Source organism: Novosphingobium sp. TK46 (assembly GCF_055361525.1).
Genome location: NZ_JBSZKB010000002.1, coordinates 1 through 225,546 on the forward strand (window position 1 = coordinate 1; position 225,546 = coordinate 225,546).

Consider the following 225,546-nt stretch of genomic DNA (forward strand, 5'->3'; position numbering starts at 1 on the left):
CAGGCGCCCTGCCCCGCGCCTTCTCTCCAGCCACGCAGACCGCAACTCTAGCCTGGTTTCCTAACTCTGGACATGCCGTTCGCGCCCCACTTGAAATCCCAGCCTGCATGTGACCCTTCCACCTGTGGCGTTCTGTCAGTCCGTGAGCTTCAGTCCTTAAGAGGTGTTGCGCCGACTGAAACCAAATACCGGCCAATCTTCTTCGCCCAGTTCAAGAGTGACTTCGGTGCTGAAGAATGGGTTACCGTACGAAACTTGATCCGCCGCGATCGTGACGGCGCTGGCGATCGCCGTCTTCCACGCCTGCATGTTGTCGGCCGACTGCTGCTCCGCTGTATGGGAGAAGTGCTCGTTGACGATTCTGATGGTATAGCTTGGCATGGCTGATCTCTAAGCTGACGATGTCCACGGCTGCGACAACGTGAGTTGCGCAACCTCCGGGTTTGTCTTCGATCGCCGAGCTGCGACTCCGTCGCTGCCTCCCAACCTTGGGCAACCACGGCATCGATCCCCACCTCCTTCGCTTGCGCTTCGGCGAGGTTGGTCGCCGTCGCAAGCAGGACGCAACCCGCCGACTTAAGCGGTGATGGCATCCACGCGCGGCAAGCCGAAATGGAAGCTGACTACCGGGGGGCGAGATCAATTCGCATGGCGAGCATGTCTTCATCCTCAACCAGGCTATTATATATCGATCGTAAGGCAGCGGGAGAAGCAGCACCGAAGCTTTTGAAGACCGGTCCAAGCGCGTCCAGCCAAGCAGCTTCACGAGCAGCATCGCTTGGAGCCAGCGCGTGAACGAACGAGTTGACGTTGAAGGGTCGATCAGAGCGAGCGCGCGCGTCTTCTATCATCGCGAGCGCCACACGCGTCTGTCGCGCCTACTCCGATAAGGCCCAACGCACCGGCGTTCGAGACGGCCGCAGCCAGCTCAGGCGTGGATACGCCCGCCATAGGAGCCTGCACGATTGGTAGCGTGAGCTTTAGTGCTCAGCGGCGTCCCTGAGAAGCAGCCCGCTCAGGGGCAATGGCGCGCAACGGATAATGGCCGCAAGTGTCATTACCGATTAATTTTTACGCTGCAGACAGACTCATCATTTTGCGCGCGCTTCAGAGCGTCAAAATCCTGCATCAGAAGGTCCGAAACAGAATGGCTACCCGCAACGACAACCGTAACGATTTGCCGCGCTTCAAACCCGAGGCGATTGCGGTGAACCTCCGCATGGTCAAGGTGCTCAACAGCTTGGGTCTTACCGACGGCGTAACGGCCGCGCAGGGGGTGCCCGTCTAGACGATGGCCAAGAAACGGTGGACCATCTCCATTTTGGGTACGACCAAACTCGCGCATCGGGATAAGAATTTGGGGGCGGTCGGTCTTAGATTCACTGTGGTTGAAGTCAGCGAGCTCGTTAATGCTGTTACCCCAGTATTAGGCGTTGGTATTCAGCTTCGGCAAAGCCGTACGTATCACCTGCTAAACGCAGAAGGCGTTCCCGGTCACGCACGATCACCCGGCCGCGAAGTGATCGGATCGCCTCGTCCTCTTCGAGTTTGTGAAGTGCATCCGTGACGCTGCTGCGCCGAACGCCGAGCATGAGCCTAAACTCCTCGTGGGTCATGCAGATGTCGTCCTCACAAACTCGATCGTGATAGAGCAGGATCCAACGCGCCATCCGCCGTTCGATCGAGTGCGCGAGCGACGAGACGATCGTCCTGGCCATCTGGGCCATCAACACGCCGACGAAGCGCAGCAACACAGTTCGGATTGCTGGATGCTCAGCCATTGTTCGATCCAGTGCTGCAGCCGAGAGCCTCATCGCCATGCCGTGCTCGGCTCGCATCACCACGTCATGAGGCCACCGGTCGTTCCCGAGTAGCAGCGGCCAACCGATAAACCCCTCATTCCCAACCAGCGCGACGGCGTAACGGCGATCGCCCTCTAGTGAATCGAGCACCGCTGCGATCCCAGTCAGCGGAAAGCAGATGCTATCCGCCGGATCTCCGGCCCGCGCGATCATGTCGCCATTGCGAAACGGCACCAACTCGAGATGTGGTGCAAGTGCAGCGCGGTGAGCCCCGTCTAAGACGCGCAACAGAGCGTTGTCACCCATGCGGCTCGCCTGCAGCAAGCCCGCATCCTCCGCATTCAGACTTTGATCTCTTATGCGTCTGCCTACAATCTCGACCCTTGCTTCGCAAGTTAGGTCTACTTTCGTACAGAAACACCGGGTCCTGTTCGGTATTGATATTTGAACGCCAACAGGAGGGACCATTGCGCAAAACGATCTCAATGCTGATCGCCGCATCCGCCGCGATCGCCATCTTTCCCGCAGTCGCTCAGTCGCCGAACTCGATATCGACGCCCCCTCCCCCTCCGTCACCCGCAACAGCTGTCCAGCCCGCCAAGGCCGCACCCGACATGCAGGCGGTTCTCGACGCGCTCGCGTCGCTCGGGGGCAAGCCGATCGAGACGCTGACTCCTGCGGAGGCGCGTGTGCAGCCGTCGGCAGCCGATGGCGCCAAGGCGGTCATGCAGAAGAAGGGTATGTCGACCGCCCCCGATCCGGCGGTAACGACCCTGGACACACCCTATGGTAGCGATCCCAAGCAGTTCGCGCGAATCTACAAGCCGGCGAATGCAGCCGCTGACGGCAAGCCGATGCCCGTTGTCGTCTATTATCATGGCGGCGGCTGGGTCATCGCCGACGTTAATACCTACGACGCTGCCCCGCGTGCGATGGCAAAGGCGCTGAATGCCATCGTCGTATCCGTTGAATATCGCCACGCGCCCGAGTTCAAGTTCCCGGCTCAGCACGACGACGCGGCTGCGGCCTATCGCTGGACGCTACAGAACGCGGCAAGCTGGGGCGGTGACCCGGCCCGGATCGCCACGGTCGGCGAGAGCGCGGGCGGCAACCTCGCGGTCGCGACCGCAATCTACGCACGCGACAATGGCCTGACCCTACCGCGCTACATCGTCTCGGTCTATCCGATTGCCAACAGCAGCATGACGCTGCCGTCGCGCAAGGACTCGGCGAACGCTAAGCCGCTGAATGCGGCGATGCTGAAGTGGTTCGAATATTACTACCAGACCAGCGCCGCCGATGCGCAAGATCCGCGTCTGAACCTGGTCGCCGCCAATCTGCGCGGGCTGCCGCCGACGACGATCATTAACGCCCAGATCGATCCGCTACGCTCGGATGGCGAGACGCTGGCAGCGGCGATGCGCGCGGCGGGCGACAAGGTCGAGCAGAAAACCTTTCCCGGCGTGACGCACGAGTTCTTCGGGATGGCCAAGGTCGTGGGCGGCGCAAAGCAGGCCAACGACCTCGCGGTTGCGAGGCTGAAAGCAGCGTTCGCGGCTCCTGCACCCCGCCGGTGAACGTGCGGGCGGCGGTGTGGAGCCGCCGCCACTCCCCTGTTCGATAGGATTTGCGACGATGACCGACACCCCTATTCGCTACTCCCCCGACGTTGAGGACGTGAAGATCGAAGAAGCCGAGACGATCGCGAAGCTCAACGAGACGTTCGACACGATCCTCGAAAAAACCGCAGCAGATTATGACCACGCCGTCCGCTCGGTCCATGCCAAGGCGCATGGCTTCCTCGAAGGCACTCTGACCATCCGTGACAGCCTGCCTCCCGAGTTGTCTCAGGGAATGTTCGCGATCCCGGGCGAGCACAAGGTTGCCATGCGCTTTTCGACCAACGCCGGCGACATCCTGCCCGACACGATCAGCCTTCCACGCGGCCTCGCGTTGAAGGTCATGGACGTACAGGGCGAACGGCTGCCTGGAGCCGACGGACGCACGCAGGACTTCGTGATGGTTAACGGTCCGGTGTTCCAGAACAAGACCGCCGACCAGTTCTTGAGCAACCTCAAACTTCTTGCCGGCACCACCGACAAGCTCGAGGGCACAAAGGAGGCGATGTCGAAGGTGCTGCGCGGCGTGAACACTGTGCTTAGCGCTGTCGGCATCGAGAGTCCCAAGATCCAGACGCTAGGAGGCGCTCCCAGCACCGACCCGCTCGGCGAGACCTACTTCAGCGTCACGCCGTTCCGCTACGGCGACTACATAGCCAAGTTTGCGGTCTTTCCCGTGTCCAAGGACCTCAACGATCAGACCGATACGACGATCGATGCCAGCAACCGTCCTGACGCTCTCCGCGATGTGATTCGGTCCGAGACCCAGGTGCTTGACATGGAGTGGGAGCTGCGGGTCCAGCTCTGTCGCGACCTGGAGAAACAGCCGATCGAAGACCCCACCACCGAGTGGAAGCAGGACGATGCGCCCTTCGAGACCGTCGCGACAATCCGCGCCGCGAAGCAGGACAGTCTCAGCGAGGACAAGTTTCAGCAGATCAACGAAGAGATGCGGTTCTCGATATGGACCGGGCTCGCCGCGCACCAGCCGCTCGGCAACATCAACCGAGCACGGAACGGGACCTATCGTCACTCCGCCGACTTCCGCGCGCGTGTGAACGGCTGCCCCTACCATGAACCCTCGGGCGCCCAGGCCTGAACCGCTTTACAAAGGATCTAGCATGACCAAGGCTCTCGGTTACGCCGCCAAGCATTCCTTCAGCCGCTTGAAGCCGCTTGAGTTCGAGCGGCCGGCGCCCAAGGCCAACGAAGTTCAGATCGACGTGCTCTACTGCGGCGTCTGCCACTCGGACATCCATCAGGTTGAGAACGACTGGGGCAACACCGTCTACCCGTGCATGCCGGGGCATGAGGTCGTCGGCCGAGTCAGCGAGGCTGGCGCGTCGGTGACAAGGCACAAGGTCGGCGACCTGGTTGGCGTCGGCTGCATGATCGACAGCTGCAGGAGCTGCGAGCCTTGCCGCGAGGGCGACGAACATCACTGCGAAGGTCACAACAGCTGGCTCGCCACCTACAACGGTCCGATGAAGCCTGCCGCGCAGACCGACGACGGGATCAACACCTACGCCGAGGACAACACCTATGGCGGATATTCCAACGTGATCGTCGTGCCCGAGGATTTCGTCCTTCGGGTACCCGAGAGCATTCCGGTCGAGGCAGCTGCACCGATCCTGTGCGCTGGTGTCACCACCTTTTCGCCGATGCGTCATTGGGGCGTAAAGTCAGGCGACAAGGTCGGCATCGTCGGCCTCGGCGGCCTTGGCCACATGGCGGTGAAGCTCGCAAAGGCGCTCGACGCCGAGGTAACGGTGTTCACCACCGACAAGGACAAGATCGAGGCGGCAAAGGCGCTCGGCGCGACCCGGGTCGTCGTCGAGAGCGATAAGCAGGCCTACAAGGACCTGGAGCTCAGCTTCGACTTCATCCTCTCGACCGTGCCCGAAAAGCACGAGGTCGACCCGTTCATCACGCTCCTGAAGCGAAACGCGACGTTCTGCGCGGTGGGCGCTCTCAACGAGCAACCCAAGTACAACAACCAGGAACTGATCATGCACCGCCGCACGCTGGCGGGATCGCTGATCGGCTCGATCAAAGAGACGCAGGACGTTCTCGAGTTCTGCGCCGAGCACAACATTGCCCCGGACGTGCAGGTGATCGACATCCAGGACGTCAACGACGCCTACAGGAAGGTGAAGAACGAGGACGTCCGCTTCCGTTACGTCATCGACATGGCCTCGCTGAAACGCGAGATGGACGAGGCGGCCTGATGCGCGCGCCACCTTCCCCACCGGCCGAGATGCCGGAAGATCTGCGTGCGCTCAACGACGAGATGACCAGCTACATCGCGGAGCATCTGAAGGGGTTCGTCTCGAAGCGGGAGGACGGCGCGCTCATCGGGCCGTTCGCCCCCATGCTGCGCTTCCCCGCGTTCGGCCGGGCCGCCTGGGCATACACCAAAGCGCTGATCGACAATTCCAAGCTGCCGAAGCCGGCACACGAAGTGGCGATCCTGGTCACGGGAGCCGCCTTCAACTCGCGCTACGAACTGTATGCGCACGAGCGGGTCGGCGAGGCTGCGGGGCTGTCACCAGAGAAGGTAGCGGCGATCGCTGCCGGGCAACGCCCCGCCGACCTGACCGAAGAGGAAGCTGTCGCCTACGATGTCGCGGCCGTGCTCGCCGGCCGGCGGCAACTTCCCGCCTCCACCTACGATCGCGCCGTACGGGCGTTCGGCGAGGAGCAGACCGCCGAGCTGATCTATCTGATCGGCGGTTACTGCCTCGTGTCGCTGTTGCTCAACGCCTACGACATGTCGGTGCCCGGTCGCGAGGAGGGCCTGCCCGACGATCCCCAGGAAACGGTGGGAGAGCGTCAATGAACGGCAAGCGGACAGCGGGTGCGGTCGCATGTTCGCTGGTGGCGGGCCTCGGCCTCACCGCGATGATGATGGCGCAAGAGAAGAAAACGCGAAAGGCGTCCGAACTGACAGACCTTGCTCGTGCATCGGCACATCAACTCGGCGTCCACCATGTGCTGACGGGGAAGCGCCCGCCGGGCGCGCAGGAGCAGGCCGTCGTGCAGGGCGGGCACCTACTGCTGTCGGCGCTGGCTGGCGTGGCCTACGCTGCGGCGACCGACGATGAGGCTGGTGTCTTGCCAAGCGGCATTGCCTTCGGACTTGCTTTTTACGGGGTGGCGCACTGGCTGACTGGTCCGCTGCTGGGGGTAAAGCAGCCAGAATGGCGTTCCGACGCCAAGACGATCGGCATGCACGCGGTCGACCACGTCGCCTTCGGCCTCGCGACGGCCGCAGGTGCCAAGCTGGCGATGAGGACTGCAGCATGAGCGACCTTGGCACATCTTTGACCTGATAGCAGCGGGGCTATCTGCCCGGTTTCGCCTCGAAACCGAAATCGCGGACGATGGTTAAGAAGAGCTACCGCCTCAACGGTCATCGGCGTCGCCGTCTGTCCGTACCGAACACGAAGAAGTGCACCATCGGAGGATGACATGGCCTACATCAAAACGCGCGACGGAACGGAGCTCTTCGTCAAGAACTGGGGCGAAGGTCGTCCCGTGATCCTCACACATGGCTGGCCGCTTGCCGCAGACATGTGGGATGCACAGGCGATGGCGCTCGCCAAGGCGGGCTACCGCGCGATCACCTACGACCGGCGCGGGTTCGGACGTTCGGGCCAGCCGTGGAATGGTTACGAGTACGACACGTTCGCCGACGACCTTGCCGATGTTATGCAGGAGACCGGCGCCGCATCCGATGCGACGATAATCGGTTTCTCGATGGGTGGCGGAGAGATCGCGCGCTACATGAGCCGACATGAGGGCAAGGGCGTGATCGCGGCCGGGCTGGTCTCCTCTGTCGTCCCGTACGTCCTCAACACGGACGACAATCCCGATGGCGTTCCCGAAGAGACGCTCCAGCAGATCGCCGACGGCGTCGAGAAGGACCGCGCGCACTTCTTCCGCAACACCTTCTTCCCGCAGGTCTTCGGGGTCGGCTTCATCACCAGCCCGGTGAGCGAGGAGGTGCTCGACATGACGACGGGCACCGCGCTGCACGCTGGGCTGTGGCCGACGCTCGCCGCGGCGCAGGCGTTCGGGCACACCGACTTCCGGCCCGACCTGCCTGCGTTCCGGGTGCCGACGCTCATTATCCACGGGACGGCGGACAAGACGGTGCCGATAGACGCGTCCGCCCGGCCTGCAGCCAGGGCCATCACCCAGTCGCAGCTCATCGAATACGATGGCGAGCCGCACGGGCTCAACGCGACCGCCAGCGACCGTCTGACGCGCGACCTGCTAACCTTTGTCGGCGCCTGAGGTCATGTCAAAACTGACCAGCGACTTCTTCGTCGAGCGGCTCAAGGCGTGGGGCGTCACCCGAATCTACGGCTATCCCGGTGACGGCATCAACGGCGTGCTCGGCGCCCTTCAGCGTGCCGAGAAGGGCGGGTCGGGCATCGAGTTCATCCAGGTGCGTCACGAGGAGATGGCGGCGTTCATGGCGACGGCGCACGCCAAGTTCACCGGCGAGTTAGGTGTCTGTCTCTCAACCGGTGGTCCAGGTGCCACCCACCTCATAACCGGTCTTTACGACGCCAAGTCCGATCACATGCCGGTGCTCGCGATCGCCGGCCAGGCCGAGGCGACGGTGCGCGGCGCGAGCTATCAGCAGGAACTGAACCTCGACCGGATGTTCGCCGACGTCGCCGACTTCGTGCAAGAGGCCGGGACGCCCGCTCAGGTGCGCCATCTGGTCGACCGGGGCGTGCGTATCGCAATCGCGCAGAACGGTGTCACCGTCCTGATCCTGCCGAAGGATGTGCAGGACGAGGCGTGGGAGGAGCCCAAGCGCGCCCACGGCTTTACGCGCTCCGGTACAGGATATCAGCGTCCGCGTGTGCTGCCGCATGACGTCGATCTGCGGCGCGCAGCCGACATCCTCAATGCGGGCAAGAAGGTCGCGATCTTGATTGGCGCCGGCGCGCGCGACGCTGCCGAGGAGGTGGTGCAGGTCGCCGAGACACTTGGCGCGGGCGTCGCCAAGGCGCTGCTCGGCAAGGACGTGCTGCCCGACGACCTGCAATTCGTCACCGGCGCCATCGGACTGCTCGGCACCAAGCCATCATCCGACATGATGGACGACTGCGACACGCTGCTGATGATCGGCACCGGCTTTCCCTGGGCCGAGTTCTTGCCGGCCGATGGAAAGGCTCGCGCAGTGCAGATCGACATTGACCCCGCAATGCTGGGCTTACGCTACCCAGTTGAACTCAACTTGCACGGCGATGCGGCCGAGACCCTGCGCGCGCTGCTACCGCTACTGGAGCGGCAGCAGGATCGTTCGTGGCAAGACGACATCGCCAGGCAGATGGAGAAATGGCACGACACGCTAAAGGGACGGGCCATGGCGGATGCCAACCCCGTTAATCCGCAGCGCGTCGTCTACGAAATGTCGCCGCTCCTGCCGGCCGACGCGATCGTCACGTCGGACTCGGGCTCGTGCGCCAACTGGTATGCGCGCGACTATCAGGTCAAGGCGGGGCAGCGCGCGTCGCTCTCGGGTGGGCTCGCATCGATGGGCGCGGCCGTACCCTACGCCATCGCCGCCAAGTTTGCACACCCCACCCGCGCTGTCGTCGCGCTGGTGGGCGACGGCGCGATGCAGATGAACAACATGGCTGAGTTGATCACCATCCAGAAATACTGGCGGCGCTGGGCGGACCCGCGGCTGATCGTCTGCGTGTTCAACAACCAGGACCTTAACGAGGTCACTTGGGAACAGCGGGTCATGGAGGGCAACCCGCGCTACGAGACGAGCCAAGACCTGCCTGATGTCCCGTATGCGAAGTTTGCGGAGATGCTGGGGCTGACCGGCATCTTCGTCGACACGCCGGACGCGCTGGCGGGCGCTTGGGCGCAGGCACTCGCCGCCGACCGACCGGTCGTGCTCGAGGTGAAGACCGATCCCGAGGTCGCGCCGCTGCCGCCGCACCTGACCCTCGTTCAGGCCAAGGCCTTCATGTCGTCGATGGCCAAGGGCGACAGCGGTACCGGACAGGTGATTGCCGACACGGCGCGCCAGCTGATCGGCGATTTGCTTCCGCACGGAGAACGATGATGAGCGAAGCGACGCCCTCGACCGCTGCACGGATAGCCACAGGCGCGGCGGTTGGGCTGATCGCCGGGCTCGCGGCCTCGTTCGCGATGGACCGCTTCCAGGCCCTGACCCAGCCCAAGTCCGACGACGACAGCGAGCCAGCAACTGAGCAGGCCGCGGACGGGATCGCCCGCGTCGTGACAGGCGAACCGCTCGCTGACAAAGACAAGCCGCTCGGCGGCCAGCTCGTGCATTACGGGCTCGGGACGCTGTTGGGCATCGGCTACGGGATCGCCGCCGAGTTCGCGCCGCGTATCACCACCGGCATGGGAACGGCGTTCGGGACCAGCACCTGGGCAGTGCTGGACGAGGCGGCAGTCCCGGCAGCCGGGCTCGGCGATCCACCGTGGAAGACCGCACCCTCCACGCAGGCCTACAGCCTCAGCTCGCATCTCGTGTTCGGCCTGGTTGCCGAAGGGGCGCGTGCTGGTGCCCGTGCCGCGCTCGACAGGTTCAGGAAGTGACCACAATGATCGCACAAACGCCCGACCTCGAGATCGCTTACCGCGACGACGGCGACCCGGATGCGCCGGTCGTCCTGCTGCTGCACGGCTGGCCCGACGATCCGACGACGTGGGACCAAGTGGTCCCGCAGCTCAACGCCGCCGGACTGCGCACGATCGTGCCGACCCTGCGCGGCTTCGGCGAGACCCGCCTCCGTCGCGACGAAACGCCGCGCACTGGCAATTCCGCAATGCTGGCGATGGACGCGATCTCGCTCATGGACGCGCTCGGGATCGAGCTCTTCATGGCTGCGGGCCATGATTGGGGATCGAACACCGTCGAGGCGATGGCTCTCGGCTGGCCCGACCGGATCGAGCGGATGGCGATGCTCGCCACCCCGCCGCGGCTCGGCGGCATGCCGACGCCGCCGTTCGAGCAGGCGCAGCGCCAATGGTATCACTGGTTTATGGCAACGGCGCGCGGCGCAGAGAAGGTCCGGTCGGATCCCAAGGCCTTTGCGCACATCCACTGGGTCAATTGGTCGCCGCCCGGCTGGTTCGACGAGGCGACCTTCGAGCGCGTCGCCAAGGCTTGGGATAACCCCGACTGGGTCGATGTCACGCTTCACAGCTACCGGGCGCGCTGGGATGAGGCCGAGCCCGATGCAAGCAGCCAGTGGCTCGAGGACAGGGTCAAGGCCACCAAGACGCTGTCGCTGCCGACTATGTACGTCCAGGGCGCGGTCGATGGCGTGAACCCGCCGTCCGCATCGAAGGACGTGCCGAGCAAGTTCTCCGGCCCTTTCGCGTTCGTCACGCTGTCCGGTGTCGGCCACTTCCCGCAACGCGAGAACCCGGATGCCGTCGCGCGCCACCTCATCGATTTATTCACCGGGGAACCGGCGGATCTTACCGACACCACCGACCGGAGCCTGTACATGAAGAAAGCCACACCCATCATCGCCGGCGTTGCCGCCGCGGGGCTCCTCGCCGCGACCGCTGTCGGCATCGCACAGGCACAGGGACGCAGCGCGCAGCTGACACAGGTTGCCGAGTTCGATCATCAGGTGACCGGTGTCGCCGTCACCGAGGACGGCCGGCGTTTCGTCAACTTCCCGCGCTGGACCGACGACGCGCCCATCTCGGTCGCCGAGGTGCTTAAGGACGGTAGCTTGAAACCCTACCCGGATGCGAAGTGGAACAGCTGGCGCAATGCCAAGGCGAACGACCTGGCGGTCGGAGATTACTTCGTCTGCGTACAGTCGATTGTTCCCGACGGTCACGGCAACCTATGGGTCCTTGACCCCGGTGCGCCGGGCAACGAGAAGATCCTGGAGGGTGCGCCGAAGCTCGTTCGGATCGACCTCAAGACGAACAAGGTGACAAAAGTAATCCCGGTGCCCGGCGACGTGGCGCTGCAGGGGACTTACCTCAACGACATCCGCTTCTCGCCCGACGGCAAGACCGGATACATCACCGACAGCGGAACGCGCGGCGCGATCATCGTGGTCGATCTGGTCGCTGGCACGTCGTTCCGCGCGCTCGACGGGCACCCGTCGACGCAAGTCGACAAGACCGTCACCGTCACGGTCGACGGCAAGCCGCTGCTCCGTCCCGATGGCCGGCAGCCCGCGTTCGCCGCGGACGGTATCGCGATCTCCAACGACGGCGCAACGCTCTACTGGCAGGCGCTGACGGGCAAGACGCTGTACTCGATCGCGACCGACAAGCTGCACCCCGACGTCACCGACGCCGACCGCGCCCGTGCCGTCAAGACCGTCGCCTCCACGCACGTCGCCGACGGGCTGTGGATGAGCAAGGCGGGTGACCTCTATCTCACCTCGCCGAGCGACTATTCGATCAAGCGGCTCGTCGGGAAGAGCACCGAGACCGTGCTGACCGACAAGCGCCTACGCTGGCCCGACACCTTCTCGGAAGGTCCGGACGGCCGGCTCTACGTCACTGCCAGCCACATCCAGGACACGCAGTGGTTTACGCCTGGGGCGCCGCCCTCGGTCAGGACGCAGCTCTTCTCGTTCGCCCCCATCAAGTGAAGGATCGCAATTGACCTATCTGCGCTACCGCGACGACATCGAGACGATCCAGCCCGACGAGCAGGAGTCGATCGACGGCATCATCAAGGGCATGACGCAACAAACCGAGACCGTGGAGAAGCGCGAGCATCACGCCGTCCGCGCCAGTCATGCGAAAAGCTCAGCCTGCGTCATCGGAGAGTTGACGATCGCGGACGATTTGCCGCCCGAACTGGCGCAAGGCCTGTTCGCGCAACCTGGCACGCACCCCGTCGCGATCCGCTTCGCGCAAGGTCCCGGCGAGACACTTGGCGACCGCGTGTCGACGCACCGCGGCATGTCGATCAAAGTGTTCGGGGTGGAAGGCGAGAAGCTGCCCGGCCACGGTGTCGACACGCAGGACTTCGTCTTCGCGACCGGCCCCACCTTCCCGTCGGGCACTGCTCAGGGATTCCTGCGCGACGCCAAGCAGATCGGCGCTGCGACGCCGCTGCCCGAAGGGTTTAAGAGTGCGGTCTCGAGCCTCGCACGCAACATGAACAAGGTGCTGACCAAGGTTGCCACCCCCCAGTCCCAAGGCCGACTTCTTCGGCCACCCCTACAGCCACCCGCTGTACGACAGTTATTTCAGCCAGGCCCCGGTGCGTTACGGCGATTATGTCGCGAAGCTCGCTGCCTTTCCCGCCTCGGTCTATCAGGACCAGCTGAAGGACTGGCTCCTCGACCCGCATGATGACGAGGACGGCTTCCGCCATGCCACCGTCCGATATTTCAATGAGCATGATGCGGTCTTCGAAGTCCGCGTGCAGCTCTGGGCCAATGCGGAAAGTCAACCAATCGAGGACACCTCGGTCGAATGGCCCGCAAACGATAGCCAGTACCGCACCGTCGCGACGATCCGCATCCCGCGCCAGGAAGCGTATAGCGCCGAGCGCGTACGCTATTTCGACGAGGTGATGACCTTCCGCCCGGCGCATAGCCTCGCGTCGCTCCGGCCGCTGGGCTCGGTGATGCGAGCGCGGCTACAGGTCTACAAGGCACTGTCCGACTTCCGTCACCGTGAGAACGGCGTCGCTGCACAGAACACCGCCGACATTAGTGAAACTCCAGCCTGAGGATCTGTCATGGCCACCATCGCCCCCCCGCGCCCGTCGCATCAAGATGCCGCTAAACCGATCGGTACCATCCCGATCACATTGACCGTCAACGGCGCCGCGCGTGCGATGGAAGTCGAGCCCTGGACGACCTTGTTAGACTTGCTCCGCGACAAGCTCGACCTGACCGGTACCAAGAAAGGTTGCGATCATGGTCAGTGTGGCGCTTGCACTGTCCTGATCGATGGAAAGCGGATCAACTCGTGCCTCACTCTCGCGGTGGTGCGCGACGGTGCCGAGATCACCACGATCGAAGGCATGGCGACCAGCGGCGAACTTCACCCGCTGCAAGCGGCGTTCGTCGAACGTGACGCATTCCAGTGTGGCTATTGTACGCCCGGACAGATTTGCTCAGCGCAAGGCCTGATCAACGAGGGACGCGCCAAGTCGCGCGAGGACGTTCGCGAACTAATGAGCGGCAATCTTTGCCGCTGCGGTGCCTATACCAACATTACCGACGCGGTGATGGATGTCCTTGAAAGCGAGACTGGCCGATGAACCGCTTCGATTATGCTCGTGCGAGCGACGTCGCCCAGGCGGTCCGCGACGGGGCCGGCGACCATGTCCGCTATCTGGCGGGCGGCACCAATCTCATCGATCTGATGAAAGAGAATGTCGAGCGCCCCGCCCGCATCGTCGACATTAACCGCCTCGATCTACACCGGATTACCGAGCGCGACGATGGCGGGTTGCGGCTCGGCGCGCTCGCGACCAACGCAGATACGGCATACGATTCACGGATCGAAGAGCGCTATCCGCTGCTGTCTTCGGCGATCCTTGCCGGTGCCAGCCCTCAGCTGCGCAATGCCGCGACCAATGGCGGCAACCTCAACCAACGCACGCGCTGCTATTATTTCTATGATACCGCCACGCCGTGCAACAAGCGCGAGCCCGGCTCGGGCTGTGGCGCAGTTGGCGGCGTGAACCGCATTCATGCGATCCTCGGGGCAAGTTCGTCATGCATCGCGACGCACCCCTCCGATATGTGCGTCGCATTGGCTGCGCTGAAGGCGGAGGTTCAGGTCACTGGTCACGAGGGCGATCGCACCATCGCTTTCGAGGACTATCACCGGTTGCCGGGCGACGAACCGTGGCGCGACAACACGCTGAAACCTGGCGAATTGGTGACCGCGATCGACCTGCCGCCGGAGGACTTCAGCACTAACTACACCTACCTCAAATTGCGTGATCGACTGTCCTATGCCTTCGCGCTCGTGTCGGTCGCAGTGGCGATGCGGATAGAGGACGATCGCATCGCCGACCTGCGCATTGCCCTTGGGGGCGTGGCGCACAAGCCGTGGCGACGGACCGAGGCGGAAGATGCGATTAGGAACGAGGCGCCCGGCGCGAAAGCGTTCGACACCGCTGCGCGTGCGCTGCTTGCAGGTGCTGCAGGGCAAGGCCAGAACGATTTCAAGATCGCGCTCGCGAGGAAGGCCATCGTTCGAGCACTCGAACAGGCCGCCGCCGGCACCCCGCAATTGCAGATCGACAAGCGCGTCGCGTGAAGGAAAAGACCATGGCAACCCAGATGAAGGTCGGTATCGGCACGCCAATCAGCCGCGTTGATGGCCGCGACAAGGTTACCGGCACCGCTAAGTATGCCGCCGAGTATGCGGTACCCGGCATGCTCTATGGCGTGATCGTCTCCAGCGCGATTGCCAAGGGGAAGATCGCCGCGATCGACGATGCCGCGGCACGCAGCGTGCCTGGCGTTGTCGAGGTGCTGAGCCACGAGAACCGTCCGAGCGAAGCGTGGCTCGACCATAGTTATAAGGACGAACTCAACATTCCCGGCGCGCCGTTCAAAGCGCTGCACGACGAGAAGATTATGTTTAGCGGTCAGCCGATCGCGCTGGTTCTTGCTGAGACATTCGAGGCGGCGCGCTTCGCTGCGAGCCTGGTCGAGGTCACCTACGCCGCCGAGCCGCACAATATCGACTTCGCGACGTCGCTGGCCGAGAAGTTCCTGCCCAAGAAAAAGCGCAACACCTATCACCCGCCCAAGACGCGCGGCGAGCCGGACAAGGCGTTCGACGCTGCGCCGCTGAAGCTGCACGAGGACTATCATCTCGCCACCGAGCATCACAATCCGATGGAGATGCACGCGACGACGGTCGAATGGCACGGTGACGGCAAGATCACGGTCTACGACAAGACGCAGGGGTCGCAGGGTGTGCAGGCCTATCTAGCCAGCGCGTTCGGCTTCTCAAAAAAGGATGTTCGCGTCGTCAACGCCTATGTCGGCGGCGGATTCGGATCGGGACTGCGCCCGCAATATCAGGTGCAGCTCGCGACGATGGCGGCGAAGAAGCTCGAGCGCTCGGTCCGTGTGGTGATGACGCGCCAACAGATGTTCACACACGCGCATCGCCCCGAATGCACCTACACGATCAAGCTCGGCGCCGAGACGACCGGCATGTTCAGCTCGATCTATGGCGATGCGACAACGTCTACCTCGCGGTTCGAGAACAATATGGAGGACATCGTCACCTGGGGCATGATGAACTATGCCAGCCCCAATGCCGGCGGCGAGTACACCGTCGCCCCGCGCGATACGTATACCTCGGCCGACATGCGTGCGCCGGGTGCCGCGACCGGCATGGCGCTGTTCGAGATCGCAGTCGACGAGATGGCCTACAAGGCCAAGGTGGACCCCCTCGAGTTCCGCATGATTAACTATTCCGAGATCGACGCGATGAACGAACTGCCGTTCACATCGAAGGCGTTGCGCGAAGCGTATCGCGAAGGTGCCGCGCAGTTCGGATGGGAGAAGCGCACGGCGGAACCGCGCTCGATGAAGGACGGCAAGGAACTGGTCGGCTGGGGCGTTGCAACGGGGATGTGGGATGCGCAGTTCAGCAAGACCTCGGCCAGTGCGAAGTTGAGCGCCAACGGTCATCTCGAAGTGGCAACCGCTGCGTCGGACATCGGCACCGGCACCTATACCGTGCTCACGCAGGTCGCCGCCGACACGCTTGGTTTGCCAATCGAGCAGATCACCGCGAAGCTCGGTGACAGTGACCTGCCGGCTTCGCCGGTAGAAGGCGGTTCGTGGGGTGCGGCCTCCGGAGGCGCGGCGGTCCAACTTGCTTGCCAAGCGGTGGCCAAAAAGCTGCTCAAGGCCGCAGACAAGGTTGCTGGGCGACCGTTATGGGGTGCCGAGACGATCGACCACCTGGTGTTCGAGCATGGCGAGATCAGGCTCAAATCGGATACGACCAAGCGCGTTGCGATCACCGAAGTCATGCGCGCCGGCGAGCTCGACAGCATTGAGGAGGAGGAAACCGCCTCGCCCGGCATCTCCGGCATGATCAGCATGATGCAGAAGGCGCGCAACACGCATAGTGCGGTGTTCGTCGAGGTGAAGGTCGACGAGGAGCTTGACGTCGTGCGCGTGACCCGCGTCGTCAATGCGGTCGCGGCCGGACGCATCATCAACCCCAAGACCGCCCGCAGTCAGATCCTCGGCGGGGTCGTGATGGGCATCGGCATGGCGCTGCATGAGGAGACGATGGCCGACGCCAAGCTCGGGCGTTGGATGAACCACAACTACGCTGAATATCACGTCCCCGCCAATGCCGACATCCAGGACATCGAGGTGATTTTCGTCGACGAGCCCGATCCCGAAGTCACCCCGCTCGGCGTCAAGGGCCTGGGCGAGATCGGCATTGTTGGCACCGCCGCCGCCATCGCCAACGCGATCTATCATGCAACCGGCAAGCGGGTCCGCTCACTTCCGATCACCATCGACAAGCTGCTCGAAACCGAGGTGGCGTCGTGACCCTAAATCTCAAGCCGCTCGCCGAGCAGGTGATCGTCATCACCGGCGCCAGTTCGGGCATCGGGCTCGTCACTGCCAAGCTCGCCGCGTCACGGGGGGCGAAGGTCGTGCTTGTCGCGCGCAATGAAGGCTCGTTGTCGGAGGCTATCGAGGCGATCCGCGCGGCAGGCGGCGATGCCATTCACGCCGTCGCCGACGTCGGCGACCTCGAGGCGGTGCAGGCCGCGGCGCGGGCCGCCGTCGCGCGCTACGGACGGATCGATACCTGGGTCAACAACGCCGGCACCGCGATCTACGCCAAACTGATCGACACGCCGTTCGACGAACACCAAAAGCTGTTCCGGACCAACTATTTCGGTGCAGTGCACGGCGCGCTGACTGCAATCGAGCATCTACGCGGGCATGGCGGCGCGATCGTTACGGTAGGGTCGATCGCTTCCGACCTGCCCTCGCCCGTGCTCAGCGCCTATTCGGCGTCGAAGCATGCGGTGAAGGGCTTCGTCGATGCGCTGCGCATGGAACTGACCGCCGACAAGCTCCCGATCTCGGTCACGCTGGTCAAGCCGTCGGGGATCGACACGCCCATCGCGCAGCACGCTGCCAATCATGTCGAGGGCGAGGCGCGTATCCCGCCGCCGGTCTACGATCCGAGCCTGGTTGCCGAGGCAATCCTCGATGCGGCACAGCATTCGCGTCGCGACATCACGGTCGGCGGTGCGGGCCGCCTACAGGTGCTGCTCGGAACGCACTTTCCGACGCTGCTCGACAAGATGTCGAGTCTGCTCGCCAAGCCGATGTCCGACCCGACGACCGCGAAGACTATCAGCACGACGATCTTCGAACCGGTGCAGGTCGGACAGGAACGCTCCGGAATCCAGACAGGTCGCAAGACCAGCCTGTATACCGCGGCCGAACGGCATCCTGTCGCGGTCGGCGCGATGGTGGCCATCGGGCTGGGTAGCCTTGCCGCGTTTTTGCTTCGGCCGCGCACGCCTGATGCGTAGGACGTGCGCGTGATGCTTGATCGCGCGCTGCGGTCGAGATGAGTGGCTGCTTGCCTTCATTCCTACCAAGTCGGGTAGCTGGGGCGCGGGAGATCCACATCCAGACGCTGAAGCCTCCTTCGCCACACCTCAACTTCGGCCGCTCGTTTATTCCGGTTGCCATCGCGGTGGACACGGCGCGCACGACACGGTTTATGGAGCATATGCAATTGCTTCGGCGTGGCCGCCCGAGCAACGGAGACTCGAGATGAGCGACCCCAACACCGATACCGACGATGACACGGTGCACTATGCAGGCTCGTCCGGCGGCTTCGGATCGCTGCTCGGCATGGCAAAGGTGTTCGCGCGCGAACTGTCCTCGCCAGGTACGCTCGACACGCTGCGGCGGCAGAACAAGCCCGAGGGTTACATGTGCTCCTCCTGCGCTTGGGCCAAGCCGCCCGAACCGCATGCGTTTGAATTCTGTGAGAACGGCGCCAAAGCGACGATCTGGGATCTGACACGTGATCGCTGCACGCCGGAGTTCTTCGCTAGGCACACATTGACCGAGCTGCGCGAATGGGCGGACTTCGATCTCGAGATGCAGGGCCGGCTCACTGCGCCGCTGCGCTATGACGACTCCAGCGACCGCTATGTCGAGTGCGGTTGGGACGAGGCGTTCGCCGGCATTGCCACCGAGTTGAAGGCCGTCGATCCGAAGTCGGTCGTCTTCTACGCCTCCGGTAAGGCGTCGCTGGAGACCAGCTACCTCTATGCGCTGCTGGCGCGCGCCTATGGCAACAACAATCTGCCCGACAGCTCAAACATGTGCCACGAGACCACCTCGGTTGCGCTGAAGAAAGTGACGGGATCGCCGGTCGGCACCTGCACGCTGGAAGATTTCGACCATTGCGACGCGATCTTCTATTTCGGCCAGAACCCCGGGACCAACAGCCCGCGCTTCCTCCATCCATTGCAAGAAGCGGTGAAGCGCGGGTGCAAGATCATCGTGTTTAATCCGGTCAAGGAGGTCGGGCTGATGCGGTTCATCAACCCGCAGAACCCGATCCAGATGCTGTCGCAGAAGCCGACCGAGCTGGCGCACCAGTACCTCCAGGTCCGGCCCGGCGGCGACATCGCAGCGATCATGGGCGTGGTGAAACGCGTGCTGGAACGCGACGACATGGCGCTTGCCGCGGGCAAGCCCAGCATCCTTGATCCAAGCTTCATCGAGCAGCATACCGTCGGATGGGAAGCGTTTCGCGACAAGGCGCGGATCACCGAATGGGCCGACATCGAGGACCATTCAGGCCTGAAGCGCGTCGATCTGGAAGCGGCGGGCGACGTCTATGTCGGTGCCGAGAAGGTGATCGCGGTCTATGGCATGGGGCTTACCCAGCACGTCCATGGGTCACAGAGCATCCAGGTGATGGTCAACCTGATGCTGATGCGCGGTATGATCGGCAAGCAGGGCGCGGGCGTGAACCCGGTGCGCGGCCATTCCAACGTACAGGGACAGCGCACGGTTGGCATTTCCGAGAAGCCCGAACTCGTGCCGCTCGACAAGATCCAGTCGCAGTTCGGCTTCGACCCGCCGCGCGACAAGGGCCTGACCACGGTCGATGCCTGCGAGGGGATCAAGGACGGCTCTGTGCAGGGTTTCCTTAGCCTTGGCGGCAATCTGGTTCGGGCGGTGCCTGACCGGGACGTGATGGAACCGGCGTGGCAGCGCCTCGCCTTCACGGCGTTCGTGGCGACGAAGCTAAATCGTAGCCACCTCATCCACGGCAAAGTCTCGTACCTGCTCCCCTGCCTCGCGCGGCCGGAAGAGGACATGCAGGCAAGCGGGCCGCAATCGGTATCGATCGAGGACAGCTTCAGCCACATCTACGGGTCGCGCGGCAAGCGGTCCCCAGCTGCGAAGACGCTCAAATCCGAACTGGCGATCGTCGCCGGCATCGCCAAGGCGCTGCTGCCGCCTAATCCGAAGCTCAGCTGGGACGCGTGGACGGGCGACTACGCGCTGGTCCGCGACGCGATCGCCGAGACCTACCCGGAGGAGTTCCACGATTTCAACGACCGGATGTGGAAGGCTGGCGGCTTCTACCGTGGCAATTCGGCGCACGAACGCATCTGGAAGACCGAGAGCGGCAAGGCCGAGTTTACCGTGCCGACGGTGCTGTCGGCGGTCGGCGTGCCAGGCGGTGACGGCAAATTCCACCTCATCACTATGCGGTCGAACGACCAGTTCAACACGACGATCTACGGGATGGACGATCGGCTGCGAGGCATAAGCGGGTCACGCACCGTGCTGCTCATCAACCCCGATGACATGAAGCGCCAGGGGTTGAGCGCGGGTGATGTCGTGGCGCTGGTCGGCGACGCCGGCGACGATGTCCGCCGCGAGGTGACGGGCCTGACAGTGACGCCGTTCGATCTTCCCGACGGGTGCCTTGGGGGCTATTATCCGGAAATGAACCCGCTCGTTCCGCTGTGGTATCATGACAAGGCTTCCAAGACGCCGGCGTCCAAGGGCGTGCCGGTGCGACTCGAGCGCATCGCGCAAGCCGCTTGAGGCGTCCTATGGGGCGGGTCCGACCGCAGACGGCGCTGCTCGTCACCCTGGCGCCTTTCTGGTTGGGTGGGTGCGCAGCGCTCGACCACGGGTTCCTCGCCGCCGCCGGGCCGGTGGCGGGTGAGCAGCGCGAGTTGTTCTGGATCGTCATGGGAATCCTCGTCTTTGTCGCTGGGCCGGTGCTGATCCTCACGCCGATCATCGCTTGGCATTACCGCCAGAGCAACACCGACGACGCCTACCGGCCCGAGTGGAACTTCTCCTGGACGCTGGAGGGCTTTATCTGGGTTCCGCCGGTAATGATCGTACTGCTGCTGGCGGTGCTGCTCTGGAATTATACCCAGCGGCTCGACCCCTATCGGGCGGTTGCCGGAGGGCCGCCACTGGAAGTTCAGGTGATCGCCGCCGATTGGAAGTGGCTGTTCGTCTATCCCGATGAGAAGGTGGCGAGCGTGGACCGACTGGTCGTGCCGGTAGGCCGGTCGGTGCGGTTGACCATGACCAGCGCCACGGTGATGCAGTCGCTGATGATCCCGAGGCTGACCGGACAGGTCTATACCATGGCGGGGATGACGACGCATTTGAACCTGCGCGCCGATAGGCCCGGACGCTACCGCGGAAAGAACATGCAGTATAACGGCGATGGCTTCCCGCATCAGTTCTTCACCGTTGCGGCCGTCGATCCCGCCCGTTTCCGCGCCTGGCTGGCGAACACCGCCCACACCGCGCCCGCGTTCCAGCCCGCGGGGCAGACGTTGCTGAGGGCGCGAACCCTCGTTCCAAAGCCCCTCGCCTTCTCGCACGTGCCCCCGGGCTTCTTCGCGTCGGTCGTCTCGACGAACGGCGGTGGCAGCCATTTGCATGGGGCAGTTCGATGAGCGGACCGGTGCTTCCCGCATTGCTCGGCCGCTTCGAATGGCATGATCTGCCGTTCGTGCGCGCTTGGCAGAACCCCAGCATGAGCGAGGTCATCGGTGCTGGTGCCGGCGGCCTCGTCGTCGTCGGCGCCCTAACCGTCGCTGTTCTGCTGACTGTGACGGGGCGCTGGCGGTGGCTTTGGCGCGAGTGGTTGACCAGCCTCGACCACAAGAAGATCGGCATCATGTACGTCGTCCTCGCCTTTGTGATGTTGTCGCGCGCGCTGGTCGAGGCGGTGTTGATGCGGATGCAGCAGGGCGCCGCGATTGGGCACCCCGGCTTCCTGTCGGATCAGCATTTCGCGCAATTGTTCTCAACCCACGGGTCGATCATGATCTTCTTCATGGCGATGCCGTTCCTGACCGGAATCATCAACTACATCGTCCCGCTCCAGATCGGCGCGCGCGACATGGCACTTCCTTGGGCCAATTCAGTCGGCCTGGCGCTGACCGCGGGAGGCGCGGGGCTGATGATGGTCAGTCTGGTCGTGGGGCAGTTCTCAACCGGCGGATGGAGCGGTTACCCGCCCTATACCGGCCTCGCCTTCAGCCCCGACGTGGGGCCGGATTACTGGATCTGGGCAGTGACGCTGGGGTCGCTGGGATCGACGATCGCGGGGATCAACATCGCCGTCACGCTCTACAAACTGCGTTGCCCAGGCATGACCTTCATGCGGCTGCCGATGTTCTGCTGGACCAGCCTGTGCACCGCCATCCTCATGATCTTCGCGATGCCGCCGCTGACGGTCGCCACCGCGCTACTGGCGCTGGACCGCTACCTTGGGTTCCACTTTTTCACGAACGACCTCGGTGGCAACATGATGAACTTTGCCAACCTGTTCTGGCTGTTCGGCCATCCGGAGGTCTACATCCTGATCCTGCCGGCGTTCGGCGTCTATTCGGAAGTGGTGTCCACCTTCTCGACCAAGTCGCTTTACGGCTACACCTCGCTGGTGATCGCGACGATGGCCATCGCCGTGCTAAGCTTCACCGTCTGGGTCCACCACTTCTTCACGATGGGGCAGTCGGCTAACGTGAACGCAGTGTTCGGCATCGCCACGATGACGATCGGCGTGCCGACAGGCGTGAAAATCTATGATTGGATCTGGACCATGTTCCGCGGCGAGGTGCGTTTCACCGTGCCGATGCTCTACGCGCTGGCATTCATGATGACATTCGTGCTGGGCGGGCTGACCGGGATCGTGCTTGCCATCCCACCGCTGGATTACGTGTTCCACAACACGCTTTTCCTGGTAGCCCATTTCCACAACATGCTGATCCCCGGGGTGCTTTACGGGATGCTCGCGGCCTACACCTACTGGTTCCCCAAAGCGTTCGGCTTCCGCCTCGACGAGCGCTGGGGGCAAATCGCGTGCGGCTGCTGGGTGATGGGCTTCTATCTCGCCTTCATGCCGCTCTACGTCCTGGGTGCGAGCGGCATGGCGCGACGGTCCGCCGAGATCTTCGAGCCCGATTTCCGCCCCTGGCTCTACGTCGCGGGGGTGGGCGCGTTCGTCTTGCTGGCGGCGCTCGGATCGCTGTTCGTGCAACTGTGGGTGAGCGTCCGCGACCGTGCGGCAACGCGCGTGCGTGCGGGCGACCCATGGGACGGCCGCGCGCTGGAATGGTCGACATCCGCGCCCCCGCCTGAATATAATTTCGCGGTGCTGCCCGTCGTCACCCGCCGCGACGATTTCTACGAAAGCAAGCGCGAGGCGAACCCCTACCCGGTCCCGCCGCATTACGATCCAATCGAGGTGCCGCGCGAGAGCGCGCTGGGGCCGGCGATCGGGCTCGCCGCCGCCGCCTGCTGCTTCGGTCTGGTCTGGCACATGTGGTGGCTGGCCGGGCTGGGCCTGGCAGGCGTAGCGGCGGCACTGATCGTACGGAGCTTCGTCCGTGATACGCAGCGCGTCATCCCGGCCGCCGAGGTTGAAGCAACCGAGCGCCGCTGGCTGACCACGGTCCACGAGCATCGGCCCGTTAATCGCCGGATGGAACTCACGCCGGCCAATCGCGGCGTCGCGGAAGCGGTGCCGCAATGAGCCGCTCCGCCCATGCCGGCATCATCCTGGGTGGAGGAGGAAAGGCCCACCACCCCAGGGCCGCACAGGATCTGTTCGCCTTCTGGATGTTCCTGATGAGCGACGCGGTCATCTTCGCGCTGCTGTTTGCCACTTATGGCGCGATGCTCGGCGGCACGGCCGGCGGGCCAACCCCGCGCGACGTGTTCGAGCTGAAACCGACCCTGATCGAGACAGCGTTGCTGCTGGCCAGCAGCTTCACATGGGGGCTGGCGTCGATCGCGCTCAAATATGGCGATGCCAAGCCACGGCTGCTTGGCTGGATGGGGCTGACGCTGATTTTTGGTCTGACGTTCCTGTGGATGGAGGCACACGACTTCGCGACGATGTTTGCCAAGGGCGCCTATCCCACGCGCAGCGGATTCCTGTCGGCGTTCTTCGCGCTGGTGCCGCTTCACGGCCTTCACGTCCTCGCTGGTTGCGTGTGGATCGTTGTGATGGCGGTGCAGGTAACCGTCATCGGGCCCGACGACCGCACAAAGACCAACCTTCTGCGGCTAGGTCTGTTCTGGCATTTCCTCGACATCGTCTGGATCGCGATCTTCTCGACCGTCTACCTGCAGGGTCTGGCGCCTTGAACGACCGTGCGCGCGAGACATTGGGCTATGTCGCCGGGCTGCTGGTGGCGGCGATGCTCACGGGTTGCGCGTTCGCGACCGTGCGCTGGCCTTCGCTGTTTGGATCGCACACCTTTGCGATCGTCTGTATAGTCGGGCTGCTGCAAGCCATCGCGCAGTTCCGCTTCTTCCTTCATGTCCGCTTGAAGGGATCCGCGCGAGACGATCTGCTGCTGCTGCTGTTCTCCTCGCTCATCATCGCGTTAATGGCGGGAGGAACGCTGGTCCTGATGGCAAAACTTCGTGAGCGCATGATGTAGCGGCAAGAGACGAGCGGCGGAAGTTGGGAGGTTAAAGAGTGCGCGCGCGCGTGCGCGTCCGGGGCTGGGTCAAAATTACCTCCCAACGAGTGGTCTTTATTTGCGTTGAAGATATACCGCTATGTCATGAACGAGTAGGTCAACCTGCTCGGTTCCGGCCAAGACGAGCACCTCCTCATCGAAAGAGGGTAATTCTAGTGTTCTGAGTTGACTGTGGAGCAAGCTTGCAGGCATGAAGTGGCCCTCGCGCCCGTCCAGTCGGACTTCTAAGACTGTGCATGGCGGATTGAGAAGTACCAACGAAGGCGGGACGATTTGGCCTCGTCGCAAGCGGTCGCGATACCGGCGGCGTAAGGCCGAGCAGGTCACTACGCCGCCAGCGCGATGATCATCAATCCAGCTGGCCACCCGCGCCAACCAAGGCGCGCGATCAACATCGTCCAGTGGTTTGCCCATCTTCATCTTCGCGATGTTCGCAGCTGGGTGTAGATCATCACCCTCGCAGAAAGGGACATTTAGTCTGACGGACAGCTCCTTCCCAACAACGCTCTTACCAGAGCCCGATACACCCATGATGACGATGACCGGCATGCGTTCGGCAACTCCGCTGTTTGCGTCTAAAAGCGAACGTCGCGTTTTTCGCTGATTGTCAAGATAGCCCAGCTGTCAAATTGCCATTATGTTATTGGCACTCCGCCGGTCACAGCGACGATGTTGCCAGACATGTAACTGCCCTCCGATGAGGCGAGCAGTACATAAGCGGGCGCAAGTTCGGCGGGTTGGCCTGCGCGACCGAGCGGTGTGTCCTGGCCAAGTGCTTCCAGCTCTTCTGACGATTTTGCGATCGGTTGAATAGGCGTCCACACCGGCCCCGGCGCCACCGCATTCACCCGAATGCCGTCACTGGCAAGCAAGTTGGAAAGGCCGATGGTCAGGCTGGAGATTGCGCCCTTGGTAGCCGCGTAGACAATCATGCTTTTGCCTGCGACCTTCGCCTGCTCGCTAGTCGTGTTCACGATCGCCGATCCGGGCTTCATGTGCTTTGCTGCCGCTTTAGCCAAGCGGATCATGGCGAAGACGTTGGCGGCAAATGCTCCTTGCATCTCATCATCATCGATGCTGTCCAATCCCTCGTTCATCGTCTGCGCGGCGGCGTTGTTGACCAGCACATCCAGGCCGCCGAGTTCCGCGACCGTGCGTTCCACCAGTGTAACGCAATGGTCACGATCGCGAATGTCACCGGGGAGAAGCAGACATCGGCGGTCGGCCTTTTCGACCCAGGTGCAAGTCTCCTCGGCATCGACGTGCTCTTCGGGTAGATACGAGATCGCGATGTCCGCGCCCTCGCGGGCATAGGCGATCGCGACGGCCCGGCCGATCCCGGAGTCGCCGCCAGTGATCAGCGCGACTTTGCCGGCAAGCAGGCCCTTGCCGATGTAGCTGCTCTCACCATGGTCAGGCTTAGTGCGCATGTTCTCTGTGAGACCGGGGCTGGGCTGCTGCGGCTCATCCGGGAAGCTTGTAGGCTGGCTCGTGCGCGGGTCGGTCATCAATCTTCCTGCTGCGATCATTTCGACGATAACGGCTTAAGGGCCGACCCGCGAACAAGCGATGTGAGTCGAGCCCGGTTCCATTTTGCCCGCAAGGGACAGGCCCGAACCATGACAGGATGCTCGCGTTCAATAGCGCGTGGATAGGACGCGCAGGCTTGGCCCTGTTGCCAAGTAGAGAGCCGGTCTTGTGATGAGATGGAAGCTGTACAGGTCAGTTTGCGCGTGAGCGGTGTCTCGGCCACCCTCCTGTCTGTGGCGCAATCGTCATCGCGAGCCTCGCGGCGCCACGACGGCTACCTTGCGCTGGATGACTATGGCGCGCTTGGCGATGGGCGCTCTGTCGTGTTGTCGGGAGCGGATGGCTCGATCGACTGGTGGTGCGTGCCCAACCTCGACTCGCCGCCAATGTTCGACCGCCTGCTAGATCCCGACGAAGGCGGCCGCTTCACCATCACGCCCACCGACGCGTTCGTTGTGGAGCGTAGCTACCTTCCCGACAGCAACGTCCTGCAAACGATCTTCACCACGGCGAGCGGCCGGGCGCGGCTGACGGAGTCGCTGAACAGCGGCACTGCGGGTCGCCTGCCCTGGGCCGAACTCGCACGCCGCGTGGAGGGGCTGGAAGGCACCGTCTCGTTCAGCGTCGAGATGCGACCCGGGCGCCGGGCCAATGGGGCCAGCCCCTACCACTCCCAGATCGGCAAACATGCCGTGTTCCACGTCGGCTCGGTTCTTGGACTATTCCTGCACACGAACGGCCTTGCGGCGCAGCATGCCGACGAGGCGGTCAAGGGCACTCTGACCATCGCGCAAGGGCAGCGCGAGGTCCTTGCGGTCGTTGCGGGCGAAGGGGAGCCGCTGGTGGTGCCATCGCTTGCCGACATCGACGATCGCATCGATGTGTCCGATGCCGAATGGCGGACATGGGCTTCAAGGGTGAAGTACGAGGGCGAACATCGCTCGGCATTCATCCGCAGCGTCTTGGCGTTGAAACTGCTGCTCTATTCGCCATCCGGCGCGATCGCGGCGGCGGCGACCACGTCAGTTCCGGAAGGGATCGGTGGACCCAAGAACTACGACTATCGCTACGCCTGGATCCGGGACGCGGGTTACACGATTAAGGCCTTCCTGACGGCCGGGGCGCACGCCGAAGCCAAGGCGGCGTTAACCTGGTTACTGAAGCGGCTCGACGAGCACGGAGCGCGCGTGTGTTATACTTTGGGCGGCGAGCAGGTGCCCGATGTGACCGAGATCGAGGTGCCGGGCTATCGCCAGTCGCAGCCGGTGCGCATCGGCAATGCCGCGACCGATCAGCACCAGCATGGCATTTACGGCGACATATTCGAAACCGCCTCGTGCTTTGTCGCGTGCGGCAACATCCTCGATCCCGCCAGCGCCGAACAACTGTCGCACCTCGCCGATGCTTGCGCCGATGCCTGGCGCAAGAAGGACGCGGGTATCTGGGAGCTGGAGGAGCCGCAGCATTATACGATGTCCAAAATCAGCTGCTGGCAGGCGCTGGCCCGTGCCGTCCAACTGGCGGACGAAGGACAGCTGCCCACCACCTGCCGCGATCGCTGGGCGCGTGAGCGGGACAGGATCGCAGACTGGATCGAGAAACACTGCTGGTCGGAAAGCCGGCAGGCCTTCGTATTCTATCCCGGCAGCGACAAGCTCGATGCCTCGCTGGCCCTGGCAGTCCGCTTCGGCTTCGACGGACGCGACAAGCTGGAAAAGACGCTGGATGCCATCGACGCTGAACTGGGAACCGGACCTTATCATTACCGCTACAGCGGGGTCGCAGCCGAGGAAGGCTGCTTCATCGCCTGCACCTTTTGGATGGTGGAAGCGCGCGCGCTGCTCGGCCAGCGCGATCTGGCGGAAAAGGCGTTCGTCGCGATCACTCACGCGCTCGACCGGGGGGTCGGCATCATGACCGAGATGGCTGATCCCGAGACCGGAGCCTTCCTCGGCAACCTGCCGCAAGGTTTATCCCATCTTGCGCACGTCATGGCGCTGGACGTGCTTTCCCATCGGGAAGCGTGCTGATCCTGGTGCGTTAGTGCTCCCGTAAATCATTCCACCAACAGGAGATATCCATGCCCGATCGCTTGACGATGCAGGATCCGCGTAAGCAATACCCCCAGCCTCCGTTCCCACGTCAGCCACAACCGGTACCTGGGCTCGCCGCCGAGATGGACCCCAAGCCCGATCATGGCGAAACCAGCTATACCGGCTCGGGCAAGCTGAAGGGGCGCAAGGCTCTGGTCACCGGCGGGGACAGCGGCGTCGGTCGTGCCGCTGCGATCGCCTACGCTCGCGAGGGCGCCGATGTCGCAATCTCGTACCTGCCGTCGGAACAGGCCGATGCCGACGAGGTCATCAAGCTGATCGAGGCGGAAGGGCGCAAGGCGCTGGCGCTGCCCGGCGACATCACTGACGAGGTCTGGTGCCGGGACATGGTGGCTAAGACATTAGAGAGCCTGGGCGGCCTCGACGTGCTGGTGATCAACGCCGGTCGTCAGCAGAACCGGAAGGATATCTCGAAAGTCACGTCAGAAGATTTCGACAAGACGATGAAGACCAACCTCTATGCCATGCACTGGATTGCGCAGGCCGCGGTGCCGCACTTGCCGGCGGGTGCCAGCGTGATCACCACCGCCTCGATCCAGGCCTACGAGCCGTCCACAATCCTGCTCGACTATGCGACTACCAAGGCGGGCATCGTTGCTTACACCAAGGCACTCGCCAAGCAGCTGCTGGAAAAGGGCATTCGCGCCAACGTGGTCGCGCCCGGACCGTTCTGGACCGCGCTGCAGGCATCGGGCGGTCAGCCGCCCGAGGCGGTGGAGGAGTTTGGGTCCGAAAGCCAGTACGGCCGGCCCGGTCAGCCGGTCGAGCTTGCTCCGGTCTACGTGTTGCTCGCCAGCCAGGAAGCAAGCTACATCAATGGTGAGGTGTACGGCGTGACAGGCGGCGCCGGCATCGCCTGACACGTAAAGGCGGGCTGCGGTGGTTCATCGCAGCCTGCTTTGCGTTCTATGTGGCGATCGTGAAGACCGAGCCAGAATCGACACGTAGACCCGCTCCGTTGATGAAGCTGGAGCGCTCCGAACACAGGAAGACGATCGCTGCCGCAACTTCATCGGCGCGGCCACGGCGCTTCAATTCCATGCCGGGCCGCTCCTCGTCCAGGAAGCTGGCGATCGCCTCGTCGAAGCTCTCGCCCCGTTCCTCGGCACGCTTGTGCATCATCTTGTCGGTCATGGGTGTGGCGATAAAGGCGGGGGACACGGTGTTCACCAGGACGTTGTCTCCGCCATAGGCCTTCGACAGCCCCTTTGCGAGGCTGAGGATTCCAGCCTTCGAGGCGCAATAGGCCAGCTCTTCGACATAGGGCTGAACCGCATCTTCGGACGCGAGGAGCACGATCCGGCCCCATCCTTTCTCCCGCATCGCCGGGATCGCTTCGCGGCACATCCGCACCGCGCCCATCAGGTTGATGTCCAGCGTTTGCTGCCAACCCTCGTCGTCTACCTCCAGGAAGTCGCCAGTCGCGCCGGTCACGCCAGCGGAGTTGACGTAGATGTCCGGCTCTCCCAGCTTTTCCCGCACCTGTGCCCAGATGGCCCGCACGTCTTCCAGCCTGGTCACATCGCCGGTTACTGCGATCACTTCACCCAAAGAGGCGAGATCGGCGGAGGCTTCGTCCAGCGACCCGCCCGCCTGGTCGGTGATAGCGACCTTCGCGCCGGCCTCTAGCAACAGCCGCGCCGTCTCCTTGCCCATGCCCGAGTCCGCGCCGCTGATCAGCGCGATGCGGCCTTTGATACCGAGATCCATATTGAACTCCTTCAGCTCTGTAGTGGTTGAGAGAGGTGACTGCGCGCCAACGGTGCGCCGGTGACGGAAGCGGCGTGACGGTCGACCAAGGCCGCCAAAGCCTTCGGCTGCTCGTAGGGAATGAGGTGCGCCGCATCGGCCACGATCTCGATCTGTGCATCCCTGTATCGCGGGAGGTTCAGGCGTCGCTGAGCAGCTTGACCCAGATCGCCGTCCTGCGCTCCGGCAATGATCATAGCGGGAAGGTCGATCTGCCCGACCTGCATGCTCCAGTCTTCGCGGCTCCCTTGCTCAAGCCAGGTCAGCCAGGCTTCGGGATCGGACCGCAACACGTCCGCTATCGCTTGGCCGCGCAAGGCCTCCGGCAACGGATTGGCCGTGTTGCCATCGACAAACGTCGCTGCATCCTCGCCGGTCGGTCGCCCGTCAGCGAACCAAATGATCATTTCGGCCCGGCGGTGTTCGTCCATCGGCTCAGGCGCGGGAGGGGATGCTGCAACCAGGACGATTGCGCGTACGCTCTCCAGCTCGGGTTGGCCCGAAACCGCGCGCGCGGCAACCAGCGTGACGATCTTTCCGCCCATGCTGTGCCCGACCAGAACACTGGTGCTGAGCTGCCGTTTGGCAATCTCATCAACCAACCAGTCAGCCAATCCGGCAACATCAGTTACATCGTGTAACGGCCGATCGCCGAAGCCCGGTAGATCGAGCGCGACGCAGTCATATCCCGGCAGTAGCGCGATGACCTGATCCCATTCGCGCCGGCTTGCGCCAAGCGCATGCAGAAAAACGAGGGTGGGGCGGGTCATCTCGAAAGCTTGCTCCCCGGCGAGCCTCGCTCGACGATCACGACATCGGCACCTTCTGCGATCCCGGCTTCGTACGCACCCGATTTAATAATCGTGTGTCCGATAATCGCCTTGTCACACGCGCGCTCGTTCGACGTCATGCTTTACCCAACCGTGAATAGTTCGTCTGGAAAGGCACGGGAAAGTTGAGATGTTCCAGGACGTGTACTTGAGGGTGACAAGCCAGAGAGCTTCGATCAGATTTAAGGCGCTAAACGTCCGCTCTTGTAAAATGCTGCCCTTATTGTGGTTGGGTGTGAATGACGGCTAAGTCCCAGTCTCCGACCTTCGTTGCGGCGCGGTCAGCAAGATGAATGAGAGTCCGCTATCGGGAGCCGTGATGAGGCTTCGGAACGTCTTATATAGGGCGGACATGGGCCATCTTTAGCCGCATCCGCTGCCCGGTTTACTAATGGATCTGCTTGGAACCGGACATGCCGGTCCCGCTTCGAGCTCAGAGAGGATAGTTTCCCTTGTTGTTGCCCACCTGTGTCGGCACTCATCGCTTCGAACGAAGGTGACACGGCTGCCTGGAGATGGTCATGAGGATAACCGCGTGGTGGGCGATCATCGTCGCACTGACAGCGACACCAGGGGGCGGGGCCCGTGCGAATGCCGAAGGCGATCGTGCAAGCCCCAGTTTCTCATGCGCCGTCGCGCATACTCCGGTAGAGCGCACGATCTGTGCAGATCCCGACCTTGCCTCGGCCGATCGCGAGATGGCGCAACTTTTTACCGAGGTTCGCGTGAGCGCTTTTGGGTCGGGTCCTTCCAATCAACTGGCTGCCCAACGCACTGCGCTGAGGGCAATGCGCGACTGCTTGGAACCATCCCACAAGCAAAACCCGGCGGATTGCATCGGAGCTGTCTACGCGAGGCGCAACAGTGAACTGGCCATCGCCGCCTTGATGACCGCACCGGAACCCGCGCTTGCCGTACTGCGGCGCCTCGATCCACCCGCCGCGCCGCTGATCGAGGCGGTCGCCATCTGGGCGGGTGAGCCCGCCGACACCGACTGGTCCTCGCCTGGACGCGCTGAAACAAAGTCCCGGCTTACTACCCTCCTGCTACCGTACATGACCGATCTGCAAAGCCAGGCGGACCAATCGTTCGGCCGTTCCATCCTCAGTGATCCCAGCACCGATGGTGTGTCGGTCAAGACTATTGAGGACGTGTTCTTGTCCGACCGTCACTTCGCCGCGTTTCTCAACGTGCTAGGCCCCTACCTTCCCGACGCGGGTTCGGGAGGGCGAAGCCTCACCGGCCGACGAACCCTGCCCTGCGCGGCGATCGTGCGTCACCCCTTTCTGCTGCATGCTAATGGATCGGTGTTCGGCTCGACGATGGACAATTTCGTCATTGATAACGATTGCGAGCAAGCACTTCCGCCAACGCCGGCGCTTGCGGCGCTGAACGCCAAGCTCATGAAGTCCTGGCCGCAGTGCGACGGCACCATCCGCTTTGCCGCCTATCGGACATATCAAAGCGCCCTCGACGAAGCGCGGCTCGGGCAAACGACTCATGAGAAGGGCGCCATCCTTGAGGAGCGCCCCGGAATAACCAGAACTGACGTTGCCGAAGTTCGTACCGAGTTGACGAGCTATTACACGACGTATCGATGCCAAGCAGCCACCACCGCAGCCGCAATGGCTCACGACGCGCTTGTTGCCATTCTGGCCTCCGCGCACGAGTGTGGTGGATAGCCACTGCGTCCAAGGTCGATCCTGGCGCGGCTCGGCGACATCTTGATCGCGGCCGGAGACAGAAAAGGATGGCATGCAATGACGGTCGCGAGGACGCACGGAATGGCGCTGATACTCGTTGCTTGCATGGCTGCAGGTCCGGCTCACGCAAACGATTCCACTGCGCAACTCGCAGCGGGTGGCTTGGTCCTGACAAAGACGGACGCAATCGAGATGCAGGCCGAGGATCTTCACATCTCGCGCAAAGCTATCCGCGTGCGCTATCGCTTCGTCAACACGAGCGGCCATGACGCTACGGTGCGGGTGGCCTTTCCGATGCCCGACATCGGCGGTCCTGGCTTCTTCGATCATGACGTCGCGGTGCCGGTCGAGGCGCCCGCCAACATCCTGGGCTTCACCACCTTGGTCGATGGCCAGCCTGTGCGCGCGGCGGTGGAGCAAAAAGCGATGGTTGGCTCGGTGGACCGCACCGCGTGGCTGTCCGCACACCGGATTCCGTTGGCGCCGCATCTGAACGAGAGCGAAGCAGCCCTCGCCCGGCTGCCGGTCGATCTCGGTAAAGAAGCGACCAAGCTGGGTCTCATAGACGAGGCGGGCACGCCGGCGTGGATCCTGCGCACGACTTACCACTGGCTGCAGCCGTTCCCCGCAGGCAAGCCGGTCACGATCGAGCACCGGTACACGCCCTCTGTCGGTGGTACTGTCATGACCGGGATCGGCGAGGACTGGGGGGAAGACACTGTGCGCCGGTACTGCGTCGAGCCGTCGATGGTACGCAGCCTGGCGCGCTCGTCGAACAAAGGCGGTGTGGCGCGCTACGCGGAAAACTGGCTCGACTACATCCTTGTCACCGGCGGCAACTGGAAGAAGCCGATCGGCGATTTCCGGCTCGAAGTGGACAAGGGCACGCCCGCGACATTGATCAGCTTCTGCGGTCGGGGCGTCCGAAAGATCGGCCCGACTACGTTCGAGATGCGGAAGCAGAATTGGCGGCCTCAACAGGACCTCGCGATCCTCTTCCTCATCCCGTTCGGCCCTGACTAAAACTTGCCCATTTGATCCGTCAGCCCAGGTCACAGCAGCGCGCCGTTCTCATCGAAGATATCCACGCAAAACGGGCAGACGTAGAAGGCCTTTCTTTCGTTGGCTGTCGAGATGGAGATGTTATGCGCCATCACATAGCGCATGCCATAGCCGCACAAGATGGCAGCCGGCACGCCAGAGACATTGCCTGATAGCTAACGTCTCCGGCGCCTTTAGTGCCGCCACCTGAACTGTCGAAGTCTGCTTTGAAGCGCGCCTTTGCGGCGGCCGAGCGTCCGGAGAGAGGGCAACAGGCGCGCTGCCTCAGCCCTTCTCTCGGCCACTCACGTCCGCCACGAGAGGTCGCTCCCCTAAATCCAGACATGCCGTTCGCGCCCTCATTCCGATCATTCACCTGAGTAAGCGTCTCCCTAGCAGATCTCTAAGCGGCCGTGTGTGGACGCCCCGCCGGATACAAGGGGGTGTTGAAGAGTTTTGTTCGCGCAGGTTCAGGTGCTTCCGTGTGTCCGGCCTGATTGATGCAGCCATCATCACGGCTGCTGGCCTGTATGGAGATCGCGGATCGGGTCCATGACGCTTTCGCGCGCTCGAAGCGCTTGGCCACTCTCTGGTTTTCCCGACCCCGTCTTCTGACCGTTGCGCCATACCTCTCTACTGACCTTCCTTGCGTCCCTGACGCCTCAAGCCTTGGCGGGTTACACTGCCGCGGCCGGAGCTCTGTAGGACCCGCCATGCGCCATCAGCGCCCAGACGATCCTAGCCATCTTGTTGGCGAGTGCGACGGTGACGAGCATGCGCGGCTTGCGCGTCAACATGCCGGCCAGCCATGCACTAGCTTTATCGGGGTTACGTGCAGCGACCTTGGTCGCTGAGCTTGCGCCCAGGATCAGCAGCCGTCTCAAGCTGCGCTCGCCCATTTTCGTGGTGCGCCCGAGCCGCTCCTTGCCGCCGCTGGAGTGCTGCCTTGGGACGAGCCCGAGCCAGGCTGCAAAGTCACGCCCCCGCTTGAAGGTGTTAGCAGCCGGCGCAAGCGCAACCAACGCCGTGCCACCACAGGGCCAACACCTGGAATAGTCATCAGCCGCTTGGCGACGGGATCAACCTTTGCGCGAGTGGCGATCTCACGATCGAGAAGAGCGATCTGCGATTGCAGCGCCTGAAAGCTGTCCGCCATGATCACGAGCATCGGCCGTGCTTCATCCGGGATGTCGGATGCAGGATCTCGGACCAGTTCGACCAGCTTGCTAACGTGGCCCACGCCTTGGCGCACGATGTAGCCGAACTCGGTAAGATGCCCGCGCAAGGCGTTTATCAGCTGCGTGCGCTGGCGAACGAGCAGATCACGGGTACGAAAGACTACCGCTGAAGCCTGGGCCTGCGCGCTCTTGCCTTGCACGAACCGCATCGTTGGGCGCTGAGCTGCCTCACAGATCGCTTCCGCATCAGCCATGTCGTTCTTCTGGCGTTTCACAAACGGCTTCACGTACGCCGGTGGGATGAGCCGTGTGTCATGACCCAAGCCTCCGATCTCACGCGCCCAATAATGAGCGCTTGCACATGCCTCCATCGCAACAATGCATTGCGGCAAGGACGCGAAGAAGGGCAGGACCTGGTCTCGGCGCAGCTTCTTGCGAAACACAACAGATCCATTCGGTCCTGAGCCGTGAACCTGAAAAACCGACTTGGCCAAGTCGATGCCGACTATGCTAACCTCATCCATGGACGCCTCCAACAGTGGTGTTTCAACACCTCCACTATGGCACATCAAGGCCGTCAGGGGGCGTCCACCCCAACGCTTTCGGGCAGTCGATGGCGGCCTTCAAGTGTCCGGGTTGAGGGACGCAGCCGTCGCCGCGCAAGCGGCCTATGTTGCTTCCCGCCAAACCAATTCGACGAGAGATGCGACGGGCATAGCAACCCACCGACGTAGCTCTAGCTATAAGGTATAGCGCAACGAGACCCTGAATTGACGCGGCTCAACGGGATGAAGGTGATAATCGTCGACCCCAGCTGCAGGCTCTCCTTGCAACCGTGACGTGTAAAAATAGGTGATGTCGTTGTCCTTGGAGCCGAGCAGGTTCAGGATGTCGATACCGAGCTTCGCCCGACCGAGTTTGTAGTAAACGCCGGCATTTACGAGCGTGGTCGGCCTTGACCGGGCGCTGTTGTCCTCAATCAACGGTGCCTTGCCGAAATGGCGCAGGCGCAGAGACCCGGTGATGCCATGCCCGAAGTCAAGAGCGGCACCGGCCGAGACTACTTTGTCGACTGAGTTGGGAATGCGCGTCTGCCCTGGTTCAACGTCGTGAAACCGGGCGTGCGTGACCGCGCCGGATGCATCGAGCGTGAGCCAGCCATTCGGCCGCCAGAAGAGGGTTGCCTCGGCTCCATACCGACGAGTAGCGTCATTAGGCTCGGTGCTACCGCCATCACCCACGAAGACAAGTTCTGAGCCCAGGCTCAGATGGTACGCTACAACCGATGCAGTGAACCGCGCCAATTCAATGCGCGCACCTAGTTCGTAGCCTCGTGCCTTGACCAGAACCGGCACGCGATCGACCGCATTGCCGGTGACCGGATCGACGTGGATGCTCGCACCGCGCACGTCGTTGGAGTGAAAGCTTTCACCGTAATTTGCATATAGCTCCAGATTGTTTGTCGCCCGCCAAGCCAATGCAGCCTTCGGACTGATGATGCCATCCATTCCGTCGCCAGAGTTTGCTGCCAACGACTGTGCCTTCACATCATAGCCGTAAAGATCGCCGCGCAATCCTAGTGTCAGCCGCAGCCGCTCTGTCAATGACGCGGTGCCCTCGGCGTAAACCGCGCCGCTATACTCGTCGACTTTATCTTGCCGGACCGTGCTGCTCGTCTGACCGGCGATCGAGCTGTAGAGCCCGATTTTTCCTATATGGTCCCACCGGCCCTCGCCTCCGAAAACCACCGCAACCGGTATACCACCGATTGTCGTTGGGATGCTGTGGCGGATTGAGCCGCCGAACTGCCCGCGCTGATCTCGCTGCTTAAACTCGTCGCCATTCACCGGATCATTCAGGAAATACGTGAAGCTGGACGTGAGCCGGAAGCGATAATAGAGAGCGTAGAGATTGATCTCGGTCTCGCCGAGATGCGCATTTGCGGTCAAGCCAAAACGGGTAGTGCGACCGCCGAGTGCGGGATCGATGTTGCCGAAACGGCCGATCAGGCCGCTGTCGATCGCCCGCTGAGGTACCTGATCTGTGGCATTCCAGGTTGCGTGGTAGCCGGTTACACCTAGGTTCCAGCCTTGCGTTGCTGTGCCCTGAGAGTATTTGATCAGGCCGTTAATCTTCTTCAGATCCTCGTTGAGCACCCAAGGCCCGTTGGATCGCGTACCATCCAGCGCCAACAGTAGGTAGCCGGAGCCGACGGTGCTGCTCCCTGCAGCGAGTGCCCGGTAATAGCCATAGCTGCCGACTGTCGCCTCGATCATTGGCCGCTCCAAGCGATCAACGGTCGTGAACTTCACCGTGCCGGCGGCGGTGAAATCGCCTGCGTCCGCAAAATACGGGCCCTTGCGGTAGTCGATCCGCTCAACCAGCTCGGGAATCAGAAAGTTTAGATCGAGATAGCCTTGGCCGTGTCCATGGGTACGCATGTTGATTGGCACGCCATCGACATAGCCAGCGAAGTCTGTCCCGTGATCGAGGTTGAAGCCACGCAGGAAGTACTGATTGGCCTTGCCGGTGCCGGAATGCTGAGTGGCGATGACGCCTGGGACGTTCTCGACCAGTTCGCCGACCCGGGATAAGGGCTTGTCCTCGAAATCGCGATAACCGACGACGCCTTGCGAGCCGGATGTTGCAATGCCGATTTGTGCCAGTGCACGGCCATATACGATAATGTCCTCTGACGAGCCGGTGCGCTTGTCTGTGTCGGTGATCGCAGGATCATCCTGCGCCTGTGTCGAAGTGGCTGTAGCCACCATGGCGAGCGCGCAGAGAGAGGATCTCACTATAGCGGACCGCATCTTTCGCGCTCCATGCTGCTCGTCGCGCTCTCTAATGATTGCCCCCTGACTGCTCTTAAGAAGTTTTGTGTGTTTGTTCTTACGTACGTGAGCTCAGGGCAAAAGGTTTCACTTCGGCGCTCGGCTGAGGTAAATTAGCGAGATGCAACGGATCACAATCTCGATTGACGAAGCTCTAGCAGAGGCGTTCGATCGCTTTACCCGCGCGCGGGGGTATCAGAGCCGGTCGGAAGGCGTACGCGATGTTGTCCGAGAGGCAGTACGAGACTGGCGAGACGAAGCTGACGACCACACGCATTGCATCGCCGACTTGTCATACATCTATGATCGCCGGACGCGAGTTTTGACTCAGCGTCTTTCCTACATGCAGCACGCCCATCATGATCTTATCATTTCAACGCATCTGGTGAGGCTCGATCACCGGTACAGCATGGAGAGCTTCTTCTTGAAGGGCGAGAACGACAAGGTGCGTGCGTTCGCTGATCAGGTGCTAGCCGAACGCGGCGTTAGGTTCGGCTCGATCAATCTCGTCGGTGTCGATCCCAATGATGACCACGACGACGAGCATGATCACAGCCATCATGGCCACTCCCATCTGCATCCTTTAGATGGATAGTGTGCGTCAGTTGCTGTTGCGGCTGTCAAGCGCTGAGCCCGATTGTCGCCCCTCGGATGTCTAGCGACTTCTTGAACTTCAAATCGCGCTGATCTTCGCCGAACCGAGTATCGGCCCATTTGGAGCATCGTGCAGGGACTGATCGCTAGGTTCGAGACTGATCGCGATCGTCGCGCCATCGGCAAACAGTCTGCGGGTCTGCGGCGGCAAGGTGACTTGGATTTCACCGCCTGAATGAGTGGTACCCAACGATCTCGGCTTGCCGTCGCTTCCGATCAGCCAAAGTTCGGGCACGCTGCCTTTGGCATCAAGCGACGCCAACCGAGCCAGCAAGCGCCCCGTGCGCCGATCATAGACCACGGCCAGCAAGCGTTCGTCACCGGCGTCCTGAATTTGCGCGACGCTGAGGTCGGTCAATGGCGCGGCGACCGTCTGGATCCGCGCAGGCAGGGCCGCCTGGCGATGTGACGTGAGCCATAGCGAGGCGAAGACGATGGCGGCCAGCGATGCTGCAAGAGCAGTGATCCGCCACAGCGGCGACACCTGTATGCTGTCAGCGACTGGTTTGCGTTCGTCGCCCGGCTGCCCCGTGATCGACGCGATCCTGTCCCACAAGTCGGCTGGAGCGACCGCATCGTCCACCGTGTCGACGATCGAGGCTTCGATGGTGAGTTGCCAACGGATAACCTCGGCGGCGAACGCCTCGTCCTCCTCGACCAGGCGCAAGGCTACCGCCCGCTCGCCATCATCGAGGAGGCCGAGTGCGAATTCGGCGGCCAGGATGGCTATTCGTTCGTGGTGGGATAGCGGATCAGTCACGGTGCCACTTTCGGCTCAACTGGATGAGCGTTCGGTGAATCCGGCTCTTGACCGTGCCAAGCGGTACACCATCGCGCTCAGCAATTTGCGCGTAGGTCAATCCCTCGAAGTAGATCTCGCGGATGGTGGCTTTCTGATCATCACGAAGTCCCTCAAGCAGAGCCATGGCAATGTTCTGCTGCTCGCGCTCAATCAGTTCTTCATCGATCAGGCGCGAGCTGTCGTGCACTTCGTGTTCGCCATGTATGTCATATGCCCGGCGCCGTGCGTGCGCACGATACCAGTCGATCGCGCTGTTGCGGGCAAGACGACCCAGCCAGACCATCGGCTTGGCCCGGCTACGGTCGTAACCCGCAGCACGGTTCCAGATCTTAACGTAGACTTCCTGCAGCACGTCTTCGGCAGACTCACGATCGCGGGTAATGCGCAGGCAGATACTCAGCAGCTTGCCATGGGTGGCGTGATACAGGCGGTTGAGCGCCGCAAGATCGCGATCGGCGATCCGCTCCAGGTCGTCAGCCAGCTTTACGTCGCACGCGTTCGGCTGTGCCTTGTCTCCGTAGTCGGCCCGTTCCAAAGCCATCAGCGATCAACCAACACGCGGTACCCGCCCCGTAAGGGACGGTATGTCGATCGTTCGTTGTGAGGCGACGCGCTCAACGCGAATGACTTGGCATGCGTTGGTCAGAACAAACAAATGATCACGAAGTTGCAGCATGGGCGATCAATCCACCGCTGCAAATCAAATGACTGAGATTAAAAGATAAATACATCTATAAAGTTTCAACGACCCACGGGTCGCATCGCCAAACATGAACAAAATGAAATTATTTTCGCTCCGGGTGCAACCGCGCGATGAAAACCGCCGTACATGCAGGACGGGCATAGAGAGCAAATGAATTTGCCGGGTCTTGGAGCTGGATAGTCGTCTTAGATCAGTAACAGGTGGGAAAAACATGCGGGGCCAGTGGCTTTTCGCGGCGGCAAGCTGCGCGGTATTATCGAGCGTTTCTCCGGCGACGGCGCAGACCGTGCAGTCCATCACGGGGGGCACGACCCTGGTGACCGTGAACGCGTCGGCGCCCGGTACGGTAATATCGTCGGTTGCGATCTCCGGGATCGCGGCGGGTACCACCATTGGCGGTCTCGACTACCGTCCGGCTTCGCCACGGGTTCTCTATGCCATCAGCAACGTGGGCCAGGTCTATACCATCAATGCGCGAACCGGCGTTGCCACGGGGGTGGGTACGCCCGCTTCGCCGACCATCAGCGGCATCGGCTTCGACTTCAATCCGACCGTCGATCGCATTCGCGTGGTCACGCAGACCCGGCAGGACTTCCGCGTGGTTCCCGACACCGGCGCGCTGGCCGCGTTCGACGGCACCCTGACTTACGCGTCGACCGATCCGCGCGCGACCGCGATCCCTAACGTGGCGGGCGCCGCCTATACCAACTCGGTCGCCGGTGCGACTTCGACCACGCTGTATGTGATCGACACCAATGGCGCACTCGCCCCAGCGACGCTGGCAACGCAGGGTAACGCCACCGTCGGCCCGAACACCGGCACTCTGTTCACTGTAGGATCGACGGGTGTCTCCACCATCGGCAATGTCGGGTTCGACATCAGCCGCAACGGCACCGCGCTTGCCACTTTCACCGACCCGACCACCCGCCAGACCTCGCTCTATTCGGTCAACCTTACTACCGGCGCTGCGACCCTGATCGGCAAGCTGGCAGGCAACAGGCTTTACGAGGGTCTGGCGATTGCGCTCGATTCCTTCGCCTCGATGGGCGTGACCGCCAACCAGGCTGCAATCGGTGGCCAGATCGATCTGTTCGCCGGCGTTCCCACAGGTGACACCGCAAGGCTTATCAACGGCATAGACTCGCTCTATGCGACGCCGGGCGCGCAAGCCGCCGCACTCAGCCAGCTTACGCCGGGTGCCTATTCTTCGCTGCCCGACCTGTCGCTCAACGCGGTCGAGGTCACCGAGACCAACGTTCTGCGCTACACCCGCGACTTGCGCGGCCAGAAGACAATGGCGGACGGCACGACCGCCACGCTGGACGACGCCGGGCGCGTTGGCGCGTGGCTGATCGGCGGCGCACGGTTCGGGCATTTCGATGCCGATGTCGATCGTCCCCGCGCGACCTCGGATGAAGTGCACGTTCTGGGCGGCCTCGATTTCCGTCTCGCTCCGGCAACGGCCATCGGCATCTTCGGCGGCTACAGCAACACCGATGCACGGCTTTCCCCTGGCAGCCAGCAGAGCCGGTTGAAGAGCCTGTTCGGTGGCGTCTACGGCACGGCCTCGGTCGGTCCGGTCTACATCGATGCCTGGGGCAGCTACACCGATCTCGACTGGGACCTGACCCGCTCGATCGCGTTCGGCGGCTTCTCGGCGCAGCCGACGGCGCAGACCGACGGACGGATCTGGGCCGCGGGAGCGAGCACCGGCCTCAGCTTCGACTTCGGCGGCTTCGAGGTCGAGCCTTATGCCGCTGTTCGCTATGCCAACGTGCGGGTGGATGGCTTCGCCGAGCAGGGCGGCTCGGCAGCCGCCCTCAACGTGGGACAGCAGAAGCGGGAATCCTTGCGCGGCAACTTCGGCGCTCGCCTGGGCTACGAGGCGCGTGTCTCGTCGGCGTTGGTGCGCCTGCAGGGACGCGGCGGGTATTATCGCGAGTTCATGAACGATCGCGAGGTCATCACGACCAGCTTCCAGAATGCCGGCCTGGGCACGACCCCGTTCGCGTTCCAGGCCACCCGGCTTGATCGCGACTATTACAACGCGGGCGCGTCGCTGGATGTGTCGGGCAACGGTCCGCTCTCCATGGTCGCCGACTACGACGTCCAGTTCGACCACGATCGCAAGTACTCGACGATGACGGTCGGCGCGCGCTTTGCGTTCTGATCGCCTCGTGACGCTGCGATGCAAGTCTACCGCTCGCTTGTCGGAGGCATGAGCCATGTCGTTCGCGCCGGACCGAGGTATCTGGAACGGCGCGTCACGGCGGGCGTGGGCGATTGCGGCGACAGCCACGATCCACGCGGTGGCTCTGGTGTTCATCCTGTTCCCGTTGCGAGCCGAGACGGCTTCCGCTCAGCCACAGCATCTGATTACGTTCGACAGCCCGGTGTCGGCGCCTGCGCCTTCCGCGAAGCCGAAGCCACGCCAGCCACGCAAGATCGCTCCGCAGCCGCCGCTTCCCGATCCAGTGCCGCCGCCGCTGATCGAGATATCGGTCGTGACACCGCAGGTTGTCGCCTTGCTCGAACAGGCCGATGCACAAGCGGCAAGCGGTGGATGCGACCTGACGGCACCGGTGCAGGCGGCGCTGCAATCGAGCACGGCCATCCAGCAGCAATTGCCTGCGATCCCAGTGGAGCGACGATCGGTGGCCAACGCCATCGCCATCTGGAACCAGGAGTGGGTGCAACCCGACGCGCAACTCAAGGTCGAGGTGATCGACACGTTGCGCAGCGCGATTACCACCACCATCGAGGCGGCCTCGCAAGCGTGCCGGATGCAGCCGCAGGGCGGGCCTCGCCTGATCTATCTGCACAATTCCGCAAAAACCGGAAACGAGACAACCATCCTCGCGCTCGGGTCGGGCGCCTGGACCTGGCAGCAGGTCGCGGACACGGCGAAAGCCGACGCCGCGGTTCCGCCTGCACAGCCTTGGCCCCAGCTTTTCCAGACCGCTTTCAACCCATGATCGCGCGTGCGCCAGCCCCTGCACGTCGCATCGACACCCTCCTGCGGGCAAAGTTTATAGGAGAACGCGCATGTCGCTGATGAAGAAACTCGCATTGGGTACCGCGGCCGGGGCGATGTGCGCCTTGCCGCTTGTGCCGGCAATCGCCTCGAGCCATCGTGAGGCTCCGAACATCACCAGGACGCCGAAGGTCGACAACACCGACTTCTACATGTTTCGCAGCTACGAGCCCGGCCGGGAAGCCACGGTCACGTTCATCGCCAACGTCCAGCCCGATCAGAGCCCCGGCTCGGGGCCCAACTATTTCACGCTCGATCCGAACGCTGTCTACGAGATCCACATCGACAACGATGGCGATGCGGTCGAGAACCTGACCTATTCGTTCAAGTTCACCAACGCGCTTGCGAACGGCACCGGTATTGCGCTGAACGTCGGCGGCAAGGACGTTGCCGTACCGCTGCGTCAGGTCGGCGCTATTTCAAAGGATGCCGATCCCAATCTGAACGAGCGCGAAGCCTACACCATCACGCAGATCACCGGCGATAGGCGCAGCGGTACCCGCGCCAACGTCACCAATGCTTCGGGTGGCGGCACGACCTTCACCAAGCCGGTCGACAACATCGGCAACAAGTCGGTCCCGCAGTATGCCGCTTATGCCAACAGCTTCATCTACAACGTCAGCATTCCGGGCTGCACCGGCGGCGCACGCGCGTTTGTCGGCCAGCGTGCCGAAGCTTTCGCTATCAACCTGGGGCCGACGTTCGACCTCGTGAACTACGTGCCGATCGAAGGCGACAGCGCACCCTTCGCGGGTGACGGACGTGGCTTCCCCGGTGGCATCACTCAGAGCCGCAACAACGACGATCTGGTCGGCAAGAAGAACGTGACCTCGATCGCGCTCGAGATTCCGGTGTCTTGCCTCACCGGTGCAGGCAATGGCGTCATCGGCGCCTGGACGACGGTCAGCCTGCCCCAGGCTGTCGCGCGCGATCCCAGCCCGACTTACGACAAGCCCGATTATCAGGGTGGCGCTTACGTCCAGGTCTCGCGCCTGGGCATGCCCTTGGTCAACGAACTGGTGATCGGCCTGAAGGACAAGAACCTGTTCAACGCGGCTGAGCCGACGCAGGATGCCGCCCTGGCGGACTACGTCACCAACCCGACGTTCCCGGCCTTGCTCGACGCGCTGTTCCGCGCCCCGGTCAATGCCACGCTTGGCACCAACATCGCCAATCTTGCGCCGAACAACTTCCCGCGCAACGATCTGGTCGCCACGTTCCTCACCGGCATCAAGACCCTGAACCAGCAGTCCAGGGTGACCGCGTCAGAGATGCTGCGCCTGAACACCGGCGTCGCCCCGACGCCGCGCGCCACCCAGAAGAACCTGGGCGTCGCGGCCGACGATCTCGCCGGCTTCCCCAACGGCCGGCGTCCTGGCGACGACGTAACCGACGTGGTCCTGCGTGTGGCGATGGGCCGACTATGTCACCCGGTTCCGATCAACGGCACGCAGACCGACCTTGGCCTGTGCAAGCCGGAGAACGCGCCTGTCGGCACTGTCGCCTTCACCGATGGGGCTCCAATCTCGGCGCGCGATCTGCAGGGCACGTTCCCTTACCTGAACACGCCGATCCCCGGATCGCCGCGCTCGGCCCGCGACGCCGCGGCAGCCGTCTCCGCCCAGCCTTGAGGAGGGTTCGCACCATGCGCAAGAAATCCATGCTGAAGTGCGGCACCTCGCTGCTGTTGGCATCATCACTCGCCGCGTGCGGTGGTGGTGGTGGCGGCGGCAGCGATAGCACGCCGCCGACTACGGTGACCCCGACTCCCTCGACCTCTTCGTTCCAGAGTAAGCTCGGCGCGGCGTTTGCTGGGATCTTCGATGCCGGGGCAACGACCGATCCCGTCGATCCCACCGATGCGAGCGTCCCCGCGCTCGCCCCGACCAGCGATCCCGTGAACGACGGCTGATCCGGCTTTCGATCACCTTTCGCGATCGTTTAGCTGGCCCGGTCTCACAGTTCGTGAGGCCGGGCTAGTTCGTTCGTGAAGCGCTAAGGCGTGGCGAAGGTCAGGCTGGAGAAGGTGGTCCTGAACAGCGGGTCCTGGCCGCCTTGCGAAACCGACCACACCACGTTCATCTGCCACTTGCCGGCTTTCGGGATGCGGAAGCTGGTCCGGCCATCCTTGCCGGTCCGCTGCGTCGCAACCGGTTCGGCATCGGCGGCAAGGTCGGTGATCTTGACCAAGGCGCCCGCCAACGGGCGGTTCTGGAACAGCACCTGCACCGGCAGCATCCGGTCTGCGCCAAGGGCCTGGGGGTGCTTGCCGGGGACGATCTCGAGCAACATCTTGGTCGGGCGGGTGACCCTCGCGATCGATGCCGCGTCGACCGGCCCGACCTGGACGATGGCCTTGGCCCGGCGGCTGTAGACTTCGCGGCCATCGGCCTTTTCCAGCCCGAGCCGCTGGCGCTCGGCGATGATCGGCGTGATCCCTTCGGTCTTCACGTAATCATTGAAGCGCAGGAACGGCAGCTGACTGGGTGTCTCGGTCGATTGCAGGACGACGACATAGGCGCCCGGTTTCGCCAGCGGGACCAACGCATCGAACCCGGGCGAACCGAGCCGCAAGTCCGCCTTGCGATCGACCATTCCATCTGGACCGATGGTGCGAAACAACAGCACGTGATCGCTGTCCACGCTCCAACGGTCACGCGCCGCACCATGCCCCACGAACATCGTGAAAAGCGCGGGGCCAGCAGTCGCCAGCGTGAATTGCCGGGGCTGGATCCAGAAGTCGTGCGCCATCGCCGGCACGGCGATCAGCGCCAGCAAGGGAGCGAACCAAATCTTGCGCACGTCTATCGCCTTCCGTAAACCGAGCGCCGCTGCGCTCTTCGTGCGTAACACGCCATGGCGGCGTACGGGAGCATTCGATTGACGGCATCGCGCAAGATTTTCGCTCCTGTCGCGTTCGCGGGATTGACGCTGTTCGCGCCCACGGCTGCGTCGGCGCATATCGCCAAGTCGCTCTCACTGGGCGTGGGCGGCGGTTTCCTCCATCCGCTGTCCGGGCCCGACCATCTACTGGCGATGATCTCGGTAGGGCTGTGGGGCGCGTTCCTCGGTCGCCCGCTCATCTACCTGCTGCCGATCATCTTTCCCACGGTGATGGCGGTCGGCGGGGTACTCGGCATGGCAGGGGTGCCCTTTCCCCCGGTCGAGCTTGGGATCGCGGTATCGGTGATCGTGCTCGGCCTGGCAATCCTGACGCGGTGGGCGGCACCGGTCTGGCTTGCGTGCCTGATCGTCGGGATCTTCGGGTTGTTCCACGGCTACGCTCATGGACTGGAACTGCCGTCGATGGCCAACCCGATCGGCTTCAGTCTCGGCTTCGTCATCGCCACCGGATTGCTGCACGTCCTTGGCATCTTGATCGGACTGATCCGCGACCGGCCCCGCGGTGAAGTGGGCTTGCGTGCGATGGGTGGATTGGTGGCGCTGTCGGGCCTGTGGTTCCTCTACGCGGCGATCGCCACGGCATGAAGGGCGCGATGATCGCGGCGGGATTGCTGCTGGCGGTGTTCGCGTTCGCGCTTGCGTTCGTGCCGCGAAAGGTCGCGCTCGGGGCAGCGCTGGTGTGCGTGCTGGCGGCCTTGGCCGCTGCCAGCGTGGGTGGAGTGCCGCCCGGCGTCGCCTTCACCGGCTGCTGGGCCAGCCTCGCGCTGGCGGCGCTGAGTGTCTACTGGCCCCGCACCGCGCAAAGGACCGCTTGGCTGTGCCTCGCCTTCGCAGCCGATGCCGGCGTTTGGGCAGGTCTGGTCGTGTCGACCGAAGCGCCCTGGTGGGCGACGCTTCAGGTGCTACCCGTCCTGCTGCTGGGCTTGCCGGCAGCGTGGTGCGTCGATCGTGGATGGACGATCGTGCCCCGCATCGTCACTAGCTGGCTGCTCGCCGTCGCAATTCTGGTCGGCGCCATTCCGCACCTCGTTGTGCATCCAGGCTACGAGCCAGATCACAATATCTAGGCGGGGGGCTTCAACACCAGTTCTTCACGCGCCGTTTGCTCGAGTACAATTCTGTCCGGCGCAACCGAGGCGAGTGTCCACCCTAATAAGCTGTCAAACGCCTTGAAACGCCACGCGAACCCAAGCTCGCATTTGCCTGGGTTCAATGGGATGGAGGTGACTGTGCTCCACCTCATCGGTTGGCTCCCCCGGCAAGCGAGATGCGTAGGACTACGTGATATCGTTGTCCTTTGACTGCAGCACACTTAGTGCGTTGAGGCCGAACCGCGCGCGGCCGGTGCGATTATAAAGGCCCAGGTTGACGAGCGTGGTGGATCTCGATCGCTGGCTCTCGTCCTCGAGCAGCGGAGCCGCGCCGAAGTGGCGCAGACGCACGCTGCCGGATGGGCTATCGCCCAACGCGGCTATTTTGCCGACCGCAACGACATTCTCGACCGCGCCCGGGATGAGACTTTGGCCCCTTGAAACGTTCTTGAATCGTGCGCGGGTGGCCGCAAACGAACGGTCGATCGTGAGCCACCGGCTCGGCCGCCAGAATACCGGCACTTTAGTGACCATCCGGTGCAAGGCATTGTTGAGTTCGTTCGAGCCGGCATCGCCGACGAAGACCAGTTCGGACGCGCGATCGAGATAGAACAGGGCAGCCGACCCCGTCAGATTGCCCCGTTCTATCCGCGCGCCGAATTCGCCACCGCGAGTTCGCACGAGGACCGGTAGAGAGTTCGTTGAGCCGCTCGACGCCGGATCGACCTATGGCTGCCCCAGCATGGTGTTCGAGTGGAAGCTGTCGCCGTAGTCGGCATAGAGTTCGACGTGATCGGTCGGTTGCCAGGCCACGGCCAGCTTGGCCGCCAAAAGCGCGTCCTCGCCCTCGCCGGAATTCGCGGCAAGATCGGACGTCACATCGTAGTGATGGTAATCGCTACGCAGCCAAGCATCAGGCGTGATTTGGGGGGCAGATGCACTTGCGCGCAGTCCGCGGAGAATTTGGGCTGCGCGCTCCGTATATCGTAGGTTAGTTGGGGATAGTCTGCGGCGAAGCGGACAGAGGCGATCGGCATCCACACCAGCGGTGCGCCAAAGCGCTCCTACGTGCCGCCGCGATCTCCCTATCGTTCAGGTTGAGCCGGTCATGCGGGCGTTCGGGTGCATGGGCACCGTGGTTGTGCCTAAACATAAAGTAAGTCACACAGCTATCACTGAAAATGCAATAACTGAACCCTCAGGAGGGGCTCATGATTCGGTTCTCACAGTCCGCTACTCGCCAATTGCGTGCGCGCGTCGTGGCCGGGATAGCAGCTTTCAGCGCGCCCTTTGCCCTGCCGGGTGTAGCCCACGCCCAGGCTTTGGCCGGCCGTGACCCCGCGGGCAGTGGCCCGATCGTGGCGGCATTAAGCTGGATTCAAGGAACGTTACTTGGTAATGTCGCAACGGCGGTTGCCGTCATGGCCGTTGCCGCGGTGGGCTTCATGATGCTGACGGGCCGGATGAACTGGCGCTTTGGTGCAACCGTGATCATCGGGTGCTTCGTCCTGTTCGGCGCCGGCGCGATTGTCTCGGGCATCCAGGGCGCGGCAGTAGGCTGATGGCGCTGGCCCGCTACACAGTACACCGCGCGTTGACCCGGCCGCAGATGTTCGCGGGTGTCACCTACAGCTACTTCATCATCAACGCCGCGGTGACAACCGAGGTTTTCCTCATCACCAAGAGCTTCTGGGCGCTGCCCGCCGCGCTGGCGATGCATGGCGTCGGTTACCTGGCCTGCCTGCGCGAACCGCGCGTGTTCGATCTGTGGATCGCCAAGGTCAGCAAGTGCCCGCGCGTGCCCAACTGGGCGCGCTGGGGCTGCAACAGCTACGCGCCCTGAGCGCTGCGAGGACGACCTGATGGGACTGCAGCTTAAAGCCTGGGGCAAGAAGGAGGCGATGGCGGGCGACCGCCTGCCGTATCTCTCGCTGGTGGACGAGAACGTCGTGCTGCTGCGCGATGGCTCGGTGATGTGCGCGCTGATGGTGCCCGGCTTCGCGTTCGAGACCGCAGACACCGACGAGCTCAACGCCCATGCCGCCACGCGCGAAGTGCTGCTGCGCTCCTCGCTCGACGCGCGGTTCGTGCTGTACCATCACGTCATCCGCCGCCGGGTTGAGATCGAGATGGAGAGCCAGTTCTCCGACCCGCTGACCGCGCACATCGACGCGCGCTGGCGTCAACGCACCAGCTCGGGCGCGCTGTTCGTCAACGACCAGTTCGTCACGCTGGTGCGCCGTCCGGCACGCGGCAAGGCAGGCTGGGCCGACAAGCTGTCGCGCATGATGAAGCGCTCGGGCACCGGTCCGGTCGAGGCCGACATCGGCGACATACGCGCGCTGCGTGCCGCCGCCAGCGCGATGACCGCATCGCTCGGGGCGTACGGTGCGCGGCTGCTCGGCGATTACGAGAGCCAGGCCGGACGCTGCTCCGAAGTGCTGGAATTGCTCAGCGCGCTCTACAACGGCGAGATGCGCCCGGTGCGCCGCCCGGCGGATGATACCGACATCGGCCACATGCTGCCGTATCACCGCATCAACTTCGGCATGGACGCGCTCGAATTGCGCAAGCCCGAAGGCCTGAGCTTCGGCTCGCTGGTCAGCCTCAAGGATTACCCGGACTCCACCGCACCCGGCCTCACCGATCCGCTGCTGCGTCTGGGGTGCGAGATGGTGCTGACCGAGACCTATGCGCCCGCCGACCGCCAGGTCGCACGCGAGCGCATCGACTTGTCCATCCGTCGCCTCAAGTCCGCCGACGAGGAAGCCTTGGCCGAGCGCCGCGAGATGACCAGCGCCCGCGATGCGCTGGGCACCGGCGCTGTGGGTTTCGGCGATCACCACCTCTCGGTGCTGGTGCGCGCGCCCAGCCTCGACCAGCTTGACGAGGCCACCGCGCTCTGCGCCGCCGCCTTGGCCGATGCCGGCGCGGTCGCGGTGCGCGAGGACGTCAACCTGGAGCCCGCGTTCTGGGGCCAGATGCCCGGCAACGAGAGCTTCATCGTGCGCCGCGCGCTGATCTCCAGCGCCAACATGGCTTGCTTCGGCTCGCTTCACGGCTTCGCCATGGGGCAGGCGAGCGGCAACCACTGGGGCGAGGCGGTCACTTTGCTGGCCACCACCAGCCAGACGCCGTTCTTCTTCAACTTCCACCAGGGCGACCTCGGCAACTTTACCGTCATCGGCCCCTCGGGCTCGGGCAAGACGGTGGTGATGAACTTCCTTGCCGCGCAGGCGCAGAAGTACGACCCGCGCACGATCCTGTTCGACAAGGACCGCGGCGCCGAAGTGTTCATCCGCGGCATCGGCGGCAACTACAGCCGCATCGCCTCGGGCCAGCCGAGCGGCTTCAACCCGCTGTCGCTGCCCGACACCGCCACCAACCGCGCGTTCCTGCGTGACTGGCTCGGTGTGCTGCTGCAGGCGCATGGCCCTGAGGAACTGGCGACGATCGCCAGCGCGGTCGACGCGGCCTACCACAACGATCCCTCGCTGCGCCGCCTCTCGCATTTCCGCGAGCTGCTCGCCGGCTCGCGCCGCCCTGAAGCGGGCGACCTCGCTTCGCGGCTAGACGCCTGGCTCGTCGGCGGAGAGCATGGCTGGCTGTTCGACAACGCCGTCGACAAGCTCGACCTGTCCGCGCGCAAGCTCGGCTTCGACATGACCGCGCTGCTCGAAAGCCCGCGCCTGCGCACGCCGACGATGATGTACCTGTTCCACCGCATCGAGGAACGCCTCGACGGCGAACCCACGATGATCCTGATCGACGAGGGCTGGAAGGCGCTCGACGACGAGATCTTCGCCGCGCGTATCCGCGACTGGCTCAAGACGCTGCGCAAAAGGAACGCGCTGGTCGGCTTTGCCACCCAGTCGGCGCGCGACGCGCTCGACAGCCGCATCGCCACCGCGCTGGTCGAGCAGACCGCGACGATGCTGTTCATGCCGAACGCCCGCGCGCGGCCCGAGGATTACTGCGAAGGGTTCGGCCTGTCCGAGCACGAGCTCGACGTCATCCGCACGCTGCCCGCGCAGTCGCGCTGCTTCCTGATCCGCCAGTCGGACGCCTCGGTCGTCGTCCGGCTCGACCTATCGGGCATGCCCGAGGTGCTGACCGTCCTGTCCGGACGCGAAAGCACCGTACGCAAGCTCGACCAGCTACGCGAGCGCTATGGCGATGCACCCTCGGCATGGTTCCCCGTCCTCACCGGCATCGACTGGCCGGGCGACGCGGAAGAACCGGGTATGTGGATCGAGGCGGCGGAATAATGGCCGGCGCCTGCGATCAACTCACCCAAGTCGCCTCGGCCGGCGTCGGGCCTGCGCTTCGCGCGGTCGACTGCATCGCCGGCGAGACCACCGCCGCCGCCTTTGGCCGCCTGTTCGGGGCCGGCGGGGCGATGGGGCCGGTGCTCACCATCCTGCTCACGCTCTACATCGCGTTCTTCGCGATCTCGCTGCTGACCGGGCGCTCGAGCCTGGGCATCTCGGCACTGACGCCGCGCATGCTGACGCTGGGCTTCGTCCTCACCTTCACCACCAGCTGGATCGCCTACCAGGGCGTGATGTGGAACCTGGCGGTGGGTGGGCCTGACTGGATCGCCTCGGTGCTGACCGGCTCGACAGGGTCAGCGACGCAGATCTTCGGCGATCGCATCGATCTCGTGTTTGGCGCCATCGCCGAGAGCGCCAGCGGCACCGACGCGCCCAACGGGCAGCAGGCGGCCAGCGCCGTTGCCGCCGCGAGCGCGGGGCAGGGCCTGTTCACGCCCGAAAGCATCATATGGATGGGCGGGCTGCTGCTGCTGCTCGGCACCGTCGGCGTGCTGCTGACCGCGCGGATCGCGCTGGCGGTGCTGATGGCGCTGGGTCCGATCTTCGTGGTCATGGCGCTGTTCAACGGTACACGTGGCCTCACCGCCGGATGGCTGCGCGGGGTCGTGCTCACCGCGATCACGCCGCTGTTCGTGGTGCTGGGTGGTGGCATCACGCTCGAACTGCTGGTGCCGATCGTCCGCTCGCTTTCGAGCAACCTCGTCGACATCGACGGCCGTGCGGCGATGGCGCTGTTCCTGGTCGCCGCCGTGCACTGCGCGTTGATGGTCATGGTATTCAAGGTCGCCGGTACGATGGTGTCGGGTTGGCAGGTGTTCGGCCTGGGCAAGTCCGACAAGGGTGCCGCCGTCGCCAGCGCTGCGGCACAGTCCGCGGTTCTTGCTCCGGCCTATGGCGCGCCTGCCGCCGCGACCGAGGCTGCCGCCCAGTCGTCGCGCCGCGCTGCGCTCGCCGCGGCCATCGGCGCGCCAGTCGAGGTGATCCAGTCGCAGGGCGAGAATGGTGGCCGCTCGGGCGAGCGCCGCACCCACGTCACCCAGATCAGCGGCGGCGGCATCGCCCCGCTGGCCCCCGGCAGCGCCTCTCGCGCCAAGGGCATCGGCAGCCGCTTTCGCGCTTCAAACGACACAGGCCGCAAGCCGGCCAAGGAGATGATTTGATGATCCGCGGCCTGCTTCTTGCCGCTAGTGCCGTCGCTGCTCTAGCGCAGCCGGCTGCAGCCGCTGACGAACGCCTGATCCAGCATCTGTACACCGAGAACGAGGTCGTGCGCATCGACGGCCGTCCCGGCGTGCAGGCGACGATCACTTTCGGCGCGGGCGAAGCGATCGAGAACGTCGCGGTAGGCGACAGCGCCTCGTGGCAGATCACCCCCAACAAGCGGGCCGACGTGCTGTTCGTCAAGCCGCTCGAAGGCGGCGCGCGCACCAACATGACCGTGGTCACCGACCGCCACACCTACTTCTTCGACCTGGTCGCATCGCCAAAGGCGCGGCCGGTCTATCTGCTGCGCTTCACTTACCGGGATGCGGACAAGCCCAAGGGCCTTCCGGCCGGCGCGGCGCTGGCCTCGCTGACGCCTGCCGAGCAGGCGATCCTCGGCGGCAATCCGGCTGAAGCCGCTGTCGATCCGGCCGCGCTGAACTTCTCCTTCCGCACCAAGGGCGATGCCAAGATCCTCCCCGCGCGCATGTACGACGATGGCAACGCGACCTACCTGCTGTGGGGCGAGCGGAGCGAAGTGCCCGCGATCCTTATCATGAACGAGAAGGGCGAGGTCGGACCGGTCAACTACTCGGTGCGCGGCCGTACGATCGTGCTGGAGGACGTACCCAAGACGATCCTGCTGCGCTCGGGCAAGTCGCAGGCGACGATCGAGAACCTGCGCCCCGCAAGCCAGGCACCCGCCGCGACGCCGGCCGCCAACGCGCCGGGCGCGGAGACTGCGCCGCTCGATGGCCCTGGCATGGTTGCCCAGCCCGCGCCGAAGATGGCGCCTGCCTCGGTAGTCGCATCCGCATCTCCCAATCTCTCGCCCGTTCGGGAAAACTGATCCATGGCTCCCAACTCCACCTTGCGCGAACGCTTCGACGACGAGCAGGCGCGCGATCCGCGTGATCCGCGCCAGCACGGCGGGGCGCAGATCATCGATCTGGCGACGCGCAACGTCCTGCCGACCGTCACGCAGCGCAAGAAGGGCGATGGCCTGGGCCTGATCGCCGGCGTCGCCATCGTCGCGCTGCTCGGCGGTCTGACGCTGTGGTCGATGGACGCGGAGCGCAATGGCGCACCCGAGCCGGTGCCGGCACCGGTCCCAACCGCGCCTTTCGTCCCGGCGACGGGGATCACTCCGAACCCGCCGATCGTCACGCCCGGCGTGATGCCCAATAGCGTTCCATTGGCCGCACCCGCGCCGCAAGCGGTGCTTTCCGCTGCGCCCAACATCGCAACGGGTCCGCAGAGCAATACCGCCGCGAGCCCGACCGTGGTGTTCGACGCTGCGGCCGGTCCTGCCACCGCCCCCGGTCTCGACGGCAAGGCCGAGCTCAAGAGCGGCGGCAATGCCAACGAGGATTTCGCCTCGCGCCTGGGCGGTCTTGGGGGCGGCAGCGCCGCCGCCAAACGCAGCTTCGACCCTGCCACCACGGTGACGCAAGGCACGCTGATCCCCGCGGTGCTGGAAACCGCGATCGACACCGACGTGCCCGGCTTCGTGCGCGCGATCGTGAGCACCGACGTGCGCAGCTTCGATGGCCGCACCGTGCTGGTGCCGCGCTCCTCGCGTCTGATCGGCCAGTACAAGAGCGGGCTGACCGCAGGACAGAAGCGCGCCTATGTGATCTGGACAAGGCTGATCCGCCCGGACGGCGTCTCAGTCGATCTCGGCTCGCCCGCAATCGCATTCGGTGGCGAGACCGGTCTGGCCGGCAAGGTCAACACGCACTTCTTCGAGCGGTTCGGCTCGGCCGCCTTGCTGTCGGTGGTGGGCGGCTTGACCAACCTGATCGGCAGCGGTTCGTCGGTCATAGTGGGTGGCGGCCAGTCGGCGGCAGCGGCGGCGGTGCAGCAGAGCGGCACGGTCGGCCCGACGATCCGGGTGCGCCAAGGCGAACCGATCCGGGTGTTCACCGCCAAGGACCTCGACTTTTCCAAGGCCAAGTGAGCAATGGTTGCCGATGTCCATACCTTGCCCAAGCGTGCGGTCGCTGAGCCGGTGACCGCGCCTGTCGCTCCACGAAGCGTCTACCTCGACGCCTACCTCGCCCCGCTGCGCCCCTGGCTGGAGCGCGAGACGGTGACCGAGATCCTGGTCAACCGTCCCGGCGAGGTCTGGATCGAGGATGCCGAAGCCGGCGGCATGCAATGCGTCTCCATACCGGCAATGGACAACCAGCTGCTCCAGCGCCTGGCCGAGCAGGTCGCGCGCATCAGCCACCAGGGCATCAACCGCGAGCACCCGCTGCTCTCCGCGACGCTGCCGGCGCTTGCCGGGCAGAGCGGCGCGCGCATCCAGCTGGTCGGGCCGCCGGCAACCCGCGCCAACTGGGCCATGGCGATCCGTCGCCACCGCTTGCTGGAACTGCCGCTCGATGCCTACGACCGCGGCCCCATCACGATCGCCCCCGAAGCGCCCACGCCCGACCCGCTCGTCACGCCGATCGCCTTCTTGCGCGACGCGATCAAGCGCCGCCGTACGATCCTGATCTCAGGCGGCACCTCGACCGGAAAGACGACGTTCCTCAACGCCATGCTCACCGAAATTCCCGAGCATGAACGCGTGGTGCTGGTCGAGGACACCGCCGAACTGCGCCTGCCTGGCGCCAACGGCGTCGGCCTGATCGCAGTCAAGGGCGAGCTGGGCGAGGCCAAGGTCTCGGCCAACGACCTGCTCCAGGCCGCGCTGCGCCTGCGCCCCGATCGCATCGTGCTGGGCGAGCTGCGCGGCACCGAAACCGTCAGCTTCCTGCGCGCGATCAACACCGGCCACCCCGGCTCGTTCTCGACCGTCCACGCCAACTCGCCCCAAGGTGCGCTCGAACAGATCGCGCTAATGAGCATGCAGACCGGCATCGGCCTCACCCGAAGTGAAACCCTGGAATACGCCGCATCCGTGATCGACATCGTCGTCCAACTCGACCGCCACGACGGCAAGCGCGGCATCGCCATGATCGCAGAAAGCCGCTCGCTGGTGGCATGAGGCTCGTGGTTGCGAGTCCGCGTGCTAAGCAACCGCGAAGATAACCGGTTCACCAACGAAGGCTTAAGAGGGTGCTGTCAGTCTAACGCGAACCGCTCTCTACACGATGCACTTGAGTCTTTGAGGACGGCAGCCTAGCTCACTATAACCTGCCACTCAGCCAAGGCGGCTGATCGCCGTTCCTTGTAGGTCTCTCGATTGGTTAGATGGCGTTACAGACTGAAGTGGTTGTGAATGTTGGCGTGAACAGAGGCAAGCTTTTGTAGGGTCTTCATCTGGCTCAAACGCAACATCGCCCGCTCTCGTCGTCGGTATGGTAGATGCGAGTTGTCGATGCGGTTGTTAGCCCAGCGTCCGATCTCCTGCTTCTCCCGATTGCCTAGCTCGTTCATCGCAGCACCGTACGAGCGGAGTCCATCCGTGTTAATAGCTTTGGGCAAGCCGTAACGTTTGAGCGCCTTTTCGTGAAGGTCAGCGCCGCCTGCGCTTGTCGCCATTTTTGGTGACAAAGCTCTCCAGGATTTTACCTTCCTAATCGACAGCCTGCCACAGGTACACCATTTCGCCTTTAAGCTTCACGTACATCTCATCCAGATGCCATCGCCATCGGCGAAACCCACGCTTGCAGTTCACCCGCTTGCGTTGAACTTCACCCGCGAACATCGGCCCGAACCTGTTCCACCATAGCCGCACCGTCTCATGGCAAATGTCGATCCCGCGCTCGAACAGCAGGTCTTCAACGCTGGGGACGCTCACCCGCGAAGTACGGTGGGTTTGTCCAGTAACAGATCGTCGAGGTCCATGCCTAGCGCCGCGAGCCCGATTTCGCCTTTGCCGCAATTCAGCGCGCATGAGACGGGATCGATCCAGGGCTAACCGGCCTCAAGACCGATCCGCTGTTCGCGCCGATCCGCTTCGACCAGCGCTACGGCGAGTGGCTACGCAAGATTGGTTCACGTAAGCGCCGCTGAGGGGATCAGCACTTGTCGCCTGCCGTGCCGCATAATGCGGAATATCTGCTATCACCAGACTTACGCGTAGGCGGCAGGACGAGCGATCAGCTCGCGAATGGCCAAAACTGGCAATATCTGTCGTTCAGCAGCGTGTGCTTGGATGACGGCTAAGTCCCATTTGAAGCCCTTCAGGGCTGCCCAGTGACCAGATGAACAAGCGGCTGCTTTCGGGCATGGTACCGTGCGGGTTGAATGGCCGCAATGAGGGCGTACCTGCTCGACCGCGGTCTGCACTAGGATGACCGGTTTCAGCGTTAGCAGACGTTCCTGCGGCTCCGGGGAGCGGCGCATTTTGGTCGTTTCCTGCCGTTCCCGCAAACAAAGGTCGAGCGGGACAGCCAAGGTAGTCTCGTTCTCCCGATACCTCCCGATCAAGTCGTTCACTCGAACCTGTTCCCGATTCCGTTTGCCCGAAACAGTCCGTCGGGCACGGGATCGCGGGGCTGCTGCGAGTGGGCATGAGGCCGCTTTACAGAAGGCCGCTGATCTACCGAACCGCCGGGACTGGGTCATACGCCAGCTGGCTATCGTATGTGTTCGAGCTTCAAACCCTTTACCTTGACCCTCTTCCACTCGCGATCGGCAGTCAGTGCTGGAACGCCAATCTGTATGGCTAGCGCAAGGCAGGATCGATCCCCCAAGCCACGACCATATTGGCGTGTCTGGGCGTGCAGCCCCGCAGCCGCATATGCCGCAATGGCATCATGCGTGCGAACGTCGAGGCGAAGCTCATCCAGCAGTTCACGGGTGGTTGCCTCATCCAAGCCGCTGAGTAGCAGTTCCTTGATCACTTCTTGGAGATTGACCGCCGAAATTGCAGCACGCCCGACATGCGGTACAACCTTATCGGCGCCTGGCTCGTCTCGAACCAGCGCCAAAACTGCGGATGCGTCGAGAACGACGGATGTCATTGTCCGTCTCGACCCTGATCACCTGATGCAACCTCACCAAAGTCGGCGGCAGCTTCGGTCTTTCTGTCATTGAGGAAGTCCTCGGTTGTCCGGAGCTGCTTGGCATGCTCGCGATAAAGTGCCTGCGCACGAGACACCCCATGTCCAATCGGAGACAGGCGCACCTGATCATCCTCAACCGTCAGAATGACCTTTGCCTCTCCATGCAAACCCATCGCCTTGCGCACTGATGCAGGCAAGACCATGCGGCCATTACTGGCCACCTTAACATCGATGGTTTGCATTGAATCTTTTCACCTTATATAACTATGCACAATATCCACACTATGCCACGTGCAATGATGTGGCACAAGAAGTTGAAGTGGTAGCTTGGCGGTCTGGCGTTAATTTGCGGTGCCTTTAGGATATACTCCCAGTGCACCGCTCCACACCGGTCCGCTTTACGTCAGGAGATGACGCATAAAATCACGGCCGATTTGCTTGTCAGGTCCGGCTGAAGTCTTAGCCAAGGAGGACCATACGGCACCTATTCAAACGGCACCGTTGAAGCTGCGAGCAGGGCTAACGAAGAGCGGCGTTGGCCGAAATGCAGCCCTTCCGCTGCCGTATAGAGTTCGGGACGCCGTGAGGCGTCGGAAAGTCGTCGGCGCCTGAACCATCCCATTTTCGCGCGAGCCGGATCATCTTCCCTCTTGGCAGGTTGTTATCCCTGACAGCGCGCATTCCTCCTCCAAGGTGCGCGCTGTCACTCTCTCCGCCGTAGAATGCAAATGCCGAAAAGGCGGCACCTCGCCTGCCGGTCTACGTCAGCCTCGTGTCAGCGGACACTGCCACGCTTGAAGTAATTCACAATCCCGAGCAGTACCACAGCGCCTACAAAGGCAATGATTAGGCCTGTCAGCGAAAATTCTTGGACGCTGCCACGCACGCCTAGCAGAGGGCCTGACAGCGCGTTGCCGATTACCGAGCCGACACAGCCGACGACGATGTTCAAGAAAACACCCATCGAGGCGTCTCTGTTCATTGCCATGCTAGCGAGCCAACCGGCGACACCGCCTACGATCAATGCTATAATCCAACCCATCTCTGTGCTCCTCTGACCGCCGACGCGGTGTGTCCTTTAAGAACAGCGCAATCGCCACAACGTACAATGGTTCCGCTGAAATAGGGTGTGAACTGCCTAAGAACGTGACGCGCGCTTCAACCAGCGTTGTGCTGCATTGACAGCGGCCGACCACGTCAAGGCGATAGAGAGTGCCTGACGACTGGCCCAGTCACCTGAACGTCAACCGCGTGATCAACCATCTGGTAATCGCCGTCGCCTGGTCTCGGAGCATGATCCGCTTCGCCATAGTCGCCGCCCTCTCGTTGTCTCAACCCGCTCTTGCGCAATCAGGGGTCAGTACACAGAACGGCCCCTGATATACGCTAAGGCCCGACAGCCCCGCTCATGGTGTCTGGAAACACCTGTTTGTCGCACATCGCAGAAGGATGATCCGCGCCTGCGGTGTGACGTTCATGTCTGCAGGACCGCTCAAGGTCTTCAAAGATTACGTTGGTGCCCACGGGTGATTCCCGGAGCTGCTCTCACCCATGGAATTCTCTCAGCCATGCGCTACATCGAGGAACACGTTGGCGCTGCGCCGCGGACTTCTCCGCCGCGGCTAGATTTATAGCCGCTTTGAGTTTCTCACCCACTTGGTGGTATCAAATTGATTTGGAACAAGCACCAACCAGCAAGGTTGATGGAGGGTCATGTCGTCTTGTCATGACATATGTTTCACCAGCAGCCCCGGGCCTCCGGACGCGCCCGCCGTAAGGTGGAGGTGAACGGGCTGTCCGCCGGCTTTATAAGGCAGATGGCCCCATGAACGAAAAGAAAACCGGTATAGGTGACACAATAAAGGGGAATGGCGGGGAGCTCCACCAGCAGTCAGCAGGCACCGAAGACAGGCTGACCACCAATCATGGCGTTCCCGTATCCGACAACCAAAACTCGCTTAAAGCTGGTTCGCGCGGACCCTCGCTCCTTGAAGACTTTGTTTTGCGGGAAAAGATACACCATTTCGATCACGAGCGTATTCCTGAGCGGATCGTACATGCCCGCGGCTCGGGAGCGCACGGCTATTTCGAACTAACGCAGTCGCTGGCCGATTACACCACCGCAGCGATCCTTACGGAAGTCGGCGCAAAGACGGAACTATTTACCCGCTTCTCGACCGTTGCAGGTGGCGCTGGGTCGGTGGATACTCCGCGCGATGTCCGAGGCTTTGCCGTCAAGATGTATACGAAGGAGGGAAACTGGGACCTGGTAGGCAACCATATCCCCGTGTTCTTCATCCAAGATGCGATCAAGTTCCCTGACTTGATCCACGCTGCCAAGATGGAGGCTGATCGTGGCTATCCTCAAGCGGCGACCGCGCACGATACCTTCTGGGACTTTATTGGCCTGACGCCTGAAGCCACACACATGATCATGTGGGCGATGAGCGATCGGACGATCCCGCGATCGTTGCGCATGATCGAAGGCTTTGGGGTTAATACCTTTCGGCTCGTCAACACTCAGGGCATTGCAACTTTCGTCAAGTTCCATTGGCGACCAAAACTTGGCCTGCAGTCCACCTGCTGGGACGAGGCTGTAAAGATTGCTGGTGCCGATCCTGACTTCCACCGCCGCGACTTGTTCGATGCGATCGATGGCGGCGACTTTCCCGAGTGGGAATTCGGTGTGCAGCTGCTGACAGAGGAAGAAGCGGCGGAGCTGCCGTTCGACATCCTGGACGCCACCAAGCTCGTACCGGAGGAGCTGTACCCGGTTAAGATCGTCGGGCGCATGGTACTCGACCGAAATGCCACCAACTTCTTTGCTGAGACTGAGCAAGTAGCCTTTCTGCCGACCAACGTTCCTCCAGGGATCGACTTCTCGGAAGATCCGCTCCTCCAAGGACGATTGTTCTCTTACCAGGACACCCAGCTTTCGCGTCTTGGTAGCGTCAACTTTCATCAGCTGCCGATCAACCGTGCCAAAGGCTGCCCGGTCATGAACATGCAGCGTGATGGACACATGCAGATGGAAGTGCCTACTGGTCGCGCCAACTACGAGCCTAACACCCTTGCGTCAGTAGGTGAGCCGGGTGGCCCGCGTGAGAGCCAAACCACTGGGTTCAAGACGTTTGCGGCACCTGTCTCTGAAACCAAAGTGCGTGTTCGTGCTGACACTTTCGCCGATCATTACAGCCAGGCGCGGCTGTTCTTCCGGTCGCAATCAGCGCCTGAGCAGGCACACCTTGCGAGCGCCCTCGTATTTGAGCTATCCAAGGTGACGTTCGATCATATCCGTGAACAGGTGATCGGCAATCTGCGCAACGTCGACGAGGAGCTTGCCGCGCGTGTAAGCGATGGACTGGGCTTGCCAAAGGTCCCAGCGAAGGCGCCAGCTGCCGCAGAGCCGCAAGACATGGCGCTGTCACCAGCGCTGCGTCTGGTCGGCAAATATCCAGAGACGCTGGAAGGCCGCACTGTGGGCATCCTAGTCGCCGATGGAAGCGACAGTACTACGATCGACGCCATCAAGGATGCGGTGCTTGCCGCCGGTGCCAAGTCCAAGGTAATCGCCCCAAAGCTGAACGTGAAACTCGATGACGGTGATCCAACGCCGATAGATGGTCAGCTCGCCGGGTCGCCGTCGGTCATGTTCGACGCGATTGCGGTCGTGCTGTCGGATGCAGGGGCAAAGAGCCTTATGAAGGACGGTGCTGCGATCGACTATGTCAAGGATGCGTTCGGTCATCTCAAGGCAATCGCATTCTCATCAAGTGCTAAGCCGCTGCTCGACAAGGCTGGCGTCGAGCAAGACGCCGGTGTCATCGAGTTGGTCGGCGACGATGCTACGGCATTCATCGACCAGGCCAAGACACGGCAATGGGATCGCGAACCCAACGTTCGCCTTCTCGCCTGAACCCGACCAACGACATTCAGACAATCATCCAAGGAGCATGACCATGAGCAAGATCACAACGCTACAAGAACTTTATGTCGACGAGTTGAAGGACCTTTGGTCTGCTAACGATCAGATGGCAAAAGTGCTTAAAAAGATCGTCGGACAGGCGACTGACCAGAAGCTGAAGGACTTGCTGCAAAAGTCACAAGGCGGGATTGCCGCCCATACCGACATCCTGAAGAGCTTGATCGAAGGCCAGGGCGAGAAGCTCAAGAAGGAGCATTGCAGGGGCATGGAAGGCTTGGTTGAAGAAGCACTCAAGCACACCGTCGATGAAGCGCCAGCTTCCGGACCGATACTCGATGCGGCGATCATAGCGCAATTCCAACGCATGACGCATTATGGCATAACAGGCTTCGGGACGGTCGCGGCTTTCGCCAAGGCGCTGAAGCTTGATGATGATAGCGACAAGCTCGAGACGGCGGTGAAGGATATGCACCGCGGCGATGACATGATGAGCGAGCTAGCTGAGTCAGCAGTCAATGTCGGAGCGGCAAAGTCCTAAATTAATAAAGCGAGCCGATCTAGATAATCGGCTCGCTTCTCATTTCCATGTTATGTGTCTGTCAGTCGCTGGTAACATCCTGTGCGTTAAACTCTTTGAACGCCGAGCGTACTTCAACAGCACGTGCGTCATCTTCAATCTCAACTGAGACGATGATCATTCCGTTCAAGGCTGCATCATCGCGATCTTCCGGACTAGGCGAACCAGCTTTTGTGTCAGAGCCGGCTTGTTCTTCTCCAGCGCTATTGTCAGTGCCTTCAGCCATGACAAATATATTGGCTCGCTCGATACCAGATTCCTGAACAAGCCGCTCGATCGTCATTTCAGCCTCACGGCGGGTCTCGAAGCTGGCATTCAATGTCGAACTCATGCTGATCTCCTTCCTAGCTTCAACGCCTGGCGCTGGCCTGCGGAGTTGTAGCGAGGCAATTTACCCTAAGATACACTATGTTACAAACAACGATCCATTGCGTTTGAGAACTGAAGTGGATCCAAATGCGGTTAACCTTTGATGGTCAAATCGGTGCCATTTGCTTAAAATGTCTAACCACTTCCTGCTCGTTTATCGGTTTACTTAAAATAACTGCAGGCGCATCACACGGTTCACAAGCCTCAGGTGTCCCGGTCACGAATATGACCGGAATGGTGCCTAATTCAGCTAGGATAGCCTCCACTGCAAGCGGCCCGGTTCCCTCAAGGAGCTTCACATCCGACATGATAAGCTCGGGACGACGCTGACGCGCTTGCTCGACAGCGTCCTGCTGTGTCGCTGCCTGCGAAATCGAAGTCGCTCCGGCGTCCTCCACAAGCTGCACGATATAGTCGGCGATGAGGAAATCATCCTCGATTACAAGAACATGACACATGATGGTTTCCAGACATGAACCATCCTAACTGTCTGTCAGTGTGATGGGTGCCATGAACCAGCAATAAAATGTTGGGGTGTCGCCGATCCGCCACGCTGTGCCCATGAGGCGGTTTGCGATCTCTGCCATCTGACGCGCACGATTGTTCTGCAACACAGCTCTAGCTTTTGTGGCCAAGGCGCCGGTAGAGCCGTTCCCGGCGGCGAAATGTAGAGATTATCAAGGGTGATTGAACCGGGTCGGCCGAAGCCACCTTACATCGGCGCGTCGATGGTGAACACCACACCTTCAGGACGGTAATCGATCCTGGCTGTACCCCGCACATTCTGCGCCATCACGCGCTCAATCATCCGCGACCCAAAGCCGGTCGATGCCGGAGAAATGACCAGCGGGCCACCATGCTCGACCCAGGAGAAATTGAAACGGCGTGCTTCGTCGCGTCCGGTGAGATCCCATCGGATCGCTATCGTACCTGCCGGCGTAGAAAGCGCGCCATACTTGGCGGCGTTGGTGGCGAGTTCATGAAGCGCCATCGATAGTGCGAGCGTCACCGACGGTGACAGCCGGATCTCAGGTCCGTCAACCGTAAACAGATGGCCATCACCACCATCAAAGGGCCTTAGAACTCCAGAGACGATCTCGCCGACGTAAGCGCCTTCAACCTCGTCGCGAAGCAAGAGTTCATGCGCAGTCGCCAGGCTAGCGATCCGCCCTCCGACGACCCTTGTAGCTTCGTCGAGCGATGCAGCATTCTTCAAGGTTTGCTGTACGACCGCACTCACTGTCGCGAGCGTGTTCTTGACCCGGTGGGTCAGTTCACTCGCCAACAGTTGGCGGTGCTCTTCTGCGTGCTTACGGCCGCTAATATCGGTCACGAAGCCGGTCATGCTGAGCGCACTACCGTCACCTCGGGTTAGAAGCTCCCCTTGGGCAGCAATCCAGCGTTGCTCTCCATCAGGTGTCAGAATGCGATACTCGATGTCGTACGGCGCTCGCGTTCGCGTTGTCCTCTCGATAGCGGTCATCACCATGGCACGATCATCCTGATGGAGTGCCGCCTCGAACTCGGCATAACCGAAGGAGGCCTCGGGATCGTAGCCGAAGGCTTCCTTACAGCTTGAAGACGTATCGAGGTGCCTTGTCTCGGGGTTGAGCGCCCAGGTTCCAAGCTGACCGGCTCTCAATGCAAAGTGCAGACGCGCCTCGCTGTCGTCGAGACGTGCCTGAACCCGCTCCGCGTCAGCGAGCAGCGAGGTCTCTCTAGCTTCAAGCGCAGTGACCCGCTCGCGCTCGGCAGTCACATCGTGCTGCGAGGCGAAGAAGTAGCGCAACGTACCATGATCGTCGCTCACCGGCGTGATCAGTAACCGATTCCAGAACGGAGAACCATCCTTGCGATAGTTGAGCAGATCGACCGAGATCTTCTGGCGATCCTGGATTGCCTGGCGTAGCCGAACCACTTCAGCGCGGTCGGTCATGGGCCCTTGCAGAAACCGACAATTACGGCCGAGCACCTCTAGCCGCGTATAGCCGGTGAGCACCTCAAAAGCCGGATTGACGTAGACGATCGGATTGTCCCGCAAGGTCGGATCGCTAATCGCCATCGGCAAGATCGCACTGCGGCAGCCGACCACGAACGGATCTCCCGACGCATGCCGTTCAGCAAGCAACGCGATCGCTGCCGCTGCGTCCTCATCGACCGGGGCTATCTCATCAAGGTTCGTGCTCTGTTCCACGTTGAACTGCTACCTGCGCGAGGCTGTAGGATCAAGCTTGTTAACCCGACTATCCGCACCGCTGCTTACCATCTGAACGTCAACCTTTCCTAAGCCTTTGCAACACTATGGAGGAAATAACTAAGCTGTGTGATGGACGCCAATGTTACTGAGATTGTTGCGTGAGCGCTCACGGGCCAGGGCTCTCAAAAGCCTGGATATCCTCAACGGTGTGAGCGAGCCTGACTTCGACCGGTTCGTGCACAAGGCAGCCGATGCCTTTGCAGCCCCAATTTCGCTGCTCACGTTATTCCACCATGACACGGTGTGGGTAAAAGCCGCTATCGGCTTTGAACTGCAATGTGTGCCTAGGGCCAATAGTTTTTGTAACCACGCCGTTGATCGCAGCGAACCGTTGGAGGTTTGCGACGCACACCAGGATCATCGATACCGAGAGCTCCCGCCCGTCGTCGGATCACCGTTCATCCGCTACTATCTCGGCACCCCCCTGAAGCTTCCGGATGGCACCGGCGTCGGCGTTCTGTGTGTTCTGGATACAGAGCCTCGGTCGCCGGCATCAAGCGACCAGAAGGCTTTTTTGAACGGACTGGCACGTCAAGCAACGCAAGCGCTGGAACGCCGCGCCCACATCAAAGGCAGCATAGCCGCATGATGGATGTAGTCAGCTGCATCATGCACGAGCACGATCTGCGTCTTGTCGCGGTGGCGATCATCGTTGCGCTGATCGGCTCGGCCGCAACGGTCCAGCTCTTCGGTCGCATCCTCGCGTCGCGAGGCAAGAGCCGATTGGGGTGGATTGCACTTTCGTCCGTAGGCACTGGGACGATGGTATGGTGCACGCACTTCGTGGCAATGATGGGCTTTCAGGCGGGCGTACCCGTTAGGCTCGATCCAGGACTCACCTTGGCATCGCTCGCCATCGCAATCGTGTTTGCGAGCCCTGGCTTGGCGCTGGCTGCAGCCCGTAACCGCAGCCTCGTTGTACCAGGCGGCGTCATCGTCGGCGGTGGTATCTCCGCCATGCACTACGTAGGAATGGCTGCATATCGGATCGACGGTATCGTTGAATGGCGCTGGCCTTACGTGATCGTATCCGTCTTGCTTGCTTCCTTACTCGCAGCGGCGGCCTTCCGCACCTTGCGAAGCGAGCAGCCCGACCGACGCATTACTGGCGGTCTACTGTTAGGGCTCGCCGTAGCGACGCTGCACTTCACCGGCATGGCTGCGATCAAGGTCAACGCCATGGCGCTCAATCCAGAACAGGGATTATCGGACGTCGCGATGACGCAACTTGCGCTCGGCACCGCATGCGCTGGCTTGCTGTTCATCGGCTGTGCCGCCGTAAGCGCGCTGATCGACAGCGAGACCCAAAGCGACTCCTATCGGCGATTGCGGCGCATGGCGTTGCACGATGGCCTTACCGACCTGCCGAACCGCATGTGCTTCAACGAGGAGCTGGAGATCAGGCGCGAGCGTAAGGGCGGAACACCGTACATGGCGGTGGTGATGCTCGATCTGGCTCGCTTCAAAAGCGTCAACGACACCTACGGCCATCAAGCCGGCGATCAGTTACTGATGGCCCTGGCCGCACGTATGACGGGCGCGTTGGTTGTTGGCGAGTGCATCTCCCGACTAGGCGGTGACGAATTCGCAGCTCTAGTCTCCTACACCGATCAATCAGAACTCGATGACTTTCTGGAACGCATTTGTGCAATCTTCATCGAGCCGTTCGCTTTTGAGCGCTTCTCAGCATCGATCGGTGCCAACATCGGCATCGCTGTCGCTCCACAGGACGGAACGGACGCAGATACGCTGCTCGGCCGAGCGGACCTCGCCATGTACCGCGCCAAGAGCGAGCATTCGAACGCTCCATGTTTCTACGATGCCTCTATGGACGAGGTGGCCCGTGAACGTCGCGAGCTTGCCAGCGAACTGCGCGATGCGGTCACCAGGGGTGCATTCGAGTTGCACTACCAAGTCCAGGCGTCGACTACATCCGGAGAGATTATCGGCTACGAGGCACTTGTTCGCTGGCGCCACCCACTCCGGGGGCTGATTGCACCTGCGACCTTTATCCCACTTGCAGAAGAGATCGGGGAGATCATCCCGCTCAGCAACTGGATTATCCAGCAGGCTTGCTTCGAGGCTGCGCTATGGCAAGGTCGACACGTCGTTTCGGTCAACCTGTCACCGCTGCATCTATCTGCCCCTGAGCTGGTGAAAACAGTTCGCACAGCTCTTGTTAACAGCGGCCTAGATCCTGAGCGGCTGACGCTAGAGTTGACGGAAGGTGCTATCATCCGCGACCGTGGCTATGCGCTCGATCAACTCCGCGACCTTAAAGCGCTAGGAGTTGGCTTGGCGCTAGACGACTTCGGCGTGGGTTACTCCTCAATAGACGTGCTGCGCTCCTTTGCCTTCGATCGTATCAAGCTCGACAAATCATTCGTCGACGAGATCGAGCGGGACGAGCAGGCCGTGGCAATTCTGAACTCAGTCGTGGCACTCGGCAAAGTGTTGCATATACCCGTACTCGCAGAAGGCATAGAAAAGCCTGAGCAACTGCGCATTGTCAGACGAGAAGGCTGTTCATCGATCCAAGGTTACCTGATCGGGCGTCCTTCCCGCGATCTGGCAGAACCACACGTTGTACGCTCTATTGTCCAAGCGACCAATTTGACTAGAACGGAGGTAGCGTTGGTGGCGTAATTGGCCGCCGGTTTTTAAGTAGCTCGCGCACTTACCAAACAGTTCAACCATAACATGGGCTTCATCTCCATCTTACGCTGTTACAATATCGAAACTACCCGTTTGTCGGCACACTGAGACCGCAATGGGGGAACGACTACAACCACGTAAGGCTATAATCGAAACTGGGCGAGAGAACCCCTGCCGAAAAGCCGGCGAACCTCTCTGGGGGCACGCCCCCAGAGAGGTTGCCTCCACCTCAACCAACCATCATGAAGGAGCCGCACTCTACCTCTGACTGGTAACAGTCAGGGGAGCAAGTCACCGCGCGCGCCATCGAATGGTATTATGTTGTCACCTTTGGGCGAGCGACTTCGACACGGATCCGTACGTGCTTTCGCCAAACGGAGCTTACGGTTGTAATCCTGCCAAGTGGCAATGTGCGCGAAGTGAGCGCCATCAAAGAACGAGGCTTCAGAGTAGTCCATCATGCAAAGCCTCAGTTGTTATCGGGCGTTTCCAACCAGATTTATTGTCGATGCATGATGCTGAAGGCGGTATAGGTGAATATAGTTCCGACGCGAAAAAATATTGTCCGCAGTCGTATAGAATAATGCTGTCGATAGATGGTCTCAGTATTACACCCAGATCGTTTTGACTTTGAAACCTAATGATCTTTTCCGCTAATAAGGGGTCGCCGATGTACTTTCTCGGATGCTAGTGATTTTGAGATCACCGCCTCCCATCGATCTGAAAACGATCGTGCCACGCTGCTATTTGCAAATGCAGTCAAACGTGCGCCAGACGGATTTATCTGGCATGGAGTTGCCAAATGACATTGAAGCGCATCGCCCAGCCATTCGCGCTGCTTGACTGTCACCATCAATCATGTGGCGCAACGCTGCGATCCGTTAACACGTCGGCCATTTTATCATCGTCGCAGCATGCCCGTAAGCGGGTCTGTCGGAAAACACAGGGTTTCGGACACAGTTCTCCTTACCTGGTCGCCCGGTCGCGGAGCGATTTCAGAGTGGGCGACAAACTCTGTCGCTTTGACCAACTGTACCGAAACCTGCGATCTAGGGTTTGCCGACATGCACCAGGAAAGGATAGATCCGGGTCCGTTCTAGGCTAGGTACCCACCCCTAGGGTAGCTAATGACCAAATGCTCGGGTTGGTCCTCTGCCCTACCCTGCCCCCTGCCCTGCTCTAAAATCATCGGACCTAGCGGATGGCTACTACCTTGACGTCGACAGCATCCGCGACCTTCTTCCAGTTCTGGTCACTTGTCCAAGCGGGCAACCCATCCCGCCATGCGAGCGCCAAGCAAAAGCGATCGCCCAGGCTCAAGCCGGCCTCCGCTGTCGAAGCCCGGAGCCGGCCGGCAATTTGAGCGAGCGCCTTGTCGGTGGGAACGACCGTCGACGGCAGCGGATCGAGCATGGCGTCGACCTGTTGCTCCGGCATGCCCGCATGAATGAAGTGACTGACAACCTCGGCGTAGTTCACGCTGCTCACCCGGGCCCCGGCAATCGCGGACGCCACCTTGGCCGCGCCGCGCTCCCCTTTGAGCATCGCTATGAGCGCCGAAGCTTCGAGCACAATGCTCATTCCCCGCTCTCTTCCCGGCGCCGTGATAGGAAGGCGTCGACCGAGGCCCCAGGGTTGCTACCGGTGTACTGCTTGGCCAAGGCGTGAGCGCGAGCTCCAGCCTGAGTAGCAGTACGCAACACGACGCCATCCTCCGTCTCGTCCAGATATACCGCACCACCGCCCGTCAGGCCCAAGCGCTTACGAATGTCAGCGGGCAGGCTCATGCGCCCATTTGCGGTTATGTTGATCTGTAGTGTCATAAAATCTCTTTAGCCGATGATGATCAAGACAGTCCAGTTTATGTCAATCGCAGATAGGTGCGCATCAAACGGCTGACTATGTTCCGGCTTCATGTTCGTGGTACAACGCCTCTGACGTGGCTTTGAATGGCAACCATGCCAAACGGTGATCCGCGCCAGTGCCTTTTAGGTATGCCTAAGCGCACCGCTCCAGGCTGGTTCATTTTACGTAAGAAAGCGACGTATAAAATCCTGGTCAATTTGCTCGCCTAGTCCGGCTGAAGTCTTTAGCCATGAAGGACCATACGGAACCCATTCAAACAGCACCGTTGAACCTCCATGCGGGTAACGAGGATCGTCTCTGTCTTTGTGTCGAGAGCGTCCGGATCGGCGGTGTCGCAATAAGTTGCGCTTTCGTCCACGCCCCGCTCCCGCCGGTCGGCAACTTCTTTGTCGCGGCGAGAAAGATCTCGGTGCTGAACTCTGATCTCAACAGCTACGATGGCCGAGGCTGGACCTGGATGACGTGCCGGCCAACGACTGCTTCTTACAATTTGCGCGCGCCGATAGCGAGACGAGCAGTGCGCCGAAGTCATTCGATCCTTACCGGCACCCGTGTCGTCCACATGATCTAACGGGTGGGCACATGTTCAGATGGAGACACCTCGTCGCCTTCGACGTTAACCAGCACAGCCGTGTCAACCGCCGCCAGCACTGACGCGGGCAGCGCCAGCGAGCAAGCCGACACTATGACCATTTATCAGCGCTCCATCCGTTGATGCGCGGCGTCGGACGTGGTTTGTTCTCATATCAACAGTGCTTGGGGTAACAGGAATGGTGGAACGTGCGCAAAAGCAGAGGGTTATCGTTGCTGAAGCCGCAGCGGGCTTGCCTGAGATCTCGTCGGATGGAGGGCTGCTTGGATTAGCGATCGGCGTCGTCGTCATTGCGGCCCTTTACGTCGCACATGATGTGCTCGTGCCAATCACACTTGCGGTGCTCCTATCGTTTGTGCTGTCGCCGATCGTCGGGTTCTTGCGGCGGCTTGGCCTGTGGAAAGCGCCTTCAGTTCTGTTTGCTGTTTTGCTCGCTTTAGGCGTCTTAGGTGCCGTGGGTACGCTGGTGGCGACGCAGGCGGCCTCGCTCAGTGCCGGAGCACCGCAGTATGCGCAGACCATCCAGGACAAAGTCAACACCGCCAAGGCCTATGCGGCCTCGCGCACCAAAATGCTCGCGGAGGAACTGGGGGAGCGCCCACGTGCCGCGCGCGAGATACGTCGTGCACCGACAGCCCAACCAAGGATCGTGGGTGAGCAGGTCGTGCCAGTGCGCATCGTCGAGGCAGCGACCTCCCCACTGAAGCTTGCCCAAGCCATTCTTGCTCCCGTCGTCGCACCTATCGAGACGTTCCTGATCGTCCTGGTGGTTGCAATCTTTATCCTGCTCCAGAAGGAGGATCTACGAGACCGCGTCATCCGACTTTTCGGTACCAGCGACCTGCATCGCACGACGCTCGCGCTGGATGAGGCGGGATCGCGGCTCAGCCGCTACTTCCTCTCACAACTTGCGGTGAATACGACGTTTGGGCTCGTAATTGGCATCGGACTATGGCTGATCGGCGTGCCAGTGCCTGCATTATGGGGCGTGCTCGCAGGCGTCTTGCGGTTCGTGCCCTACATCGGTGCGCTGATGGGCGCGGCGCTCCCGCTAGCGCTTGCTGCCGCGGTCGATCCGGGTTGGGCGATGGCGATCGAAGTCGCCTTGCTGTTCGCGGTTGTGGAACCGACGATCGGCTACGTCGTCGAACCGCTACTCTACGGTCATTCGACCGGGCTCTCGCCGATTTCGGTCATTGTCGCCGCAGTCTTCTGGACGTGGTTGTGGGGCCCGATCGGGCTCATCCTTTCGATGCCGCTGACGCTGTGTCTTGTTGTTCTTGGTCGACATGTGCGCTCGCTAGAGTTTCTGGACGTGCTGCTCGGTGACCGGCCCGCGTTGACACCGGTCGAGAGCTTCTACCAACGAATGCTCGCAGACGATCCGGAGGAGGCAATCGAGCAAGCCGAGGAACTGCTGAAGAGCCGCTCGTTGACCGCCTATTATGACGAAGTGGCTCTAGAGGCACTGAAGCTGGCGGCGATCGATGCCGAGCGTGGAGTGATCGATCGAAAAGGCGTCGGTCGCATTGCGCAATCGATGATGGCGGTGATCGGGGAACTCGACGATCACGACGACGAGGCAAAGGCAAAATCCAGTACGTCTGGCGACACGACGTCGCTGAGCCCGTTGGATGGGGAAGGAGTGCCGATCCAGGAAACTGCGCGCGAAACACTTACCAACGCGCCACCCCTTTGGCAGGATGCCGGATCGGTGATGTGTGTCGCCGGCCGCGGGCCGCTCGACGAAGTCGTGACCGGCATGCTCGCGCAGCTTCTCCAGAAACGTGGCTTTGGCACTCAGCGCGTGGCGCATGACCATGTAAGCCGCGAGAAGATCGAAGCACTCGACGTGTCACGAACCGAGATGATCTGCTTGTCCTATCTCGAGATTGGCGGCTCGCCCGCGCATCTTCGTTATCTGGTCAAGCGGCTACGCCGTCATGCGCCCGATGCGGCGATCATGGTCGGGCTGTGGCCCGAGGGTGAGGCTGCGCTCTCCGATCAGGGCATTCAGCACGCGCTCGGCGCCAACGTCTATGTCGGCAAGCTCGGAGAAGCAGTGGAGGCGTGCCTCAAAACTGCGGCCGAGTGGAAGACGTCGAATGTCGCTGCTTAGTGCCCCTTTGCCAAAGGTAGGAAGTAGGGCGGTGAGGATCCAAAGTCAAAGCTGGCCACACTTGATGCATGATGCTCAGGTCGATGCCTGATCTTGCCAGCGGCGTCCGCACGCAGGATCAGCGAGGCACGACGATAGAGGTCTATACTGGCAAGGTCCGGACAGCAGCTTTCATCCTTGCGCAGCACTCCCTCAAGGTACCAACGCCGATCGATTGCCAACTGCATCGCACGCAACCACACTGAAGCTGCCATCCGTCTCCAGCACCACCGCCGTTATGGTGGAGAAACCGCCGTGGCCGGCTTTTCGCACCGCTGCGGCAACCTCGTCATGGGTCACCCGCTCTTCGAGCAGCGCCTGATCATCCAGAGCGCCGTTACGAAGAAGAACTCGGGGTTCGGACTTCACGGCATCTGCAACCAGCTTCCACCTTCGCGCAGCCCAGGCAATCACGAATTGCAGCAGTGCAAGCACGGCGAAGCCGAGAGCACCCTCGGCAAGGGGCACATCCTTCGATAACAATGCGGTAGCGAGCGTCGATCCTAGCGCCACCGTCACGACAAAGTCGAACGCATTCATTTTGGCGAGTGTTCGCTTGCCGCTCACCCGCAGGATCGCGATGAGGATCAGATAAGCGAGAGACCCCACCACCACGATGCGCAGGAGGCCGAAGAAGCTGCCAACGATCATTCCAGACTACTCACATTTACTCCATTATCCGTTGCGCGCACACGCTCCTGCCGGGTCGAAGTGGTCGAGCGGATGTGAATGTCGCGCTGCGGAAAAGGGATCTCGATGTCGTGTTCCTTGAACGCAACCCACAAGCGGTTGAGTATATCGGACCTGACATTACCAACGCCCGCTTCGGGATCAGCTATCCAGACCATGATCTCGTGATCGACAGAGCTATCGCCAAAGCCCGTGAGCCAGACCGTTGGCTTGGGATGATCCAGAACGCGCGCAGCCGCACTCGCCGCCTCTATCATTAATCGCTGCGCAAGCGGTAGATCGCTGTCGTAACTAATGCCAACGGGGATGTGGACCCGCACGTTGCGGCTCGAATACGACCAGTTCTCGACCGGCTCGGTCATGAGTTGCTCGTTCGGGATCAGGTGTTCCTTGCCGTCGCGCGTCACCAGCGAGACGGCCCGCACGCCGATTTTGGTCACTGCACCAAAGGTATCGCCCACCACGATGACATCTCCCGGCTTGACCGATCGGTCCATCAGCAGGATCAGCCCTGCAATGAGATTGCCGAAGGTCTTCTGCAATCCGAACCCAATTGCGAGCCCGATGGCACCAGAAAAGACGGTAAAGGCGGTCAGGTCGATGCCGAGCAGATCAACGCCAAGCAGCACGGCGGCGACGATGATCAGCAGGCTACCAAGCTTCTGGATCAGCGCGCGCTGCGAGATGTCCATGGCATGCATCTTGTCAATCGAGTGAGTGAGCACTCGGTTCGCCAGACGAGCTAACAGATAAAGAACCGCGCCAATAACGATGAAATTGACCGCGCCCAGAAGCGATATCCGGCGAGTGCCCACGGTTAGGCCAACGCCGTCGAGCGCTCCAATGAGGGAGCGTAGCCCACCCAGATCACCGGCAGTGGTGGCGACAAGCACGATTGAGCCCATCACACCCGCCAGGATGCTGCCCATTCCAGACGCTTTTGCGATCCGATACACCAGCATCGCCATCGCCAGCCCCAGCGCAAAAGCCAGGATGAGAGCCGCCAGCGTGCTGAATCCCGGTATGTTGCCGATGATCATCAGCAGCATCGAGGCCAACCCGTAAATGAGTCACCGACCGAGCAAGTGATGTTCCGAACTGATCGCTACGTCCGGTCAGCCGGCGAATGGCCGCACCGATTCTGGGTGCAAGCTGTCCGGCGAGAAACCAGCCAATCCAGAAGCTGCCGGCCGCAACCGCGATGGATGCAATGATCGAGGGTGTGTCCGGTGACTCTCGAACCGGCAAGCCGAGCTTTTCGAGCCATTGCTGCCAGTTCCTCAAGTTATCCTTTATTGTCATACGCAACTTGAAAACGCAAAAATATCCCGAGCGGGCCTTCGGAAGATCCGACGCAACTTATTATGCGGCACTACTCGCTAGAAGCGAGTTCGTAAAAACTTATACTTCGGCCAGAATCGCTCCCTGTCCTTGCGGATGTGGAGCGTTCGTCATTACGCGCGCCCTGCTCGACCGGGCACGGCATTTTCGCCTGACGCCGATCGGCAGCGACGTCCTCGGGTGTGAAAATGCGATCGATCTGCTGGCCAAGCATCTCCGTCTCGGCTTAGCCTTGGATGAGGCGAGCACCTTCATTCCAAGTGGTTACGCTGCCATCCGGAGCCGTCGCTACCATGGCGAAATCGGTCGCAATGTCGATGATCCAGCGATTGATGGCATTGTCTTGCATGTGCCCCTTCACTGGCGTGATCGCCATCCACGGGTTTAAGCTGCGTTTGTCTCGCGGCGAAGGGTTATCGGCGGTAGTCCGACAATGTCATAGGTCGCCGAGGCAATGCCGATCTCAGCCTCGTCGAGCGCCGCGATGATCTGGCGGCTCATCGCGTCCTTGATCGTGCGGATCCGGTGCGTGGTAACGATGAAACGAACGGTGAGTTCCAGCCAGTTGTCGGTAATGCGGAAGAATACCTTGGGATCAAGATCGATCGGATCGACCCCAAACCGCGTTTCCATATCGGCTTTCGCGTCGGCGGCGATGTCATTCGCGCCGCCGGCGAACGCGCGTGCGGCGTCGAGCAGAATCGCCTCGACCTTGGCGCGATCTGCCTCGTACGTGATGGGAATCGCCATCTCTTCCCAGATGAACGGGAAATCGCGCGTGTAGTTGTACACCGGCTCGGAGAACATTTTGGAATTGCTGACGGTGACGATCCGACCGGTGAACTGGCGGCTCTTTACCCACATTGCGGGGTCTGCACCCTGGACGCTGGGCGGCTGCCCCATCTCCATAATCGTGGTCTGGATGAAGCCGAGCCGCAGCACGTCCCCGCGCACACCGCCCATCGAGATGCGATCGCCGACGTTGAAGGTACTGCCGCGCAGAATGACGAAATAACCGGCGATGGACGTCACTGGCTGCTGAAGCGCAAAGGCGAGGCCCGCGGTAACCAGACCCAGCGCGGTCGCAAGGCGGGTCGGATCGCTGAACCAGATCGACAGCAGGCCGAGTATGAGGACGACCGCGCTGAGCAGGCTGATGCCCTGCCGCGTCCAGAACTTGGTCTGCAGTCCCGCGGTATCAGTGTTGCGCAGCACCACGCCGACCAGCCAGCGTAGGATCCGGCTTATGCCGACGACGATCACGATGAACGCGACCGAGAGGAGCAGCTTTTGCCCGTTCTCGGGGTTCACGCCGACCCAGTTGATTCCCATGAATTGCATCGCGCCGCTCCGCTGGCATCGCCGCGTCGCCTGACGCGCTCTTGAAAAAACAGGAGGAGGCCGGGCGACGTGACGCCGCCTGGCCTCCCGGCATGACCCTCAGAGGGTCACATGCAAACGGCTTTAGATGTCGTCGCCGAGCGCGCCCTTGACGCTGCCTTTCACGTCCTGTGCCGAGCCCTTCAGCTGTTGGGCCTTGCCCTCAGCCTCCAGCTGGTCGTTGTCGGTCATGTCGCCGATCTCTTCCTTGACCTTGCCGGCGGCCTTGTTGCCGGCAGCTTTCATCTTGTCGGTGAATTCACCCATCTGTTTTCTCCTTCGTTGGTTGTTTCAGTGAACCGCTGGCGCTTTGTTTGCGACAATCGCGTCGCGTTGCGCCTTGGTCAACTTGCTGACATCCATGTCCGCTGCCTTGATCGCGTCGGCGCGCGATTCCGCCGTGTCCCGTGCGGTATCTGCACGGTTGTCGAGCGCCTTCGCCTTGCTGCGCATGGCGTCAGCATTCTGCTCCATCGCGTCGGCTCGCGCATCTCCCGACGCTTCGACACGCGCGGCAAGCTTGTCTGATGGGCTTTTGCTGCAACCGACGATCATCAAGGTGGCCAGTGCGAGCGGCAATAAGGTGGTTTTCTTAATGATGTTGAGCTTTCCCTATTAATGGAGATCCGATGATTACCGTGCGGTGCCGCGACGAATGAGATTCAGGATAGCGAGGAGGATCACCGCTCCAAGCAATGACACAGCGAAGCTGGGTATGCTCAGCGGCGCCTCGTTGATGCTCCCGCCATTGAAGATCAGTCCGCCGATGGAGGCGCCCACTATGCCGATGATAACGTTGATGATGATGCCGTTATTGTCTCGCATGATCAGGCCGGCGAGCCAGCCAACCACACCGCCGATGACAAGCCAAATTAGAATCCCGATCATGATGTTTCCTTAAGCTTGAGCGATGCCGTTCGTGCGAAGCTCGAGCACTTTGCTCAGCGGGCAGAAGGTATGTGACTCAGACTGGGTCGCAAAGATGCGTTTGCATCAGACGATCAGAGGCAATCGACCCAAGACGTCGAGATAATGGAAGTCTAGGTACCTGCCAAACCATAGGAACGCATCATGCCGAAACGCCAAGACCGCGGCAGATTTGTCGAAGTGCGCAAGACCGCTGATCTCGACAATCTGCGCCTGATCGTCTCAGGTCTATGCGAAGGCGTGATATCGCTCGATCCTGCCGGGACCATCTTGTGGAGTAACGATGCCGCGCTCGCGATGCATGGGGTCGGCACGATCGAAGCGCTGGGAGGAGACGCCGCTGGCTATCGATCGCGGTTCGCGCTGCGTTATCGCAACGGTCATGCGCTGAAATCTGATGATTATCCGGCCGAACGCGCGGTGGCAGGCGAAACCGTTCTCGATATTGTTGTCGAGGTGACGCCTGACGGCGCGGACGAAATGCAGTGGGTCCATCAGGTTCGCAGTCTCATCCTCGCTGACCGGGACGGCGCGATCGAGGGTCTCGTGCTGATCATCACCGACATCAGCGAACGCGCCGAAGCCGAGCACCGCTTCCGCCAAGCTTTCAACGCCAATCCAGCGCCGGCCGTGATCTCCCGGCTGTCGGACTTGAAGGTGGTACGTGCCAATCAGGGGTTCCTCGACATGACAGGATATGCGGCGAACCGCATCGTCGGGCGTACCGTATACGAACTGGATCTGTTCACCCGTGCCGAGCGTCGCGATCTGGCTCATGAGCGGCTCGCAGCTGGTGAGGCCGTGCCCCAGATGGAAACCGAGATCGACCTGCCCGAGGGTGATACCAAGCTCGTCATCATCGCCGGCCAGCCTATCGGACTGGAGGACGAGGACTGCATGCTGTTCACCTTTGCGGACCTCGAACCGCGTCGAAAGGCGGAAACCGCACTGCGTCACAGCGAGGAGCGTTTCCAGGAGGCGTTCGATCTGGCCCCGGTGGCCCTGGTGATCGCCCTGCTCAAGAACCACGCCTTGATAGAGGTGAATCAGGCTTTCCGCACGATGACCGGTCATTCAGAGGCCACGCTCGTCGGGCGCAGCCCTGGAGAGCTGACCCTGTGGGACACGGCCCTGACGCGGCGGCGGATGGAAGAGCAGGTCGAGACGACCGGGAAGCTGCATAATCAGGATGCGAAGGTCCGCACCAGCACGGGCCAGTTCCTCGACTGCCTGGTCTCGGCGGCCACGATCCACCGGGCGGGCGATCGCTGCGTGCTGTGGGTCATTCAAGATATCACCGAACGGCGCCAGTCCAAACTCGATTTGGTCACCGCGATCGAGGCGGTCATGAGCGACGCAAGTTGGTTCAGCCGCAATGTCATGGATAAGCTGGCCAACCTGCGTGCAGATCAGGCCGGCAAGCCGAACAAGGAGACGACACAGCTTACCCCGCGCGAGCGCGAGGTGCTTGAGCATCTGGGGCAAGGTCAAGATGACACGGCGATCGCCGATGCGCTCGGGCTGACGCGCACTACGGTGCGCAACCACGTGTCGCGGATTTACGCCAAGATCGGCGTGAACAAGCGTGGCGCCGCGATCATCTGGGCGCGTGAGCGCGGCATTGGTGGAGGATGATTAAAAGCAGTCTGACGTGATACCTGACCATTCCTAATCTAGGTTGCGATGAGCTGGGCGGGATGCGATAGGCGGCCCGGGTGCTCGTCTTGCGAAAGCAGGAGTGGGCAGGTTTGTACGCTGGTCGGGCCGCCAGCGCCGACCTCCCCGCCCTAAGGTATTGTCATGACCAGATACCATGCGCACCCAAGCGCTATCCGCCGTTTTCTTGAAGCGCAATCATCGACGGGGATCGTGCTAATGGCGGCCGCAGTGGTGGCGTTGGTGATCGCGAACTCGGCGATCGGCGCCAGTTACGATGCGATGCTGCACACCTACCTGGGGCCGCTCTCAGTCGGACACTGGATTAACGATGGCCTGATGGCGTTGTTCTTTCTTCTGGTCGGCCTGGAGATCAAGCGCGAGCTCATCGACGGCCAGCTTTCCACTTGGCCGCGACGCATTCTTCCCGGCATCGCGGCAACTGGAGGGATGATCGTACCGGCTCTGATTTACCTCGCGTTCAACCAGGGGCCGACTTCATCGGGATGGGCAATTCCGGCGGCCACAGACATTGCCTTCGCATTAGGCGTCATCGCCATCCTTGGCGATCGTGTGCCAGGCTCTTTGCGCGTCTTCCTCGCCGCACTCGCTATCATCGACGATCTTGGCGTAGTCATCATTATTGCCTTGTTTTACACGGCAAGCCTTTCGCTACCCGACCTTGCGGGGACGGCCGTTGCGCTTGCAGTTTTAATTGGCCTGAACCGTTTTGGAGTGCGGCGCCTGTCGCCGTATCTCTTGGTCGGACTGATCTTGTGGGTACTCGTCTATCGGTCAGGCATCCACGCAACGCTGGCGGGAGTCATGCTCGCCTTGACGATCCCGATGGAACGCACACCCAGTCGGCCTGACGCGGACAGTATCAGTCCTCTCCATCGGCTAGAGAGCATCTTGCACAAGCCGGTTGGCTTCCTCATCGTGCCGGTGTTCGGACTGGCCAATGCTGCGGTGCCGGTTATCGGATTGCCCTCCAGCGCATGGGTAGCGCCGGTGACTCTCGGCGTCGCTGCCGGTCTGTTGATCGGCAAGGTTCTCGGTGTATTCGGATTTGCGACTATCGCGGTTCGCTTGGGGTTGGCGGATCGGCCCGCACATGCCAGCAGGCTTCAGGTGCTTGGTGTCGCGCTGCTCTGCGGCATCGGCTTCACGATGAGCATTTTCATCACCTTGCTCGCCTTCCCCATGAGCCCTCTGCTGCAAACCGAGGCCAAGATCGGCGTTTTGGCGGGTTCGCTTGTCGCTGGCCTCCTGGGCTATGCGGTCCTGCGCTACGCGAAGCGCGAAACGTCCGCCGTAGTCATTGGAAAGGCGATCTGATTTTGGCTGTGTCGATTGAAAACTCGCAAGACGGCCTCGCTCATGGCGACGCAGGGCTAAGGCGTTTCGCGCTATACCGCTGGTGGCGGAGCAGCGTCGTTGAACCGATCGATCATGAGGCAGTCGTAGCACGTATCGTCGAAGAGAGCGGGTGGTCTCCGCGCTATGCATTCATGACGATGATGTCCGCGGGCATCGCAGTTTTGGGACTGTTGCTGTCGTCTCCTGCCGTGGTGATCGGCGCAATGCTAATCTCACCGCTGATGAGCCCAATCCTCGGCTTTGGGTTCAGCCTAGCCCTGTTCGACTTCGCGGAAATGCGCCGTTCGGTGCTGGCGTTGGCGATCGGTGCAGTCGCGGCGGTGATCTTCACTGCGCTCATCGTCACCGTGTCACCGCTGCAGGCGCCCACGGCGGAAATCGTTGCACGTACACGACCCAACCTGTTCGATCTTGGGGTCGCGCTGTTCGCCGCGCTGGCCGGCAGCTTCGCCATCATCCGGGGCCGAGGCGAGACGATCGTCGGCGTCGCGATCGCCACGGCCTTGATGCCGCCGCTGGCGGTGGTTGGGTATGGCCTGGCAACCTGGAACCTGCCGGTGCTGGGCGGGGCGTTTGCCTTGTTCGTGACCAACTTTATCACCATTGCACTCTCCGCGACTGCCATGGCGCGCTACTATGGCTTTGGCCACTATCTCTCCAGTCGACAGAGCTGGGCTCAGACAATCGTGCTGCTGCTGGTCTTTGCCGTGATGGCCGTGCCTTTGGGACTATCGCTCAATCAGATCGCGCGTGAGGCGCTGATGGTGTCGCAAGTGCGCTCCCTTCTCAACGAGAGCTTCGGGGATGACGCACGCGTCACGCAGCTCGAGGTTGCGTTTGACCGCGATCCAATCACCATCCGCTCGGTCGTCATCACCCCACGCGGGCGGATACAAAGAACCCAGCAGCTGCAACAGGCAATCGAGCGCAAGCTCGACCGCACTGTACGGCTCGATATCGATCAGATCTTGCTCGAGCCCGGAGCCGATGCACTCGACGCACAGCGTGAAGAGCTGCGCCAAGCTGGCGACAAATCCGGGATCGATGCACAGCAAATGCGTACACTGACGCAGACCGTCGCGCTGATCACCGGCATCTCAGCGGATGATGTCACCGTTGATCGCGATCATCGTCGGGCAACTGCCGCAGCCGTGCCGCTCCCAGGTGCGACGCTCGAGACATACCGGACGTTGGAGGCGCGCGCCGCTGCCGCGACCAGTGGTTGGTCGATCACCATCTTGCCGCCGCAGGCACCGCTGCCGCAGGTCGCCTTTGCGGACAACGTCGACACGCTCGATGTTTCTGCACGCAATGCCGTTCTGACATCGGCCTGGGCGGCACGGCGCTGGAACGTGCCGGCTTTGTCGGTGCCAGGGCTTCCGGCGGAAGAGCCTTCAGCAAGGCCCAACCTGACACAAAGACGGGCGAAAGCTGTGGCGGCCTTGCTGATGTCCCAAGGCATAGCCCCGCAACCTGCGCCTCCCGCAGGACAACGCTTTACGCTCTCGAACGGCACGGTCCCATGATCGCCGGAGTGACGCTCAGTTCCTTCGATGCGGCAGCGATCCTAATTGTTCTGGCCGCCGCGCTGGGCTATGTGAATTTCCGCTTTCTCGGGCTGCCGTCCTCGATCGGCTTGACGGTCATGGGCGCGATCGCTTCATTGGTCGTCGTCGCGATCGACCGCTTGCTGCCGGGTGCAGACTTCGCGCACGATATTGTGCGGTTCATCGCCGGGATTGACTTTCAAACCACGCTTATGGACGGCATGCTATCGTTCCTGCTGTTCGCGGGAGCGCTGCACGTCGATTGGGGCGAGTTGCACCGTGGACGCTGGCCGATCATCGTGCTCAGCACGATCGGCGTGGCCTTGTCGACCGCCCTTGTGGGCGGCGGGTTCTGGCTGCTGGCACGGCTGGTCGGCTTCGAGTTCCCCGCCATCTGGTGTTTCGTGTTTGGTGCACTCATCAGCCCGACTGATCCGGTATCGGTGATGGGCGTGCTGAAGCGGGCCAACGTGTCACCCAGGCTCGAAGCGACGGTCGCTGGCGAAAGCCTGTTCAACGATGGCGTCGGCGTCGTGATCTTCACGATCCTGCTCGCCTCGGCCATTTCGGGTCAGGGGCTGACGATCTCGCACGCGGCGCAGCTGTTCGCGGTCGAGGCGGGCGGTGGCATCCTATTGGGCCTGGCGATCGGCTGGATCGCGTTTCGTATGATGCGCTCTATTGACGACTACAAGGTGGAGGTGCTGATCAGCCTTGCCGTGGTCATGGGCGGCTATGCCATTGCAAGGCCCCTGCACGTCAGCGGTCCCGTGGCCATGGCGGTGGCCGGGCTGATCATCGGCAATGCCGGCGTCGCCCATGCGATGAGCGACACCACGCGCGACTATCTGCACAAGTTTTGGGATCTGATCGACGACATCTTCAATACCGTGCTGTTCCTGCTGATCGGGCTGGAGGTCGTGACGATCACGAGCGACCCTCGGCTATTTCTGCTCGGAGCGGGCGCGATCCCACTGGCGCTCGCTTCGCGATCGGTGTCGGTGCTGTTGCCTCTGCGAGCGATCCGGCCGAGCCATCGCTATGGCCTCGTCGCACCGGTGACGCTGATCTGGGGCGGCCTACGCGGCGGAATCTCGATAGCACTGGCGCTTGGTCTGCCGGACGGCCCGGCGCGCTCGGTCATCCTTTCCGCCACCTATGTCGTCGTATTGTTTTCAGTGATCGTGCAAGGCGGAACGATCAAGCGCGTGCTGGAACGGCTTACCGCTGCTGATGCGGAGAAAAATGCATGAGAGCCCACCTGCTGCGATTGTCGAACGATTTGCGCGAAAGTTACTGGTTCGTGCCTACCGTGATGGCTGTTGGCGCGCTGCTGCTGGCGCTGGCGATGGTCTATGTCGACAGCCATTTCGGTTCAACCTGGATGGACCGGTTTCGGTGGCTCTACGCCGCTCGGCCCGACGGTGCGCGCAGCCTGTTGTCCTCGATCGGCGGATCAATGATCGGCGTGGCGGGTACGACCTTCTCGGTGACGATCGCCGCCGTGGTCTACGCCTCGGGGCAATATGGCCCGCGCTTGCTCAGCAACTTCATGTCCGATCGCGGCAACCAGGTCACGTTGGGCACCTTCATCGCCACCTTCGTCTATTCACTGGTGGTGCTTCGCACGATCCGCTCGGCCGGGGAGAGCGGCGCCGGCGCGCCCGCCTTCGTGCCGCAGCTTGCACTGCTGATCGCGTTGATCCTGGTTCTATGTTCGATCGCGGTGCTGATCTTCTTCATCCACCACGTGCCGATGCGGATCCACATCAACAACGTGATCGAGCGTATCGGCGATCGCCTGATCGAAGAGATCGGCAGCCGTTTTCCGGTGTTCGTCGGCGTGCCGCTCGTCGAACGGGCTGACGACGCGCGCATTCCATCGGCTTTCCGCGTCGATGCCACCGCCGCCGATTACGAACGACGGGCGCCGGTGCGTGCAAAGGACACCGGATACATCCAGCTGATCGACGAGAAGACGTTGCTGGAAGCCGCGCGGCAACACGATCTCGTGATCCGCCTGCAATACCAATCGGGTGACTTCACGCACAAAGGCAGTGTGCTGCTGGAAGCCTGGCCCTCCGAGCGCTGCGACGAGGATGCGGCCAAGGCATTGCGTGGGGCTTTCGCGGTCGGCTCGCGCCGCACCGCGCTTCAAGACCTGCGTTTCCTGATCGACGAACTGGTCGAGATTGCGGCACGCGCGCTGTCACCGGGGGTCAATGATCCCTTCACCGCCAACAGCTGCCTCGACTGGCTGGGCGCAGCTCTGGCGGACCTTGCCCGGCGTGACTTGCCGTCTCGCCTGCGCGCCGATGATGACGAGACATTGCGAGTGATCGCGCATCCCATTACGTTCGACGGCTTCCTCGACCGTGCCTTTGGCGCGCTCGCGCAATACGCGAGCGCCGACATGATCGCCGGCAAGCGCTTCCTCAATGCGCTGGGTGACGTCGCGCTCAGTTGCGACGATCCGGGAAGGATCGAGACGCTGGCCCGCCAGACGCGCGAGTTTCGCGCATTGGCCGAGATTAACCTGGAAGGTGCGTGCCGTCAGGCGGTGCTGATGCGAGCCGACGACCTGCTGCGTGCCTTGGCCGAGTCGGACTACAAGCGCCGGCTCCGCGACGGCAACGCCTGGCTGGGAGGGACCGCATGATCGTAACCGTCGCCCTTATCGTAGCCCTGCTGGTCACCGTCGCTCTCACCTTCGGTAAGTTTGCACGGTCCGATGGCTGGCATGCCACCGTCACTCCGCTGGCGTCGATCATCGGCTCCGGCTTTCTGATCTGCGGCCCCTTGCTGGCGCGCGAGTTCGGCAGCGCGGCGCTTGGTGCGATGGCGGTCCTTCTCGCCATCGCCTACGCCGCGGGCGCGGTGATCCGCTTCAATATCGTCCATGTCGAGAACCACCTTGCGACGGTACACTTCAACGACCCGGTCGCGTGGCTGGCCCGTGGCACGCAAGGCGTGCTGGCGCTCGCCTACGCTGTTTCGGTGGCCTACTACCTCAAGCTGCTGGCGGAGTTCTCGCTCAAGCCATTCGCGGTCGATCCAGGCTTGCAACCGCTGGCCGCGAACGTAATCGTCACTGTACTGATCGTGTTGATGACCCTGCTGGCGCTGGGCGGCAGCCTGCGCAAGGTCGAACACCTGGCGCATGGCACGGTCTCGATCAAGATCGGGATCATCGCCGGCCTGCTGGTGGCGCTCACGCTATCGTGGGTGATGAACGGCACGGTCGATCCGCTGCCTCCCGTCAAGTTGTCGTTTGCCAGCATACCCATGCTGCTGGGCTTGCTGATCACCGTCCAGGGCTTTGAGACGTCGCGCTATCTCGGTCACGCATATCCGCCCGAGCTGCGGGTTCGAACGATGCGCCATGCGCAGTGGATCTCTTCGGCGATTTACCTCGCCTTCATCGCTTTGCTCACGCCGTTCCTCACCCGCGCCGCAGCGACCGAGGGCGTCGCCGGCATCCTCGACATCATGAAGCTGATCGCGCCAGCGCTGGGCATCTTCGTGCTGGCCGGCGCGGTGTCGAGCCAGCTAAGCGCCGCGGTAGCGGACTCAATCGGCTCCGGTGGACTGGTCAACGAAGTCTCCCGGCGCAAGATCAGCATGCCCTTGGCGTTTGCGCTGGCAGGCGGCCTTGCCATCGTGATCGTCTGGTTGACCGATCCGTTCGAGGTCGTGGCGCTCTCGTCTCGCGCCTTCGCGCTGTTCTACGCGCTGCAGTGTGTCCTGGCCCTGATCGTGTCGATCAAGGACGGCAAGGGTACGGTTGCGCAGCGGATAGGCTTCGTTGCAATTGGACTCGTCTGCCTCGTAGCTGCCGCGGTCGGTGCGCCGGCGGAAGGCTGATGGCCAGGATCCCTGAACAGGCGCGCGATCTGCTGCGCGAGCACGGTCCGACCGCTCCAATCTGGCGGCGACGCGTCGCCATTCTGGGCGGAGCGGTTTTGATCGGGCTGGTCGCCCTCTTGTTCGCGCATGCTGCCGATTGGGCGGGAGGGCGGTTCGCAGCGCTGGTGGCGCGCTGGTGGTGGTCGCCGCTTATCGTCACGCCGCTGGGTTATGCCGCCATTGCTGGCCTGACGATCCGGCTCGCCCCGGAAGCCCGGGGATCGGGTATTCCGCAGGTAATGGCCGCGACCCACGACCCCGATCATGCGATGTCCAAGCTCGTCTCGGCGAAGACTGTCATCGTGAAGCTGTTCTTGACGATCGGAACGCTGCTCGTCGGCGCCTCGACAGGGCGTGAAGGGCCTACGGTTCAGGTCGCGGCATCGATCATGGGTTATGCTCACCGACTGATGGCCATTCCGTTGCGGGCGTCGGTGTTCATCGCCGGGGGCGCCGCAGGCGTGGCGGGAGCATTCAACACGCCGCTCGCAGGGGTTGCTTTCGCGATCGAGGAACTGGCCGCCGCCTACGAGCAGCGCATGACGCTGCTGGTGATGACCGCGGTCCTCATCGCCGGCATGACCAGCCTTGGGCTATCAGGCGACTACGTCTATTTCGGGGTCATGCGACAGACGCTCTCGATCCGGGAGACAATGCTGGCGGCTCCGGTCGCAGGTGTGCTCGGCGGGCTCATGGGCGCGTTCTTCTCGCGCGCGGTGCTGGCCACTGGGCGGACGCGCTGGACGCCGGTCGCGCGCCTGCGCGCTCGCCCCGTTGTGTTCGCCGGATCGCTGGGAATGGTGGTCGCGATCGTCGGCGTGGCGAGCGGGCTGACCTGGGGCACCGGCTACGACGCCGCGCGAGGCATCATTACCGGTGCGGACATGCCGCACTGGTTTGGCATCGCCAAGCTGGTGACAACCCTGGCTACGGCGGTGTCGGGCATGCCCGGCGGCATCTTTGCCCCATCGCTCGGGGTGGGCGCGGGCGTCGGCGACATGCTGCGCTGGCTGTTTCCCACTTATCCCGGCGGTGCGATCGTGCTGCTCGGCATGGTCGCCTACTTCACCGGGGTCGTCCGCGCACCGCTGACCGCGGTCATTATCATCTCCGAGACAACCGCTAGTCGTGGGCTGATGATGCCGCTGCTCGCCTCTGCGTTGATCGCGGACTTCGTCGCGCAAACGGTCTCGAAGGAGCGGTTATACCACGCCCTCTCTCAAGGGTTCCTGCCGGCACGCGAACGTAATGCGGCGATCGATCCGTACAATAAGCCCGAGCCCCCGAACTTGACCGAATCGCGCTGATCTTGCTTTCGCTCGGCGCCCCCCAACCCCATGCCATCGGCGCGATGCTGCTCACCGGTGCGATGTTCTACGGCTTCGTATCGGGACGTGCGCGGGTCGAGATTATCTCGCTGGCGACGATCAGCGCGATCGCCCTGGGGCTCTACTGGTATCCGTTGTCCGGCCAATCTCCGACCGACGGGCTCAAGCTGGCATTTGAGGGTTTCGGCCATTACGCCCTGATCACGATCTGCGCGCTCATGGTGCTGGGGCGCGGGCTGGTGACGACCGGTGCACTCGAGCCGGTGTCGCGGCTTCTCACTCGAGTATGGCGCTTCAACCGGCAGGTTGGCCTGCTGGTAACATTGCTGCTGGCCTTTGCCATGAGCATGATGGTCAACGACACGCCGGTACTCGTCCTCATGCTGCCGGTGATGGCGGCAATCGCGGCGAACGGCGGAATGCCGGCGTCGCGTACGCTCATCCCGGTCAATAGCGCGGTGCTGATCGGCGGCATGTCCACAACCATCGGCACCTCGACCAACCTGCTGGTGGTGTCGATCGCCGGCGATCTCGGCATGCCGCCGATGTCGGTTTTCCATTTCACGCCCATCGTGCTGCTGGCCGCTCTCGTCGCTTTGCCGTTCATCTGGCTGGTCATGCCGCGGCTGCTTCCCGACAATTCGGTCGAGGCAGGACACGAGCCCCGCCGCTTCTCCGCCGTGCTTCGCCTTCGCGACAATGCGATGTCGCACGGGCTTTCTCCGCAGCTCGTTGCCGCCCGGCTACCAACCGGTGTGGAACTGCTTGGAAGCGCCGGATCGAGTGGTCGTCTCTTGGTGCGGGCGACGCATGCAGACCTGGAGGAGACGATGCGCATCCTCGGAGCCACCGCGGCTCCTGCATGGCTGATGGATCGTTTGCACGCGAGCTATGGCGATACTGGCGAAGACCTCACCGTTGCCGAGTTGGCGGTGACGAAGGACTCCGGGCTCGGCGGCAAGGGGGTGGCATCCGCCAACGTTGCCGAGCTGTACAATGTCGCAATCCTTGGCGTGCACCGGGTACGCCGTTCCTGGCTGGCTACCCCGCCGGAGGATGTCCTGACCGATGAGCCATTCGATGAAGGGGACATTCTGCTTGTCGCGGGAGCACTTGGCAGCATCGAGCAGATGTCGCTTGCCGAGAACATGCTGGTTCTTGAAGGGGCGAAGGAGCTGCCCCGCACGGTCAAGGCACCGCTGGCGCTGGCTATCATGGGATGCGCCGTGGTGCCAGCTAGCATCGGGCTTGTTCCGATCGCAATCTCAGCGCTGGGCGGCGCTATCGCGATGCTGGTCACCGGCTGCGTCCGTTTCGACCGGATCGGCCGGGCGCTGTCGGCGAAGGTCGTCGTCTTGGTCGCCGCGAGCATTGCGATCGGCCGCGTCGTGCTAGAAAGCGGCGCGGCGACGTGGCTGAGCGAACTTATGGCGCTGGGATTACAATTCCTGCCGCCGGCGGGCGTGCTAGCCGCCGTGATGCTGTTCGTCACGGTGCTCACCAATTTCGCCTCTAACACTACAGCCGCCACCGTAGGAACGCCGATCGCTTTCAGCCTGGGACAGCAGCTGAACATCCCTGTCGAACCGCTGGTCCTCGCCGTCCTGTTCGGCTGCAATCTGTGTTACGCGACCCCTGTCGCTTACCAGACCAACATGCTGATCATGTCGGCGGGTGATTATCGATTTGTAGATTATACCCGAACCGGCCTGCCGCTGGTGGCGATCATGGTGGTGACCCTGTCTGGTCTGCTCGTGCTCAGCTACGGCCTATACTAGTTACAAGGCCGGCGGTTCTATGTCCTTGTTGAATTTTCGGGCATTTATCATTGCAACTTTTAGATCCTCTTCGAGCAGGTGAGACAGGATGACGAAGATGGTAGAAAGCAGCGCTCGTTATCAGGCAATCTTCGAAAGCGCTGTTGATTTCGCCATCATCGGACTTGGTCCCGATGGCTTGATCACCGATTGGAATACCGGCGCCGAACGCACCTTTGGCTGGACAGCCGAGGAAATCTGCGGGCAGCCGGCAGATCGCTTCTTCACGCCTGAAGATCAGGCGGCCGACCGAGCCGGGGTCGAGATGCGCTGCTCGCTGTCACAAGGCAGAGCGACAGACGAACGCTGGCACTTGAAGAAGGATGGATCGCGGTTCTGGGCTAATGGCGAGATGATGCCGCTGCGCTCTGCGCAAGGTGAGCACATCGGCTATGTCAAGATTCTCCGGGATCGCACTCAGCAGCGCATGCTTGCCGAAGAGACAAGCCGAGACGCCGCATTCCTTCGTAGCGTCCTCGATTCATCCGACGATTGCATCAAGGTTCTCGATCTGAACGGTAACCTCCTGTCGATGACAGAGGGCGGTATGCGGGTGATGGAAGTCGGCAACTTCGAAGAGATCCGTGGCTGTGCCTGGACCAGCTTCTGGACGGATCAGGGTAATGCCGATGCCAAAGCTGCTGTCGTGAAGGCGCTTGGTGGCGAAGCGGCGCATTTTCGCGGCCCGGCGAAGACCCTGGCCGGCACGCCAAAATGGTGGGACGTCAAGGTCACACCGATCTTCGGACTTGATGGCAGGCCCGAAAAGCTGTTGGCAGTCTCACGCGACGTCTCAATTCAGCGCCGAGCGGAGCTCAATCGAGATGCGTTGCTGGAACTCGGTGATCGCCTGCGTGAGTGCAACTCGGCCTCTGAGATCGCCTTTGCAGCGGCCAACATCCTGGGACGGACGCTGGCCGTCGATCGCGTGGGGTACGGCGAGGTCGAGCCGACGACGGAAACTTTAACGATTGAACGCGATTGGACAGCGCCGGGCATCGCCTCGGTTCAGGGCGTCGTCCACTTTCGCGATTACGGCTCGTACATCGAAGACCTGAAGCGCGGCCAAGACGTCGTGATCGACGGTGGTTCCGTCGATCGGCGGGCAAATACCGAAGCGTTGCGGCAGGCAGCGGCGTCCGCGTTGGTCAACGTCCCCATCATGGAGCGAGGTGCGCTGGCAGCAATCCTCTTCGTCAACCAAGGCGACCCACGTGATTGGACACAGGCGGAGATCGCCTTCGTTCGTGAGGTCGCCAATCGTACGCAAGCGGCGATCCGGCGGTATCGTGCAGAGGCACGGCTGAATGAACTCGCTGCCTCACTCGAGGAGCAGGTCGAGCAGCGCACTGCAGATCGGAACCGCCTGTGGACTTTGTCGCGCGACATCATGCTTGTTGCCGGTTTTGACGGCGAGATCTCAGCCGTCAATCCTGCGTGGATGACGACGCTTGGCTGGTCGGAAACCGAGCTGCTGTCGCGCAATTTTCTCGATCTCGTCCATCCTGAGGATCTGATTGCTACGCAGAACGCCGCGGGCGCGCTGGCAGAAGGTACTGTCATCGGTCGGTTCGATAACCGGTATCGCCACAAGGACGGCAGCTACCGCACTCTGACGTGGACAGCAGCACCCGGCGATGGGCTCATCATTGCTGTTGCCCGAGACACCACAGCGGAACAGCAACAGGCTGAAGCGCTGCGTCTTGCTGAGGAGGCTCTGCGACAAGCCCAGAAGATGGAAGCGGTTGGCCAACTCACTGGTGGTCTAGCGCACGACTTCAACAATCTGCTCACCGGCATGATGGGAAATCTCGAACTACTCCAGCGCCGCGTCGCTCGCGGTCGTCTGGAGGATCTCGACCGGTTCATCAATGCAGCCCAAGGCGCTGGCCGGCGTGCAGCCGCGCTTACTCAGCGGTTGCTGGCTTTCTCACGGCGGCAGACGCTCGACCCCAAGCCAACTGACATAAACCGACTGATCACAGGTTTCGAAGAGATACTGGTCCGAACGGTAGGTGCGACTGTCGACATTGAGATTGTCGGTGCGATCGGGCTTTGGCCTGCCGAAGTCGATGCGGGCCAGCTCGAGAACGCCATCCTCAACCTTTGCATCAATGGTCGCGATGCTATGCCAGACGGGGGTAGGCTGACCATCGAAACCGCCAACAAGTGGCTCGATGATCGCGCGGCCAAGGACCGCGACATCCCTGCGGGCCAATACATTTCCGTGTGTGTGACGGACAGTGGCACGGGTATGACACCCGACGTGATCGAACGGGTATTCGAACCGTTTTTCACCACCAAGCCGCTCGGACAAGGGACCGGCCTGGGTCTGTCCATGATCTACGGCTTCGCGCGGCAATCAGGCGGCTACGTCCGCATCTACTCTGAGGTCGATCAAGGCACCACGGTCTGCATCTATCTTCCACGCTATCATGGAGACATCGCAGATGACGAGGTTGAGACCCAGCGCCTGGCGGCAGAGGCATCTGGAGGACAGACGATCCTGGTCGTAGATGATGAGGCGACGATCCGTCATCTCATCGACGAGGTGCTGGACGAAAGTGGGTACACGGTCATCGGAGCGGCAGACGGAGCCGCGGGGTTAAAGGTTTTGCAGTCCGGCGCCCGCATCGAACTGCTGATCACCGACGTTGGCCTGCCCAACGGGATGAATGGGCGACAGGTGGCTGATCAGGCCCGCGTGCTACGGCCTGGATTGAAGGTATTGTTCATCACTGGCTTTGCAGAGAACGCTGCGGTGGGCAATGCCCACCTGGAAGCCGGTATGGAACTGCTCACCAAGCCTTTCACGCTGGAAGCGTTGACGGGCAAGGTTGCCGCTATGCTCAGGTTGTCTTGAATTTGCCTGCGTAGCTTTACAGTGGCCTTCCCGCCAGCGCATTCGGTAAGCAGCTCCCTTCATTTGGCGCCAGCATCGGGCTCTGTGCGCTGAAGGACTATTTGAGGCGGGCCAGAAGGTACTTCCATCTGACATAGGGCCAGTTCAGGTTTGCCGGCCCTTTCCCTTTGTTCTTTCCATAATTCGTACGGAGCAATCACGAGCCGAGCAGTCACCGCGCCCGCCGATCCATAGATTGGAATCTGCGAAGCCAGATGGTTCACGGCCGTTTGCCATGATGGACTGACCTGAGCCGCGACCGTAAGTGCGTTACCGGCCACACTGCCCACAAAGTCACCCTTGCCGATTGCGTGTGGGAACACCCCCCGGATCCACATCCGCACAAAAAGCTTTCTTGCCATCCGCCGCCGATATCAACCCCTAGCACCACATGTCCCAAGGATCACGTTCCGGAAAGCGCCCATAAAGCCTCCGTCACAACATGTTGGTGTTGTAAAGCCACTGCTTGACCTGTTCGGGCCACTCCCGTGATATGTGTTCAGCCGTTGTCGTGGCAGTGCCGCTTAGCAGGAAGAAGATAAGACACATTAATCTGTTTCTGGCAACTGGATGCGATGATCGAAGGGTTGAAACTTAGCGAGACGCTTGAGGCTGCGCGGCTGACGAGCCTACTAAATCTGGGCATTCTCGATACGGCGCCTAGTCGGGGATTTGATGAGATCACCCGCTTGGCGGCACTTGCCTGCAATGCCGAGGGCGCGGCGATCACGTTGATCGATGAAAAACGTGGCTGGTTCAAATCGCGCATTGGTTTGGATGCTACGGAAGTCCCACGCGAAAACGCGTTGTGCAGCCTCGATATCAACTCTGTTGACCCTCTGATCATTCCCGACACGTGGGATGATGACCGCTGTAGAGACAATCCTCTAGCCTCCGGACTGGAGGGAATTCGGTTTTATGCTGGTGCTTCGCTGATCGCAGCATCTGGTCATTCGATAGGCCGGCTGTGCGTGTTCGCCCGGGCTGCTCGTGACGGGCTATCCGTTCAACAGATCGAAGCGCTAGCCGATCTTGCCAGCCTCGCAATGGGACTCATCGAAGCTCGCAACATCCGCCATATCGGTCACATCGCGAGCCAGGTCGTCGATGTCACATCAGACGCCATTCTATGCGCTGATGAGGCCGGCACGATCATGTTTTGGAATGCAGCTGCGGAAAACATGTTTGGCCGCGCTGCACAAGATGTCATCGGCTCCAAGCTCGACATCATTGTGCCACCCTCGCTCAGGGCTGCGCACGGATCCGGTTTCGCGAAGGCAGCTGCTGGTGGGCACATGAAGCTTGCTGGGCAATCAATCGAACTCGTCGCGGTCAGAGCGGATAAATCAGAGTTTCCAATCGAGTTGTCGTTGGGCCGTTGGCACGATGAGGCAGGTAGGTCGGCCTTCGCCGCGATCATCCGCGATGTATCCTCGCGCAAGCTGCTGGAACGAGAGCGTGAGCAAGCACGTACGTTCCTCGATACGGTCATCGAGAATCTGCCAGCAATGCTGTTTGTGAAGAATGCAGACACTCAACGCTATTTGCTCATGAACAAGGCTGGCGCCGAGATCGCCGAACTACCGCAAGATGAGTTCGTCGGCCGGACCGACAGTGAGCTCTTCCCCGGCCAGGGAGAAGCCTACGAAGCACGCGATCGTGCCGCATGCGCGTCGTCTGGGACGCATGTTTTCGAAAGCGAGCACTTGCGTACCGATGGCCAACGTCGAAGCCTTCGAACGAAACGCCTGATGATCGATAATGGCGTTGGTGCTCCTCGCTATCTGCTGGGTCTGACGGAAGACTTGACCGAAGTCAGACAGGCTCAGGCCGAAATTCAGCGTCTTGGTGCATATGACCCGCTTACAGGTCTGCGAAATCGGGCGAGCTATACAGAACGCCTTGATGCGCTGGTGGCCACGGACACGCCTTTCGCTCTGCTCAGCATCGACCTTGATCGCTTCAAGGTGGTCAATGACCAGTTTGGTCACCTCGTTGGTGATGCCGTCCTAGCGGACGTGGCTTTGCGCCTTAGCGGCCTGGCATCTTCGGGCGATTTGCTGGCTCGGATCGGTGGCGATGAATTCATCATGGTACTCATTGGAGAAACAGCAGCACTCAGGGCCGATGCCGTAGCTCAGTCGATCATCGCAGCCATGGACGCTCCGATTGCCACTAATCGCATTCGTGCGCATGTAGGGGCAAGTGTAGGCGGCGCGGTGTATCCGCACGATGGCGCGACGGCTGAAGCAGTGCGGCAAGCCTCGGACCTCGCGCTTTATCGCGCGAAGAAACAAGCGCACGGGATAGCTTGTTTCTACAACCAAGCCATGGATGCGGCGGCTCGTGACCGGCACTCCCTTGAAATCGACTTGCGTGACGCAATCGAGAACGACGCCATCAGCCTTGTCTTCCAACCCGTCATCTCGTTGGATACGAGGCACGTGACGAGCTTTGAGGCTTTGGCACGGTGGACGCACCCGACCCGCGGCGCGGTCTCTCCGGCAGATTTCATCAGCCTTGCCGAGGATTGCGGCTTGATTGAAGGCCTGGGTACCCGACTACTCTCCAAGGCTTGTGCCGAAGCGGTCACATGGCCTGGTCATATCCGGGTCGCCGTGAACCTATCGCCCATCCAGTTTAAAAGTGGGCGGCTTTGCGCAAGTGTACGAGAGATCCTGCGGGAGACGGGTCTTGATGCTCAACGCCTGCAGCTCGAAGTCACCGAAGGGCTACTCATCCGAGATGTCGAGCGAACGTTCGAGCAGCTGCAACAGCTCAGAGCGTTGGGCATCCAAATCCTGATGGATGATTTTGGCGTTGGCTACTCCTCGCTAAGCTACTTCGAGCGCTTCACTTTTGACAAGGTCAAGATTGATCGATCGTTCGTCGATACTGCTCCGGTCTCGCCGGCATCGCGGGCGATAATAAAAGCGGTCGTGCAGCTTGGAGTCACGCTCGGTATGGGGATTGTCGCTGAGGGGATCGAGACAAGTGAACAGATGGCAATGATCGCCGATTTTGGCTGCACCCATGCACAAGGATACCTGCTCGGACGGCCAATTGATCCCGAGCAAGTAACCTTGTCTTTGCTGCCTAACTGATACCATGCTGGTCGCTCAAACCGTCTTTTCTTTCTTGCCAAATTCGACCATTTGCCCACCCCCGCTTTGCGGCCTCTCTGAATGCGATTGATCCAGAAACCTAAGTAGCCCTAGATCTATAGTTGTATTCAACTTGGCTAGAGAAGTGAGCCTCCCGAAACCATTGCTTGGTCCTCCACCAAATCCGCTCTTCCCGTGCGAAAATCGCAAGGCCGAAGAAATTGACGAGCGGGCATTCGCATCGCTTTTCAGCGTTCCGTATCTCTGCCATTTCTCTCGGATCGCCGACCGCAATCCTCTGATGCCTACTTCATCGCGCGAAGCGGGAACCGTCAGCGTCACAAATCGCTCAATGGCGAAGGTCGCCTCCAACGACCTATTCGCCAGCCGTATGACGATGATTGAGGAGCGTAAGTGATGAAGCTTTATTGGGGACCGCACACCTGCGCGATCGGCACTCACATCCTTCTAGAAGAGATTGGCCGGCCTTATGGGGTCGAGAAGATCGATGTGGCCGGCGGCGCCACGGAGGAAGCCTGGTTCAAGGCGATCAATCCAAAGTCCAAAGTGCCCACTCTTGTGCTAGAGGACGGCCGCACCCTTACCGAGTTCGGCGCCATTGCAGTCTGGCTTGCAAGGCAAGCTCCCGACCTGAAGCTCATCCCCAGTAATCCTGACGAGGAAGAGCGCGCCTTGTCGCTGATGGACTATACGGTGGGTACGATCCACAGCCAGGGGTTTGGCCGCGTGTTCAAGCCGGAAAAGTTCGAGCCGCAGGATCCGGTCCATCAAACGCTGGGATTAGGCCAGGGTTCGGTGAAGCAGTTAGGTCGCCAGATGATACAAGAGGCTTTTGCTATCGTAGACAGCCAGCTTGGCACCCGTGAGTGGGCAGCAGGCGACACGTTTGGCATCGCGGACGCGGCCTTGTTCTATGTCGAGCGCTGGGCACCCGAGGCGGATATTGACTTGCCCCCTAACGTTGCGGCCCACTTCAACCGGCTGAAAGTAAGACCTGCCGTTGCAAGGGTGATGCAGCTTTGGGGCGAGGACTAGGCAATGCTTGGATTGCACTCACCAAGTTGATCGAGGCGGGCTTATGCGAGCTGCGCGGCCCGTCCCCAAAGATGCCCGGCGATCGAGACTGGCCGCGCTGTCGCGATTGCGACGGTGGACATGGAAAGCCGGCGCCAGGTCCGCTATGCTGGCATGAGCCCATTCCGGACAGGCCATTCGCACCCCAGATAGCGCCATCAACAAAATGATGGCAGGGACCGATGCCACTTCAGTAAGGCTGAAAGACGTTTGCGTGCGGCGGAATATGAAACCTATGTTATGGCTTCCAACTAGCCGACACAAGCAACATGGATTACTCTACTCTAGTCTGAAAGCTTACGCATGATAGACATTGTCTCAAAATATCGCCTGCTTGCGAGTGGACAAAGACTGGCCGCTGAGAGTGAGGTTAACGCTACGGTTATACGGCAGCACCTTGAGTTAGCCGCTATCTTTGATGCTCGCGCCAATTTACTGAGAGAAGACGTCGACACGGACCTGACCTGATCAAACGACTGCCGAAACTCGTCAATGTGCATTATTACGGGTTGAGGGAAGGTACGCTTGGTCATGCCTAAATGATTAGCCTGCGCTCGCTGCTCTACGAAGCCGCCACGACGATCCTGACGCGCGTTCATGCCGACAATGCATGCGGACGTGGGGGCTAAAGCTTCGCGAAAGCTTGGCTTCAGACGGGCGGCTGTCGCCGTCACAGGCAAGCTGGCCGTCATCATGCATGCCATGCTGCGATCCAGCGATCTGTTTAACCGGACGGCTGCCGCCTGATCCCGCAACGAGCTTGGACGCGCTGCTCGAAGCGCCCCGAGGCGTCCCTGCCGGGACGTGAGCCGGATCATCCCGAGGAACAGGTTTTGCACCACCCTGCCCAGCACAAGGCATGTGCGCCCGAAAAGCTCCGCTCCGTGGACACCCATTACGGGGCGACACCTATCGACCGCGAAGACGACCTGTTCCCGATTGCTTTTACCCCGAAACAGTCCTTCAGACACCGGGGAAATGGGACTGCTGCGAGTGCGTGGAACGCGCGCTTTCGGACGGCCCTACGAGCTGCCGAAAGGTCCGGAACTGGGCCGTGAGCCGCCCCGGCTATCGTATGTGCTCGAGCTTCAAACCCTTTACCTTGACCCTCTTCCACTCGCGATCGGCAGTCAGTGCTGGAACGCCAATCTGTATGGCTAGCGCAAGGCAGGATCGATCCCCCAAGCCACGACCATATTGGCGTGTCTGGGCGTGCAGCCCCGCAGCCGCATATGCCGCACTGGCATCATGCGTGCGAACGTCGAGGCGAAGCTCATCCAGCAGTTCACGGGTGGTTGCCTCATCCAAGCCGCTGAGTAGCAGTTCCTTGATCACTTCTTGGAGATTGACCGCCGAAATTGCAGCACGCCCGACATGCGGTACAACCTTATCGGCGCCTGGCTCGTCTCGAACCAGCGCCAAAACCGCGGATGCGTCGAGAACGACGGATGTCATTGTCCGTCTCGACCCTGATCACCTGATGCAACCTCACCAAAGTCGGCGGCAGCTTCGGTCTTTCTGTCATTGAGGAAGTCCTCGGTTGTCCGGAGCTGCTTGGCATGCTCGCGATAAAGTGCCTGCGCACGAGACACCCCATGTCCAATCGGAAACAGGCGCACCTGATCATCCTCAACCGTCAGAATGACCTTTGCCTCTCCATGCAAACCCATCACCTTGCGCACTGACGCAGGCAAGACCACGAGGCCATTCCCTGCCACCTTCACATCGATTGTTTGCGTTGCCATGGCGTCATCTCATATACCTGTGTCCAGTATCAGCGCTATGCCACGCTCCTTGGTGTGTTATAAGAAGGTGACGTGGCAGATTGGCGATGTGGCATTAATCTGCGGTGCCTTTAGGGTATACCTTTTGAAGACCGGCCTCGATTTGGTGCTTTATTGGGCTAATAACCAATCAAAAAGGACTGGATAAACAAGTACCACGTATCGCAGACCAAGCCATGTTCATCCGTGCCTATCTCCGTGCTTCCACTTCCGAACAGGACGCATCACGTGCTCGCGGTGCCCTCGATGCGTTCGCGGTCGACCAAGGTCTGCGTATCGCGGCGCGCTATGTTGAAAACGAAAGTGGAGCCAGGCTGGATCGGCCCGAGTTGTTTCGCCTGCTGGCCGACTGCGAACCCGGTGACGTGCTACTGGTGGAGCAGGTCGACCGGCTATCCCGCCTTACCTCATCGGACTGGTTGCGGCTGCGCGGGCTGATCGACGCCAAGCGGGTTCGTATCGTGGCGCTCGATCTGCCGACATCCTGGAACTTGGCGATGCCGACAGACGAGTTCACCGGTCGCATGTTCGCAGCGGTAAACGCCATGATGCTCGACGTCCTCGCGGCGGTTGCGCGAAAGGACTATGAAGATCGACGTCGTCGTCAGGCGGAGGGCACCGCCAAGGCCAAGGCAGCTGGCCTTTATAAGGGGCGCCCTGAAAACAAACCCCGCAACGCCGCCATTTCATCTATGCTGGGTGATGGCCGCAGCTGGCGGGAGATCATGGATGCAACCGGATGCAGCCGCACCTTGCTTGCCAAGATCGCTCGCGACCGCCGGCTGCGAAAAGCTGAAATGATGGTCGAAGCGAGCAGCTAAATCATTCCCGTAACTCCATCTCCATCGCGCCATTTCGGGAAAACAGTTTCGGGAACGGATTTTGGGAATCTTGTTTTGGCTAAGCCGTGTTTGAGCCCCCCTGCCCTGCCGCAATCCCAGCAGGCCTTCCTTTTTTGGGAAGGAAGATTGGCTAGCGGCTATACCGTGCAAGGGTGTCGAGCAGAACCGCTTCGTGCCGGCCTACACTCCTCCCGAAGGCTGCTTCCTCACCCAGCGCCCGCGACAGGATGATCGCGCCCTGAATACCGCAAACCGTCTCCTCCGCGAGTGGTCGAGCCTGCGAAGGCGGAACGTGGCCGGCTTCGAGACACCGCGCCAGCGTCGATATCCAGCGGGCAAAGTAGTTCCTAACCCTGCTTGCGAAGGCGTCTCCGGAAGAACCCAGGCTGATCCAACCGACGAGACACACTCTCCCGCCAGATCGGAAATAGGCAGTCACCTCCTCGATCATGGACCGGATCGCCGTTGCCGGATCGCCGGGCTGCTCAAGAGGGGTGAAAATCGCCGCGCAGAACCAGCCGTCTATGTCGGCTAGAACCGCGTCCATCATCTCCTCCTTCCCGCCGGGAAAGAAGTTGTAGAGGCTGCCTTTGCCCAAGCCGGTTGCCTGCGAAAGGATCGCTAGACTCGCCCCCTCGAAGCCGTGTTCGCGGAACGCCTCCGCCAGTGCCGGTATGGCACTGGCCCGATCGGTGAGGGTACGCTTCGGGTTCAGAGGTCGAGGTCGCTCAGCGAGGGATGATCGTCCGGGCGACGTCCGAGCGGCCAGTGGAACTTGCGCTCACGTTCCGTGATCGGGAGATCGTTGATCGAGGCGATGCGGCGAGCCATCAGACCGGCGTTATCGAACTCCCAATTCTCATTGCCGTAGGACCGGAACCAGTTGCCGCTGTCGTCACGCCATTCATAGGCGAACCGCACCGCGATCCGGTTATCCTCGTGCGCCCAGAATTCCTTAATGAGGCGATAATCCAGCTTCTTCGCCCATTTGCGTGCAAGGAGGGTGACGATCGCCTCCCGACCCGCCAGAAACTCGCCTCGGTTCCGCCAAACACTGTCGGGCGTGTAGGCCAGCGACACCTTCTCCGGATCGCGGCTGTTCCATGCATCTTCGGCCATGCGGACTTTCTGTGCCGCTGTCTCTGAGGTGAATGGTGGCAGTGGAGGTCGGGACATATTTGCACCTGCAAGCTAGTTGTACTGTTCGGTACAACCTGCCTGCTGTGAGGTCAACATTCTCAAAGCACCATCGCAATGGGAAAGCCTCGGTGTTCTCGATCGCCGTTCCTATCGGGAATGTCGGATCGGCCGCTCCCGGCGCAGTTTCAGACGCTCATGCACCTAGTGCTGATGGTCCTCGTCGGGGCCAAACGAACGGAAGTGAGCCAAGCACAAACCCCAGAAATGTCGCCTGGAGCGGCACGGCCAAGCCGAATGCGGGAATCTTTAGAACGACCAAGGCATAGGTGTTAGCTGTCACGTCAGCAAGCATGACTGCTGCCGCCAAAAGCAGGCCACACCGCCTAAGTCGCGATAAAAGCAATATGATTGTAAGTAGGTCTAAAAGTACCAATGACGTCCAGAAAGCCTCAAGTAGTGGTGGTCCCCAACTATAAGGCCGCCAACCATATGCCATAAAATCGCGCGCATGGTTGAACGCGCCTATTCCGAGGCAGGCTGAATAAAGCCCAAGTACGATCCGGGAGCGGACGCTAGGGTGCAGTTCCATGGGAAGCACGGTATATATTCAGTCGGCGGCTTGCCAAGAGGCTTGGATAAAATCGGCCGGTCAGCAGCCAAGTCAGATCCGATCATTCCCGCAATTCGATCCTAACGGGAATGGCTTGGCTGCCTCGCTGGCCGTTCCCAACCGGGAAGGCACTTAGGCCAGTTAGCTCAGTAATCGAACTTCATTCCGCGGCATGAAGCCGGGCGCAGGTGATAGTCGGCAAAGATTGAAGACGGCTTGTCCTTGGTCTCCTCGGAGATGGTCCAACGCCAGCCAGTGCCCGAGCGGCTGAACCGATTTACATACGTCGCATCCGGGAAGCGGTAGCGTTGCACGAACCCGTCCTGTTCAAGCTCGCCGAGACCAAGCGAGGGTTCGTAGAGGCCGCCAAAGGTGTCGGAAAATACCGATCCAATGGCCTGCGGCTTTGCACCGGCTCCATAGGTGATTGCTGCCTCATACGGGTCCGATCCGGTCGCGCGCAGGTGCAGAGTGAAATAGCGCCTGCCCAAATGCCATTCGCCCCGCGCAATCGACGGTGAGTCTTTGCCCTGAACCTGACCGCTTACTCGCCAGCAACCTTGCAAGCCGGCCGCCCCTGCCAGACCCGGCGGTACGGTGTAGGCTGGCGTCGACAGCATGAGCATCAATGTCAGCACCACCGTTCCCTATTCCCCCGCGATCGTGTGCAGATATGCTATCGTGGCGACCGGAATGCCAACCCCAATGTTAAAAGGGATTTCGTTCATGGCCCGCATCAATTTCGTCGAGCTTCCAGCGAGCAATCTCGGTTCAGCTCGAACCTTCTACTCGGCGGTTTTCGGGTGGGAAATGACCAACTATGGACCTAGCTATTCGTGCACCACGACTGGCAATGTCGACCTGGGTTTACAGGGCGATATGAGCGAAGCCCCGAGTATGCCTCTACCGGTGGTGCTGGTGGACGACATCGACGCGGCGCTAATGGCCGTCGCTGATGCCGGGGGAACCATTAGCAAGCCGGTCTTCGGCTTTCCCGGTGGCCGACGCTTTCACTTTCTCGATCCCAACGGCCTTGAGTTGGCGATCATGCAAACGGACTGAACGGCTTTTCTCAAAACTCGATCAATAATGAGAACGCCCATCCCTTCTCGCCCGCCGTTCCCTATCGGGAACGTTCCAGCAGAAGGCCTCTTGTCATGTAACGCGAAGGTTACTAGGTAACCTATGCGTTACATGGAGGATGATATGTCGCGTCGAACCGTTGAGTCGTTTGCCGATCGGAGAGGCCGGAACGTGCTGCTCATTGCCATCGCGGCAATCGGCTTCACCGCATTTGCAGTTACCCGCCCCGAGGCGAACACATCGTCGCGACCGTTTCTCATGATGGCGGTGTTCCTGATCGCGTGCCTGGTCTGGACATTCGGGACACCCCGCCTGCTGCGGTGGACCACGCGCGAGCGGTCGATGCTGAACGATGAACTGGTGCGGCTCAACCAGCATCGTGCCGCCCGAACGGGTTTCAGCATCGCTCTGGTCGGTCTCGGCATCACGGCGCTCCAACCGCCGATGGCTGGTATCGCTGCACCTATGATCGCCATCATCGCCCTTGCCACTGCCATCATCGGCGCGGCGTTGACGTTCGCGGGTTTCGAATATGCCGGAAAGTGAGCTGACGCCGAACCTGCGCGATCACCGAAAGCGCGCAGGGCTGACGCAGCAGCAATTGGCCGATCACGTCGGTGTGACCCGCAAGACGATTAACACGATCGAGAACGGCGTCTTCGTACCCTCAACGACCCTTTCGCTGAAACTTGCACGCCATCTCGAAACCACCGTCGAGGAGCTATTCTCGCTTTCCGCTTAGCCTCTCTCGAAGCCGGTTGACGGGATATCCGGAAGGTTCGGGCTTTCTCGATATTCGATCCCATTGGGAAGGACTGACCGGGGCTTGATGGAGGTGCCCGCTAGCTGAATGGGAGGCAGCTTTCGGGTTCCGCATGGAGCGGGCCCTATGACGAAGATGGCGGTGGTGAGCGGCCGTTCCGCTTTCGGCATTCCATCGATGGAAACTGGACGTTCCGCTTACGGGAACGCCTATAGCGATAACCACGTGGCGCTGCACTACCTTTCCCGGAAAACGGGTTTCACGAGAAAGACACTTACGTCTGCTGGCCTCGTTTCAAGGTACACCTGTCCAAAACAGGCTTGAAAATTATCAGCCCAGCAGCAGCCAAATCATCTACTCGGCGACTGAATTTGATCGGAAACCTAATGCTGAAAAGGAACCGTCCAGTCTTGTCCTCGACATCGGCTACGCAAGTCGGATTGGGAAGTTCCTTCTGGCGAGGAATACATTCCAGCGCAATGGTCTTGTCGGGGCTGAGGTAATAGTAGTCGTTGGGTGAAATCGCGCCGTTATCAATTATCTGTGTAGCCCAACTTTGGTACCCACTTGGTAGGGCATGGCCGGGTAGGCTTGGTTTGGCGGTGCCGTGTAAGTTACCTATTGTTTGAGCCTTTATCCAATATCTCACACCATTGAGACGATACCTCACATTGCCGATATCAAAAGTCAGTTGTGGGTCTGTGTTCTCGTTGGGCAGACTGGCTTCTTTATGGTCTAATGCATCCAACGCACCACGAATAACCCAATTGCCCCATCCGTCGCTTACAACTGCATACGGCCCTGTTATCTTGATCTCGCTGGCACATGGCGACCGCGCGTGGAAGATGCCGCGCATAGCATCCTCTTGTTCCTCCTGCGGTGTTGGCCATGCTATCTTAATCGTGTCTTTCTGTATCGCCGCACTGGTTGCCTTCGAGTGCTTGAAATCGCAGGCTGCAACTGCCCCGAGGGTGAGGGGTAGAAAAACTGCCAAGGGTGCCGTGATCTTCATTTCCAAAGCATGCTATGAATGAACGTGCTGATCAATGTCCGCATGTGGGGCGCCAATAGCCTGTCCGGAATCGGGCGCTGATTCCAGATTAGCGGACCTGGCGCCGTATTTCCCACTTCACCATCCAGACCGTCCGAAAACTCACCTCGGGCTGGTTCTGGGGCAGCATTCGCGGAGGGATCCCAGAACCGCTGACATTTTCGACTTTTGCACTCTGGTGGTGCCCAAATGGGCTGTCTTCAGGCCATATCCGGCGTTGTGACGGCCGATATGGCGGCGCGGATCAGGCCTGCACCGCCCGGATCAGCCCCGGCACGCCGATGAGGGTGATGGCCCGGTTGAGATTGTAGGCGAGTGCCGTCAGGCTAAACTCGGCGCGGACCTTGTCCAGCCCGCGCATCAGGAACGCACCCTGGTTCATTGACTGCTTGATCGTGCCGAACGGGTGTTCGACTGTGGAGCGCCGGATGACGAGGAGGTCTGGCCGCTTCGCGAGGCGCTCGGCCATGCGCTCGATGATCTCCTCCTTCTCCCAGCGGTTCACGCGCCGCCAGCGTGCCGTGGTGCACAGCGCCTTCATCTGACAGCCGCCGCAGGCCGCAGGGCTGGAATACTGGACCGTTACATGCCCGCGGGTGATCGAGCTGTGGCGGGTGTCGAGCACCTGCCCGCCAGGGCAGTGATAGGCATCTGCTGCCGGATCATAACGGAACCGCTCCTTGGGAAAGAGGCCGTTGCTGACGTTGATGCCCCGGTGCGGGCGGGGAATGTACGGCGTGATGCCTGCCGCCTCACACGCCTCGATATCCTCGCCCTTGTGGTAACCCATGTCCGCGACCGCATCGATCCGCTCGACCCCGAGTGCCTCCATCGCCGCGCCAGCGGTGGGTGCCAGCAGGCCCATGTCGTTACAGGCGTTGGTGACGTGCTGCTCGACGATCAGGCTGTGCTTCGCGTCGACCGCCACCTGCGCGTTGTAGCCGATGGTCACCTTGCCATGAGCGACCATTGCGCGCGCATCGGGATCGGTAAGCGAGATCTGCCCTTCGCCGCTTTCCTTCAACTGGCCGAGCAGCGCCGAGCTGGCCGTACGCTGCTCGCGCAGCCGGGCGATCTTCGCGGCCAGCGCCTCGGCGCGACCGGTGCCGGCACCATCCTCGCCGTGGTCGATCTGATCCAGTTCGGCCAGATATCGCTCCAGTCGCGCATCGGCCGAGGCGAGATAGGTCGCCAACCGCTCGCGGCTGAAGTTGCGCGACCGACCGTTCACCGCCTTCAGCCGCGTGCCGTCCACGGCCAGCAGTTCGCGGCCGAACAGGTCCAGCTTGCGGCACAGCATCACGAATGCGCGGAACACCGCCTTGAACGCGGCTCGGTTTTCGCGGCGGAAGCCCGCGATGGTCCGGAAATCCGGCCGCACCCCGCGCAGCAGCCAGATCAGCTCAAGGTTGCGGCCTGCCTCTGCCGCCAGGCGCCGGCTCGACCGCACTCGGTTGAGATAGCCGTACAGATACAGCTTGAGCATGTCGGCCGGATCGTAACCGGGCCGCCCCGTCGCTTTCGGCTGCGTCCGCTGGAAACCCGCGTTACCCAAGTCGAGGTCGTCGACGAAGGCGTCGATGAACCGCACCGGGTTGTCCGCCGCCACATAGTCCTCAACTGACGCTGGCAGCAACAGCGCCTGATCCCGAGCATGACCTTCGATGTATGCCATGACCCAAGGCTACACCGTCCCGGCACACCCTGGAATCCTACACGCCGTTTTCGGACGGTCTGGATCCCAATGGGAATATCGGTCCGTGTCTGGGACCTTTCGAAATCAGTAGAGCTGCTTAGCTGGACCGTTGCCCCAATCGCGAGAGAGCACCGCATGAAAGGCTCCGGATCGTCCACGCGGATCGCGACCCGGACAGCGGGATTTCATTTCTTAAGAGCGAGCGACGGTGCAACGAACGGTTCAGTGGCCGCATTTGGCTAAGCGGCTCGACATACCATTTTTGGCCCGACGACGCGAAAGCGTTAAGATCCTACATCTGCAATCCATCAAATCTGGATGCTACGTACCTAGCGCAGGTTCTGTTAGGAACTGTCCAAGGAACTGCCAGGATGACCGCTACTAAACGAGTTCTGCATGTCTTTTTGATCGGAGTGGCGAGCACGCTCCACATTCCGGCCACTTCGGCTCAAAGTGTCATCGACCGTGGGCACAGATCTGACGGCTATAGCCCACGGGGCGATCAGGATAGCTCAGGAGACGACGTACAAGTGCTGCGGCGGTCGGATCGTTCTCACGATGATCGCGAGCTGCGCCAACTGCGTCACCGTAATGTCGGACCGCGCGATGCGATCCAACTTGTTCGGCAACGCGGCTACCATGTCCGGAGCGTCGAAGACGTAGGGAAACGCTTCCTTGTTCGGGCCACGCGCGGTGGGCGCAATATGCTGGTTAGTGTCTCTCGCCACGGCGAGATCATGGGGGTGGTACGCGATAATTAATCGCCCTGAATAAAATAAGTGCGGCGGTTCACGCCAGCAACATGGTCGGCATCAAACCTCAGTAGCCATCTATCAGCCATCAATAACTCATATCCATCTAACCGATATCTTTACGGTCTGCTAAAACGTCATCGTCCTTCGGATCAAGATGTCGCCCTGCTTTAAGCCAGGAGGATCAGCCATGCGTGTTTTTCATCTGTATGTTGCCGCCGCATGCGTGTTAGCAGCTACTTCCATGTCAAGCTTGGCGGGACCATCCGCAAAGCATTGGTCGTATACTGGAAGAAATGGACCTGATCGATGGCACATGATCGATAAGCACTTTTCGACCTGCCATTCAGGTCAGCAGGAATCCCCAGTATCGTTGGGAAGTGCAATCTCCGCCAATCTGCCTGCCTTGAAGATAAGCGCCGAACCAAGCTACTTCAAAACACACGCGACACCACACGGGTTTCAGCTGGATGCCCTAGATTCAGAGATGTTTCAGGTAGGGGGCGTTCGATACATGTTGCGGCAATTCCATTTCCACTTTCCGGCCGAGCATTTTCGAAACACGCCGGGTATCGTAGGAGAACTTCACCTTGTTCATGTGGTCGATCAGGAGCGGCAAGGCGTAATAGGTGTCCCACTTCGAACAGGTCCCAGCAATCCGGTAATACAGCAAGTTCTCTTGGCCCTCGAAAGTAATAACCAGCAGCCGTTAAAACTTTCGATGGTTAGCTTGTTGCCTGCCCATCAGAAGCTCCAGCGAAACTATTTTCGTTACGCAGGTTCGTTGACGACCCCACCCTGTAGCGAGACAGTCGACTGGTTTGTATTGGCAGATCCAATTTCAATTTCGCCTGAGCAACTTGGTCGTTTGACAGATATCCAAAAACACAATGCGCGCCCAGAGCAACCTCTAAACCGGCGCTTTGTCCTCCGCAGTCACCCGTAGGACACATCGTAAAGACAGCACTCGACACATAACCCAAGGCGAGACGCAAAATTATGAACTGCCAAAAGCAAATGCTTTGCGTGTTGAGGTCTTCATGCCGATCCATAAGTGTTTGATATGTAAGGTAAGATAATACGGGGCGATGTAACCACTGTCACGTACCATTTGTTCGCCGAGCTATAAAGCTATGGCTTTGCGAACACTAGGCGGCGTGGACGAAATGGTTGACGCGGTACGAGGTGATTGATTCAAGGCTTCCTTTTGGAGGCGGGCTTGAGCCGGGGTGATCTGAGCGAAGCTGAGTGGCGTGTTTTGAGAGGATTACTGCCGATTGATGCGGCGAACAGGGCGCGCGGTCGTCGCCCCGAACAGAACCGATCAATCATCAACGGTATACTTTGGCGGCTACGGTGTGGAACGCCTTGGCGCGATGTCCCGCCTAAATACGGCAACTGGAACACGATCTACCGGAGGTTCCGACGTTGGAGCGAAGCTGGGGTTTGGGAAGCCGTCGCGGTCACGCTGGCAGAGCTCATGGCGGACAGCGGCCACTACAGCATCGATAGTACCACGGTTCGCGTTCACGTTTCGGCAGCGGGCGGAAAAGGGGGGCTCATCGACGAGCTCTTGGCCGCTCGCGGGGCGGGTTCACCAGTAAGCTTCACTGTCTGGCTGACGCCCGAGGGCGACCACTAGCCTTCCATCTGACGGTCGGCGAAGCGGCGGATTGCAAGGCATACGCCACCTTGATCGCGCTGCCGGAGCGATCGCCAGCGGCGCTTCTGGCCGACAAGGGCTATGATGCCGACGCCATTCGCGCAGACCTTGCGAGCCGCAACATACAGGCTGTCATCCCAGGCCGCTCAAACCGCCGCGTGAAGATCGATCATGACCGAGCGCTCTACAAGCAACGTAACGGCATCGAGCGCATGTTCGGCCGCCTGAAGATCAACCGCGCGATCGCCACGAGGTATGACCAACTCGCCCAAAGCTTCATGAGCATGGTGCACATCGCCTCCGCCAGATACTGGCTCAAATTCGTCCACGCCGCCTAGCAGAGTTGTTCTCGATCGCGCGTCCGACGGTATATCGGACCCTTGCCCGTCAGGCCGCGCCGGCGGCTTGAGCACGTCGAGGACGGTCACCAGTCACGCTGCGTCCTGTAAGCGCCGGACAGGTGGCTGATCGTGCTGCATGGCGCACCATAAATCGTAGTTGGCCTGCATCGCGAGCCAAGCTCGGGCCGTGCTCGCCCCCGCCTGTACCAGACGAACCGCAAGGTCGGGGCTGATCGCAGCCTTTCCATTCAACACCCGGGAAAGTGCGACCCGTGACATAGCAAGACGGTTGGCTGCCTCAGTGACAGACAAAGCCAGCGCTGAAATAACTTCATCGCGCAATAGTTCGCCGGGATGGGGAGGATTGTGCATCATCGTCATAGCCTCAATGGTAATCCTGATAGTCAACTAGCTCGGCATCAGTGCCGACAAAACGGAAGGTGATACGCCAGTTTCCGTTCACCCAAACCGACCAGTGGCTTTTCAAGTCTCCCTTAAGCGGGTGCAACTTGAAGGACGGCAGGTTCATATCATCCGGCCCTGCCGCGACATCCAACAACCCAAGAATATTCCGAAGCTTCTTTACGTGAGAAGCTTGGACACCGCGCGTGGTGCCACTTCGATAAAAGGCTTCAAGCCCCTCGTGCCGGAATCCAATTATCACAGAACGGCTGTATCGCGCGGCGTTACACGATGCAACAACGATGGGTGGCAATCGCGACAGGCGGAACTGCCCAATAAGGGTACGTATTTCGGCATCCTACGCGCTGGAGCAATTTAGGCCGATCCCCCCGATGGCGAGCTAATATATAAGAAGGGTTCCCCCTAAATGCAGCCCGGCGCACTTTAGCCCAGCCCTTGGTCGCCAATCGGCGAGGCGGCTGCGTTAAACCCATCCATGTAGATCTCCCACATGATAAGGCCTACCTCGTTCGTCACCGTAACGATAAAAAGCCGAGATCCCCAGAAGGGTTCAGCAGCATCGCAAAGTAGCTCACCAGCGCCACGGATTGCCTCGCGCCTCGCCTCTTGCGGTGTCTCAAACTCAACACCCGTATCATCGGTTATCCTGACATCCGAATGATGGTGGAAGAAATAGCGTGGCATCAGACCTGTCAACACCCATCGATCACACCCGTAGGCTCACAAACAACGATCCTATGTGTAGTGGCTCGCAATGATGCTCGCTCGGAACTGCAATAAAGGCCATGTTCCGGCTCACATTGTGTGAGACGCTGGCGATCGACGGGCGCACGATCGTTGAGACCCAAATCACATCGGGTGCGACGGACGCGAGATGTTCGGCGGGCGGCGAACGATTGCGGACACGTACCCCGCCAGAAAAGACCATCGGCATGGTGCAAGATGCCACTGGTTGTGGATCGGCTTTGAATCGCAACCCCCACCGATCAACCCCAACGCATTGAAGTTGAGACAAAAATAGGCCGAGTGGTGGGGCCTCAATCGGCGCCGATCGGGACCCCGCCATTGCATTAATTCCGTTTCAAATGAACGAGTAAGCATGAGTTTACGAGGGATGCCATTCTAGCGCTGATTCGCAGATGAGGGGATGCGCCCATCCTCCACCAAACCTCCATCATTGCCCGGCAAAGCGCGAAATCATTGGCAAGCGTGACTTCAGGCCGGAAGAGATGCGTGGGAATATGAATGGCATAATATACACGCGCACGGTCGAGGGATGCGCTAACGCCACAGATACCTCGAACAGTGTTTGGTGCTTGTGAACAAGCCTCTGGAACCGACCCCGAACTGGACCGACGACGAACGGCCGTCCTTGCCGGGTTCACCCTCCACGCCGCAGCATAGTGTGGGAGTTCGCTTCGCCTATATTTTCGTGGCGTTCCTGCTGGGTATCACGAGTGGGCTGGGCAACGCCTTGTTTAGCGCCAATCTTTCCAATATCCAGGGAACGCTGTGCCTGACGCCGGTCGAGGCAGGATGGCTGCCCGCTGCCTATATGATGGTCAACATCTCGACCAGCTTGCTGCTGGTCAAGTTTCGCCAGCAATTCGGCCTGCGGCTGTTCGCAGAAATCGGGCTGCCGCTCTATGCTGCCGCAACCATTCTGCACCTTTTCGCGGATAGCTATGCGATGGCGCTATTGATCCGCGCAATCAGCGGTTTCGTCGGGGCGACGATCAGCACGCTGGCGATCCTCTACACGCTTCAGGCTTTCCCAAAGGCCAACATGGGTCAGGGTCTGGTGATCGGCCTTGGCATTTCGCAGCTGGCCACGCCGCTCGCATTTCTGCTGTCGCCCGCGCTGCTTGATCTGGGCGAATGGCGGACGCTCTACCTGTTCGAGTCCGGGCTGGCGCTCTGCTGCCTGGCGGCGGTGGTGACGCTGAAACTGCCACCTGGCATCCGCATCAAGACTTTCGAGCGTCTCGACTTCCTGACCTTTGCCCTGTTCGCCCCGGCCTTTGCATTGATCGTGGCAGTGTTGAGCCAGGGGCGGACTCAATGGTGGACCGACCAGCGCTGGATCGGGTTGGCGCTGATCGCGGTGGTGCCTTTGCTCGCGGGGGGCATGTTTGTCGAGCATCACCGCCGCAACCCGCTCATCCAGACCCGCTGGCTGGGCGCAGCCGCCACCATCCGTTTCGCGATTGGGGCGATGGGAATCCGTTTTCTGCTCTCCGAACAAACCTATGCTGCGACCGGATTTCTGCGCACGCTCGGCATGGGGGTGGATCAGTTGCAACCGCTGTACGGGGTCATGCTGCTCGGCCTGATCCTGGGCATAGGCGCCAGCGCGATAACCTTCGACCAGAAAGCGGTAGTTCCCCAGATACTGGTGTCGGTCGCACTCATTGCGATCGGCAGCTTCCTCGACTGGAACGCGACCAGTCTCACCCGGCCGCATGATATGTTTGTGAGCCAGTTCCTGCTGTCGGCGGCGGCGGGCATGTTCATGGGACCATTGTTGATGATCGGCGTGATGAGCGCCATGGCCAACGGGCCGAATTTCATCATCAGCTTTTCGGTGCTCTTCGGCCTCAGCCAGTCGATCGGTGGACTGGCAGGCCCGGCGATGCTCGGAACGCTCCAGCAGTTTCGCGAACATGAATATTCCGCGGTGATCAATGCGGGCGTCGATCCAACGAACAGCGTCGTGGCGCAGCGCCTGCAAATCCAGGGTCAGATATATGGTGGGGTCATGACGGACTCGATGTTGCGGCAGGCGCATGGGACGGCCCAACTGGCACAGGTGGCAACGCGGGAAGCCAATGTCCGCGCTTATAACGACATCTTTCTTCTCAGCGGCCTTCTGTCGCTTATCCTGCTGGGCTGGGCGCTGTTCAACGCCCTTCGCCAATCCATCGGGGAGAAAGTATCCCCCCCTGCTTCCGCCGGTCCGTCGACTGGAAGCGCAGCCTCACTCTAACGGATACGATATGGCAAACGAACACATCACACCGCCTCCGGGCGCGCCTGAGAAGACGCTACCCACGTTGCTTGGCTCGGACGGTCGCCCGTTGAACGAGCCGGGCGACACAGCCGCCGCCAAGGAGGAGGACGGGCCTGCCAAGACGATCAAGCCCAAGCGCTCGACCGTGCTGCTGATGGCCGGCATCGCGACGATCGGCATCCTGCTCATCCTGTGGGCGTGGCGGATCCTTCCCTTTGCCAGCACCGTGGTCACGACAGAGAACAGCTATGTCCGGGGCCAGATCACGGTGATGGCGCCGCAGGTCAGCGGCTATGTGACTCAAGTCCTGGTGCATGATTATCAGCATGTGAAGGCGGGTCAGCCACTGCTGCGCATCGATGACCGGATTTATCGTCAGCAACTGGAGCAGGCCGAGGGCCAATTGGATGCAGCAAAGGCCAATCTGGCCAATGCCGCGCAAACCGTGGCGCAAAATCTTGCGGACATAGAATCGCGCCGCGCCGACCTTTATGCGGCGCATGCGGAGCAGGATCGCGCTGGTTCCGATCAGGAGCGGGTGGACGATCTGGCTTCGCGCGGCTCCGTCTCCCTGCGTGAGCGCGATCAGGGGCGTGCCACCGCGCGATCGAGCGTAGCAGCGGTGATGAAGGCGCGGGCAGCGCTGCGTATCGGAGAAGAGACGGTGAAAGCCACTCGCGTATCGCGACAGGGCCTCGAAGCGCAGGTCAGGACTGCGACGGCGCAGCGCGACCTTGCCCGCATCAATCTCGCCAATACGATCATCTATGCCCCCAGAGCAGGGCAGCTCAGCGAGGCCACTGTCCGGCAGGGGCAATATGTCGCCGCCGGTTCTCAACTGCTGTTTCTGGTTCCCGAAAGCCTTTGGATCGTCGCCAATTACAAGGAAACCCAGACCCGTGCCATTCGACCCGGCCAGGCCGCGACGTTCGAGGTGGACGCTCTGGGCGACGAACGGCTGACCGGCCGGGTGGAGGGCTTCGCGCCTGCCACCGGATCGGAATTCAGCGTCCTGCGCCCTGACAACGCAAGCGGGAACTTCACCAAGGTCGTTCAGCGCATACCGCTCAAGATCGTCATCGATCCGGGCCAGCCGCTGGCGCAGCGGCTGCGTCCCGGCATGTCGGTGGTCACACGGGTCGAGACGGTGGGTGCCGTCGGCGTCGGGACCGTACGATGAAGGCGTGTCTTATCGCGATGGGCAGTGTGCCGGTGTTCATCCTGACTGGCTGCATGCCCGCCGACGTTCGCCCGCCCGCTTCGGCGGCGGTTGTGGCTCCTGTCAGTTGGCGCGATGGGAATGTGGGAGAGGCGACGATCGATCCCAAATGGTGGCAGTCCTTTGGCGATCCAGCGCTCAATAGCCTGATCGAGCGTGCCTTGGCGCGCAACACCGATGTTCTGACCGCCGCTGCCCGTATTCAGGAGGCACAGGCCAATATCCGGATCGCCCGGTCCGCTCTTTTGCCGACAGCCGATGGTGCCGTGAGCGCCCAGCATGCACGAAGCCCCGGCATGCCTCCGGTCAAGAGCACGACGATTCAGCCGGAGGTGCAAGTAAACTGGCAGATCGATCTCTTCGGGCGGCTCTCCCGCCTGAAGGATGCCGCCCGACTGCAATATGTCGCGACACAGGCCGATCATGACGCCATCGCATTGGCGGTCGCGGCTCAGGTTGTGCAAGCCTATATCGGAATACTGGCGCTGGATGCGCAGATACTGGTTTCCGAAAGCACGGTGACGTCGCGCGCCGAGGCCTTGCGCCTTGCCTCCGATCAGGCCCAGGTTGGCTATATCTCGCAATTCGAGCTGACGCAGGCGGAGTCCGAATATCAGGCCGTCGAGCAGGCGATACCCGCGCTCAAGCTCGCGCTGCGAACGCAGGAAAATGCGCTGAGCCAGCTCACGGGCGACCTGCCCGGCGCGGTGACACGCGGACGGGGCCTCCACGACTTCCTGCCCCCGACGGTCCCTGCCACATTGCCGTCAGACCTGCTGCGTCGTCGCCCGGACATCGCCAGTGCCGAACTGGGGATAGCCGCGGCCGACGCAAAGCTGGCCGCCAATCGCGCGGCCTTTCTCCCACAGGTCGCTCTGTCGGCTTCACTCGGGCAGTTGTTCGTCAATTCGTCCGATTATGACCCGGTCACGGTGTGGAGCGTGGGCAGCAGCATTCTGGCTCCCATCTTCTCCGGTGGCAGGCTGACCGCACAATATCAGGTCAGCGTCGCGCAGCGCGATCAGGCGGCCTTTGCCTATCGTGGCGTCGTCCTGGCATCGTTTGCGGAGGTTGAGACGGCGCTGACCGGCATCACCCGATATGAGGAACAGATCGGGCGACTTCGTAAACGACGTACCATCCTGCTGCGGTCGGTTGCGCTGGCGACGGATCGGTATCGGGGAGGTTATGCGGCCTATATCGAGCAACTCGACGCGCAGCGTAATCTTTACACCACGGAATTGGACTCGATCACCGTTCGCCAAAGCCAACTCGAAAATATTGTGACCCTTTACCAAGCACTGGGCGGGGGATGGCAGCCTACAGGGTGGACGCATGAACGCTGACCAGATGAAGGTCGTCGAGGCGGCCTTCGGCTTGGGGGAGATTGAGATAGCGATGCCCCCATCTACGTCGTATAAGTCCCGATAGCGCGGCTGTCCCTGCCGGAACATCCGGCCAAAGTGTCGTTTCAACACGCTGGTATCGGATATGGTCTGCACCTTGGCGACCACCTCCGCTGAGACGGTAGCTGTAGGTACTTGCAATCGTAACTCCTGCCCATGCCTTGCTAATTTTCCACCTCTCGATCCGTCACAGTACGATTTCGACCGGTGCTTTTCGCAGCGTAAAGGCACGTATGAGTGCGTTTGAACAAGCTCTCCCAAGGCTCCCCGACCCTAGGTTCCGCCACGCCAAAGCTGGCACTGACTATCTTTCCAACGGGGAGCTGCGGGAAGCGGTAGCCTGCTAGGCGGCGTGGACGAATTTGAGCCAGTATCTGGCGGAGGCGATGTGCACCATGCTCATGAAGCTTTGGGCGAGTTGGTCATACCTCGTGGCGATCGCGCGGTTGATCTTCAGGCGGCCGAACATGCGCTCGATGCCGTTACGTTGCTTGTAGAGCGCTCGGTCATGATCGATCTTCACGCGGCGGTTTGAGCGGCCTGGGATGACAGCCTGTATGTTGCGGCTCGCAAGGTCTGCGCGAATGGCGTCGGCATCATAGCCCTTGTCGGCCAGAAGCGCCGCTGGCGATCGCTCCGGCAGCGCGATCAAGGTGGCGTATGCCTTGCAATCCGCCGCTTCGCCGACCGTCAGATGGAAGGCTAGTGGTCGCCCTCGGGCGTCAGCCAGACAGTGAAGCTTACTGGTGAACCCGCCCCGCGAGCGGCCAAGAGCTCGTCGATGAGCCCCCCTTTTCCGCCCGCTGCCGAAACGTGAACGCGAACCGTGGTACTATCGATGCTGTAGTGGCCGCTGTCCGCCATGAGCTCTGCCAGCGTGACCGCGACGGCTTCCCAAACCCCAGCTTCGCTCCAACGTCGGAACCTCCGGTAGATCGTGTTCCAGTTGCCGTATTTAGGCGGGACATCGCGCCAAGGCGTTCCACACCGTAGCCGCCAAAGTATACCGTTGATGATTGATCGGTTCTGTTCGGGGCGACGACCGCGCGCCCTGTTCGCCGCATCAATCGGCAGTAATCCTCTCAAAACACGCCACTCAGCTTCGCTCAGATCACCCCGGCTCAAGCCCGCCTCCAAAAGGAAGCCTTGAATCAATCACCTCGTACCGCGTCAACCATTTCGTCCACGCCGCCTAACCTATCTTGGCAGCAGGTATGTCGCAGGCTTGGCATCTCGTTCATCGTTATCTTGTTCTCAGCTCGACCGCTGAGCACCTGCAATTGAGCGAAAAGCCGTAGGCAGATCAAGAAGATAGGGTGCCCGCGCTATCCTGCTCTCTGCATAGTGACGCCGCCGTAATGCCGATTTGGCAAGTCCAACGGCTCGCACGCCCACATGAGGTGTCTGGCTGTCAGCCTTTGGAGGAGCCGTAGGAGATTTCTCGCTCGCTACTGTTAGCTGTGTAGATCGCAGCTAATCTAGGAAGGTGCGCATCATTCGCGACCGGCTCGGGTGTTTTAGTTTCATTAGCGCCTTGGCTTCGATCTGACGAATACGTTCTCGGGTCACCGAGAACTGCTGGCCAACCTCTTCGAGGGTATGGTCCGTGTTCATGCCGATGCCAAAGCGCATGCGTAGAACGCGTTCCTCGCGCGGCGTGAGTGACGCCAGAGTGCGGGTGACCATCTCCTTCAGGTTTGACTCAATAGCCGCGTGGACGGGGACAACCGCGTCGGCATCCTGGATGAAGTCTCCAAGTTGACTGTTGTCCTCGTCACCAACCGGGCTCTCAAGCGAGACCGGCTCCTTGGCGATCTTCAGAACCCGCTTCACCTTTTCGAGCGGCATGGACAACTGCTCGGCCATTTCCTCGGGCGTCGGCTCGCGACCATGATCGTGGAGAAACCGACGGTTCGTTCGCACGAGCTTGTTGATCGTCTCGATCATGTGGACGGGAATGCGGATGGTCCGCGCTTGATCCGCGATGGAGCGGGTCATCGACTGCCTGATCCACCAGGTGGCATAGGTCGAGAACTTGAAGCCGCGCCGGTACTGAAATTTGTCGACGGCCTTCATCAGTCCGATGTTACCCTCCTGGATGAGGTCCAGAAATTGCAAGCCACGGTTGGTGTACTTCTTGGCGATCGAGATCACGAGCCGCAGGTTTGCCTCGACCATCTCCTTCTTGGCAATACGCGCCTCTCGCTCGCCCTTCTGAACCATGTTCACGATGCGGCGAAACTCGGACAGCGTCATGCCGGTCGCAGCAGTGATGTCGGCCACTTCCGAACGGATGCGTTCGGCCGGCTCAGCCTCGCTTTGCGCGAAGGCCTGCCATTTGTTGTCCTTCGTGCTCATCTCGGCAAGCCATGCGTCGTCCATCTCCCGACCGACATAGGCGCTGAGGAAGTCAGCCCGCTTGACCTTGTGCCGCTCGGCAAGACGCAGCATCTGACCGCCAAGCGCCGTCAGCCGGCGATTGAAGGTATAGAGGTTGTCGATCAGGTACTCGATCTTGCTTGCGTGAAACTTCACCGCCTCGACCTGAGCGGTCAGGTCTTCGCGCAAGTGATGGTACTGCTGTTCCTTGCCGGCCGGAAAGTCGATGCCAAGACCCATGGCGTCGAGCCGCTCGCGCTGAAGCTTTTGAAACGTTTCGAACACTTCGGTGATCTGCGCAAACCTAGCCAGCGCCTCATCCCGGAGCGCTTCTTCCATTTGCGCGAGGTTTAGCGTGTTGTCCTCTTCATCGCCCTCGGTCGGGCGTTTGACGCTGACCTCGGTGCTGTCCTCGTCGTCGGCGCTCTCGGGCTCTTGTCCGACCTCTTCCTCTTGGCTGTAAGAGGGGCCAGTTGTCGCTACGCCGGTCTCGCCGTCGACGTTATTCTCCTCTGAAAGACCCTCAGGCGCCGGTTCCTTCGAGAGCATGGCGTCGAGATCGAGAACCTCGCGCAATTTCATCTCGCCGCTGTGGAGCGCTTGAGACCACTGCATGATGGCGTGAAAGGTGATCGGGCTTTCGCACAGCCCCAATATCATCATGTCCCTGCCCGCTTCGATGCGCTTGGCAACCGCGGCTTCGCCTTCGCGGCTGAGCATCTCAACCGAGCCCATCTCGCGCAGGTACATACGCACCGGGTCATCAGTACGGCCGAGGTTTTCGGCCCTTCTGCTATCAGGGACGCGCCGCTCGGCGATATCGCTTTCAGCGTCAGCGTCAGCGTCGCTCTGACGCTCGCGATCGCCTTCACCTTCATCTTGAGCATCAGCATCCTCGCCGTCGTTCTCCTCGACGATCTTGACGCCCATCTGCGAGATAGCGGACATGACCTCTTCGATCTGGTCGGTAGACATCTGATCTTGCGGAAGTGCAGCCTCAACTTCGCCCATCGTTACAACACCACGATGCTTGGCGCGGGTGATGAGTTGCACAACGATGCTTGTGTCAGCGTCGCTGAGCGGCGCGTCAAAAGCAGCTTGCAGGTCATTGTCAGTCATTTGCTCGCCGTTATCTCGTGGGTGCAAGCCAGGCCGGCGGCACAGCCAGATCATAAGATCATGTAGGGTCGGCCCCTCTGCCCTACCAGTCACGCGAGTGCCAGCAATCTCAGCCATGACCTGAGCCGAAGGCGCATTCTTCGAGGGCCGCCCTAATCGTGCGGGGCGAACCCCAGATCCTGGATGGTCAGGATGCTCAATGGCTGAAGATCGAGGGACGTTTATCAAGGAAGGCGCTAAATGCCTCCTGAGCATCTTGCGAGATCACGGCCTCGGCGAACAGATGCGCTTCCTCATTCATCCGGTTTGCGAGGAGCTCTGCGGGCAACTTCATCAACCCGCGGGTGGCTGTCAGCGCCGCATTCGGCTTACCCACTTATGAGAAAGGCGCAGCCAATCCGACGGCACGGGTTGCCCTTCCCAAGTCATCATCGACGCAAAACAACTTTCCGACAAAGAGCCATATGGGTTATCCCGCCTAAGCAGTAGGAGTTAGCTCATGACGACCATCTTGCCTTCGTACCTGGTTGCTGTGTCAGCCTTGATCACGAGTATCTCAGCACTCGTCTGGTCTCTTCGGCGTAAGCCCTGATCCCACGAGATTGGAACCCGGTTACTATCCACAGGCTATCCACCAGCATTGCACAGCGCTGCGCATGCAAGACGTTGTCGGCGCCACGTTCGAGCATATATTTGGAGTGTGATACTCGGCTGCATCTTGGGGTGGCACAAGCCATCGTTGGTCTCGATCCGACGAGGCAAAGACGATCATTACCTCGCGCTTTGTGACACCTGCGCAGTGCCACTCGCGCGATCGATCAAAGGCCGCTGGCATGCCAGCAAGCGCCCGGCATTACAACACAAGCACCCTGACCTTCATAGCGGCTGAGGCGCAGCACGGTGGGGCTTGCGCCCCAACCGCGCTGGTCTTGATCGTCTGGCTTTAGCTCTCAGCCCCATCTTCGTTGCCGGCCTCGTCTGCCTGGCTATTTGGAGCACGAGCCATGCGCTTGGGGCTCTTGCGCTTCGCGGGTGTCTTGGCGCTGACGCCGACCTCATCGGCTGCGGGCTCCTGAGGCGCGGACGAACTCTCGGAAGTCTGGGCAGCAGACCCGTTGGCTGGTTCACCGGGTTTGGCAGCGGTCTTTTCAAACAAGCCTAATTTGGCGCGGCGCTTGGACTTTGTAGGCGCCGTTTGCACGTCCTGCTTGTCTGCAGCATCGCTCGGCGCTTCAGATGCTGCCTGAAAAGCTGGAACTGGCTTGATCGCCACGTTGCGCTTCGACTTGGCAGGTTGGCTCTTTGGCGACTTGGCAGGCGTTGCTTTGGGCTTACGCGATGGCGGTGCGGGATCAGCGACCACGCCTTCCTGCGTCGGTTCTACAACAGACGTGTCACGCTCGCCGGCAGGGGCAAGATCCGGGTCTACGGACGGTGCTACTTGATCAAGAGTTGCTTCGTCGAAGGCCGATGCCTTGCTCTTGGCTCCAGCCTTGCTCTTCTTCGTGCTGGCGGACGGCTTGGTCTCAGCTTTGCCTTCGGAAGCCGCCTGTGGTTCAGCCAGCCCCGCGACTTCGATGTTAGCGCCTGACGGCTCTTCAACTTCCGCAATTGATGTCTCGTCGACAGCAGGCTTTCTGTTGCCAAGTCCTGTGTCCTTGGCGATGTTGCGCCTGTGCTCGGCATAGGCAGGCGCAACCATCGGGTAGTTTGCCGGCAAGTTGTACCGACTGCGATAACCTTCGGGTGTCAGCCCATGTCCCACCAAGTGGCGCTTGAGGGTCTTGTAGGGCTTCCCGTCGATGAGGCTGATGATACGGTCGGGCGAAGCCAAGCTCTTGCGTGCCGAAACAGCCGGCGTGAATGTCTCGGGCTCCTCTTGCACTAACGTATCCGCCCCTTGCGTGAGCGCGTCCCTTGTAGAGCGGATCAAGCCTGCCAGATCTTCAGAGGGCACCGTGTTGTTGGCCAGGTAGGCGCTCAGCAGCTGAACGGTCAGTGCCGCAACATCAGAGGGCGACTCAGCTTCGGACATCGGGGGTTCTTTCGTTCAGGATCGAGGAGATAGGCGCTGCATCAGGTTGATCGACAGAATACTAACAAGCCGGCTCGTAACGGCAAGCATGATAGTATTGAACTCACCAGCTCACATGTGATGCCCTCATGCGATCCCATGACGTCTTCGCTGTTGATCGAGTATTGTCCGATGAGCCCCTGCCATGCTCCTCAAGCGTGGTTGCTGATGATGCCGCGCGTTAAACCATGCTCCGCTTGCCTGCCGGCCCTCACCTGCGCTGAAGCTCTTCGTTCAAAACCAGCTCTCCTACGTCCTTACGTTCCGCAACATGCGTGCGGTGGCATTGGATGACGGAGCAAGCTTGCGGCCATAGCGCAAAGCAGTCGATGTCGAGGTCCATCGCAGCGCCTGAGCGATCGGCCCGGCGTCTTCGCCACTGGCAAACAGATCCTGGGTCAAGCCAACCCTTAGCGAGTGCGTGCTGAGCGCTGCGATGGCGTCGTCGAGCTTTTTGCCAAACAGGTTGATCAAATGCTCATCTGCGGCCTGGCGGGCCGTGCGCTTGATGATTAGTCGTACCGCCGCTGGGGTCAGCGCCTCGTCACCCACGACGTACGTTGTCATGGCCGGCACACCCTTCGTGCCCACACGAGGGGGAAAGTTCGCTGGCAGCCGCCATCGGTAGCCCGCCGGAGCTGGAATGGTACCAGGCTCCTCTGCAGCGCGCCCCTTGGTGCGTACCACACCAACACGCCGAAACAGCGGTCCCTGGGTCACAGCACTGCTGCTTTGCCACGCCATCACCCGCCGCATCGTATCGGGCGAGAGCCAGGCGTAAGCCCCCTGCCCTTCCTGATCGGTCTTGGACTTGGGCACCGTCAGCACGCCCGATCCATCCTCTTCAACGGCGATATGCTCGCACGCCACCCGCACCAGCTCGGAAACACGCAGGCCAGTGTCATAGGCCAGGCTGAGTAGCGCCGCATCGCGCAAACCCGGCAACGATCCCGAACACGCCTGCAATAGCGTGCTGAGCGTAAAGCCCTTGGCCGGCACGCTGCCGATCCCTTCTCCAAAGCGCAAGGGACCCGCCTGACGCTGGACGACATCGACGCGGCGGCGAAGCCCGCGCAGCGCGTCGCGCACGATGCTGCCGCGCGTCGGGCTAGGCACCCCGAGCAACCCATGTACGACCGCCAGGCTGGCAAGGCGACGCGACACTGTCGACGGCTTAAGCTGACGCGCCTCGCAGTCTTCGAGATAGGCGACGATACGGGCTTCGTTGGCCGGAAAGCCAATTCCCCCTGCCCTCGCGCAAAAGCCAGCGTAGCAGTCGAGATCGTTGGCGAGCGCCTTCACGCTGGCTGGCGCGCGCGCCTCAAGGCTCTTGCGGTAGGCCAGGCGATCGATTGCGCCGTCGGTGCCGAGCAGCGAAGCGAGCAGCTCAGTCAGCTGCATCACCCGGTCGGTTGCCTGGCCGCCGCGTCGTTGCGGCAGGCTTCCCTGCCCTGCGGCGTGGATCACCACGAGTTCAGCGCCATGATCATCGATACCGGCGGCGCGTGCTTTGGGTGGTTTGGCGGACATCGACACGATCTACCAGCTCGAAAATGCCCTGTCACTATCGATAAGATACCATTAGCGATAGTGACTTGGAACGAGGCGCTCGGCAGTTGTATAGTTATGATCGCTTGGATATACACCTCGGCAAATCTGACGCTTTCTCCGTTGCTTGTTCGTTGGAGATGCCGTGCCGCAGCACCATGATCCGGTTCCGGCGCTGTCAGCCGCTGAGGTCGAGGCCCTACTCGCACTCGGTCGGTTCGATGGCGGGCTGCGCGCAAGCGACAGCACGACCCTACGCTTGCTTGCCGCACGGCTGCTGCGAACCACGCTCATCGCTGCGCTGCGCCAGGAGGGACATGTTTTCACGGACACGCGTTTCCACGCTTGGTTTGCCGGTGTGGTGACGCTGTCCGATCAGCCGTCGCGCGCGGCTCGCCCTCCAAAGGTTCTAGTTGGCGCAATACTGATTGAGTTGACGCACAGCCTGTGGGAACCGATGGCCGAGCTTGCCAACAGCTTCGCTTCGGCGCTGATGGCCCCCCGAGACTACATCGGCAGCGCCCATGAGACCGAGACGGCGCATGAGCAGGCGCACGAGGTTATCGCTGCAGCTCGCGATCTTATCGGACAGCTCGCCCCCTGCCCGCTTCCCCTGCCCGCGCTTACGCAGCTTCACCAGGCCGTGCGTGACCATGTTGCCTTTGCCCCGGCGGAACGGACGTCAGAGACGATCGCGGTTGGCCCGATGCGCATGACGGTAGATCGCGTTGCGCTTGCTTCGCCGCGCTGGGCCCTCGAAACCCTCTGGGGCGAACATTGGTACAAGTCCGGCCTTCTGGCCCACGCCCTGCCCTTCCCCAATCTAATCTGCCTCGACGCAAGCTGCACAGACGCCGAGTCTGCTCATGGGCAACTTATCGTGGCGAACGCGCTGCGCGATGTCGCGCACGGGTTGTACAAGAGCTTAGGCGAGATGCGGGACCTCGCCCGATCCATCGACAGGCTCCAGCCCGGCCGGCGTCGCACCTCGCGCTCCCCTGGCCTGATGAAGCTGCTCGCAAGCTTCGGGCCGCTGCGTTCTGCTCAGATAGAGACGCTCCTTGGCGCCACCCGCCTTGGCGTGCGTTCGATGATCTCCGTGCTTGACGAGCTTGGCGTACTCGAGCGTACCACGATCGCGGGTGTGCACCTTTTTTCGGTAGATCTAACCACTCGCGCTCCGGCGGCTTCAGCGGCGCCGACGACGTTTGCCCTCTCCGCAGCCGCGCTCGACGAGTACAACAGTTCGATGGGTGGCATCGACGCGATACTCGCCCGCGGGGGCATAAACCTCGACGAAAGTGATGCGGGCGACGATCTTTAAATTTGACGCGCTTTGATGCTAAGTGCCGTGCGCCCAGAACTCCTGTCGGTTGTTTTTACCGGCGCCTGTGTAACTTCGTTTTTGATGTCGCCGGAAACAGCCCTTACAGCGCGATGACGAGAAGCTTCGGTCCAGAGGATGCGGAGGATCTCAAAAGGCTCTCTAACGGGCCCGCAGCGCAATTCTTGATGCGGATGGCGTCTCTCGCCCTGCGCGCCGTCAATCGGATGCTTGCCAAGGATCAAGGCTACAGCCTCGTTCAGTTTGCATGGTCGAATTCTCAGCAGGACCCCGCCCTCCCCTCTGCTCACTAGTCGACTCAGGCGGCCTGTCGTTATGGTGCGAAGTAGCGGCATCACGGAACGTCCACGTTCATAAGCTGCCAGATTAGAAACGATGCTCCGGGGCCAACCGTGTCAGCCTGCAAAGGTTTTCGGCACCCGAGGACCATGCATGAGATATGCTTGGTTCACGACGGCAGTAATGATCGAATGGCGCGACAAACCGCGTGCCAGCGCTCGTGCGCCATTGAGCGCTCTTCCCCTTCTCTACAAATCATTTTCAGAATCCGCCGAAGGCGAAATCGTTAGAGGAGTTATGGTCTTAAGTTAGAGTGTTAGAGGGTCAGCGGCGACAACGGACTTCCCCAGAAACAGGCGATTCGCAGCCTGTGGAAAGAATCTCAAAACACGTTGGCCGGGGCCTGATAACACGACACGGCGATTCTAATAACACGATGCTTCGCACCTGATAGTACGCTGGCCCCGTGGCGGCCTGTGCATAAGTGTCCCCGGATTAGCTCCGCGCCGAACGTCGACCGAGTGGTTAGCGTTTGAGGCCTTATATGTTGTCCGCACCCCAAACTCGACCCGTGTCCAGACGAGGCACGTCTTACGGCGACGTGCTATCAGAAATACGACTTCTTGATACGGTCGTGTTTTCGGGAATGCCTATGGTCGCCATCTTACGTGTCGGCTCGACCCACGGGATGGTTGTCTCCGCTCTGGAGTAGCCAGGCAGTCTTAGACGCTCATCCGTCAGAAGGAGACGCGTGGATAAACGTGCCGCCTCTCCTCTTATCCACCTCGCCAGAGCGGTATCGTGGACAGCGCAGGAGCCTGGCCGCACACCTGAGTACGCTGTGCTTGCTGGCCTGTGACCGCACGTGTTTTCGAGAATCGATCCATTGCCTCAATAAGCGATCTAGCCATCTATGAAGGGCGCGAATGGCATTTTATCTGATCGTATTGGCACGCGCGGCATTCCTGTAAACACGTCGACTGACCGAGGTATCGAACAGTTGCGCCAGGCTTGGGCGGCGGATTCGTATTTGCTCGAAGATTCCGCCGAAAATGGAGACCCAGGCTTATCGAACATTTTTGCGAAGGCCAGCGCCAGCGCCAGGGCTGCGGTTGTTATCTCTAGCGTGAGCCGCGACGTTACTGGAGAGAGCAGGGCTGGTTCGCCTCTATAGCCCTGGAAGCGTGTGCCTGTTGCGCTCGTGGTGCTTCTTCATGAAACCGTAGAATCGCTTGGAGTAGTTCCGAGGTAATTCGTTCGGGTTTGCATTGAGGAACGCGTCGAACTGCCTGACTAAGTTGTCGAGATCCCAACCCGGGCACTCCGTTCGGATTGCATCATATATTTCTGGCTCCAAAACGTCCTTCGCGCGACCGCCTCTGCGAGGCATCGCCGCTGCAGCTGCGAGATAGCTTTCATCATGGGGATCGTGTTTGAGCGGGGCCTCGGCAGATTTTAAGCCGGTTACAGCCCGCTGGACCAACCGGCGTGCGAGCGCGGGATTGACATACTCCGGAGGCTCAGGAGGGGGGGGCGCCGGTCTGCCCGACCCTGAGCGCTTTGTAGCTACAGGAATTTCGGGAGGAGGGGAGGGCGCTCGTTGCTTTCTCCCGGTCGTTTTCTCGCGGGCGCCGGCAAGATGTCGACGCATGACCATTTTTAGCTTCGGGCGGGGCGTCTCTGCACCAATTACCTCTAAGTTGATTTCGGGGAGGCTATTGGACCGAGCTAACTCCAATATCTTGTTCTTGAATGAGGGTAGCGAGCTTTCGCTCCCGCTCTTCTGATGGAGCGTCTCAAAACCGATCGTGAAGCCTTCGGCACCATTGCCGCCTGCGTGTTTACGACTCGCTCGATAGAGCCATTTTCCGAGGCCGCTGGTGATCTCGAAATACTGCGGCGAAATGGCAAGTACATTGCGCTTGTCCATAACTCCGTCGAAGAACCACTTCGAGAGGGTGATCTCCATACCGAGGGACCTTTGGGTCCGCTCGTCGACCAGGTGCGTGTAGCTATCGATCCATGAAAACGTAGTTTCGCGGGTCTTTGAGTTAGCCCGGATGTTAGTTTTGATCGTCGTAGCTTGCAGGCGGTCGAGTGCTCCGACCAGCCGCTCATACGCCCGACCGCTCACACCCCAGCAAATCCGTTTGAGTAGATCACCAGGCTGAACCCGAATGGTCGGCGAGAGGTCGTTGTCACCGCGTTCTCTCAGTTCGTTTATATGAGATGCCAGGTAAATCATGATGTCCGCGTCCCAGATCGTCGCCATTCCGTATTCCGGATTAGCGGAGACGTGGACGGTCACCGATTTGTCTGGGCTTACATACTCGATGGGTTTGACGCGCTTCTTCTTCGCCAGACTGAAGAAAGGACGCTGCATTGTCTCCTGGTAATCTCGCAAGGATACGTCGCTGAAATCCGGAAGTGTGAAAAACATCTCGAACTGCACGCGCCGGCCGCCCGAAGGCTTTAGCTGCAGATCTTCTGTCACGATGAAATCCCTTCTATCCAACCACCGTCCCACGCGTGGGAAATCATGTGTAAGCGATTGAAAAGCCATCCGATATTGCCGCGTTGCAGAGTTGCAAAACGACGGGTCTCGATGATCAGTTTTGCGTCATTTTCCTGCTGATGGCTTCAAAATTTTCGCTCGCTTAATCAGCGGGCGGAGTGCTTCCAAGATCTCGTCAGTCGGGAGGTCGGTCGGATTTAAGGTGATGGTGAGGTTGCGAGACCGATCTTGATCAACGCGACCGATTGCCGCGCCTTTTGCTTCGATCACCGTTTTTTGCGGGCGTCCAGTCCGGGATGTCGTCGCCTTGATCAAACGGGCAACCACGTCGGCTCCGCTGATTGGTTCCTGGTCATCGGACTGCCGGAAAGCCTGCTCGGCTGCAATCTCTTTTGCTGCCTTCTCCATCCGCTCACGAAGATCACGCGTACGGAGTGGCGGGAGGAGCTTGTCGCCATGACGGACCTGAAGATCCATCGGCGAATTGAACGCACTGATGATTGTCTGAGGTATTTCAGTGAGCCCGATGTACCGCGCGAGCATCGATTTTGAAACTTTGACCCGGTCCGCGAGGCGGGCCTGTACGCCATCGTAAAATGTGTCCACCGCAGCCTTGTAGTTCTCGCCACGTTCGAGGTCAGAGATATCCTCTCTCTCTCGGTTCTCGATATCTGCCAATCGGAAGGCAGCCTCGTCGTCGAGGTCTTCGATGATGGCGACTAATTCGATCTCAGGATAATGGTTGGCATTCAGCCACGATATCGCCCAGTGACGCCGTGTTCCGGTTACGAGTTCATATTGCTTATCAGCCTGAGGTGTGCGACGCACTACAACAGGAATACGGTTCCCGTTTTCAGCTTGTATAGAATCGATCAGGCTGCGGACGCGATCCTCGGTCAGCAGACCATAGTCGCGCGCGTTCCCAGGCCAAATAGAACACTCTGACGGCTTCAAGCGAATTGTGGGGCGCTTGACCATGCGGGCAGCCTCCGTAAATCCCTCTAGCCGTCGATTTGTAAAGGATCTAGCCGACGATGGAGCGGTAGCCTTGTCGTTTGGTTCGGGAGCAGTTGTGGACTTTGAGGCGAGGGCTTCGCCAATAAGGGAGCGCCGGCTCATGCAGCGACACTCGCTAGAGTCTCGCTAGTTCGTCCGGTCGGGCTTTTTGATGGCCACTGAGCACGGATCTGCTGGAGCACCTCGTTGAAGACACTGTCTAAGTTGTCGCGGCAGCGCTGGTAGGTGGCGTGCGAGGCAGACGGCTTGCTTTCGTACACCGAGCGGAATGCCTGGGTGGCATTCTTGATCTCTTCAGAGGCCAGTATTGGTTGGCTCAACAGGAAGTTTGCATAAGTCGACTGCATCATTCGCCACATGTCGTTCTCCCCGGGCTTGCTCGGGGTATAAGCGGAGCAGACAATACGAATAAAACCGTAGTCTACGGGTGTCCCGTTCTCCTCGAGGATCTCAATGTTATCCGCGATTGTATCCATGAAGTGGATAGTCGAAAGGTAATCCAGTTGGCGTGCTGGAACCGGTACTAGCAGCCCCGTCGCTGCCGCCATGACATTTAGTCCAAGAAAGCCCATAGCTGGCGGCGGATCTAAAAGGATAACATCAAAGTCCCTGATGACGGTATCGATCCCAATCCTAAGTCTTTGAAGGCCTTCGCGGACCGCCTGTCCACCCTCCCGCAATGTAGCCGTGAGATCCCATTCAGCATCTTGCAGGCCGAGGCTTGACGGCACGATCTTGATGGTCGGCCAAGCAGTATCGTGTATAGCCGATCTGAAATCGTCGAACGTACTTCGGGGTGACAAGAAGTTGCCGAGTGTTTCCTCTTCGTCGAGTAAGGACTCTGGTTGTATGTCAAACATTGTTGTTGTTGAAGCCTGCGGGTCGCAGTCGATGACGAGTACCCGATAGCCCTGAAGTGCAAGATAGTCAGCGAAGTGCTTCGTTATTGTGCTCTTCCCCACCCCACCTTTGAAGTTCTGTACCGCGACCACAACTGCATCTTCCTCGGGCGCCTTCCCAACATTGATTTGCAGCAGATCCCGGATGTGGGTCAGGTCTTCTAATTTATAGAATCGTCTTCCGTTACCCAGCTGCTTGGGTGGGGGAAGCCTTCCTTCCTTCTCAGCCTTGGCCAAAGCCTCCGGCGTCCGGCCGATCAAGTCAGCTGCAGCAGTCGGACCAAAGGTGAGGTCGAGAACCTTCCGGTCCTCTGGCTTGAACACGATTGACTTTACACGATCACGCATCTGCTCGCACGATCTCGTCATGTTTCGTAGCGTGTTGACAGTATACGACATGTGAACAGGCCCTCGAATCAAGTGCGGCAGTCGCGGTTGGTATTCCATGACCAGAATCATTCCTCAAAGTCAAACCGTCGCCGCTTCGGGTGCGCGCGACGCCAACTCTTCGTTGTGGATTCGGCTGTTGCTCGCTCGGTAGATCCTTCCGCTTAGATTAGAGGGGCGAGCGGCAACGGAGCGGGAGCGGATCGTCCAATGGTGCGATGATCGTAATCTCAGCTTCGCGGACGGCTGATGGCCTTGCTCGATATAGCAGAGGTTCGAGACGGGCCTGAATAGGCCCAACCTTTGCACACACCGAACCCCGAACTGCGTGAGCATTGAACCTTCATGGCAAGGGGAGGGGGAGAGGTGGTGATCGAGGAGATCGATCATGACGCTCAAGGCTAACAAACCCTCGCAGGAACTCGTTGATATCGTCGCAGGTCTCCGGGGCAAATGGCACGGCAGCTACGCGATGTGCCTCTGCCCGGCCCACGCAGATGGAGAACCCAGCCTCTCGCTCCGACAAGGCGATCGTGGGATCATTGTCCACTGTTTCGCAGGCTGCCAAGCCGACAACATCCTGCGCGAACTGCGGCGTGTGAAGCCAGCCCTAGGTGCGCCCATGCCTGAGTATCGGCAGTCGATCGGCACCGCAAATGTGACGAGACTGTGGGAGCAGGCGGGTGAGATCGCCGGGACCCTGGCGGAGCGCTACCTGCAACTACGCAAACTTCCAGTCGATCTGGAAGACCTGCGGTTTCATCCGCGCTGCCCGCACAAACCCAAACCACATACCGAGTTCAAGCCGGCGTTGCTCGTCGCTGTCCGCGAGCGCCTGCAACTGACCGCGATCCAGCGGATCTTCCTTGATCCTCAAACCGCGTATCGCACTGATAAGGTCATGCTCGGCAGGCCGGGGCAGGGGGCCTGGAGGCCACGGTTGAAGGGCGCCAAGACACTCGCGATCGCCGAAGGCATGGAAGATGCAGCCGCGTTCACCGCCATGCATGACATCGTGTGCTGGGCTTCGCTCGGCAACGAACGGCTCTCGCTCCTCGCGCTTCCGGACGACATTAGCGAGCTCATCATCGCCGAGGATGACAACGCCGCAGGCAGGGCAGGGGCCCGCAAAGCCTGGGCCGCCTATCGGCGCGATGGGCTGAAGCTGTCACGAAGGGCACCACGACCCTTCGAGGATTGGGCCGAGGCGAACCTGAAGCGATAAAGAGGAGGGGGAGATCTGGTGCTGCAATGATCAGCATCAGGAGCTCACAGTGACGGACCTCTTCACCCACCAGGATAATGCGCGCGACATCGCGATCGACACGATCGCCGGACACATCGCCGCCGGCACCATCAACCGCAAGGCGCTCAATGATGCGGCCGCCATTCTCTACGGCGGATCCAATGCCGAGGGTCGGTGGACCCAGCGCGACAGCTTCGAGCTGCTCGAACAAGGTCTGACACGACACGCGCTCACGTTGCCACGGCTGACGGACACAGCCGCCATTCCATCACTTTGCGCGATTGTGAACGCCCTTCCGACGCAAACGGTACGTAGCGAGGCCCAGATCCGTTATCAGCAATTTTCGACGCCGCTCGATCTTGCCGGGCTTGTCGTGCTGCTTGCCCAGGTCAGGCCGTCCGACGTCGTGCTCGAGCCCAGCGCCGGTCATGGCGGCCTTGTCGCGCTACTCCCGGCGGTGAAGTCGCTCCATCTAAACGAGCTCGATCCCAAGCGCCGTGAGGCTCTACAGGTGCTCTTTCCTGCAGCGACCATCAGCGGCCACGATGCTGCCTTGCTCAGCGCCACCCTGGAGCCAGGCTACGCTCCCTCGCTCATCCTGATGAACCCGCCATTCTCGCGATCGGAAGGCAGGGGAGTGGATCAGTTCGCGGCCGTGCGACACTTGCGGTCGGCAATCTCCCGCCTTGCTCCTGGTGGCCGCGTCGTCGCGATCATGCCTGACTGGTTCACGACCAACGCGACGATGGGCAAGAGCTATGACGCAACCCTTACTGGCTGCAGCGTGGTCGGATCCTACCGGCTCGACAAATGCTACCAAAAGCAGGGGACCAGCGTTGCAGTGCGCATCTATGTCATCGACAAAAAGTCAGGGCACGCGCGGCCAACCGTGATCGCACGCGATAGCGTGACGCAGCTGCTTGATGCCCTTGCGATCGTGCCCCGGTCGACAATTACCGAAGCGCGCAAGCCTGCCGCTTCAGGTTCGGCAAAGCCCAGCTTGTTCAAGGCGATGCGTTCTACCCGCAAGGCGGCGCTGGCGGCGATGATCGCGCCCAAGCGCAACGACGTGCTTCCGGTCCGTTTCACTGCGCTCGCCGTGCCGCGCCCACTCGGCGAACAGGCCGGCGTTTACCTGCCGTATCGACCGAGCCGGATCGACTTCCACGCCGCCGGCATGCACCCGACCGATCTGGTCGAGTCCGTCGCCATGGGATCGATCCCGGCTCCCGTTCCGCAGTACGAGCCCAAGCTGCACGAACGCATCGTCAACGAACGCCGCTTGTCCGAAGCGCAGCTCGAGACGATCGTCTATGCCGGCAACGCCTGGACCCAATACCTGCAGGGCCGCTTCGTGCCTGATAAGGACGGTGTCGGACTTCTGCCCAACGACGATGGTCGCCAGTACCGCAAGGGCTACTTCCTTGGCGATGGTACCGGTGCTGGCAAGGGCCGCCAGGTTGCAGGCTGCATTCTCGACAGCTGGGTTAATGGCCGCAAACGCAACATCTGGGTGTCCAAGAACGAGGCCTTGCTCGAAGATGCTCGCAGAGACTGGGAAGCGCTCGGCGGCATGTCGGCCGACGTGCAGCCCCTCTCCACCTGGAAGATCGACGAGCCGATCACGCTCACCCAAGGCATCCTGTTCGTCACCTATCCGACCCTGCGCAGCCAGCGCCAGGATGCGACGCGGCTGCGCCAGATCCTCGAATGGGCCGGCGAAGACTACGATGGCGTGATCGCGTTCGACGAAAGCCACGAAATGGGCGGTGTCGCTGGAGGGGAGGGTGCCCTGGGCAAGACCGCTGGATCGCAGCAAGGGATCGCCGGCGTCCTGTTGCAGAACCACCTTCCCGACGCGCGGGTGCTCTATGCCTCAGCCACCGGAGCCTCCGACGTCAACAACCTGGCTTACGCCGTGAGGCTCGGGCTGTGGGGGCCAGGGACGTCGTTCGCCAACCGCGAGAGCTTCATCTCTGAGATCCGTGCCGGTGGCATCGCCGCCATGGAACTCGTCTCGCGCGACCTCAAGGCGCTTGGTCTCTACCAGGCGCGCGCGCTCAGCTTCGCTGGTGTCGAGTACGATATCCTCAAACACGAACTGCGGCCCGACCAGATCGGCATCTACGATGCTTACGCCGACGCGTGGGCCGTGATCCACCGCAACCTGGAGCGCGCGCTGGCGTTGACCGGCGTCGTCGACGACATCTCCGGCAACACGCTCAACAGCGGCGCCAAGGCCGCCGCGCGAAGTCGGTTTGAGAGCACAAAACAACGCTTTTTCAATCAAGTGCTGCTCTCGATGAAGCTGCCGACGGTGATTGCGGCGATCGACGGGCACATCGCCGAGGAGCAATCAGTGGTCATCCAGCTGGTGACGACGGCTGAAAGTATCCTCGATCGCCGGCTCAATGGCCTCAGCCCCGAGGAACGCGCGCGCCTCGAAGTGGACCTGTCTCCCCGCGAGTACATCATGGAGTACCTCGATCGCGCGTTTCCGACGCAGCAGATGAAGACTTACGTCGACGATACCGGCACCGAGCGCTCCGCGCCGATGTTCGACGACGATGGGCGTCTGGTGCACAATCAGGAAGCGCTGCGGGCCAAGCAGGATCTCCTCGAGCAGATCTGTGCGATGCCTCCGATCAAGACCGCCCTCGATGCCCTGATCGAGCACTACGGCACCGACGCGGTGGCCGAAGTCACTGGCAGGACCAAGCGGCTCGTCACGCAATCGGACGGCACCCAGAAGCTGGAAGGCCGCTCGGCCCGCACCAACCAGGCCGAGGCCGCAATGTTCATGACCGGCGAGAAGCGCATCCTAGTCTTCAGCGATGCCGGCGGCACGGGAAGGTCCTATCATGCCAGCCTCGATGCCAGGAACCAGCAGCGCCGGGTCCACATCCTGCTCGAGCCGGGTTGGCGGGCCGATCGCGCCATTCAGGGCCTTGGCCGTACCCACCGCACCCATCAGGCAACCACGCCGCTGTTCCGGCCCTGCACGACCGACTGCAAGGGCGAGCTGCGCTTTACCAGCACGATCGCGCGCCGGCTCGACAGCCTTGGTGCGCTCACCCGCGGCCAGCGCCAGACCGGGGGCCAGAACCTGTTCGATCCTGCCGACAACCTCGAATGCGAATACGCCAAGGCTGCACTCGTGACCTGGTTCGGTCTGCTTCATTCCGGCAAGCTGAACAGCACCAATCTCGTCGACTTCGAGAGCCGTTCCGGCCTGCAGCTTACGTGCGAGGATGGCTGCCTGGTCGAGGAACTGCCGCCGATCACGCGCTGGCTCAATCGCATCCTGGCGCTGCCGATCGGCATGCAGAATGCGATCTTCGAGGAGTTTCTTGGCCTCGTCGAAGCCCGCGTGGCGGCCGCGCGCGATGCCGGCACGCTCGACGTCGGGGTCGAGACCATCGCCGCCGACAAGGCGCGGGTCATCGCCGACGTCGTGCTGCGCACCGACGAGCGAACCGGCGCCACATCGCACTTGCTCTCCATCGAGATCGAACGCGCGGTGCGGCCGACCTCGCTCGAGCGAATCCTGGGTCTAGCCGAGTTCATCGCCAAACCGCGGTTCCTGCTCAACACCAAGTCGGGCAAAGTAGCCTTCGCCGAGCGCGCCCGGTCGCTGATGGAAGACAGTGGTCTGCTCATCGAGCGGGTGACGCTGACGCGCCCGACCCGCCACGAGTACAAGATCGCCGCCGACCTTGCGACAAGCGCATGGGAAGAGACCGACATCGAGACGTTCTCGCGCCTGTGGGCAGCTGAAGCCGCCGAAGCGGCCGCCAGGACCGAGACCGACACGATCCATCTTGCGACCGGGCTCCTGCTGCCGATCTGGAACTCGCTTCCGCGCGATTACATTGCCGTGCGCCGGGTCGTCGATGCCGCGGGCGGAAGTTGGCTCGGACGCCTTGTCGACGAGAGCGACGTTCCCGGCGTCATGAAGAAATCCGGCATCGCCAGCGAGTTTCAGGCATCACCAACTGCTGTGCTCGCCGCGCTTGGCCAGAAGGGCTCAGCCGTGATCGACCGGCCCTGGCCGATGACGATCAAGCGCAGCCTGGTCAATGCAGAGCAGCGGATCGAGCTGGTCGGCGAGCTTCATACCCAGCTGGCCTGGCTCAAGTCGCTGGGGTGCTTCACCGAGATCATCCAGTTCAAGACCCGGATCTTCGTGCCGGCAAGTCAGGCAGACGCGATACTCGCGTCGATCCTCAAGGCCGCTTGAAGCGGGAGAAGAGGGGGAAGGGGAGTGGTGTCCCGGCAGAAGAACGGGGCATCAGAAGGAGTATATCCGGTGCAAGAACTCATCCCCCTCAACAAGCTCCAGCTCTCGGTCAACAACGTGCGCAAGACGCATGACAGCCAGGCGGACGAGCAGCTGTCCCACGACATCGAGGCCCGCGGCCTCCTCCAGAACCTGATCGTCACCAAGGCCAAGAAGCGCGGCCAGTTCGATGTCATCGCCGGTGGGCGCCGCCTGCGCGCCATGACGATGATCGTCGAACGCGGCGCATGGGATGCGGATCGCACCGTGCCGTGCATGCTACTGGTCGCCAGCGACGCCGAGATCGCCGAGACCTCGCTGGCCGAGAACTTCCAGCGGCTCGCGATGACGCCGGCCGAGGAATGCCGCGCGTTCCAGCACTTCATCTCGCAGGACGAGGACACCAGGGCCGTCGCCAAGCGGTTCGGTCTCGCGACCCGGTTTGTCGAAGGCCGTTTGCGCCTCGCCGCCCTCGCAGAGCCGATCTTCGAAGCGCTCGCGAACGGCGACCTCTCGCTGGAAATGGCCAAGGCCTACGCCTCCACCGATCAACACGCGGTACAGCTGCGCGTCTACGAGCAGATGCGATACCATGCCAACAGCCCCGATCACGTGCGGCGTCTTATCGCCAACGGGAGTATCAGGGGGACCGACGCGATCGCGTTGCTCGTCGGCGAGGACGCGTACACCGCCGCTGGTGGCCGCATCGAGCGCGACCTGTTCACCGACGCCTCCCAAGACCGCTGGACGGATCTGGAGATCCTGCAGCAGCTCGCAGCCACGAAGCTCGAAGCCGAAGCGGCGCGTCTATCGCAAGAGACGGGCCTCGGCACGATTTGGCCGGTCGCCGACACGTCCAGCTGGCAGGCAGTGCGTGATCTCGGCCTCAACCGGGTCACCTTGCCGCGGGCACCGCTGACGCCAGAAGTCACCGCGCGCATCAACGAGATCGAGCAGCGCATAGAGGTTATCTGCACCGAGATCGAAGACCTGGACGAGGAATCGCCCGAAGCCGCCACCCTCAACGAGGAATACGACCGTCTCGACCAGGAGATGCAGGATCTCTCCAATCCGACCGCCGAACTGCCCGACGAATGGAAAGCCGAGGTCGGCCGCTTCCTGATCCTCACCACCAAGGGCGAGATGGTGCTCGAGCCGGACTACCACAGCGAGAAGCACTTGCGCATGGAGCGTGACGAGGACGGCAAGGTCACCAGCGGCAGCTTCGAGGCTCCGACCAGCTCTGGCTCGCGTTCGTCGCCGGCCAAGCCCTCCGCGCCCGAGGCCACCGGGCCTGGTGGTAAGGCGTACAGCGCTCGGCTGTTCGACGAGCTCGCGGTCCAGCGCCGCAACATCCTGGCAGCTTCGCTGCTTGGCGATCCGGGCCTGGCGCTCGACTACGCGATCTTCGCGCTCGCGGACGGCATCCTGCACAGTTACGACAACCGCGGCACCACGATCAAGGCACCACGCCCCCAGGATCCGGTACTCGACGCCGCCGTGCCCAAGGGCATGGCCGACGAAATCATCGCCGGCGCCTACGAGGCCCTCGACAAGGGATGGGGCGAACACAAGAGCGTCGTCGAACGGTTCAGTGCCTTTCGCACTCTCGATGACGACGCCAAGGGTGGGTGGATCGCCTACACCGTAGCTACATCGATCGAAGCCAAAATGGGGTATGCCTCTGGCTACAATCCCATCCATGCCCAGCTTGGCATGCTGCTGGAAATCGAGCCCGCGGCGATGTGGCGACCGACCTCGGAAAACTACTTCGACCGGATCAACAAGGGCAGCATCCTCGACCTGCTCAAGGAAGTTGGCGGGGCCGAACTGTCGAACCGCTATGCATCGGCCAAGAAGACCGAGATTTCGGGAAGCTGCGAGAAGATGTTCGCCGGCGAGGTCATCATGGAAGAAGCCATCAAGGAGCGCGCTCTTGCGTGGGTGCCGGCAGCGATGCGCTTCGATCTCGACACGCCCGACGATCACGACCCTCAGGCTGAATCCATCGACGACGCCGACCAGGACGAAGACGAAGACGGGGCGATCATTGAGGACACGAACCCGGGCGTCGACGACGAACCGGAGACCGAGGTCACCGACGTGGACGCCTGCGTCAGCGCCTGACACCGCGCTCTCCTCCTGATGACAGCCTGGGCCCGGGGCGTATCGCCACCGGGCCCTTTTTTCCTCACGCCATGAAGGGATGTGGACCATGCGCCATGCGGCCAAACGCGACATCGCGCAGGAAGTCACCGATATCATCATCGCCAAGATCGAGCAGGGCGTGCTGCCCTGGCGGCGACCCTGGCGCACCTTTGGCGCCAATGGCCGTCCGCTGCGTGCCGGCGGTCAGTCGTACACCGGCATCAATTCGATCCTGCTGTGGGCCATCGCCGACAGCCATGACTATCGCTCGCGCTTCTGGATGACCCAGCGCCAGGCCGATGAGCTTGGCGGTCGGGTCGTAGCGGGGGCAAGGCCGGCGCCCAGCGTCTACTTCAACACCTTTCGCAAGGCACAAGGCCCGACGCTCACCGGCGAAGATGGCGGATCGCGCGTCATCCGGTTCATGCGCTTCTACCAGGTCTACAACTGTGATCAGATCGAAGGGCTGCCGACCCGGTTCCACCCAGATCCCATCGAACTGACGCCGCCAAGTCCGTCTGAACGTCAGGCCGCGATCGACGCCTTCTTTACCCCCATACCCATCGACACGCGTCAGGGTGGCGGACGAGCCTTCTATTCACCAGGCGGCGACTATGTGCAGATGCCGACCAAGGCCGCCTTTATCAGCAGCGATCATCACGCCGCCACGCTGGCGCACGAATACGCCCATGCCACTGGAGCCAGCCACCGGCTCGGAAGAGAATTTGGACGTCGGTTCGGCGACAAGGCGTATGCTTTTGAAGAAATGGTCGCAGATCTGACCAGCGGGATGGTTTGCTCCGATCTTGGGCTGCCGTGCGAATTGCATGACAGTCATGCCAGCTACATTGAAAACTGGCTTGCGATCCTGAAGGGCGACAAAAGTTCCATCATCACCGCCGCGGCCAAAGCCGAACACGCCTATAATTGGCTTTCCTCCTGGTCGAAAAACCGCCCTGAGTTCGAAAGGAGCGAAGGCCGTGACACAGCACTTCCGGCTAACGCTTAGCCTGTCCGCAGACGATCTTCTGATCGTTACCGCGTACATCGAACACGCATTCGACAAGGCAATTCCACGCCAGGTGCCGATCCCACGACCGCTCATCAAGCGATTGCGCGAGATCGCCGAGGCCGACCCCACGGATGCGGCCTTCGAACATCTCATCAAAGGCGGCACGATGGATTGGGATATCGAAAACATTGGCGTCGACACGGTTTGCATCCGGTCATGTCCGGACGGTGCATCGCTGGCCAAGACCGTCGACGTGCTCGGGCGCCTCGCGCCTAGCTGCCTGACAGCGTCGATCCTCTACGAACCCGTCGGCCGCTCGCAGGACCCGCAGGGCCTTGCCCTGCACTGACAAAGAGGAGGGGGAGGGGATCTTGCAATCAACCAGCTGATGGAGGTTTGCAATGTCCTACGACCTGGATTTCCGCTTTCGCCGCGCACTGCATCCCGAAGGTCTCACCACCTTCGCTGCGTGTATCGCTGCACTCAACGATGCCGTCAGCGACGCGCAGCGCGCCGGCCACGACCCGCAAAGCGATCCGGCCGTGAAGCTGTTCGCCAAGCGGCTCACGCGTATGGCCGACGGCTCGGTCGAACAGGAGCATTCCGACGATGCGCCACTGCGCGAAGCGTGCATGGCACGCCTCGCCGAGCTCAAGCACAATCCGGCGATCGTCGCGCTGGTGCGCAAGGGCATCGACTATCTTCCCGAGGACCTACGCGCGTTCAAGCGCGAGGGGCAGCGCGCCGTCCGCCAGATCGCAGCCGAGCTCGGCCTCACACGCAGCGACTATCGGCTCGAATATGTCGCGCCCAACCCGTCGATTGCGGGCGACTATGTGCTGGAAGGGGCGGCTTTGTATTTGCGGCTCTCGGTCGAGCGCTTCGGCTCACCGGCACTGACATACCGGCATCGCCAGTGGAAGAAGCCTGGTCACCGGGTCCGCCACGCGAACGCGGCGAGGCTCGCTGATATCCCGGCGCTCGCACGGCAGATCGCAAGTCACCTGCAGATCGATGTCGCCGGTTCACAACCAACCTTGATGTAGGAGATCACCATGGGATGGCTGACTATGCCGCTCGCCAGCATGGGCGGGCACACGAGCCCCAAGCAGTACCTCGACGCTCAATTTAGTTATGACCGGCCCGCTACCGACGACCTCGCGTCTCATGGCTACCGGGTCATCGAGAGCGCTTGTCCCGGCAACCGGGTCTACTATGCCGCAATACAGCGGTCCGACGATGGTGTTGCTGGCGCGGTGGTCGCAGTTGTTTGCCTTGTCCGCTGGAACCCCAAAGCGGCCGATGGTCACGTATTCGCTTACAAGGACATGGACGAAACCATGGGACCGTACGAAGCCGATTGCCCGCTACGCGTGCTCGAACGGCTCACATCCACCAACAACCCGGTGGCACTGGACTGGCGCCGGCGCTGCTACGCCACGATCCGCCGCCGCTCGCGCAAGCTGCCCGACGGCGCGCTGATCCGGTTTCCAGAGCCGATCGCCTTTGGCGACGACACCCGGCACGAGCTGATGCGAGTCCTTCGTCAGGGAAACCGGATCGTCCTGACCCGCAGCGATGGCGGCGGCCGCTACCGCATCGGCAACCTGCTCGATCGCAAGTTCGAGATCGTGCGTGAGCGCAAGGTCACGCCCACCATATTCACCTGAAAGGCAACTTGAGTGCAGACCGAAACCATCCTCGACCCCCGGCGCCGGCAGCTTTGTAGCCGAAACAATGCCCACCGCCTCGCCCAGCAGATGTGCGAGAACACTGCCTTGCCGTTCGCGGTGATGCGCACCGCTTGCCGACTGCAGCCGTACCGCGTCGTCAGGTCCGGTGAGACGAGCCCGCATGACGCGATAGAGCTGGAAGTCCTCGCCCTGTAATTACGCAATCTGATTACTCGATACGATTACTCGTCGATCACGCCGCCAAGATCGGAATCGAGATACCAAGATGGTCCCTCCTCGAAATTGGGATCGGCGCTGACCAGTGGCCCATCCGGCTGCGCGGCGACGTAGGGATTGACCATGATAGCCGGCCAGGTTGCGGCACGGAACAGATCCGCCGAGATGATCGTGCGCTTGGCGAGGATCTCCTCGAGCCAGCACAGGACATCGAGCATCTGGACGATGCCGCGACCGGCCAGCTGGTAGTAAAGGCAGCGCTGATAGTCATCGCACTGGGTGCCCAGGACCCGCGCAAGCCGCTTTTTCGCGCCGGGCTCGCCCTGGTGAACGCCCTCGACAGCCTCTCTCAGCTCGCGGGTCGAATAGTACGCATCGAACGGCTCGATGCCGATCGACGCGTTGGCGACCATGCGCTTTGCCGGCGTGTTGAGCGGGTCGAGCGCTTCATCCCTGAGTTGAATATCGAGGTCGAAGCGGCCAATCTCGAACTTCTTGGTCATACTGCTCTCCTAATATCGGGAACGTACCAAGAACAAACTTCTGCCGCAAGAGGTAGTTTGAAGTATGTGGCTAGTACCGCGCGACACTAACGGACTTGGCGGACGCCGGGATATTCCCGGTAGCGTGCGCGATGCCCTGGTGCGCTGGTACACAGGCAAGGGCAGTGACGCCGACCACCGCGCATCGGTTACCCTGGTGACGATCGCGCGTGAGAACGAGCAATGGATCGCCTGCAACTGCCTTGGCGACACCAGGCCGCCGCCATTGACCAGCCCCGCCTATCTATCGGAGGCCGAGACCTATTACTTGCGGCGGCTTACAAGCCGCCCGCTGCATCTGCGTCGATGCCCATTCTATCTTCCGCAGGCGCCTGACCGCATCCGCGAGCGTCCCGGCGACAGTCTGTTCGAGATCGAGTTTCCCAAAGGCTTGTTCAACGCGCACAAGAAAGCGCCGGAGAAGCTGGCGCAGCAGCCCGACGACGAGGAGCCAGACGACCGTAGCCGACAGGTCTCGATACCCCGGCTCGGTCGATTGCTGTGGATGCTGCTCGAAGCCGCCCATAGCAACGTCCTGCCGGCACTGCCGCCGCAAGGCCGGCCAGAGCATGGCCTGCGCGATGAGTTCGCGCGTATCCGCGAGGCAGCCGGTCGCTTCCTCATCGCGCCCCGCATCAAGCTGCAGGATCACCTATACTTCAACGTGAAGGACTACGAGGCCCGCCGCGTCCATGCACGGCTGCGCAAGGCCGAGAATCTCTGGCCAGGCGACTTCGCACCGCAAGCATTCCTGCTCCTGGAAGCGCACGCGATTTCCGGCACCACCATCCACACCGGGCTTGGCGACCTCAAGATCCGCAATCGCATCCAGCATACCGGCATTATCAGGGCCAAGGTCGAGCCCCCCTTGATCGTCCTCGCCGTGGTCGGCGAGCATAGCCCGCGCGAGGGCTACCTGCCGCTTCGCGCCTATGCGCAGCCCGTTTTCAAGGGCAACCGGTTCATCCCGGTCGATCGCGAAGACGAGCGCACCTTCCTGGAAACACTCACACGGTTCCAGTACCACATGCGGCGCAAGGGCGTGCAGGTCGCGGTGAAGCGACCGCTGTTCGACATCGTCACCGAGGCCGGCAAGGTGAGGCCGGACGCGATCGTTGCCTTCCTCGATCACCGGACGGGCCTCGAGGCTGACTTTGCCATCCAGCTCCTGCGCGAGACCACGCCAAGGTACGTCGAGATGAAGGCCGGGGAACGTCAGCGCTTCGAGGCGTTTCACCGCACCATCAGCATCGCGACGCATCAACTTGGCGATATGGATTTGGTCGACCGTCTGGAGCGAATGATCGACGAAGCTTGATCGTCCTGTCGATCGCCGCTCCTGAACCCCGTCATCCATAGTCGGCTTTGGCCACCACGTGGGAGCATTGCTCGTGTCCGAATACGAAGAGAATGGCGTTCCGCTCGCTGCGTTCCGACAAGGCCGAGACGTCTACATCATCTACAGTTTCGAGGAAGTGGCGTTCCACTGGGAGCACGATACACGCCGCGTATGGCGCCGCTTTCTACAAGAAGGCAGGCAATCAGCCACAGAAAGTTCCAACCGTTTATTCACCGATGCGCAACTCTATGGACGGTTGGCTTCGAGGCAAGAATATGACGAATACTGACTGCCAGCTGCGAAAGCCGTGCAGACATCGAAGTCCTCCAGATCACACCCCGGCATGAGTCCGGGCTGCGCGAGCATAGCCACACACTCCAGGATCGATGGATCCTCGCGTGGACCGATGACGTCGATGACGTCGATCAATCGAGAGCCCGCCGCCGACATCCCCCTCAACGCTGCAGCATTCCATAACGCATCGGTGTCGCGCGCCGTCAACGCGACGGTTATCACGGCGGTCTGATGACGTAGATTGGCTGGTTCAATGGCCGTTTGAGTGCACGTCGAGTTAAACTCATGCATAGCGGCTGTGGCCCTGTTGTTGGCGGTTCCTTGACGAACTTCGCGATGGCAACGCGCGGTAATAAGGACTTTACCGTAGTTTTGAGCAACCGGTTCATTTGCACTAGCTAATCGGCGACGATCACACGGGATGCGAGCACGCCATGGGATGCCTTGGAAGCTCCCGGCAAACGCCGGGGATAAGGAGGAGGGGGAAGGGAACGACGAACTCACACAGGAGATCGTCATGAAGAAGTTTGCCTCGACGCCCCGCCCGCAATGGTCCGATTGGGACGCTATCCATGAAGCGGAGCAGATCCTCCCAGGCATCTGGTCTGTATCCACCGCCTCGCATGGCGGCCTGATCCTGTCGGGCGAACGCCAGGAGGCGATGCCCGAGGCGCTCAGGATCGAAGGCGGCTCCTACGAGGAGGACGTCAACTGGTCCCATGTCATACTCGCGTTCGAAGCCGAGTTTCGCGAACACTCCAAGCTGACGCCCGCCTACATCGACCTTGCGCGTGATAGCGTACGCTGCTGGCACCCTGACGCCTTCACGGCATTCACCGGCGAGCCGGTGACGGAAGAAGAATCCTTCATCCTCAAGCGCCGGCGCGCCAAACAGGCCTGCATCGGCCAACTGTGCGTCAAAGCTGCATGGGGCGACTGGGCGGATTGGGTGCCGCAAAGCAAGACGGGCGTCCTGGGGGCGGTAATCCGCTCGGTCGACCATTTAGGCCATGAGACATACGAGGATGCACGCCAGTACGCCCTGGTCGACGCCGAGATCTACGCGGCCCGATCGGACCCTGCCTCCTTTGCGAGCCTGAATGCCGAGCTGATCGACTGCCCGGCCGGCATGACCCTCTAAGGCGAAGGCCATGATCGAAATCATCCTGGGCCTGCCTCACCTTAGGCAGGGCCCAATCTTGCGCCGTGCGCTCACGCTCAAGACACCCGTTCTCGTGTCGGCAAGCGCACTGGCGTGCTGGCGCCGCATCGATGGCTGCCGGCGCTGGACAGGTTGGGACTTTGCGCAGCTGCGCAACCTGCCTGCCGACGTCCAGACCATTCTCGATTGCGGGGGCTTCACGAGTCACGTTGTCTACGGCGGCTTTCCCTGGTCGATCGACGACTACATCGGCCTCGCGACGGCTCACCCGTTCCGCCAGTTCGCGAGCTTCGATTATCCGTGCGAGGCCGAAATTGCCGCCGACGATGCCGCGGTGAAAGAGCGGATCTCGCGCACGATAGGGGCTAACCGGGAAACCCGGCGCCGTGCCGAAGATGCCGGTATTGCCGACAGGTTCATGCCGGTGCTGCAGGGACGTAGCCCCAGCGACTACGAACGGTGCGCCGATGCCCTGGCATGGTCGATGATCCCTGGCCGCACGGTCGGCGTGGGATCGATGTGCCGGCGCGACGTGCCAGGGCCAGAAGGCTTGATCGCAGTCGTCGAGCATCTCGATCGCATCCTGCCTGTCGGCGTGAGGCTGCACTGCTTCGGCGTCAAAGGCTCGGCCCTGCCGTTCCTGCGGCCATTCGAGCAGCGGATCGCCAGTATCGACTCCCAGGCCTACGGGATTGCGGCAAGGCATGACGCTCTGCGCCGCGGCGTATCCAAGACCGACGGGCTTGTGGCACAGCACATGACCCGATGGTTTTTGCGCCAGCGACGCGCCGCCAGCGGACCACCCCGCCAACTTGCGGCCACCCTGCGGCCAAGGCCGAAATTGGCGCCATGCGGCCCGTGGGAAGCGGCGATCGCCAAGGCCCGCGAGCAAATCGGCGCGCTGATCGAGAGCGGCGACCTCGATCACGACGAACTCACCGAGTGCTGGGTAGAGCAGTGGGCGGCCGAGATCTTCGCCGATCAACGTCAGGCCTCCTGACAAAGAGGAGGGGGAAGGGGGGGCCGAACACGTCGAACATGCGGCGTGAACCATCTGGAGCTGTCCTCATGGAACAAGACACCCTGAACGTCACCGATCCAGCGACCTGGTTGACCCGCGGTCGCAGCCGCGCCGAGGCCGACGCGCTTGCCAAGGCCTGGTGCGATTTCCCCGATCTACCTGCAAATGCACCAGCGCAGAGCCGGATGGCGCGCACGCGAGAGCGCACGATCGCAATGCGGCCGATCTTCGAGGCCATGCAAGCGCGGACCGAGGCCGAACGCCAGGCCAACAACTTCGCGTTCATGCAGCGCAAGATCGCGCGCAACGACGCCAACGAGCAGGATAAGGCGATCGTGCGCGGCCGCGATGAGCATGGCTACGATTGGGATTGTGCGGTCCAGTATGCACAAGGGTGGTACGCCGCCGTGGCAGGGTGGGCGCATCGCGGCGCGATCGCGACGCGCAGCGAGGCCGCGATGCGCCTGCGAGCCGCGTACGACCATGGGTTTGCCCAAGGCGGCGGCGACACGACGGATGTGTTTGACGCGGCGCGCCGCGCGAACATCGCCGCGTCTGCCGAGGAAAACAGCGCTTCAGGCCAAGCCGCACCCACCAGCGGCAAACTGAAGCCGAGCCTGTGGCCCATGCCGCAAGATGGAACGCGACCGGTTTCCTGGCAGCGCCGGGCCGTCATTCTGGCCGACGTCGACCTGCAGCCTCCGCCAGGACGCGACGGTCGACCCTCCCGGCGTCCTCCGGCGATCGACCTCATCCGCGAGCGTTCGTCGGGGCAGGCCACGATCATCGTTCTGAGCGCCACGAATGGTTTTGTCGCGAGCGACGTATGCCCGCCGGCTACGACGCCGATGACGAACACGCAGGCCGACAGGCTCATCGCCGATGTCAGGCAAGGCGAGGCCTTGCGCGCTCTGCTCGCCGATGGCGAGATCGATGACCTCCTGCTGACCGCGCAAGACCACTACCTGCATGTCCTCGATGCGTTCAGCGACGCGATCCCGGTGCTGCGCACCATGGAGCGCACGCGCAACACACCGCTGCAGCAACGCGCGCACCTCGTCACATGGCTTGGTCGTGGTCGCTTGCCTGGTCAGAATATCGGCGCCGGCCACATCCGCTGGAGCAAGGCATCCAAGGGGCTCACCGCCAGGCTTGGCGAGTTCACCGCCCGCTACGCCGGGCCAGCCCCGGATCGAGGGCACCTGATCCGCGTGTGCCTGGACGACGGAACACGTGCCGAGGGCTTCGTGACCGCCGATCATGCGCCGCTTTCAGCGGACATCCGGATCTCCAGCAAGGCCAGGCTGCGCCAGGAGATGACTCAGGCCCTGCGCAGCTTTGGCGGCGCCACCCGTCTCAGTCCTCGCCTCCCATTCTAAAATCGTCCCCGCGCGCCAAGCGTCCCACGAGGCCGGCATTGCCGGCACGCGGAAAACGCCGTGCGCCTCCTCCTGTGAAGGCAATTACCCAATGAAGATCCGCCTTGAAAAACTGAAACTCTCCCCCGCGCTCTCACAAGAGACGACCGCGTACGCCGGCGTGATCCATCTCGACGGGAAGCCGGCTTTTCATGCCAGCAACCATGGTCACGGCGCGGCCGACAGCTTTCACGCCGTGCAAGGCTATGACGGTCCGAATCTCGAAACCGTGGATCGCTGGCTTGCGGTCAACGAACCGCCGAGCGGACCGCTGGAAGCTGATCCGTTGCTGCGCGCGGCTTACGACTGTGGTCATGCCTGCGACCTGGAGCTTCTCGTCGCACGGCTCATCGACCGCGATCAGGCCGAGCGGCAATTGAAGCGTATGCTCAAGGCCAGTGTCCTGCGGATCGGCGATGACGGCCAGAACTACAAGCTGAAGATGAAGCCGTCCGAGGCCGGCATCGCCGCCGTCCGGCAGACACATGCCGACTGGCTGATCGTGAACGGTGCCTCACCCAAGATCGTCGATCGCGCGCTGAACATCCTGAGCGGGGCGCAAGACGTCGAGGAGAGCGTCTACGAGCGCCAGCGCGAGAACCGTCTTACTCTGGAGGACGCACGCTGGCTGCGCGAACGCAACCATCGTGCTGCCCAGCCATGCCCTGATCTTCACCAGCACCTGACCGACGTGATCGTCGAGCAGGAAGTACGTCTCGAACGCTTCCGCGCCGAGCGCAAGGCCGATCGAGAGCAGCGCAATGGCGCGCAGGCTGTGCCGCAAGCGAGCTCGAAATGAGCGGCGCGGCACCAATTTTTACGCACCGATCAACGCCACAGGATCCGCAGATGGAACTCGCCAGGATGCTGGTTCTCAGCACCGCCCACCTCAGCGCGCAGACCGCCCGCGACTGGATGGCCGTGTGCCCTTGGACGTGCTTCGAAAAGGGCGACTATGGGTGGTTCATGTCCGTCTGCGACGACGTTGGGATTACCGAGGCCGCGGACGTGCCGCTCGAAGTCCGCTCCGCCATCCACGTCGCCAAGCGTGAAGGATGCGAGTGGATCATGTGGGACTGCGATGCATGCTGCATCGACGAGCTGCCCCAATACGAATGGGGCAACGCTCCGCTCGCGGTGCCGGCGTGAGCGCGGCCATGGCGCATAAAGCGCAAGTAACGCCCACTCGGCTGCGCCGATCGCCGGACTACCTCCGCCTTGCGCGCACGCCGACGGTGCTGTCATACGGGGTCGGCGTGGATTCCACCGCGATGCTGATCGAGCTCGTCAGCCAAGGCCGCAAACCCGATCTCGTGCTGACAGCAGACCCGGGCGCCGAAAAACCCGAAACCTATGCGTACCTCGATCTCATGCGCGAGTGGATGGCGGGCCACGGCATTGAATTTCACGTCGTGCGGTACATCACCAAGCGGTTCAAGAACTATCCTGCATACAATGACTTAGCGGGATCGCTGCTAACGAACGGATGCCTCCCCAGCATTGCCTTTGGCCGCAGCAGTTGCAGTTTGAAATATAAAGCCGCGCCGCAGGAGGCCTTCATCAAGGCCTGGCAGCCTGCGGTGGACGCGTGGGCGCGTGGTGAGAAAGTGATCCGCTACATCGGATACGACTTGTCCAAGAGGGACGGACAGCGCCATGCGCACGCGGCGACGATCGACGACGCCTTGTTCGACAACAGCTATCCGCTGCGAGAATGGGATTGGGACCGCACAGCATGCGAGGATCGTATCCGCGCCGAAGGGCTCCCGGTGCCATTGAAATCATCCTGCGTATTCTGCACGGCGATGAAGGCGCACGAGGTCCGCGCGCTGCCGGAATACTGGCTGCGCATGATCGTCCTGATCGAGGCGCGCGCGGCTCCCCGCCTCAGAACCGTCGAAGGCCTCTGGCGTCGATCGACCAAGTCGAAACCTGGTCGAATGACCGACTTCATTCGCATGGAGCGGCTGCTCCCCGAGGCCGAAATCGACCGGATCATCGCATCGGCACCGACGTCGCTGGTGCGCTTCCAGGAAATGGCGGCCGACCACCCGCTTGATACCCGCCCCACGCTCGAAACATGGCTCGCACGCTTTCACGCAGCGACGCCCAAGGGGGCAGCAACGCCCAAACAAGTCCGGAACCGCTGAGCGTCTCAAGATCGGTGCGCTCCTCAGACAGCGAACCAGAAGAATCCGACCACCGACACAATGGCTGCCGAGCATGACAGGCCTATGCGTTCGGTCAGCGAAAAGCGTCGGGCCTGGAGCAGCACCAGCGCCGCCGCCGAGATCAGGCCCGCTGCGAACGCTCCATAGATCGCCCACTCCAGACGATCGAAGACGATGCCGAAGGTCGTCCCGATTGGCAGCGCCGCATGCTGCCAGGCATCGATCGCGAGCAACGCGCCCAGACCGCAGGCGATTATCGCAAAGACCCGCGCCACCAGTGCAATGAAGAGGGCAACAGCACGCGTGACCATGGCGTCGGGTCGCACGCTTGAGACCGTGGGGCAACCAGCACGCGATGTCGCGACGAAGGGTGAGGGGGAAGGGAAGAGCGAACTTGCTGAAAGGAAACGGCCATGCTCGCAACTGCACTCAATTCGACCGAAACCATCGCGCGACTGAACGATCGTGTTCGGCAGGGGCTGGACCGAACCGCAAAGGTGGTGATGACGTCCACGCTTCTTGCCCACGTGTCGGACGGTTCGCTGCCAGGCAAGATCCTCGCTCAAGCCAAGCTGATGAAGGCGGTACGAAACTGCACCTTCAGCCCGGATTCGCCAGAACGCGACTTCGCCCGCTGCGACGTGGACGGCGTCACTGTGCTCATCAAGATGGACTATTACGACCTGCAGCTCGAGTACGGCTCGGAAAACCCCGCTGACGCCTCGATCACCCGTCGCGTGCTGACGATCATGGCATCGGAGGACTACTGATGCGCCGGCTCAGACCCGCCAAGCCTCGCGCGAAGCGCCAGATCGACCAGGCATTGCAACTGATGCGACAAGCACGCAAACTGCTTCGCGAAGCCGGTGCGCCCAAGGCCACGCAAAAGATCAACTTCGCGATCAACAGCGCAGAGGGCGCACGCCGGCACTGCGAACGTCGACCGATGATCCCGGAGCCATGAGCCATGAACCAGACTGCTTTACCCGCACTCCCGACCGAGGGTCTCACCCAGGCTGTCGCGATCAAGGCGGGTTACACCGCGCCTGTGATTGCCGACTGCGCGATGCACACGCTCGAGCTTCTCATCGAACCGAATGCCGATCTGGATTCCACGTTCGTCGCTTACGATCCCGATGAGAACACCTGGTTACAGATCAATGGCTGGCTGTTCGAGTTCAGCGCTGATTAGCCCGCATGCGCGGTCTGACATCCTCGAACGCGGCCTGCTCGCGATCGGCGCGAATGATGCGATCCTTCAGGATGCCACCGGCACGGAACGTCATGACACGTCGCGGCGTAATCGTGTGCTCCACGCCGGTTTTCGGATTGCGGCCGATCCGCTCTGCCTTGTCTAGCAGGACGAATGTCCCGAAGCCGCGTATCTTGACGTTTTCGCCCCGCTCCAACGCTAGACACATATGGTCGAGGATCGATTGAACCAAAGCGGACGACCCCTCGCACGTAAGACCCAGCTCGCGCCGAAAGGCGGCCGCAATAGAAGCCCGCGTAACAGTCTCGACGCTCTGCATAGGTGACGGCGTTCCTTCTTCGACTAAACACAAAGTAATAATCCGTACTTGCAAGCTGCGATAGCACCATCGCAATGAAATCGTCGCTGCGTTGCGCCTCGAATTTCCCTCCACTTCTCGCATTTAAGCCACTTCGCCTCGCCGAATGGCGTGGCGGATACGCGCGTTCGCGCGGGGCCGGGCCGGAAGGGCCCGGGGGAGGAGGGGGAAGGAGGATGGTGGGTCCGGACAATGGGTTCGGGCGCATCAGGAGAAGTGGCATGAGCATGAACATTGGCAATCTGAAGCTGAACGAGCAGGGCACCCCGGTTGGTCGCATCGTGACGCTGGGCTTCAACGCGGTCGTGGCAATGCGCGAGGTCGCCTCGAACAACGCGAAGGCCCCCGCGTTCGACGTGATGGGCCTTTCGGCCGACCGCCGCACCTGGGTTAAGGTCGGTGCACTCTGGGAATATTCGGCCAACGGCTCGGGCGAGAGCTTCTTCTCGGGCCGCATCGATGATCCATCGCTCGATCGCGCTTTGGACGTGGCCCTCTTCCCGCAGGACGACGGCAGCTACAACGTCAGCTGGCGCAGGCCGCAGCGCAAGCGCGAGATGCCCGCCATGGGCGGTGACAGCGCGCTCCCGCCCATGCCGCCTGCAGGTCCCGAGGACGAGCACGGCACCGATCAGACTCACGCCACCGGAGACGGCCTGGGCGACAGCACCGCCCCCGCTCCCAAGACGCCCGCACGTGGCAAGCAGGTCAAGGAGCCCGAAACCGTCTGACATTTCCCCCCGAGGCCGGCGCTTTCCTCCAGCGTCGGCCCACAACCTGGGCTCGCCTCTCGGCCATGAGGCGAGCCCATTTTTTTGCGCGATGCTGGCGCGATCAGGCCGCGGATCAAAGGTGAGGGGGAAAGGGAGCGGGCGTACGAAAGGAGATGAAGATGCCCGCCATAATCTCACAGGAAGCCGCCCGCACGGATCACGTGCCGAGCATCGTCGAGACACTGCAGGCGATCGTCGGCGTGATCGACATGAGCGACCCCGAACACCCGTCCTTTGCCGACAGCGCGGCTGACTGCCTGGATGAGCTTCTGCGGCACGATGCCGAGATTCGCGCCTTGCTGGCGCGCGCGCAGGCTCACCGCCGCGCGCCTCGCTGAAGCCGCGCACTCCAACCAACCACCACATCGAAAGGCTTGCACATGCCGGCGTATCAACTTCGCCTGATGCGCGAACGTCGTTCCGACAACCAGCTACGGCTGCAGATCCTCGAACGGCGCCTCGCACAAGCAGCCGAGGCAGCGACGCGATCAAACCAGTCACTGCCAACGACCTTCGGTCTCTATGCCAGCGACTGGACCAAACGGCATGAAGCCGACTTCCAACGCCGGCTTTGCGAGCTACGGCTCGAAGCGCGCAATGAGATCGGGTCGATCGAGCAGAAGCTCGCCCGTCAAACTGACGCGATCACGGCCTTCCATCTGCGCCAGGCGCGCACCAACCGGAGGTAATCATCATGGCACACGTGCTGGCTATCTATGAAGTCGACCGCGCTTGGGGTGGTCCGGAAGAAGGCGGATGGTGGTATGATTGTGGGCAGCTCGCCCGCATCATCGCCGTCATCCATGACAAGGAGCGAGCCCGAACAATCTGCGAGCGCGCCGACCGGCTCCTGCAGCGCCTTCAGCGCTGCAAGCCTAGCGTCGACTCCGCCGTTTACGCAGGCGGGCGCCACACCGTCATCGTCTTTGAACGGGTCGCTCCCGAGTTCTTCCCGGCGCAGCGACCCCGCTATGAGTAAGGGCGTTGACGCTGGCGATCGTCTGTCGAAGAATGGCGGTATGTCGCAGGACAAAGAAACGATCGACACCAGCCTTGGCAAGGTATGGATCACGCGCTTCGACAACGGCGACGTGTCGATCTGGACACCGCCAGGATCGGCGCAAGGCAACGCGATCGCTGAAATCATCGACGGCCGCGCCGCGTGGAAGCCCAAGTACCGCGCCTGGTTCGTACCGCCGATCCACGCCGATCCGCTGCTCGCCGACATCGAAGACCTCTGACCGGCTGACGCCGCAAAACCAGCCACATCGTCGCCTCAAGCCACCTCGCCTCGCCTGATTGGCGTGGCGGATACGCGCGTTCTCGCGGGGCCGGGCCGGAAGGGCCCGGGGGAGGAGGGGGAAAGAGGATGGTGGGTCCGGACAATGGGTTCGGGCGCATCAGGAGACGTGGCATGAGCATGAACATTGGCAATCTGAAGCTGAACGAGCAGGGCACCCCGGTTGGTCGCATCGTGACGCTGGGCTTCAACGCGGTCGTGGCACTGCGCGAGGTCGCCTCGAACAACGAGAAGGCCCCCGCGTTCGACGTGATGGGCCTTTCGGCCGACCGCCGCACCTGGGTTAAGGTCGGTGCACTCTGGGAATATTCGGCCAACGGCTCGGGCGAGAGCTTCTTCTCGGGCCGCATCGATGATCCATCGCTCGATCGCGCTTTGGACGTGGCCCTCTTCCCGCAGGACGACGGCAGCTACAACGTCAGCTGGCGCCGGCCGCAGCGCAAGCGCGAGATGCCCGCCATGGGCGGTGACAGCGCGCTCCCGCCAATGCCGCCTGCAGGTCCCGAGGACGAGCACGGCACCGATCAAACTCACGCCACCGGCGATGGCCTGGGCGACAGCACCGCGCCCGCTCCCAAGACGCCCGCACGTGGCAAGCAGGTCAAGGAGCCCGAAACCGTCTGATTTTCAACCATTCTGGCGCCGGGCACACCCGCCCGGCGCAATCCTTGTACGGAGTACCTTTGCCATGACCCCAACCGTCGCAGGAATGCGGATCGCACGCAGCATCAAATCGGTCGAGGACGACCTTGATACGCTCCTTGCCAGTGCAAGCAGTCTCATCGCCGAGCTTGCCGGCGCACGTGTCGCCACCGGGATCGACGCTCACGCGATACAGCGGCCTATGGCACGCCTGACACGCCTCCAACGAACCTTGGGCGATGCCCGGTCCGATCTGGTTGGAGCCCACAGCGATCTCTTCAGGCTTGCCGAGACGCTGGATATCTCGGTGCGCTGCCCGGATGTCGCTGTTCTGGAGAGCCAGCAAGGGGCCGAGAACGGCGCTGCAGCGATTGAAAGGACCGCCGTCTGACAATCGAGACCTAGGTCTCCAAGAGAAGCCGACGCGTGCCCCCGCGTCGGCGGAAGGACCCGCCCTCCGGTTCCCCCTGCCGGAGTGGCGGGTCTTTCCATGCAACTCACGCGCGTGTTCGCTGCACATCAAGTGCGGCGGACAATGCCGGCACCGCCTCGCTTGGGTTCAGAGGAACCCGATATCTACGACAATCACCGCTGCGGCAGGCCAAGGCGCCGTTTTGCGACGTCCAGGAGCGTGGACGCAGCCCGTCACCGCGGCGCCCTCTATCGTGGCTGCAAACTGCCCTGGCCCTGCTGGTGAGCGTGGAACACCACATCCATGCGCAGACCGATCCGATCCTCTCTCCCGCAGGATGCCGACGCGCGATGGCATTCGATCAGCGTAAGCCGGGCAAGCACGATGATGCTGGCTGTCACGAGAGGCGATCACAAGCGACAGGATCCTTGCGCTAGTAAGGCGAGCCGAATGACGTCGCTCTTTTGCGCGATCAGCCCCCAGAGAGTCCCGGCGCTCCGACCGCCTCGGTAATGCCCCTTGCCCCCGTTCGGGGACCAACCCAACCCCGGCGAACCGGGCCGAGTTGCCCGCTACGCGGCCTGCCCGCACCACCCCGGTCCTTAGGGGTTCCCCTCCGCTGCGCTGCGGTGGGTCAATCCCCGCCCGTGGGCTCATCAGGGGCACCGGCGGACGAACCACCGGTTCAACTGGAGGCTTAGCAAAATGAACATCGTCAACCTGGTCGGTCGCCTTGCCAAGGACCCCGTCGCCCGCGATCGCGGCGACACCCGCATCACCGAGCTCACCCTCGTGACCGAACGCACCCGCATCCGCGACGGCAAGGTCGAGAAGGACCCCGAGACCGGCTACCCGCTCAAGGACGCCGAGTTCCACAAGATCACCATCTTCAACGGCAAGGGCATGGGTGTTCGCAACCACAAGGTGAAGGGTGACCAGCTCGCAGTGACCGGCCGCATCCACTACACCCGCTGGACCGACAACGAAGGCCAGACCCGCTACGGCTGCGAGATCATCGCCGAAGACGTCGAGTTCCTCTGAACCCCAGTAAGGGCGGCGCGATGCGCCGCCCTTACTCTTTGGACCAACGCAGGAGTAACCGGCCATGAAGGACTTCGCCATCACCGCAACCCGCGACCTCGATCGCGCCGCACAGCGCCTCCAGAGCCTGGAACGCTACGCCGATCGCCGCGACCAGCTCATCGATAGCCTCGACCTGGACGCACTCGGACCCAACCAACTCTCACACATCTTCGTCGCCGACGACCGCATCAACGACGATCCTGCCGAGGGTTATCTATACATTAGCTGGCTCGCCCATATGCAGGACGTCAGATCGAGCCTCCCTTCGCCGTTACGTACTGTCACGTAACGGCCTGTTTTCGCGCCGAACAGGCAGCGCCAGGGCTTCGCCTTGGCGCCTAGTGCTGTTATCGGCACTGTATAAATTTAGGGAGAATGCCGTGAGCACGGCCACCGAATGCGACCGCATAACCGACGAGGTCGAAGTGAAGATCATCGACCCAGACCTCGTTGTCAGACTTGAAGTGGACTACACCGCAAATGCTGGGGAGTGGGTCGAAGTCCTGATGGAAGGCCGGTCGCCCGACTTCGAGACCACATTCCCGATCAGCATCACCTTCTACACGCTCCCCGACGATATCGAACACTCCGAGCACGATCGCATACTCAAGCTCCCGAAAACCGATATGCAGCGCGCCGGCGAGGCGGGCTGCCGTATCCGCATCTCCGATATCGCCATGCGCGCGCTACTGGCGCTCATCTCGTCCGGCCATCCACGAACTTTCAGCTTCGACGCCACACCCGCGCCCAAGCAGGCAGCCTTGCTCATCGAGAACTTCGAGTTCTACCTCGAACCCAAACCCGACCCGCGCAGCATCCACTGACAGGCTAACACTGCGCAGAGCCAGTGGACCTGCCTAACTGTGTACCTCTACTGCAAGGTGCTGAACGTACCATCCTCACCTAGATCGGCGATCAGCTCGTCTTCGAACGCATCGGACGCACCCTCGAGCAAATGCATCGGCATCTCGATCATCGCAATCCGGGACGAAGGAAAGAACACCTCGGACTCACTCCCAGCATCGTCAAACGGAACAAACCCGCCCATCTCGCCTGCCAAGTGGCTCACCGTTTCAGCCAACGAAGCACCCTCACTCCGAAACCTGTAAACGGATCCATCGGTCTGCCAGACCCGCGTCTGCGTCAGCATCTCGTATGCCTCGTCCGGATCCAGCTGTTCCGTCGCGACAATCGTCTCAGCCTGTCGCAGAAGCTCTGCCGGGATCTCAGAATCCGGTTCCATATCCACCATCCACGCTGGCACTGCCTTGGCCAGGGCCCGATACGTCTCACGACTGTAGCCACGCTCTACGCCGATGATCCCAACGTCCCTCTCGCTGGGTTCACCCGGGAAATCCGAGGCATCATCGACCAGGTGCAGACGGGCTATCGCACCGGCTCGAACGAACAGCTCCTTGTCCGCCAACGTCACGATATTCAGCAGGTCATCATCCTCGCAGCTGGTCATCTGCATCTCGATCAGAAGACGCCCCTCTTCGGTGATGGGGTAGTACATGGTCTGAGGCGCCATCGGCAGCCGGATCCCAACGTGGCCCCAGAACAGACGCGGGTCTTCGCACAAGTCGCGCAATGACTGATCCCGCTCGTTCGGCGCCTGCGGTAAGTCGAGCAACGCCGGCACACTGGTTCCCAGAATCCGTGCCAGCGCATGAAGCTGTTGAATCGACGGCTCGGTCTTGCCCTGCTCCCAGCGCTGGTACGTCTGCTGCGTCGTGCCGAGCAATTCAGCAACGGACGCCTGCGTCAGGCCAATGCGATTGCGAGCTTCCTTGAGCTTGAGCACCATGACACGATGATCTTCCTACACTGCAAGGGTGTATGGTAACACACATCATGCGATGTTCCAGCACTTTCCGCACGCTGGATCGATACCAGGAGCAAGCACCCATGGCCGCATGCCGCTGCGCGTCACCAGGCTCTATTCCGCTAGGGCCTTTCGCATTGCCGGCAGTAGCCGGCGCGCTCAACGCCCAAGCTCCACCAAGCCCCGCTGCGCGGGTCTCGGCCCTGACGGGTCACGATCCCTTGCGGGAAACCGGGCGGCCCTTCTTCTTTGCGCCACGCTCGATCACACCGGAACAACCGATGGCACAGGGGGGAAGGACGATTTGCTGTTAACCCGCGCGAGGCGCGGGGCAAATCGAACTACTCTCTATCATCTCGGTATCAGACAAGCTTCATCGCCGTAGTATGGGGGCCTCAAGCACGCCTTCCGTCAAGGATGAGCGGTCCCCCCAATTTTGCCGCCGCCCCTACGCTGCGCTCCAGGACAACGACAAAATCGGCTCCCCCACTCCCCGCTTCGCGGCGGCCTGCGGCCGTCCCTGACCTCGACGCGACCGGCCCTCCTGATGAGTTTCATCTTTCATCTGAACGAGATGAGAGAGCGTCAAACTTTGGAGGCCTTTCATGACCAAGATCAACAACTTCGCCGACCTCGCCGCCAACCTTGCCAACGACCGCATCGCCCGCGCCGACGAGACCCACGAGCACAGCTACGACGGCGCCTTCATCGAACACTCGGAGATGGCAAAGCTCAGCATCTACGAAGAGCCGATCGCAACCGAAATGCCCGATCCGGACATGGCCCGCGCAGCCGTCGAGCTTGCCGTCGGCACGATCTTCGACGTCTTTCGCGACACCCGCATGGAGGAGTTCGCGCAGCAGATCGTGTGGGGCTTCGTCAACTCCTTCCACATGACCGCGCGCCTGGCCGAAGGTCGCGAGGACGACGCCGCCAAGAAGCTGGGTGAGCTTGCCCGCAACTACGAACCGTCCGAGATCCACGCCGTCGAACTGGAAGAGACCCAGCTGCTCTGCCAGACCCTGCAGGGTTGCCGCGAGGCTCTGGAGGCCATGCGCGAGCACGCCTCGGCCGTCTATCGGGTCGAGACCGGCAAGCCCTTCACCGCCACGCGCGGCTCGCAGGTATCGCGCAACGGGGTCACCGCCTCGCAGATCAACGCCCGCGACTTCCTCGCCGCACGCAACCGCCAGCGCAACGAGGAGCACGCACCCACCGGTCCGATGGTGATCGTGTCGGGCGGGCAGGTCTGGCACGACCACGAGATGCTTTGGGAGATCCTTGACGACATCAAGGCCCGGGTCCCCGAGATGGTCCTGGCCACGACCGGGATGCGCAAGGGCGTCGACGCCATCGCCACCGCATGGGCTCAAGCGCGCAAGGTCAAGGCGATCAGCTTCATCCCCAACCGCGCACACGGCAACCGCGCACCCTTCCTGCGCAACGAGAACCTGATCAAGCTGCGGCCGATCGAGGCCATCGTCTGCGAGGGCTCGGGCATCCAGTCCAACCTCGCGCAGCGCCTGCGCCAAGCCGGAGTGCCGCTGCACATTCGCCGGCTGAGCAACCAGCGTCCCGCACAATCGGTCCAACGGGCGTAAGCGCCTCTCGGAGGCTCGGGCAGTCGCCCGGGCCTCCTTCCTTCTTTCTCTCGCGCTACAACGCGGCTCAGGGGCATCGAGCCCCATCGCCGCGATCGCGACGTGCCCGACGGGCAGATCGCGGGTGTCCTGCCGAAAGGGGGGATCTCTCTAGTCGTCCTAGTGTGTCGGCCGCGCCGGACGGTCTCAAGGACGGCAGGGTCCCACCATTTTCCTATCGGAAAATCGTTGCCCCTACCGCCGCTGGCGCGGCCGCTGCGCGGTCCCTGACACCATCCAGCGCGACCGACCCGATGGTTCCGTCATCAAGACAAAGGAGGAACGATCATGCAAGTTTCACTGTTCAGGGCTCTGAAGTCCGCTAATATCGCCGACGACGCCGCCGAGAAGGTGGTGCACGCGTTCGAGGAGCACATCGACATGGCAGTATCCGAAGCCATGAAGCACTACGATGACCGCATCACCGCCATGCAGAGCGTGCTCGAGGCGAAGCTGGATGCAGGCTTCAAAAGCTTGGACGCAAAGTTCGACGGCAAATTCACAGGCTTTGACGGCAAGCTGTCGGGCATCGATGGTAGGTTCGGTGGCCTCGAAGGCAAATTGTCGGGTATGAAGACCTCGATCGACGTGCTCAAATGGCTTGTAATATCGCAAGCCTCGCTGCTGCTCTTAGCGGGCACGATTGCCGGATACGTCAAGCTTGCAAGCTAACCAGATAAATCGACCGCAGCCTTGATCACCAAGCAAGGGTCGCTCGGGAAACCGGGCGGCCCTTCTTCTTTGCGCCATGCTCGATCACGCCGGAACAACCGATGGCACAGGGGGGAAGGACGATTTGCTGTTAACCCGCGCGAGGCGCGGGGCAAATCGAACTACTCTCTATCATCTCGGTATCAGACAAGCTTCATCGCCGTAGTATGAGGGCCTCAAGCACGCCTTCCGTCAAGGATGAGCGGTCCCCCCAATTTTGCCGCCGCCCCTACGCTGCGCTCCAGGACAACGACAAAATCGGCTCCCCCACTCCCCGCTTCGCGGCGGCCTGCGGCCGTCCCTGACCTCGACGCGACCGGCCCTCCTGATGAGTTTCATCTTTCATCTGAACGAGATGAGAGAGCGTCAAACTTTGGAGGCCTTTCATGACCAAGATCAACAACTTCGCCGACCTCGCCGCTAACCTTGCCAACGACCGCATCGCCCGCGCCGACGAAACCCACGAGCACAGCTATGACAGCGCCTTCATCGAACACTCGGAGATGGCAAAGCTCAGCATCTACGAAGAGCCGATCGCAACCGAAATGCCCAATCCGGACATGGCCCGCGCAGCCGTCGAGCTTGCCGTCGGCACGATCTTCGACGTCTTTCGCGACACCCGCATGGAGGAGTTCGCGCAGCAGATCGTGTGGGGCTTCGTCAACTCCTTCCACATGACCGCGCGCCTGGCCGAAGGTCACGAGGACGACGCCGCCAAGAAGCTGGGTGAGCTTGCCCGCAACTACGAACCCTCCGAGATCCACGCCGTCGAACTGGAAGAGACCCAGCTGCTCTGCCAGACCCTGCAAGGTTGCCGCGAGGCTCTGGAAGCCATGCGCGAGCACGCCTCGGCCGTCTATCGGGTCGAGACCGGCAAGCCCTTCACCGCCACGCGCGGATCGCAGGTATCGCGCAACGGGGTCACCGCCTCGCAGATCAACGCCCGCGACTTCCTCGCCGCACGCAACCGCCAGCGCAACGAGGAGCACGCACCCACCGGTCCGATGGTGATCGTGTCGGGCGGGCAGGTCTGGCACGACCACGAGATGCTCTGGGAGATCCTCGACGACATCAAGGCCCGGATCCCCGAGATGGTCCTGGCCACGACCGGGATGCGCAAGGGCGTCGACGCCATCGCCACCGCATGGGCTCAAGCGCGCAAGGTCAAGGCGATCAGCTTCATCCCCAACCGCGCACACGGCAACCGCGCACCCTTCCTGCGCAAGGAGAACCTGATCAAGCTGCGGCCGATCGAGGCCATCGTCTGCGAGGGCTCGGGCATCCAGTCCAACCTCGCGCAGCGCCTGCGCCAAGCCGGGGTGCCGCTGCACATTCGCCGGCTGAGCAACCAGCGTCCCGCACAATCGGTCCAACGGGCGTAAGCGCCTCTCGGAGGCTCAGGCAGTCGCCCGGGCCTCCTTCCTTCTTTCTCTCGCGCTACAACGCGGCTCAGGGGCATCGAGCCCCATCGCCGCGGTCGCGACGCGCCCGCTCGCTCGCTCGCATCTGCACAGGCCCTCCGGCCTGCACGTCGCTACGCCTTGCCGGGCCCGTAAACGGATAGCTGGCGCCCCGCCGATAGGGGGCATCCCTCTCCCGGTCGTCCAATCGTGTCATGCGCCGCGGTTCGCCTCAAGGATGATCGGTACCCCCAATTTTCCCGCCGCTGACGCGACAAGAAAATCGGCTCCCCCGATCCCCGCTACGCGGCACGGACTACGCCCGTGTCCTTGACCCGAGCCCGGTCACATGACCGCCGATCGCCGTCTAAACGAGGAGATTACACATGCCGCAGGACATCAACACCGACCATCTCACCGCCGCCGAGCCGGACGTCGCCGAAGGACACACGCTAACGAGTTGCTGGTGGGCCGACTGCGACTACGAAGGCGAAGAAGACCTCGACATCAACGACGACTGAAGGGCAGGCGTGGGGGGCTGGTATAACCCGGCCCCCACTTACCTATAGGGGCCGCGTCGCCGGCGTGCGGCAAGGGCGGTGGCCGGCACGGCGGTCCCTTGCTCGCTGCCGGCCCTGCGGCCGTCTCGCTTCGCACGGTCCGCCTGCGCCGGATCACGGCATCGCCGGCAGGCTTGCCCCGGCCCGCATACGCGGTCCTGTGGCATCGCCCCGGCTCGCCTGCGGTGCGCTCGTGGCGAGGTCGCACGCGTGGGGTGAGAGCGGTGGCCGGCGCGGCGGTCCCTTGCTCGCTGCCGGCCCTGCGGCCGCCTTGCTTCGCACGGTTCGCCTGCGCCGGATCACGGCATCGCCGGCAGGCTTGCCCCGACCCGCGTACGCGGTCCTGGTGCATCGCCCCGGCTCGCCTGCGGTGCGCTGGTGGACAGGTCGCACGCGTGGGGTGAGGGCGGTGGCCGGCGCGGCGGTCCCTTGCTCGCTGCCGGCCCTGCGGCCGTCTCGCTTCGCACGGTCCGCCAGCGCCGGATCACGGCATCGCCGGCAGGCTTGCCCCGGCCCGCATGCGCGGTCCTGGTGCATCGCCCCGGCTCGCCTGCGGTGCGCTGGTGGACAGGTCGCACGAGTGGGGTGAGGGCGGCGGCCGGCGCGGCGGTCCCTTGCTCGCTGCCGGCCCTGCGGCCGTCTCGCTTCGCACGGTCCGCCAGCGCCGGATCACGGCATCGCCGACAGGCTTGCCCCGGCCCGCATGCGCGGTCCTGGTGCATCGCCCCGGCTCGCCTGCGGTACGCTCGCGGACAGGTCGCACGCGTGGGGTGAGGGCGGTGGCCGGCGCGGCGGTCCCTTGCTCGCTGACGGCCCTGCGGCCGTCTCGCTTCGCACGGTCCGCCTGCGCCGGATCACGGCATCGCCGGCAGGCTTGCCCCGGCCCGCATGCGCGGTCCTGGTGCATCGCCCCGGCTCGCCTGCGGTGCACTCGTGGAGAGGTCGCAGGCGTGCGGCGAGGGCAGTGGCCGGCGCGGCGGTCCCTTGCTCGCTGCCGGCCCTGCGGCCGTCTCGCTTCGCACGGTCCGCCTGCGCCGGACCACGGCATCGCCGGCAGGCTTGCCCCGGCCCGCATGCGCGTCCTGGTGCATCGCCCCGGCTCGCCTGCGGTGCGCTCGTGGACAGGTCGCACGCGTGCGGCGAGGGCGGTGGCCGGCGCGGCGGTCCCTTGCTCGCTGCCGGCCCTGCGGCCGTCTCGCTTCGCACGGTCCGCCTGTGCCGGATCACGGTATCGCCGGCAGGCTTGCTCCGGCCCGCATGCGCGGCCCCGGTGCATCGCCCCGGCTCGCCTGCGGTGCGCTCGTGGACAGGTCGCACGCGTGCGGTGAGGGCAGTGGCCGGCGCGGCGGTCCCTTGCTCGCTGCCGGCCCTGCGGCCGTCTCGCTTCGCACGGTCCGCCTGCGCCGGATCACGGCATCGCCGGCAGGCTTGCCCCGGCCCGCATGCGCGGTCCTGTGGCATCGCCCCGGCTCGCCTGCGGTGCACCGGACCAAGGTCGAAAGAGGAGGGGGATGGAAGGGAGCAGCCTTACAGCTGGAGAGAGAAAGATGCTTACCTTCTTCCGGATCGTCGACACCCATACCACGCTCTTGAGCAAGCCCGCAGCGCTCAATGCACGCGAGCTTGCAGCGCTGCGATCGACGCTCCAATCTGCCGGAATCCACAGTGACGTCGATGACGGCGAGCCCGATGGTATCGCCCTGAACTTCGAGTACAATGCCAACGCGGTGCCGATTGCCCGATTTGCCGCACTGTTTCAGCATCGGTTGGACATAATCGAAATCTTTGAGGAGGCCCAATTCCTTGGTCGTGCGATACGGGTCAGCCGCAGATCGGATGATGGTTTCGCGACTTTGATGGTCAGCGAGCACATCGCGTTGTCGCCCGAGATCGCAGTCTCGAATGAGCAGGCCGGCAAAGTCTTCGAATGCCTCGGTATGGACCGTACGAAGGACCGATCCATACCGTTTACGAAACTCCACACATTGCTGCGTCACCCGGCGGCGTACCACGCGTTCGACCGACGTGGCCTCGGGTACATCTTCACCTACCTCGCGCGTCTATCTGACACTGATTGTGGCGAGCAGTCTCCGGAACTGGCTTGGGTATAGCCTCCAAACAAGCCATCAACATCAAGGGCGCCGGAGCAAGCTCCAGCGCCCTTACTTTTTGCATGATGCTCTTACGATCGTCAGCAGACAATTATCACTTACGCAGCTGCCGACTGGCCTTCAGCTGCGTCGTTGCTCGCGGTCGCTGACGACGTTGCGCGATCTTTCTTTGAACCGGCATCGAGCGCTTCCAATGCGGCTTTCGGCTTGAGCTCAACGACCCGCGTCAGCACCGCAATTGCCGTCTCTATTGAGAGGCGCTTGACCAGGCGCTGCAGCTCCTTCTCCTGCTCTTCGCGCTCCATCTCTGCGAGCCTGTTACGACGCTCTAAAAGCTCGCGCTCCGCAGCGGCGATCGCCTCGCGTTCGCGTTCAAGTTTACCGGCCATCTTACACTCCAAATCACGATCGTCCTCGACGCGAAACCTATCACGGTTTTCATTGATGGCGAGAGCACAAAGCTTACCTAGTGATCGCGAACTGGCGCTCGCTTTTGAGACACCGCCGAAAGGCTTGCTAGGCCAGGCTCGTCCAACGCCGACGTCCGAAATCGTGATCTGATTGAACAGATGCGCACTCACGACGCGAGCTCAAAGCGATCCGGTCTATCGACCGCCGGGCCCGAACGGGGCTCCGTCTTCTCTCCAAGGAACCCATCATGAAAGGACAAGGACCGGAAGTTCTATCAGTCCCTATTTTTAGCACACCCTACACGGCGGGCCGTCAGGGTTTACCCTGCAAAAACAACGGGTTCCCATCTGGTAGCGGCTTCCCATCTGGTACCAGCGCGTATAAACGCTAATTTGGCGCTATTTATCAATAGGATAGAGGTTACCCGATGTTACCAAACTGCCGCTAGACATCGCTGAAACGACTCTATAAAACCAGAAGTGCGATAACCGAACCATGCTCCGAACCTATCGGAGTATGAAATGAACGAGACATCTAAGAAGCATCAACTAGGCGTGCGCTTCACGCCGGAGCAGATGCGCCTGGTTGACGAGGTTGCTGGCCTCCGCGCTTGCGACAGAGCAGACGCCGTTCGACACATCATACAGTTCGGCGCACCCCTCATTCTCAAGTCGCAAGGTATGAACCTCAACAGGATCCTTATGGTCCTGGAGATTCTTGTCGTTGATTGTCTGCGCAAAGCAGGTCAGACCGATGAGAAGGACATCGAAGCTTTAGTGGAATCCGCTGCCAAGAATGTGAGGCAGTACCATGTCTGAGAAAGACATTCGCTTCAGCAAAAAAGCCGCGACGATCGAGCATCATTCCGCCCGGGGCAGGGTGGTCAGGAACTCAGGAAACTTCACGCGCGGCTCGCAGCTTTTTTCACACGAACTGGCGATGACATGGGCGGGCGTGCGCGTGCCGATCATGACGTGGTTCGCCACGTCGATGATCCTGCTTTCGGTCGTCTCATACTTCTATTTTTACGAGCACGAAGTGCAGCTCGTATTGATGAAGATCTATGCGGAAATGTGGAACTGGGTGTCGCTCAATCCACACAAGCAGGTCAACCTGACATTGCCCGATGATTCAGTCGTGGTTGGGCAGATGTCTTGGGTGCCGTATCATTCAGCTGTGGTCGCTGCGTGGGACAAGGCGACGCGTCTGTTGCTGGCTTCCGGGCTTGGCTCGGTGTTCATCTGTGCCCCATTGACGCTGTGGTTCTACGACTACTCCAAGAAGCGCGGCAAGGAGATCCTCACAGAACGACACGAGCGCGGGGCGCTCCTGATTTCCTGCCAGCAGCTCACCCAGGAGATCGGACGTCATAACCGCGGGGAGTTCCACAAGGAATGCGCCGCGCGCTCGCCGGCGGTGGATCCGAACAAGGTCCTCAAGCTGCCGATCCGGCAGCGCGTTCAACAGGGCTTCCACGTTCCCTATCGCCTCGCGTCCGTGCCGGTGCCATGGCGGCTCGAGCAAAGCCATATGATGTTCATCGGCACGACCGGCGCGGGTAAGACGACCGAACTGAAGAAGCTGGTTACCCGGGCCCGTGCGCGGGGCCACCGGTGTGTCATTTTCGACCTGACCGGAAGCTTCGTCGAGAGCTTTTACAACCCTGAAACCGACACCATCCTCAACACGATGGACAAGCGCTGCAAGCCGTGGACGCTGTTCTCGGACTGCGACAACTACGCCGAGTTTCTGTCGGCCGCAGAAGCGCTCGTGCCGGGTGGTCACAATTCCGAGGATGACTTCTGGCAAAAGGCCGCCCGTACGCTCTTCGTCGAGATGTGCATGAAGCTCATTCAGAAGGGCGCGACCAGTAACGGTGCCTTGGCCTATCACCTGATGCAGGCCGATCTCAAGACTATCAGCGAGGAACTCGAGAACACCGTCGCGGCGCCACTGGTCGCGACGCAGGCAGCAAAGATGGCGGAGTCGATCCGGGCAACCTTCAACACCCACGCCAACGCGATACGCTTCCTACCCGATCCGGCACCGGGACAAGAGGGCTTTTCGATCAACCGCTGGATGGCGCAGGAGGGTGATGAAGGTGCGATCCTGTTCATCACCTCGACCCATCCTGATCTCGTGCTGAACCGACCGCTGTTGACGCTGTGGATGGACCTTGCGGTGAACGCGCTGTTCCGCATCGGCCGGACCCGCGATGTACGCACCTGGTTCCTGCTGGACGAGGTACACGCGCTTCATCGCCTACCGGCGATCGAGCATGGTCTGCAGACCGCGCGATCGGTCGGCGGTGCCTTTGTGCTGGGTATCCACTCGTTTGGAAAGCTGGCGGAAACCTATGGCGAGAATGGCGCCATCAACCTGGGATCTCTTGCTCGCACCAAGCTCATCCTGACGACCTCGGACATCGAGACTGCCAAGCGTTGCTCGGACTTCATCGGCAGCCGCGAGGTACGGCAGATGGATGAGGCTTATAGCTACGGATACAGCAATTCGCGAGATGCATCGACGATCACACCGCGCAAGGAAGTGCAGCACCTGGTCATGCCCGATGACATCAAGGAGCTGCCGTCGCTGCATGGCTTCGTGAAGTTCCCCGATGGCTTCCCGGCAGCCCAGATCAAGCTAACCTGGCAGTCCTATCCTGAGGTCGCCAAGGGCTTCGAGCGTGTTAGCCAGATGCGGGCGTCCGAGTACACGCCTGCTGAAGACAATGGTGCGGATGCCATGGGCGAGGATGGGCGCGAGAGCGACACCCCGGACAGCAAGCCCCAGGAGGTGCGCGATCTAGGCGAGCGGCAGCCGGAGCAGGATCCCGCACAAGGTCAGAATCGTACTGAGGCAGAACTCAACGCGGCATCACTGCGCGAGGCATTCCCGAGGACTGATGGCCCAGTTGTAGCGCCGGGGACTGGCGGGCCGAGTGGACCCGCGCCAAACGCTGATCCGCTGCTTTCCGAGTTCATGAGTACCATCCCGCGCGCCGCACAACCCGACGATGTCGACGGACGGAAAGACAGCGAGCGAGGCCACTCTGGCAGCACCGAAGCTCAGCGGCTCCAAACGTCCGACCAGCGCCGTGAGAGTGGCAAGCCCGGAGCCAAGAACCAGGAGCAGGAAAGCCTTATTGCTCGTGAGGAGCGGCTTGGTATCGGTCTCGAAGAGGAGGAGAAGCATCAACACCGCGACAAGGATGCCGGCGATGATTTTGGGATGGAGATGTAAACCATGCATTCCATTGCATCCGTGCGCTCCGCTGGTGGCGCTGCAAGCTACTTTGCCAAGGACGACTACTACACTGCCGAGCACTCGTCGGAGGCGACGGGGTGGGCGGGAAAGGGTGCCGAGGATCTCGGCCTGTCGGGTGCGGTCAGCAAGGAGGACTTCGAGAATATCCTGAATGGCAAGCTGCCGGACGGTACTCTGGTCAACCAGACTGCCAATCGACGAACGGGTGTCGACCTGACGTTTTCGATGCCGAAGTCCGCGAGCGTGATGGCGTACATCGCCGGCGACAAGCGGATCCTTGAGGCTCACATGACCGCCGTCAAAGCGACCATGGGTTGGGTCGAGAAAACCATGGCCGAGGCGCGCGACTATAGCCGCGGCAAGAACGGCGAGCCGGTTCGCACCGGCAACCTCGTTTATGCACTTTTCGAGCATGACACGAGCCGCAAGCTCGATCCGCAGGGCCACATCCACGTCGTCATAGCGGCGATCACGAAGACAGCAGCCGGCAAATGGCAGGGCCTGTGGAACGGCGAACTTTGGAAGAACAACACCACGATCGGTTCCGCGTATCACGCTGCCTTCCGTGAGGAGCTCGGTAAGCTTGGTTACGAGACACAGCTGTCCGGCAAGCATGGGGCTTTCGAGATCAAGGGGGTGCCCAAGGAAATAATCCAGGAGTTCAGCAAACGCCGCGAGGAGATCGTCGAAAAGGCGAATGAAATTGGGATCACAACGCCGAAGGGGCGCGATCGCGTGGTCGTCAACACTCGCGACGCGAAATTGGAGGTTGAGGACCGTGGCAAGCTTGGTGAGACGTGGGTTGCGCGCTCCGTCGCCCTCGGTTTCGATGGCAAGGATCTCCTCGCTCAAGCGATAGGCCGTACCGGATCATCTCAGGATCGGCCCATTGGCATCGCGAGCATGGTGCAGGAAATGATCGCCAATGCGAGAGAGGTAATCGGGGATTATCTCCGGCCGTCTGATGACCTCACTACGAAGGGTTTGGCACGCGTCGCGCTCACGCCAACTGAGCTACGAACAGAAATGGCCGTAGCATCTGCGGTGCGGATCCTTGGCCAGCGCGAGGCGGCCTTCTCGCTAACAGACATCTACAAGACTGCGCTAAACCTCGGCCTTGCCGGTGTGAACATCGAAGCTGTCGAGAAGCGCGTGTCAGCGCTCACGCAAGGCGGCCAGCTCATCAAAGGTGCCACCGACCGGATCGATGGCGTGTTCACGCACGTCACCACCCCGGAACACGTTGCCCAGGAGCGGCAACTTCTTTCCGGTATCGACAAGGGCCGCGAAGCCTCGATGCCGATCGTCGCTGGCGCCGAGGTCGCAGAGCGCCTGAAGACCACGACCGGTGGCCAGCAGCTGAACGGCGAGCAGCTCGCGGCCGCTACGCTTGCGTTATCGACGTCAGACCGCATCGCGGTGATCCAGGGCGTCGCCGGCGCCGGCAAGACCACTCTGGTTCAGTCGATCAAGGAGCTCGCCTCACAAGAGGGGCGCGAAACGGTGGGCCTCGCCTTCGCCAACAAGATGGTCGGCATGTTGCGTGACGAGGCAAAGATCGAGACACAGACGGTGTCCAGCTTCGTCAACGCGCATTTGCGCGGAGCACTGGCCGGCAGAGGGCCAGAATTTGACGCTTCGAGCGCTGCGTTGGCGGGCAAGGTGATCGTTCTCGACGAGGCCTCACTGGTGGCGAGCGAGGCCATGAACAACCTCGTGACGATCACCAACGCCATGAAGATCGATCGCCTCATCATGATCGGCGACTTCAAGCAGCTGCAATCCATCGACGCCGGCAAGGCGTTCCAGAGCGTGCAAGGGCATCAGCCGGCGATGGCAAAGCTGGAAGTCAGCCAGCGCCAAAAGACCGAACACATGCAGCAGGTCGCCGCCCTGAGCCGTGCGGGTAATTTCAGGGAAGCGTTCGACATACTTGGCGAGCGCGTACAGGCGCACGGATCCGACTACCTTGAAAAGGCCGCGGAGAAGTGGCTCAGTCTGCCGGCGCAGGAGCGGGACAACACGGCAATCTATGCGTCCGGCCGTGCCTCACGCACCACGCTCAACAAGCTCGTCCAGGAAGGCCTCAAGTCGGAAGGATCGATCAAGGGGGAGGGCCTCGATCTTACGACGCTCCAGCAGATCAACGCCACGCGCGAGGAGATGCGTTACACCCAGACCTACAAGGCGGGTCTGGTTTTGGATGTCGTGCGCAACTCACCCACGGTGAGCCTGCCGCGTGGCCGCTACACCGTGCTTGGATCCGATACGAAGGGCCGCGTCGTCTTGCGCAACGAGGGCGGCAAGGAGATCCGGTTCGACCCCCAGCGGATCAGTCCGGACGACAAGAAGGACGCGCTGAACCTATCGGAGAAAATGGATACGACCCTTCACGAGGGCGACAAGATCCGCTGGACAGCCAACGACAAGGAGCGCGGGCTGCTTAACTCGGACGGAGCCAAAGTTCTCTCGGTCAGCGAGAACGGCGTGAAGGTCGAGAACGCCAAGGGCGAGATCCTGGAGCTTCAGCAAGGGGACAAGATGCTCGAACGGCTCGGGCTCTCCTACGCGATCAACATGCACCAGGCGCAAGGCATGACCACCGAGAAGGGCATCGGTGCGATGCACTCGGCTGAGCAGAACCTTGCAACCCAGCGACTGACCTACGTGATGCTGACCCGGGTCCGGTCGGACATCGAGATCTTCACCAACGACAAGAGCGAGTTGCTCGGCACGATCTCCCGCAACCCGGGAGACAAGTCGAGCGCGCTCGAAACGATCGGCGAGAAGCCGATCGACACTGGCCGCAGCATCGACACCTCAAAGGCGGGCACGTTCAGCCAGACCATTCCAGCGGACATCTTGATGGGCAGCGCCGCCCAAACGGCTTTTCCGAGCCATGGTCTCGAACTTTCGGGGACGGCCAAGGAGCCGACGATGCCGCCGCCGGCCAAGGAAGTCGACCTACCCGAACGCAACATCGAACGCAGCCGATGAGGAGCGAACACATGATCGAACCATCCAATACGTTGGCCTCCATCGTCCGCCAGGGCGGGCTTCAGGAGTTTGCCGACGCCATCACCATCACCCAACCGCGTGCGTGCCATGCCGAAGTGCACAACCCTGCTCGTTGCGAAGAGATGGCGGCCATTACGGCGCGCCAGCAGCTTCTAGCTGACGTCGCCGCCATCGGCTTTGCCTTGTTCGCGGCGGTCCTCGTCGGTCGCATCGCCGTGACGTTCGTCGGGCTGTTCGGGACATGCTTGCGGCTCCACCGCGCCAGGGTTCAGGTCCGCGTGGCTGCGGCGCAGCGCGTGTCGGGAGGGTTTGTCGATGGCTGACGCCTCCCTCCTGCACAGCATCGTGCCGTTCCTGATCCTCTTCGGGATCGCCATACTCTTGAAAGCATGGCTCGGTCGGCCGTCCGGACCAACTCTCGATGTGCGACCGGCACCGCTGATGACGAACATAGAGCGCCGCACGATCGCCTACATCGAAAGCGCGGTTCCATGGGCGCGGGTCCACGCGCAGGTCTCGATGGGTGCGATTCTGGCACCCAAGAAGGGGTTGAACCGCTCCCAGGCCACAACCGTACGCAACCGGTTTTCGAGCAAGCGGGTCGACTTCGTTGTCGAGGATCGCGGAAGCGGCAAGGTCATCATGCTTATCGAGCTGGACGATCGATCTCACCGGCCTGAGCAGGATGCCCGTCGCGATCGCATGATGGCCGCTGCAGGCTATGCAACCTTGCGCCTGCCGGCGTCCGAGCAGCCGACCCGCGAGAGCGTCCACCGCCACATCCGCAAAGCCTTCGAGCAGCAACCCGAGATCCTGCCTCGCGATGTCTGGGCCCCCCGCACGATGACCGCCAGACAGACACCTTCCACGATATCTTCGCCTGGAGAACACCGATGAACAAGACCTGCCTTTTCGCACTCACGCTCGCTGCCTGCATCACCTCCCCGGCCATGGCTCAGAAGTTGGGGCAGGGCGGCACCGGCGTCGATGAGAACTCGCAGCTTCCTCAATGCACGCAGCCCCTCGGCACGGTCGCGCTGATTGAGGACAAGGCACCGAGCGTCGACGACCAGCTCCCACCGGGTATGCGCGCCTTGGTCCAGATGGCGGAGCGCCAGAACGGCGGCTCGACGGCCAAGGTTGATCCGCTTCCGCTGCTCAAGCTCCTGGCCGCTCGATCCAACTGCTTCCTCGTCGTCGAGCGTGGAGGCGGGTTCGACGCGCTTCAGCGCGAAAGGGCACTCGCCGCCGGCGGCTCCGTTGCCAATGGCCAGGCGCTCACTGGCGCCACCCTGACGGCAGCCGACTACCTCCTGCAGGCGCAGGTTCTCTACTCCGATGCCAACAGCCGCGGCGGCGGCGGCGGCGTTGGCGGTGCATTTGGTTCAGCGCTCGGGCTCAAGACCAAAACGCTCGAAAGCCAGATCATGCTCTCGCTGGTCGAGGTGAAAACAGGCGTGCAACGCGTCGTCTCGACCGGATCGGCGCGGAAGAAGGACGTCAGCCTGGTCGGTGGTGGTCTCCTCCTCGATATCGGCGTCGGCGCGCTTGGCGGTGCCTACACGTCGACGGACATCGGCAAGATCACGTCGCTCGCCATGCTGGATGCTTACCGCAAGCTCGCCAGCGATGCGCAGGCCAGACTTGCTCCGGTGAAGCCATGAGCGGCAAGATCATGCCCGAGGGGATCAACCAGGGGCGATACGATCGTATTGCCAAAGACGTGGATGCTGCTTGCATGCAGGTCGGCATCGAATTTGAGCCTCATGTCCGTGAGGACCTGATCCAGGGATTATTCGACGATGATCCGGAGGATGACGAAGCAAACCGCAAACAGCTGCGCCGAACCCTGCATGAAATCGCGAAGGGTGATAATCGGACTGGTGGTATCGACGACGCGCAGGCAAGCCGATGACGCTTGCCTCGCCAAACAAGGAGATAGGCACCTCGCGGCCCCTCGTATCCGTCATCGACGAGCTGGCGGCAAAGCTGATCGCCAACGGGTTCGAAATACATCGGCTCGATCAGGACCGACACTGGCTCGTAAGCTTGGTGACGACGGGCGATCCCGACGGCACCGGCTTTTACGTCATACCCACCGACAACGGTCTCTACGTGAACCTGACGCCTTCAGATGTTCATGCAGACGATTGGCATCGAGCCTTCCTGACTGCCTTGGCAGACGCGACATTCGGTGTCGCCGAGCGCTGAGCGTCTTCGAACAAATCGCGCATCGCGCGGCGCCGGAAGACGTTCCACCAGCGTTGCCAGCGGTGCTCGGCGGCGTCATGCAGCATGTGGCAGCGCTGGCATAGGGCAGCCAAGTTCGCAGGCTCGTTGTTGCCGGGATCGTGATCGAGGTGTGCACAGGCGAGCACGACATAGGTGCTTCGCACAGTCAGCAGGTTCGCCCCGCCCACCGTGATGACCTTGCCCTTGCCGCTTCTCCAGCGATGCGCATCGGCGTCCCACCACCGGCCATCGCCCAGATGCAGCACCTTGCGCATGTGCGGCCGCTTGCACCGCTCGCAACGCGATTGCGCGCGCCCGAACCGGATCGCGTTCGATAGCTGTGGCCAGTCGATCGGGTAAAACCAGCGGTTCTCGGCACGGATCGGCATGGCTCGTCTGTGAATCATTCTGCAATATTTTGAAAGCACTTTGTACCGGGTTTATCCCCTGAGTGTTCCACTGCTGTTCACGCAAGGGACGTGCCCGCTAGGCCAGGAACCCTTGACCGACGAGCTGCATTAGCAGAACATAAGCGGAACACATGAGTCTGATGACATGCCGGTCGCCAACGAGAAAATACAACCAATCCTGGAGGAGCTAAGGTCTCTGGCCGCGCCTGCGCCAGCGTACCGCAGCTTGCCGTTCGGGGTCGAAGCCCTCGACAAGCGGCTTGCGGGCGAGGGCTTGCGTGCCGGCGCGTTGCACGAAATTGCCGCCCGCAGCTGCTCGCTTGTCGACGATGCAGCCGCGACGCTGTTCATCGCCGGCATCGCTGCGCGCGAGGCGAGTGCCACTGGCGCACCGGTGCTATGGGCGAGTTGCCGCAACGATCTCTACGCACCAGGCGTGGCGCAAGCGGGTCTGTCGGCCGCCCATGTCATTCACGTGCAACCCCGCGACGAGCAGGCGCTACTGGCCGTTGTCGAGGACGCCGTGCGCGATGGCACGCCGTGCACGGTGATCGCTGAGGCACGTAAGATATCGATGGTGGCGAGCCGGCGCCTGCAGCTTGTCGCGGCTGAAGCCGATCTGCCAGTGCTTATCCTGCGCCACCGACGCAACCGCGACCGAGATCCGCTGGAGGAGCCATCGACCGCGTGGACACGTTGGCGGATTGCCAGCGCTCCATCCGAGCGGCTCGCTGTCCCCGGCATCGGCCGCTCACGCTGGTTGGTAGAGCTTGCGCGTCAGCGCGGCGGCGAACCTTTCTCAATGATACTGGAGGGCTGCGATGAGACGGGTCGTCTCGCTGTTCCTGCCGGACTTGGCCATCGAGCGGCTGAGACGGTTGGAACGGTCCGCACAGCCGCCGCCTGAGCGCACCGCCCTCCAGCTTCCTGTCGACGATGATCCGGGTGCCTGCTCCGTTCCGCGCGGAGGCGGGTGGCGGCCCGGCGCGCGTTGGGCACGAGGCTGCGAGCGCGGCGAGGTTCAGCAGCAGATCGATGCGCTGCCCAAGCACGCGCAGCCGGCGATGCGTGAGCTTGGCCGGCGATCGGAGGCTGCACAACATCCGTTCAAGCGGGCCGGGAAGGACGAAGGCGCTGCTTCGGCTGTCGTCGCGGACATTCCAGAAGATGCTCCCATGGCGGTGGTCGGCAAGGTCGGACGACGTGAAGAGATCGTCGCGGTCTGCGCCGCCGCGTCCAGGCTCGGGATCCACGCCGGTATGGCGGCGACCCACGCGCGAGCGCTGGTGTCCGATCTCGATTTGCGCCCCGCCGATGCTGATGCGGATGCGCAGCTGCTGGACCGACTGGCCTTGCTCGCGGTGCGCCGATGGTCGCCCATAGCCTCGGCGGTGCCACCCGATGGGCTATGGCTCGACCTGACAGGCTGCGATCACCTCCACGGCGGCGAGAAGCGCTTCTGTGAGCGCCTTGTGGCCTTCTGCCGGCGTGCCGGGTTCACCGCACGCGTCGCAATCGCCGACACGCCCGGTGCCGCGCACGCGCTGGCACGGTTCGCGTCCAGTGAGCTCACCATCGTCCCGCCTGGCGCGACGGTGCGTGCGATCACGCCGCTGCCGATCGCCGCGTTGCGCCTGGAGAGCTCCGCGCTTGCTGCAGCGCGCAAGTTCGGGTTCGAGACGATCGCAGACTTGCTGCCGGTCGCACGCGGGCCGCTCGCCCGCCGCCTTGGCCTGCTTGCCATCAAGCGGCTCGACCAGGCGCTGGGTTCGGTTGCAGAGCCGATCACACCGCGCGAGGATCTGGAGATCCCGCTGGTCGAACGCCGCTTGCTCGAACCCATCGGCACGGCCGAGGCGATCGCCCAGGTCATGGCCGATCTGCTTGGCGACATGGCCGGGGTCCTGCAGGCGCGAGGGCTGGGTGCACGATCGCTGCGGCTGTCGGCTCTGCGCGTCGACGGTGGCGAGGAGGTCATTGCTGTCGGCACGTCGCGGCCGACCCGGGAAGCGGCGCACCTTCTGCGGCTCCTCAAGCTCAAGATCGAGCGGATCGATCCTGGCATGGGCCTCGAGCAGTTTCGGCTCGCCGCGCCACACACCGAGCCCCTCGATGCCGTGGACCTTGGCAAGATCCTCGCAGGGGACGTCCAGGTGCGAGATCCTGCCCGCCTCGTCGACGTCGTGGCGGGCCGCGTTGGCGAGCATGCCGTTTACAGGATGGCACCGGTCGCCAGTCATGTGCCCGAGCGCGCAACCGAGCGCGTCAGCCCGATCGCCGTGCCGGAGAGCTGGCCCAAGTGGCAGCGCCCGGTTCGCATGTTTGCCCGGCCCGAGCCGCTGTGGGGCGTGATGGCGCTGTTGCCCGACCAACCTCCCAAGCGGTTCGAATGGCGCGGCACGGCGTACAAGGTCGTCGCTGGCGATGGGCCTGAACGGATCCACGGCGAATGGTGGCGCCGGGACAAGGAAGTCTGGGCGGTGCGCGACTACTTTCGCATCGAAGACGAGCAGGGCGGGCGCTTCTGGGTGTTCCGGCGCGGCGATGGCATGGACAACGCGACCGGCGATCTCTCGTGGTGGATCCATGGGGTGTTCGCGTGACCGAGTACGTCGAACTCCAGATCCTCACTCACTTTTCACTGCTGCGCGGTGCATCGAGCCCCGAGGAGCTGTTCGGAGCCGCAGCGATACAAGGCTATCCCGCCATCGGCATCGGCGACATCGGCACGGTCGCTGGCGTGGTGCGTGCGTGGGAAGCGCAGAAGGTCACCGGCGTGCGCTCGATCGCCGGTGCTCGCGTGGATCTTGCCTGTGGGCGCAGGCTCATCCTCTACCCAACGAACCGCGCAGCCTGGTCGCGGCTCACGCGGTTGCTGACGGTGGGCAAGCGGCGCGCGGGCAAGGGCAAGTGCGAGCTGCACTGGCATGATCTTGCGCCTTGGTCAGATGGGTTAATCGCCATCCTCCTTCCGCATGAAGCCGACCAGGAGAACAACGCGGCGCTCGCCGATCTCAAAACACTCTATGGCCGCAGGGGTTACATGGCGCTGTTCCAGCGCCGTCGTCCCGGAGACGCTGTCCGCATCGATGCCCTGGCGCAGCAAGCTCGCGCTGCCGGCGTCCGGGCCGTGGTCACAGGTGACGTGCTCTACCATGCACCCGAGGCACGCCTCCTGCAGGACGTGGTCACCGCCGTGCGAGAAAAGTGCACGGTCGACGAGCTTGGCTACCGGCGCGAGGTCAACGCCGATCGCGCGCTGAAATCGCCTGCAGAGATGGTTCGCCGCTTCAATGCCTATCCGGACGCGTTGCGCGCCAGTGTCGACATTGCTGAAGTCTGCACGTTCGATCTTGGCGAGCTTGCTTATCAATACCCGCACGAACGCGTGATAGAGGGCCTGACCGCGCACGAAGCGCTCGAGCAGATGACCAGCGATGCCGTGGAACGGATGTTCGATGGCGAGGTGCCCAAGCCTTACCGCGACCAGATCGCGCATGAACTGCGCCTAATCTCAGAGCTAGGCTATGCGCCCTACTTTCTGACAGTGCACGCGATCGTGCGTGAGGCGCGTCGGCGCGGCATCCTGTGCCAGGGACGCGGCTCGGCAGCCAATTCGTGCGTGTGCTTTGTGCTTGGCATCACCTCGATCGACCCGATCAAGCACGAGTTGCTATTCGAGAGGTTCGTGTCGGGCGAGCGCAGAGAGCCGCCCGATATCGACGTCGACTTCGAGCACGAGCGCCGCGAGGAGATCATCCAGTGGATCTACGAGACTTACGGCCGCAACCATTCCGCCCTGACGGCGGTGGTGACGCGCTACCGCGCGCGCGGCGCCGTGCGCGACGTCGGCAAGGCGCTCGGCCTTCCTGAGGATCTTACCTCCTCGCTCGCCGGCATGGTCTGGGGCTGGTCGGCCGAGGGCGTGGGGGAGAAACAGGTCGAGGAACTCAACCTCGACATCGGCGATCGCCGGCTACGTCTCACGCTCGATCTTGCCCGCCAGCTGATCGGCGTGCCGCGCCACATGAGCCAGCACCCCGGCGGCTTCGTCCTCACCCACGATCGGCTCGACGACCTGGTGCCGATCGAGCCAGCGGCCATGGAGGACCGCCAGATCATCGAGTGGGACAAGGACGACATCGATGCGCTGAAGTTCATGAAAGTGGACGTCCTCGGCTTGGGAATGCTCGGCTGCATGAACCGCGCCTTCAATCTGCTCGAGGAGGTCAAGGGATTGCAGGTCTGCATGGCGGACCTGCAGGATGATGACCCCGATGTCTTCGCCATGATCCAGAAGGCGGACACGCTTGGCACGTTCCAGATCGAGAGCCGGGCGCAGATGTCGATGCTGCCGCGCATGAAGCCGCGACGCTTCTACGATCTCGTGATTCAGGTCGCGATCGTGCGGCCCGGACCGATCCAGGGTGACATGGTCCATCCCTACTTGCGCCGGCGCGAGGGTCTGGAGAAGCCCGAGTACCCACGGCCCGAGTTGCGCGCTGTGCTGGAGAAGACGCTGGGCGTGCCACTCTTCCAGGAGCAGGCCATGAAGGTGGCGATCGTCGGCGCCGGCTTCACACCGGCAGAAGCCGATCAGCTGCGCCGCGCGATGGCGACGTTCAAGTTCACCGGCGGCGTCTCGCATTTCTCGGACAAGCTGGTCGAAGGCATGGTGACGCGCGGCTATCCGCGTGAGTTTGCCGAGCGCACCTTCCGCCAGCTGGAGGGCTTTGGCTCCTACGGCTTTCCCGAGAGCCATGCCGCCAGCTTCGCCAAGATAGCCTACGCCTCGGCCTGGATGAAGCATCACCATCCCGACGTGTTCTGCGCCGCGCTTATGAACGCGCAGCCAATGGGCTTTTATGCGCCGGCACAGATCGTGCGCGATGCGCGCGAGCACGGTGTCGATGTGCTGCCGCCGTGCGCGAACGCGAGCCGTTGGGATTGCACGCTCGAACCCACCAGCAAGCGCTACTTCGCCGTGAGGCTGGGGCTGCGCCAGGTGCGCGGTCTGTCCAACGCCGATGGCGCCGCGATTGTCGGTGCTCGCAGTACCGCGCCGTTCGTATCCGTCGAAGACGTCTGGCGGCGGTCGGGTGTGCAGCGTGCCGCGATCGAGAAGCTGGCCGATGCGGATGCATTTCACGCCTTCGGCGCCGATCGCCGGCAAGGTCTTTGGAAGGTGAGGGGCCTTGGCGAAGCGCCGCTACCGCTGTTCGCGGCCGCCGATCGCGCGGCCGAGACCTTCAGCGCGGAAGGGAACGAGCCCATAGTGGAGCTGCGACCGCTGACGGATGGGCGCGAGGTGATCGAGGACTACCGTTCGCTCCAGCTGTCGCTGCGCGCTCATCCTCTCACCTTCCTGCGCGAGGAACTGACCCGGCGCGGCGTCACCCGATGTGCGGATTTGCTCACCATCCGCGATGGTCGTCATGTCGAGGTCGCGGGCATCATCCTGGTGCGTCAGAAGCCCGGCAGCGCGAAGGGCGTTTTGTTCATCACCATCGAGGACGAGACCGGGATCGCCAACGGCATTTTGTGGCCCGACCGCTTCGAGGCCCAGCGCCGCACCGTCATGTCGGCCTCCATGATCGGCATGAAGGGCCGCGTGCAAAAAGAAGGCGAGGTGATCCACGTCATCTGCGACAAGATCATAGATCATGGTCCGCTCCTCCACCGTGTCGGCGAAATGTCGTTCCCGCACCGGACTGGCCGAGGCGATGGGGCAAGGCATGCAGGCTCACCAGATCGCGGCGACAAGGGCTGGAGCCCCAAACCCAGCAATTCCTATTGGCCACCACACAGCAACGGCACGGACCCGGAGGAGGTCGTGCGGTTCAAGTCGCATGACTTCCATTGAGCGGTGGCCAAGCTGCACAAGCACCAGCGCGTCGTCATCGCGCTGTCGGTCCATATCCTGCGCTCCGGTGTGTCCAGATCATCAGAGACCCGCGTGGACGGCGTGGAGGTCCGCCTCGCTCTACGCTGCCTGGTGCCGCACTGTCCCGAGCGCTGGCCACTTGATCTCTACTGGGACGCAGCTCGCCAGGAGAATGAGATTGGTCGCGCCCAGGGTGTGACGGCCGCCTTTAACGGGATCGTTCGCCAGCTAAGGCGTGCGGGCTGCTACGAGGAGATCTCTCCCCTCTGATGTCAGCAGTTGACGGTGAGCCGCGCAACTGCGTGCTTGAGGCGGTCGACCTGAAAAGGCTTTTCCATGACGCCATCGTGATCGTACCCCTCCAGCGCTTCCGGATTTCCCGTCACGAAAATGGCTGGAATACGGCCAAATTGCAGTCGGATGCTGGTTACGGCCTCAGTCCCTGTCCCAGTTAGCAGATTTACATCGGCCACGATGATATCGGGCCTGCGCTCCATAGCCGCGCTTATTGCTTCCAGCTTTGTCTGAGCAAAGGTGACGGTTCTCACTCCAGCCTCTTCAACCACGTCCCCGATATGGAATGCGATCAAAGGCTCATCTTCGATAATCAACGCATGACACATCGACGGCCTTTCCCGTCGCTCCTCCTCAAGATGATCGCGATGGGAGCGCTTCCAATCTCAATAACATAGATTAACGCATCGTCTCAACAACTTATGCGTTGCGTATGAACGAAAGGACCTAACGCAATGGCTGATGACAAAACGAAGCAGGATGGACGTGATCGCAGCCGGGTTTCCGGAAGCGAGGCGTACGAGGTCGAGTATTTCGCGCAAAAGCACGGATTGAGCGAGCACCAGGCTCGGACTCTGATCCAGACAGTTGGAAATGATCGTGAGCAGCTCGATGCTGCCGCAGAAAAGGTGGTCGGCATGCGCGGAAAGGATGCAGGATAGCGCTTAATTGCTGGCGGCCCTGATTGCAGAGCCGCCAGCATACCCGATCAGCCGTTCAGCTTGTCCTTCACCGCCTTGGCGACAGTGAACGTCAGCTTCTTCGATGCCTTGATCGTCATCGCTTCCCCGGTTGCCGGATTGCGACCCTCGCGCTCGGGGCTATCCTTCACCTTGAACTTGCCGAAGCCATTGAGGGATACCTCCTCACCCTTTGCAGCCGCATCGGCGATCGCCACGAACACGGCATCGACAATCTTGCGGGCATCGGCCTTCGACACGTCGGCCGTGGTGGCAATGGTATCTGCGAGATCGCTGTTGTTCATGTTAGGCGCTCCTGTTGGTTGATGATGGACCGGCGACCTATGGCAAGGCTTGCCGTTCAGCAAGCCAGGCGGGTAGCGTCTTCAAGTTGATCCACCGAGCCTCTTGGCCCATTGTCGTGCAATGGAAGAGACCACTGATGGATTTGAGGAATCGGCTCGCATCGTAGAAGCGTATGCCGAAGCAGAGAGCGACGAGCGCGTCCTGGCGCTGCTGTCTGACATTGCTCGCGACATACGTGCGAAGCGCCTCAACGACTGATCTGACGTATGTGCAACCGAGCGAGAATGGCCGGCGAGCCTGAAACGATCTTTGGCTCGGCGGCGACACTGTTCAGCGAGAGACCCCGCGACAATCGCTTCAATCCACGCGAGCTGCGGCCCGGCAGCCGCAATTACGTCATCCGCGAGCAGGGCGGCGTACGAGCTTGGGACGTGATGACGTGGGACGTCCTTGGTGGGCAGGCCAAGTGGAAGATGACGAACGTGCGCCAGCTCGGCCTCCCGCAGTGGCGTAAGCTGGCCGAGAAGCCTGAGAACCGCTGCCTGGTGCCATTGACGGAGTTCTGCGAGTTCACGCCCGCGAAGCACGACCGTGGCGACGGCAAGCCGCCGCTGAAGGGTGAAATGTGGTTCCAGGTGGTTGATCAACCCGTCTTTGCCGTTGCCGGGTTCTGGCAGCCCACCAAACAAGGCAACGGCTTTACCATGGTGACTTGTGATCCAAACAGCATTGTCGAACCGATCCATCCCACGGCGATGATTACGATATTAAATCCGGGCGATATCGAGACATGGCTTAGGGGAAGCTATGATGAAGTGTGTGCGCTCCAGCAGCCGTTTGACGCCGACAAGATGACCGTCAGAGGTCCAATATTTCCGACGCGACAGCAAGACGCGTGAACGTGACTCATCCGCGGATGTCGAAGTCTTGTGCGCGCTCGAGTGAAGCTGTATCGGCACGTCGTCCCGGCAGACTGATTTAACTTGAACGCGACCATGTCTGGGTATGGTTTGCCGGGGCCAACCTTTCTTGACGGAAAAGGCCTCTTACCTGTAGCGGCTCGCAATGATGATCGCTCGGAACTGCAATAAAGACCATTTTCCGGCTCACATTATGTGAGACGCTGGCGATCGGCGGGCGCATGATCGTTGAGATGCAAATCACATTGGGGTGCAACGGACGCGAGATGTTCGCCGAGCGGCGAACGGTTGCGGACACGTACCCCGCCAGAAAAGACCATCGGCATGGTGCAAGATGCCACTGGTTTTCTAAACGGGTTTTCTTGTCGTTTTCGACCGCCTCGGGCGGCATCGCGCGACCGCGAGATAACCGCTCGTTTTTCTGGTGCCGGGGGAGTCCGGGATTCCCGTTATTCCATGTGCAGCGGCGAATTTTGGGAAAAGACAATCGGGAACAGATTTCGGGAAAACCGCCCCCCTCGCGGACGGCCGTGAGTAGCTTGCCGCCCCGACCGTCCCGTTAGCGGTTCCCTTTCGGGAAAAGGCGATTGCGGGCAAAGCTGCCGTTGATGCGTATCGCCGTTGTTCAATGCTCCGCCATCCTTGATGACGCGCGCCGTGCCGGTGACGTGATCGTGGATCGACTTCGCTGGGCGGACCAAAAAGGCGTCGAACTGATTATCTTCCCGGAGGCGTTTTTGCTCGGCCACTCCTACGACCCGGAGACAATTCATTCACGCGCAAGCAGAGGCACCTCCGCCATCGCCGCCTTGTGCGAGCGGGTAGCGGCAGTTCACTCGACGCTGGTGGTCGGAGCGTTTGACCTCGTGGATGGGCAAGTCTTTAACAGCGCATTCGTCATCGAGGCCGCTCAGGTTGTCGGCCGATACGCGAAGGCGCATCCGAACGAGCCGGGAGTGGCCGCAGGCAGCGACTTCCCCACCTTTTGTCGATCAGGTGTTCGGTATGGCGTCAACATCTGCAACGACGCCAACCATCCGGACGCGGCTCAGCGCATAGCCGATCAGAACGCGCGGCTGATCCTATATCCTTTGAACAACATGCTGCGCTCCGAAACGGCCGATCGCTGGCGGGAAAAGAGCTTGGCAAACCTGATCGACCGCGCCCGCCAGACGGGGTGCTGGGTGGCATCAGCCGATGTGGCCGGCCCTTCGGGCAACCTCATGAGCTGGGGATGCACTGCAATCGTGACGCCGGAAGGCAGCGTCGTGGCTCGCGCACCAGAGTTGAATGAGGGCGTGGCGGTCTATGACATACCCGCAGGCTAGGCCGGTCGAATTTCCAATCTCTCGATCCCGAATGGGACGGCTGCGTTCTGGACAGAAGCGGAAGACTACTTTTTACACACTAGTCAGCGGCTTTGCAAAGGTCAGTGTCTCACGGAGGCCGGGAAGAGGCTAAACAAAAAGAGGATGAAGAGAAGTATCCCCAAGACCATGGCCGTTTGCTTGTCGAGTTTCCAGCCGTTATCCTTGAGAACAATCCAAATCATAGGCAACCCTAAAACAAATACTCCAGCATAGGCGATCCAACTTGTTTCCATCGCAAGTTCGACAATGTCTCTCACGAACACGATAAGCATATAAAGTATCGGAATACCAAAAATAAATCTCGCAAGTAAGTGATTGCGGGCAATCCAACCGGCAAGGCGGTATCCGAGTTTCTCAGGTGCGTTCATGGTTGCTTCATTACACATCGGGTTATTAGATAGCGGTAAGATCGTGCTCACTGACGTCCGCTTGTGGGGCGCGCGAGCGGCCTGTCGGGAGTCGGGCGCTGATTCCAGATTAGCGGACCTGACGCCGTATTTCCCATTTCACCATCGCAACCGGGGCCGCCGGTATGTCCGCCCCGGCCCAATTTCCGGCCTGCCCGTCACAGCGATAGCACCAGCGAGGAAGTCATTTGAGAGATTGAAGCCCGCAGGCCACGAAAGTGCACCGACTAGGGCTTGCGGACCGCTTCCACCACCTCGCTGATTGCAGAAAGCACTGCGGACGGCTGATCGAGCTGAATGAAATGACCGCTATCAGGCACAACCAGCGAGCGCCCCTGCACAGAGCGAGCCGCCAGCGCATCATGTCCCGCCTTCCAAAAACGCCAATTGCGCTCAGCAAAGGCTCGTTCGGGAGTGGACGTAATCGCGTCTGCCGCAAGCGCGGCAGTCAGTACCGTCACAGGCATGCTTCCGAACGATCGCCGCGCGCTGATCTCTTGGCCCGAGTTTACGTCGCTCCGACCGTCCGCTGAGTGCTGGCTCTCAGCTTCTGAAGCCATCGTCTCATACCGAGCAGGTCGCACCATCTGATACGTCAGAAACGCTTTCTCGCGAGGCGTCCGTTCGGGTGCGAACGCAAAGCATTCGTCGTGTCTTTCGGAACGCAGCGCGCCAGACCGAGCGAGCCGGGCGCAAGCGCGAAACTGTGCGACAGTTTCGCGGAACGAGGCGGCATCCTTGGCCAGCTCGTCAGCGGTTTCACCCTTGTCCTGTTCCGCGAACGATGGATCGATCAGCACGAGACCAGCTACGTCCGTGGGGAAGCGATCAGCGTAGAGCGTTGCGTAGAGTCCGCCTACGGAATGCCCGACAAGTACGACTGGCAGCGCGACATGCGCCCGGCGAAGTACCTTATGCAAGTCATTCGTTGCGTGTTCGGCTGTGGACGGCCTTCGAGGTGGATCGCTGTATCCGTAGCCGGCGCGATCATAAAAGCAGGCTCGGTTTGCGCGCGTCACTGGCCCAGCCACCTTCTGCCAGGACAACAAATGAGCACCCATGCCCCCTTCGAACACCAGCGTAGGCGAGCCACTTCCAGCGCAAACAAAGTTCAACCGTCGACCATCGGTAATCTGCACGAGGTGCTTGCTCGTTAGGATAGCTTCTGTCGCTGGTACTTGAGCGCCGGCACTCAGCAGAAAAGGCGTCGCGAATGCCAGCGCCCAAGAGAATGCTGTACGCATAAATTGTTTCCACCCTCACGCTTGAGAGGCAAGCTTGTCTGAGTATTAGACAAGCTTTGTCTGCCGTCCAGCGTCCGCATCTCCGCCCTCGTTCCTAAATTGAAATGTCCCACGTCTACCGAACCGGCTATTCCCAGAATTCGATCGATCGCGGGAATGACAGCGCACACATGAAGAGGAACAGCGGCATTAGCGGCACGTTTTCTCGACGTCGGCCCATGGTGGACATCTTTCGGCCGCTGTTGGGGAAGTGGGCGATCAACGTTTGGCATATGTGCGGAACAGATGCGGAGACTGCCCGACAAGCTCGCGAAAAGCGCGGGCAAAGGCACTTTGATTTTCAAAGCCAACGTCGGCGGCAATTTGTGCGATGCTGCGGTTAGTTTCAGTGAGCGGGGTCACTGCCGCCAGAAGCCGTGCACGCCTTCGATACTCGTCCCAGCCCATCCCGATCTGCGCCTGACAGCGCCGTCGCAATGTGCGTTCCGACAGGCCAGCAGCGTGGATGGCGAGATCCATCACGGCGACAGCTGGATTGCTACGGACATAGCTAAGCGCGCGCGAGAGAGCTGCGTCTGTCGTCGTTGGCAGTGTGAGCGGTGTCTCATTGCCGATCCACTCGCTACATAAACACGCAAAGGCCGCGAAGAACGCATCTGCCGTTGGGTCGTGCATTCGGTAAAGAGGCCAGCGGCCGGCCTCGGCGATCATCTCGCGCATCAATGGCGACACATGAAGAATGCGCACGCCAATCCCAGCCTGGGCTACGCTATCGCGAGCGAGCAGTATCGAGATTGATCGAATGCGGTGCAGGCTATTACGGTGTCGGGTTCCGGCAGGAATCCATCCCGCCAGGCTTCGCGGCAACAGATGACGGCCACGGTCATCTTCAAGCTCCATCGCGCCTTCAAACGCGTACTGGACCTGATGCATGTCATGATGATGCCAGGGTGCATCCATATCGTACTCGTCCTGCACGATCGCACCCGCACAGGCGCGTAGCGCCGGATCGACCAGCGTCGACAATCCAATATCGTAGTCTGCGCCAGTCGGTTGAGCCGCCATGCTGCCTCTACTGCCATTGTGACCGTTTGAGCGTGAACAATGGCCGATCGCCGTGAGACAGTCAAAGACAGGCATGACATTGCTGCCAGATCACGGACTTTGGAGATCGATGGTGATGACGTTGATGTCGGTGCGGTTTGGGACCAACGATGCCGAACGGGCGGGCACCTTTTATGACGCCGTTTATGCGGCCCTTGGCTACCACGGTACCCGGGTGCCGATGGGGCAGGCCGTGATCCTCTACGCTCTGCCGGGCGGAATCCATTTTATGCTGGCCCCGCCGAGGAATGGACAGCCTGCGACGTATGGCAATGGTGATACGCTGGGTTTTATGGCCTCCGATGCCGGTATGGTGGATCGTTGGCATACAGCGGGTCTGACACATGGCGGCCTTTGTGCCGGAGCGCCGGGGATACGGGAAGAAGCCGGTGGTCGGTATGGCGCCTATCTGCGCGATCCCGACGGGCACAAGATCTGCGTCTACGCGCCGACCTGATCAACAACCGTTCGGAAGGAAAGAGGCGATAAATGACAATCCGCGTACACCATAGCGATCAGCTTGGCTGGCGAAAGATGAACGACATTCCCATGGGGTGGATGCGAGATCATATCGATCCGACCGAGCTTCAAGGTCGTCTTGCCTTCCATGAAGCCGGCAGTGAGACACAGATGCAACTAATGGAGATGCATCTCCACCCGCACACGCTCATCGCACCTCATGCCCACGACGAAGACGAGATCTTCTTTGTCGTCGAGGGATCATTGCACTGGTCGAATAAGTCCGTTGCAGCCGGAGGATCGCTCTATATCCCAGCAGGCACCACCTATTCGTTTAAAACTGGCGATATACCGGCCCGCCTGCTGAACTTTCGGGCGCGAGCCGATCATAGCTTCCGACCAGTATCGTTGATGGAATGAGACTCATGATTGGCGGCGGAGATCGTGGCGCCAAGTGCCAAAGCCCCTCGGCCTCGTACGTTGAGGCAATATGACCGGCTCCAACCATACCCATTCAAACCCGAGATTTGGTCCCATTGGGAAGAACTGAAGGGCACTCCAAGAAGTGCCCGCTCGATGGACGGGCGGCAGCTATCGGGCTCCGTTTAGAGTGGTCTCAATGACGAGATGGGCGGTGAGACCGGACATGTACGCGGCGCTTGTGTCTAACTAAAATGCTCAGCATGCAGATTCGCTTAAGAGCCGTTCGACTGCCCGACCTGCCGGTCTTCTTTGAGCATCAGTGGGACGCAGAAGCGGCCGACATGGCCGGGTTTGTTCCTCGGACGCGCTCTGCTTTCGATGAGCATTGGCGCAAGATCATCGCCGGGCCTATGTTCATCGTTTGGACCATCGAGGCAGATGGCAAGGTTGCAGGGTACGTCTCTGCGTTCCCGCGAGATGATAGGTCTGAGATCGCCTACTGGCTCGGTCGGGAACACTGGGCCAAGGGCATCGGTAAAGCTGCCGTCGAAACGTTTCTCAAGCTACATCTAGAGCGCCCGCTCTTTGGCACCGTTGGTATCAAGAACCTTGGTTCCCTTGCGATCCTTCGCGGGTGCGGCTTTGAGTTTTACGCCGAAGATACGGGGCCAGACGGCTTCCGCGAGCACATACTCCGGCTCGGCTGATCATATGAGGGAACGACTGAAAGTGGGGCTTGTGCCGACCGGCGGCTTTCGTCCGGGTTGGCGGTGGCGAGCGGACATTCGACTCACTTTAACGTAGATGGATGGACTAGGTCCTTTTTGCGGGCTTAAGAGGAGACATCGTCGCCTGCATCTGAGTAAGCGACGGCTGAGTGGTCTTGCACTCCAACTCCAAATGGTATTGCGAAGATCGGCCAGAAATCCCCGACCAATCCGCCGCCTGCCGGAAGCTTGGATGAGCTCCTCGCATCGGTCAGATGAACTATCCAGCGTTTAGAAGCTGCAATTGCAAGAGCGAACGCTTCTAAAGCGCGGACGCAACAGATTTTGGGCAAGCCGCAACACCGTAACGATAGCAGCGAGTAGCAGTGCGCCTGGAATTGGGGCACGAGCAGCCTGTCCGGAATCGGGCGCTGATTCCAGATTAGCGGACCTGGCTCCGTATTTCCCATTTCACCATCCCATTGGGAAGGACTGACGGGGGCTTGATGGAGGTGCCCGCTAGCTGAATGGGCGGCAGCTTTCGGGTTCCGCATGGAGCGGGCCGTATGACGAAGATGCAGGTGGTAAGCCGCCATCAATCTATCTCAGTTAAGGCGCGTCTCCGTGCTTTGCGATTGCGGTCCCAAACTAGGATCAAAGCGTGTGATGATCCAACTAGAGCCCCCCAAGCCATATATAGGTGCACGTCATCGCCCCTTTGGATCGAATTTCTGTTCAAATAGTCCTCGATAGGAATCCCAAGAAGACACCCCGCCAGCCCTAATAAAACAGCCATCAATATGGGTTGCTTCGGGATAACTGATCGAAGTGCCCATAAAGCAGGAACACCAATAATAAACCCGAACGGGATCGAAGTTATCAAGCCAACTATCAGAACTAGCACAAAATAAAATGGTGCTGCGATGAAATTAGAGAGATGTGGTGCCTTGACGAGTGCATCTGCAACGTTGCCAAGGCTCCCAAGGAGCGATGCAAACATCGATGCAGCAAAAGAAATTCCTACAATCCGGCGTAACGATGCTTGCGGTGCACTATGTTTCACAGTCTCCAAGACCTCACGAGCTTCAAAACAAGAAGGGTCTTATATGGAAAACTGTTATTTGGCGGTAAAGGCCGAACGGCAACAATGGGGCGCGAGCAGCCTGTCCGGATTCAGGAAAGCAATCGCCCGTAGCGGACGTGCGTGGCTGAATAAGCGGGGCAGGGCGCCTGCCGCCCTCATTCCGGCCATTCGACGGGCCACGATGCGGTGCTCGGAAGCGGCCCTTTGTTCATCGCCATCACGGCGCCTGATGTGGCTGAAGGGGTAAGCAACGGGCTGCTTTCGGGAAGCGCAGTCGGCTCCGTCGATATTTATTAAGTTGGTGTGGGAATGCGAGCACAGATGAGGCTGCTTCCCACCCAAGATTTGGTCAGCCCTGACGATTGCTAATCGCGATCGCGCTCCATCTTGGTAATAGCTCCCGAACGCGGATCGACATGGAATTCATATCTGACGTTGGCCTTGATGGCTTCGCCTTCCCAATGGCCATCATCGGCTTCCAGCTTCGTCACGCGGTAGCCTCGCTTCGAAAGCATATTCTTTACCTTGGCGCTACTGATCCAGCTTTTGCCGGGCATATCAGCCAGTGCGGGGCTTCCAATGCTGACGGTGGCGATAGCGGTGATTAGCAGTTTCCTGATCATGGGCTTCTCCTTGACCAAAACCAATCGCTTGACTGCCAGCAACGTTCCGCAGCACACCAATTATGATCGCTAGGCGGCTTATTCGCTCCCCAGTTCATCCTCGCGTGTAAAGGTCCTGAGGGAAATAGTCGTGAATGTCCGCCTTGCAGGTGGTTAGTTGCCGTTCCGGATTGGCAGCTCGCAGGCGTCTAGATCGGCATCCCAAGCACCACCACGATCCAAACAACGGTCGCTCGCGATGAGGCCGCGACCAGTCCAACCTGCTGAAATGCCAACGAGCAGAGCGACAAGCGCAGCGATCAGAATACGGGCCTTCATACCGCCAAGCTGTCGATTTTCGGAGGAGCCGTCAACGACCGCTATTGGGCGTGAACGGCCTGTCCGGAATCGGGCACCGATGCCGCACATAGCGGACCCTGGCGCCGGCTTTCCCATTTCACCATCCTTTTCGAGAAAGCGCAGGGCACCTCGATCGCCATTCGCGAGCAGAGGGATCAACATTGTGCGTCCGTCGCACCGATCGCGGGTTGCGTCTCAACGATCGTGCGCCTGCCGCGTCGATCTGTCTCACGCAATGTGAGCCGCCAACTGCACTCTATTGCAGTTCGGGGCGATCATCATTGCAAGCCGCTACACTTACCGGCCTCAGGGCTGCCAGGCGGCGACGGTTCCCGTCGCGAGCATCGCTCGACCAAGATCGCGTCCATCGCGAAGTGTGCAACTCGCGACCACACGATCATAGCTTCGACCGAGGTTGCGGCATGTCATGGTTTGATAGCGCACCACGATATGGCCGGTCTTCCAGCGTCCCCGGGCGCCGCCGAATAAATTGACCAACGCATCGCGAGCGTCGATCGCACTTGCGCTGGGACAGGGGTGTCCCGGCCGGCAGGTGTCATCCATCTCGCGTGCGGCAATCCCGGCGATCCGAATCTTCTCACCCTCGCGGCAGCGCACCGGGCCATCACCGTCGAAGACGGCGATAGGGGTGCACAAGAACAGGGCAGCAGCAGAAAGACTCATGGCTTGTTCCGGTTACCTGAGCCAAGGCTTGCTCGGTTCTGGATCGTTAAGTTGTCTAAAGGCAGAACAGTCAAACCGGTGCTGCCAAGTAGCCAAATATGGTTATGATCCTGCGCAATAGGATAGCCTCGAATAGACCTGCCGGGTAGCGAATAAACAAAGCAGCAGTTCTCGCTGGCCTTTTGCAAGGCGTGGGCGCGCTGGATTTTGGCTGCATATGTGCCTGCGGGGCCGGCTCCAACAAGTAGCAGTCCGAGGCCACATAGAAGTAGTAATTGCTGGCCCGAATGGCTGATCCCTCGGCTTCTCTTATCTAATATCCCTTGGATCTGAAGGCAGTGCATGTTGTTGCGACGTATCCCAAACACAATAAAAGCAGCGAGTAAGATGACCAGTGCAAATTCGAGCACTACCATCGTGAGGTATGCGGGCGCTTTCTCGATCAAGAAGAACAACACGACGGTGTACCCTTCGGCAATAACCTCCGGAACGGTCGACTCCGTTGCTCCAAAAAGTAAGCCAAACCCGCCCCTGTAGACACGCAGATAGGTGAATCCTGCAAGATAAAGGAATGCAGTGCCTGCAACAGCAACGGCAGGGATGGCCGATAGCAATCGAGCAACCATATCGAGCGGACGCGCATTCACCGTTTGCGGCATATCACACTGTTTGGGAGGGTTGTCTGACATAGTCCGACGAGCTTGAATCAAGATAAAGACTAAAGAAAGCCACTGCCGGCATGATCCTTGAACTTTTCCGCAGATCGCACGTACTCGGATAGAATTTGCACCGTCTTGTGGCGGCTAACTTCCTGCATCTTGAAAACGGTTGCCCCGCGCGCGGCGCTCTCGGTCAGAAAGCCGGCTCGGAGCGAATGCCCACCAAATTCCCGATGATCGAGACCGATCTTGCTGGCAGCCGCCTGCACAAGTCTGGCAACGGCGCGATCGCTCATGGGCGCGGCCGTAAGGACATCCTTGCGGGTCAAGCGGCGAAACAAGGCGCCTTCGTCGTGCCCTGCCCCATTCATCCAGTCGAGCAGGCGTGCCTTTGGCCGCAGCCGTGTTCCTTCAGGAACGGCGATCACCACACCTTCGGCAGTCGGGTCGGTCTTGGAGGCCTTGATGGTGATGTTGAGCCCCTCAGGCACCAGAGCGATATCCGACACTTGCAGCGCGACAAGTTCAGAACGGCGCAGGGCGGCCGCCATGCCGATCGCGAGCACCGCGCGGTCACGCAAAGCGCGCAGACCATCTCCCGGTATTGCCTCAAACATGGCCTGCAGGATTGCGGCATCGGCCGCGCTCTTGCGACGCTTCTTCGTGCCTAAAGTGGTTCGGATTCCGGCCATGGTCTCGCGCAGCTTGCCAGCGCCCGGCTGCGCGGTCGGGGCCACCAGGTTCTCGGCACGATGGAAATGACCGATTGCAGCGACGCGGCGCTCGATTGTTGAAGGCGACCGGCCGCGATCCGCTTCCCAGCTTACAAAGCGACGCACGACTTCCGGGTCGGTGGGCAAGGGACAGTCACCGCGTTGCGCACACCACTCGGTGAAAATCAGCCAGTCGGCCATGTAGGCGCGCTGCGTGTTGTCCGAGCGTGCGGCACGGGCGTAAGCGTCGGCGCGCTCGAGCTCCTCGCTCACGATATCGGGCAGCAGCAGCTCAGCCGACATGCTCGAGATCAATGCCGGCATGATTGCGGGTTCATCCGCATGCTCGTCTTGCAAGTTCGATGCCAGTGGTTCGTCCATATTCCGCATTTTTGCCCCCTTCCCGCTTGCTTGTCCAGTGACCGATAAGGAAGGTTATCGGACATACAGAGCGGTGCAGGGCTGTAGCGAGTGAGCGTTATTGCTGTCTGTAGAGTGCCTGTATATGGAGATAGCGGCACCGCGTAGATGGACATAGAACATGAACGTACAAAGAGGCAGATTGGTATCGGGCGGCAGACTGCAGCTTCCTGTCGAGATGCGTCGTGCCTTATCGCTCTCTGACGGTGATACAGTGCTGCTGGAGATGATCGATGGTGAGATCCATGTACGCCCGTTTCGAGATACCGTCTCGCGGATCCAGGCGCGGCTGCGCGAGTATGTGTCGGAAGACGCAAATATGTCGGACGAACTGATCGCGGATCGGCGCGCGGAGGCTGCTGGTGAGTGACACAATCTACCTGCTCGATGCTTCGGCACTGCTCGCCTTGATGCTCGGTGAGAAAGGCGCGGACCGGGTTCAGGAGGTTCTGGTGGGTGCCAGGGTCTCGACGGTCAATTTGGCCGAAGTCGTCAGCAAACTGCAGGACTATAAAGTGCCGGAGGACGTCATTCGCCGCAGCCTCGATGAACTCGACCTGCTTGAAGTGCCGTTCGACGGGGACCAGGCTCACCGCGCCGGGCTTTTGCGGGCCAGTACCAAACGCAAGGGCCTCTCGCTGGGAGACCGCGCGTGCCTCGCTGCGGCCCATCATATCGGTGCGACGGCGGTAACAAGCGATATCGAGTGGCTTGAGATCGCGAACGACGCCGAGGTCGAGGTCATGGCCATTCGCTAGACCACGCATCTGGCCGTAGGGACCGCGATCGCGACGAGAGGAGTTCAAGATGTGGCAGGCTTACGAGGACTGGTGGTCGCAAGATCCCACCAAACGTCCGGAGCCCTCCGTCGTGGACGGCTTCCTCGCCGGCGCTGCTATTTCGCTGAACAGGAGCACGGATCGTCAGTGGATCGAGACAATCATAGGCTCCGCCGCTTCGCATATCGACCAGGGTGCTTTCGATGAACTCGCTACTCGACTTACGACGATACGCCGCGAGCTAAGCGAGACGGACACCGCGTACGCCCCGGTTCTGCGGGTGACCGATGAAGGCGACTTTGACGTGTCGTCCTGGGTTAGCGGCTTCCTCGAGGCGGTTGGAGCGGATCTTGAAGTCTGGGCCTTGGTGCTGGCAAACACGCGGGAGGGGGGCTTACTCGGCCTATTAGGATCGCATGCCGTTGGCCCGATCGGCGCTGCAGCCCGTATCAAAATTACGAACGATCCTGACAGTAGCGCACTGGAATCAGTCAGAGCGGTGGTCTGGGAGCTTATCCCGGCACTAATGGCATTTCTGTACCGCAAGAAGCTCGAACTCGCGGCAATCTCAGACTGACGGCAGACTGTTATCGAGCGATTACAATCGCCGTGCATGCGCGTTCGGATACGCTCCACTACTGCGCATCTCGGCGATCCCGGGCCAGTCCTGCCACGCGGTATCGCTGTAGCCTTTTCTCCGGTTCAAGAGGCACAAGATCGTGCCTCCCAACATCAAGACCACAATGATCGCCGTGGGGGTACTGCGCATGATGGAATACGCCCCCGGAGACATCGAGATCGAAGCCCACCGCGAATAGTGGGCGCACAGCGCTATAATCTGCAGTGCGACCGCCCACAGCGGCCAAACCCTTCGCGCGTGAAGCGCCAGCACGCCAAACCCGATAAAGCCGATCAGATCAGAGCCAAGCGAGGCGGCGTCCACGTTTATGAACCGGCTTGGGGTGACTACCTCCATGGTGAGCTGGAATATGGCCATCGCAACGATCGTCCCGACGCCGTAGCGTTCCGGGGTGCAGCCCTTCCAAAGTACAAATGCACACGCGGCCAACATGAAGATCTGGTACGGAATGAGAAGATCATTCAGCGTCACCGCGCACTCTCCAAAGGACCACTTCGGCTTAAGAAGCATCCGAGACCCGAACCAACCCAAGGTTTCAGAGCCAATGACCCATTGATTCGGCCACGAACAAGCTGACCGCGAGCGTAAGCGCAATTACTAAAGCAAAAATGAGCGCGATACCCACCCGACCGAGCCGCCCAAACCGAATGTCCGCGTTCTGCAGCACAAACGGCTGCGTTAGCCGGCGCGCGTCAGGACCGTCCATGCTCGGTGCCGGCGGGAGCTGGGGAGATAGGACGATCGGATCGGTACTTGATTCAGAATCGCCATCGCCTTGGCTGTCCAGAGGCTGTTCGTCGAGTGGGGCCGAACGATATGTGGTTTTTCCACATATCTCCTGAATCTCGGTGAGCTGCCGCAGAAGCGCTTTACGATTGGGCAAACCCCACTTCTCTCGCACCGCTGTGATCCGCTGATCCACGGTATTGGGCGCCAGGTTCAATTCGCGTGCGATCTGCTTTGAGGTCAAATGCCTAGCCAGCAAATCCAGAACCTCGGTCTGCTTGGCGGTCAGTTGCTTGAGCATCTCCGCAGCCTGTTGCTCGCTCAACAAGGCATTACGTCCTTTCTCGTCCCGACAGCCAGATCACGCGCGTGCCCTTGGGGCCATGATCCGTGCTTCGCATCCTGCGACCTGGCGAGAAACAAAGATCAAAGCGGACGAAATACAAAGCTCCTGTGCCTCATGCCGTCTCCTGCATCGCTCGAAAAAGTGGTGCGGATCAAAGCAGGTAATATGTCAGGCCGGCCTACGATTCTATCAGGTGTGAGCGATATGGTGAAAAACCACATATCGTTCCACCGGCGTTGACGCTCCCCTTAGGTCAGCGCCAGAGCATTTGGCGATTGCTGTCTGGAAGTTCCTGTCCTTGCAGGAGCACATCGAGAGGCCGAAGCGATGGTTCAATTCCACGATCTTGAAATCCTGCTTGGTGCGCTCAACGAATTTGAAGCCACAGAGAGCGTCGATAGTTTCGACCTGCCGCTCCTGGAAGCAACATGCGCGCGGGTTCTGGCCGCGACACTCCTCGAGCCGCTCGCGTTTCGATTGGAGCCCCTGCTGATCCACGCCCGCGAGATGGAAGCCATCCGCGACTAAAGGTTAACAGTGTAGTCCCGTTAACCGAGCCTGTGATACGCGACGCTATGACGACAGCAGACGACGTTCAGGCCCTCTATGACCAAGCTGCGACCGACCTGTGCGCCACTGGCGACCCCAGGCTGGAAGAACTCAAATGGCGGATCGCCAGAGCAGAGCTCCACGACCCTTCGGTAAAGCCTGAGTTGCTGGCCGACCTTTTTGACGAAAGCCCCGAGTGGGGCGTATCGGCCTTTGCAGCTCTGCGCGCTGGCGGGTTCATCCAGCACCAGCTCACCTACTTCACATGGGCTCGCCTGGATCCGCGTACCAAATCATACGACTTCGACGTTCTGGCGGCGATCGAAGCCATCGTCGCATTGCAGTGCCGCTACCTGGACTTTACACCGATCCTGCCCGCGCTCGAGCACCTAGCCGCTACGATCGAGGAATGCGCCGAGCGAGAGGACGTGCTCAGGGTCTGCATCAACACGCAGCATCTGTTCCTTGTCCTGGTCGCTGCGGCGAACTCCCCTGATCTGTTTCGCGAGTACACCGCTTTTGCCAAAGCGAGCCGGGCCTATGCATGGTCAACAACGTTGAATGACGGGGCGGCAAGCTGCATCAGTGCAACGATCACGGGGATGGTCAAAGCTCTCGCAATTCGGGACGCTGTCACAGCCGCGCGCGCCGCTACCTACCTACGAGGAATGCCCTCGGTGGCAGGACTCCGCGCCATCCCGGTATCCGTTTGAACGACAAGCGGCGGAACAGAGGCTGGTTTGCGCTCGACACCGAGAAACTGAGGATAGGAAGGGTGCGTCATTGCGAGAGTGCGTCCGCGAACATCTGACTCTCGCACGGCATTGCGGCCAGCAAACTCATCCGGGTCAAATCTCAGCGAGGGATTGGATCGAAGGCCGATGTCGATGGCGCGACGTAGGTTCTCATAAACATTGGTCTGGCTCTTACGCAGTTGAGCGACATCGCCTTCCAAAGCCTCGACATTGTGCCGCGCTATCGCTCGGACGACTTTCAACAAAGCAGGTTTCGAGATGACGAGGTTCCAGAGGATCCGGTAGTACGCCTGCGGGATCAGCTTGTAGGCTACCTCGGCGATCACACGGCGTTCGCCGGCGTCGAAGAGCAGGCCGACCCAAGCGAAGGACTGTAGAAAAAACGCTTCATCTGCGGGGTCCGTCTCTGCCATCTGAATCGCCAGTTGGTGCAGCCGCTGCAGGCGCGGGCCTTGTTCGTGGATCACTCGCGTCGCGCAAATCTCGACAAACACCTCGAACCTGTCGGTACACTCCATCAGACTGTCCGCGGTCCACACCGCTCGGGTGTAAAAGTTGTGATGCTTAACCAGATACCCGCCCGTAGCCAGCGCGTTCAGAACGCCCAAGGTGGCAGGGCGCGTCAATCCAACGTCCAGAAACGTAGTCGCGGTCAAGCGCTCGCCTGGCTGAAACTCGTGGGCGAGGATGCGACGGCGTAAGTCGAGGAAGAATTTGAGCTGTGCGACCTGGGGCATCGTTGCCTCTATGATTGATGGTGATGCGTAAACACCGACCGGCCCTAGCCGCAAGCGTCCTTAGCTAACCTTTCCTCAAACATCAGGGCCCACGCTAGCTTTTGGCGGCGAGCCATGATATTTTTGCGGAAAGGAGCTTTGCCATGTTGCCTTATGACGGAACCGGAGGGGGAAACGCTCTAGGTGCTCAGATCGATGCTGCACGGCTACGCAACCATCACGAGATAGTCGATTCAGTCAGTGCCGATTGGGAACCGCCGCGCTCCGGGCTCCAGTTAGCTGTATATCTCTTGGGGCTCGCAATCTTCATGACCGTTATGCTTTATTAAACCGAAGGCTAACGCTTACGGTCCTTTTCCTGGAACCAATTCCGGTTCGTCCGCTGGTCCGCCTCCTGATTTAGGTTTACAGCCCCGTGGATTGCTCCGGCTCGGTTAGCTTCCGACGCAGCTCGTCTGCCCTCGATTCCACTACGCCCTTCGTCAATAGCGCCGGCGACTTCAGCTTGGAATTTGGCGAAACCGCTGTCGCCGCCTCCAGATCCACGACGCCCCTCGCCCGAACCAAGGCTGCCGCGTAGATCAGCTTCGCTGAACTCGCTTGGCCCCTGCACGGAGCCTCGAAGCTCAGTCGGCGGTACCAGTTCATCGCGCACCGGCTTCATGATATGGTCGACATAATCCTTGGCGATCCGGTCGACGATCATATCACGAGCGCGCATCTGGGTTGGGCTGAGATCTTGTGCTTGTAGTGAAGGCGCGCCGAGGGCTCTGAACTCAGCACTATTGGCGTATTCCTGATACTGGCTTGCAACGATCTGGGAGAGGTCCTGGCTGACCTGCACGCCGCCGCCTTCGCGCATCGTGAAGGTCGTTCCAAGAGAGCGAGACGCTTCCTCGACCTCCGCCAACTGGCGATCGATCGAGCGAATTTCCTCAACCGTCTTATCGCGGAAGGAGCGGCTTTCGGAATACCCCTCGTTGCGAGAGAAGTTGCCGCTGCGGGAGTAGCCCTCTTCGTTCAGGCGATAGTCCTTACTATGATCCTCACCGCGCTTGTCAGTCTCACCCGAGTTGATACCGGACCGATCGCTGCGTGACTGACTGGACGTGTCAGAGTATACGACGCCATCATATGCTTCCTTGCTGATGCTGCCGCCAAGCGTCCCGCTTAGCCCATCACCGCCGCCACTCTTCGACGCGCCCGAAGCCTTTGAGCCTCCGCCCTTTCGGCCACCCACTCCAACGGGGAGTGTCGCGCCTGCGTGCCACGATGTCCCTGTGCCCGCTCTGTACTGATCTTGGGATGAACGATTCAAGTCCGTTCCTTGAGTGATGTCACGGCTAGTGCCGGTCTGATCGGTCGAGCCTTGAGACTCGCTATGGCTTTCACCACGGCTAGCGGTGTTACCGTGACCAGACGAAGCATCTGAGCCACTGGACGTGCGGAAACCGTTGCTCGAGCTAAATCCCGCACGTTCAAGGGCAGCGACGCGCTCCGAACGTGAGTTCGTAAGCGAGGTACGGCGCGTTGCAAGCTCGGAAGCAGCCTCGCTCTTCTCTGCCATGGTCGAGCGGGATAGACTCGGCGTGAAGCCAAGGCTGCTCATGCCCGGACGGTTATCGTAGACAGTCGTGCCGTCCGCCGTTTGACCAAACTGCGTGCCATTGTCGTTGACGAAGGTCTGCCGCCCAAAGCCACCGGTGTAGTTCGGAGAGGTGTTCCACTGATCGCGCTGGACCACGTTGCCGGTGAGGTTCTGGTAGCTTTGGTTGCCGTAAGAGTAATTGCCGGTTGTGCGCTCGATCGCCGCCGCTTCGGCCGCCGACTGCGCGGGTGCGAGCATCGACGTAGCCTGGGTCGAGACCGTCATCGCGCCTTTGGCGAGACCGCCGGCGAGGAACGGGATCGACATCATCAGGAAGCCGGCGATCGTCGCGGTATCGGCGTTGACGGCATCGATGCCCTCAATCGTCGACATGGTAATGCCACCCGGAGCGGTTGCCGCCATCGCGGACTCCTCGCGGCCCATAATGAACATATGGAGGACCGCGTAGAGCGGCCCCCACGCGGCGAGATAGAAGAACCCGGTCAGGTAGCCCTTGAGCGCGCCAACGCCCGTTTGCGGCATGAGGAACAGCGGGAAGATCACCGGGAACATGGCGTAGAACACCACCACCAGCACGATGTTGAGCAGCGGCACCCAGGTCATCGCCTGCTGCGAGATCGAGGTGTAGGTATTCTTAGCTTGGGTCTCCGCGCGCATCATAGCGAAGGTGTCGCCATCGGCCGACGACAGGTTCGCGCGAGCCTCCAGAAAAGCGTCGGTAAGCGCGCGCTGCTGGAAGATCTGGCCCGCGTTCTGCGTGCTGCCATGAAACTGCGCGGCCACCGCAGGGAGGTCCGCCTCCAGCTTCGCCTTGGCTGCGGCTTGCGTCAGGTTCGGAAAGAAACTCGGCGCGATCTTGGCGATTTCCTCATCGGTTTTCGCAGGGATGCCGGCAGCGCCGGCTAAAGTCGCGTAGGCAACGGCGCAGGTCAGAATGTCCGTAGAGCCATCTGCATTCCAGTACGACATTGCTCGCGCCGGTGAGCCAGGCCCCATGTCGGCAAGAATGTTGTTCGAGTTCATGACGTCACTCGGGTTCCTCTGACCGAGCAAAAAGTCGTAGAACAGGCACTGCTTGAAATACTCGGTAAGGTTGGTCCGCACGCGCGGATCGCGGAACTTGAAGTCGCGCGTCTTGTCGTAAAGGCGCGAGCCGTAGATGATCCCGTTGGTGCGATACTCCAGCGCGTCGGGCATCACGAAGACGGTCTCGGCCTGCTGGGTCAGCCAATCCCCGATCTGGCTGGTGAACGAAGCGATCGCCGCCAGGCCGATGGGGACATTGGGCACGATCGCCGGCGCCAGACCCGGATTGATCCGGTCTGTAACCTTCACCTCGGTCGTCGGCACGATCAGCACGCCGTACATCAGCGTCGCCGACAAAAACCAGTTGAGCCACGCCTTCCAGTTGAGGCTGAACGCCACCACCAGCAGCATGTAGGCAAGGCCCATCACGAAGGTGACCTGGATGAGAGAGCGAAAGCCCCCTCCCCCGGTCCAAGCCGCGACGGCGTTCAGGACGTTGACGATGTACTCGCCGCCGCCGATCGTGAAGACCTCGAGCATGGCAAAGCGTCCTAGTTGAGGCCCTGCGCCGTGGCGCCGGAACGGAAGGAGAGTGCGGCCGACATCTGGGGCGATATCGAATTGCGCAGCGTGCGCTCGAGGAAGACGGCCCGGTCGACGTAGCTCTGAGTGCGGACAAGCCGCTCGTTCAGGCTGTAGCTGTAGCCGTCGAGCACCTTGCTGACGTTCTGAAGCTGGTCACGCCATTGCGCGAGCGTCTCCTTGTCCGCCTCGTTGAAGGAGCCTTGCGCCTTCTGCACGTAGCCGTAAAATTCCTGCACGATCTGCTCGAGCATATCGACCGCGACGATCTCGGCGAGCCCCTGGATGTCGGCCTGCGTCATGCCGCCCATCTGCGCGGCCGCGTTGACCGTGATGATCTTGTAGAGCGGCACGCTCGTACCGCCGAGGATCCCGACCTCCTCGGGCGTAAGCGCTTCGTTCGAGCGGACCTTGGCGGCCATCGAGCCGATGAGCGCCGCCACCCGCGGCTGCAGTGCCTGTGCCTGACTGATGGTGACAGTGCCATTCGGCTTTGGATCGAGGCAGTCTTCATCTTCATCGCATCGCAGGACACTGGTGTCCGTGGTGCCGAGCAGCAAACCCTGAATAAGATCGCGGTTGCCCTGCCCGACGTACTTGACCGTGCCTTGGCCTTCGTCGGAAGCGGCGCGCTGGTAGATGATCGTGCCCACCAGCGACATGAGGTACTCCTTGAACTCGCGCGAGAACGAGGGGTAGCTCTTGTTGAGCATGTGCCAGGTGTAGTTGTACGACTTGGACGGGATCGTCTCGTCGTCATTCTTGCCCAGGATCTCGGTACGCTTGCCGCCGGCGTTGCAGTCCTGCCGCGCCTTGGCCCAGTCGGTCGCGAAGCCCTGGCTGTTGGCGATCGCCTTGCATACCTCGCTGTCGCGGCCCTGGCTCTCGCCCCACAACCCGGCGACGAGACCTTGCGCGGCCTCGCACGACGAGATGTTCATCTGGTTCAGCTTTTCGACCTTCTGCGCCATCTCCTCGATGGTCTGCGAGATCTGCGGGCTGATCGACTTGATCGCGAGCTGGAAGGCGAAGCCGAGCGCGTTGCTCGCCACGCCTTTCAACATCGCGACGATCTGGTCGGTGTTGATGAACGAGAACGAACCACCGAAGATGTCGATGCCGCCGCAACCGGCTTTCACGCTCGGTAGCTGGACGTTGACCGGATTGACCTGCTTGTTCTTGAACCGGGTCCACACACCGCCGCCGGTGTAGTAGCCGGCCGACTGTCCTTCGAAGGCGGTCGGGCCGTAAGCATTGCCGGCGCCGCCCATGTCGTTGAAAAAGTCGTTGAGCTCGCCGCCGACATTGGCCTGAGCCTGCACGACCGCCAGTTGCGAGACCGCGAAGACGCTGAGCATCAACCCGAGACGCTTACGCCATGTAAGGGATCGTGCCATCAGTAGTCACTCCCGGGTTCGGTCTGCGTGAGGGTGAAGATGCGGTCCATGACCTCGTCGGCCGCCATGAGGCCGTAGCCGATCGGAATCGGCTTCTTGGTCTGCGTGTCGAACAGGACAAGCGCGGGCACCTGGTTGCCGGTCAGGCCCATGCGCTGGTATTGGCCGGTGTTGACGGCAAAGCGCGGGAATGCCTCGTTGCCACCACCGTCCATCGACACGGCCAGCACTTCCAGACCGTACTGATCCGAGATCGAGCGCACGATCGGGCTGAAGACGCGGCATGCCGAGCAGTTCGACGAGTAGAAGTAGAACACGCCGTAGCGCTGCGAGAGCCCCTGCATGGTCGATGACTTCGCTGCCTTGCGGTCGGTCATCCAGGTCTGCTTGCCGAGCGAGTTGATCGGTCGCTGCAGGGTGTAGTCGAGATCCGGGTTCTGCCAGACCGTGCGGCCCCACACATCAGCGAAGGTCGATGCGCGATCGAGCTGCTCGCGCTGGAAGCGCATGTAGGAAGCCAGGTTCTCGGAGGATGGCTCCAGGATCGCGCGCGCTTTGAGTTCATCGAGCTGCTCGGTGATCGCGGCAAGCTGCTTGGCGGCCGGCACGGCCGGCGTCGCCGGCTTGCCCTTCGCCATCTCGCGCGCCTTGTCCGGATCGCAATAGAACCAGCTGCCAAGCTTGCGCTGCTCGCAGTAGAAAGCATCACGCGGGGTGAGCGCGGAAGGAGGAGAGAATGCGGCGGTTGTTGGTGCCGGCGCCGTTTGTGCGTCCTGAGCCGTCGCGACGATCGGCGCTGCGGTCTGGGCTACAAGGGCGAGAACTGCAGGGAACACATAGCCAGTCTTACGCACGGCCGGACTCCTTGGTGAGGTTGAGGAGAGCGAGGATCATGGAGGGGTCGAGCAGGCCGAGCCCGCGATCGATCATGCGGATGCAGCCGCCATAAAGCGTCGTGACGGCGTTGATGCCGTCCGCTGTCAGGCCGTAGGCGCACAGCGCTTCATCGCCGCGCCGCACGATGCCACGAGCGACCATGCTCTCCAGCGCCGTCGACACGTCAGGAACGCGAACCTGGCGCAGGAACCAGTCGGAGAGGATGTCCTGCAGATCCTCGTCGCTGGTGATGACCTGGCGCGAGATCGCGCTGGCGACAGCAAGCTCGAAGACGCTGAGCTCAGGAACCCGGCGATCTGCATGAATCTGAATAACGTCGCTCATAGCTTATTTGGCCCCGTGAACTCGGTAATACTCGTCGATCTTGTCCTGGATCTCGATCGAGGTCTGGACCTCATCGGGCACCTTCGCGGCGTCGATGAACTCGCTGTAGACCTCGGTGAAATCCATCTTCGACAGATCGAGCTTCTGGAACTCCTCGATGAGGAAGCCCTTGCAGTCGGCGTCCTTGGGCTTGCCCCAGGGCTTGTTGATCTGCGCCCTGCCCTGCTCTTGCAGGATGCGGCTGAGCTTGCTCTCGAAGCAGCAGTAGGACTTGCGCTTGGAGGTGCAGACGCCGAGCACCTTGTCCGAGCAATAGGTCCCGACATAGTGGCACAGGCCCATGCGATCCTTGACGTCGAGGGTCATTTCCTCAGGCGAGCACAGAAACATCGTCAGGAACGGGGTCGCCAGGGCTGCGATCGCGGCAGGACCGCTGACCAACGCGGCCGCGCCGGCGGCGGTCGTTAGCAGGCCGCTCGTCTTGCCGGCACAGCAATTGACCAGACCGAAGACGGGCTTGTGACATCCGGCCTTTTCGCCGTTGAACAAGGTCATGGTGTCAGGGTCGAAGTGATCGCGCACGTTGCCCATGGCCTGGACCGCGACCATCGCATCCTTGAACTCGGTCGAAGCTTCACGCTCGACCTGCGTGCACTCACCATTGATGCAGTAAAGATCGCCGCCACAGATCGCGCCCGCAGGCGTGCCGGTCCCGGTGGCCGGCGTCTTGCAGGCATAGACCTTGTCGAAGACATTGCATGAGCCGTCCTCGTTTTCGCTCAGGCACTCGTTATGATCGAAGTGACACTCGGGTTTCTTGTCGAGCGCGCTGCAATCGGACGCAGCGCGGCGCTCGGTGCACTGGAAGTTACGCGCCCACGCCCAGCATGGCTGTGTAACCGCGATGCCGTCGATGACGCGGGTCACCGGATCGCTGTCGGTGCACACCTCGGCGCCTTGCTCGACACATTGCGCGTTCGCGGCATAGGAGCATGCGGGCGCGTTGCGGGTAACGATCGGTGGGCTCACCGTCTCTGCTTGCGAGGCCCAGAATTTGCCGGTGGCCGGCACGATTCCGGTCCAGCTGGTCGGCGTGGCAGCGGCAAGCCCGGTGAGCTCCTTCGTGCACTCGAAGATCTCGGGCTGAAAGTTGGTGTCCTTGCAGCTATGACCCGGCGTGAGGCCGAGCAGCGGCTTGAGCTGGCTGCAGTAGCCAAAGGTGCCTTTGCTTTTGCAGGTCCCATCCGCGATCGCAGCCGTCAGGCCCGAGCGAGCCACATAGGGCCCCTGGGTCGAGGTATAATAGATGTACGACTTGACCCGGTCGAAGCGCACGCTGAGCGAGGACGTGCAGGTCTGCTGCTGCTGGAAGAGCTGATCGCCCTGGTTGCAGGTCTCGTAATAGGTCGAACCAGCAAGCCCACTGGTGGGCAGCGGCTCGCAGGCCGCCGCCGAACCACCCACGCCCATGCCAGGACCAAGGAAGCTTTCGGGCTTGTCCTCGATCGTCTTGGCGGCCGACAGGTCGATCGTGGACGGATCGAACTCGGGTCGGGCTGGATCGATGACGACACCGTAGTTGGGATCGCTGTAGCGCGCGCTTACCCCGGCATCGGTCAACGCCTCTTCATCGTCGAGGTACTTGGACGCCTCGATATCGGTCCCGCCGAATCCGGGTACGCTGGTTTCCGCGCCGCTCTGCAAAACCGTGGTGGCCGAACCCTGGCGCACGGACCTGGCAAGATCTTCGCCCTGCTTCGCTGTCTCGGACTGCGCCATGGCAGGAGACGCCAATGCCGTCGCCACGATCAGGAGAGGCAGCCACAGCTTCACGGATGCTTCGCCAGGTTGGCAAGCGCCACGCGCGAAGCGGGGGCACCAGGCCCATCACCTTGCGCAAACGTCTCCAGCGCGTAACCGAGCGTCACATTGCCGGTGATGCGATCATGCGGCGGTGGCGGCGTGACGCAGTCGAGCTGGTCGCAAGGTTCAAAGCTGCCCGATGCGGCGACGATCGTGGGCACCCGGTCGATCCCGAATGCCCGAAACAGGCGTGGATCGATGGTGATGTTGGGCGCGTCCTTTTGGTCGACCGCCTTGGCAAGCAGCTGCACGAAAGGCTTGGCACCGCCTTGCGAGAAACCGCGAAAGACGATGACGCCGCCGGCGCGCGTCGTGTCGAGGATCGTGCGGCGCAGCGAATCCTCGGGCATCGACAGGCTGACAAACGCGATTACGAGCGGGGTCGACTTGGGACCAGCAAGGTTGCCCTTGGCACCGGCGACCATGGCGTCGAAGTCGATCGCGCCATCCTTGGAGCCGCCGGCGATGCCCGACACGTCGAGATCGGCGATGCGGTCATACGCGTCATCAACGACAGCCTGTGCCGCCTTGGCCTGGGGTTCACCCTGGCCTTTGACGAAGTCGAGGAGCGATTGCGCGTCTTGCTCAGCGCCCTCTCCGCGCTTCTCGATCGCCTGTAGGTCCAGTCCCTCGATGGTCTGGGCGAGCGCGGCGCTGACGAGCCCGACGCCAAGAACGCCGGCGACGGTGAGCAGGGACTTGCGCATGCTCATGCGGCCACTCCAATCCAGAGATCGATCGCGTCGATGACGAACGCGATAACGACGATCACAAAGCCAACAGCGGCGAGCAGCATGCCCGCGGCCTGCAGCCAGACTGCTGCGGGCTGGCGACACATCTTGGGTTCCTGGGCCATCACAGCACGCAACAATTGCGCTTGCGCCAGACCAGGAAGCCCATGTCCTCACCCTTCACCGGGTAAGTCCGAGCGGCGCGCGGGAGCAGGACCGAACCGCCGATCGGCGAGCAGGACTCGCGGCCTGAGACCATCGGCGTCGGATTGACCTGCTGCAGCCGGTACTGGCTCTTCTTGAGGATGGGCATGACGTACTTGCTGCACAGCGCCTTGGACCCCATCGTGCCCCATCCCAGCGCCTGGCGGTGCATCTTGTAGATCATGCGCTCGGCCGCGAGCCGCCCTGACTGCGTCATGCCGGTGCTGGCACCGATGTTGCCGTTCAAGGGATACATCGAGCCTTGGCAGCCCGAGCACCAGAACAGCTCGTTGAGCGGCAGCGCCGCCGTCGCCGCGACACAGTCGGCAGCACAAGCCGCCTGCGCGAGCGGATTGGCAAAGATCAGCGCTTCGGGATTGATGAGCGTGGTAAGTGCATCATCCTGCCACAATGGGTCGATCTCGGTCATGTAGGCGACGTCGAAGCTCGACTGCTCGAAGCACAGGAAATCGGTCAGGATCTCCATCCAGTAGAGCAGCGGATAGACGTAGTAGTGGACGTGATACTTGGCGGTGTCGGTGCCGCCATTCGAGCCGGTATTGGCGGCATAACCGCCGCCCATCGACAGGCCCGGGTTGAGCTTGATGCCGCCAAGGTTGGGAAAGCAGAACGGCTTGGTCGTGACATCGATCAGGCGCGCCGGTTCCCAGAACCCCATTGCGATGCCGATACGCGGGATCGGCTTATCGCACAGGCAAAGGGGCGAGTCCGGGTTCTTGGTGTCGGCACGCGATGACGGCCAGATCTTGAGGCCGCCAACCGAGAGCGGAAACATGCAGCCCCAGCACACATCGGTGATCGGATTGACGATGTTGCCCGAGCAGCTTCCCGCAGGCAGGTCCTGCGCGCGCGCGAGACCCGGCACCAACACGAAGAGAGCCACGACGATCTGGAGCAGCCATTTGTTCATGGCAGGTCATCCGCATCGTCGTCGGTCATCCGCGACATCAGATAGTCATCGTCGGCGGTGTTCTTGGCGCGCATCCAGAAGATGCCCTGCACGGCGATGAAGACCGCCAGGCCTGCGATCACGCCGAGCGCGACGCGGCCGGCGATGATCGTCCAGAACAGGGTCATTGTCGCCAGCACCACCAACGCGACGATCAGCCGGATCCGCGCGGTGCGCAGCTCTGCGGTCTCGGGTGCAGCCATGGGGGCGGGCATGTGCTTGTCGAGCCAGGCCTTCATGCGCCTTTTCCTTGGCTGAGCGCGTCCTCGGTCACGACGAGGATCTTGCCCTTCTGCACGACGGAAGCCGGGACATGCTCGATCCCGAACTTGGCGGTGAGCGATCCGGCCTGGTCGAAGTAGAAGCGGCGCTGCCTGGCTTTGATAAGTTCGAAGGGCGACCCTGCGACCATGATGACCTTGGTCTTGAGATCATCGCCCTGCGCCATCGCCCAGGACACCTGCGCGGGATCGTCGCCGTTAATGAACAGCAGCTTTTGCGGCATCGCGATCGTGTCGAGCGGATTGATCCGCTGGCCCGCTGCCGCGATGAGGTTGCCCTTGTGATCGCGGATATCGTTTTCGATAACGACCGTCGGATCGAACTCCCATGAGCGGTCCTCGATCGCAGCGCTGATGCCGGCGACCGGCACCGGCCGCATCACGCGGGCTTTCACTCTCGCGGCGAAACGCGCGTTGAGCTCGTCGAGCTTGCCGCTGGCCTTGGCGCCTTCCAGCTTGGCGCGGATCACGTCGAGAAAGTCGGGCTCGACCACTGGCCACGCTTCGCCGACCTGACCGTGATCGACCGCATGCGCGGGGGACTGCCATGGCAGGATCGTGCCGCTAACGGCGCCGATGAGACCGGCAAGGGCGAACGGCAGGATCCTCACAGGATCGGCCTCCCCACCCCGGCGATGCGATGACCGCAGACAAACCCGATCGCGGCATAGCGGCTGTCGAAGCCGTCCTTGTGCGGCGTAGCGGCAAAGATGCAGTTTTTCGGCACGGTACCGATCGGGCCGGGAGCAAGAGGATCACCGCGCCGGGTGAGCGGCTTGAGGCGAGCGACCTTGTGACCGTTGACAAGCACGTCGGCGCCGTCGCGGCTGACGACATCGCCGGGCAGACCGTATGCAATCTTGGCAAAGGCGGAGGGATGCTCGCCGAAATACTTGATGACCAACGGATCACGGCCCGGATTGAAGATCACGTAATCGCCACGAGCGGGAAAGCGGCCCGCCTCGACAACGAAAGCCCAATTGGGGAGTGACTCGCTCTCGTTGATCATGAACGCGTGCGAGTGGCTCCAACGAGAGAGATGCTGATAGCCGAGCACCGCGACAGCCAGCGCACCGATCGCACCCAGCTTCTTGCCAAAGCTTAGCGGGAGCCGCGCGGGCGCCGGCTCACTGAGCGTTGCCACCGAGCGCTCCCATCGCATTGAGAGGCGAGATCGCCTGGGCAGGAGCGGCAGGCTCGGCTGCAGCCTGGCCTGGAGCGAGAGCCTGACCGGTGCCATTTGCCGAAAGGTAGGCCTGCATGTCCTGCTGGACCGGCGTCGCCGCTGCGACCCTGGGCATGGGCACCTTGGAATAGACCGCCTGCTTCACTTGCTGGGTGATGTCGGGGATGTCGCCGCCGATCACAGCCTCGTTGACCAGCACGACGCGTCCGGACTTGCCGATGTCAGCGATTGTCTTGTCGAGTTCCGCCATGAACCGGGTCGTCGCGGCGGCCGCAGTCTGATCGTCGCTACCCGAGCGGGCCTGAGCCTGAAGATACTCGGTCATGACACCCTGGAGCTGCAGTTTGACGAACTCGCCCTTGCTGTCCGGCGGGGCGACGATGCTCTTGGTCACCCAGGCACCCCAGCAGGTGACGGCGATCAAGGCGCCAACCATCAAGACCTGACGCGCATCTATGCCGGTCCTGCGCCGAGTGCGAACCACCGCCGGAGCGGGACGGTCGGTCAGGCGATCAGGGGCTTGCGGGCGCATTTGCGCCGGGGCAGCTGCGGGCGTGTCGATGGTGTCGGCGTAAGCGAGATCAGTCATACGATGATTCCTCAAACAGGGCGCGCATGAGCGAGTGGCGGCGCAGGAGGCCGGATGTGCAGAACACACCGAACACGCTCCACAGCACGATAAGGTCGAACTGGCGTTGGCGATCGGCGTCCGCGACGATGTAGCGCGAGGACAGATTGGCCAGATGATGCATGGTGCCCTCGATCGAACAACCGCCGACCACGAACACAGCCAGCATCACGAAGCCAAGGGCGACCATGGTATTCACAACCAGCCATCCCGAGCCCCGCAGGGCGGTGGCGATCATCGCCTGTCCCGTTGCTTTCAACGGCACACTGCGGCGTAACGGCATGGTGGTCATTCGGCGGCCTCCAGCATGGGTTCGTTTCGACGGACACGATCCGGAAAGGCGACCATCTCGATCGCGTCGGCGACCGACCAGCCCTGGTGGACCAGCGCTTCGATGCGAGCGAAGACGTCCGGGCTCGAAGAGTAGAGCGTGCCCGAGTAGGCATCGAGCACGAGCCGGCACACCGTCTCGGTCTCCGGCCCGCGGATCAGCAGATCGGAATACTCGATGCCATTGCGCTTCAAGGAGCGCAGCAGGGTCTCGGTGTAGGATGTCATCTCGAAGCGGTCGGACTTGCGAAAGTCCGAGATCGTCTCGGCCTTTTGCTGCAGGATCAGGAACCAGTCGGAGTTTTCAAGCGCGGCGCGACTGCCGTCCGACTTGTAATAGTCGTTGATCGACTGCGTGGCCGTGATGAGCGAGGCACCGTACTTGCGGCATGTGCGCGAGTAGGTCTCGACGAAGTCGGCCATCGCGCCCCCTTTCAGCATCTGCCATGCTTCGTCGATCAGCAATGCCTTGGGGATCGAGCGGCTCATGCGCCGCATGGTCTGCGAGGCGACGAACATGATCGAGGTGAGCACGACGCTGCGCAGTTCCTCGCGCGAGGCAAGATCGGACAATTCGAAGACGGTCAGGTCGGCCGAGAGGTCGAGGTTGCTATCGCCAAGGAAAAACCGGCCGTAAGTGCCGTTACTGGAAAACGGCAGCAGCGACATCGCCAGGTCCACCGCGGACTCGTGATCGTGCAGCTTCAATGCGGCAATGACGTGGTCGACGGTGCCATCGCGCTGATGCTCGTTCCACACCGCGTTGACGGCCTGGTCGATAAGCCCGCGCTCGGTATCGTTGAGCCGGTTCTCGTAGCGCGCCATCTGCGACAGGATCGCCTTGAGCATCGCCAGGCAGTCGACGAGGTAGTCCTCATCCTCTTGGGCAAGATCGAGATCGATCATGCGGAAAGGGTTGATCGAGATGCCCGAGGACAGCTTGAACTCGGTGAAGGTCCCGCCCAGCGCCTTGGCCATGTGCTCGAACGAACGGCCATCGTCGATGACGATCGTCTTGGCGCGCACACCGGCGAGGCTTGCGGTCAAATCCTGCAGCAGCACCGACTTGCCCGAGCCCGACTTGCCGGCGATCGCGACGTTGTGGTTGCCGGCCTTGTTCTGGAACGGCGACCAGAACTGTGGCTGACCGCGCCTGCCGATGAACAGCACGTGCGGGATGTGGCCGCCGACGTACTCACCCTGGATTGGCGCGATCGCAGCGACGTTGGAGGACAGCATCGTGCGGAAGCGCTTCATGCGCTCGAGGTCGGACTGCAGGCCATCGGCGATCATCAGCGGGAAGTGCGACATGAAGGCCGGCAACTGGATGTGCGTCTCGTCGATGAGATCCCATCCCGCAGCCTTGTAGAGCCCCTTGATCGCACGCTCGGCCGTCTCGGCGGTGCCACGCGGGGCGATGATCGAAACCGAGTAGTAGCAACGGATCAGCTTTTCGCCGCTCTTGACCCGCTCCTGGACCGCGCGCCACTCTGCCGCCTGGTCCTTGAGCTTGGGGACGAGCTTGACCCCCTGCCCTTCGGACAGCGACTGCGCGCGCACGAACTTGCGGCCAGCCTTCGATTCCGAACTTTCGACGCCAGGCGTGATGCCGCAGACCGACTGCAGCGTCGGACACGGCAGGCACAGCTTGGGATTGAAGATGTCGCCGATGGTCTTCTGGGTGTCCCAGGGCGCCCAGCGATCGGGAAAGTTGCGGATCGACATGGTGCGCACGTCGAAGCGCTCGGGCACATAGTCCTCGTACTCGGGCACCCCGTCGATCACCGAGCCCGTGGGCCGCAGCGACTGCGAGTGCAGCAGCAGGCGGTCTTTCTCGACGTGGGTCACCAGATCGCGGCGCACGCACTGCTCGTTGATCGGATCGAAGCGATTGTAGCCAGGGGCATCGTCGCCGGCGCCGGTGGATGGCGAAAGGATCTCGTCGAAGAAGCGGATCAGCTCGACCGGCTCCAGGATCCGCACAGGGATGTTGATCGAGTCGAGCGCGGAGATCAGACCCTCGCGCATGGTGATGAGGTCGTCGAGCTTGATGCCCGAGCCATCGGGAGCACCCACCGAGACCAGCACGCGGAAGTTACGCAAGTGGAACGGACCGTCACTGGCCAGCGACTTCCACGCACCGCTGCGCAGCTTTTCCGCACGGTGACGCGCGAGTGTCGAGAACACGCCGCCAGCTTCCATGCGCGGCAGCATCCATTCGGTCAGCTTTTCGGCAACGCGTGGGCTCGAATAGTTGACGATGCTGAACGCAGAACCCGGCAGCAGGATGTCGGCAAAGATGGTGCCGATAATATCGGCGGTACGCTCGTCGCCGCCGATCATGGGCGCGAGTTCGAGGACGAACCCCTTGGAGCGCACCTGGTAGAAGATCTTGCGGGTCTCGTCGAACGAGCGATAGCCCAGGTAGTGCGAGAGCATCGGCACGGCAGCGGGCCGCGCCCTCACCTCGGGCTTGCGGGCATCGCCCAGGACCATTTCACGAAGATTGTCTAGCAAGCCCATGTGGGTGTCACTCCGGCGAGGGGAGGGAAGCGGCCTGGCGACGCGCGCGCTTCGACAGCTTGGCGTCGACATCGGCCTTGATCCGGTCGACCGCTTTGACAGCAGGCGAGATCGCGACCTTCGGGGCGGATGCCGCGGATGCAGCGTCGACCAGGACGGGCGTGGCGTCTTCGGCTGCGCTCACCGACATCAGCGCTGGCGCACTCTGCGCCGCTGCAAGGAGGCCGCGTGCTTCCCCGCGACCGCGCGACCGGTTTGCGAGTTCGACGCCGCTCGCGGTGCGGCCAGGGAGCGCAACGGCGGCAGCGACCGCGCGGCGCTCGTGCGTGATGCCGGCGACATCCGTGTAGGCCGGGAACACGATGCTGAGCTTGTAGCTCTGGTTCTGGCTTGCGATGACGCCTTGCGCGTTCGCCATCTGCGCACGGCCGCCGTCGCCATCGTCGACCTTGTAGGGGCCGGCAGGCGCCATCAGCTCGTTGGCGTCAGCGCTGGTGATCTCGGACAGGGCCTTGTCGTCGATCGCGATCGAGGGCGCACAAATGCCGTCAGGCGCCTCGCACTTGAACGATCCGTTGATGTTGGATGCAAAAGTCGTGCAGCCCGAGGTCAACGCCAAGGCGCCAAGCGCGAGCGCAGCAGGGATTGAACGGTGCATCAGCTTGCTCCCTTCAGCCAGGATTCGAGGAACTCGCGCGGGCGATAGCCATGGACGACAGCGCCATCGCTGCGCACGATCACCGGCGTGCCGGCAAAGCCGTTCGCCTTTGCAAAGGCCTCATTGGCGTCGAGACCGGTGGTGTCGCACTTGCCTGGCTGTGGCAGCGTTTCACCGTTGTAGGCACGCGCCAGTGCCTTGGGCTTGTCGGCCGCGCAGATCACGGCGTTCGAAAGCGATCGGGTGCCGAGCACCGAGATCGGCCGTTCGATGACCTTGACGTTCATGCCCGCCAGGGTCTCGTGCAGGCGATTGCAGTACCCGCAACGAAAGTCGCTGAAGACCGTGACCGTTAGCGATCCGGAGCCGTAGCTGACCGCCCCGGAGGCAGGCAGCCCGTTGAGAACAACCTTCTGCGATCCAGTGGCGGGTTGCGCAGGCCGTGTGGGGGCAGACACGGCCTGCGCCTCGTCGGAAGCCGGAGGACTGGCGGCTCCCCCGACGAGTGTTTCGGGGCTGATCTCGAGAAGACGCGCGGCAGTCAGATCCTGCCGTGTCTCCATGTCGTAGACCCGCCCAATGACGAGATAGCGACCCGCAGGGTCGGTGTAGAACAGGTTGGTTCCGGCCTGCACCTCGCACAGACCCGCGATCTTGCCGCATTTGACCGCCGTCAGCGGTGTTTTGGGCAGGCGCGTGGTGAGCGCCTTGGTCAGCGATGCGTCGGCATCGGCGGTGGCGGCATAGAGACCGGAGCCTCCGGCCAGAGCGCTGAGCGCAGCGGCGCTCATGAGAATTGCCTTACGCATGGATCACCTCAATTGCGGATGAAGGTTCCGTCGAGGAACACGACCTCGACGTCGGCGCCGGTCGGCATTTCGATGACCGGCTGATACTGCTCGGCGCGCTCGATCAGATAGTTCGAGACGGTGTCCCCGGCCGTCGAGACGCCCTCGCCCACGCCACCCTTGAGGATGTCGCCGGTGCTGAGCTGGTCGCGCTTGCCATCGACGCTGACATTGGCGCCCTGGAAAATCGAGTTGGTGTTGGCGGTGAAGCCACGACCGAAGCCGCCGGCGAGCCCGGCAAGGAAGGCCTGGCCGATGAGCCCGCCTTCGCGGCTGACCACCCTGCCCCGCAATCCCACCTTGCCGCCGAACGAGATGAAGCCCTTGACCTCGGAGACCGCATAACGGCCGCCAGGCTGCGGGCACGTCATGCGCTGCAGCTTCACATAGACTTTCTCGGAAGACAGATCGCCGTAGGCCGCGCCGTTGACCATGCAGCCCTGGACGCGGGTACGCAGCAGCTTGCCATCCGAAAACACCGAGCGAGCCGGCCCAGTGATGCGCAACAGCACCGGCAGTGGATCGCCCTGGCTCCGGACATTCGTGGCAGCATCGACGCCGACCACGACCTTGGCCTGTGCCATCGAGTTGGGCGGAAGGTAATTGGGACTATCGGTGTAGACCGCCGCCTGCTTGCCGCCCGCCTCAATGCGCTTGGCATCGCCGGTCGGCCCTGCGGGACCGCCACTGAACGAGACCAGCTTGACCTCGTTCGAGCGTGTCATCGGTCCTGCCCCGCCCATCCCCATCGCGCGAGCGGCAGCCGCCGCGCCCGGTGCGCTGGCGTCGGCGCTGGGGCCACCGCCCTTGCCGACCTGCTGCTTGAGCTCGCGGTTTTCGCGCTCGTAGGCGTCCAGCACCCGCGTCGCGTCGGCCTTCATCTGCTCGTTCTCCTGGCGCAGCGCCTGAAGCTCGCTCTGCACCTGGTCGACCTTCGTCACCGCGGTCTGGACGCCCTTGAGCTGGTTGGTCTGCGCAGTCTGCTGGTGATCGTACATCGTCATCCAGTCGCGATCGGCGAGCTGGCGGTTCATGATCGCATCGGTCGAGACTTCGACCTTGTCCTCACCTTCCTTGGTCGCGAGCTTGGCTTCCTTGCTGTCACCGCCCAGGACGAACCACATCGCAGCAAGACCGATGAGGCCACCGCCGCCGTAGAGCATCAGATTCTGGCGCTTCTGGGTAGAGGAGTTCTCGGCGATCATGCCGCCATCATCGAGCTCGTCGAGCGCCTCTCCGGGCTGCTCGTCGACGTTCTTGGGTTTGCGCTTGAAGATATCCATCAGAGGTCTCCTGCGGGTACGACGACGTAGGCGCCGGTGGCCTGGCCTGGTTGTAGGGAGGCGTTGGAAATGCTCACCGCGATCGCGCCTTGCGAGGCGATGGTGTCATCGCTCACGACGACCGGCGCCTTGCCGGTGTTCTCGATGCGCAGGACCTTGCCGGCCATCGACAGGCCATCGTACTCGCTAACGAGTTGGACCTTGAGGCTGCCGACATTCACCGGCGTGCGCGGTTGATCGCGGATCTCGAAGCCTTCTAGCGGCTTCTGCTCGAACATCGCGCGCACCAGCGTCACCGCCTGCTGATCGAGCGGCAGGCCGGCTTTGAGCGCAACGGCTTGCGGCTTGGCTGGCTTGGCCATGTCGGCGTTTGTCACGAAGACCTGTTTTGCCTCAGTGCCGCTGACCTTGCAGACGAACTTGTAGACGAAGCCCTTCTGCGTCGTGCCGAAGAACGAGATCGTCGAGCGGGTGTAGCCCTCGGGCACCGAAATGTAGATGTCTCCGCGCGTCGGCTCGTTGACGATCCCGAAGTCCTCGGTCGCAATCCCGGTGGTGACCTTGGACACCGACGCGAATTGATCGTCCTTGAGCGAAATGCGCGTGAGGTCCTGCTTGGATGCATCGCAATCGACAGCCCCGTTGTCGGTGGCGGTGACGCTCTGGTCCGCAAATGCCGGAACCGCCGTCATCAGGCCGGCGCCGAGCAGGAACGTGCCGAGGCAGCGCTTTGCGAAACAATCGATGGTGGAAAGCCACGACACGCCCGAAGCGATCTCGCAGGCGGCTACGACGTCAGTCATCGGTGTTGTCCTTGTCCTTGTCCGTCTTGACCACGACACCGAAGCCGCGAAGCTTGAGGCTCAGACCCTCGTATTTCCAAGCGAACTTGAAGACCTTGTTCTCGCGGCGAACGTCGCGTGAGGCGACGACGGTGTGAAGGATGCCGCCGACTTCGCTGGTCAGTGTCTCTGGATCGACACGGATCCAGTCGATGGTCACGAACTGCGTGACCTGTGAGCCCTGCTGCTCCTGCAGGATCCCCATGAGCTTGGACTTGAGCGGGCCGCGCGCCTCAGGGGCCGTGATCTCCAGGATCGAGTCCATCCAATACTGCAGGGTCTCGGGCGAGCGATTGAGCGCCAGCTGCGCCGCGTCACGGGTGACGGCCTCCAGATAGTCCTTGGACACGCCCGATGATGAAATCGACATCTGCTTGGGGATGACCGGCTGCAGGATCACTTCGCGATCCCGGCTTGAAGCCATAGTCAGCAGTGCGAAGCACAGAACCGCGAGGACCAGGCAGGAAATTGCCAACAAGTTACGCTGCTTGAGCGCACGCTGCGACTGCTCATGTGCGAAAGAGAGTTCCATGTCAGCCCGCCATAACTCGAAGATGAGAAGGCGGCGCGACCTTCAGGCCGAAGAAGCCGCCCGGTAAATGCCAATAGGCAAAGTGCAATACCCAATACATCGAACGACCAGCTCGGAGTTTGCGATAACCGAACCACGCACCTAGGCTTAGTAAAAGGCCAATTACGATGTGTTGTGCCATTATTCCCCACGCGAATGGAATAACCATCACAAGGAATTCATCGAGCGTCCAAAAGCCGATGAGCTCTGGGTCATCCAAATGTTTGGGTATGCTATATTGGTCCATAGGGCGCCCTAACTGAGTGGGAGAGCCGCCGAGTACCGACGGCTCTCCGTTGCAGACTCAGATCGTCGCCGTGACGGTCGAGGTGACGATCGGGATACCCGTGCCGGCACCGACTCCAACGCCGACCGGGATGGCAACCTGGCCAAGCGAGAAACGACCGGAGGCCAGACCGACGATGCCGCCAGCGAGCGAAAGGACGGTGATGATCTTACCGCCCGAGCCTTCGAGGAAACCGGTGAACTGTGTCAGCGCAGTGTCGAAGGTTCCGTCGGTACCGGCCAGAGCGGTCTCGGTGCCAATGACGCTTGCCGCGACCGCAGTAGCCGCCAGCAGCGCAACCTTGCCAGCGACATTGCCGGCAAAGCTCATCTTCAATGCTTTCATATGGATACCCTTTCGTGAAGAACTGCGCCGCAGCGCTAGTACAAAACGTCGGTAAGTCGGGCAGACTTCAATAGATATTTGCGTGGCAAGATCTTCGTATCTGCCAAATGTAGGGAGAAAGACTAGATTTGATCCGGGATGATAGCGATATGCTGACGCTTCGTGCAGGCGATGGTGTCGTTTTCTACCACTGCCTTGGACACCTTGTACCTCAGGTGGTGACGTTCCGTACCAATTCTGGGAACAGTTCGTCCGCTGGGGGGCGCAGGCGGGTTCTCCCGGCTGGCACGTTGTCACCCCTATTCGAGCTAATGCGACTTTACGGTCGTACACGTCCTGCTAGCGTCGCCGGAGCACATGCCCAAGAAAGCTGAACACCTGTGATCGCTGCCCGTAAGGCGCCTACCGTCTACCGTCTTATGATAAGCCAATCGGCTTTCGAAGTTACAGTGCAGGCAGTCCACAACCTCAGCTTGCGCAATAAAAGACACGAGGTCTTCTCGGCGGTCCTCCAAGAGTCAATTACCACATTTACTGGTCTAAAGCAGACCGTTTTGGATGACCTCGCCGCCCTTGGGGCCACCAAAGGTGATATCCGTATGTTCATCCGGATCCCCCAAGATTTGCAGAAGGGCTTCGAGCAGATCCGCAGTTTGCTTGGCGAAGTAATGGGCTCGACATACGGCACACGAGAGGCCGTGCTGGTATGCAGCTTATTGATCGCTCCTCGCAATTAAGCCTTGCCGAGACGACATCTTCTGGGCCATACCCTTAAGCGATCGCTTATGGGTATGGCGTGCAAACGTGGGGTGCAGATGGAAAAGGTGCGACAATTTATCTCCAGGGTGTGGTGGACCGCCACATGACTGGTGCGATGACTGTGCCAGGCCTGGCCACCATCATCCGGGCGGAACTCCAACGGTCTGGAAAGGGACTCAGGGAGCTTACGCACAACAAGGTCATTACCGAGAGAACGCGCAGAAACTTCTATGAGAGGCTTGAAGGCGGACTTCTAAGCACAGCAGAGATTGTAAGAATTCAGGAGTTCTTGGGCATAGACCCAGTGCGCGTCACGATTGCAGTCATGATAATGAAAGATCCGATGGCGTATTTTGATGCCTGTTGTGAAACTTTGGTAACGATGACAGAGGAACTTGGACCTGCCCTTCAGGAACAAGTTGAGGCTATTCGCGGCGACTTTACTCCAATACATCGTAATCTGTGTAGGGCGCAGGCCTCAAAATTAGCCAGAGAAATGGCCAATCACTCCGAACGAGTGCAGCGACTGCGTGAGGGTGACTTTGACTAGACGTTTTCTTTTAACAGGCTGGCGGGGGAACAAGCAATCATTAGATCCAGTGCTAAGCACTGAATTGTGAGACATTTGCCTTCGGACTAAGCCCGGTGTGCCGATACCCACAATGGCTCGACTTGATTTTCAGACTTCAGGCCAGAAGGAGCAAATTTGCACACTCCGACTTGAAAATCGAATGAGCTGCAATCTGATCGTATAGTGATGGTACCATAGTGACTTGGCGGAACCGGCGCAGCGATCTCCTCATTAAGAAATTGTCCAACACCTTGAGCTAACAGACGCTGATGAACAACGACGCACTTATCGCCTGGACGTCACTGTACTTAGCGGTTGGCTCGATGGCGTTGCTCTGCTCCGCTCTAGCGCTGGCAGTTACGCTTCACGAATTGTCAGCTGGCGACTGGCGCCCAGCCCTCGCAACCCGCTTTGATCTACTCCTCGCTTTACCAAAGGTTTGGTTGAGGTGGCAGCGAAACTATCTGTTTGGCGCGCCAGTCATTGCAATCATCGCCATAGCCTTCGCCAACCATGTTGGGTTCGAAGTTTTCTGGGATATCGAACCTAGTTAAAGGCTGCAAGCGTCGGCTCGCGCCTTCTTACATAGGGAAGTTTGCTGATCCGTTCGCCCGAGTGGTATGCGTTGACGCTCGATAGGATTGCTCGGACGTACCCACGTGTCTCGCGAAACGGCGGCAGGCCACCATATTTTGCTACGTTGCCAGGACCTGCATTATAAGCCCCGAGAGCAAGCCCCCATTCCCCGAACCTTTCGAGTTGCTTGCGGAGATATCGGGCACCTCCGGATAGGTTCTGTGATATGCTCCAACGATCAAGAACGCCCAATGAACGAGCCGTTCCAGGCATGAGCTGCGTTAAACCCGAAGCACCTTTGGAGCTGAGCGCTAGGGGGTTGTAGCGGCTCTCCTGGATGATAAGCGCATCGAACAGGTCGACAGGCACTCCTGCTCCGCACGCTGCCGCTGTCATCACCTGGAAGTAACGTTGCCGACGTAGCTCTTGCGACATATTAAGGAGCGGGTGGGGCTGATAGCGAACCCCACGGCAATTCTCTGAGAAGGTCGGTGTGTAGATCGGCAGGCTGAGGTTTTGGACAAGTCCCTTGTCGCTGCCCCTCATCCAGGCCGGGATCTTCAGATTGTCGACAACACCTGATGGCTTGAATGCTGGTTCAATCGCGACCGATGTCGACCCACGATCCAGCTTACGGATGTCGCCTGCTTCCCCAACGAACCCCGCGTCAACCGTTTTGGTGAGGCTAACGCCCGGCTCAATCAAATAGAATGAATTAGCAGGGTTGCGGAAATTTCTGACCTCTGGCTGTCGCGCGTTTGACAATGCCGGTGAGACTATCACTAAACTTAGAGCAGTGAAGGCTTTGATCGTGTTCATTACATACTCCGATAGGTTCGGAGCATGGTTCGGCTATCGCATTTTGCTCGCTAAACGATTACATAGCGCCGATCAATACACGGGGCGCCGAAGTTCTCGATATTGGCTCCGTGCCTGCTGGTTTTGACTAACGGCTCTCCTCAGACGGTCAGTCAGCCTTCGACCCTATGACAACATCCGGTAGTCTCTGTGGCTCCCGTCCCGCGCGCACGTGTAGTCCTGACGCGACTCCAAGTGCCGCAATTACGGAAGATTAGTGCACGCAATAATAGCATTCTTCACAGGTCCGCGCGTTTTCGAGGCTTCAGTCGCCGCACCGGGGGGGCAAGCGAAGCTAAGCCTTCAGAGCCTCTGAGCGTCACCCTCATAATCGAGCGTGTCGACCACCTTGGTTTGGAACTCGCATGTCTATGCTGAGCTTGATGGTAGGCAGGCGCAGGGTAGCTCCCGCATTGACACGAGCACAATGACCGAGCGCATTTCCCTGCCTTGTCCGTCGTATTCTACTGCAACGGCAGCTCTGCCTGGGGCGGCAGCGGAGAGGTAGAGCCGGGCGGATGAGCAATGAGGTTCCGCGCTAAGCCCGATAATGTGTACACCGCATGGCGCTGAGCGCCTCGATTTTGATGATCGACACGGTAGCCTTCGTAATGGCGCTTAAGCAGGCCAGCTTTGACGAGTTCGGTTACCGCGCGACTGAGATTGGCCTTAGCGGCGGCTCGCACACGTCGTCGGACCTCATCATCGATAATCGCCGTGGCGCTCTGGTCGTTATCCGGTAAGCGTCCGCTCGCGCTAAGCTCAGCGTCTACCTTGGCTGTTATCGCTATGCGCTTGGGATCGCGGTGGCCCATCGGCGTAAGCGCATCGGATAGCCAGTCCCGCAGGAGCAGAGTGCCTTCGGAGCTTCGGACGAATGGACCCGCGTTTCCATTCTGATCGGCAACCTCCGCGAGAAGATTGAGAAGCATGAATGCATACCTTGGACGAGTACTGCCTTGAGCGAGTTGGCCGAGTAGTGCCGGCATGGCACTACCGGCAAGGCTGATAGGGCGAGCTGCTTTGACGTTGTACATAATGAGCACGAAGTAAGCACAAATGAGGAATCTTGTGAATCCTTCAAATGGAGCAATCCGGCATCCAGGCCACTTTGTCGTTCGTGACACTTTACCGCAGGTAAAGTGTCATAGGCGGCATTCGCCAATCGGCCGGGGGTTGAGTGGCTGAAAGGGGGCCGGGAGCAGACTGTCCGGTTTCGGGTGAGCCACTGGAAAAAGCCGCCGTTCGTTCAGCTAAGTGTTGGATGCCGGAAGGCCCAAAGCAGTCATTTGGGCCATCCCTGCCGCACTCCAACTTCTGCCGTTTGTCAGCTTTGTTTTGCATTCTCGAAGGCTCGTGCAACCTGGCATGGATCAAAGCCCCATACAGGCGCGACATTGAGGCGATGCGTTACTGCATCCAAGCGCCTCCTCGCCGGACTGGCCGACCCTCCGCCGCGCCCGATCACCCTGAATGCGCATCTTCAGAAACTCGCCACCAGGAGGCATCTCTCCCGTCACTATGAGGACGTGGTCTCGCCACGGCGGCCGAGCGTTCCTGTGCTTTCAAAGGTGGTTTCCAGGCATCTCCTCCCTCGATTTTTATCGTCCTTTGGGCTCGATTCTACCTAATAGGAGGCCCGGCCGCTGAGGCGATCCGGCGCTCGCCTGAAACGAGAGCCGGACCTCAAAGGGCGCATCATGCAACGTCTGGAATATATGCCTTACGGAGCGCTTCGGTAATGACCTGCTGCGTGGGCGCCGACAGACCATGCATGACGCCGGATTGCTCGTGCGCCACCTCCTGCGCTAGAGTGTCAAGCTCTGCGGAAATCGCACGAAGGCCGTCCATTTTGGCGTCGTTGTTCAGGATGGTACGCGTTCCATCCGGGGTACGCAGCGATCGCGCTGAGACCTTATTGTTCCAGCACCAGTCGAAGAAACGCTGGGTCTCTGCAAGGATGGAAAGTTCAAACTGATAGCCGGCCCGCAATGCCGCTCGGTCGGCGTGGTAAAGCAGCGCAGCAATATCGAAACTCGGCAGCTTCATTGCCGCCTGCTCATCCTCGGTGTCATTCTTGACGTTCTTGGCGAGGCGAATAGCCTTCTTAAGCCCGCCGAGCGTCGAGACGTCTGCCTCGTTGACCCTGTAGATGTGCAGGAATGGCGAATTTTCAATCGTGGTAGGCACATGCTTGTCGAGGATAGTCACCCCCCGTTCGTGTTCCTGCTGTGCTGCTTGGTATTCGACGTTGTCGTGCCAATGCGAAGGTACCACGTCGACAGGGCGATCCAACGAACCACCTGACATCGCGATCGCCTTACCGCCAGAACAATCGACCTTCACCTTCGGATAGGCATTCTTCAGTACCGATTCAGCCTCCGCCCGCAACTCCAGCAGGACGTCCACCGGACAGCGATTACTCGGCGTATACCAACCATCACGCGCGAGTGCTCCACCCTGCGTGTAGGTCAAGTATGATCCCGCCAACGTCAGCAAGTCCACATCGCTGACTCCCCGGATATGGACATCGAGCGGTACCGATCCCTGCAGGCGGAAGTCTACGTTCATGGACAAGCCCTGCTGCAGCTGCTTGCCGACGCGAGTGGCAGTTTCGATGGAAATGTCGGTGTAGCGCTTTTCAACCGCCTGCATTGCCCCAAGGGCGTAGCGCGTGAACGGCTGCGTCGTCGCGCGCTTCTGCCACCTCTCGATAAGCATGCTGTCATTGACGATCGACGCGAGGGATTCCGTACCGACACGGTCGTAGCTGTCGATCCCTTTGCGACGGTTGTTGAGATTCGTTAGGCGATCATTAATATTGCGAGCCATCAGTTGGCCTCCTTTGTCAGTTTCATGGTTCCGAAAGTATTGCGGCCGCGGCCGTTGAAGTATTCACCCGTCGCAGAGCTGCCATCTGTAGCAAAGATGATCTCGGCAAAGCCGTGATGGGCGGCAAGATGTGCTTCGCCCACCCGTGGGTGATTGCGGTAATGATAAAGGAGCCTGTATCCGACCGCCGCATCGTAAAGGAGCGCCGCAGCAACGCTGTCTGAGGACGACTGTGTCGTCGCGAGATGCACTCGAATGCGATCCCACGATTGGACGATCGTAATCTTCCCTTGCCAAGGAAACGGGGGAGTGCGGTCGACCCCGGCACCCTCGCATGCCCAGACACCAGCAAGATGCGGAACCTTGAGAGCACGTCCCAGCGGACCGATCCGCCAGGCATAGTGATCAAACAGCCAATACAGCAGCGTATAGACCATCCCGGCACCGACCAACGAGAGGACGGCCGGAGGGAGGTTGGCGTTGATCCCAAACGAACGAGCAAGATCGATGGCGGAAAGCAGAACAAAAACTGCGGCGGCGGAGATTAGTGCGGATGCGCGCGCGATCCACTTCCCGATGGCCGCACGGTTACATCCACCTAGTAGGGCATATTCATGTTCAAGGGGCATAGGCAATTTGTTCCTTCTCGTTGACGATGAAGGATGTAATGCAGGCATCGTGCCAAATGACGGAAGTGACGGAAATGGATCACTTTTTCAAATTCCTCGCAATCACGATAATAAGGCATATTATGCTTGCATAGTTTGGGTTATTCCTACGCCATGCAGATTCTTTTTGCCTGGATTGGCCGAGCCGACCTCGACGCTGAAAGCCATGCCTTTCTCGGGCCGATCCTGGACGCGCTACGCAGGCGGCCTTTCGAACAAGCCTGGCTGCTGTGTAATTGGCCAGCATCTGAAATGGAGCGTTACAATGCCTGGCTTGATCGCGAGGCACCTAACGTCAGAATAGTGGCCCGCGCAGCGTCGCTGCCGCAGCCGAATGCATTCACGGAAATATATCGGTACGCGTCAGCGTTCATCGCCGAAGCGGTCGAGATCGTCGGTCCAGGCATCAAACTCACGTTCCACTTGAGCCCGGGTACGCCTGTCATGGCTTCGGTATGGCTCTTGCTCGCCACCTCTCGCTTTCCGGCTGAGCTAATCGAATCTTCTGCAGGATCGCTTAATACAGTTCAGCACCCCTTCAACCTGCCGGCCGAAATTCTCCCCGACCTCCTTCGTGAGCCTGATCGCCGCTTGGCCGAAGCCACCGCGGAGCGACCGGGTGCCGCGAGCAGTTTCGGGGCTATCGTCTCTCGTAGCTCGACTATGAAGCGCGTGATCGCGCTCGCTCGCAAGGCTGCTCCGCGCAACGTGCCACTTCTGATCGAAGGCGAATCCGGAACCGGAAAGGAACTGCTAGCACGAGCAGTCCACTCAGCCAGTCCGCGGGCAAGTCGCGAGATGATTGTGGTCAACTGTGGGGCCATTCCCACGAACCTTGTGGAATCGCGGCTCTTTGGTCATCTCAAAGGCGCGTTCACAGGAGCAGATCGTGCGCAGGCAGGATGCTTCGAGGAGGCGGATGGCAGCACATTGTTTCTGGACGAGGTGGGCGAACTACCACTTCCCGCTCAGATAGCATTACTGCGCGTCCTGCAAGAAGGCGAAGTCACCCGTATTGGGGAGAACAAGGTACGGAAGGTCGACGTACGAGTCGTAGCAGCAACAAATCGAAACTTATTCTCCGAGACTATAGATCGGCGGTTTCGTGAGGATCTATTTTACCGGCTCGCCGTCCTCAGCATTCAATTACCCCCGCTCCGAGAACGGTACGGCGACTTACCACTATTAATCGACGAGTTGCTCGAGCGAATCAACCAGGAGATGGCAACAGATCCGCTTTTCAAAGCGAAGGAGCTTGATGCAGGAGCTAGAGCGTTGCTTTGTGACCAGCCATGGCGTGGCAATGTTCGGGAGCTGCAGAATACATTAAGGCGCGCCCTTGTGTGGTCCGATCGACGGATGCTCAATGTCGAGGACATCAAGGATGCGCTGCTCCCGGAACCAGTAAGCAGGTCTGAAAGCATTCTCGACCGCCCTTTCGGAAATGGGTTGGATCTTGACCAGATACTTCGCGACGTGGAAACGCATTACATAACGCGCGCCCTTGCGAATACGGGTGGAAACAAATCCCGCGCGGCTCGCTTGATTGGCTACGCGAGCTATCAGCGTTTGGATATGCGGCGTGAGAAGTTGGGATTGTGAAGACGTCTACGCGGCCTAGCGAATCTGCTGCCGAATTTGCGAAGATAGGGCCCAGGGGAAAGGTTACCATTCGTGTGCCTTAAGAGCGCCCGTCGCTCGCTTGAGATCACACCCGCAAGAGATACGGGGCTACAATCCCACCCCTTCCCCGGTGAGACCCACTGCTGAAAGAGCACCGGCGCAAGTCCGCACCTCCTCCCAGGTTACAGGACGGCAATGGGCTATGCTATTTCGAAGTTTCCGCGCTCCGTGGAGTGCATCGGTGATCTTGTTTGCTTCTGTCTTCAGCTGCCAGCAAATAGGCCCCCAATCCAGGGAGTCTATATCCTGATCAAACGAGCGGGGATCCGGCTGAAGTTGATACCGAAAACGACTTACGACTTCCTGCCGGACCTCCTCGAGCCACGGGAATAAAACAGCCGTTTGTCCGCGCCACACTCTCTTTGCCAGCAACGCTGGATTATTTGCGGCAAGAAATAGTGGATGAACAGAGACCTGCCCCCCGAAGTGATCTGCGCTTCCTGCGCACCAATCAGGCTTTACCCCTTTCCAAAGCGACACCCGGCAATCGGCCCAACGCCCCAAATTGCGATCTGGGCGGATAGCTTGCTCCAAAGGAGCCGCTGCAATCTGCTCGACAACATCCAGATCCCAAGCCCCAACTTCGATGGCCACGCTGATGGCTAAACGCTTGCCAATGGTCCATTTAGATGTCCCAAGGTTCGCCGCAAAGCTTGCACCGTCCAAAGGGCCGAGCACGTTATTCACAGGAACTCGTTTCCACAGAGGTTCTGAACATAGAACCTCCTCACGCCTGGATAACAGTATAATCCTTGGGACCTCAGCATCTTTGCGGATGGCAACCGCTTCTACAAATCGGATTAAGTCATTTACGAAAGAGGAAAGTTCCTCGACATTCCAGACAATTATAACTGCAAATCGAATTGCGAATGCGAAACCATCGATAGTCGATGCCTTCGCGCCAAATTCATTGGTCAGCCTCTCCAACAGCTCTGCACTATCATGTGATCCATCAATCCGTAGAACGCGATCGAGCCCTTCCTGTTCGATCGCGTCTGCGATGGTCTGACTGAGGATTTGAGTAGCGAATGGCTCGTGAATGAAAGTGCCCACCCGCCCGCTTCTGCCCGCGACAAGTAAATCGACAAACCGCCGACCGCCAGGAAGCGCCCAGTAAGATGGATGTCGGATCACAGGGCGTCTTCGGCGCTCAAAATTGTGGCGACGAAAGGATTGAGAATCCAGCCTGGTTCAACTTCGGGATCAAGGATCCGCTCCAAAGCTCCCAGCCACTCAAGAACGCACAACCCGTGGTCGACACTGTTGAGGCCTTCTTCCTCCATCAAGGTAACCATAGCCGCTCTGTCCTTAAGGGAAACGGCGCCATTGTATTGCTCGTGCAGGACACGAAGGATCGAGTTGAGCCATGGATCACTCAACCCCAGATCATCGAGAGTGCTCCCAAAGTCACGGCCCTTGGGCGTTTCATTGATTGCATCTTCAAATGCTGGCTGGCTCTTCGCCTCGATGTCGCTCAGGATTTTTGGAAAACCGCCCGTGGCACGACGGGCCTTCTCGACCGAGGCAGAATCACTTACCTTGATCCCCAGTCGGTGCTCCATCCACTCCTGCACGCCGGCCTCCTGCATCGGCGCCAGCGTGATCAAGGTGGCTCCCCATAGGCGATCACCATCGTACTGGGCATAGATCTCTCGCCAGTCGATCAGCGTCGGAAGCAGAAGTACGCGTACCCCTTGGGGTCGCCCCTGATTGGAGAGTCGCGTGGCACGACGTACCTCCGAATGACTAAAGATGGTTTCAAAAGCTTCACGCCCAAGCCACGGACCGGTAGCAATCAATAGGCCACGTTGGCACCCTGCCTCTTTAGCCCTGACGGCGACAGTACTGATCGCACGTTCGATTTGCTGAACGCTGGAAACCTTCTGATCTAATACGAATAGCTGGTGGTCTCCTCGAACCAAGTCCGACACTGCACCCGCGACTAAATTGAGGCCCAACGCAGGGGAGCTGAGTGCGACTGCCAGTGGTGGGGCATCGTGAGGCTCAAGAAGCACACTTTCTTGGCGGAACGTAAGTGGCGATGGCGCATGCGAAGCAACCATTCTTCGAGAACTACCGGTATCGTCAATCGTCAGGTACGGCTGAAAGGCCATTTCCTCAACACGATCCTCCACTTCCCTAGTCGAGCCCAACATCGCGGCAATTCGTGCCGATCGGATCGCAAAGCGCCCATCGTTCAAGCTGACAAGGACTCCAAGTCCTTCCATTTCTTTCAACAACCCTTCAAAGGCGCTGTTCGACGAGTCCTCCACGAAGCCTTGAGGCCACCAGTACATTGCCTCTCGCTGGATTTCAGCCACGGAGAGCCCAGGCCTCGACAAGCTGGAAGGTCCAGAGTCCTGTGTACCGATCAAGACCAGGTAGGCGATGAGCCGATATCGCTGATCCAAGTTCAATGTGGCATCAAACTTCGTACTCACGCCATTTCGAAACGTATCGTCCCGTAGAGCGTGGTTGAGTTCTTCCTCGGAAATCCGCATGGGAAGTACCGGCGACTTGCCCGAAAGACGCGAAGCGGCTTTCGCATTCATACGATCAACCAACACCTCACCCAACGATTGCATAAGCGAAGGATAGTATCCGATCTCAGACAACGCTCGGCCAACGAGTGCCCTACCTTCCGCCGAGTTCTCTCCGAATGCATAGCCTGCGACCGCCATCGGCGCTTCAACCATCGCACGCGCGGCAAATAGGTCCTTCCCCATCAAAGGACCGACCCGAATAGGATTCCCAAAGTGAAGAAGTGGGGAGTTCGGAGACCGCGCAAGTCTTTGAACGTCGTGAAGGCCTGCAAAGATAAATTTGCAGCGACGATCAGTTAGGCGCATCAATTCGCGGACCTGCAGCAAAATCTTGAATTCCGCCTTGATTTCGCTGTGCAAGAGTTTGTCTGATTCGTCGACCAATATCACCAGGCGACGCGATCGGTCTTCGTCTAACCAAGCACATATGGCCGTGTGAACACTCGCTTCACTCGGCCTACTTGGCATTGTAATCCCACGATCCTGACACCGCCTCGCCACCCAGCGCCAAAAAGGGGACGGTCCGTCGCGACCAAATGCCTCGACGTCGTCATCACCATAGATAACACAGTGGTTCGGTCTATTGTGACGCAGTTCAATTTGGCGCAAAAGCGCTGTCTTCCCCAGTTGGCGACCGCCGTAAACCAGGCATGAACCGTTAGGGTTCCACAACTCCTTCAACTCTTCATCACGGCCAAAGAACATTTCAGGCGATGTTTTCTGAGCTATGTCGGAATAGGGTTGCACTACCCCGCAAGCCAAGGCCAGCATAAAGAAATCTGATCGCCCACGTAGTCGGCGCCCAACCAGAAACAAAATGAGCGCCTCATCAATTAGTGCGCACGGCGGAGTTGCGCCGGCCATTCGTACTTGCTTCATGAATGTTCGGCGGGCGGAGTCCGTGATAATGCCCTTTACAATAATAAAGGTAGGCATGTTGAGATTAGACTTGAGGGCAGCTAGCTCGGCGCCGGTCCCGACGCTACGGCGATCGACCAATATAATATCATACTCGCCACCGGCTTCACTTCCAAATGCCGGGGCGATGCACTCTTCACGCGATCTAAAGACGGGTGTCTTCAGATTAAAAGCACCTATCGTATTTACTTTCTTCTTACTGGCGACATCTATTTGAGAGGTGGCCAGTAGAGATTGAAATAAGCCTTTGAGATTACCTGCGGTACCACCTTCGGCCGAACGCCGCAGGTCGTGCCAAGCATTGAGCAGGCTTGATGCAGCTTCAATTTGAAGATCGTCGAAATTCGCGAAATCGCTATCTCCGAGAACCCCACGGTTCTCGATCAGATCGAGTGCACTGGATATATCAGGATTGATATTCGAATTCAAAAATCGATTGAACGCCACCATCAGATCGATAGGCGTGTCGACGATCAAAACGCCCTGCTTGTACGCCTCGATGTGTTCTGAAAGGGTGGTGAGATCTTTCAGTTCCACCATTTTCCTCAAGTCCGCCACCTCGGTACCTTGGCGTTCCAGCGCATCGATCTCGTTTACAAGTGGTCCGATTAACACCAAGAATCCTTCATCGATTTCTCGGGTAACTCTCGTTAACGCAGCGTTCCATTCACAAAGGTCAAGGTAAACAGCTGCATCCTGAAGGTCGGAATCCAGTTTATCCAACGTCGGCGCGAGCTCTCGGCTAAGCACCTGCCGGTCGTCCGCTCCGAGCAGGTCGTTCAGTCGCCTACGGGCTTGGCCAATTTCGACCTTTGCATTTGAGATCTGCCTATCAAACTCACCAACGAGTCGGCGCTCGATTTCCGGACTCCGAGTCACGTCATCGAGCAACAATTGGTCACGGGCCATCATGGCATCGGGAAAGCGGCCAGATCCTAGTGCGCGCTCAAACGCCCGTTCAAAGTTAGGGATCGTGGACGCCACATTCTTCGCATCCGCGAAATATGCCAAGAGATCACCTGAAGACCATTCAGCGCCCTCGCCCGAGCGAGGCGGCTTCTCGAAAAGCAAGAGCATTTCCTGCTCGTCGATCAGACTGTAGCGATCATCACGCTCCACGCCTGAAAAATGTGCAAGAACAGAGTCTATTGCAAATATCGCAACTCCAATACTCAGACGAGTGGCCTCGTCCTCTCTTTCCATGGACATTAGATCGCGTTGCGATTCCAGAAGCGCTGTGCGAAGCTCATTGTGACTGTGGAAACCGTATTCGTTTTTATCAATATGGCGCCGACTTTCATTGAGCCTCTGCCAGGTCTCGAGTCTATCGGAGAGGTCTTGGATCCAGTCACCAAGTGTCGCACGAGCCCCGGCCGTGAGCATCTGGACCTTACGCCCGCCAGCGAGCGTTCGATCGGCTGTTGATATCGCCTGGTCAACGTCGCCAATGGCGTCAATGGCCCGTGCAACAAGGTCAGGGGCGTCAGGACCGTCAGCAATGATCGCGTCGAGGGCATCCCGGACTTGGCCGGAACGCAGAAAGCTACTCCATATCAGCGTTGCGCGCTGGAACTTGAGCCTCCGGGACGGCGCCGCTTCCAAGTAGCTTTCAAGCTCACTACGGAAGAGTTCGAGCTGTCTCTGCGGGGCGAGTTGGTCACCAACCTCAGCGAGATCCAAAGGGTTCAGTTGCCCGCGCCGGGCGACCTCGGACGCTATCACCATGAGGGCGTCTACGCTCCGGGCTATCTCCTTTAAACCCGTGAGTTGCCGCAGCACGCGATCGGCGCTCGCTTCGATAGCAAATAGTGCCGGGCGGAGCGATGCCGCAAAAACAACCAGCTGGGCGCTTGCAGGAAGCCCATCCTCTAATTCGGCCTCGACCAATGGTCGTTGAGAGTCGAATATTTCCGCCGCACGCGGTGCCGCATAATCCCCTGCTTTTAAGCCAGCAGTCAGCGCGCGAAGTATCGTCGGCGACAAACCATAGGGAGCTTTGAGGCCCGCATTTACCGACGTTATTGAAATATGTTCGGCAAGCGCAAAGCTGCATCCGCTTAATGCCGCGCTAGTTGCTTCATGCGCGGCGGCTTTCAATTCAAGATGCTTAGTTTTGCCGTCGACTGCCTGACTGGCAAGCAGTTCGGCTTCAGCAACCACTTCGGTGACCTCTTGTTTAGGGAGCCGTTCGACGGCCAGGTCTGCTGGATTTTCGGTTCCTGAAGGTCTTTCGGTGACTGGCGTTACTTCCGAACCACTTGCCCCCTCCACAGATCCGTTGGCTACACTTCGCGAGCTAAACGATGGGCGTTGAGGTTCAACTACATCAGCTGCTCGAACAGTGTCCTGTCGATCTATAGTAGCCGGAGAATCCGCAATGCCTGCCGGTTGAGGATCGACCTGTTGAACGCTTCCGCGTTCTAGGAAACCAGCAACTTCGCCCTCTTCCGCAGCAATGGGGCCGTGCCCCCTAAAAATCTCCGAGAGGCTCTCGAATGCGTTGAGTTCGGTCTTGCGTGCTTCGGCGACGCCAGCATAATCGTGGGTAGTCGCTAGTTCATCAAAGGCGCGACGCCATGCCGACACCGCATGTGAATACGTCTCAACATGTTCTACCAACGCTTGGCACTTGCCTCCATCCAGTTCGCCAAGCGAAGCGCCCACAAGCGCAATCAGTCCGAGACCTTGGTCGACGGTATCGGTACCACACCGCCTTATGTCAGCCTCTGAACACGCAATTCGATTTTGGAACTCGGCCAATTGCTGCGCGCGGTGTTCCTTGGCGATTTTTTGTTCTTGAGAAACCTGATCGAGTTGGTCTGCAATTAGACGAAGAAGCCCCGGGAGCTCTCCACTGTCCATTCGGTGTTGGCGAAGGATGCTGTCCAACTCGGCGCCAATGAGGGCGAAGCTCTCATCCAGCCCCTTCGCAAGAACTTCGTCCTCGTCCTTGTGTGGCAGCGGCGGTTGAGCGTGGCTAGGTTCAGGTTCATTTGAATGATCGAAGGGCGTCAGAACGACCTCAGAACCTTCAATCAAGGAGCGAATCTGCGGGTATTCCGATAACCAGGCAGGTGGATTCCAATCGGGCGCAATATTTTTGCCGACCCACAAGAGCCAAGCGGCCTCTCTAAGCTTTCCGATCCTCGCCAGCTCAGCCGCCCAGCGGCCTTTGGGAGGCAGTCGTCCTGTCCGGGCAGCGGGTGCAACTGCCTTGCGCGCGTTTCGCTCTGCAGACTCCACGAGGCCGCGAATTCCCGCTCGCTTGCAGATGGACTCGGCGAAAGAGGCGCCGCCAAGACACAGCAGTTTCGCCATAGCGTCGACTGAGCAGCTCTTGTCGAATTTCGACTGCCAGCCTGGAAAAGACTCTATCGCCGCTTGCTCCGCGAATTTCCGATTATGGCTGGGCACCCACTGAAGGAGCTCATTGAGCGACACTTCGGTCAAAAGCGGAGAACCCACTTCTTCGTTGAAATGGGAAGTCGAGATAGTCATGTTGCCCCCTGATCTGGGCTATGTGCATGACAGCGGCGAGGAGGTAAAGGCGCTTGATTGCAATGGAAATAAGTCGGGCGAGCTTTAGAACCCCTCCCACATACGTTACCTGCTCCGTCGTGATTTTTTCGTTCCAGATCGCCGGCATCCGAATAAACCGATGCCCCATAAGCTTTGGATGAAACTAGCCGATTTCCGGATCAGCCGCCCTGCTCCGCAGCCAGATCACGATTGTAGTCAAGCGGGACGCGTGGCGACTTCCACCGCAGCCTATCAATGATCCCGGCGAAATTCTCGCCCGCAGCGAACAGGTCCTGGTTGAGCTCGAACCGCGTGGAATGCCCGCTAATCCGTGACAGCCAGTGATCGAGATCGTCTCGGGTCAATCAGGCGGCGCGCCCTTCTCGAAGGCACGCCGGATGATCGCCCGCCAGATCGGGTATCTACCCAAGGTGCAGAGCACCCTCCACTACACTCTACTCGGTCCGTGCACCCTACACCTAGAACAGCCCCGCGCCCGTCTGCGCGGCGAGCGCAGGCTGGTGGCCAATCTTGGCATATT

219 protein-coding genes and 7 pseudogenes (1 of these 226 only partly in view) are annotated in these 225,546 nt (G+C 61.2%); 128 read left to right on the forward strand and 98 right to left on the reverse strand.

The window, feature by feature from the left end; all coding sequences use genetic code 11:
• Window positions 1–156 precede the first annotated feature (156 nt).
• Together ACXJ1Z_RS18175 and ACXJ1Z_RS18180 are read right to left on the reverse strand one after the other, a co-directional pair.
• Complete coding sequence (locus ACXJ1Z_RS18175) at window positions 157–381, reverse strand: hypothetical protein (RefSeq protein ID WP_463781600.1); 225 nt, start codon at window positions 379–381, stop codon at window positions 157–159.
• A 95-nt stretch (window positions 382–476) separates the two neighbouring features.
• Window positions 477–951, reverse strand: a pseudogene (locus ACXJ1Z_RS18180) (NAD(P)H-dependent flavin oxidoreductase); the annotation flags it as partial.
• Between the two features lie 100 nt (window positions 952–1,051).
• On the opposite strand from ACXJ1Z_RS18180, the gene ACXJ1Z_RS18185 reads away from it, so the two are divergent.
• Window positions 1,052–1,288, forward strand: coding sequence for a hypothetical protein (locus ACXJ1Z_RS18185; RefSeq protein ID WP_463781444.1), 237 nt, complete (start codon window positions 1,052–1,054; stop codon window positions 1,286–1,288).
• Between the two features lie 127 nt (window positions 1,289–1,415).
• On the opposite strand, the gene ACXJ1Z_RS18190 is transcribed toward ACXJ1Z_RS18185, so the two are convergent.
• Window positions 1,416–2,126: a Crp/Fnr family transcriptional regulator gene (locus ACXJ1Z_RS18190; protein WP_463781445.1), complete on the reverse strand. Its 711-nt coding sequence runs from the start codon at window positions 2,124–2,126 to the stop codon at window positions 1,416–1,418.
• Window positions 2,127–2,287: 161 nt separating this feature from the next.
• Between ACXJ1Z_RS18190 and ACXJ1Z_RS18195 the strand changes: the two genes are divergently transcribed.
• The 19 genes and pseudogenes from ACXJ1Z_RS18195 (at window position 2,288) to ACXJ1Z_RS18285 (ending at window position 24,410) form a co-directional block, all read left to right on the forward strand.
• Window positions 2,288–3,379 carry an alpha/beta hydrolase gene (locus tag ACXJ1Z_RS18195; RefSeq protein ID WP_463781446.1) on the forward strand — a complete coding sequence of 364 codons (1,092 nt, stop codon included), beginning with the start codon at window positions 2,288–2,290 and terminating at the stop codon, window positions 3,377–3,379.
• A 58-nt stretch (window positions 3,380–3,437) separates the two neighbouring features.
• Window positions 3,438–4,520 (forward strand): catalase family protein, encoded by a 1,083-nt coding sequence (locus ACXJ1Z_RS18200; RefSeq protein ID WP_463781447.1) that lies wholly within the window; start codon window positions 3,438–3,440, stop codon window positions 4,518–4,520.
• A 22-nt stretch (window positions 4,521–4,542) separates the two neighbouring features.
• Window positions 4,543–5,649 carry an NAD(P)-dependent alcohol dehydrogenase gene (locus ACXJ1Z_RS18205; protein ID WP_463781448.1) on the forward strand — a complete coding sequence of 369 codons (1,107 nt, stop codon included), beginning with the start codon at window positions 4,543–4,545 and terminating at the stop codon, window positions 5,647–5,649.
• Window positions 5,649–6,260: a carboxymuconolactone decarboxylase family protein gene (locus ACXJ1Z_RS18210; protein WP_463781449.1), complete on the forward strand. Its 612-nt coding sequence runs from the start codon at window positions 5,649–5,651 to the stop codon at window positions 6,258–6,260. Before ACXJ1Z_RS18205 ends, ACXJ1Z_RS18210 begins: the two co-directional genes overlap by 1 nt.
• A complete protein-coding gene (locus tag ACXJ1Z_RS18215) occupies window positions 6,257–6,727 on the forward strand; it encodes a hypothetical protein (RefSeq protein WP_463781450.1) in 471 nt (156 codons plus the stop codon). Before ACXJ1Z_RS18210 ends, ACXJ1Z_RS18215 begins: the two co-directional genes overlap by 4 nt.
• Before the next feature lie 165 nt (window positions 6,728–6,892).
• The gene (locus ACXJ1Z_RS18220; protein WP_463781451.1) at window positions 6,893–7,720 is read left to right on the forward strand and encodes an alpha/beta fold hydrolase; all 828 of its coding nucleotides are present in this window, start codon (window positions 6,893–6,895) and stop codon (window positions 7,718–7,720) included.
• A gap of 4 nt (window positions 7,721–7,724) precedes the next feature.
• Window positions 7,725–9,521 (forward strand): thiamine pyrophosphate-requiring protein, encoded by a 1,797-nt coding sequence (locus ACXJ1Z_RS18225; protein WP_463781452.1) that lies wholly within the window; start codon window positions 7,725–7,727, stop codon window positions 9,519–9,521.
• Complete coding sequence (locus ACXJ1Z_RS18230) at window positions 9,518–10,024, forward strand: DUF1440 domain-containing protein (RefSeq protein ID WP_463781453.1); 507 nt, start codon at window positions 9,518–9,520, stop codon at window positions 10,022–10,024. Before ACXJ1Z_RS18225 ends, ACXJ1Z_RS18230 begins: the two co-directional genes overlap by 4 nt.
• Window positions 9,907–12,057: an L-dopachrome tautomerase-related protein gene (locus tag ACXJ1Z_RS18235; protein WP_463781454.1), complete on the forward strand. Its 2,151-nt coding sequence runs from the start codon at window positions 9,907–9,909 to the stop codon at window positions 12,055–12,057. The genes ACXJ1Z_RS18230 and ACXJ1Z_RS18235 overlap by 118 nt, the downstream gene beginning before the upstream one ends.
• 10 nt (window positions 12,058–12,067) lie before the next feature.
• Window positions 12,068–13,151: pseudogene (locus ACXJ1Z_RS18240) on the forward strand (catalase family protein).
• A gap of 9 nt (window positions 13,152–13,160) precedes the next feature.
• On the forward strand, window positions 13,161–13,688 hold the full coding sequence (locus ACXJ1Z_RS18245) for a (2Fe-2S)-binding protein (protein WP_463781455.1): 528 nt from the start codon (window positions 13,161–13,163) through the stop codon (window positions 13,686–13,688).
• On the forward strand, window positions 13,685–14,698 hold the full coding sequence (locus tag ACXJ1Z_RS18250; RefSeq protein WP_463781456.1) for an FAD binding domain-containing protein: 1,014 nt from the start codon (window positions 13,685–13,687) through the stop codon (window positions 14,696–14,698). The genes ACXJ1Z_RS18245 and ACXJ1Z_RS18250 overlap by 4 nt, the downstream gene beginning before the upstream one ends.
• An 11-nt stretch (window positions 14,699–14,709) precedes the next feature.
• Window positions 14,710–16,974 (forward strand): xanthine dehydrogenase family protein molybdopterin-binding subunit, encoded by a 2,265-nt coding sequence (locus ACXJ1Z_RS18255; protein WP_463781457.1) that lies wholly within the window; start codon window positions 14,710–14,712, stop codon window positions 16,972–16,974.
• Entirely contained in the window at window positions 16,971–17,978 is a 1,008-nt protein-coding gene (locus ACXJ1Z_RS18260; RefSeq protein WP_463781458.1) for an SDR family oxidoreductase, read from the forward strand. The genes ACXJ1Z_RS18255 and ACXJ1Z_RS18260 overlap by 4 nt, the downstream gene beginning before the upstream one ends.
• 247 nt (window positions 17,979–18,225) lie before the next feature.
• On the forward strand, window positions 18,226–20,532 hold the full coding sequence (locus tag ACXJ1Z_RS18265) for an FdhF/YdeP family oxidoreductase (RefSeq protein ID WP_463781459.1): 2,307 nt from the start codon (window positions 18,226–18,228) through the stop codon (window positions 20,530–20,532).
• 8 nt (window positions 20,533–20,540) lie between these two features.
• Entirely contained in the window at window positions 20,541–21,410 is an 870-nt protein-coding gene (locus tag ACXJ1Z_RS18270) for a cytochrome ubiquinol oxidase subunit II family protein (protein ID WP_463781460.1), read from the forward strand.
• Complete coding sequence (locus ACXJ1Z_RS18275) at window positions 21,407–23,494, forward strand: cbb3-type cytochrome c oxidase subunit I (protein ID WP_463781461.1); 2,088 nt, start codon at window positions 21,407–21,409, stop codon at window positions 23,492–23,494. The genes ACXJ1Z_RS18270 and ACXJ1Z_RS18275 overlap by 4 nt, the downstream gene beginning before the upstream one ends.
• On the forward strand, window positions 23,491–24,111 hold the full coding sequence (locus ACXJ1Z_RS18280; RefSeq protein ID WP_463781462.1) for a cytochrome c oxidase subunit 3: 621 nt from the start codon (window positions 23,491–23,493) through the stop codon (window positions 24,109–24,111). The genes ACXJ1Z_RS18275 and ACXJ1Z_RS18280 overlap by 4 nt, the downstream gene beginning before the upstream one ends.
• On the forward strand, window positions 24,108–24,410 hold the full coding sequence (locus ACXJ1Z_RS18285; RefSeq protein ID WP_463781463.1) for a cytochrome o ubiquinol oxidase subunit IV: 303 nt from the start codon (window positions 24,108–24,110) through the stop codon (window positions 24,408–24,410). The genes ACXJ1Z_RS18280 and ACXJ1Z_RS18285 overlap by 4 nt, the downstream gene beginning before the upstream one ends.
• A 96-nt stretch (window positions 24,411–24,506) precedes the next feature.
• On the opposite strand, the gene ACXJ1Z_RS18290 is transcribed toward ACXJ1Z_RS18285, so the two are convergent.
• Together ACXJ1Z_RS18290 and ACXJ1Z_RS18295 are read right to left on the reverse strand one after the other, a co-directional pair.
• Window positions 24,507–25,001 carry a gluconokinase gene (locus ACXJ1Z_RS18290; RefSeq protein ID WP_463781464.1) on the reverse strand — a complete coding sequence of 165 codons (495 nt, stop codon included), beginning with the start codon at window positions 24,999–25,001 and terminating at the stop codon, window positions 24,507–24,509.
• An 86-nt stretch (window positions 25,002–25,087) separates the two neighbouring features.
• Complete coding sequence (locus ACXJ1Z_RS18295; RefSeq protein ID WP_463781465.1) at window positions 25,088–25,960, reverse strand: SDR family oxidoreductase; 873 nt, start codon at window positions 25,958–25,960, stop codon at window positions 25,088–25,090.
• 198 nt (window positions 25,961–26,158) lie between these two features.
• Here ACXJ1Z_RS18295 and ACXJ1Z_RS18300 point away from each other — a divergent pair, with 198 nt between their 5' ends.
• Both ACXJ1Z_RS18300 and ACXJ1Z_RS18305 read left to right on the forward strand, forming a co-directional pair.
• Window positions 26,159–28,012, forward strand: coding sequence for a glycoside hydrolase family 15 protein (locus ACXJ1Z_RS18300; protein ID WP_463781466.1), 1,854 nt, complete (start codon window positions 26,159–26,161; stop codon window positions 28,010–28,012).
• A 50-nt stretch (window positions 28,013–28,062) separates the two neighbouring features.
• Window positions 28,063–28,956, forward strand: coding sequence for an SDR family oxidoreductase (locus tag ACXJ1Z_RS18305; protein WP_463781468.1), 894 nt, complete (start codon window positions 28,063–28,065; stop codon window positions 28,954–28,956).
• Window positions 28,957–29,002: 46 nt separating this feature from the next.
• Here the strand turns inward: ACXJ1Z_RS18305 and ACXJ1Z_RS18310 are convergent, their stop codons facing one another.
• Both ACXJ1Z_RS18310 and ACXJ1Z_RS18315 read right to left on the reverse strand, forming a co-directional pair.
• On the reverse strand, window positions 29,003–29,806 hold the full coding sequence (locus tag ACXJ1Z_RS18310) for an SDR family NAD(P)-dependent oxidoreductase (RefSeq protein WP_463781469.1): 804 nt from the start codon (window positions 29,804–29,806) through the stop codon (window positions 29,003–29,005).
• An 11-nt stretch (window positions 29,807–29,817) separates the two neighbouring features.
• Window positions 29,818–30,615, reverse strand: coding sequence for an alpha/beta fold hydrolase (locus tag ACXJ1Z_RS18315; protein WP_463781470.1), 798 nt, complete (start codon window positions 30,613–30,615; stop codon window positions 29,818–29,820).
• 581 nt (window positions 30,616–31,196) lie between these two features.
• Between ACXJ1Z_RS18315 and ACXJ1Z_RS18320 the strand changes: the two genes are divergently transcribed.
• Window positions 31,197–32,357 carry a lysozyme inhibitor LprI family protein gene (locus ACXJ1Z_RS18320; protein WP_463781471.1) on the forward strand — a complete coding sequence of 387 codons (1,161 nt, stop codon included), beginning with the start codon at window positions 31,197–31,199 and terminating at the stop codon, window positions 32,355–32,357.
• 126 nt (window positions 32,358–32,483) lie between these two features.
• Window positions 32,484–33,401 carry a DUF4424 domain-containing protein gene (locus tag ACXJ1Z_RS18325; protein WP_463781578.1) on the forward strand — a complete coding sequence of 306 codons (918 nt, stop codon included), beginning with the start codon at window positions 32,484–32,486 and terminating at the stop codon, window positions 33,399–33,401.
• A gap of 29 nt (window positions 33,402–33,430) precedes the next feature.
• On the opposite strand, the gene ACXJ1Z_RS18330 is transcribed toward ACXJ1Z_RS18325, so the two are convergent.
• The 3 genes and pseudogenes from ACXJ1Z_RS18330 to ACXJ1Z_RS18340 form a co-directional block, all read right to left on the reverse strand.
• Window positions 33,431–33,574, reverse strand: a complete 144-nt coding sequence (locus ACXJ1Z_RS18330; RefSeq protein ID WP_463781472.1) for a hypothetical protein — start codon at window positions 33,572–33,574, stop codon at window positions 33,431–33,433.
• A 522-nt stretch (window positions 33,575–34,096) separates the two neighbouring features.
• Window positions 34,097–35,121 (reverse strand): annotated as a pseudogene (locus ACXJ1Z_RS18335) (IS110 family RNA-guided transposase).
• A 216-nt stretch (window positions 35,122–35,337) separates the two neighbouring features.
• Window positions 35,338–37,368: a TonB-dependent receptor gene (locus tag ACXJ1Z_RS18340; RefSeq protein WP_463781473.1), complete on the reverse strand. Its 2,031-nt coding sequence runs from the start codon at window positions 37,366–37,368 to the stop codon at window positions 35,338–35,340.
• Window positions 37,369–37,552: 184 nt separating this feature from the next.
• On the opposite strand from ACXJ1Z_RS18340, the gene nikR reads away from it, so the two are divergent.
• A complete protein-coding gene (nikR, locus tag ACXJ1Z_RS18345; RefSeq protein ID WP_463781474.1) occupies window positions 37,553–38,026 on the forward strand; it encodes a nickel-responsive transcriptional regulator NikR in 474 nt (157 codons plus the stop codon).
• 78 nt (window positions 38,027–38,104) lie between these two features.
• On the opposite strand, the gene ACXJ1Z_RS18350 is transcribed toward nikR, so the two are convergent.
• Together ACXJ1Z_RS18350 and ACXJ1Z_RS18355 are read right to left on the reverse strand one after the other, a co-directional pair.
• On the reverse strand, window positions 38,105–38,845 hold the full coding sequence (locus ACXJ1Z_RS18350) for an anti-sigma factor (RefSeq protein ID WP_463781475.1): 741 nt from the start codon (window positions 38,843–38,845) through the stop codon (window positions 38,105–38,107).
• Window positions 38,838–39,428, reverse strand: coding sequence for an RNA polymerase sigma factor (locus ACXJ1Z_RS18355; protein WP_463781476.1), 591 nt, complete (start codon window positions 39,426–39,428; stop codon window positions 38,838–38,840). Before ACXJ1Z_RS18355 ends, ACXJ1Z_RS18350 begins: the two co-directional genes overlap by 8 nt.
• Window positions 39,429–39,876: 448 nt before the next feature.
• Here ACXJ1Z_RS18355 and ACXJ1Z_RS18360 point away from each other — a divergent pair, with 448 nt between their 5' ends.
• The 4 genes from ACXJ1Z_RS18360 to ACXJ1Z_RS18375 all read left to right on the forward strand — a co-directional run bounded on the left by ACXJ1Z_RS18360 (window position 39,877) and on the right by ACXJ1Z_RS18375 (window position 44,536).
• Window positions 39,877–41,760: a DUF4394 domain-containing protein gene (locus tag ACXJ1Z_RS18360; RefSeq protein ID WP_463781477.1), complete on the forward strand. Its 1,884-nt coding sequence runs from the start codon at window positions 39,877–39,879 to the stop codon at window positions 41,758–41,760.
• Between the two features lie 55 nt (window positions 41,761–41,815).
• Window positions 41,816–42,565, forward strand: coding sequence for a hypothetical protein (locus ACXJ1Z_RS18365; protein WP_463781478.1), 750 nt, complete (start codon window positions 41,816–41,818; stop codon window positions 42,563–42,565).
• A gap of 79 nt (window positions 42,566–42,644) precedes the next feature.
• Window positions 42,645–44,255, forward strand: coding sequence for a DUF4331 domain-containing protein (locus ACXJ1Z_RS18370; RefSeq protein ID WP_463781579.1), 1,611 nt, complete (start codon window positions 42,645–42,647; stop codon window positions 44,253–44,255).
• A gap of 14 nt (window positions 44,256–44,269) precedes the next feature.
• Window positions 44,270–44,536 carry a hypothetical protein gene (locus ACXJ1Z_RS18375; protein ID WP_463781479.1) on the forward strand — a complete coding sequence of 89 codons (267 nt, stop codon included), beginning with the start codon at window positions 44,270–44,272 and terminating at the stop codon, window positions 44,534–44,536.
• A gap of 83 nt (window positions 44,537–44,619) precedes the next feature.
• Here the strand turns inward: ACXJ1Z_RS18375 and ACXJ1Z_RS18380 are convergent, their stop codons facing one another.
• Window positions 44,620–45,426: a DUF4198 domain-containing protein gene (locus ACXJ1Z_RS18380; protein WP_463781480.1), complete on the reverse strand. Its 807-nt coding sequence runs from the start codon at window positions 45,424–45,426 to the stop codon at window positions 44,620–44,622.
• 78 nt (window positions 45,427–45,504) lie between these two features.
• Between ACXJ1Z_RS18380 and ACXJ1Z_RS18385 the strand changes: the two genes are divergently transcribed.
• On the forward strand, window positions 45,505–46,113 hold the full coding sequence (locus ACXJ1Z_RS18385) for a HupE/UreJ family protein (RefSeq protein WP_463781481.1): 609 nt from the start codon (window positions 45,505–45,507) through the stop codon (window positions 46,111–46,113).
• Window positions 46,110–46,595 carry a hypothetical protein gene (locus ACXJ1Z_RS18390; RefSeq protein WP_463781482.1) on the forward strand — a complete coding sequence of 162 codons (486 nt, stop codon included), beginning with the start codon at window positions 46,110–46,112 and terminating at the stop codon, window positions 46,593–46,595. Before ACXJ1Z_RS18385 ends, ACXJ1Z_RS18390 begins: the two co-directional genes overlap by 4 nt.
• Window positions 46,596–46,805: 210 nt before the next feature.
• On the opposite strand, the gene ACXJ1Z_RS18395 is transcribed toward ACXJ1Z_RS18390, so the two are convergent.
• Both ACXJ1Z_RS18395 and ACXJ1Z_RS18400 read right to left on the reverse strand, forming a co-directional pair.
• Window positions 46,806–47,300 (reverse strand): TonB-dependent receptor, encoded by a 495-nt coding sequence (locus ACXJ1Z_RS18395; RefSeq protein ID WP_463781483.1) that lies wholly within the window; start codon window positions 47,298–47,300, stop codon window positions 46,806–46,808.
• Window positions 47,301–47,345: 45 nt separating this feature from the next.
• Complete coding sequence (locus tag ACXJ1Z_RS18400) at window positions 47,346–47,498, reverse strand: hypothetical protein (RefSeq protein WP_463781484.1); 153 nt, start codon at window positions 47,496–47,498, stop codon at window positions 47,346–47,348.
• Window positions 47,499–47,830: 332 nt separating this feature from the next.
• On the opposite strand from ACXJ1Z_RS18400, the gene ACXJ1Z_RS18405 reads away from it, so the two are divergent.
• From ACXJ1Z_RS18405 to ACXJ1Z_RS18435, 7 genes are read left to right on the forward strand one after another with little or no spacing between them, the layout of a single operon-like run.
• Window positions 47,831–48,181, forward strand: coding sequence for a TrbC/VirB2 family protein (locus ACXJ1Z_RS18405; RefSeq protein WP_463781485.1), 351 nt, complete (start codon window positions 47,831–47,833; stop codon window positions 48,179–48,181).
• Window positions 48,181–48,462, forward strand: coding sequence for a VirB3 family type IV secretion system protein (locus ACXJ1Z_RS18410; RefSeq protein WP_463781486.1), 282 nt, complete (start codon window positions 48,181–48,183; stop codon window positions 48,460–48,462). The genes ACXJ1Z_RS18405 and ACXJ1Z_RS18410 overlap by 1 nt, the downstream gene beginning before the upstream one ends.
• Before the next feature lie 19 nt (window positions 48,463–48,481).
• A complete protein-coding gene (locus ACXJ1Z_RS18415) occupies window positions 48,482–50,887 on the forward strand; it encodes a VirB4 family type IV secretion/conjugal transfer ATPase (protein WP_463781487.1) in 2,406 nt (801 codons plus the stop codon).
• Window positions 50,887–52,113 (forward strand): TrbL/VirB6 family protein, encoded by a 1,227-nt coding sequence (locus ACXJ1Z_RS18420; protein ID WP_463781488.1) that lies wholly within the window; start codon window positions 50,887–50,889, stop codon window positions 52,111–52,113. The genes ACXJ1Z_RS18415 and ACXJ1Z_RS18420 overlap by 1 nt, the downstream gene beginning before the upstream one ends.
• Entirely contained in the window at window positions 52,113–53,006 is an 894-nt protein-coding gene (locus ACXJ1Z_RS18425) for a TrbG/VirB9 family P-type conjugative transfer protein (protein WP_463781489.1), read from the forward strand. The genes ACXJ1Z_RS18420 and ACXJ1Z_RS18425 overlap by 1 nt, the downstream gene beginning before the upstream one ends.
• Before the next feature lie 3 nt (window positions 53,007–53,009).
• The gene (locus tag ACXJ1Z_RS18430; protein ID WP_463781490.1) at window positions 53,010–54,116 is read left to right on the forward strand and encodes a TraB/TrbI/VirB10 family type IV secretion system protein; all 1,107 of its coding nucleotides are present in this window, start codon (window positions 53,010–53,012) and stop codon (window positions 54,114–54,116) included.
• Window positions 54,117–54,119: 3 nt separating this feature from the next.
• Window positions 54,120–55,151 (forward strand): ATPase, T2SS/T4P/T4SS family, encoded by a 1,032-nt coding sequence (locus ACXJ1Z_RS18435; protein WP_463781491.1) that lies wholly within the window; start codon window positions 54,120–54,122, stop codon window positions 55,149–55,151.
• A gap of 212 nt (window positions 55,152–55,363) precedes the next feature.
• Here ACXJ1Z_RS18435 and ACXJ1Z_RS18440 read toward each other — a convergent pair whose 3' ends face one another.
• From ACXJ1Z_RS18440 to ACXJ1Z_RS18460, 5 genes are all read right to left on the reverse strand, one after another.
• Window positions 55,364–55,648, reverse strand: coding sequence for a DDE-type integrase/transposase/recombinase (locus tag ACXJ1Z_RS18440; protein ID WP_463781492.1), 285 nt, complete (start codon window positions 55,646–55,648; stop codon window positions 55,364–55,366).
• Between the two features lie 34 nt (window positions 55,649–55,682).
• Complete coding sequence (locus tag ACXJ1Z_RS18445) at window positions 55,683–55,907, reverse strand: DDE-type integrase/transposase/recombinase (RefSeq protein WP_463781493.1); 225 nt, start codon at window positions 55,905–55,907, stop codon at window positions 55,683–55,685.
• A 781-nt stretch (window positions 55,908–56,688) separates the two neighbouring features.
• A complete protein-coding gene (locus tag ACXJ1Z_RS18450) occupies window positions 56,689–57,075 on the reverse strand; it encodes a type II toxin-antitoxin system VapC family toxin (protein ID WP_463781494.1) in 387 nt (128 codons plus the stop codon).
• On the reverse strand, window positions 57,072–57,359 hold the full coding sequence (locus ACXJ1Z_RS18455) for an AbrB/MazE/SpoVT family DNA-binding domain-containing protein (RefSeq protein ID WP_463781495.1): 288 nt from the start codon (window positions 57,357–57,359) through the stop codon (window positions 57,072–57,074). Before ACXJ1Z_RS18455 ends, ACXJ1Z_RS18450 begins: the two co-directional genes overlap by 4 nt.
• 533 nt (window positions 57,360–57,892) lie before the next feature.
• Window positions 57,893–58,159: a GlsB/YeaQ/YmgE family stress response membrane protein gene (locus tag ACXJ1Z_RS18460; RefSeq protein WP_463781496.1), complete on the reverse strand. Its 267-nt coding sequence runs from the start codon at window positions 58,157–58,159 to the stop codon at window positions 57,893–57,895.
• A gap of 783 nt (window positions 58,160–58,942) precedes the next feature.
• Between ACXJ1Z_RS18460 and ACXJ1Z_RS18465 the strand changes: the two genes are divergently transcribed.
• Together ACXJ1Z_RS18465 and ACXJ1Z_RS18470 are read left to right on the forward strand one after the other, a co-directional pair.
• Window positions 58,943–61,033 carry a catalase gene (locus ACXJ1Z_RS18465; protein WP_463781497.1) on the forward strand — a complete coding sequence of 697 codons (2,091 nt, stop codon included), beginning with the start codon at window positions 58,943–58,945 and terminating at the stop codon, window positions 61,031–61,033.
• Window positions 61,034–61,076: 43 nt separating this feature from the next.
• Entirely contained in the window at window positions 61,077–61,580 is a 504-nt protein-coding gene (locus ACXJ1Z_RS18470) for a YciE/YciF ferroxidase family protein (RefSeq protein WP_463781498.1), read from the forward strand.
• Window positions 61,581–61,641: 61 nt separating this feature from the next.
• Here the strand turns inward: ACXJ1Z_RS18470 and ACXJ1Z_RS18475 are convergent, their stop codons facing one another.
• The 3 genes from ACXJ1Z_RS18475 to ACXJ1Z_RS18485 form a co-directional block, all read right to left on the reverse strand.
• Entirely contained in the window at window positions 61,642–61,950 is a 309-nt protein-coding gene (locus ACXJ1Z_RS18475) for a hypothetical protein (protein ID WP_463781499.1), read from the reverse strand.
• A gap of 145 nt (window positions 61,951–62,095) precedes the next feature.
• The gene (locus tag ACXJ1Z_RS18480) at window positions 62,096–62,446 is read right to left on the reverse strand and encodes a response regulator (RefSeq protein WP_463781500.1); all 351 of its coding nucleotides are present in this window, start codon (window positions 62,444–62,446) and stop codon (window positions 62,096–62,098) included.
• Between the two features lie 254 nt (window positions 62,447–62,700).
• Window positions 62,701–64,080, reverse strand: coding sequence for a PAS domain S-box protein (locus tag ACXJ1Z_RS18485; RefSeq protein ID WP_463781501.1), 1,380 nt, complete (start codon window positions 64,078–64,080; stop codon window positions 62,701–62,703).
• 313 nt (window positions 64,081–64,393) lie between these two features.
• On the opposite strand from ACXJ1Z_RS18485, the gene ACXJ1Z_RS18490 reads away from it, so the two are divergent.
• Both ACXJ1Z_RS18490 and ACXJ1Z_RS18495 read left to right on the forward strand, forming a co-directional pair.
• A complete protein-coding gene (locus tag ACXJ1Z_RS18490; RefSeq protein ID WP_463781502.1) occupies window positions 64,394–64,834 on the forward strand; it encodes a GAF domain-containing protein in 441 nt (146 codons plus the stop codon).
• Window positions 64,831–66,891: a putative bifunctional diguanylate cyclase/phosphodiesterase gene (locus ACXJ1Z_RS18495; protein WP_463781503.1), complete on the forward strand. Its 2,061-nt coding sequence runs from the start codon at window positions 64,831–64,833 to the stop codon at window positions 66,889–66,891. Before ACXJ1Z_RS18490 ends, ACXJ1Z_RS18495 begins: the two co-directional genes overlap by 4 nt.
• A 1,203-nt stretch (window positions 66,892–68,094) precedes the next feature.
• Here ACXJ1Z_RS18495 and ACXJ1Z_RS18500 read toward each other — a convergent pair.
• Both ACXJ1Z_RS18500 and ACXJ1Z_RS18505 read right to left on the reverse strand, forming a co-directional pair.
• On the reverse strand, window positions 68,095–68,481 hold the full coding sequence (locus ACXJ1Z_RS18500) for a type II toxin-antitoxin system VapC family toxin (RefSeq protein ID WP_463781504.1): 387 nt from the start codon (window positions 68,479–68,481) through the stop codon (window positions 68,095–68,097).
• Window positions 68,478–68,723, reverse strand: coding sequence for an AbrB/MazE/SpoVT family DNA-binding domain-containing protein (locus ACXJ1Z_RS18505; RefSeq protein ID WP_463781505.1), 246 nt, complete (start codon window positions 68,721–68,723; stop codon window positions 68,478–68,480). The genes ACXJ1Z_RS18500 and ACXJ1Z_RS18505 overlap by 4 nt, the downstream gene beginning before the upstream one ends.
• A gap of 813 nt (window positions 68,724–69,536) precedes the next feature.
• Between ACXJ1Z_RS18505 and ACXJ1Z_RS18510 the strand changes: the two genes are divergently transcribed.
• Window positions 69,537–71,477, forward strand: coding sequence for an AI-2E family transporter (locus tag ACXJ1Z_RS18510; protein WP_463781506.1), 1,941 nt, complete (start codon window positions 69,537–69,539; stop codon window positions 71,475–71,477).
• 192 nt (window positions 71,478–71,669) lie between these two features.
• Here the strand turns inward: ACXJ1Z_RS18510 and ACXJ1Z_RS18515 are convergent, their stop codons facing one another.
• Both ACXJ1Z_RS18515 and ACXJ1Z_RS18520 read right to left on the reverse strand, forming a co-directional pair.
• Window positions 71,670–72,167, reverse strand: a complete 498-nt coding sequence (locus tag ACXJ1Z_RS18515; RefSeq protein ID WP_463781507.1) for a DUF421 domain-containing protein — start codon at window positions 72,165–72,167, stop codon at window positions 71,670–71,672.
• On the reverse strand, window positions 72,164–73,255 hold the full coding sequence (locus ACXJ1Z_RS18520; RefSeq protein WP_463781508.1) for a mechanosensitive ion channel family protein: 1,092 nt from the start codon (window positions 73,253–73,255) through the stop codon (window positions 72,164–72,166). The genes ACXJ1Z_RS18515 and ACXJ1Z_RS18520 overlap by 4 nt, the downstream gene beginning before the upstream one ends.
• Before the next feature lie 77 nt (window positions 73,256–73,332).
• Between ACXJ1Z_RS18520 and ACXJ1Z_RS18525 the strand changes: the two genes are divergently transcribed.
• Entirely contained in the window at window positions 73,333–73,935 is a 603-nt protein-coding gene (locus ACXJ1Z_RS18525; protein WP_463781509.1) for a hypothetical protein, read from the forward strand.
• Here the strand turns inward: ACXJ1Z_RS18525 and ACXJ1Z_RS18530 are convergent.
• The 4 genes from ACXJ1Z_RS18530 to ACXJ1Z_RS18545 form a co-directional block, all read right to left on the reverse strand.
• A complete protein-coding gene (locus ACXJ1Z_RS18530; RefSeq protein WP_463781510.1) occupies window positions 73,932–74,888 on the reverse strand; it encodes a mechanosensitive ion channel family protein in 957 nt (318 codons plus the stop codon). The genes ACXJ1Z_RS18525 and ACXJ1Z_RS18530 overlap by 4 nt on opposite strands.
• 123 nt (window positions 74,889–75,011) lie before the next feature.
• Window positions 75,012–75,194 (reverse strand): CsbD family protein, encoded by a 183-nt coding sequence (locus ACXJ1Z_RS18535; RefSeq protein WP_463781511.1) that lies wholly within the window; start codon window positions 75,192–75,194, stop codon window positions 75,012–75,014.
• Between the two features lie 24 nt (window positions 75,195–75,218).
• Window positions 75,219–75,482 carry a hypothetical protein gene (locus tag ACXJ1Z_RS18540; protein ID WP_463781512.1) on the reverse strand — a complete coding sequence of 88 codons (264 nt, stop codon included), beginning with the start codon at window positions 75,480–75,482 and terminating at the stop codon, window positions 75,219–75,221.
• A 78-nt stretch (window positions 75,483–75,560) separates the two neighbouring features.
• The gene (locus ACXJ1Z_RS18545) at window positions 75,561–75,812 is read right to left on the reverse strand and encodes a GlsB/YeaQ/YmgE family stress response membrane protein (protein WP_463781580.1); all 252 of its coding nucleotides are present in this window, start codon (window positions 75,810–75,812) and stop codon (window positions 75,561–75,563) included.
• 186 nt (window positions 75,813–75,998) lie between these two features.
• On the opposite strand from ACXJ1Z_RS18545, the gene ACXJ1Z_RS18550 reads away from it, so the two are divergent.
• The 13 genes and pseudogenes from ACXJ1Z_RS18550 to ACXJ1Z_RS18610 form a co-directional block, all read left to right on the forward strand.
• Window positions 75,999–77,489, forward strand: a complete 1,491-nt coding sequence (locus ACXJ1Z_RS18550) for a helix-turn-helix transcriptional regulator (RefSeq protein ID WP_463781513.1) — start codon at window positions 75,999–76,001, stop codon at window positions 77,487–77,489.
• Window positions 77,490–77,654: 165 nt separating this feature from the next.
• Window positions 77,655–78,848, forward strand: coding sequence for a Na+/H+ antiporter NhaA (gene nhaA, locus ACXJ1Z_RS18555; RefSeq protein ID WP_463781514.1), 1,194 nt, complete (start codon window positions 77,655–77,657; stop codon window positions 78,846–78,848).
• A gap of 173 nt (window positions 78,849–79,021) precedes the next feature.
• Complete coding sequence (locus ACXJ1Z_RS18560) at window positions 79,022–80,416, forward strand: DUF389 domain-containing protein (protein WP_463781515.1); 1,395 nt, start codon at window positions 79,022–79,024, stop codon at window positions 80,414–80,416.
• Window positions 80,413–81,690 (forward strand): cation:proton antiporter, encoded by a 1,278-nt coding sequence (locus ACXJ1Z_RS18565; protein WP_463781516.1) that lies wholly within the window; start codon window positions 80,413–80,415, stop codon window positions 81,688–81,690. Before ACXJ1Z_RS18560 ends, ACXJ1Z_RS18565 begins: the two co-directional genes overlap by 4 nt.
• Window positions 81,687–83,096 carry a DUF2254 domain-containing protein gene (locus ACXJ1Z_RS18570; protein ID WP_463781517.1) on the forward strand — a complete coding sequence of 470 codons (1,410 nt, stop codon included), beginning with the start codon at window positions 81,687–81,689 and terminating at the stop codon, window positions 83,094–83,096. Before ACXJ1Z_RS18565 ends, ACXJ1Z_RS18570 begins: the two co-directional genes overlap by 4 nt.
• Window positions 83,093–84,301 (forward strand): Aq_097 family APC-type transporter, encoded by a 1,209-nt coding sequence (locus tag ACXJ1Z_RS18575; protein ID WP_463781518.1) that lies wholly within the window; start codon window positions 83,093–83,095, stop codon window positions 84,299–84,301. Before ACXJ1Z_RS18570 ends, ACXJ1Z_RS18575 begins: the two co-directional genes overlap by 4 nt.
• On the forward strand, window positions 84,301–85,650 hold the full coding sequence (locus ACXJ1Z_RS18580) for a chloride channel protein (RefSeq protein WP_463781519.1): 1,350 nt from the start codon (window positions 84,301–84,303) through the stop codon (window positions 85,648–85,650). Before ACXJ1Z_RS18575 ends, ACXJ1Z_RS18580 begins: the two co-directional genes overlap by 1 nt.
• A 2-nt stretch (window positions 85,651–85,652) precedes the next feature.
• On the forward strand, window positions 85,653–87,449 hold the full coding sequence (locus ACXJ1Z_RS18585; RefSeq protein WP_463781520.1) for an SLC13 family permease: 1,797 nt from the start codon (window positions 85,653–85,655) through the stop codon (window positions 87,447–87,449).
• A gap of 97 nt (window positions 87,450–87,546) precedes the next feature.
• On the forward strand, window positions 87,547–90,351 hold the full coding sequence (locus tag ACXJ1Z_RS18590; protein WP_463781581.1) for a PAS domain S-box protein: 2,805 nt from the start codon (window positions 87,547–87,549) through the stop codon (window positions 90,349–90,351).
• A gap of 614 nt (window positions 90,352–90,965) precedes the next feature.
• Complete coding sequence (locus ACXJ1Z_RS18595; RefSeq protein WP_463781521.1) at window positions 90,966–93,494, forward strand: sensor domain-containing phosphodiesterase; 2,529 nt, start codon at window positions 90,966–90,968, stop codon at window positions 93,492–93,494.
• Between the two features lie 145 nt (window positions 93,495–93,639).
• Window positions 93,640–93,912, forward strand: a complete 273-nt coding sequence (locus ACXJ1Z_RS18600; protein WP_463781522.1) for a hypothetical protein — start codon at window positions 93,640–93,642, stop codon at window positions 93,910–93,912.
• Window positions 93,912–94,550 (forward strand): glutathione S-transferase family protein, encoded by a 639-nt coding sequence (locus tag ACXJ1Z_RS18605; protein ID WP_463781523.1) that lies wholly within the window; start codon window positions 93,912–93,914, stop codon window positions 94,548–94,550. The genes ACXJ1Z_RS18600 and ACXJ1Z_RS18605 overlap by 1 nt, the downstream gene beginning before the upstream one ends.
• A 587-nt stretch (window positions 94,551–95,137) precedes the next feature.
• Window positions 95,138–95,336: pseudogene (locus ACXJ1Z_RS18610) on the forward strand (IS110 family transposase); the annotation flags it as partial.
• Between the two features lie 321 nt (window positions 95,337–95,657).
• On the opposite strand, the gene ACXJ1Z_RS18615 reads toward ACXJ1Z_RS18610, so the two are convergent.
• Window positions 95,658–96,044 carry a type II toxin-antitoxin system VapC family toxin gene (locus tag ACXJ1Z_RS18615; RefSeq protein ID WP_463781524.1) on the reverse strand — a complete coding sequence of 129 codons (387 nt, stop codon included), beginning with the start codon at window positions 96,042–96,044 and terminating at the stop codon, window positions 95,658–95,660.
• Entirely contained in the window at window positions 96,041–96,334 is a 294-nt protein-coding gene (locus ACXJ1Z_RS18620; RefSeq protein ID WP_463781525.1) for an AbrB/MazE/SpoVT family DNA-binding domain-containing protein, read from the reverse strand. The genes ACXJ1Z_RS18615 and ACXJ1Z_RS18620 overlap by 4 nt, the downstream gene beginning before the upstream one ends.
• 215 nt (window positions 96,335–96,549) lie before the next feature.
• On the opposite strand from ACXJ1Z_RS18620, the gene ACXJ1Z_RS18625 reads away from it, so the two are divergent.
• Window positions 96,550–97,194, forward strand: a complete 645-nt coding sequence (locus ACXJ1Z_RS18625; protein WP_463781526.1) for a recombinase family protein — start codon at window positions 96,550–96,552, stop codon at window positions 97,192–97,194.
• A 151-nt stretch (window positions 97,195–97,345) separates the two neighbouring features.
• On the opposite strand, the gene ACXJ1Z_RS18630 is transcribed toward ACXJ1Z_RS18625, so the two are convergent.
• The 3 genes from ACXJ1Z_RS18630 to ACXJ1Z_RS18640 all read right to left on the reverse strand — a co-directional run bounded on the left by ACXJ1Z_RS18630 (window position 97,346) and on the right by ACXJ1Z_RS18640 (window position 99,603).
• Window positions 97,346–97,930 carry a TetR/AcrR family transcriptional regulator gene (locus ACXJ1Z_RS18630; protein ID WP_463781582.1) on the reverse strand — a complete coding sequence of 195 codons (585 nt, stop codon included), beginning with the start codon at window positions 97,928–97,930 and terminating at the stop codon, window positions 97,346–97,348.
• Window positions 97,927–98,391 carry a nuclear transport factor 2 family protein gene (locus tag ACXJ1Z_RS18635; protein ID WP_463781527.1) on the reverse strand — a complete coding sequence of 155 codons (465 nt, stop codon included), beginning with the start codon at window positions 98,389–98,391 and terminating at the stop codon, window positions 97,927–97,929. Before ACXJ1Z_RS18635 ends, ACXJ1Z_RS18630 begins: the two co-directional genes overlap by 4 nt.
• Window positions 98,392–99,111: 720 nt before the next feature.
• Window positions 99,112–99,603 carry a hypothetical protein gene (locus tag ACXJ1Z_RS18640; protein WP_463781528.1) on the reverse strand — a complete coding sequence of 164 codons (492 nt, stop codon included), beginning with the start codon at window positions 99,601–99,603 and terminating at the stop codon, window positions 99,112–99,114.
• Between ACXJ1Z_RS18640 and ACXJ1Z_RS18645 the strand changes: the two genes are divergently transcribed.
• From ACXJ1Z_RS18645 to ACXJ1Z_RS18655, 3 genes are all read left to right on the forward strand, one after another.
• The gene (locus tag ACXJ1Z_RS18645; RefSeq protein WP_463781529.1) at window positions 99,584–100,027 is read left to right on the forward strand and encodes a VOC family protein; all 444 of its coding nucleotides are present in this window, start codon (window positions 99,584–99,586) and stop codon (window positions 100,025–100,027) included. The genes ACXJ1Z_RS18640 and ACXJ1Z_RS18645 overlap by 20 nt on opposite strands.
• A gap of 192 nt (window positions 100,028–100,219) precedes the next feature.
• Entirely contained in the window at window positions 100,220–100,594 is a 375-nt protein-coding gene (locus ACXJ1Z_RS18650; RefSeq protein WP_463781530.1) for a hypothetical protein, read from the forward strand.
• Window positions 100,581–100,790: a helix-turn-helix transcriptional regulator gene (locus tag ACXJ1Z_RS18655; protein WP_463781531.1), complete on the forward strand. Its 210-nt coding sequence runs from the start codon at window positions 100,581–100,583 to the stop codon at window positions 100,788–100,790. The genes ACXJ1Z_RS18650 and ACXJ1Z_RS18655 overlap by 14 nt, the downstream gene beginning before the upstream one ends.
• Window positions 100,791–101,085: 295 nt before the next feature.
• On the opposite strand, the gene ACXJ1Z_RS18660 is transcribed toward ACXJ1Z_RS18655, so the two are convergent.
• The 3 genes from ACXJ1Z_RS18660 to ACXJ1Z_RS18670 form a co-directional block, all read right to left on the reverse strand.
• A complete protein-coding gene (locus ACXJ1Z_RS18660) occupies window positions 101,086–101,823 on the reverse strand; it encodes a hypothetical protein (RefSeq protein WP_463781532.1) in 738 nt (245 codons plus the stop codon).
• Between the two features lie 283 nt (window positions 101,824–102,106).
• Window positions 102,107–103,537 (reverse strand): IS1182 family transposase, encoded by a 1,431-nt coding sequence (locus ACXJ1Z_RS18665; protein ID WP_463781533.1) that lies wholly within the window; start codon window positions 103,535–103,537, stop codon window positions 102,107–102,109.
• A gap of 533 nt (window positions 103,538–104,070) precedes the next feature.
• On the reverse strand, window positions 104,071–104,286 hold the full coding sequence (locus ACXJ1Z_RS18670) for a hypothetical protein (RefSeq protein ID WP_463781534.1): 216 nt from the start codon (window positions 104,284–104,286) through the stop codon (window positions 104,071–104,073).
• A gap of 268 nt (window positions 104,287–104,554) precedes the next feature.
• Between ACXJ1Z_RS18670 and ACXJ1Z_RS18675 the strand changes: the two genes are divergently transcribed.
• On the forward strand, window positions 104,555–105,256 hold the full coding sequence (locus ACXJ1Z_RS18675; protein WP_463781583.1) for a carbonic anhydrase family protein: 702 nt from the start codon (window positions 104,555–104,557) through the stop codon (window positions 105,254–105,256).
• Between the two features lie 273 nt (window positions 105,257–105,529).
• A pseudogene (locus tag ACXJ1Z_RS18680) lies at window positions 105,530–106,311 on the forward strand (IS5 family transposase).
• A 93-nt stretch (window positions 106,312–106,404) separates the two neighbouring features.
• On the opposite strand, the gene ACXJ1Z_RS18685 reads toward ACXJ1Z_RS18680, so the two are convergent.
• From ACXJ1Z_RS18685 to ACXJ1Z_RS18695, 3 genes are all read right to left on the reverse strand, one after another.
• The gene (locus ACXJ1Z_RS18685; protein WP_463781584.1) at window positions 106,405–106,689 is read right to left on the reverse strand and encodes a HigA family addiction module antitoxin; all 285 of its coding nucleotides are present in this window, start codon (window positions 106,687–106,689) and stop codon (window positions 106,405–106,407) included.
• Between the two features lie 10 nt (window positions 106,690–106,699).
• Complete coding sequence (locus ACXJ1Z_RS18690) at window positions 106,700–106,978, reverse strand: type II toxin-antitoxin system RelE/ParE family toxin (protein WP_463781535.1); 279 nt, start codon at window positions 106,976–106,978, stop codon at window positions 106,700–106,702.
• A gap of 182 nt (window positions 106,979–107,160) precedes the next feature.
• Entirely contained in the window at window positions 107,161–107,421 is a 261-nt protein-coding gene (locus ACXJ1Z_RS18695) for a DUF6894 family protein (protein WP_463781536.1), read from the reverse strand.
• A 688-nt stretch (window positions 107,422–108,109) separates the two neighbouring features.
• On the opposite strand from ACXJ1Z_RS18695, the gene ACXJ1Z_RS18700 reads away from it, so the two are divergent.
• Genes ACXJ1Z_RS18700 through ACXJ1Z_RS18710 form a run of 3 tightly spaced genes read left to right on the forward strand, consistent with a single transcriptional unit; the run spans window position 108,110 to window position 112,312 of the window.
• On the forward strand, window positions 108,110–109,723 hold the full coding sequence (locus ACXJ1Z_RS18700; RefSeq protein WP_463781585.1) for an MFS transporter: 1,614 nt from the start codon (window positions 108,110–108,112) through the stop codon (window positions 109,721–109,723).
• A gap of 10 nt (window positions 109,724–109,733) precedes the next feature.
• A complete protein-coding gene (locus tag ACXJ1Z_RS18705) occupies window positions 109,734–110,927 on the forward strand; it encodes an HlyD family secretion protein (protein ID WP_463781537.1) in 1,194 nt (397 codons plus the stop codon).
• A 17-nt stretch (window positions 110,928–110,944) separates the two neighbouring features.
• Window positions 110,945–112,312 (forward strand): efflux transporter outer membrane subunit, encoded by a 1,368-nt coding sequence (locus ACXJ1Z_RS18710; RefSeq protein ID WP_463781586.1) that lies wholly within the window; start codon window positions 110,945–110,947, stop codon window positions 112,310–112,312.
• Window positions 112,313–112,715: 403 nt separating this feature from the next.
• Here ACXJ1Z_RS18710 and ACXJ1Z_RS18715 read toward each other — a convergent pair.
• From ACXJ1Z_RS18715 to ACXJ1Z_RS18735, 5 genes and pseudogenes are all read right to left on the reverse strand, one after another.
• Window positions 112,716–113,497: pseudogene (locus tag ACXJ1Z_RS18715) on the reverse strand (IS5 family transposase).
• A gap of 348 nt (window positions 113,498–113,845) precedes the next feature.
• A complete protein-coding gene (gene rpoD / locus ACXJ1Z_RS18720; RefSeq protein ID WP_463781538.1) occupies window positions 113,846–115,870 on the reverse strand; it encodes an RNA polymerase sigma factor RpoD in 2,025 nt (674 codons plus the stop codon).
• A gap of 196 nt (window positions 115,871–116,066) precedes the next feature.
• A complete protein-coding gene (locus ACXJ1Z_RS18725; RefSeq protein WP_463781539.1) occupies window positions 116,067–116,246 on the reverse strand; it encodes a hypothetical protein in 180 nt (59 codons plus the stop codon).
• Between the two features lie 567 nt (window positions 116,247–116,813).
• Window positions 116,814–117,905 carry a Ros/MucR family transcriptional regulator gene (locus ACXJ1Z_RS18730; RefSeq protein ID WP_463781540.1) on the reverse strand — a complete coding sequence of 364 codons (1,092 nt, stop codon included), beginning with the start codon at window positions 117,903–117,905 and terminating at the stop codon, window positions 116,814–116,816.
• 288 nt (window positions 117,906–118,193) lie between these two features.
• Window positions 118,194–119,474 carry a site-specific integrase gene (locus ACXJ1Z_RS18735; RefSeq protein ID WP_463781542.1) on the reverse strand — a complete coding sequence of 427 codons (1,281 nt, stop codon included), beginning with the start codon at window positions 119,472–119,474 and terminating at the stop codon, window positions 118,194–118,196.
• Between the two features lie 163 nt (window positions 119,475–119,637).
• Between ACXJ1Z_RS18735 and ACXJ1Z_RS18740 the strand changes: the two genes are divergently transcribed.
• A complete protein-coding gene (locus ACXJ1Z_RS18740; protein ID WP_463781543.1) occupies window positions 119,638–120,816 on the forward strand; it encodes a hypothetical protein in 1,179 nt (392 codons plus the stop codon).
• Here the strand turns inward: ACXJ1Z_RS18740 and ACXJ1Z_RS18745 are convergent.
• The 4 genes from ACXJ1Z_RS18745 to ACXJ1Z_RS18760 all read right to left on the reverse strand — a co-directional run bounded on the left by ACXJ1Z_RS18745 (window position 120,813) and on the right by ACXJ1Z_RS18760 (window position 125,946).
• A complete protein-coding gene (locus ACXJ1Z_RS18745; protein WP_463781544.1) occupies window positions 120,813–121,061 on the reverse strand; it encodes a hypothetical protein in 249 nt (82 codons plus the stop codon). The two genes, ACXJ1Z_RS18740 and ACXJ1Z_RS18745, sit on opposite strands and share 4 nt — an antisense overlap.
• Window positions 121,062–122,284: 1,223 nt before the next feature.
• A complete protein-coding gene (locus ACXJ1Z_RS18750; RefSeq protein ID WP_463781587.1) occupies window positions 122,285–123,556 on the reverse strand; it encodes a replication initiator protein A in 1,272 nt (423 codons plus the stop codon).
• 180 nt (window positions 123,557–123,736) lie between these two features.
• Entirely contained in the window at window positions 123,737–124,750 is a 1,014-nt protein-coding gene (locus ACXJ1Z_RS18755; RefSeq protein ID WP_463781545.1) for a ParB/RepB/Spo0J family partition protein, read from the reverse strand.
• On the reverse strand, window positions 124,747–125,946 hold the full coding sequence (locus ACXJ1Z_RS18760; RefSeq protein WP_463781546.1) for an AAA family ATPase: 1,200 nt from the start codon (window positions 125,944–125,946) through the stop codon (window positions 124,747–124,749). Before ACXJ1Z_RS18760 ends, ACXJ1Z_RS18755 begins: the two co-directional genes overlap by 4 nt.
• Before the next feature lie 610 nt (window positions 125,947–126,556).
• Here ACXJ1Z_RS18760 and ACXJ1Z_RS18765 point away from each other — a divergent pair.
• The 8 genes from ACXJ1Z_RS18765 (at window position 126,557) to ACXJ1Z_RS18800 (ending at window position 136,508) form a co-directional block, all read left to right on the forward strand.
• Window positions 126,557–127,159, forward strand: a complete 603-nt coding sequence (locus ACXJ1Z_RS18765) for a DUF7146 domain-containing protein (RefSeq protein WP_463781547.1) — start codon at window positions 126,557–126,559, stop codon at window positions 127,157–127,159.
• A gap of 49 nt (window positions 127,160–127,208) precedes the next feature.
• Window positions 127,209–131,420 carry a strawberry notch-like NTP hydrolase domain-containing protein gene (locus ACXJ1Z_RS18770; RefSeq protein WP_463781548.1) on the forward strand — a complete coding sequence of 1,404 codons (4,212 nt, stop codon included), beginning with the start codon at window positions 127,209–127,211 and terminating at the stop codon, window positions 131,418–131,420.
• Window positions 131,421–131,489: 69 nt separating this feature from the next.
• Window positions 131,490–133,586 carry a ParB/RepB/Spo0J family partition protein gene (locus ACXJ1Z_RS18775; protein ID WP_463781549.1) on the forward strand — a complete coding sequence of 699 codons (2,097 nt, stop codon included), beginning with the start codon at window positions 131,490–131,492 and terminating at the stop codon, window positions 133,584–133,586.
• A gap of 88 nt (window positions 133,587–133,674) precedes the next feature.
• A complete protein-coding gene (locus ACXJ1Z_RS18780) occupies window positions 133,675–134,616 on the forward strand; it encodes an ArdC family protein (protein WP_463781588.1) in 942 nt (313 codons plus the stop codon).
• Window positions 134,588–134,968: a hypothetical protein gene (locus tag ACXJ1Z_RS18785; RefSeq protein WP_463781550.1), complete on the forward strand. Its 381-nt coding sequence runs from the start codon at window positions 134,588–134,590 to the stop codon at window positions 134,966–134,968. Before ACXJ1Z_RS18780 ends, ACXJ1Z_RS18785 begins: the two co-directional genes overlap by 29 nt.
• A 52-nt stretch (window positions 134,969–135,020) precedes the next feature.
• Complete coding sequence (locus ACXJ1Z_RS18790; protein WP_463781552.1) at window positions 135,021–135,665, forward strand: hypothetical protein; 645 nt, start codon at window positions 135,021–135,023, stop codon at window positions 135,663–135,665.
• Window positions 135,666–135,674: 9 nt separating this feature from the next.
• The gene (locus tag ACXJ1Z_RS18795) at window positions 135,675–136,289 is read left to right on the forward strand and encodes a DUF6927 domain-containing protein (RefSeq protein WP_463781553.1); all 615 of its coding nucleotides are present in this window, start codon (window positions 135,675–135,677) and stop codon (window positions 136,287–136,289) included.
• 12 nt (window positions 136,290–136,301) lie between these two features.
• Window positions 136,302–136,508 carry a hypothetical protein gene (locus tag ACXJ1Z_RS18800; protein WP_463781554.1) on the forward strand — a complete coding sequence of 69 codons (207 nt, stop codon included), beginning with the start codon at window positions 136,302–136,304 and terminating at the stop codon, window positions 136,506–136,508.
• 26 nt (window positions 136,509–136,534) lie between these two features.
• On the opposite strand, the gene ACXJ1Z_RS18805 is transcribed toward ACXJ1Z_RS18800, so the two are convergent.
• Window positions 136,535–137,032, reverse strand: a complete 498-nt coding sequence (locus ACXJ1Z_RS18805; protein WP_463781555.1) for a hypothetical protein — start codon at window positions 137,030–137,032, stop codon at window positions 136,535–136,537.
• A gap of 64 nt (window positions 137,033–137,096) precedes the next feature.
• Here ACXJ1Z_RS18805 and ACXJ1Z_RS18810 point away from each other — a divergent pair, with 64 nt between their 5' ends.
• The 8 genes from ACXJ1Z_RS18810 (at window position 137,097) to ACXJ1Z_RS18845 (ending at window position 144,455) form a co-directional block, all read left to right on the forward strand.
• The gene (locus tag ACXJ1Z_RS18810; RefSeq protein ID WP_463781556.1) at window positions 137,097–138,389 is read left to right on the forward strand and encodes a DUF8535 domain-containing protein; all 1,293 of its coding nucleotides are present in this window, start codon (window positions 137,097–137,099) and stop codon (window positions 138,387–138,389) included.
• Window positions 138,390–138,462: 73 nt separating this feature from the next.
• Window positions 138,463–138,699, forward strand: coding sequence for a hypothetical protein (locus tag ACXJ1Z_RS18815; protein WP_463781557.1), 237 nt, complete (start codon window positions 138,463–138,465; stop codon window positions 138,697–138,699).
• A 522-nt stretch (window positions 138,700–139,221) separates the two neighbouring features.
• On the forward strand, window positions 139,222–139,845 hold the full coding sequence (locus ACXJ1Z_RS18820; RefSeq protein ID WP_463781558.1) for a DUF7007 domain-containing protein: 624 nt from the start codon (window positions 139,222–139,224) through the stop codon (window positions 139,843–139,845).
• 10 nt (window positions 139,846–139,855) lie between these two features.
• Complete coding sequence (locus ACXJ1Z_RS18825; RefSeq protein WP_463781559.1) at window positions 139,856–140,866, forward strand: deazapurine DNA modification protein DpdA family protein; 1,011 nt, start codon at window positions 139,856–139,858, stop codon at window positions 140,864–140,866.
• Window positions 140,867–140,934: 68 nt separating this feature from the next.
• Complete coding sequence (locus tag ACXJ1Z_RS18830) at window positions 140,935–142,266, forward strand: hypothetical protein (RefSeq protein WP_463781560.1); 1,332 nt, start codon at window positions 140,935–140,937, stop codon at window positions 142,264–142,266.
• Complete coding sequence (locus ACXJ1Z_RS18835; RefSeq protein WP_463781561.1) at window positions 142,226–143,104, forward strand: hypothetical protein; 879 nt, start codon at window positions 142,226–142,228, stop codon at window positions 143,102–143,104. The genes ACXJ1Z_RS18830 and ACXJ1Z_RS18835 overlap by 41 nt, the downstream gene beginning before the upstream one ends.
• A 50-nt stretch (window positions 143,105–143,154) precedes the next feature.
• The gene (locus ACXJ1Z_RS18840) at window positions 143,155–143,454 is read left to right on the forward strand and encodes a DUF5983 family protein (RefSeq protein WP_463781562.1); all 300 of its coding nucleotides are present in this window, start codon (window positions 143,155–143,157) and stop codon (window positions 143,452–143,454) included.
• Between the two features lie 8 nt (window positions 143,455–143,462).
• Window positions 143,463–144,455 (forward strand): adenine nucleotide alpha hydrolase family protein, encoded by a 993-nt coding sequence (locus ACXJ1Z_RS18845; RefSeq protein ID WP_463781589.1) that lies wholly within the window; start codon window positions 143,463–143,465, stop codon window positions 144,453–144,455.
• Between the two features lie 23 nt (window positions 144,456–144,478).
• On the opposite strand, the gene ACXJ1Z_RS18850 is transcribed toward ACXJ1Z_RS18845, so the two are convergent.
• Window positions 144,479–144,787, reverse strand: coding sequence for a hypothetical protein (locus ACXJ1Z_RS18850; RefSeq protein ID WP_463781563.1), 309 nt, complete (start codon window positions 144,785–144,787; stop codon window positions 144,479–144,481).
• Between the two features lie 102 nt (window positions 144,788–144,889).
• Between ACXJ1Z_RS18850 and ACXJ1Z_RS18855 the strand changes: the two genes are divergently transcribed.
• The 3 genes from ACXJ1Z_RS18855 to ACXJ1Z_RS18865 are packed head-to-tail and all read left to right on the forward strand — an operon-like array spanning window position 144,890 to window position 145,668.
• Window positions 144,890–145,246: a DUF3768 domain-containing protein gene (locus ACXJ1Z_RS18855; RefSeq protein ID WP_463781564.1), complete on the forward strand. Its 357-nt coding sequence runs from the start codon at window positions 144,890–144,892 to the stop codon at window positions 145,244–145,246.
• Window positions 145,246–145,440 carry a hypothetical protein gene (locus ACXJ1Z_RS18860; protein ID WP_463781565.1) on the forward strand — a complete coding sequence of 65 codons (195 nt, stop codon included), beginning with the start codon at window positions 145,246–145,248 and terminating at the stop codon, window positions 145,438–145,440. The genes ACXJ1Z_RS18855 and ACXJ1Z_RS18860 overlap by 1 nt, the downstream gene beginning before the upstream one ends.
• Before the next feature lie 3 nt (window positions 145,441–145,443).
• Window positions 145,444–145,668: a hypothetical protein gene (locus ACXJ1Z_RS18865; protein WP_463781566.1), complete on the forward strand. Its 225-nt coding sequence runs from the start codon at window positions 145,444–145,446 to the stop codon at window positions 145,666–145,668.
• Here ACXJ1Z_RS18865 and ACXJ1Z_RS18870 read toward each other — a convergent pair.
• On the reverse strand, window positions 145,655–146,008 hold the full coding sequence (locus ACXJ1Z_RS18870; RefSeq protein WP_463781567.1) for an integration host factor subunit alpha: 354 nt from the start codon (window positions 146,006–146,008) through the stop codon (window positions 145,655–145,657). The genes ACXJ1Z_RS18865 and ACXJ1Z_RS18870 overlap by 14 nt on opposite strands.
• Window positions 146,009–146,268: 260 nt before the next feature.
• Here ACXJ1Z_RS18870 and ACXJ1Z_RS18875 point away from each other — a divergent pair, with 260 nt between their 5' ends.
• The 10 genes from ACXJ1Z_RS18875 (at window position 146,269) to ACXJ1Z_RS18920 (ending at window position 151,081) form a co-directional block, all read left to right on the forward strand.
• Complete coding sequence (locus ACXJ1Z_RS18875; RefSeq protein ID WP_463781568.1) at window positions 146,269–146,778, forward strand: DUF736 domain-containing protein; 510 nt, start codon at window positions 146,269–146,271, stop codon at window positions 146,776–146,778.
• A 161-nt stretch (window positions 146,779–146,939) separates the two neighbouring features.
• Complete coding sequence (locus ACXJ1Z_RS18880; RefSeq protein WP_463781569.1) at window positions 146,940–147,158, forward strand: hypothetical protein; 219 nt, start codon at window positions 146,940–146,942, stop codon at window positions 147,156–147,158.
• A 42-nt stretch (window positions 147,159–147,200) separates the two neighbouring features.
• The gene (locus ACXJ1Z_RS18885; RefSeq protein ID WP_463781570.1) at window positions 147,201–147,509 is read left to right on the forward strand and encodes a hypothetical protein; all 309 of its coding nucleotides are present in this window, start codon (window positions 147,201–147,203) and stop codon (window positions 147,507–147,509) included.
• A gap of 5 nt (window positions 147,510–147,514) precedes the next feature.
• Window positions 147,515–147,799, forward strand: a complete 285-nt coding sequence (locus ACXJ1Z_RS18890; protein ID WP_463781571.1) for a hypothetical protein — start codon at window positions 147,515–147,517, stop codon at window positions 147,797–147,799.
• Between the two features lie 40 nt (window positions 147,800–147,839).
• The gene (locus ACXJ1Z_RS18895) at window positions 147,840–148,061 is read left to right on the forward strand and encodes a hypothetical protein (protein ID WP_463781572.1); all 222 of its coding nucleotides are present in this window, start codon (window positions 147,840–147,842) and stop codon (window positions 148,059–148,061) included.
• 173 nt (window positions 148,062–148,234) lie between these two features.
• Window positions 148,235–148,744, forward strand: a complete 510-nt coding sequence (locus ACXJ1Z_RS18900) for a DUF736 domain-containing protein (protein ID WP_463781573.1) — start codon at window positions 148,235–148,237, stop codon at window positions 148,742–148,744.
• 85 nt (window positions 148,745–148,829) lie between these two features.
• Entirely contained in the window at window positions 148,830–149,153 is a 324-nt protein-coding gene (locus tag ACXJ1Z_RS18905) for a hypothetical protein (RefSeq protein ID WP_463781574.1), read from the forward strand.
• A gap of 726 nt (window positions 149,154–149,879) precedes the next feature.
• Window positions 149,880–150,215 carry a single-stranded DNA-binding protein gene (locus ACXJ1Z_RS18910; protein ID WP_463781575.1) on the forward strand — a complete coding sequence of 112 codons (336 nt, stop codon included), beginning with the start codon at window positions 149,880–149,882 and terminating at the stop codon, window positions 150,213–150,215.
• 64 nt (window positions 150,216–150,279) lie between these two features.
• The gene (locus ACXJ1Z_RS18915) at window positions 150,280–150,546 is read left to right on the forward strand and encodes a hypothetical protein (RefSeq protein ID WP_463781576.1); all 267 of its coding nucleotides are present in this window, start codon (window positions 150,280–150,282) and stop codon (window positions 150,544–150,546) included.
• 91 nt (window positions 150,547–150,637) lie between these two features.
• Window positions 150,638–151,081, forward strand: coding sequence for a hypothetical protein (locus tag ACXJ1Z_RS18920; protein ID WP_463781577.1), 444 nt, complete (start codon window positions 150,638–150,640; stop codon window positions 151,079–151,081).
• 47 nt (window positions 151,082–151,128) lie between these two features.
• Here the strand turns inward: ACXJ1Z_RS18920 and ACXJ1Z_RS18925 are convergent, their stop codons facing one another.
• Window positions 151,129–152,064: a helix-turn-helix transcriptional regulator gene (locus tag ACXJ1Z_RS18925; protein ID WP_463781299.1), complete on the reverse strand. Its 936-nt coding sequence runs from the start codon at window positions 152,062–152,064 to the stop codon at window positions 151,129–151,131.
• A gap of 623 nt (window positions 152,065–152,687) precedes the next feature.
• Here ACXJ1Z_RS18925 and ACXJ1Z_RS18930 point away from each other — a divergent pair.
• The 5 genes from ACXJ1Z_RS18930 (at window position 152,688) to ACXJ1Z_RS18950 (ending at window position 158,504) form a co-directional block, all read left to right on the forward strand.
• The gene (locus ACXJ1Z_RS18930; RefSeq protein ID WP_463781300.1) at window positions 152,688–153,683 is read left to right on the forward strand and encodes a DUF2493 domain-containing protein; all 996 of its coding nucleotides are present in this window, start codon (window positions 152,688–152,690) and stop codon (window positions 153,681–153,683) included.
• Between the two features lie 327 nt (window positions 153,684–154,010).
• Window positions 154,011–154,394: a hypothetical protein gene (locus tag ACXJ1Z_RS18935; RefSeq protein WP_463781301.1), complete on the forward strand. Its 384-nt coding sequence runs from the start codon at window positions 154,011–154,013 to the stop codon at window positions 154,392–154,394.
• A 425-nt stretch (window positions 154,395–154,819) separates the two neighbouring features.
• Entirely contained in the window at window positions 154,820–155,815 is a 996-nt protein-coding gene (locus tag ACXJ1Z_RS18940; protein ID WP_463781303.1) for a DUF2493 domain-containing protein, read from the forward strand.
• A gap of 404 nt (window positions 155,816–156,219) precedes the next feature.
• The gene (locus tag ACXJ1Z_RS18945; RefSeq protein WP_463781304.1) at window positions 156,220–156,354 is read left to right on the forward strand and encodes a hypothetical protein; all 135 of its coding nucleotides are present in this window, start codon (window positions 156,220–156,222) and stop codon (window positions 156,352–156,354) included.
• Window positions 156,355–157,940: 1,586 nt separating this feature from the next.
• Entirely contained in the window at window positions 157,941–158,504 is a 564-nt protein-coding gene (locus ACXJ1Z_RS18950) for a hypothetical protein (RefSeq protein WP_463781305.1), read from the forward strand.
• Window positions 158,505–158,602: 98 nt separating this feature from the next.
• Here the strand turns inward: ACXJ1Z_RS18950 and ACXJ1Z_RS18955 are convergent, their stop codons facing one another.
• The gene (locus tag ACXJ1Z_RS18955; RefSeq protein WP_463781306.1) at window positions 158,603–159,085 is read right to left on the reverse strand and encodes a hypothetical protein; all 483 of its coding nucleotides are present in this window, start codon (window positions 159,083–159,085) and stop codon (window positions 158,603–158,605) included.
• Window positions 159,086–159,436: 351 nt separating this feature from the next.
• Between ACXJ1Z_RS18955 and ACXJ1Z_RS18960 the strand changes: the two genes are divergently transcribed.
• From ACXJ1Z_RS18960 to ACXJ1Z_RS18990, 7 genes are read left to right on the forward strand one after another with little or no spacing between them, the layout of a single operon-like run.
• Window positions 159,437–159,733: a hypothetical protein gene (locus tag ACXJ1Z_RS18960; RefSeq protein WP_463781307.1), complete on the forward strand. Its 297-nt coding sequence runs from the start codon at window positions 159,437–159,439 to the stop codon at window positions 159,731–159,733.
• Window positions 159,726–162,158: a type IV secretion system DNA-binding domain-containing protein gene (locus ACXJ1Z_RS18965; protein ID WP_463781308.1), complete on the forward strand. Its 2,433-nt coding sequence runs from the start codon at window positions 159,726–159,728 to the stop codon at window positions 162,156–162,158. Before ACXJ1Z_RS18960 ends, ACXJ1Z_RS18965 begins: the two co-directional genes overlap by 8 nt.
• A 3-nt stretch (window positions 162,159–162,161) precedes the next feature.
• On the forward strand, window positions 162,162–165,179 hold the full coding sequence (gene mobF / locus ACXJ1Z_RS18970) for a MobF family relaxase (RefSeq protein ID WP_463781309.1): 3,018 nt from the start codon (window positions 162,162–162,164) through the stop codon (window positions 165,177–165,179).
• Between the two features lie 11 nt (window positions 165,180–165,190).
• Window positions 165,191–165,523 (forward strand): hypothetical protein, encoded by a 333-nt coding sequence (locus tag ACXJ1Z_RS18975; RefSeq protein ID WP_463781310.1) that lies wholly within the window; start codon window positions 165,191–165,193, stop codon window positions 165,521–165,523.
• On the forward strand, window positions 165,516–166,097 hold the full coding sequence (locus ACXJ1Z_RS18980; protein WP_463781311.1) for a DUF2726 domain-containing protein: 582 nt from the start codon (window positions 165,516–165,518) through the stop codon (window positions 166,095–166,097). Before ACXJ1Z_RS18975 ends, ACXJ1Z_RS18980 begins: the two co-directional genes overlap by 8 nt.
• A complete protein-coding gene (locus tag ACXJ1Z_RS18985) occupies window positions 166,094–166,864 on the forward strand; it encodes a CsgG/HfaB family protein (RefSeq protein ID WP_463781312.1) in 771 nt (256 codons plus the stop codon). The genes ACXJ1Z_RS18980 and ACXJ1Z_RS18985 overlap by 4 nt, the downstream gene beginning before the upstream one ends.
• Complete coding sequence (locus ACXJ1Z_RS18990) at window positions 166,861–167,115, forward strand: hypothetical protein (protein ID WP_463781313.1); 255 nt, start codon at window positions 166,861–166,863, stop codon at window positions 167,113–167,115. Before ACXJ1Z_RS18985 ends, ACXJ1Z_RS18990 begins: the two co-directional genes overlap by 4 nt.
• A 223-nt stretch (window positions 167,116–167,338) precedes the next feature.
• On the opposite strand, the gene ACXJ1Z_RS18995 is transcribed toward ACXJ1Z_RS18990, so the two are convergent.
• A complete protein-coding gene (locus ACXJ1Z_RS18995) occupies window positions 167,339–167,821 on the reverse strand; it encodes a hypothetical protein (RefSeq protein ID WP_463781314.1) in 483 nt (160 codons plus the stop codon).
• 166 nt (window positions 167,822–167,987) lie between these two features.
• Here ACXJ1Z_RS18995 and ACXJ1Z_RS19000 point away from each other — a divergent pair, with 166 nt between their 5' ends.
• The 4 genes from ACXJ1Z_RS19000 (at window position 167,988) to ACXJ1Z_RS19015 (ending at window position 173,996) form a co-directional block, all read left to right on the forward strand.
• Window positions 167,988–168,749: an ImuA family protein gene (locus tag ACXJ1Z_RS19000; RefSeq protein ID WP_463781315.1), complete on the forward strand. Its 762-nt coding sequence runs from the start codon at window positions 167,988–167,990 to the stop codon at window positions 168,747–168,749.
• 268 nt (window positions 168,750–169,017) lie between these two features.
• The gene (locus ACXJ1Z_RS19005) at window positions 169,018–170,445 is read left to right on the forward strand and encodes a Y-family DNA polymerase (protein ID WP_463781590.1); all 1,428 of its coding nucleotides are present in this window, start codon (window positions 169,018–169,020) and stop codon (window positions 170,443–170,445) included.
• The gene (locus ACXJ1Z_RS19010; protein ID WP_463781316.1) at window positions 170,442–173,705 is read left to right on the forward strand and encodes an error-prone DNA polymerase; all 3,264 of its coding nucleotides are present in this window, start codon (window positions 170,442–170,444) and stop codon (window positions 173,703–173,705) included. The genes ACXJ1Z_RS19005 and ACXJ1Z_RS19010 overlap by 4 nt, the downstream gene beginning before the upstream one ends.
• 3 nt (window positions 173,706–173,708) lie before the next feature.
• Window positions 173,709–173,996, forward strand: a complete 288-nt coding sequence (locus ACXJ1Z_RS19015; RefSeq protein WP_463781317.1) for a hypothetical protein — start codon at window positions 173,709–173,711, stop codon at window positions 173,994–173,996.
• Window positions 173,997–173,998: 2 nt separating this feature from the next.
• On the opposite strand, the gene ACXJ1Z_RS19020 is transcribed toward ACXJ1Z_RS19015, so the two are convergent.
• Window positions 173,999–174,337, reverse strand: a complete 339-nt coding sequence (locus ACXJ1Z_RS19020) for a response regulator (protein WP_463781318.1) — start codon at window positions 174,335–174,337, stop codon at window positions 173,999–174,001.
• Window positions 174,338–174,475: 138 nt separating this feature from the next.
• Between ACXJ1Z_RS19020 and ACXJ1Z_RS19025 the strand changes: the two genes are divergently transcribed.
• Entirely contained in the window at window positions 174,476–174,682 is a 207-nt protein-coding gene (locus ACXJ1Z_RS19025) for a DUF3606 domain-containing protein (RefSeq protein WP_463781319.1), read from the forward strand.
• 47 nt (window positions 174,683–174,729) lie between these two features.
• Here ACXJ1Z_RS19025 and ACXJ1Z_RS19030 read toward each other — a convergent pair whose 3' ends face one another.
• A complete protein-coding gene (locus ACXJ1Z_RS19030) occupies window positions 174,730–175,065 on the reverse strand; it encodes an HU family DNA-binding protein (RefSeq protein ID WP_463781591.1) in 336 nt (111 codons plus the stop codon).
• Window positions 175,066–175,126: 61 nt separating this feature from the next.
• Between ACXJ1Z_RS19030 and ACXJ1Z_RS19035 the strand changes: the two genes are divergently transcribed.
• The 3 genes from ACXJ1Z_RS19035 (at window position 175,127) to ACXJ1Z_RS19045 (ending at window position 177,254) form a co-directional block, all read left to right on the forward strand.
• The gene (locus ACXJ1Z_RS19035; RefSeq protein ID WP_463781320.1) at window positions 175,127–175,264 is read left to right on the forward strand and encodes a hypothetical protein; all 138 of its coding nucleotides are present in this window, start codon (window positions 175,127–175,129) and stop codon (window positions 175,262–175,264) included.
• Window positions 175,265–175,272: 8 nt separating this feature from the next.
• Window positions 175,273–175,905: an SOS response-associated peptidase family protein gene (locus ACXJ1Z_RS19040; protein ID WP_463781321.1), complete on the forward strand. Its 633-nt coding sequence runs from the start codon at window positions 175,273–175,275 to the stop codon at window positions 175,903–175,905.
• Window positions 175,906–176,534: 629 nt separating this feature from the next.
• Window positions 176,535–177,254 carry a carbon-nitrogen hydrolase family protein gene (locus ACXJ1Z_RS19045; protein WP_463781322.1) on the forward strand — a complete coding sequence of 240 codons (720 nt, stop codon included), beginning with the start codon at window positions 176,535–176,537 and terminating at the stop codon, window positions 177,252–177,254.
• A gap of 101 nt (window positions 177,255–177,355) precedes the next feature.
• Here ACXJ1Z_RS19045 and ACXJ1Z_RS19050 read toward each other — a convergent pair whose 3' ends face one another.
• The 3 genes from ACXJ1Z_RS19050 to ACXJ1Z_RS19060 all read right to left on the reverse strand — a co-directional run bounded on the left by ACXJ1Z_RS19050 (window position 177,356) and on the right by ACXJ1Z_RS19060 (window position 180,012).
• Window positions 177,356–177,664 (reverse strand): hypothetical protein, encoded by a 309-nt coding sequence (locus ACXJ1Z_RS19050; RefSeq protein WP_463781323.1) that lies wholly within the window; start codon window positions 177,662–177,664, stop codon window positions 177,356–177,358.
• 266 nt (window positions 177,665–177,930) lie between these two features.
• On the reverse strand, window positions 177,931–178,947 hold the full coding sequence (locus tag ACXJ1Z_RS19055; protein WP_463781324.1) for an alpha/beta hydrolase: 1,017 nt from the start codon (window positions 178,945–178,947) through the stop codon (window positions 177,931–177,933).
• 258 nt (window positions 178,948–179,205) lie between these two features.
• Window positions 179,206–180,012 carry a helix-turn-helix transcriptional regulator gene (locus tag ACXJ1Z_RS19060; protein ID WP_463781325.1) on the reverse strand — a complete coding sequence of 269 codons (807 nt, stop codon included), beginning with the start codon at window positions 180,010–180,012 and terminating at the stop codon, window positions 179,206–179,208.
• A 115-nt stretch (window positions 180,013–180,127) separates the two neighbouring features.
• Between ACXJ1Z_RS19060 and ACXJ1Z_RS19065 the strand changes: the two genes are divergently transcribed.
• The 3 genes from ACXJ1Z_RS19065 (at window position 180,128) to ACXJ1Z_RS19075 (ending at window position 181,640) form a co-directional block, all read left to right on the forward strand.
• Window positions 180,128–180,508 carry a VOC family protein gene (locus tag ACXJ1Z_RS19065; RefSeq protein ID WP_463781326.1) on the forward strand — a complete coding sequence of 127 codons (381 nt, stop codon included), beginning with the start codon at window positions 180,128–180,130 and terminating at the stop codon, window positions 180,506–180,508.
• Between the two features lie 32 nt (window positions 180,509–180,540).
• Window positions 180,541–180,930, forward strand: a complete 390-nt coding sequence (locus ACXJ1Z_RS19070) for a cupin domain-containing protein (protein ID WP_463781327.1) — start codon at window positions 180,541–180,543, stop codon at window positions 180,928–180,930.
• A 263-nt stretch (window positions 180,931–181,193) separates the two neighbouring features.
• The gene (locus ACXJ1Z_RS19075) at window positions 181,194–181,640 is read left to right on the forward strand and encodes a GNAT family N-acetyltransferase (RefSeq protein WP_463781328.1); all 447 of its coding nucleotides are present in this window, start codon (window positions 181,194–181,196) and stop codon (window positions 181,638–181,640) included.
• 1,449 nt (window positions 181,641–183,089) lie between these two features.
• Here ACXJ1Z_RS19075 and ACXJ1Z_RS19080 read toward each other — a convergent pair.
• From ACXJ1Z_RS19080 to ACXJ1Z_RS19095, 4 genes are all read right to left on the reverse strand, one after another.
• A complete protein-coding gene (locus ACXJ1Z_RS19080; RefSeq protein WP_463781329.1) occupies window positions 183,090–183,347 on the reverse strand; it encodes a PepSY domain-containing protein in 258 nt (85 codons plus the stop codon).
• 645 nt (window positions 183,348–183,992) lie between these two features.
• Window positions 183,993–184,370: a thermonuclease family protein gene (locus ACXJ1Z_RS19085; RefSeq protein WP_463781330.1), complete on the reverse strand. Its 378-nt coding sequence runs from the start codon at window positions 184,368–184,370 to the stop codon at window positions 183,993–183,995.
• Window positions 184,367–185,029, reverse strand: a complete 663-nt coding sequence (locus ACXJ1Z_RS19090; protein WP_463781331.1) for a hypothetical protein — start codon at window positions 185,027–185,029, stop codon at window positions 184,367–184,369. Before ACXJ1Z_RS19090 ends, ACXJ1Z_RS19085 begins: the two co-directional genes overlap by 4 nt.
• Window positions 185,030–185,088: 59 nt before the next feature.
• Window positions 185,089–186,066, reverse strand: coding sequence for a site-specific integrase (locus ACXJ1Z_RS19095; RefSeq protein WP_463781332.1), 978 nt, complete (start codon window positions 186,064–186,066; stop codon window positions 185,089–185,091).
• Between the two features lie 217 nt (window positions 186,067–186,283).
• Here ACXJ1Z_RS19095 and ACXJ1Z_RS19100 point away from each other — a divergent pair, with 217 nt between their 5' ends.
• The 3 genes from ACXJ1Z_RS19100 to ACXJ1Z_RS19110 are packed head-to-tail and all read left to right on the forward strand — an operon-like array spanning window position 186,284 to window position 187,518.
• A complete protein-coding gene (locus ACXJ1Z_RS19100) occupies window positions 186,284–186,532 on the forward strand; it encodes an AbrB/MazE/SpoVT family DNA-binding domain-containing protein (protein ID WP_463781333.1) in 249 nt (82 codons plus the stop codon).
• On the forward strand, window positions 186,525–186,920 hold the full coding sequence (locus tag ACXJ1Z_RS19105) for a type II toxin-antitoxin system VapC family toxin (protein ID WP_463781334.1): 396 nt from the start codon (window positions 186,525–186,527) through the stop codon (window positions 186,918–186,920). The genes ACXJ1Z_RS19100 and ACXJ1Z_RS19105 overlap by 8 nt, the downstream gene beginning before the upstream one ends.
• Before the next feature lie 49 nt (window positions 186,921–186,969).
• Window positions 186,970–187,518, forward strand: coding sequence for a UPF0149 family protein (locus ACXJ1Z_RS19110; protein WP_463781336.1), 549 nt, complete (start codon window positions 186,970–186,972; stop codon window positions 187,516–187,518).
• A gap of 21 nt (window positions 187,519–187,539) precedes the next feature.
• Here the strand turns inward: ACXJ1Z_RS19110 and ACXJ1Z_RS19115 are convergent, their stop codons facing one another.
• Together ACXJ1Z_RS19115 and ACXJ1Z_RS19120 are read right to left on the reverse strand one after the other, a co-directional pair.
• Window positions 187,540–188,052, reverse strand: a complete 513-nt coding sequence (locus tag ACXJ1Z_RS19115; RefSeq protein ID WP_463781337.1) for a hypothetical protein — start codon at window positions 188,050–188,052, stop codon at window positions 187,540–187,542.
• Window positions 188,053–188,116: 64 nt separating this feature from the next.
• Window positions 188,117–188,632 carry a response regulator transcription factor gene (locus ACXJ1Z_RS19120; protein WP_463781338.1) on the reverse strand — a complete coding sequence of 172 codons (516 nt, stop codon included), beginning with the start codon at window positions 188,630–188,632 and terminating at the stop codon, window positions 188,117–188,119.
• Between the two features lie 348 nt (window positions 188,633–188,980).
• On the opposite strand from ACXJ1Z_RS19120, the gene ACXJ1Z_RS19125 reads away from it, so the two are divergent.
• Together ACXJ1Z_RS19125 and ACXJ1Z_RS19130 are read left to right on the forward strand one after the other, a co-directional pair.
• Window positions 188,981–189,181, forward strand: a complete 201-nt coding sequence (locus tag ACXJ1Z_RS19125) for a hypothetical protein (RefSeq protein WP_463781339.1) — start codon at window positions 188,981–188,983, stop codon at window positions 189,179–189,181.
• A 47-nt stretch (window positions 189,182–189,228) separates the two neighbouring features.
• The gene (locus ACXJ1Z_RS19130; RefSeq protein ID WP_463781340.1) at window positions 189,229–189,915 is read left to right on the forward strand and encodes a hypothetical protein; all 687 of its coding nucleotides are present in this window, start codon (window positions 189,229–189,231) and stop codon (window positions 189,913–189,915) included.
• Here the strand turns inward: ACXJ1Z_RS19130 and ACXJ1Z_RS19135 are convergent.
• The 22 genes from ACXJ1Z_RS19135 to ACXJ1Z_RS19240 all read right to left on the reverse strand — a co-directional run bounded on the left by ACXJ1Z_RS19135 (window position 189,858) and on the right by ACXJ1Z_RS19240 (window position 210,078).
• Entirely contained in the window at window positions 189,858–190,694 is an 837-nt protein-coding gene (locus ACXJ1Z_RS19135) for a hypothetical protein (RefSeq protein ID WP_463781341.1), read from the reverse strand. The genes ACXJ1Z_RS19130 and ACXJ1Z_RS19135 overlap by 58 nt on opposite strands.
• A 337-nt stretch (window positions 190,695–191,031) precedes the next feature.
• Window positions 191,032–193,869, reverse strand: a complete 2,838-nt coding sequence (locus tag ACXJ1Z_RS19140; RefSeq protein ID WP_463781342.1) for a conjugal transfer protein TraG N-terminal domain-containing protein — start codon at window positions 193,867–193,869, stop codon at window positions 191,032–191,034.
• Window positions 193,870–193,880: 11 nt separating this feature from the next.
• Entirely contained in the window at window positions 193,881–195,308 is a 1,428-nt protein-coding gene (locus ACXJ1Z_RS19145) for a conjugal transfer protein TraH (protein WP_463781343.1), read from the reverse strand.
• Window positions 195,308–196,162: a conjugal transfer protein TraF gene (locus tag ACXJ1Z_RS19150; RefSeq protein ID WP_463781344.1), complete on the reverse strand. Its 855-nt coding sequence runs from the start codon at window positions 196,160–196,162 to the stop codon at window positions 195,308–195,310. Before ACXJ1Z_RS19150 ends, ACXJ1Z_RS19145 begins: the two co-directional genes overlap by 1 nt.
• Window positions 196,155–196,529 carry a hypothetical protein gene (locus ACXJ1Z_RS19155; protein ID WP_463781345.1) on the reverse strand — a complete coding sequence of 125 codons (375 nt, stop codon included), beginning with the start codon at window positions 196,527–196,529 and terminating at the stop codon, window positions 196,155–196,157. The genes ACXJ1Z_RS19150 and ACXJ1Z_RS19155 overlap by 8 nt, the downstream gene beginning before the upstream one ends.
• Before the next feature lie 3 nt (window positions 196,530–196,532).
• Window positions 196,533–198,362 (reverse strand): conjugal transfer protein TraN, encoded by a 1,830-nt coding sequence (locus tag ACXJ1Z_RS19160; RefSeq protein ID WP_463781346.1) that lies wholly within the window; start codon window positions 198,360–198,362, stop codon window positions 196,533–196,535.
• The gene (trbC, locus tag ACXJ1Z_RS19165) at window positions 198,359–199,105 is read right to left on the reverse strand and encodes a type-F conjugative transfer system pilin assembly protein TrbC (protein ID WP_463781347.1); all 747 of its coding nucleotides are present in this window, start codon (window positions 199,103–199,105) and stop codon (window positions 198,359–198,361) included. The genes ACXJ1Z_RS19160 and trbC overlap by 4 nt, the downstream gene beginning before the upstream one ends.
• Window positions 199,102–199,248: a hypothetical protein gene (locus ACXJ1Z_RS19170; protein WP_463781348.1), complete on the reverse strand. Its 147-nt coding sequence runs from the start codon at window positions 199,246–199,248 to the stop codon at window positions 199,102–199,104. The genes trbC and ACXJ1Z_RS19170 overlap by 4 nt, the downstream gene beginning before the upstream one ends.
• On the reverse strand, window positions 199,248–200,258 hold the full coding sequence (gene traU / locus ACXJ1Z_RS19175; RefSeq protein WP_463781349.1) for a conjugal transfer pilus assembly protein TraU: 1,011 nt from the start codon (window positions 200,256–200,258) through the stop codon (window positions 199,248–199,250). Before traU ends, ACXJ1Z_RS19170 begins: the two co-directional genes overlap by 1 nt.
• On the reverse strand, window positions 200,255–200,536 hold the full coding sequence (locus ACXJ1Z_RS19180; protein WP_463781350.1) for a hypothetical protein: 282 nt from the start codon (window positions 200,534–200,536) through the stop codon (window positions 200,255–200,257). The genes traU and ACXJ1Z_RS19180 overlap by 4 nt, the downstream gene beginning before the upstream one ends.
• Window positions 200,533–201,189, reverse strand: a complete 657-nt coding sequence (gene traW / locus ACXJ1Z_RS19185) for a type-F conjugative transfer system protein TraW (RefSeq protein WP_463781351.1) — start codon at window positions 201,187–201,189, stop codon at window positions 200,533–200,535. Before traW ends, ACXJ1Z_RS19180 begins: the two co-directional genes overlap by 4 nt.
• Window positions 201,186–201,722 (reverse strand): S26 family signal peptidase, encoded by a 537-nt coding sequence (locus ACXJ1Z_RS19190; RefSeq protein WP_463781352.1) that lies wholly within the window; start codon window positions 201,720–201,722, stop codon window positions 201,186–201,188. Before ACXJ1Z_RS19190 ends, traW begins: the two co-directional genes overlap by 4 nt.
• A complete protein-coding gene (locus ACXJ1Z_RS19195; RefSeq protein ID WP_463781353.1) occupies window positions 201,706–202,353 on the reverse strand; it encodes a TrbI F-type domain-containing protein in 648 nt (215 codons plus the stop codon). Before ACXJ1Z_RS19195 ends, ACXJ1Z_RS19190 begins: the two co-directional genes overlap by 17 nt.
• The gene (locus ACXJ1Z_RS19200) at window positions 202,346–202,684 is read right to left on the reverse strand and encodes a hypothetical protein (RefSeq protein WP_463781354.1); all 339 of its coding nucleotides are present in this window, start codon (window positions 202,682–202,684) and stop codon (window positions 202,346–202,348) included. Before ACXJ1Z_RS19200 ends, ACXJ1Z_RS19195 begins: the two co-directional genes overlap by 8 nt.
• The gene (gene traC, locus ACXJ1Z_RS19205) at window positions 202,681–205,245 is read right to left on the reverse strand and encodes a type IV secretion system protein TraC (RefSeq protein ID WP_463781355.1); all 2,565 of its coding nucleotides are present in this window, start codon (window positions 205,243–205,245) and stop codon (window positions 202,681–202,683) included. The genes ACXJ1Z_RS19200 and traC overlap by 4 nt, the downstream gene beginning before the upstream one ends.
• A gap of 7 nt (window positions 205,246–205,252) precedes the next feature.
• Complete coding sequence (locus ACXJ1Z_RS19210) at window positions 205,253–205,903, reverse strand: hypothetical protein (protein ID WP_463781356.1); 651 nt, start codon at window positions 205,901–205,903, stop codon at window positions 205,253–205,255.
• A complete protein-coding gene (locus ACXJ1Z_RS19215) occupies window positions 205,903–206,694 on the reverse strand; it encodes a DsbC family protein (RefSeq protein WP_463781357.1) in 792 nt (263 codons plus the stop codon). Before ACXJ1Z_RS19215 ends, ACXJ1Z_RS19210 begins: the two co-directional genes overlap by 1 nt.
• A 26-nt stretch (window positions 206,695–206,720) precedes the next feature.
• Window positions 206,721–208,034 carry a TrbI/VirB10 family protein gene (locus ACXJ1Z_RS19220; RefSeq protein ID WP_463781358.1) on the reverse strand — a complete coding sequence of 438 codons (1,314 nt, stop codon included), beginning with the start codon at window positions 208,032–208,034 and terminating at the stop codon, window positions 206,721–206,723.
• Window positions 208,034–208,837, reverse strand: a complete 804-nt coding sequence (locus tag ACXJ1Z_RS19225; protein WP_463781359.1) for a type-F conjugative transfer system secretin TraK — start codon at window positions 208,835–208,837, stop codon at window positions 208,034–208,036. Before ACXJ1Z_RS19225 ends, ACXJ1Z_RS19220 begins: the two co-directional genes overlap by 1 nt.
• The gene (locus tag ACXJ1Z_RS19230) at window positions 208,830–209,408 is read right to left on the reverse strand and encodes a type IV conjugative transfer system protein TraE (RefSeq protein WP_463781360.1); all 579 of its coding nucleotides are present in this window, start codon (window positions 209,406–209,408) and stop codon (window positions 208,830–208,832) included. Before ACXJ1Z_RS19230 ends, ACXJ1Z_RS19225 begins: the two co-directional genes overlap by 8 nt.
• A 1-nt stretch (window position 209,409) precedes the next feature.
• Complete coding sequence (traL, locus tag ACXJ1Z_RS19235) at window positions 209,410–209,694, reverse strand: type IV conjugative transfer system protein TraL (protein WP_463781361.1); 285 nt, start codon at window positions 209,692–209,694, stop codon at window positions 209,410–209,412.
• Between the two features lie 57 nt (window positions 209,695–209,751).
• Window positions 209,752–210,078: a hypothetical protein gene (locus tag ACXJ1Z_RS19240; RefSeq protein ID WP_463781362.1), complete on the reverse strand. Its 327-nt coding sequence runs from the start codon at window positions 210,076–210,078 to the stop codon at window positions 209,752–209,754.
• A 380-nt stretch (window positions 210,079–210,458) separates the two neighbouring features.
• Between ACXJ1Z_RS19240 and ACXJ1Z_RS19245 the strand changes: the two genes are divergently transcribed.
• The 3 genes from ACXJ1Z_RS19245 (at window position 210,459) to ACXJ1Z_RS19255 (ending at window position 211,962) form a co-directional block, all read left to right on the forward strand.
• Window positions 210,459–210,815 (forward strand): hypothetical protein, encoded by a 357-nt coding sequence (locus tag ACXJ1Z_RS19245; protein WP_463781363.1) that lies wholly within the window; start codon window positions 210,459–210,461, stop codon window positions 210,813–210,815.
• A gap of 125 nt (window positions 210,816–210,940) precedes the next feature.
• Window positions 210,941–211,387 (forward strand): hypothetical protein, encoded by a 447-nt coding sequence (locus ACXJ1Z_RS19250; protein ID WP_463781364.1) that lies wholly within the window; start codon window positions 210,941–210,943, stop codon window positions 211,385–211,387.
• A gap of 290 nt (window positions 211,388–211,677) precedes the next feature.
• A complete protein-coding gene (locus tag ACXJ1Z_RS19255; protein ID WP_463781365.1) occupies window positions 211,678–211,962 on the forward strand; it encodes a hypothetical protein in 285 nt (94 codons plus the stop codon).
• On the opposite strand, the gene ACXJ1Z_RS19260 is transcribed toward ACXJ1Z_RS19255, so the two are convergent.
• The 4 genes from ACXJ1Z_RS19260 to ACXJ1Z_RS19275 form a co-directional block, all read right to left on the reverse strand.
• Window positions 211,955–212,803, reverse strand: coding sequence for a lytic transglycosylase domain-containing protein (locus ACXJ1Z_RS19260; RefSeq protein WP_463781366.1), 849 nt, complete (start codon window positions 212,801–212,803; stop codon window positions 211,955–211,957). The genes ACXJ1Z_RS19255 and ACXJ1Z_RS19260 overlap by 8 nt on opposite strands.
• Before the next feature lie 503 nt (window positions 212,804–213,306).
• Window positions 213,307–213,831, reverse strand: coding sequence for a hypothetical protein (locus ACXJ1Z_RS19265; RefSeq protein WP_463781592.1), 525 nt, complete (start codon window positions 213,829–213,831; stop codon window positions 213,307–213,309).
• Window positions 213,832–214,540: 709 nt separating this feature from the next.
• A complete protein-coding gene (locus ACXJ1Z_RS19270; RefSeq protein ID WP_463781367.1) occupies window positions 214,541–215,674 on the reverse strand; it encodes a nucleotidyltransferase-like protein in 1,134 nt (377 codons plus the stop codon).
• Window positions 215,674–216,303: a Cap15 family cyclic dinucleotide receptor domain-containing protein gene (locus tag ACXJ1Z_RS19275; protein ID WP_463781368.1), complete on the reverse strand. Its 630-nt coding sequence runs from the start codon at window positions 216,301–216,303 to the stop codon at window positions 215,674–215,676. Before ACXJ1Z_RS19275 ends, ACXJ1Z_RS19270 begins: the two co-directional genes overlap by 1 nt.
• Before the next feature lie 153 nt (window positions 216,304–216,456).
• Here ACXJ1Z_RS19275 and ACXJ1Z_RS19280 point away from each other — a divergent pair, with 153 nt between their 5' ends.
• Window positions 216,457–217,944 (forward strand): sigma 54-interacting transcriptional regulator, encoded by a 1,488-nt coding sequence (locus ACXJ1Z_RS19280; protein WP_463781369.1) that lies wholly within the window; start codon window positions 216,457–216,459, stop codon window positions 217,942–217,944.
• Between the two features lie 129 nt (window positions 217,945–218,073).
• On the opposite strand, the gene ACXJ1Z_RS19285 is transcribed toward ACXJ1Z_RS19280, so the two are convergent.
• The 4 genes and pseudogenes from ACXJ1Z_RS19285 to ACXJ1Z_RS19300 all read right to left on the reverse strand — a co-directional run.
• A complete protein-coding gene (locus ACXJ1Z_RS19285) occupies window positions 218,074–219,078 on the reverse strand; it encodes a hypothetical protein (protein WP_463781370.1) in 1,005 nt (334 codons plus the stop codon).
• Between the two features lie 77 nt (window positions 219,079–219,155).
• Entirely contained in the window at window positions 219,156–224,984 is a 5,829-nt protein-coding gene (locus ACXJ1Z_RS19290) for an ATP-binding protein (protein WP_463781371.1), read from the reverse strand.
• A gap of 200 nt (window positions 224,985–225,184) precedes the next feature.
• Window positions 225,185–225,423, reverse strand: a pseudogene (locus ACXJ1Z_RS19295) (integrase); the annotation flags it as partial.
• A gap of 61 nt (window positions 225,424–225,484) precedes the next feature.
• Window positions 225,485–225,546: the end of a hypothetical protein gene (locus ACXJ1Z_RS19300; protein ID WP_463781372.1), read on the reverse strand. The gene runs 82 nt beyond the window's last position; only the last 62 of its 144 coding nucleotides appear in the window; its start codon lies off the right edge, out of view; it ends in the stop codon at window positions 225,485–225,487.

Bases quoted from the DNA above. Each gene is read 5' to 3' on its own strand.
- ACXJ1Z_RS18175 (WP_463781600.1), bottom strand. From the start codon at position 381: ATGCCAAGCTATACCATCAGAATCGTCAACGAGCACTTCTCCCATACA.
- ACXJ1Z_RS18195 (WP_463781446.1), top strand. From the start codon at position 2,288: ATGCTGATCGCCGCATCCGCCGCGATCGCCATCTTTCCCGCAGTCGCT.
- ACXJ1Z_RS18200 (WP_463781447.1), top strand. From the start codon at position 3,438: ATGACCGACACCCCTATTCGCTACTCCCCCGACGTTGAGGACGTGAAG.
- ACXJ1Z_RS18205 (WP_463781448.1), top strand. From the start codon at position 4,543: ATGACCAAGGCTCTCGGTTACGCCGCCAAGCATTCCTTCAGCCGCTTG.
- ACXJ1Z_RS18210 (WP_463781449.1), top strand. From the start codon at position 5,649: ATGCGCGCGCCACCTTCCCCACCGGCCGAGATGCCGGAAGATCTGCGT.
- ACXJ1Z_RS18215 (WP_463781450.1), top strand. From the start codon at position 6,257: ATGAACGGCAAGCGGACAGCGGGTGCGGTCGCATGTTCGCTGGTGGCG.
- ACXJ1Z_RS18220 (WP_463781451.1), top strand. From the start codon at position 6,893: ATGGCCTACATCAAAACGCGCGACGGAACGGAGCTCTTCGTCAAGAAC.
- ACXJ1Z_RS18225 (WP_463781452.1), top strand. From the start codon at position 7,725: ATGTCAAAACTGACCAGCGACTTCTTCGTCGAGCGGCTCAAGGCGTGG.
- ACXJ1Z_RS18230 (WP_463781453.1), top strand. From the start codon at position 9,518: ATGATGAGCGAAGCGACGCCCTCGACCGCTGCACGGATAGCCACAGGC.
- ACXJ1Z_RS18245 (WP_463781455.1), top strand. From the start codon at position 13,161: ATGGCCACCATCGCCCCCCCGCGCCCGTCGCATCAAGATGCCGCTAAA.
- ACXJ1Z_RS18250 (WP_463781456.1), top strand. From the start codon at position 13,685: ATGAACCGCTTCGATTATGCTCGTGCGAGCGACGTCGCCCAGGCGGTC.
- ACXJ1Z_RS18255 (WP_463781457.1), top strand. From the start codon at position 14,710: ATGGCAACCCAGATGAAGGTCGGTATCGGCACGCCAATCAGCCGCGTT.
- ACXJ1Z_RS18265 (WP_463781459.1), top strand. From the start codon at position 18,226: ATGAGCGACCCCAACACCGATACCGACGATGACACGGTGCACTATGCA.
- ACXJ1Z_RS18270 (WP_463781460.1), top strand. From the start codon at position 20,541: ATGGGGCGGGTCCGACCGCAGACGGCGCTGCTCGTCACCCTGGCGCCT.
- ACXJ1Z_RS18275 (WP_463781461.1), top strand. From the start codon at position 21,407: ATGAGCGGACCGGTGCTTCCCGCATTGCTCGGCCGCTTCGAATGGCAT.
- ACXJ1Z_RS18280 (WP_463781462.1), top strand. From the start codon at position 23,491: ATGAGCCGCTCCGCCCATGCCGGCATCATCCTGGGTGGAGGAGGAAAG.
- ACXJ1Z_RS18290 (WP_463781464.1), bottom strand. From the start codon at position 25,001: ATGCCGGTCATCGTCATCATGGGTGTATCGGGCTCTGGTAAGAGCGTT.
- ACXJ1Z_RS18295 (WP_463781465.1), bottom strand. From the start codon at position 25,960: ATGACCGACCCGCGCACGAGCCAGCCTACAAGCTTCCCGGATGAGCCG.
- ACXJ1Z_RS18300 (WP_463781466.1), top strand. From the start codon at position 26,159: ATGGAAGCTGTACAGGTCAGTTTGCGCGTGAGCGGTGTCTCGGCCACC.
- ACXJ1Z_RS18305 (WP_463781468.1), top strand. From the start codon at position 28,063: ATGCCCGATCGCTTGACGATGCAGGATCCGCGTAAGCAATACCCCCAG.
- ACXJ1Z_RS18310 (WP_463781469.1), bottom strand. From the start codon at position 29,806: ATGGATCTCGGTATCAAAGGCCGCATCGCGCTGATCAGCGGCGCGGAC.
- ACXJ1Z_RS18315 (WP_463781470.1), bottom strand. From the start codon at position 30,615: ATGACCCGCCCCACCCTCGTTTTTCTGCATGCGCTTGGCGCAAGCCGG.
- ACXJ1Z_RS18320 (WP_463781471.1), top strand. From the start codon at position 31,197: ATGAGGATAACCGCGTGGTGGGCGATCATCGTCGCACTGACAGCGACA.
- ACXJ1Z_RS18325 (WP_463781578.1), top strand. From the start codon at position 32,484: ATGGCTGCAGGTCCGGCTCACGCAAACGATTCCACTGCGCAACTCGCA.
- ACXJ1Z_RS18340 (WP_463781473.1), bottom strand. From the start codon at position 37,368: ATGGTGGCTACAGCCACTTCGACACAGGCGCAGGATGATCCTGCGATC.
- nikR (WP_463781474.1), top strand. From the start codon at position 37,553: ATGCAACGGATCACAATCTCGATTGACGAAGCTCTAGCAGAGGCGTTC.
- ACXJ1Z_RS18355 (WP_463781476.1), bottom strand. From the start codon at position 39,428: ATGGCTTTGGAACGGGCCGACTACGGAGACAAGGCACAGCCGAACGCG.
- ACXJ1Z_RS18365 (WP_463781478.1), top strand. From the start codon at position 41,816: ATGTCGTTCGCGCCGGACCGAGGTATCTGGAACGGCGCGTCACGGCGG.
- ACXJ1Z_RS18370 (WP_463781579.1), top strand. From the start codon at position 42,645: ATGAAGAAACTCGCATTGGGTACCGCGGCCGGGGCGATGTGCGCCTTG.
- ACXJ1Z_RS18375 (WP_463781479.1), top strand. From the start codon at position 44,270: ATGCGCAAGAAATCCATGCTGAAGTGCGGCACCTCGCTGCTGTTGGCA.
- ACXJ1Z_RS18390 (WP_463781482.1), top strand. From the start codon at position 46,110: ATGAAGGGCGCGATGATCGCGGCGGGATTGCTGCTGGCGGTGTTCGCG.
- ACXJ1Z_RS18405 (WP_463781485.1), top strand. From the start codon at position 47,831: ATGATTCGGTTCTCACAGTCCGCTACTCGCCAATTGCGTGCGCGCGTC.
- ACXJ1Z_RS18410 (WP_463781486.1), top strand. From the start codon at position 48,181: ATGGCGCTGGCCCGCTACACAGTACACCGCGCGTTGACCCGGCCGCAG.
- ACXJ1Z_RS18415 (WP_463781487.1), top strand. From the start codon at position 48,482: ATGGGACTGCAGCTTAAAGCCTGGGGCAAGAAGGAGGCGATGGCGGGC.
- ACXJ1Z_RS18420 (WP_463781488.1), top strand. From the start codon at position 50,887: ATGGCCGGCGCCTGCGATCAACTCACCCAAGTCGCCTCGGCCGGCGTC.
- ACXJ1Z_RS18425 (WP_463781489.1), top strand. From the start codon at position 52,113: ATGATCCGCGGCCTGCTTCTTGCCGCTAGTGCCGTCGCTGCTCTAGCG.
- ACXJ1Z_RS18430 (WP_463781490.1), top strand. From the start codon at position 53,010: ATGGCTCCCAACTCCACCTTGCGCGAACGCTTCGACGACGAGCAGGCG.
- ACXJ1Z_RS18435 (WP_463781491.1), top strand. From the start codon at position 54,120: ATGGTTGCCGATGTCCATACCTTGCCCAAGCGTGCGGTCGCTGAGCCG.
- ACXJ1Z_RS18440 (WP_463781492.1), bottom strand. From the start codon at position 55,648: ATGGCGACAAGCGCAGGCGGCGCTGACCTTCACGAAAAGGCGCTCAAA.
- ACXJ1Z_RS18450 (WP_463781494.1), bottom strand. From the start codon at position 57,075: ATGACATCCGTCGTTCTCGACGCATCCGCAGTTTTGGCGCTGGTTCGA.
- ACXJ1Z_RS18455 (WP_463781495.1), bottom strand. From the start codon at position 57,359: ATGCAAACCATCGATGTTAAGGTGGCCAGTAATGGCCGCATGGTCTTG.
- ACXJ1Z_RS18460 (WP_463781496.1), bottom strand. From the start codon at position 58,159: ATGGGTTGGATTATAGCATTGATCGTAGGCGGTGTCGCCGGTTGGCTC.
- ACXJ1Z_RS18465 (WP_463781497.1), top strand. From the start codon at position 58,943: ATGAACGAAAAGAAAACCGGTATAGGTGACACAATAAAGGGGAATGGC.
- ACXJ1Z_RS18470 (WP_463781498.1), top strand. From the start codon at position 61,077: ATGAGCAAGATCACAACGCTACAAGAACTTTATGTCGACGAGTTGAAG.
- ACXJ1Z_RS18475 (WP_463781499.1), bottom strand. From the start codon at position 61,950: ATGAGTTCGACATTGAATGCCAGCTTCGAGACCCGCCGTGAGGCTGAA.
- ACXJ1Z_RS18480 (WP_463781500.1), bottom strand. From the start codon at position 62,446: ATGTGTCATGTTCTTGTAATCGAGGATGATTTCCTCATCGCCGACTAT.
- ACXJ1Z_RS18495 (WP_463781503.1), top strand. From the start codon at position 64,831: ATGATGGATGTAGTCAGCTGCATCATGCACGAGCACGATCTGCGTCTT.
- ACXJ1Z_RS18500 (WP_463781504.1), bottom strand. From the start codon at position 68,481: ATGAGCATTGTGCTCGAAGCTTCGGCGCTCATAGCGATGCTCAAAGGG.
- ACXJ1Z_RS18505 (WP_463781505.1), bottom strand. From the start codon at position 68,723: ATGACACTACAGATCAACATAACCGCAAATGGGCGCATGAGCCTGCCC.
- ACXJ1Z_RS18510 (WP_463781506.1), top strand. From the start codon at position 69,537: ATGGTGGAACGTGCGCAAAAGCAGAGGGTTATCGTTGCTGAAGCCGCA.
- ACXJ1Z_RS18515 (WP_463781507.1), bottom strand. From the start codon at position 72,167: ATGATCGTTGGCAGCTTCTTCGGCCTCCTGCGCATCGTGGTGGTGGGG.
- ACXJ1Z_RS18520 (WP_463781508.1), bottom strand. From the start codon at position 73,255: ATGCTGCTGATGATCATCGGCAACATACCGGGATTCAGCACGCTGGCG.
- ACXJ1Z_RS18525 (WP_463781509.1), top strand. From the start codon at position 73,333: ATGGCCGCACCGATTCTGGGTGCAAGCTGTCCGGCGAGAAACCAGCCA.
- ACXJ1Z_RS18530 (WP_463781510.1), bottom strand. From the start codon at position 74,888: ATGCAATTCATGGGAATCAACTGGGTCGGCGTGAACCCCGAGAACGGG.
- ACXJ1Z_RS18535 (WP_463781511.1), bottom strand. From the start codon at position 75,194: ATGGGTGAATTCACCGACAAGATGAAAGCTGCCGGCAACAAGGCCGCC.
- ACXJ1Z_RS18540 (WP_463781512.1), bottom strand. From the start codon at position 75,482: ATGATCGTCGGTTGCAGCAAAAGCCCATCAGACAAGCTTGCCGCGCGT.
- ACXJ1Z_RS18550 (WP_463781513.1), top strand. From the start codon at position 75,999: ATGCCGAAACGCCAAGACCGCGGCAGATTTGTCGAAGTGCGCAAGACC.
- nhaA (WP_463781514.1), top strand. From the start codon at position 77,655: ATGACCAGATACCATGCGCACCCAAGCGCTATCCGCCGTTTTCTTGAA.
- ACXJ1Z_RS18560 (WP_463781515.1), top strand. From the start codon at position 79,022: ATGACGATGATGTCCGCGGGCATCGCAGTTTTGGGACTGTTGCTGTCG.
- ACXJ1Z_RS18565 (WP_463781516.1), top strand. From the start codon at position 80,413: ATGATCGCCGGAGTGACGCTCAGTTCCTTCGATGCGGCAGCGATCCTA.
- ACXJ1Z_RS18570 (WP_463781517.1), top strand. From the start codon at position 81,687: ATGAGAGCCCACCTGCTGCGATTGTCGAACGATTTGCGCGAAAGTTAC.
- ACXJ1Z_RS18575 (WP_463781518.1), top strand. From the start codon at position 83,093: ATGATCGTAACCGTCGCCCTTATCGTAGCCCTGCTGGTCACCGTCGCT.
- ACXJ1Z_RS18580 (WP_463781519.1), top strand. From the start codon at position 84,301: ATGGCCAGGATCCCTGAACAGGCGCGCGATCTGCTGCGCGAGCACGGT.
- ACXJ1Z_RS18590 (WP_463781581.1), top strand. From the start codon at position 87,547: ATGGTAGAAAGCAGCGCTCGTTATCAGGCAATCTTCGAAAGCGCTGTT.
- ACXJ1Z_RS18595 (WP_463781521.1), top strand. From the start codon at position 90,966: ATGATCGAAGGGTTGAAACTTAGCGAGACGCTTGAGGCTGCGCGGCTG.
- ACXJ1Z_RS18605 (WP_463781523.1), top strand. From the start codon at position 93,912: ATGAAGCTTTATTGGGGACCGCACACCTGCGCGATCGGCACTCACATC.
- ACXJ1Z_RS18615 (WP_463781524.1), bottom strand. From the start codon at position 96,044: ATGACATCCGTCGTTCTCGACGCATCCGCGGTTTTGGCGCTGGTTCGA.
- ACXJ1Z_RS18620 (WP_463781525.1), bottom strand. From the start codon at position 96,334: ATGGCAACGCAAACAATCGATGTGAAGGTGGCAGGGAATGGCCTCGTG.
- ACXJ1Z_RS18625 (WP_463781526.1), top strand. From the start codon at position 96,550: ATGTTCATCCGTGCCTATCTCCGTGCTTCCACTTCCGAACAGGACGCA.
- ACXJ1Z_RS18635 (WP_463781527.1), bottom strand. From the start codon at position 98,391: ATGTCCCGACCTCCACTGCCACCATTCACCTCAGAGACAGCGGCACAG.
- ACXJ1Z_RS18645 (WP_463781529.1), top strand. From the start codon at position 99,584: ATGAGCATCAATGTCAGCACCACCGTTCCCTATTCCCCCGCGATCGTG.
- ACXJ1Z_RS18655 (WP_463781531.1), top strand. From the start codon at position 100,581: ATGCCGGAAAGTGAGCTGACGCCGAACCTGCGCGATCACCGAAAGCGC.
- ACXJ1Z_RS18660 (WP_463781532.1), bottom strand. From the start codon at position 101,823: ATGAAGATCACGGCACCCTTGGCAGTTTTTCTACCCCTCACCCTCGGG.
- ACXJ1Z_RS18665 (WP_463781533.1), bottom strand. From the start codon at position 103,537: ATGGCATACATCGAAGGTCATGCTCGGGATCAGGCGCTGTTGCTGCCA.
- ACXJ1Z_RS18675 (WP_463781583.1), top strand. From the start codon at position 104,555: ATGTCAAGCTTGGCGGGACCATCCGCAAAGCATTGGTCGTATACTGGA.
- ACXJ1Z_RS18685 (WP_463781584.1), bottom strand. From the start codon at position 106,689: ATGATGCACAATCCTCCCCATCCCGGCGAACTATTGCGCGATGAAGTT.
- ACXJ1Z_RS18695 (WP_463781536.1), bottom strand. From the start codon at position 107,421: ATGCCACGCTATTTCTTCCACCATCATTCGGATGTCAGGATAACCGAT.
- ACXJ1Z_RS18705 (WP_463781537.1), top strand. From the start codon at position 109,734: ATGGCAAACGAACACATCACACCGCCTCCGGGCGCGCCTGAGAAGACG.
- ACXJ1Z_RS18710 (WP_463781586.1), top strand. From the start codon at position 110,945: ATGGGCAGTGTGCCGGTGTTCATCCTGACTGGCTGCATGCCCGCCGAC.
- rpoD (WP_463781538.1), bottom strand. From the start codon at position 115,870: ATGACTGACAATGACCTGCAAGCTGCTTTTGACGCGCCGCTCAGCGAC.
- ACXJ1Z_RS18730 (WP_463781540.1), bottom strand. From the start codon at position 117,905: ATGTCCGAAGCTGAGTCGCCCTCTGATGTTGCGGCACTGACCGTTCAG.
- ACXJ1Z_RS18735 (WP_463781542.1), bottom strand. From the start codon at position 119,474: ATGTCCGCCAAACCACCCAAAGCACGCGCCGCCGGTATCGATGATCAT.
- ACXJ1Z_RS18750 (WP_463781587.1), bottom strand. From the start codon at position 123,556: ATGTTTTTCACACTTCCGGATTTCAGCGACGTATCCTTGCGAGATTAC.
- ACXJ1Z_RS18755 (WP_463781545.1), bottom strand. From the start codon at position 124,750: ATGAGCCGGCGCTCCCTTATTGGCGAAGCCCTCGCCTCAAAGTCCACA.
- ACXJ1Z_RS18760 (WP_463781546.1), bottom strand. From the start codon at position 125,946: ATGTCGTATACTGTCAACACGCTACGAAACATGACGAGATCGTGCGAG.
- ACXJ1Z_RS18765 (WP_463781547.1), top strand. From the start codon at position 126,557: ATGCCTGAGTATCGGCAGTCGATCGGCACCGCAAATGTGACGAGACTG.
- ACXJ1Z_RS18780 (WP_463781588.1), top strand. From the start codon at position 133,675: ATGCGCCATGCGGCCAAACGCGACATCGCGCAGGAAGTCACCGATATC.
- ACXJ1Z_RS18790 (WP_463781552.1), top strand. From the start codon at position 135,021: ATGTCCTACGACCTGGATTTCCGCTTTCGCCGCGCACTGCATCCCGAA.
- ACXJ1Z_RS18795 (WP_463781553.1), top strand. From the start codon at position 135,675: ATGGGATGGCTGACTATGCCGCTCGCCAGCATGGGCGGGCACACGAGC.
- ACXJ1Z_RS18805 (WP_463781555.1), bottom strand. From the start codon at position 137,032: ATGACCAAGAAGTTCGAGATTGGCCGCTTCGACCTCGATATTCAACTC.
- ACXJ1Z_RS18810 (WP_463781556.1), top strand. From the start codon at position 137,097: ATGTGGCTAGTACCGCGCGACACTAACGGACTTGGCGGACGCCGGGAT.
- ACXJ1Z_RS18820 (WP_463781558.1), top strand. From the start codon at position 139,222: ATGAAGAAGTTTGCCTCGACGCCCCGCCCGCAATGGTCCGATTGGGAC.
- ACXJ1Z_RS18825 (WP_463781559.1), top strand. From the start codon at position 139,856: ATGATCGAAATCATCCTGGGCCTGCCTCACCTTAGGCAGGGCCCAATC.
- ACXJ1Z_RS18830 (WP_463781560.1), top strand. From the start codon at position 140,935: ATGGAACAAGACACCCTGAACGTCACCGATCCAGCGACCTGGTTGACC.
- ACXJ1Z_RS18840 (WP_463781562.1), top strand. From the start codon at position 143,155: ATGGAACTCGCCAGGATGCTGGTTCTCAGCACCGCCCACCTCAGCGCG.
- ACXJ1Z_RS18845 (WP_463781589.1), top strand. From the start codon at position 143,463: ATGGCGCATAAAGCGCAAGTAACGCCCACTCGGCTGCGCCGATCGCCG.
- ACXJ1Z_RS18850 (WP_463781563.1), bottom strand. From the start codon at position 144,787: ATGGTCACGCGTGCTGTTGCCCTCTTCATTGCACTGGTGGCGCGGGTC.
- ACXJ1Z_RS18855 (WP_463781564.1), top strand. From the start codon at position 144,890: ATGCTCGCAACTGCACTCAATTCGACCGAAACCATCGCGCGACTGAAC.
- ACXJ1Z_RS18860 (WP_463781565.1), top strand. From the start codon at position 145,246: ATGCGCCGGCTCAGACCCGCCAAGCCTCGCGCGAAGCGCCAGATCGAC.
- ACXJ1Z_RS18865 (WP_463781566.1), top strand. From the start codon at position 145,444: ATGAACCAGACTGCTTTACCCGCACTCCCGACCGAGGGTCTCACCCAG.
- ACXJ1Z_RS18870 (WP_463781567.1), bottom strand. From the start codon at position 146,008: ATGCAGAGCGTCGAGACTGTTACGCGGGCTTCTATTGCGGCCGCCTTT.
- ACXJ1Z_RS18875 (WP_463781568.1), top strand. From the start codon at position 146,269: ATGAGCATGAACATTGGCAATCTGAAGCTGAACGAGCAGGGCACCCCG.
- ACXJ1Z_RS18880 (WP_463781569.1), top strand. From the start codon at position 146,940: ATGCCCGCCATAATCTCACAGGAAGCCGCCCGCACGGATCACGTGCCG.
- ACXJ1Z_RS18885 (WP_463781570.1), top strand. From the start codon at position 147,201: ATGCCGGCGTATCAACTTCGCCTGATGCGCGAACGTCGTTCCGACAAC.
- ACXJ1Z_RS18890 (WP_463781571.1), top strand. From the start codon at position 147,515: ATGGCACACGTGCTGGCTATCTATGAAGTCGACCGCGCTTGGGGTGGT.
- ACXJ1Z_RS18895 (WP_463781572.1), top strand. From the start codon at position 147,840: ATGTCGCAGGACAAAGAAACGATCGACACCAGCCTTGGCAAGGTATGG.
- ACXJ1Z_RS18900 (WP_463781573.1), top strand. From the start codon at position 148,235: ATGAGCATGAACATTGGCAATCTGAAGCTGAACGAGCAGGGCACCCCG.
- ACXJ1Z_RS18905 (WP_463781574.1), top strand. From the start codon at position 148,830: ATGCGGATCGCACGCAGCATCAAATCGGTCGAGGACGACCTTGATACG.
- ACXJ1Z_RS18910 (WP_463781575.1), top strand. From the start codon at position 149,880: ATGAACATCGTCAACCTGGTCGGTCGCCTTGCCAAGGACCCCGTCGCC.
- ACXJ1Z_RS18915 (WP_463781576.1), top strand. From the start codon at position 150,280: ATGAAGGACTTCGCCATCACCGCAACCCGCGACCTCGATCGCGCCGCA.
- ACXJ1Z_RS18925 (WP_463781299.1), bottom strand. From the start codon at position 152,064: ATGGTGCTCAAGCTCAAGGAAGCTCGCAATCGCATTGGCCTGACGCAG.
- ACXJ1Z_RS18930 (WP_463781300.1), top strand. From the start codon at position 152,688: ATGACCAAGATCAACAACTTCGCCGACCTCGCCGCCAACCTTGCCAAC.
- ACXJ1Z_RS18935 (WP_463781301.1), top strand. From the start codon at position 154,011: ATGCAAGTTTCACTGTTCAGGGCTCTGAAGTCCGCTAATATCGCCGAC.
- ACXJ1Z_RS18940 (WP_463781303.1), top strand. From the start codon at position 154,820: ATGACCAAGATCAACAACTTCGCCGACCTCGCCGCTAACCTTGCCAAC.
- ACXJ1Z_RS18945 (WP_463781304.1), top strand. From the start codon at position 156,220: ATGCCGCAGGACATCAACACCGACCATCTCACCGCCGCCGAGCCGGAC.
- ACXJ1Z_RS18950 (WP_463781305.1), top strand. From the start codon at position 157,941: ATGCTTACCTTCTTCCGGATCGTCGACACCCATACCACGCTCTTGAGC.
- ACXJ1Z_RS18960 (WP_463781307.1), top strand. From the start codon at position 159,437: ATGAACGAGACATCTAAGAAGCATCAACTAGGCGTGCGCTTCACGCCG.
- ACXJ1Z_RS18965 (WP_463781308.1), top strand. From the start codon at position 159,726: ATGTCTGAGAAAGACATTCGCTTCAGCAAAAAAGCCGCGACGATCGAG.
- mobF (WP_463781309.1), top strand. From the start codon at position 162,162: ATGCATTCCATTGCATCCGTGCGCTCCGCTGGTGGCGCTGCAAGCTAC.
- ACXJ1Z_RS18975 (WP_463781310.1), top strand. From the start codon at position 165,191: ATGATCGAACCATCCAATACGTTGGCCTCCATCGTCCGCCAGGGCGGG.
- ACXJ1Z_RS18980 (WP_463781311.1), top strand. From the start codon at position 165,516: ATGGCTGACGCCTCCCTCCTGCACAGCATCGTGCCGTTCCTGATCCTC.
- ACXJ1Z_RS18985 (WP_463781312.1), top strand. From the start codon at position 166,094: ATGAACAAGACCTGCCTTTTCGCACTCACGCTCGCTGCCTGCATCACC.
- ACXJ1Z_RS18990 (WP_463781313.1), top strand. From the start codon at position 166,861: ATGAGCGGCAAGATCATGCCCGAGGGGATCAACCAGGGGCGATACGAT.
- ACXJ1Z_RS18995 (WP_463781314.1), bottom strand. From the start codon at position 167,821: ATGCCGATCCGTGCCGAGAACCGCTGGTTTTACCCGATCGACTGGCCA.
- ACXJ1Z_RS19000 (WP_463781315.1), top strand. From the start codon at position 167,988: ATGCCGGTCGCCAACGAGAAAATACAACCAATCCTGGAGGAGCTAAGG.
- ACXJ1Z_RS19005 (WP_463781590.1), top strand. From the start codon at position 169,018: ATGGCGGTGGTCGGCAAGGTCGGACGACGTGAAGAGATCGTCGCGGTC.
- ACXJ1Z_RS19025 (WP_463781319.1), top strand. From the start codon at position 174,476: ATGGCTGATGACAAAACGAAGCAGGATGGACGTGATCGCAGCCGGGTT.
- ACXJ1Z_RS19035 (WP_463781320.1), top strand. From the start codon at position 175,127: ATGGAAGAGACCACTGATGGATTTGAGGAATCGGCTCGCATCGTAGAA.
- ACXJ1Z_RS19040 (WP_463781321.1), top strand. From the start codon at position 175,273: ATGTGCAACCGAGCGAGAATGGCCGGCGAGCCTGAAACGATCTTTGGC.
- ACXJ1Z_RS19045 (WP_463781322.1), top strand. From the start codon at position 176,535: ATGCGTATCGCCGTTGTTCAATGCTCCGCCATCCTTGATGACGCGCGC.
- ACXJ1Z_RS19050 (WP_463781323.1), bottom strand. From the start codon at position 177,664: ATGAACGCACCTGAGAAACTCGGATACCGCCTTGCCGGTTGGATTGCC.
- ACXJ1Z_RS19055 (WP_463781324.1), bottom strand. From the start codon at position 178,947: ATGCGTACAGCATTCTCTTGGGCGCTGGCATTCGCGACGCCTTTTCTG.
- ACXJ1Z_RS19060 (WP_463781325.1), bottom strand. From the start codon at position 180,012: ATGGCGGCTCAACCGACTGGCGCAGACTACGATATTGGATTGTCGACG.
- ACXJ1Z_RS19065 (WP_463781326.1), top strand. From the start codon at position 180,128: ATGACGTTGATGTCGGTGCGGTTTGGGACCAACGATGCCGAACGGGCG.
- ACXJ1Z_RS19070 (WP_463781327.1), top strand. From the start codon at position 180,541: ATGACAATCCGCGTACACCATAGCGATCAGCTTGGCTGGCGAAAGATG.
- ACXJ1Z_RS19075 (WP_463781328.1), top strand. From the start codon at position 181,194: ATGCAGATTCGCTTAAGAGCCGTTCGACTGCCCGACCTGCCGGTCTTC.
- ACXJ1Z_RS19080 (WP_463781329.1), bottom strand. From the start codon at position 183,347: ATGATCAGGAAACTGCTAATCACCGCTATCGCCACCGTCAGCATTGGA.
- ACXJ1Z_RS19085 (WP_463781330.1), bottom strand. From the start codon at position 184,370: ATGAGTCTTTCTGCTGCTGCCCTGTTCTTGTGCACCCCTATCGCCGTC.
- ACXJ1Z_RS19090 (WP_463781331.1), bottom strand. From the start codon at position 185,029: ATGCCGCAAACGGTGAATGCGCGTCCGCTCGATATGGTTGCTCGATTG.
- ACXJ1Z_RS19095 (WP_463781332.1), bottom strand. From the start codon at position 186,066: ATGCCGGCATTGATCTCGAGCATGTCGGCTGAGCTGCTGCTGCCCGAT.
- ACXJ1Z_RS19100 (WP_463781333.1), top strand. From the start codon at position 186,284: ATGAACGTACAAAGAGGCAGATTGGTATCGGGCGGCAGACTGCAGCTT.
- ACXJ1Z_RS19110 (WP_463781336.1), top strand. From the start codon at position 186,970: ATGTGGCAGGCTTACGAGGACTGGTGGTCGCAAGATCCCACCAAACGT.
- ACXJ1Z_RS19125 (WP_463781339.1), top strand. From the start codon at position 188,981: ATGGTTCAATTCCACGATCTTGAAATCCTGCTTGGTGCGCTCAACGAA.
- ACXJ1Z_RS19130 (WP_463781340.1), top strand. From the start codon at position 189,229: ATGACGACAGCAGACGACGTTCAGGCCCTCTATGACCAAGCTGCGACC.
- ACXJ1Z_RS19135 (WP_463781341.1), bottom strand. From the start codon at position 190,694: ATGCCCCAGGTCGCACAGCTCAAATTCTTCCTCGACTTACGCCGTCGC.
- ACXJ1Z_RS19140 (WP_463781342.1), bottom strand. From the start codon at position 193,869: ATGCTCGAGGTCTTCACGATCGGCGGCGGCGAGTACATCGTCAACGTC.
- ACXJ1Z_RS19145 (WP_463781343.1), bottom strand. From the start codon at position 195,308: ATGGCACGATCCCTTACATGGCGTAAGCGTCTCGGGTTGATGCTCAGC.
- ACXJ1Z_RS19155 (WP_463781345.1), bottom strand. From the start codon at position 196,529: ATGAGCGACGTTATTCAGATTCATGCAGATCGCCGGGTTCCTGAGCTC.
- trbC (WP_463781347.1), bottom strand. From the start codon at position 199,105: ATGAGCATGCGCAAGTCCCTGCTCACCGTCGCCGGCGTTCTTGGCGTC.
- ACXJ1Z_RS19170 (WP_463781348.1), bottom strand. From the start codon at position 199,248: ATGGCCCAGGAACCCAAGATGTGTCGCCAGCCCGCAGCAGTCTGGCTG.
- traU (WP_463781349.1), bottom strand. From the start codon at position 200,258: ATGAACAAATGGCTGCTCCAGATCGTCGTGGCTCTCTTCGTGTTGGTG.
- ACXJ1Z_RS19180 (WP_463781350.1), bottom strand. From the start codon at position 200,536: ATGAAGGCCTGGCTCGACAAGCACATGCCCGCCCCCATGGCTGCACCC.
- ACXJ1Z_RS19195 (WP_463781353.1), bottom strand. From the start codon at position 202,353: ATGACTGATCTCGCTTACGCCGACACCATCGACACGCCCGCAGCTGCC.
- ACXJ1Z_RS19200 (WP_463781354.1), bottom strand. From the start codon at position 202,684: ATGACCACCATGCCGTTACGCCGCAGTGTGCCGTTGAAAGCAACGGGA.
- traC (WP_463781355.1), bottom strand. From the start codon at position 205,245: ATGGGCTTGCTAGACAATCTTCGTGAAATGGTCCTGGGCGATGCCCGC.
- ACXJ1Z_RS19210 (WP_463781356.1), bottom strand. From the start codon at position 205,903: ATGCACCGTTCAATCCCTGCTGCGCTCGCGCTTGGCGCCTTGGCGTTG.
- ACXJ1Z_RS19215 (WP_463781357.1), bottom strand. From the start codon at position 206,694: ATGAGCGCCGCTGCGCTCAGCGCTCTGGCCGGAGGCTCCGGTCTCTAT.
- ACXJ1Z_RS19220 (WP_463781358.1), bottom strand. From the start codon at position 208,034: ATGGATATCTTCAAGCGCAAACCCAAGAACGTCGACGAGCAGCCCGGA.
- ACXJ1Z_RS19225 (WP_463781359.1), bottom strand. From the start codon at position 208,837: ATGACTGACGTCGTAGCCGCCTGCGAGATCGCTTCGGGCGTGTCGTGG.
- ACXJ1Z_RS19230 (WP_463781360.1), bottom strand. From the start codon at position 209,408: ATGGAACTCTCTTTCGCACATGAGCAGTCGCAGCGTGCGCTCAAGCAG.
- traL (WP_463781361.1), bottom strand. From the start codon at position 209,694: ATGGACCAATATAGCATACCCAAACATTTGGATGACCCAGAGCTCATC.
- ACXJ1Z_RS19240 (WP_463781362.1), bottom strand. From the start codon at position 210,078: ATGAAAGCATTGAAGATGAGCTTTGCCGGCAATGTCGCTGGCAAGGTT.
- ACXJ1Z_RS19250 (WP_463781364.1), top strand. From the start codon at position 210,941: ATGACTGGTGCGATGACTGTGCCAGGCCTGGCCACCATCATCCGGGCG.
- ACXJ1Z_RS19255 (WP_463781365.1), top strand. From the start codon at position 211,678: ATGAACAACGACGCACTTATCGCCTGGACGTCACTGTACTTAGCGGTT.
- ACXJ1Z_RS19260 (WP_463781366.1), bottom strand. From the start codon at position 212,803: ATGAACACGATCAAAGCCTTCACTGCTCTAAGTTTAGTGATAGTCTCA.
- ACXJ1Z_RS19265 (WP_463781592.1), bottom strand. From the start codon at position 213,831: ATGCCGGCACTACTCGGCCAACTCGCTCAAGGCAGTACTCGTCCAAGG.
- ACXJ1Z_RS19270 (WP_463781367.1), bottom strand. From the start codon at position 215,674: ATGGCTCGCAATATTAATGATCGCCTAACGAATCTCAACAACCGTCGC.
- ACXJ1Z_RS19275 (WP_463781368.1), bottom strand. From the start codon at position 216,303: ATGCCCCTTGAACATGAATATGCCCTACTAGGTGGATGTAACCGTGCG.
- ACXJ1Z_RS19280 (WP_463781369.1), top strand. From the start codon at position 216,457: ATGCAGATTCTTTTTGCCTGGATTGGCCGAGCCGACCTCGACGCTGAA.
- ACXJ1Z_RS19290 (WP_463781371.1), bottom strand. From the start codon at position 224,984: ATGACTATCTCGACTTCCCATTTCAACGAAGAAGTGGGTTCTCCGCTT.